214 protein-coding genes, 1 pseudogene and 2 riboswitches (2 of these 217 only partly in view) are annotated in these 230,686 nt (G+C 43.8%); of the genes and pseudogenes, 62 read left to right on the top strand and 153 right to left on the bottom strand.

Translation table 11 applies throughout. The annotated features are described in order from the left end of the window. From nuoL to ACGTN9_RS02550, 41 genes are all read right to left on the bottom strand, one after another. Positions 1 to 1,452, bottom strand: the 5' portion of a protein-coding gene (nuoL, locus tag ACGTN9_RS02750) for an NADH-quinone oxidoreductase subunit L (RefSeq protein WP_499590278.1). It extends 414 nt beyond the left edge of the window; 1,452 of the gene's 1,866 nt are visible here — the first part of the coding sequence; the start codon lies at positions 1,450 to 1,452; the stop codon falls past the left edge of the window. Positions 1,453 to 1,504: 52 nt separating this feature from the next. Continuing rightward, positions 1,505 to 1,819, bottom strand: a complete 315-nt coding sequence (gene nuoK / locus ACGTN9_RS02745; protein ID WP_062442396.1) for an NADH-quinone oxidoreductase subunit NuoK — start codon at positions 1,817 to 1,819, stop codon at positions 1,505 to 1,507. Further along, positions 1,816 to 2,331 carry an NADH-quinone oxidoreductase subunit J gene (locus ACGTN9_RS02740; protein WP_499590276.1) on the bottom strand — a complete coding sequence of 172 codons (516 nt, stop codon included), beginning with the start codon at positions 2,329 to 2,331 and terminating at the stop codon, positions 1,816 to 1,818. The genes nuoK and ACGTN9_RS02740 overlap by 4 nt, the downstream gene beginning before the upstream one ends. Further along, positions 2,328 to 2,747 carry an NADH-quinone oxidoreductase subunit NuoI gene (nuoI, locus tag ACGTN9_RS02735; RefSeq protein ID WP_028784093.1) on the bottom strand — a complete coding sequence of 140 codons (420 nt, stop codon included), beginning with the start codon at positions 2,745 to 2,747 and terminating at the stop codon, positions 2,328 to 2,330. The genes ACGTN9_RS02740 and nuoI overlap by 4 nt, the downstream gene beginning before the upstream one ends. Before the next feature lie 37 nt (positions 2,748 to 2,784). Continuing rightward, positions 2,785 to 3,804, bottom strand: a complete 1,020-nt coding sequence (gene nuoH, locus ACGTN9_RS02730) for an NADH-quinone oxidoreductase subunit NuoH (protein ID WP_499590274.1) — start codon at positions 3,802 to 3,804, stop codon at positions 2,785 to 2,787. Next, positions 3,804 to 4,904, bottom strand: a complete 1,101-nt coding sequence (locus tag ACGTN9_RS02725; RefSeq protein ID WP_499590272.1) for an NADH-quinone oxidoreductase subunit D — start codon at positions 4,902 to 4,904, stop codon at positions 3,804 to 3,806. The genes nuoH and ACGTN9_RS02725 overlap by 1 nt, the downstream gene beginning before the upstream one ends. Before the next feature lie 3 nt (positions 4,905 to 4,907). After that, positions 4,908 to 6,155, bottom strand: a complete 1,248-nt coding sequence (locus ACGTN9_RS02720) for an NADH-quinone oxidoreductase subunit C (RefSeq protein WP_499590270.1) — start codon at positions 6,153 to 6,155, stop codon at positions 4,908 to 4,910. Further along, complete coding sequence (locus ACGTN9_RS02715) at positions 6,152 to 6,670, bottom strand: NuoB/complex I 20 kDa subunit family protein (protein WP_499590268.1); 519 nt, start codon at positions 6,668 to 6,670, stop codon at positions 6,152 to 6,154. Before ACGTN9_RS02715 ends, ACGTN9_RS02720 begins: the two co-directional genes overlap by 4 nt. Next, positions 6,661 to 7,035 (bottom strand): NADH-quinone oxidoreductase subunit A, encoded by a 375-nt coding sequence (locus ACGTN9_RS02710; RefSeq protein ID WP_499590266.1) that lies wholly within the window; start codon positions 7,033 to 7,035, stop codon positions 6,661 to 6,663. The genes ACGTN9_RS02715 and ACGTN9_RS02710 overlap by 10 nt, the downstream gene beginning before the upstream one ends. A 1,215-nt stretch (positions 7,036 to 8,250) precedes the next feature. After that, the gene (locus tag ACGTN9_RS02705; protein WP_143030711.1) at positions 8,251 to 8,655 is read right to left on the bottom strand and encodes a F0F1 ATP synthase subunit epsilon; all 405 of its coding nucleotides are present in this window, start codon (positions 8,653 to 8,655) and stop codon (positions 8,251 to 8,253) included. Positions 8,656 to 8,751: 96 nt separating this feature from the next. Next, positions 8,752 to 10,164, bottom strand: coding sequence for a F0F1 ATP synthase subunit beta (gene atpD / locus ACGTN9_RS02700; RefSeq protein ID WP_499590264.1), 1,413 nt, complete (start codon positions 10,162 to 10,164; stop codon positions 8,752 to 8,754). Between the two features lie 38 nt (positions 10,165 to 10,202). Then, positions 10,203 to 11,066 carry a F0F1 ATP synthase subunit gamma gene (locus ACGTN9_RS02695; RefSeq protein WP_499590262.1) on the bottom strand — a complete coding sequence of 288 codons (864 nt, stop codon included), beginning with the start codon at positions 11,064 to 11,066 and terminating at the stop codon, positions 10,203 to 10,205. Positions 11,067 to 11,105: 39 nt separating this feature from the next. Further along, positions 11,106 to 12,614, bottom strand: a complete 1,509-nt coding sequence (atpA, locus tag ACGTN9_RS02690) for a F0F1 ATP synthase subunit alpha (RefSeq protein WP_499590261.1) — start codon at positions 12,612 to 12,614, stop codon at positions 11,106 to 11,108. A gap of 15 nt (positions 12,615 to 12,629) precedes the next feature. Then, positions 12,630 to 13,178, bottom strand: coding sequence for a F0F1 ATP synthase subunit delta (locus ACGTN9_RS02685; protein ID WP_499590259.1), 549 nt, complete (start codon positions 13,176 to 13,178; stop codon positions 12,630 to 12,632). Then, on the bottom strand, positions 13,175 to 13,699 hold the full coding sequence (atpF, locus tag ACGTN9_RS02680; RefSeq protein WP_499590257.1) for a F0F1 ATP synthase subunit B: 525 nt from the start codon (positions 13,697 to 13,699) through the stop codon (positions 13,175 to 13,177). The genes ACGTN9_RS02685 and atpF overlap by 4 nt, the downstream gene beginning before the upstream one ends. A 190-nt stretch (positions 13,700 to 13,889) precedes the next feature. Further along, positions 13,890 to 14,102, bottom strand: a complete 213-nt coding sequence (gene atpE / locus ACGTN9_RS02675; RefSeq protein WP_093044838.1) for a F0F1 ATP synthase subunit C — start codon at positions 14,100 to 14,102, stop codon at positions 13,890 to 13,892. Positions 14,103 to 14,156: 54 nt separating this feature from the next. Next, positions 14,157 to 14,879, bottom strand: coding sequence for a F0F1 ATP synthase subunit A (gene atpB / locus ACGTN9_RS02670; RefSeq protein WP_499590255.1), 723 nt, complete (start codon positions 14,877 to 14,879; stop codon positions 14,157 to 14,159). Positions 14,880 to 14,901: 22 nt separating this feature from the next. Next, on the bottom strand, positions 14,902 to 15,270 hold the full coding sequence (locus ACGTN9_RS02665; RefSeq protein ID WP_499590253.1) for an ATP synthase subunit I: 369 nt from the start codon (positions 15,268 to 15,270) through the stop codon (positions 14,902 to 14,904). Between the two features lies 1 nt (position 15,271). Beyond that, positions 15,272 to 15,508: an AtpZ/AtpI family protein gene (locus ACGTN9_RS02660; protein ID WP_499590251.1), complete on the bottom strand. Its 237-nt coding sequence runs from the start codon at positions 15,506 to 15,508 to the stop codon at positions 15,272 to 15,274. 235 nt (positions 15,509 to 15,743) lie between these two features. Next, complete coding sequence (locus ACGTN9_RS02655) at positions 15,744 to 17,924, bottom strand: S8 family serine peptidase (RefSeq protein ID WP_499590249.1); 2,181 nt, start codon at positions 17,922 to 17,924, stop codon at positions 15,744 to 15,746. 745 nt (positions 17,925 to 18,669) lie between these two features. Continuing rightward, positions 18,670 to 19,815 (bottom strand): non-hydrolyzing UDP-N-acetylglucosamine 2-epimerase, encoded by a 1,146-nt coding sequence (wecB, locus tag ACGTN9_RS02650; protein WP_499590524.1) that lies wholly within the window; start codon positions 19,813 to 19,815, stop codon positions 18,670 to 18,672. A 25-nt stretch (positions 19,816 to 19,840) separates the two neighbouring features. Next, positions 19,841 to 20,473, bottom strand: coding sequence for a uracil phosphoribosyltransferase (upp, locus tag ACGTN9_RS02645; protein WP_028784111.1), 633 nt, complete (start codon positions 20,471 to 20,473; stop codon positions 19,841 to 19,843). A gap of 172 nt (positions 20,474 to 20,645) precedes the next feature. Then, the gene (gene glyA, locus ACGTN9_RS02640) at positions 20,646 to 21,881 is read right to left on the bottom strand and encodes a serine hydroxymethyltransferase (protein WP_499590247.1); all 1,236 of its coding nucleotides are present in this window, start codon (positions 21,879 to 21,881) and stop codon (positions 20,646 to 20,648) included. A gap of 35 nt (positions 21,882 to 21,916) precedes the next feature. After that, a complete protein-coding gene (locus ACGTN9_RS02635; RefSeq protein ID WP_499590245.1) occupies positions 21,917 to 22,486 on the bottom strand; it encodes a TIGR01440 family protein in 570 nt (189 codons plus the stop codon). Positions 22,487 to 22,575: 89 nt separating this feature from the next. Beyond that, the gene (gene rpiB, locus ACGTN9_RS02630; RefSeq protein WP_499590243.1) at positions 22,576 to 23,016 is read right to left on the bottom strand and encodes a ribose 5-phosphate isomerase B; all 441 of its coding nucleotides are present in this window, start codon (positions 23,014 to 23,016) and stop codon (positions 22,576 to 22,578) included. A 76-nt stretch (positions 23,017 to 23,092) separates the two neighbouring features. Continuing rightward, positions 23,093 to 23,719, bottom strand: a complete 627-nt coding sequence (locus tag ACGTN9_RS02625; protein ID WP_499590241.1) for a low molecular weight protein arginine phosphatase — start codon at positions 23,717 to 23,719, stop codon at positions 23,093 to 23,095. A gap of 66 nt (positions 23,720 to 23,785) precedes the next feature. Beyond that, complete coding sequence (locus ACGTN9_RS02620; protein ID WP_499590239.1) at positions 23,786 to 24,334, bottom strand: manganese efflux pump MntP; 549 nt, start codon at positions 24,332 to 24,334, stop codon at positions 23,786 to 23,788. 62 nt (positions 24,335 to 24,396) lie between these two features. Next, positions 24,397 to 25,434 (bottom strand): L-threonylcarbamoyladenylate synthase, encoded by a 1,038-nt coding sequence (locus ACGTN9_RS02615; RefSeq protein ID WP_499590522.1) that lies wholly within the window; start codon positions 25,432 to 25,434, stop codon positions 24,397 to 24,399. Positions 25,435 to 25,647: 213 nt separating this feature from the next. Further along, positions 25,648 to 26,058: a hypothetical protein gene (locus tag ACGTN9_RS02610; RefSeq protein ID WP_499590237.1), complete on the bottom strand. Its 411-nt coding sequence runs from the start codon at positions 26,056 to 26,058 to the stop codon at positions 25,648 to 25,650. A 57-nt stretch (positions 26,059 to 26,115) separates the two neighbouring features. Then, a complete protein-coding gene (gene spoIIR, locus ACGTN9_RS02605; protein ID WP_499590235.1) occupies positions 26,116 to 26,733 on the bottom strand; it encodes a stage II sporulation protein R in 618 nt (205 codons plus the stop codon). Positions 26,734 to 27,324: 591 nt separating this feature from the next. Beyond that, complete coding sequence (gene prmC, locus ACGTN9_RS02600) at positions 27,325 to 28,212, bottom strand: peptide chain release factor N(5)-glutamine methyltransferase (RefSeq protein WP_499590520.1); 888 nt, start codon at positions 28,210 to 28,212, stop codon at positions 27,325 to 27,327. 1 nt (position 28,213) lies between these two features. Continuing rightward, positions 28,214 to 29,284, bottom strand: a complete 1,071-nt coding sequence (prfA, locus tag ACGTN9_RS02595) for a peptide chain release factor 1 (RefSeq protein ID WP_499590233.1) — start codon at positions 29,282 to 29,284, stop codon at positions 28,214 to 28,216. 125 nt (positions 29,285 to 29,409) lie between these two features. After that, positions 29,410 to 29,802: a hypothetical protein gene (locus ACGTN9_RS02590; protein ID WP_499590231.1), complete on the bottom strand. Its 393-nt coding sequence runs from the start codon at positions 29,800 to 29,802 to the stop codon at positions 29,410 to 29,412. Between the two features lie 215 nt (positions 29,803 to 30,017). Then, complete coding sequence (locus ACGTN9_RS02585) at positions 30,018 to 30,632, bottom strand: thymidine kinase (protein ID WP_499590229.1); 615 nt, start codon at positions 30,630 to 30,632, stop codon at positions 30,018 to 30,020. 274 nt (positions 30,633 to 30,906) lie between these two features. Continuing rightward, positions 30,907 to 31,152: a type B 50S ribosomal protein L31 gene (locus ACGTN9_RS02580; protein ID WP_028784124.1), complete on the bottom strand. Its 246-nt coding sequence runs from the start codon at positions 31,150 to 31,152 to the stop codon at positions 30,907 to 30,909. Positions 31,153 to 31,289: 137 nt separating this feature from the next. Then, entirely contained in the window at positions 31,290 to 32,591 is a 1,302-nt protein-coding gene (rho, locus tag ACGTN9_RS02575; protein WP_499590226.1) for a transcription termination factor Rho, read from the bottom strand. A 365-nt stretch (positions 32,592 to 32,956) separates the two neighbouring features. After that, positions 32,957 to 33,925, bottom strand: coding sequence for a class II fructose-bisphosphatase (gene glpX / locus ACGTN9_RS02570; protein ID WP_499590224.1), 969 nt, complete (start codon positions 33,923 to 33,925; stop codon positions 32,957 to 32,959). A 57-nt stretch (positions 33,926 to 33,982) separates the two neighbouring features. After that, positions 33,983 to 35,269 carry a UDP-N-acetylglucosamine 1-carboxyvinyltransferase gene (murA, locus tag ACGTN9_RS02565; protein ID WP_499590222.1) on the bottom strand — a complete coding sequence of 429 codons (1,287 nt, stop codon included), beginning with the start codon at positions 35,267 to 35,269 and terminating at the stop codon, positions 33,983 to 33,985. Positions 35,270 to 35,443: 174 nt separating this feature from the next. Then, positions 35,444 to 36,085, bottom strand: a complete 642-nt coding sequence (gene fsa, locus ACGTN9_RS02560; protein WP_499590220.1) for a fructose-6-phosphate aldolase — start codon at positions 36,083 to 36,085, stop codon at positions 35,444 to 35,446. 91 nt (positions 36,086 to 36,176) lie between these two features. After that, on the bottom strand, positions 36,177 to 37,040 hold the full coding sequence (gene fba / locus ACGTN9_RS02555) for a class II fructose-1,6-bisphosphate aldolase (RefSeq protein ID WP_499590218.1): 864 nt from the start codon (positions 37,038 to 37,040) through the stop codon (positions 36,177 to 36,179). Between the two features lie 181 nt (positions 37,041 to 37,221). Continuing rightward, complete coding sequence (locus tag ACGTN9_RS02550) at positions 37,222 to 37,581, bottom strand: response regulator (RefSeq protein ID WP_499590216.1); 360 nt, start codon at positions 37,579 to 37,581, stop codon at positions 37,222 to 37,224. Between the two features lie 171 nt (positions 37,582 to 37,752). Here ACGTN9_RS02550 and ACGTN9_RS02545 point away from each other — a divergent pair, with 171 nt between their 5' ends. Beyond that, the gene (locus tag ACGTN9_RS02545; RefSeq protein WP_499590214.1) at positions 37,753 to 38,268 is read left to right on the top strand and encodes a DUF2529 family protein; all 516 of its coding nucleotides are present in this window, start codon (positions 37,753 to 37,755) and stop codon (positions 38,266 to 38,268) included. A gap of 77 nt (positions 38,269 to 38,345) precedes the next feature. On the opposite strand, the gene pyrG is transcribed toward ACGTN9_RS02545, so the two are convergent. Both pyrG and rpoE read right to left on the bottom strand, forming a co-directional pair. After that, positions 38,346 to 39,947, bottom strand: a complete 1,602-nt coding sequence (gene pyrG, locus ACGTN9_RS02540; protein ID WP_499590212.1) for a CTP synthase — start codon at positions 39,945 to 39,947, stop codon at positions 38,346 to 38,348. Positions 39,948 to 40,196: 249 nt separating this feature from the next. Further along, positions 40,197 to 40,724 carry a DNA-directed RNA polymerase subunit delta gene (rpoE, locus tag ACGTN9_RS02535; RefSeq protein ID WP_499590210.1) on the bottom strand — a complete coding sequence of 176 codons (528 nt, stop codon included), beginning with the start codon at positions 40,722 to 40,724 and terminating at the stop codon, positions 40,197 to 40,199. 237 nt (positions 40,725 to 40,961) lie between these two features. On the opposite strand from rpoE, the gene ACGTN9_RS02530 reads away from it, so the two are divergent. After that, positions 40,962 to 41,273 (top strand): hypothetical protein, encoded by a 312-nt coding sequence (locus ACGTN9_RS02530; protein WP_499590208.1) that lies wholly within the window; start codon positions 40,962 to 40,964, stop codon positions 41,271 to 41,273. 152 nt (positions 41,274 to 41,425) lie between these two features. Here the strand turns inward: ACGTN9_RS02530 and icmF are convergent, their stop codons facing one another. The 8 genes from icmF to ACGTN9_RS02490 form a co-directional block, all read right to left on the bottom strand. Further along, a complete protein-coding gene (gene icmF / locus ACGTN9_RS02525; protein WP_499590206.1) occupies positions 41,426 to 44,671 on the bottom strand; it encodes a fused isobutyryl-CoA mutase/GTPase IcmF in 3,246 nt (1,081 codons plus the stop codon). A 19-nt stretch (positions 44,672 to 44,690) separates the two neighbouring features. Further along, positions 44,691 to 45,329 (bottom strand): TetR/AcrR family transcriptional regulator, encoded by a 639-nt coding sequence (locus tag ACGTN9_RS02520; protein ID WP_499590204.1) that lies wholly within the window; start codon positions 45,327 to 45,329, stop codon positions 44,691 to 44,693. Continuing rightward, a complete protein-coding gene (meaB, locus tag ACGTN9_RS02515; RefSeq protein WP_499590203.1) occupies positions 45,322 to 46,272 on the bottom strand; it encodes a methylmalonyl Co-A mutase-associated GTPase MeaB in 951 nt (316 codons plus the stop codon). Before meaB ends, ACGTN9_RS02520 begins: the two co-directional genes overlap by 8 nt. Positions 46,273 to 46,288: 16 nt before the next feature. Then, positions 46,289 to 47,431 (bottom strand): acyl-CoA dehydrogenase, encoded by a 1,143-nt coding sequence (locus tag ACGTN9_RS02510; RefSeq protein ID WP_499590201.1) that lies wholly within the window; start codon positions 47,429 to 47,431, stop codon positions 46,289 to 46,291. 21 nt (positions 47,432 to 47,452) lie between these two features. Continuing rightward, the gene (locus ACGTN9_RS02505) at positions 47,453 to 48,598 is read right to left on the bottom strand and encodes an acyl-CoA dehydrogenase (RefSeq protein ID WP_499590199.1); all 1,146 of its coding nucleotides are present in this window, start codon (positions 48,596 to 48,598) and stop codon (positions 47,453 to 47,455) included. Between the two features lie 21 nt (positions 48,599 to 48,619). Further along, on the bottom strand, positions 48,620 to 49,474 hold the full coding sequence (locus ACGTN9_RS02500; RefSeq protein WP_499590197.1) for a 3-hydroxybutyryl-CoA dehydrogenase: 855 nt from the start codon (positions 49,472 to 49,474) through the stop codon (positions 48,620 to 48,622). A gap of 49 nt (positions 49,475 to 49,523) precedes the next feature. Continuing rightward, positions 49,524 to 50,714 carry an acetyl-CoA C-acetyltransferase gene (locus ACGTN9_RS02495; protein WP_499590195.1) on the bottom strand — a complete coding sequence of 397 codons (1,191 nt, stop codon included), beginning with the start codon at positions 50,712 to 50,714 and terminating at the stop codon, positions 49,524 to 49,526. A gap of 193 nt (positions 50,715 to 50,907) precedes the next feature. Then, entirely contained in the window at positions 50,908 to 53,040 is a 2,133-nt protein-coding gene (locus ACGTN9_RS02490; protein WP_499590193.1) for a heterodisulfide reductase-related iron-sulfur binding cluster, read from the bottom strand. A gap of 204 nt (positions 53,041 to 53,244) precedes the next feature. Here ACGTN9_RS02490 and cls (ACGTN9_RS02485) point away from each other — a divergent pair, with 204 nt between their 5' ends. Beyond that, positions 53,245 to 54,435: a cardiolipin synthase gene (cls, locus tag ACGTN9_RS02485; protein ID WP_499590191.1), complete on the top strand. Its 1,191-nt coding sequence runs from the start codon at positions 53,245 to 53,247 to the stop codon at positions 54,433 to 54,435. A gap of 2 nt (positions 54,436 to 54,437) precedes the next feature. On the opposite strand, the gene ACGTN9_RS02480 is transcribed toward cls (ACGTN9_RS02485), so the two are convergent. From ACGTN9_RS02480 to speE, 5 genes are all read right to left on the bottom strand, one after another. After that, the gene (locus tag ACGTN9_RS02480) at positions 54,438 to 54,617 is read right to left on the bottom strand and encodes a XapX domain-containing protein (protein WP_499590189.1); all 180 of its coding nucleotides are present in this window, start codon (positions 54,615 to 54,617) and stop codon (positions 54,438 to 54,440) included. Positions 54,618 to 54,839: 222 nt separating this feature from the next. After that, positions 54,840 to 56,510 carry an arginine--tRNA ligase gene (gene argS, locus ACGTN9_RS02475; protein ID WP_499590187.1) on the bottom strand — a complete coding sequence of 557 codons (1,671 nt, stop codon included), beginning with the start codon at positions 56,508 to 56,510 and terminating at the stop codon, positions 54,840 to 54,842. Then, positions 56,507 to 56,950 (bottom strand): YwiB family protein, encoded by a 444-nt coding sequence (locus tag ACGTN9_RS02470; RefSeq protein WP_499590185.1) that lies wholly within the window; start codon positions 56,948 to 56,950, stop codon positions 56,507 to 56,509. The genes argS and ACGTN9_RS02470 overlap by 4 nt, the downstream gene beginning before the upstream one ends. 700 nt (positions 56,951 to 57,650) lie before the next feature. Continuing rightward, a complete protein-coding gene (gene speB / locus ACGTN9_RS02465) occupies positions 57,651 to 58,523 on the bottom strand; it encodes an agmatinase (protein WP_499590183.1) in 873 nt (290 codons plus the stop codon). Positions 58,524 to 58,534: 11 nt separating this feature from the next. Continuing rightward, positions 58,535 to 59,362 carry a polyamine aminopropyltransferase gene (speE, locus tag ACGTN9_RS02460; RefSeq protein ID WP_499590181.1) on the bottom strand — a complete coding sequence of 276 codons (828 nt, stop codon included), beginning with the start codon at positions 59,360 to 59,362 and terminating at the stop codon, positions 58,535 to 58,537. Between the two features lie 198 nt (positions 59,363 to 59,560). Between speE and ACGTN9_RS02455 the strand changes: the two genes are divergently transcribed. Then, a complete protein-coding gene (locus ACGTN9_RS02455) occupies positions 59,561 to 61,609 on the top strand; it encodes a transglycosylase domain-containing protein (protein WP_499590179.1) in 2,049 nt (682 codons plus the stop codon). A gap of 154 nt (positions 61,610 to 61,763) precedes the next feature. Here ACGTN9_RS02455 and ACGTN9_RS02450 read toward each other — a convergent pair whose 3' ends face one another. Next, positions 61,764 to 62,300 carry a YwhD family protein gene (locus tag ACGTN9_RS02450; RefSeq protein ID WP_499590177.1) on the bottom strand — a complete coding sequence of 179 codons (537 nt, stop codon included), beginning with the start codon at positions 62,298 to 62,300 and terminating at the stop codon, positions 61,764 to 61,766. Positions 62,301 to 63,099: 799 nt separating this feature from the next. Between ACGTN9_RS02450 and thmT the strand changes: the two genes are divergently transcribed. Continuing rightward, the gene (gene thmT / locus ACGTN9_RS02445) at positions 63,100 to 63,282 is read left to right on the top strand and encodes a 2-hydroxymuconate tautomerase (RefSeq protein WP_093044880.1); all 183 of its coding nucleotides are present in this window, start codon (positions 63,100 to 63,102) and stop codon (positions 63,280 to 63,282) included. 42 nt (positions 63,283 to 63,324) lie between these two features. On the opposite strand, the gene ACGTN9_RS02440 is transcribed toward thmT, so the two are convergent. Beyond that, a complete protein-coding gene (locus ACGTN9_RS02440) occupies positions 63,325 to 64,194 on the bottom strand; it encodes a dimethylarginine dimethylaminohydrolase family protein (protein WP_499590518.1) in 870 nt (289 codons plus the stop codon). Between the two features lie 204 nt (positions 64,195 to 64,398). On the opposite strand from ACGTN9_RS02440, the gene ACGTN9_RS02435 reads away from it, so the two are divergent. Together ACGTN9_RS02435 and ACGTN9_RS02430 are read left to right on the top strand one after the other, a co-directional pair. Further along, positions 64,399 to 64,599, top strand: a complete 201-nt coding sequence (locus ACGTN9_RS02435) for a hypothetical protein (protein WP_499590175.1) — start codon at positions 64,399 to 64,401, stop codon at positions 64,597 to 64,599. Between the two features lie 101 nt (positions 64,600 to 64,700). Then, the gene (locus ACGTN9_RS02430; RefSeq protein WP_499590173.1) at positions 64,701 to 65,030 is read left to right on the top strand and encodes a KGG domain-containing protein; all 330 of its coding nucleotides are present in this window, start codon (positions 64,701 to 64,703) and stop codon (positions 65,028 to 65,030) included. Positions 65,031 to 65,163: 133 nt separating this feature from the next. Here the strand turns inward: ACGTN9_RS02430 and ACGTN9_RS02425 are convergent, their stop codons facing one another. The 3 genes from ACGTN9_RS02425 to ACGTN9_RS02415 form a co-directional block, all read right to left on the bottom strand. Then, positions 65,164 to 65,667 carry a YwgA family protein gene (locus tag ACGTN9_RS02425; protein ID WP_499590171.1) on the bottom strand — a complete coding sequence of 168 codons (504 nt, stop codon included), beginning with the start codon at positions 65,665 to 65,667 and terminating at the stop codon, positions 65,164 to 65,166. A gap of 12 nt (positions 65,668 to 65,679) precedes the next feature. Then, positions 65,680 to 66,975 (bottom strand): HD domain-containing protein, encoded by a 1,296-nt coding sequence (locus ACGTN9_RS02420; protein WP_499590169.1) that lies wholly within the window; start codon positions 66,973 to 66,975, stop codon positions 65,680 to 65,682. Between the two features lie 123 nt (positions 66,976 to 67,098). Then, the gene (locus ACGTN9_RS02415) at positions 67,099 to 67,332 is read right to left on the bottom strand and encodes a YuzB family protein (RefSeq protein ID WP_499590167.1); all 234 of its coding nucleotides are present in this window, start codon (positions 67,330 to 67,332) and stop codon (positions 67,099 to 67,101) included. A gap of 120 nt (positions 67,333 to 67,452) precedes the next feature. On the opposite strand from ACGTN9_RS02415, the gene ACGTN9_RS02410 reads away from it, so the two are divergent. Both ACGTN9_RS02410 and ACGTN9_RS02405 read left to right on the top strand, forming a co-directional pair. Further along, positions 67,453 to 68,292 carry a lipoate--protein ligase family protein gene (locus ACGTN9_RS02410; RefSeq protein WP_499590165.1) on the top strand — a complete coding sequence of 280 codons (840 nt, stop codon included), beginning with the start codon at positions 67,453 to 67,455 and terminating at the stop codon, positions 68,290 to 68,292. 130 nt (positions 68,293 to 68,422) lie between these two features. Continuing rightward, the gene (locus ACGTN9_RS02405; RefSeq protein ID WP_499590163.1) at positions 68,423 to 68,659 is read left to right on the top strand and encodes a hypothetical protein; all 237 of its coding nucleotides are present in this window, start codon (positions 68,423 to 68,425) and stop codon (positions 68,657 to 68,659) included. A 42-nt stretch (positions 68,660 to 68,701) separates the two neighbouring features. Here the strand turns inward: ACGTN9_RS02405 and pta are convergent, their stop codons facing one another. Beyond that, the gene (gene pta / locus ACGTN9_RS02400) at positions 68,702 to 69,673 is read right to left on the bottom strand and encodes a phosphate acetyltransferase (RefSeq protein ID WP_499590161.1); all 972 of its coding nucleotides are present in this window, start codon (positions 69,671 to 69,673) and stop codon (positions 68,702 to 68,704) included. A 220-nt stretch (positions 69,674 to 69,893) separates the two neighbouring features. Here pta and hemQ point away from each other — a divergent pair, with 220 nt between their 5' ends. From hemQ to ACGTN9_RS02380, 4 genes are all read left to right on the top strand, one after another. Next, positions 69,894 to 70,637, top strand: coding sequence for a hydrogen peroxide-dependent heme synthase (gene hemQ, locus ACGTN9_RS02395; protein ID WP_499590159.1), 744 nt, complete (start codon positions 69,894 to 69,896; stop codon positions 70,635 to 70,637). A gap of 127 nt (positions 70,638 to 70,764) precedes the next feature. Further along, positions 70,765 to 71,187 (top strand): cell wall hydrolase, encoded by a 423-nt coding sequence (locus ACGTN9_RS02390; RefSeq protein ID WP_499590516.1) that lies wholly within the window; start codon positions 70,765 to 70,767, stop codon positions 71,185 to 71,187. A gap of 21 nt (positions 71,188 to 71,208) precedes the next feature. Next, positions 71,209 to 71,760 (top strand): spore coat protein GerQ, encoded by a 552-nt coding sequence (gene gerQ / locus ACGTN9_RS02385; protein WP_499590157.1) that lies wholly within the window; start codon positions 71,209 to 71,211, stop codon positions 71,758 to 71,760. A gap of 98 nt (positions 71,761 to 71,858) precedes the next feature. Then, on the top strand, positions 71,859 to 72,113 hold the full coding sequence (locus ACGTN9_RS02380) for a hypothetical protein (RefSeq protein ID WP_499590155.1): 255 nt from the start codon (positions 71,859 to 71,861) through the stop codon (positions 72,111 to 72,113). On the opposite strand, the gene ACGTN9_RS02375 is transcribed toward ACGTN9_RS02380, so the two are convergent. The 4 genes from ACGTN9_RS02375 to ACGTN9_RS02360 all read right to left on the bottom strand — a co-directional run bounded on the left by ACGTN9_RS02375 (position 72,114) and on the right by ACGTN9_RS02360 (position 74,858). After that, positions 72,114 to 72,482, bottom strand: a complete 369-nt coding sequence (locus tag ACGTN9_RS02375) for a DUF423 domain-containing protein (RefSeq protein ID WP_499590153.1) — start codon at positions 72,480 to 72,482, stop codon at positions 72,114 to 72,116. It lies immediately after the preceding gene. Positions 72,483 to 72,494: 12 nt separating this feature from the next. Beyond that, the gene (locus ACGTN9_RS02370; protein WP_499590151.1) at positions 72,495 to 72,815 is read right to left on the bottom strand and encodes a YwdI family protein; all 321 of its coding nucleotides are present in this window, start codon (positions 72,813 to 72,815) and stop codon (positions 72,495 to 72,497) included. A 230-nt stretch (positions 72,816 to 73,045) separates the two neighbouring features. Next, positions 73,046 to 73,465, bottom strand: coding sequence for a GNAT family N-acetyltransferase (locus ACGTN9_RS02365; RefSeq protein ID WP_499590149.1), 420 nt, complete (start codon positions 73,463 to 73,465; stop codon positions 73,046 to 73,048). A gap of 49 nt (positions 73,466 to 73,514) precedes the next feature. Beyond that, on the bottom strand, positions 73,515 to 74,858 hold the full coding sequence (locus ACGTN9_RS02360) for a sodium-dependent transporter (protein WP_499590147.1): 1,344 nt from the start codon (positions 74,856 to 74,858) through the stop codon (positions 73,515 to 73,517). A 395-nt stretch (positions 74,859 to 75,253) separates the two neighbouring features. Here ACGTN9_RS02360 and ACGTN9_RS02355 point away from each other — a divergent pair, with 395 nt between their 5' ends. Further along, positions 75,254 to 75,985, top strand: a complete 732-nt coding sequence (locus ACGTN9_RS02355) for a YwaF family protein (protein ID WP_499590145.1) — start codon at positions 75,254 to 75,256, stop codon at positions 75,983 to 75,985. Positions 75,986 to 76,720: 735 nt separating this feature from the next. Here the strand turns inward: ACGTN9_RS02355 and ACGTN9_RS02350 are convergent. The 3 genes from ACGTN9_RS02350 to coxB are packed head-to-tail and all read right to left on the bottom strand — an operon-like array spanning position 76,721 to position 79,920. Continuing rightward, positions 76,721 to 77,296 (bottom strand): cytochrome c oxidase subunit 3, encoded by a 576-nt coding sequence (locus ACGTN9_RS02350; protein ID WP_499590143.1) that lies wholly within the window; start codon positions 77,294 to 77,296, stop codon positions 76,721 to 76,723. Further along, positions 77,286 to 79,214: a cytochrome c oxidase subunit I gene (locus tag ACGTN9_RS02345; protein ID WP_499590141.1), complete on the bottom strand. Its 1,929-nt coding sequence runs from the start codon at positions 79,212 to 79,214 to the stop codon at positions 77,286 to 77,288. Before ACGTN9_RS02345 ends, ACGTN9_RS02350 begins: the two co-directional genes overlap by 11 nt. Before the next feature lie 22 nt (positions 79,215 to 79,236). Beyond that, complete coding sequence (coxB, locus tag ACGTN9_RS02340) at positions 79,237 to 79,920, bottom strand: cytochrome c oxidase subunit II (RefSeq protein WP_499590139.1); 684 nt, start codon at positions 79,918 to 79,920, stop codon at positions 79,237 to 79,239. Positions 79,921 to 80,805: 885 nt separating this feature from the next. Here coxB and ACGTN9_RS02335 point away from each other — a divergent pair. Further along, a complete protein-coding gene (locus ACGTN9_RS02335) occupies positions 80,806 to 81,657 on the top strand; it encodes an STAS domain-containing protein (RefSeq protein ID WP_499590137.1) in 852 nt (283 codons plus the stop codon). A 43-nt stretch (positions 81,658 to 81,700) separates the two neighbouring features. Here ACGTN9_RS02335 and ACGTN9_RS02330 read toward each other — a convergent pair whose 3' ends face one another. Continuing rightward, positions 81,701 to 82,006, bottom strand: coding sequence for a phasin family protein (locus ACGTN9_RS02330; protein WP_499590135.1), 306 nt, complete (start codon positions 82,004 to 82,006; stop codon positions 81,701 to 81,703). Then, positions 82,003 to 83,667, bottom strand: coding sequence for an ABC1 kinase family protein (locus ACGTN9_RS02325; RefSeq protein ID WP_499590133.1), 1,665 nt, complete (start codon positions 83,665 to 83,667; stop codon positions 82,003 to 82,005). Before ACGTN9_RS02325 ends, ACGTN9_RS02330 begins: the two co-directional genes overlap by 4 nt. 461 nt (positions 83,668 to 84,128) lie before the next feature. Here ACGTN9_RS02325 and ACGTN9_RS02320 point away from each other — a divergent pair, with 461 nt between their 5' ends. Then, a complete protein-coding gene (locus ACGTN9_RS02320; protein WP_499590131.1) occupies positions 84,129 to 86,234 on the top strand; it encodes a peptidase M6 in 2,106 nt (701 codons plus the stop codon). Between the two features lie 57 nt (positions 86,235 to 86,291). Next, positions 86,292 to 87,218 carry a GNAT family N-acetyltransferase gene (locus tag ACGTN9_RS02315; protein WP_499590129.1) on the top strand — a complete coding sequence of 309 codons (927 nt, stop codon included), beginning with the start codon at positions 86,292 to 86,294 and terminating at the stop codon, positions 87,216 to 87,218. A gap of 158 nt (positions 87,219 to 87,376) precedes the next feature. On the opposite strand, the gene ACGTN9_RS02310 is transcribed toward ACGTN9_RS02315, so the two are convergent. Then, complete coding sequence (locus tag ACGTN9_RS02310) at positions 87,377 to 89,671, bottom strand: glycoside hydrolase family 65 protein (protein ID WP_499590127.1); 2,295 nt, start codon at positions 89,669 to 89,671, stop codon at positions 87,377 to 87,379. Between the two features lie 204 nt (positions 89,672 to 89,875). On the opposite strand from ACGTN9_RS02310, the gene ACGTN9_RS02305 reads away from it, so the two are divergent. Further along, positions 89,876 to 90,628, top strand: coding sequence for an AraC family transcriptional regulator (locus tag ACGTN9_RS02305; RefSeq protein ID WP_499590125.1), 753 nt, complete (start codon positions 89,876 to 89,878; stop codon positions 90,626 to 90,628). 38 nt (positions 90,629 to 90,666) lie between these two features. After that, complete coding sequence (locus tag ACGTN9_RS02300) at positions 90,667 to 91,536, top strand: fructosamine kinase family protein (protein WP_499590123.1); 870 nt, start codon at positions 90,667 to 90,669, stop codon at positions 91,534 to 91,536. A gap of 6 nt (positions 91,537 to 91,542) precedes the next feature. Here the strand turns inward: ACGTN9_RS02300 and ACGTN9_RS02295 are convergent, their stop codons facing one another. Further along, complete coding sequence (locus ACGTN9_RS02295) at positions 91,543 to 92,514, bottom strand: YbgA family protein (protein ID WP_499590514.1); 972 nt, start codon at positions 92,512 to 92,514, stop codon at positions 91,543 to 91,545. 140 nt (positions 92,515 to 92,654) lie between these two features. Here ACGTN9_RS02295 and ACGTN9_RS02290 point away from each other — a divergent pair, with 140 nt between their 5' ends. Then, complete coding sequence (locus ACGTN9_RS02290) at positions 92,655 to 94,013, top strand: YjiH family protein (RefSeq protein WP_499590121.1); 1,359 nt, start codon at positions 92,655 to 92,657, stop codon at positions 94,011 to 94,013. A 63-nt stretch (positions 94,014 to 94,076) separates the two neighbouring features. Here the strand turns inward: ACGTN9_RS02290 and ACGTN9_RS02285 are convergent, their stop codons facing one another. From ACGTN9_RS02285 to ribD, 8 genes are all read right to left on the bottom strand, one after another. Further along, complete coding sequence (locus ACGTN9_RS02285; protein WP_499590119.1) at positions 94,077 to 94,742, bottom strand: type 1 glutamine amidotransferase domain-containing protein; 666 nt, start codon at positions 94,740 to 94,742, stop codon at positions 94,077 to 94,079. 163 nt (positions 94,743 to 94,905) lie between these two features. After that, on the bottom strand, positions 94,906 to 95,895 hold the full coding sequence (locus tag ACGTN9_RS02280) for an acyltransferase family protein (RefSeq protein WP_499590117.1): 990 nt from the start codon (positions 95,893 to 95,895) through the stop codon (positions 94,906 to 94,908). Positions 95,896 to 96,123: 228 nt separating this feature from the next. Next, the gene (locus ACGTN9_RS02275) at positions 96,124 to 97,365 is read right to left on the bottom strand and encodes an aminopeptidase (RefSeq protein ID WP_499590115.1); all 1,242 of its coding nucleotides are present in this window, start codon (positions 97,363 to 97,365) and stop codon (positions 96,124 to 96,126) included. A 215-nt stretch (positions 97,366 to 97,580) separates the two neighbouring features. Continuing rightward, on the bottom strand, positions 97,581 to 98,975 hold the full coding sequence (locus ACGTN9_RS02270; protein WP_499590113.1) for an L-cystine transporter: 1,395 nt from the start codon (positions 98,973 to 98,975) through the stop codon (positions 97,581 to 97,583). A gap of 195 nt (positions 98,976 to 99,170) precedes the next feature. Next, a complete protein-coding gene (gene ribH / locus ACGTN9_RS02265) occupies positions 99,171 to 99,638 on the bottom strand; it encodes a 6,7-dimethyl-8-ribityllumazine synthase (RefSeq protein ID WP_499590111.1) in 468 nt (155 codons plus the stop codon). Between the two features lie 21 nt (positions 99,639 to 99,659). After that, the gene (locus ACGTN9_RS02260) at positions 99,660 to 100,853 is read right to left on the bottom strand and encodes a bifunctional 3,4-dihydroxy-2-butanone-4-phosphate synthase/GTP cyclohydrolase II (protein WP_499590109.1); all 1,194 of its coding nucleotides are present in this window, start codon (positions 100,851 to 100,853) and stop codon (positions 99,660 to 99,662) included. Between the two features lie 14 nt (positions 100,854 to 100,867). Further along, positions 100,868 to 101,527: a riboflavin synthase gene (gene ribE, locus ACGTN9_RS02255; protein ID WP_499590107.1), complete on the bottom strand. Its 660-nt coding sequence runs from the start codon at positions 101,525 to 101,527 to the stop codon at positions 100,868 to 100,870. A gap of 1 nt (position 101,528) precedes the next feature. Next, positions 101,529 to 102,626 (bottom strand): bifunctional diaminohydroxyphosphoribosylaminopyrimidine deaminase/5-amino-6-(5-phosphoribosylamino)uracil reductase RibD, encoded by a 1,098-nt coding sequence (ribD, locus tag ACGTN9_RS02250; RefSeq protein ID WP_499590105.1) that lies wholly within the window; start codon positions 102,624 to 102,626, stop codon positions 101,529 to 101,531. Between the two features lie 254 nt (positions 102,627 to 102,880). After that, a riboswitch (FMN riboswitch) is annotated at positions 102,881 to 103,059 on the bottom strand. Positions 103,060 to 103,222: 163 nt separating this feature from the next. Here ribD and ACGTN9_RS02245 point away from each other — a divergent pair. After that, positions 103,223 to 103,534 carry a hypothetical protein gene (locus ACGTN9_RS02245; protein ID WP_499590103.1) on the top strand — a complete coding sequence of 104 codons (312 nt, stop codon included), beginning with the start codon at positions 103,223 to 103,225 and terminating at the stop codon, positions 103,532 to 103,534. A 76-nt stretch (positions 103,535 to 103,610) separates the two neighbouring features. On the opposite strand, the gene ACGTN9_RS02240 is transcribed toward ACGTN9_RS02245, so the two are convergent. From ACGTN9_RS02240 to ACGTN9_RS02220, 5 genes are all read right to left on the bottom strand, one after another. Further along, positions 103,611 to 104,015 carry a VOC family protein gene (locus tag ACGTN9_RS02240; protein WP_499590101.1) on the bottom strand — a complete coding sequence of 135 codons (405 nt, stop codon included), beginning with the start codon at positions 104,013 to 104,015 and terminating at the stop codon, positions 103,611 to 103,613. Positions 104,016 to 104,127: 112 nt separating this feature from the next. Then, complete coding sequence (locus ACGTN9_RS02235; protein WP_499590100.1) at positions 104,128 to 104,577, bottom strand: OsmC family protein; 450 nt, start codon at positions 104,575 to 104,577, stop codon at positions 104,128 to 104,130. 93 nt (positions 104,578 to 104,670) lie between these two features. After that, positions 104,671 to 105,030, bottom strand: a complete 360-nt coding sequence (locus tag ACGTN9_RS02230; RefSeq protein ID WP_499590098.1) for a DUF488 domain-containing protein — start codon at positions 105,028 to 105,030, stop codon at positions 104,671 to 104,673. Between the two features lie 131 nt (positions 105,031 to 105,161). Then, complete coding sequence (locus ACGTN9_RS02225) at positions 105,162 to 105,350, bottom strand: SE1561 family protein (RefSeq protein ID WP_499590096.1); 189 nt, start codon at positions 105,348 to 105,350, stop codon at positions 105,162 to 105,164. 151 nt (positions 105,351 to 105,501) lie between these two features. Further along, on the bottom strand, positions 105,502 to 106,272 hold the full coding sequence (locus tag ACGTN9_RS02220; protein WP_499590094.1) for a TerC family protein: 771 nt from the start codon (positions 106,270 to 106,272) through the stop codon (positions 105,502 to 105,504). Between the two features lie 408 nt (positions 106,273 to 106,680). On the opposite strand from ACGTN9_RS02220, the gene ACGTN9_RS02215 reads away from it, so the two are divergent. Continuing rightward, on the top strand, positions 106,681 to 107,778 hold the full coding sequence (locus ACGTN9_RS02215; protein ID WP_499590092.1) for an AI-2E family transporter: 1,098 nt from the start codon (positions 106,681 to 106,683) through the stop codon (positions 107,776 to 107,778). A gap of 92 nt (positions 107,779 to 107,870) precedes the next feature. Further along, positions 107,871 to 109,058: an MFS transporter gene (locus tag ACGTN9_RS02210; RefSeq protein WP_499590090.1), complete on the top strand. Its 1,188-nt coding sequence runs from the start codon at positions 107,871 to 107,873 to the stop codon at positions 109,056 to 109,058. A 438-nt stretch (positions 109,059 to 109,496) separates the two neighbouring features. On the opposite strand, the gene ACGTN9_RS02205 is transcribed toward ACGTN9_RS02210, so the two are convergent. From ACGTN9_RS02205 to ACGTN9_RS02185, 5 genes and pseudogenes are all read right to left on the bottom strand, one after another. Then, entirely contained in the window at positions 109,497 to 110,513 is a 1,017-nt protein-coding gene (locus ACGTN9_RS02205) for a DctP family TRAP transporter solute-binding subunit (RefSeq protein WP_499590512.1), read from the bottom strand. Positions 110,514 to 110,606: 93 nt separating this feature from the next. Next, a complete protein-coding gene (locus ACGTN9_RS02200) occupies positions 110,607 to 111,872 on the bottom strand; it encodes a TRAP transporter large permease (protein WP_499590088.1) in 1,266 nt (421 codons plus the stop codon). Between the two features lie 49 nt (positions 111,873 to 111,921). Then, positions 111,922 to 112,485 (bottom strand): TRAP transporter small permease, encoded by a 564-nt coding sequence (locus tag ACGTN9_RS02195; RefSeq protein WP_499590086.1) that lies wholly within the window; start codon positions 112,483 to 112,485, stop codon positions 111,922 to 111,924. A gap of 276 nt (positions 112,486 to 112,761) precedes the next feature. After that, positions 112,762 to 112,926 (bottom strand): annotated as a pseudogene (locus ACGTN9_RS02190) (GNAT family N-acetyltransferase); the annotation flags it as partial. Positions 112,927 to 112,941: 15 nt separating this feature from the next. Next, on the bottom strand, positions 112,942 to 113,604 hold the full coding sequence (locus ACGTN9_RS02185) for a GNAT family N-acetyltransferase (protein WP_499590084.1): 663 nt from the start codon (positions 113,602 to 113,604) through the stop codon (positions 112,942 to 112,944). Between the two features lie 652 nt (positions 113,605 to 114,256). Between ACGTN9_RS02185 and ACGTN9_RS02180 the strand changes: the two genes are divergently transcribed. Next, on the top strand, positions 114,257 to 114,436 hold the full coding sequence (locus ACGTN9_RS02180; RefSeq protein WP_499590082.1) for an SE1832 family protein: 180 nt from the start codon (positions 114,257 to 114,259) through the stop codon (positions 114,434 to 114,436). A 44-nt stretch (positions 114,437 to 114,480) separates the two neighbouring features. Here the strand turns inward: ACGTN9_RS02180 and ACGTN9_RS02175 are convergent, their stop codons facing one another. After that, the gene (locus ACGTN9_RS02175; RefSeq protein WP_499590080.1) at positions 114,481 to 116,334 is read right to left on the bottom strand and encodes a cation:proton antiporter; all 1,854 of its coding nucleotides are present in this window, start codon (positions 116,332 to 116,334) and stop codon (positions 114,481 to 114,483) included. A 404-nt stretch (positions 116,335 to 116,738) separates the two neighbouring features. Between ACGTN9_RS02175 and brnQ the strand changes: the two genes are divergently transcribed. Next, positions 116,739 to 118,052: a branched-chain amino acid transport system II carrier protein gene (gene brnQ / locus ACGTN9_RS02170; RefSeq protein ID WP_499590078.1), complete on the top strand. Its 1,314-nt coding sequence runs from the start codon at positions 116,739 to 116,741 to the stop codon at positions 118,050 to 118,052. A 184-nt stretch (positions 118,053 to 118,236) separates the two neighbouring features. Here brnQ and ACGTN9_RS02165 read toward each other — a convergent pair whose 3' ends face one another. From ACGTN9_RS02165 to ACGTN9_RS02150, 4 genes are all read right to left on the bottom strand, one after another. Further along, entirely contained in the window at positions 118,237 to 119,088 is an 852-nt protein-coding gene (locus ACGTN9_RS02165; protein ID WP_499590076.1) for a transglutaminase family protein, read from the bottom strand. Between the two features lie 78 nt (positions 119,089 to 119,166). Then, entirely contained in the window at positions 119,167 to 120,129 is a 963-nt protein-coding gene (locus tag ACGTN9_RS02160) for an alpha-E domain-containing protein (protein WP_499590074.1), read from the bottom strand. After that, positions 120,122 to 121,582, bottom strand: a complete 1,461-nt coding sequence (locus tag ACGTN9_RS02155) for a circularly permuted type 2 ATP-grasp protein (RefSeq protein ID WP_499590072.1) — start codon at positions 121,580 to 121,582, stop codon at positions 120,122 to 120,124. Before ACGTN9_RS02155 ends, ACGTN9_RS02160 begins: the two co-directional genes overlap by 8 nt. Before the next feature lie 104 nt (positions 121,583 to 121,686). After that, positions 121,687 to 122,622: an NADP-dependent oxidoreductase gene (locus ACGTN9_RS02150; RefSeq protein ID WP_499590069.1), complete on the bottom strand. Its 936-nt coding sequence runs from the start codon at positions 122,620 to 122,622 to the stop codon at positions 121,687 to 121,689. A gap of 100 nt (positions 122,623 to 122,722) precedes the next feature. On the opposite strand from ACGTN9_RS02150, the gene recQ reads away from it, so the two are divergent. Continuing rightward, positions 122,723 to 124,864 (top strand): DNA helicase RecQ, encoded by a 2,142-nt coding sequence (gene recQ / locus ACGTN9_RS02145; RefSeq protein ID WP_499590067.1) that lies wholly within the window; start codon positions 122,723 to 122,725, stop codon positions 124,862 to 124,864. 173 nt (positions 124,865 to 125,037) lie between these two features. Here the strand turns inward: recQ and rbsB are convergent, their stop codons facing one another. The 9 genes from rbsB to ACGTN9_RS02100 all read right to left on the bottom strand — a co-directional run bounded on the left by rbsB (position 125,038) and on the right by ACGTN9_RS02100 (position 132,468). After that, a complete protein-coding gene (gene rbsB, locus ACGTN9_RS02140; protein WP_499590065.1) occupies positions 125,038 to 125,982 on the bottom strand; it encodes a ribose ABC transporter substrate-binding protein RbsB in 945 nt (314 codons plus the stop codon). Positions 125,983 to 126,006: 24 nt separating this feature from the next. Then, positions 126,007 to 126,948 (bottom strand): ribose ABC transporter permease, encoded by a 942-nt coding sequence (gene rbsC / locus ACGTN9_RS02135; protein ID WP_499590063.1) that lies wholly within the window; start codon positions 126,946 to 126,948, stop codon positions 126,007 to 126,009. A gap of 3 nt (positions 126,949 to 126,951) precedes the next feature. Beyond that, on the bottom strand, positions 126,952 to 128,448 hold the full coding sequence (locus tag ACGTN9_RS02130; RefSeq protein WP_499590510.1) for a sugar ABC transporter ATP-binding protein: 1,497 nt from the start codon (positions 128,446 to 128,448) through the stop codon (positions 126,952 to 126,954). A 16-nt stretch (positions 128,449 to 128,464) separates the two neighbouring features. After that, positions 128,465 to 128,860 (bottom strand): D-ribose pyranase, encoded by a 396-nt coding sequence (gene rbsD / locus ACGTN9_RS02125; RefSeq protein WP_499590061.1) that lies wholly within the window; start codon positions 128,858 to 128,860, stop codon positions 128,465 to 128,467. Further along, positions 128,857 to 129,756, bottom strand: a complete 900-nt coding sequence (gene rbsK, locus ACGTN9_RS02120; RefSeq protein WP_499590060.1) for a ribokinase — start codon at positions 129,754 to 129,756, stop codon at positions 128,857 to 128,859. The genes rbsD and rbsK overlap by 4 nt, the downstream gene beginning before the upstream one ends. A gap of 2 nt (positions 129,757 to 129,758) precedes the next feature. After that, on the bottom strand, positions 129,759 to 130,748 hold the full coding sequence (locus ACGTN9_RS02115) for a LacI family DNA-binding transcriptional regulator (protein WP_499590058.1): 990 nt from the start codon (positions 130,746 to 130,748) through the stop codon (positions 129,759 to 129,761). Positions 130,749 to 130,882: 134 nt separating this feature from the next. Continuing rightward, positions 130,883 to 131,380 (bottom strand): GNAT family N-acetyltransferase, encoded by a 498-nt coding sequence (locus ACGTN9_RS02110; protein ID WP_499590508.1) that lies wholly within the window; start codon positions 131,378 to 131,380, stop codon positions 130,883 to 130,885. 9 nt (positions 131,381 to 131,389) lie between these two features. Beyond that, positions 131,390 to 132,019 (bottom strand): fumarylacetoacetate hydrolase family protein, encoded by a 630-nt coding sequence (locus tag ACGTN9_RS02105; protein WP_499590056.1) that lies wholly within the window; start codon positions 132,017 to 132,019, stop codon positions 131,390 to 131,392. 11 nt (positions 132,020 to 132,030) lie between these two features. Further along, positions 132,031 to 132,468 carry a GNAT family N-acetyltransferase gene (locus tag ACGTN9_RS02100; protein ID WP_499590054.1) on the bottom strand — a complete coding sequence of 146 codons (438 nt, stop codon included), beginning with the start codon at positions 132,466 to 132,468 and terminating at the stop codon, positions 132,031 to 132,033. 291 nt (positions 132,469 to 132,759) lie between these two features. On the opposite strand from ACGTN9_RS02100, the gene ACGTN9_RS02095 reads away from it, so the two are divergent. The 3 genes from ACGTN9_RS02095 (at position 132,760) to kynB (ending at position 136,232) form a co-directional block, all read left to right on the top strand. After that, on the top strand, positions 132,760 to 134,208 hold the full coding sequence (locus ACGTN9_RS02095; protein WP_499590052.1) for an MDR family MFS transporter: 1,449 nt from the start codon (positions 132,760 to 132,762) through the stop codon (positions 134,206 to 134,208). A gap of 110 nt (positions 134,209 to 134,318) precedes the next feature. Next, on the top strand, positions 134,319 to 135,599 hold the full coding sequence (gene kynU / locus ACGTN9_RS02090; RefSeq protein ID WP_499590050.1) for a kynureninase: 1,281 nt from the start codon (positions 134,319 to 134,321) through the stop codon (positions 135,597 to 135,599). Between the two features lie 12 nt (positions 135,600 to 135,611). Beyond that, complete coding sequence (gene kynB / locus ACGTN9_RS02085; protein WP_499590048.1) at positions 135,612 to 136,232, top strand: arylformamidase; 621 nt, start codon at positions 135,612 to 135,614, stop codon at positions 136,230 to 136,232. A gap of 473 nt (positions 136,233 to 136,705) precedes the next feature. Here kynB and ACGTN9_RS02080 read toward each other — a convergent pair whose 3' ends face one another. Together ACGTN9_RS02080 and ACGTN9_RS02075 are read right to left on the bottom strand one after the other, a co-directional pair. Continuing rightward, positions 136,706 to 138,223: a BCCT family transporter gene (locus ACGTN9_RS02080; RefSeq protein WP_499590046.1), complete on the bottom strand. Its 1,518-nt coding sequence runs from the start codon at positions 138,221 to 138,223 to the stop codon at positions 136,706 to 136,708. Positions 138,224 to 138,345: 122 nt separating this feature from the next. Next, the gene (locus ACGTN9_RS02075) at positions 138,346 to 138,519 is read right to left on the bottom strand and encodes a hypothetical protein (protein ID WP_499590044.1); all 174 of its coding nucleotides are present in this window, start codon (positions 138,517 to 138,519) and stop codon (positions 138,346 to 138,348) included. A gap of 145 nt (positions 138,520 to 138,664) precedes the next feature. On the opposite strand from ACGTN9_RS02075, the gene ACGTN9_RS02070 reads away from it, so the two are divergent. Next, entirely contained in the window at positions 138,665 to 139,537 is an 873-nt protein-coding gene (locus ACGTN9_RS02070; protein WP_499590042.1) for an alpha/beta fold hydrolase, read from the top strand. A gap of 39 nt (positions 139,538 to 139,576) precedes the next feature. On the opposite strand, the gene ACGTN9_RS02065 is transcribed toward ACGTN9_RS02070, so the two are convergent. The 3 genes from ACGTN9_RS02065 to ACGTN9_RS02055 all read right to left on the bottom strand — a co-directional run bounded on the left by ACGTN9_RS02065 (position 139,577) and on the right by ACGTN9_RS02055 (position 143,436). Then, a complete protein-coding gene (locus ACGTN9_RS02065) occupies positions 139,577 to 140,035 on the bottom strand; it encodes a hypothetical protein (protein ID WP_499590040.1) in 459 nt (152 codons plus the stop codon). A gap of 157 nt (positions 140,036 to 140,192) precedes the next feature. Continuing rightward, a complete protein-coding gene (locus tag ACGTN9_RS02060) occupies positions 140,193 to 141,434 on the bottom strand; it encodes an aminopeptidase (protein ID WP_499590038.1) in 1,242 nt (413 codons plus the stop codon). Between the two features lie 106 nt (positions 141,435 to 141,540). Next, a complete protein-coding gene (locus ACGTN9_RS02055) occupies positions 141,541 to 143,436 on the bottom strand; it encodes an ABC transporter ATP-binding protein (protein WP_499590036.1) in 1,896 nt (631 codons plus the stop codon). A gap of 229 nt (positions 143,437 to 143,665) precedes the next feature. Here ACGTN9_RS02055 and ACGTN9_RS02050 point away from each other — a divergent pair, with 229 nt between their 5' ends. The 3 genes from ACGTN9_RS02050 (at position 143,666) to ACGTN9_RS02040 (ending at position 147,313) form a co-directional block, all read left to right on the top strand. Next, positions 143,666 to 144,757, top strand: a complete 1,092-nt coding sequence (locus ACGTN9_RS02050) for a Fe(3+) ABC transporter substrate-binding protein (RefSeq protein WP_499590034.1) — start codon at positions 143,666 to 143,668, stop codon at positions 144,755 to 144,757. Between the two features lie 224 nt (positions 144,758 to 144,981). After that, positions 144,982 to 146,592: an ABC transporter permease gene (locus tag ACGTN9_RS02045; protein ID WP_499590506.1), complete on the top strand. Its 1,611-nt coding sequence runs from the start codon at positions 144,982 to 144,984 to the stop codon at positions 146,590 to 146,592. Position 146,593: 1 nt separating this feature from the next. Next, a complete protein-coding gene (locus ACGTN9_RS02040) occupies positions 146,594 to 147,313 on the top strand; it encodes an ABC transporter ATP-binding protein (protein WP_499590032.1) in 720 nt (239 codons plus the stop codon). Positions 147,314 to 148,041: 728 nt separating this feature from the next. Here the strand turns inward: ACGTN9_RS02040 and ACGTN9_RS02035 are convergent. The 3 genes from ACGTN9_RS02035 to ACGTN9_RS02025 are packed head-to-tail and all read right to left on the bottom strand — an operon-like array spanning position 148,042 to position 150,615. Beyond that, positions 148,042 to 148,557 carry an acyl-CoA thioesterase gene (locus ACGTN9_RS02035; RefSeq protein WP_499590030.1) on the bottom strand — a complete coding sequence of 172 codons (516 nt, stop codon included), beginning with the start codon at positions 148,555 to 148,557 and terminating at the stop codon, positions 148,042 to 148,044. 13 nt (positions 148,558 to 148,570) lie between these two features. Continuing rightward, the gene (locus ACGTN9_RS02030; protein WP_499590028.1) at positions 148,571 to 149,923 is read right to left on the bottom strand and encodes a sensor histidine kinase; all 1,353 of its coding nucleotides are present in this window, start codon (positions 149,921 to 149,923) and stop codon (positions 148,571 to 148,573) included. Continuing rightward, positions 149,920 to 150,615, bottom strand: a complete 696-nt coding sequence (locus tag ACGTN9_RS02025; protein WP_499590026.1) for a response regulator transcription factor — start codon at positions 150,613 to 150,615, stop codon at positions 149,920 to 149,922. Before ACGTN9_RS02025 ends, ACGTN9_RS02030 begins: the two co-directional genes overlap by 4 nt. A gap of 181 nt (positions 150,616 to 150,796) precedes the next feature. On the opposite strand from ACGTN9_RS02025, the gene ACGTN9_RS02020 reads away from it, so the two are divergent. After that, entirely contained in the window at positions 150,797 to 151,942 is a 1,146-nt protein-coding gene (locus ACGTN9_RS02020; RefSeq protein WP_499590024.1) for a S1C family serine protease, read from the top strand. 672 nt (positions 151,943 to 152,614) lie between these two features. Here the strand turns inward: ACGTN9_RS02020 and cls (ACGTN9_RS02015) are convergent. From cls (ACGTN9_RS02015) to ACGTN9_RS02000, 4 genes are all read right to left on the bottom strand, one after another. Beyond that, positions 152,615 to 154,066 (bottom strand): cardiolipin synthase, encoded by a 1,452-nt coding sequence (cls, locus tag ACGTN9_RS02015; RefSeq protein WP_499590022.1) that lies wholly within the window; start codon positions 154,064 to 154,066, stop codon positions 152,615 to 152,617. A gap of 140 nt (positions 154,067 to 154,206) precedes the next feature. Then, entirely contained in the window at positions 154,207 to 154,749 is a 543-nt protein-coding gene (locus ACGTN9_RS02010; RefSeq protein WP_499590020.1) for a transcription repressor NadR, read from the bottom strand. 83 nt (positions 154,750 to 154,832) lie between these two features. Next, entirely contained in the window at positions 154,833 to 155,657 is an 825-nt protein-coding gene (locus ACGTN9_RS02005) for a PRD domain-containing protein (RefSeq protein WP_499590018.1), read from the bottom strand. A gap of 26 nt (positions 155,658 to 155,683) precedes the next feature. Further along, positions 155,684 to 156,178, bottom strand: a complete 495-nt coding sequence (locus ACGTN9_RS02000) for a PTS sugar transporter subunit IIA (protein ID WP_499590016.1) — start codon at positions 156,176 to 156,178, stop codon at positions 155,684 to 155,686. 272 nt (positions 156,179 to 156,450) lie between these two features. Here ACGTN9_RS02000 and ACGTN9_RS01995 point away from each other — a divergent pair, with 272 nt between their 5' ends. From ACGTN9_RS01995 to opp4C, 5 genes are read left to right on the top strand one after another with little or no spacing between them, the layout of a single operon-like run. Next, complete coding sequence (locus ACGTN9_RS01995; RefSeq protein WP_499590014.1) at positions 156,451 to 157,479, top strand: ABC transporter ATP-binding protein; 1,029 nt, start codon at positions 156,451 to 156,453, stop codon at positions 157,477 to 157,479. Beyond that, on the top strand, positions 157,476 to 158,501 hold the full coding sequence (locus tag ACGTN9_RS01990) for an ABC transporter ATP-binding protein (RefSeq protein ID WP_499590012.1): 1,026 nt from the start codon (positions 157,476 to 157,478) through the stop codon (positions 158,499 to 158,501). The genes ACGTN9_RS01995 and ACGTN9_RS01990 overlap by 4 nt, the downstream gene beginning before the upstream one ends. Positions 158,502 to 158,538: 37 nt before the next feature. Continuing rightward, positions 158,539 to 160,272, top strand: a complete 1,734-nt coding sequence (gene opp4A, locus ACGTN9_RS01985) for an oligopeptide ABC transporter substrate-binding protein (RefSeq protein WP_499590010.1) — start codon at positions 158,539 to 158,541, stop codon at positions 160,270 to 160,272. Positions 160,273 to 160,310: 38 nt separating this feature from the next. After that, positions 160,311 to 161,276, top strand: coding sequence for an oligopeptide ABC transporter permease (gene opp4B / locus ACGTN9_RS01980; RefSeq protein ID WP_499590008.1), 966 nt, complete (start codon positions 160,311 to 160,313; stop codon positions 161,274 to 161,276). Positions 161,277 to 161,287: 11 nt separating this feature from the next. Continuing rightward, positions 161,288 to 162,196 carry an oligopeptide ABC transporter permease gene (gene opp4C, locus ACGTN9_RS01975; RefSeq protein WP_499590006.1) on the top strand — a complete coding sequence of 303 codons (909 nt, stop codon included), beginning with the start codon at positions 161,288 to 161,290 and terminating at the stop codon, positions 162,194 to 162,196. 83 nt (positions 162,197 to 162,279) lie between these two features. Here the strand turns inward: opp4C and megL are convergent, their stop codons facing one another. Beyond that, positions 162,280 to 163,488 carry a methionine gamma-lyase gene (megL, locus tag ACGTN9_RS01970; RefSeq protein ID WP_499590004.1) on the bottom strand — a complete coding sequence of 403 codons (1,209 nt, stop codon included), beginning with the start codon at positions 163,486 to 163,488 and terminating at the stop codon, positions 162,280 to 162,282. Positions 163,489 to 163,659: 171 nt separating this feature from the next. Between megL and ACGTN9_RS01965 the strand changes: the two genes are divergently transcribed. The 3 genes from ACGTN9_RS01965 to ACGTN9_RS01955 all read left to right on the top strand — a co-directional run bounded on the left by ACGTN9_RS01965 (position 163,660) and on the right by ACGTN9_RS01955 (position 166,878). After that, positions 163,660 to 165,237, top strand: coding sequence for an FAD-dependent oxidoreductase (locus ACGTN9_RS01965; RefSeq protein WP_499590002.1), 1,578 nt, complete (start codon positions 163,660 to 163,662; stop codon positions 165,235 to 165,237). A 294-nt stretch (positions 165,238 to 165,531) separates the two neighbouring features. After that, positions 165,532 to 166,431, top strand: a complete 900-nt coding sequence (rarD, locus tag ACGTN9_RS01960; RefSeq protein WP_499590000.1) for an EamA family transporter RarD — start codon at positions 165,532 to 165,534, stop codon at positions 166,429 to 166,431. 69 nt (positions 166,432 to 166,500) lie between these two features. After that, positions 166,501 to 166,878, top strand: coding sequence for a PH domain-containing protein (locus tag ACGTN9_RS01955; RefSeq protein WP_499590504.1), 378 nt, complete (start codon positions 166,501 to 166,503; stop codon positions 166,876 to 166,878). Between the two features lie 32 nt (positions 166,879 to 166,910). On the opposite strand, the gene ACGTN9_RS01950 is transcribed toward ACGTN9_RS01955, so the two are convergent. The 4 genes from ACGTN9_RS01950 to ACGTN9_RS01935 all read right to left on the bottom strand — a co-directional run bounded on the left by ACGTN9_RS01950 (position 166,911) and on the right by ACGTN9_RS01935 (position 170,802). Next, positions 166,911 to 167,363 (bottom strand): hypothetical protein, encoded by a 453-nt coding sequence (locus ACGTN9_RS01950; RefSeq protein WP_499589998.1) that lies wholly within the window; start codon positions 167,361 to 167,363, stop codon positions 166,911 to 166,913. Positions 167,364 to 167,485: 122 nt separating this feature from the next. Continuing rightward, complete coding sequence (locus ACGTN9_RS01945) at positions 167,486 to 168,985, bottom strand: alkaline phosphatase (protein WP_499589996.1); 1,500 nt, start codon at positions 168,983 to 168,985, stop codon at positions 167,486 to 167,488. A 200-nt stretch (positions 168,986 to 169,185) separates the two neighbouring features. Then, positions 169,186 to 170,406, bottom strand: coding sequence for an NAD(P)/FAD-dependent oxidoreductase (locus ACGTN9_RS01940; RefSeq protein WP_499589994.1), 1,221 nt, complete (start codon positions 170,404 to 170,406; stop codon positions 169,186 to 169,188). Between the two features lie 198 nt (positions 170,407 to 170,604). Beyond that, the gene (locus ACGTN9_RS01935) at positions 170,605 to 170,802 is read right to left on the bottom strand and encodes a DUF2188 domain-containing protein (protein WP_028784235.1); all 198 of its coding nucleotides are present in this window, start codon (positions 170,800 to 170,802) and stop codon (positions 170,605 to 170,607) included. A gap of 788 nt (positions 170,803 to 171,590) precedes the next feature. Next, positions 171,591 to 171,699, top strand: a riboswitch (SAM riboswitch). A gap of 146 nt (positions 171,700 to 171,845) precedes the next feature. Here ACGTN9_RS01935 and ACGTN9_RS01930 point away from each other — a divergent pair. Both ACGTN9_RS01930 and ACGTN9_RS01925 read left to right on the top strand, forming a co-directional pair. Beyond that, on the top strand, positions 171,846 to 173,558 hold the full coding sequence (locus ACGTN9_RS01930) for an O-acetylhomoserine aminocarboxypropyltransferase/cysteine synthase family protein (RefSeq protein WP_499589991.1): 1,713 nt from the start codon (positions 171,846 to 171,848) through the stop codon (positions 173,556 to 173,558). 68 nt (positions 173,559 to 173,626) lie between these two features. Continuing rightward, on the top strand, positions 173,627 to 174,634 hold the full coding sequence (locus ACGTN9_RS01925) for a homoserine dehydrogenase (RefSeq protein ID WP_499589989.1): 1,008 nt from the start codon (positions 173,627 to 173,629) through the stop codon (positions 174,632 to 174,634). 46 nt (positions 174,635 to 174,680) lie between these two features. Here ACGTN9_RS01925 and ACGTN9_RS01920 read toward each other — a convergent pair whose 3' ends face one another. From ACGTN9_RS01920 to rpiA, 3 genes are all read right to left on the bottom strand, one after another. Continuing rightward, positions 174,681 to 176,111: a polysaccharide deacetylase family protein gene (locus ACGTN9_RS01920; protein WP_499589987.1), complete on the bottom strand. Its 1,431-nt coding sequence runs from the start codon at positions 176,109 to 176,111 to the stop codon at positions 174,681 to 174,683. Between the two features lie 113 nt (positions 176,112 to 176,224). After that, positions 176,225 to 177,061 carry a tryptophan 2,3-dioxygenase gene (gene kynA / locus ACGTN9_RS01915; RefSeq protein ID WP_499589985.1) on the bottom strand — a complete coding sequence of 279 codons (837 nt, stop codon included), beginning with the start codon at positions 177,059 to 177,061 and terminating at the stop codon, positions 176,225 to 176,227. Positions 177,062 to 177,235: 174 nt separating this feature from the next. Beyond that, entirely contained in the window at positions 177,236 to 177,937 is a 702-nt protein-coding gene (gene rpiA, locus ACGTN9_RS01910) for a ribose 5-phosphate isomerase A (RefSeq protein WP_499589983.1), read from the bottom strand. Positions 177,938 to 178,071: 134 nt separating this feature from the next. On the opposite strand from rpiA, the gene ACGTN9_RS01905 reads away from it, so the two are divergent. Next, positions 178,072 to 178,254 carry a hypothetical protein gene (locus tag ACGTN9_RS01905; protein ID WP_499589981.1) on the top strand — a complete coding sequence of 61 codons (183 nt, stop codon included), beginning with the start codon at positions 178,072 to 178,074 and terminating at the stop codon, positions 178,252 to 178,254. 52 nt (positions 178,255 to 178,306) lie between these two features. Here the strand turns inward: ACGTN9_RS01905 and ACGTN9_RS01900 are convergent, their stop codons facing one another. The 6 genes from ACGTN9_RS01900 to ACGTN9_RS01875 all read right to left on the bottom strand — a co-directional run bounded on the left by ACGTN9_RS01900 (position 178,307) and on the right by ACGTN9_RS01875 (position 183,152). After that, on the bottom strand, positions 178,307 to 179,278 hold the full coding sequence (locus ACGTN9_RS01900) for a ring-cleaving dioxygenase (protein WP_499589979.1): 972 nt from the start codon (positions 179,276 to 179,278) through the stop codon (positions 178,307 to 178,309). A gap of 385 nt (positions 179,279 to 179,663) precedes the next feature. Next, entirely contained in the window at positions 179,664 to 180,296 is a 633-nt protein-coding gene (locus ACGTN9_RS01895; RefSeq protein ID WP_499589977.1) for a response regulator transcription factor, read from the bottom strand. Then, entirely contained in the window at positions 180,289 to 181,332 is a 1,044-nt protein-coding gene (locus tag ACGTN9_RS01890) for a sensor histidine kinase (RefSeq protein ID WP_499589975.1), read from the bottom strand. The genes ACGTN9_RS01895 and ACGTN9_RS01890 overlap by 8 nt, the downstream gene beginning before the upstream one ends. Beyond that, positions 181,329 to 182,051: a cell wall-active antibiotics response protein LiaF gene (liaF, locus tag ACGTN9_RS01885; protein ID WP_499589973.1), complete on the bottom strand. Its 723-nt coding sequence runs from the start codon at positions 182,049 to 182,051 to the stop codon at positions 181,329 to 181,331. Before liaF ends, ACGTN9_RS01890 begins: the two co-directional genes overlap by 4 nt. A 72-nt stretch (positions 182,052 to 182,123) precedes the next feature. Next, positions 182,124 to 182,768, bottom strand: coding sequence for a PspA/IM30 family protein (locus ACGTN9_RS01880; protein ID WP_499589971.1), 645 nt, complete (start codon positions 182,766 to 182,768; stop codon positions 182,124 to 182,126). Between the two features lie 24 nt (positions 182,769 to 182,792). Continuing rightward, positions 182,793 to 183,152, bottom strand: a complete 360-nt coding sequence (locus ACGTN9_RS01875) for a lmo0954 family membrane protein (RefSeq protein ID WP_499589969.1) — start codon at positions 183,150 to 183,152, stop codon at positions 182,793 to 182,795. 285 nt (positions 183,153 to 183,437) lie between these two features. Here ACGTN9_RS01875 and argF point away from each other — a divergent pair, with 285 nt between their 5' ends. Continuing rightward, the gene (argF, locus tag ACGTN9_RS01870) at positions 183,438 to 184,463 is read left to right on the top strand and encodes an ornithine carbamoyltransferase (RefSeq protein WP_499589967.1); all 1,026 of its coding nucleotides are present in this window, start codon (positions 183,438 to 183,440) and stop codon (positions 184,461 to 184,463) included. Between the two features lie 105 nt (positions 184,464 to 184,568). Here the strand turns inward: argF and ACGTN9_RS01865 are convergent, their stop codons facing one another. From ACGTN9_RS01865 to ACGTN9_RS01855, 3 genes are all read right to left on the bottom strand, one after another. Beyond that, the gene (locus ACGTN9_RS01865; protein ID WP_499589965.1) at positions 184,569 to 185,669 is read right to left on the bottom strand and encodes a M24 family metallopeptidase; all 1,101 of its coding nucleotides are present in this window, start codon (positions 185,667 to 185,669) and stop codon (positions 184,569 to 184,571) included. A gap of 150 nt (positions 185,670 to 185,819) precedes the next feature. Beyond that, positions 185,820 to 186,248 (bottom strand): hypothetical protein, encoded by a 429-nt coding sequence (locus tag ACGTN9_RS01860; protein ID WP_499589963.1) that lies wholly within the window; start codon positions 186,246 to 186,248, stop codon positions 185,820 to 185,822. 23 nt (positions 186,249 to 186,271) lie between these two features. After that, positions 186,272 to 186,652 (bottom strand): VOC family protein, encoded by a 381-nt coding sequence (locus tag ACGTN9_RS01855; RefSeq protein ID WP_499589961.1) that lies wholly within the window; start codon positions 186,650 to 186,652, stop codon positions 186,272 to 186,274. Positions 186,653 to 186,817: 165 nt separating this feature from the next. On the opposite strand from ACGTN9_RS01855, the gene ACGTN9_RS01850 reads away from it, so the two are divergent. Together ACGTN9_RS01850 and ACGTN9_RS01845 are read left to right on the top strand one after the other, a co-directional pair. Beyond that, positions 186,818 to 187,219, top strand: coding sequence for a hypothetical protein (locus ACGTN9_RS01850; protein WP_499589959.1), 402 nt, complete (start codon positions 186,818 to 186,820; stop codon positions 187,217 to 187,219). Between the two features lie 23 nt (positions 187,220 to 187,242). Further along, on the top strand, positions 187,243 to 188,001 hold the full coding sequence (locus ACGTN9_RS01845) for an alpha/beta hydrolase (RefSeq protein ID WP_499590502.1): 759 nt from the start codon (positions 187,243 to 187,245) through the stop codon (positions 187,999 to 188,001). 23 nt (positions 188,002 to 188,024) lie between these two features. Here ACGTN9_RS01845 and ACGTN9_RS01840 read toward each other — a convergent pair whose 3' ends face one another. The 4 genes from ACGTN9_RS01840 to ACGTN9_RS01825 form a co-directional block, all read right to left on the bottom strand. Next, entirely contained in the window at positions 188,025 to 189,089 is a 1,065-nt protein-coding gene (locus ACGTN9_RS01840) for a PQQ-dependent sugar dehydrogenase (protein ID WP_499589957.1), read from the bottom strand. Between the two features lie 284 nt (positions 189,090 to 189,373). After that, positions 189,374 to 190,933 (bottom strand): hypothetical protein, encoded by a 1,560-nt coding sequence (locus tag ACGTN9_RS01835; protein WP_499589955.1) that lies wholly within the window; start codon positions 190,931 to 190,933, stop codon positions 189,374 to 189,376. Positions 190,934 to 191,021: 88 nt separating this feature from the next. Then, entirely contained in the window at positions 191,022 to 192,269 is a 1,248-nt protein-coding gene (locus ACGTN9_RS01830; protein ID WP_499589953.1) for an L-lactate MFS transporter, read from the bottom strand. A gap of 228 nt (positions 192,270 to 192,497) precedes the next feature. Beyond that, positions 192,498 to 194,786 carry an ATP-dependent DNA helicase gene (locus ACGTN9_RS01825; protein ID WP_499589951.1) on the bottom strand — a complete coding sequence of 763 codons (2,289 nt, stop codon included), beginning with the start codon at positions 194,784 to 194,786 and terminating at the stop codon, positions 192,498 to 192,500. Between the two features lie 185 nt (positions 194,787 to 194,971). On the opposite strand from ACGTN9_RS01825, the gene ACGTN9_RS01820 reads away from it, so the two are divergent. Together ACGTN9_RS01820 and ACGTN9_RS01815 are read left to right on the top strand one after the other, a co-directional pair. Beyond that, the gene (locus ACGTN9_RS01820) at positions 194,972 to 195,895 is read left to right on the top strand and encodes an SGNH/GDSL hydrolase family protein (RefSeq protein ID WP_499589949.1); all 924 of its coding nucleotides are present in this window, start codon (positions 194,972 to 194,974) and stop codon (positions 195,893 to 195,895) included. Between the two features lie 36 nt (positions 195,896 to 195,931). Continuing rightward, positions 195,932 to 196,564 carry a YpmS family protein gene (locus tag ACGTN9_RS01815; RefSeq protein ID WP_499589947.1) on the top strand — a complete coding sequence of 211 codons (633 nt, stop codon included), beginning with the start codon at positions 195,932 to 195,934 and terminating at the stop codon, positions 196,562 to 196,564. Between the two features lie 49 nt (positions 196,565 to 196,613). Here ACGTN9_RS01815 and helD read toward each other — a convergent pair whose 3' ends face one another. Continuing rightward, entirely contained in the window at positions 196,614 to 198,926 is a 2,313-nt protein-coding gene (gene helD / locus ACGTN9_RS01810; RefSeq protein ID WP_499589945.1) for an RNA polymerase recycling motor HelD, read from the bottom strand. 264 nt (positions 198,927 to 199,190) lie between these two features. Between helD and cysK the strand changes: the two genes are divergently transcribed. Beyond that, entirely contained in the window at positions 199,191 to 200,120 is a 930-nt protein-coding gene (gene cysK, locus ACGTN9_RS01805) for a cysteine synthase A (RefSeq protein WP_499589942.1), read from the top strand. A gap of 110 nt (positions 200,121 to 200,230) precedes the next feature. Here the strand turns inward: cysK and ACGTN9_RS01800 are convergent, their stop codons facing one another. After that, positions 200,231 to 200,842: a trimeric intracellular cation channel family protein gene (locus tag ACGTN9_RS01800; protein WP_499589941.1), complete on the bottom strand. Its 612-nt coding sequence runs from the start codon at positions 200,840 to 200,842 to the stop codon at positions 200,231 to 200,233. Positions 200,843 to 201,193: 351 nt separating this feature from the next. Here ACGTN9_RS01800 and ACGTN9_RS01795 point away from each other — a divergent pair, with 351 nt between their 5' ends. Next, entirely contained in the window at positions 201,194 to 201,718 is a 525-nt protein-coding gene (locus tag ACGTN9_RS01795; RefSeq protein WP_499589939.1) for a helix-turn-helix domain-containing protein, read from the top strand. A gap of 22 nt (positions 201,719 to 201,740) precedes the next feature. Continuing rightward, entirely contained in the window at positions 201,741 to 201,893 is a 153-nt protein-coding gene (locus ACGTN9_RS01790; protein WP_499589937.1) for a sporulation histidine kinase inhibitor Sda, read from the top strand. 86 nt (positions 201,894 to 201,979) lie between these two features. Here the strand turns inward: ACGTN9_RS01790 and ACGTN9_RS01785 are convergent, their stop codons facing one another. The 12 genes from ACGTN9_RS01785 to pxpB all read right to left on the bottom strand — a co-directional run bounded on the left by ACGTN9_RS01785 (position 201,980) and on the right by pxpB (position 216,865). Beyond that, positions 201,980 to 203,929 carry an aconitate hydratase gene (locus ACGTN9_RS01785; RefSeq protein WP_499589935.1) on the bottom strand — a complete coding sequence of 650 codons (1,950 nt, stop codon included), beginning with the start codon at positions 203,927 to 203,929 and terminating at the stop codon, positions 201,980 to 201,982. Between the two features lie 150 nt (positions 203,930 to 204,079). Further along, positions 204,080 to 205,492 (bottom strand): MBL fold metallo-hydrolase, encoded by a 1,413-nt coding sequence (locus tag ACGTN9_RS01780; protein ID WP_499589933.1) that lies wholly within the window; start codon positions 205,490 to 205,492, stop codon positions 204,080 to 204,082. A gap of 215 nt (positions 205,493 to 205,707) precedes the next feature. Next, positions 205,708 to 206,214: a DUF6933 domain-containing protein gene (locus ACGTN9_RS01775; RefSeq protein ID WP_499589931.1), complete on the bottom strand. Its 507-nt coding sequence runs from the start codon at positions 206,212 to 206,214 to the stop codon at positions 205,708 to 205,710. Positions 206,215 to 206,999: 785 nt separating this feature from the next. Continuing rightward, entirely contained in the window at positions 207,000 to 207,713 is a 714-nt protein-coding gene (gene treR / locus ACGTN9_RS01770) for a trehalose operon repressor (RefSeq protein WP_499589929.1), read from the bottom strand. A gap of 24 nt (positions 207,714 to 207,737) precedes the next feature. Then, a complete protein-coding gene (treC, locus tag ACGTN9_RS01765; RefSeq protein ID WP_499589927.1) occupies positions 207,738 to 209,420 on the bottom strand; it encodes an alpha,alpha-phosphotrehalase in 1,683 nt (560 codons plus the stop codon). 35 nt (positions 209,421 to 209,455) lie between these two features. After that, the gene (treP, locus tag ACGTN9_RS01760; RefSeq protein WP_499589925.1) at positions 209,456 to 210,865 is read right to left on the bottom strand and encodes a PTS system trehalose-specific EIIBC component; all 1,410 of its coding nucleotides are present in this window, start codon (positions 210,863 to 210,865) and stop codon (positions 209,456 to 209,458) included. 21 nt (positions 210,866 to 210,886) lie between these two features. Then, positions 210,887 to 211,381 carry a PTS sugar transporter subunit IIA gene (locus ACGTN9_RS01755; RefSeq protein ID WP_499589923.1) on the bottom strand — a complete coding sequence of 165 codons (495 nt, stop codon included), beginning with the start codon at positions 211,379 to 211,381 and terminating at the stop codon, positions 210,887 to 210,889. A 967-nt stretch (positions 211,382 to 212,348) separates the two neighbouring features. Then, positions 212,349 to 213,137, bottom strand: a complete 789-nt coding sequence (locus ACGTN9_RS01750) for a putative hydro-lyase (protein WP_499589921.1) — start codon at positions 213,135 to 213,137, stop codon at positions 212,349 to 212,351. Positions 213,138 to 213,156: 19 nt separating this feature from the next. Beyond that, positions 213,157 to 214,347 carry an NRAMP family divalent metal transporter gene (locus ACGTN9_RS01745; protein ID WP_499589919.1) on the bottom strand — a complete coding sequence of 397 codons (1,191 nt, stop codon included), beginning with the start codon at positions 214,345 to 214,347 and terminating at the stop codon, positions 213,157 to 213,159. An 18-nt stretch (positions 214,348 to 214,365) separates the two neighbouring features. Further along, positions 214,366 to 215,136 (bottom strand): LamB/YcsF family protein, encoded by a 771-nt coding sequence (locus ACGTN9_RS01740; protein WP_499589917.1) that lies wholly within the window; start codon positions 215,134 to 215,136, stop codon positions 214,366 to 214,368. An 11-nt stretch (positions 215,137 to 215,147) separates the two neighbouring features. Next, positions 215,148 to 216,149 carry a 5-oxoprolinase subunit C family protein gene (locus ACGTN9_RS01735; RefSeq protein ID WP_499589915.1) on the bottom strand — a complete coding sequence of 334 codons (1,002 nt, stop codon included), beginning with the start codon at positions 216,147 to 216,149 and terminating at the stop codon, positions 215,148 to 215,150. Continuing rightward, positions 216,146 to 216,865, bottom strand: coding sequence for a 5-oxoprolinase subunit PxpB (gene pxpB, locus ACGTN9_RS01730; RefSeq protein WP_499589913.1), 720 nt, complete (start codon positions 216,863 to 216,865; stop codon positions 216,146 to 216,148). The genes ACGTN9_RS01735 and pxpB overlap by 4 nt, the downstream gene beginning before the upstream one ends. A 304-nt stretch (positions 216,866 to 217,169) precedes the next feature. Here pxpB and ACGTN9_RS01725 point away from each other — a divergent pair, with 304 nt between their 5' ends. The 7 genes from ACGTN9_RS01725 to ACGTN9_RS01695 all read left to right on the top strand — a co-directional run bounded on the left by ACGTN9_RS01725 (position 217,170) and on the right by ACGTN9_RS01695 (position 226,834). Beyond that, on the top strand, positions 217,170 to 218,360 hold the full coding sequence (locus tag ACGTN9_RS01725) for an MFS transporter (RefSeq protein WP_499589911.1): 1,191 nt from the start codon (positions 217,170 to 217,172) through the stop codon (positions 218,358 to 218,360). A gap of 132 nt (positions 218,361 to 218,492) precedes the next feature. After that, a complete protein-coding gene (locus tag ACGTN9_RS01720) occupies positions 218,493 to 219,653 on the top strand; it encodes a CapA family protein (protein ID WP_499589909.1) in 1,161 nt (386 codons plus the stop codon). Positions 219,654 to 219,936: 283 nt separating this feature from the next. Beyond that, positions 219,937 to 223,617 carry a nitrate reductase subunit alpha gene (locus ACGTN9_RS01715; RefSeq protein WP_499589907.1) on the top strand — a complete coding sequence of 1,227 codons (3,681 nt, stop codon included), beginning with the start codon at positions 219,937 to 219,939 and terminating at the stop codon, positions 223,615 to 223,617. Then, positions 223,607 to 225,154, top strand: coding sequence for a nitrate reductase subunit beta (gene narH, locus ACGTN9_RS01710; RefSeq protein ID WP_085506415.1), 1,548 nt, complete (start codon positions 223,607 to 223,609; stop codon positions 225,152 to 225,154). The genes ACGTN9_RS01715 and narH overlap by 11 nt, the downstream gene beginning before the upstream one ends. Then, the gene (gene narJ / locus ACGTN9_RS01705; protein WP_499589905.1) at positions 225,141 to 225,677 is read left to right on the top strand and encodes a nitrate reductase molybdenum cofactor assembly chaperone; all 537 of its coding nucleotides are present in this window, start codon (positions 225,141 to 225,143) and stop codon (positions 225,675 to 225,677) included. The genes narH and narJ overlap by 14 nt, the downstream gene beginning before the upstream one ends. A gap of 15 nt (positions 225,678 to 225,692) precedes the next feature. Further along, complete coding sequence (gene narI, locus ACGTN9_RS01700; protein ID WP_499589903.1) at positions 225,693 to 226,403, top strand: respiratory nitrate reductase subunit gamma; 711 nt, start codon at positions 225,693 to 225,695, stop codon at positions 226,401 to 226,403. A gap of 14 nt (positions 226,404 to 226,417) precedes the next feature. After that, positions 226,418 to 226,834, top strand: a complete 417-nt coding sequence (locus ACGTN9_RS01695; RefSeq protein WP_499589901.1) for a hemerythrin domain-containing protein — start codon at positions 226,418 to 226,420, stop codon at positions 226,832 to 226,834. A 48-nt stretch (positions 226,835 to 226,882) separates the two neighbouring features. Here the strand turns inward: ACGTN9_RS01695 and ACGTN9_RS01690 are convergent, their stop codons facing one another. Continuing rightward, positions 226,883 to 228,379, bottom strand: coding sequence for a nitrate/nitrite transporter (locus tag ACGTN9_RS01690; RefSeq protein WP_499589899.1), 1,497 nt, complete (start codon positions 228,377 to 228,379; stop codon positions 226,883 to 226,885). Positions 228,380 to 228,686: 307 nt separating this feature from the next. Between ACGTN9_RS01690 and ACGTN9_RS01685 the strand changes: the two genes are divergently transcribed. Both ACGTN9_RS01685 and trhO read left to right on the top strand, forming a co-directional pair. Continuing rightward, positions 228,687 to 230,027, top strand: a complete 1,341-nt coding sequence (locus ACGTN9_RS01685) for an MFS transporter (protein ID WP_499589897.1) — start codon at positions 228,687 to 228,689, stop codon at positions 230,025 to 230,027. 121 nt (positions 230,028 to 230,148) lie between these two features. Beyond that, a protein-coding gene (trhO, locus tag ACGTN9_RS01680; RefSeq protein WP_499589895.1) for an oxygen-dependent tRNA uridine(34) hydroxylase TrhO crosses the window boundary here: on the top strand, positions 230,149 to 230,686 show its 5' portion. Its footprint extends 413 nt past the window's final position; only the first 538 of its 951 coding nucleotides appear in the window; its start codon is at positions 230,149 to 230,151; the stop codon falls past the right edge of the window.

The raw sequence follows: 230,686 nt of genomic DNA, 5'->3' as shown, positions 1-230,686 counted from the left end.
TTCGCTGCCCCCGACAAGCCAATCCCCTAAAAATGTTCCAAACCAAGGGGTGTTGATATAACCTGAGAAAATAGCTAAAATGGCCAGCGTAATCATCGGATAGGTCATGGATCGCGGTGATTCATGAACCTTCGTTCCTGTGGTTCGACTCTCGCCTGTAAATACCATGAAAAACAAACGGAACATGTAAAAAGCCGTAAAGAAAGCAGCAATCAAACCAAGGATAAATAACCCATATCGGCCGTCATACCAGGTTGCCAGTAATATTTCGTCTTTACTGAAGAACCCGGAGAACAATGGAACACCGCTGACAGCCAACGCCCCAATAAGAAACACCGGGCCTGTGATTCGCATCTTCTTCCAGAGCCCGCCCATTTTTTCGATATTTTGCGTATGGACGGCATGAATGACACTACCTGCCGCCAGGAAAAGCAAGGCTTTGAAAAAAGCGTGGGTCATCAAGTGGAAAACGCCCGCTACATACCCTGCGGCTCCAAGCGCCATCATCATATAGCCAAGCTGAGAAACCGTAGAATAAGCTAATACACGCTTGATATCCTTTTGCACCAGACCAATCGTAGCTGCAAAAATCGCAGTGAACCCGCCAGTTACAGCTACGACGGTCATTGCCGCAGGGCTGGCCTCAAACACTGGAAACAAGGTGGCGACTAAATATACACCTGCCGCTACCATCGTTGCCGCGTGTATCAAAGCAGAAACAGGTGTCGGACCTTCCATCGCATCCGGCAGCCATGTATGCAGCGGAAATTGCCCCGACTTCCCGACCGCCCCGATAAAGATAAGGATAGCAATCAGTGTTAGCAGACCTTCTGCTACGACTCCATCACTAACTGCTGTAAATATTTCATTGAATTCAAGACTGCCAACTTGCCAAAATAATAGAATCATACCGATCAGCAGGCCGATATCTCCGATTCTCGTCATAATAAAGGCTTTTTTAGCTGCGGCTTTTGCTTCTTCTTTATAAAAATAGAAGCCAATCAATAGAAATGAGCCGACCCCGACTAACTCCCAAAAGATGTACAGCTGCAGCAGATTCGGAGAAATTACCAGAGCCAGCATTGCAAAGGTGAATAACCCAAGGTAGCTATAAAAAGTCGTTATTCGAGCATCATCATGCATATAGCCTTTAGAATAAATATGTACTAGAAAACTGACCAGAGACACGATAACGAGCATCAATGCGTTCAACGGATTGACGATGACCCCAAAACGGAATTCAATCGAACCGATCGTCAACCAGGCAGCCTCCGCTCCACCGCTTCCATTTGCCATTTGTGTGAATAACACGATGACAGATAGTACGAATGAAATCCCTGTGAAACCTATGCCTACATAGCTGCTTTTTTCTCTCCATTGTTTTCCGAAGAAAATAAGAAGAATGAACGACAGCAATGGAAACAAAGGGATCAACCATGCATTTTCTAACATCCTGACCAAACTCCCTTCTGTTCCAGGTTTCCATTTGAACCGACACGGATAATCAGTGCTTCATTGTATTCATTTCATCGATTTGCACTGTAGAACGATTGCGGTACAGAGCGATAAGAATCGCAAGCCCTACTGCAGCTTCTGCAGCGGCCACCGTAATCGTGAACAAGGAAAAGATCTGGCCGGTGATTCCTGGATTGATTCCATATTTACTGAATGCAACCAAATTGATATTGACAGCGTTCAGCATCAGCTCAATCGAAATCAGCACAATAACCGTATTCTTTTTAGTCAAAGCACCGAATAAACCGATACAAAATAACACCAACGCTAAGAGAAGATAGGCATTGACGGGTATGGCACTCATTTTTGCTCCGCCTCCTCCTCGTCATCCCGTTTGGCCAGGATGATCGCGCCTACTAAAGCAACGAGCAGGACCACCGACATCAGTTCAAAAGGGATGACATATTTGCTGTACAGTTCCACACCAATCTGCTTCGTGTTTTCCACATGCAGACTGGTCGCCTGGTCACCAAATGACACTTGATTGATCGAAAAATACATCGTTAAGAAAAATAACGCTATCCCGGCTCCAACAACGATATTCCTCATCAGATTGCCTCGTGTCTTTTGTTCATCATTGTGCCGGGTGAGCATGATACCAAAAATCATAATGATCGTTACTGCACCTGAGTATATCAACACTTGCGCAATAGCCACGAATTCTGCAGATAACATCACATATAATCCTGCAATCGCCAGAAAGGTAAGCACAAGGGATAACAGCATATGAATGACTTTCGTCAAATTCAACATCAGGATACCGCCTAATATCGCGAGCAGTGCCAGCACTAGAAAGGCGAATAGTTCTCCACTCATGCTTTATTCTCCTCTCTGATATTCTGGTCATTTTCATCCAGCCACTCCAGATTCTTGAAAAGATCATCGCGGGAGTACTCTGCCAGCTCGAAATTGTTTGTCATGACGATAGCTTCGGTCGGACAAACCTCGGTACAGAGATCGCATAGAATGCAAATCTCAAAATTGATGTCATAGGTGTCAATGACTTTCCCTTTCTTATCAGGGTCCGGATGCTTTTTACCTGTCAACTGGATGCAATCTGTCGGACAAATGTTGGCGCATTGATTACACACAATACATTTTTCCGGGTAAAACTTTTGTATGCCGCGGAATCGATCCGGCATCGGAATCGGCTCCTCCGGATACTGGTAGGTCACTTTTTCCTTTGTCATATTCTTAAGGGTGTACTTCAGACCTTTCGCTAAACCGAGCATGTGTTCAGCCCCCTTTCAATTGATATGCCGTAACAATTTAGAAAAACAACTCTTTGATGACTGCCGTGACAAAAATATTCGCCAAAGCAATCGGAAGCAGCACCTTCCAGCCAAATTCCATCAACTGGTCTGCGCGAAGACGCGGAAAGGTCACCCGCAGCCACATGAAGAAGAAGACAACTACGATGAATTTCATCGTAAACCAAACGGCTCCAAGGCCAATGTCATTCAGCCCTATCCCTGGTATCGGTGCATTCCATCCTCCAAGGAATAAAACAGTAATCAACGCTGAAAGAGCAAAAAGGTATACATATTCCGCCAGCATGAAGAATGCGAAACGGAAACCTGAGTATTCAACATGGTAACCGGCTACCAGTTCCGACTCCGCTTCCGGAAGGTCGAATGGGGTCCGGTTCAGTTCAGCTGTCCCTGCAATCAAGAATATGACGAATGCGATAGGCTGCAGGAAAACGAACGCTATATTCTCTTGATAAAGGACGATATCATAAAGGTTAAGACTGCCTGTGAACAAGATGATCCCTACCACGGACATGACTAAAGGAATTTCATAAGAAATCATCTGAGCAGCAGCACGCATGCCTCCCATCAACGCGTATTTATTGTTGGAAGCCCAGCCTGCCGTTACGATACCGATCGTAGAAATACCAGAAATTGCAATATAATAGAGCAATCCGACACCAATATCTGAAAACTTGAAAGCCGGTGTAAATGGAATGACTGCCAGCACTAAAAAAGCAGGTGCATAAGCGATCATCGGCGCCAGCACGAATAACGGCTTATCAGCAAGTTTCGGCATCGTATCCTCTTTTAGCAGGAGCTTCAATACATCCGCCACACTCTGCAGCAACCCGAAGCGGCCCCCGACGCGGTTCGGTCCATGTCGAAGCTGCATGAACCCCATCACTTTCCGCTCTGCTAAAATCGCAAAGGTTACGAAGCCGAGCCCGATTCCCAGCATGGCAACGCCAAGCGAAAGGAAGATGGACATGTTTCCCCAGCCTGGCTGGGATTGCAGTACGGAATCAATCCAGCTCATCAGCCATCCACCTCCCCTAAGACAATATCTACCCCACCAAGTATCGTGATCAGGTTAGCCATATTCTCTCCCTCGAGAAGCTTTGGCAATATCTGCAGGTTATAAAAAGATGGACGCCGGAATTTCAAGCGATACGGTTCTTTTTTCCCTTCACTTGCAATATAACAGCCAATTTCTCCTCGGGGAGATTCGATTCTGACAAATGCTTCTCCTTTAGGAGCTTTAATGATCCGGGGCACCTTAGCCATAAACTGCCCATCATTAGGAATCTGCTCAACCGCCTGTTCGATAATTTTCAACGATTCTTCGATTTCACCCATCCGGCATTGATAGCGGGACCAGGCATCTCCTTCTTCTGCAGTGATGACATCGAAGTCGAACCGTTCATAAATAGAATACGGTTCATGCTTCCGCAGATCCCATTCAATCCCGGTACACCTGAGATTCGCACCACTTAAAGAATATTGCAGTGCTTCTTCTTTCGTATAACGGCCGACCCCTTTTACCCTGTTCAAGAATATTTCGTTGCCTGTGACGAGGTCATGGTACCCCTCCAGTTGCTCACGCATATAAGGGACAAAATCACGGACCTTGTCGATCCAACCGTCCGGGGCGTCCCATTTGACTCCTCCCACGCGCATATAATTGAATGTCAGCCTTCCTCCTGAAAGTTCATTCAAAAGATTGATGATGGCTTCCCGTTCGCGAAAGGCATAAAGGAAAGGGCTTACCGCCCCTATATCCAATAAATATGTACCAAACCAGACCAGGTGGCTGGCTACTCGGCCTAGTTCCATGGCCAATACCCGCAAATACTCTGCATGATCGGGAAGCTCCAGACCCATCATTGTTTCTACCGCGTGACATATAACATAATTGTTGGTCATCGCAGAAAGATAATCCATCCGGTCGGTGTACGGAATAATTTGTGTATATTGCAGGTCTTCCGCCAGCTTCTCTGTACCTCGGTGGAGATAACCGATAACCGGGGTCGCTTCTTTGATGGTTTCTCCGTCAACTTTGATTACCAGACGGAATACACCGTGCGTACTGGGATGTTGGGGACCGACATTAAGCATCATTTCTTCTGTTCTGATCATTGCCTACACCTCCACATCATGGGGCTCGTAATCTTTTCTCATCGGGTGACCTACCCAATCCTCCCCAAGCAGGATACGTTTCAAGTCAGGATGATTGAGAAACTTGATTCCAAATAAATCGTATGCCTCGCATTCCGGCCAGTTAGCACCTTTCCAAAGGCCAGCCACCGACTCGATTTCCGGGTGATCGCGATCGATTTTCACCTTGAGAGCCACGGATTGCTTATTCCGGAAAGAGAAAAGATGCACATAGACCTCCATATGTGTTTCAAAGTCTGTGCCATGCAATTCCGATAGATAATCAAACCCGAGCTGGTCATTGAATTTTAAAAACTGGGCTATTTTATAGTAAGTGTCCCTTTTTGCTACCAAGGTCGGTACGTGTTTGGAAAGCCGATTAATGTAGGTATCCTCAAAAACATCCTCACCAAGGTGCTCTTTGATTACTTTTACGTACTTATCCAGTACCGGTTGGTTATGGGAAGGCTCCTCTTCTTCCCTCGGTTCCTCTTTTTTCTTGCCGCCAGCTTTTTTCTTTGCCTTTGCTGCAGCGGCTGCTTTAGCCTTAGCTGCTGCAACGGCCTTCGCTTTTTCATCTTCGCCAGCTGTTTCTTCACCGGCGTCAGCTGATCCTTCGCGCATTTTCTTGGCTGCGGCGGCTGCTTTTGCTTTAGCAGCTGCAGCAGCCTTGGCTTTGGCTGCAGCTTTCGCTTTGTCATCATCAGCGCTATCATCAGCATCCGATTCTGCTTGCTTTCGTTTTTGTCTGGCAAGTGCAGCCGCTTTCGCTTTTGCTGCAGCCGCTGCTTTTTTCTTGGCTAATTCATCATCTTCAGAGGGTTGGTCTTCTGAATCCGATGCTTCCTCTTGCTTGCGCTTTTGTTTGGCTAGCGCTGCTGCTTTCGCCTTTGCTGCAGCAGCTGCTTTTTTCTTGGCTAATTCATCGTCTTCAGAGGATTGGTCTTCTGAATCTGATGCTTCCTCCTGCTTGCGCTTTTGTTTGGCCAGCGCTGCCGCTTTCGCTTTTGCTGCAGCCGCTGCTTTTTTCTTGGCAAGATCGGTATCTTCTTCAGAATCCTTCTTGCTTGTATCCGTTTGTGACACTTCCTTTTCTTCCTGGGACGCTTCTGCTTTATTATCTGAGGAAGCTTTGTCCTCTGCTTCCTTCTCTTTCTTCTTTCTAAGAGCTTCTGCCTTCGCTTTTGCCGCTGCGGCCGCTTTCTTTTTTTCTAAGTCTTTTTCATCGCTCATTTACTTGTCACCCGCTTTCCGGTCTTGGCTTCATAGCGGATTTTCTCTTGCAGTTTGTTGATTCCATAAATAAGCGCAGCTGGATTCGGAGGGCATCCCGGGATATAGACATCGACTGGGACGATTTGGTCGACTCCTTTCACAACTGCATAGGATTTGATGTATGGGCCTCCAGCTGTAGCGCAGGATCCCATGGCAATCACATATTTAGGTTCTGGCATTTGGTCATATAAGCGTCGTAATACCGGTGCCATTTTTTTGGTCACCGTTCCGGAAACGATCATGACATCCGAGTGACGGGGAGAGGTTCTGAAAAAAGAACCGAATCTGTCGAGATCGTAATGCGAGGATCCGACACCCATCATTTCAATCGCACAACAAGCGAGCCCAAAGGTCATCGGCCAGAGTGAGTTGCTTCTCGCCCAAGCCTTCACTTGTTCCAAAGTCGTCAAAAAGACATTGCGCTCCATTTCTGCTTTTTCTTGCGGGGAAACATTTTCTAAGTTTAAATCCATCGTAGCACCTTCTTTTTCCAAGCATAGATCAAACCGATCAAAAGCATGACGACAAATATAAGCATCTCAATCAACGCGAAAATACCAAGCTCTTCATAGGCGACTGCCCAGGGATACAAGAAAATGGTTTCCACATCGAAAATGACAAACATTAATGCGAAGATATAATAACGGGCATTGAACTGGACACGTGCATCCTGGAATGGATCGATCCCACTTTCATAAGTGGTACGTTTCTGTTCCGTAGGCTTATTAGGACGGAGCAGCCTTCCGAGCGATAATGCCACAATTGGCAGCAAGATGCCGAGTGCCAAAAAGATTACAACTACTAAATAACTGTTTTGATATGTAAATAAATCCGTCATTTCCCCTCCCCCTTCAAACGTACAAAATTTTGAAGATTAGCAATATTGTAATCGCTATCATTATAGCAAATCCTGTATATAGTGTCGATATGAGGCAGCAGATAATATCCAGTATTTACTATCTTTACGTATTTGTTTTCTTACCATCTATAATGTAAAACAAATACTGTCATCCTGCCATGACAAACGTGGTTGCCAGCAAATCCTTTTTACTTTATAATGTTTGTTTAAGTTTTATGAGTTGTCCTACGAAATCATGAATCAATCTTTTGTTATAAAACAAGCAAAGCGGGATTCTTCCTCTAAAAAATAAAAGGCTCTCCATCTGTATTTGATACAGATGGAGAGCCTGAACTTTTTTCTTCTTATCATTTATTAGTGAAAGTTGTCAGATTGTCACAAAAAAATACCGCAGTTGAAAAAGAAAATCTATTCACACCAAACACAACCATCAATTTTACTAAAATAAATGCTTTGTTAAAGCGTTGAATTTACAGATTAGCTCCCTTTACTTGAAGACTAAGTTTCAAGATAGTGGGGTTCGTTACCATGAGAGGAATGGGATGGTTCGTGAAACGACTCGCTTTCCAGCTTCATCGCCTAGACACTCGCGACATAAGCAGTCCATCAACGGGAAGAAAGAACACTTCCCTTTTGCTGTTCTGCTTATGCGTGTCGTGTCTCCCGAGGCGATTACGCATTCTTTTCTTTCCTTCGGGGGACCTGGCAAGCTTCCTCGGGCTAAAGCCCTGCGGGATCTCGCCTAGCCCCTTCTCCCGCGGGAGTCTCGCCGTTTCCCTCCCCATCCAGCCAGTTTTGTACTAAACGGACCCTTCAAAAAGAGAGAGAATGTAGCTGAAACCTTCATGTTGACGCATTTATAAACGATATAAAGGCACCAAAGTCTTCTTTCTATTATCATGGTCGTTTTCATAAGTGTGATTTCGAGAAATTTCTATTATGGCAAGGGGCGTAGGGAAACGGTGAGACTCCTGTGGGATATGCGGGATCGCTGAGGCCCCGCAAGGCGAAGCCTGAGGAGACTCAGCACACGCCCACGGAAAGCGAATCGTTTCCCGGAGCCCCTAAACTCTAATAATTATTTCGAAATCGAGTCTTCCATAATTCGTCCCTATTGTTGAATAAGCCTATTATAAAAAATAAACAACAGAGTCAAAATAAAAAACTGCTTCCCTAAAGGAAAGCAGTCAACTATTAAAAGTTATTTTCAAATACATCTAAACGGTTGATAGCACGTCTTAGTGCCATTTCAGCCCGTTTGAAATCAACATCTTCCTGCTTCGTTTGCAGACGGCGTTCGGCACGCTCCTTCGCCTTGCGGGCACGCTCCACATCAATCTCAGAAGGTTTTTCTGCTGATTGCGCCAGAATCGTCACTTTTTCAGGACGAACCTCTAAAAAGCCACCGTTGACAGCGATACGCTCGGAGCTTCCTTCTTTTTTCAGACGGACAGCACTGATCGTCAAAGGAGCGACCATCGGGATATGACCTGGAAGCACCCCAAGTTCACCACTTTCCGCCTTACAGCTCACCATTTCAAATGCATCTTCCAAAACCGGGCCATCAGGAGTGACAACACTCACCGTTAGTGTCTTCATGATTACCCCTCCTTGGGCTGGACTCACCATAAATGGATAGGCAGGCTAAAGGTACAATCCCTGTCGCCCGCCATTCTCTATCAGGTAAGAAAATTCTTATTGCATCTGTTTCGCTTTTTCAACGACATCTTCGATACGTCCGACCAGGCGGAAAGCATCCTCTGGAAGGTCATCGTACTTGCCATCCAGGATTTCTCTGAATCCTTTGACCGTCTCCTGAACAGGTACATAAGAACCTTTTTGGCCAGTAAACTGTTCGGCAACGTGGAAGTTCTGGGATAAGAAGAACTGGATACGACGAGCACGGCCAACGACCTGCTTGTCTTCATCAGATAGTTCATCCATACCAAGAATAGCGATAATATCCTGAAGTTCTTTATAACGCTGTAGTGTACGCTGCACTTCACGAGCCACGTCATAGTGTTCCTGCCCAACAATTTCAGGGTCAAGGGCACGGGAAGTGGACGCTAGTGGATCCACCGCTGGGTAGATACCCTGCTCGGAAAGCTTACGTTCCAGGTTAGTAGTTGCATCCAAGTGGGCGAATGTTGTCGCTGGCGCCGGGTCTGTATAGTCATCGGCAGGGACGTAGATCGCCTGAATGGATGTTACGGAACCTTTATCTGTAGATGTGATACGCTCTTGCAACTGACCCATTTCCGTTGCCAGTGTCGGCTGGTAACCAACAGCAGATGGCATACGGCCAAGTAGGGCAGATACTTCCAGACCACCCTGAGTGAAACGGAAAATGTTATCGATGAAGAACAATACGTCCTGTCCTTGTTCATCACGGAAATATTCGGCCATTGTAAGACCTGTCAATGCAACACGCATACGTGCTCCAGGCGGTTCGTTCATCTGACCGAATACCATAGCGGTACGGGAAATAACTCCGGAGTCCTTCATTTCGAAGTACAAGTCATTCCCTTCACGGGTACGCTCACCAACACCGGCGAATACGGAAATACCACCGTGTTCCTGGGCGATGTTGTTGATCAATTCCTGGATTAGTACCGTTTTACCAACACCGGCACCACCAAACAACCCGATCTTACCACCTTTAACATAAGGTGCTAGCAAGTCGACGACTTTAATTCCTGTTTCAAGAATTTCTGTTTCTGTAGCCAGGTTTTCAAATTTCGGAGCCTGGCGGTGAATCGGATCACGGCGTACGTCAGCCGCTAATGGTTCATCAAGATCGATGTTATCTCCTAGTACGTTGAAGACACGGCCAAGTGTCACTTCACCGACTGGTACAGAAATCGGTCCGCCTTTATCATTTACTTCCATACCACGCTGGACACCCTCTGTTGATGCCATGGCAACGGTACGGACTGCGTTGTCCCCCAGGTGAAGGGCAACTTCTAATGTAAGGTCGACGTTTACTTCATTTTCGTTTTGCGCGGGTGAATACACGTGCAAAGCGTTATTTATTTCAGGGAGTTGTCCGTCTTCGAAAGAAACATCGACAACCGGTCCCATGACTTGCATTACGCGTCCTTTACTCATCGATTTCCCTCCTAACTATTCGAGTCCAGGAAAGCCTGCTATTCAAGAGCAGCTGCTCCACCGACAATTTCGGTGATTTCCTGGGTGATGGCTGCTTGACGGGCCCGGTTGTATTTGAGTGAAAGATCACCAATAAGATCATCAGCGTTATCTGTAGCACTCTTCATAGCTGTCATACGGGCAGCATGTTCACTTGCTTTACCGTCGAGCAAGGCACCATAAATCAAACTTTCAGCATATTGAGGCAGCAATGTCTCCAGAATTACTTCCTGGTCCGGCTCGTATTCATAGGAGCTCGTCGTCGCTTTTACCCCTTCGTTCAAATCAGTCAGCGGCAGCAATTTCTTCTCCGTCACTTCTTGAGAAATTGCACTGACGTAATGGTTGTAATAAAGATAAAGCTCATCGATCACTTCATCAGTAAACAGTTGGACAGTTTCTGCTGCGATATCTTTGATATCTGCAAAATCCGGCTGGTCAGCAATCGCTACAATTTCTTTATCGACCGGCATATTCCGTTTCCGGAAAAAGTCACGGCCGATTTTACCGACAGTGATTACAGTATACTCATCTGCGGAATTGTGGCGCTTTTGTATTGTCTGATATACGTTACGGAGAATACTGCTGTTGTAAGCACCGGCCAGACCTCTGTCGGAAGTGATTACAAGATATCCAGTTCGTTTGACTTCCCGTGACTTAAGCATCGGATGATCAGCGTCACCGCCACCTGTAGCGATACTTGCCACGACTTCCTGGATTTTCTCACTATATGGTACGAACGCTCTGGCATTTTCTTCTGCACGATTCAATTTCGCTGCAGATACCATTTCCATCGCCTTCGTAATTTGTTTCGTCTTTTTCGTGGAATCTATCCGGCCTTTAATATCTCTAAGGGATGCCACGCTACTTCACCACCCTTTCTAACAAAGGTTGCGTTCCAATCATTCAGAAACGACGAACGTCTTCTTGAACGCTTCGACCGCTTCTTTCATATCTTCTGCTTCTGCAAGCTTACCGGTTTCACGGATCTGCTTAAGAAGTTCTTTGCGGTTGTTACCCATCCAGTTATGGAACTCTTCCTCAAAACGTGTCACATCTTCAACAGGAATATCATCTAAGTATCCCTTGGTCAAAGCGAAGATGATCATGACCTGTTTCTCAACCGCAAGCGGTTTATGAAGCCCCTGCTTCAGTACTTCAACTGTACGGGCACCACGATTCAGTTTAGCCTGGGTAGCTTTATCCAGGTCAGAACCGAACTGGGCGAATGCTTCCAATTCACGATAAGATGCCAGGTCCAAACGTAGTGTACCTGCAACTTTTTTCATCGCTTTGATTTGGGCAGAACCACCGACACGTGATACGGATAGACCCGCGTTGATCGCTGGGCGCACACCTGAGAAGAACAAATCAGACTGTAAGAAAATCTGTCCATCTGTGATGGAGATTACGTTTGTCGGGATATATGCAGAGATGTCACCTGCTTGTGTTTCTACGAACGGAAGGGCTGTCAATGAGCCTCCGCCTTTTGCATCACTGAGCTTCGCTGCACGTTCGAGCAGGCGAGAGTGAAGGTAGAAGACGTCCCCCGGGAATGCTTCACGGCCTGGCGGGCGGCGTAGCAATAGGGAAAGTTCACGGTAAGCAGCAGCCTGTTTAGACAGGTCATCATAAACAACCAATACATGCTTGCCGTTATGCATGAATTCTTCACCCATAGATACCCCGGCATAAGGCGCCAAGTATAGAAGTGGTGCCGGCTGGGATGCACTTGCGGTTACGACGATTGTATAATCCAATGCGCCATGACGGCGTAGCGTTTCAACTGTTCCACGGACTGTGGATTCTTTTTGACCAATAGCTACATAGATACAAATCATATCCTGATCAGCCTGGTTCAAAATCGTATCGATTGCTACAGTCGTTTTACCAGTCTGACGGTCACCGATGATCAATTCACGCTGTCCACGTCCAATTGGTACTAGTGCGTCGATTGCTTTGATACCAGTTTGAAGTGGTTCGTCAACGGATTTACGATCCATGACCCCTGGTGCAGGTGATTCGATCGGGCGTGTTTTAGAAGTCTCAATCGGACCCATGCCATCAACTGGCTGGCCGAGTGGATTCACAACACGACCTAATAATTCTTCTCCTACAGGCACTTGCATAATGCGGCCTGTACGACGGACTTCATCGCCCTCTTTAATATCAGTGAATGGCCCCAAAATGACAAGACCGACGTTGTTTTCTTCCAGGTTCTGGGCAAGACCCATAACACCGTTAGAGAACTCAACTAGTTCACCGGACATGACGTTATCAAGTCCGTGAGCACGTGCAATACCATCACCGACCTCGATGACCGTACCTACATCGTTGACTTCAATATCAGATTCATAACTTTCAATTTGCTGCTTAATCAGTGAACTGATTTCTTCAGCTTTGATGCTCATGCCATTTCACCCCTATCATCTATTGTTTCCAGATACCAATTTCCGTTCGATGCGCTCAAGTTTCCCACTGATAGAACCATCATAGATACGGTTTCCTATACGGATTTTAATACCGCCGAGGATAGCACGATCGATGATGTTCGTTATTTTCAGGGTATTCTTTCCAATCTTTCTGGCAAAAACCTGTGAAATCTGGAGCTTTTCATCTTCGGACAATTCTCGTACAGAATATACTTTCGCTTCTGCTATTCCTTTCGCATCATTCACCTTTTCGATAAAATGATCAATCATAAAGGGGATAATATCTTCACGATGTCGATCTAAAAGCAGCATCAACGTGTTGAGGACTGTAGAGGAATAACCTGCAAAGCCAGTCGCGATGATTTGCTTTTTCTTATCGAGTGACACGCGTGGATGCTTAAGAAAAGTCATCATTTCTTTATTCGTAGCCCAAACTTCGCGGATAGCACGAAGTTCTCCTTCTATCTGATCAAGCTGGTTCTTTTCTTTACCGAGTTGAAAAAGAGCATTGGCATAGCGTCTTGATACCACTGATTCACTCATCGCTCTTCTCCTACTTCTTTAATGTAGTCATTGATCAATTGCTGCTGGTCCTGCTCGGACAATTCCTTCTCGATCACCTTGCTGGCAACCAGTACTGACAAGGAAGCAACTTGGTCTTTCAAGGCCTGGACCGCTTTTTCTTTTTCCTGCTCGATTTCCTGGCGAGCAGCAAGCTTCATGCGCTCTGCCTCTTCACGTGCCGATTCCATAATCGCACGTTCTTGCTGTCCTGCTGTTTTCTTCGCGTCTTCAATAATTGCTTGTGCTTCTTGTCTTGTCTTTTTCAACTCTTCGGAAGCTTCACGCTGCATACGCGCTGCTTCTTCACGACTTTTTTCAGCTGTATCTATTTCATTGGCAATATGTTCTTCACGTTCTTTCATGATGTTCATGAGCGGTCCCCATGCGAATTTCGCGAGGAGTGCTAAAAGAACAAGGAAGAAGAACAATTGAGCCAACATATCTCCTATCATGAGGCCGCCTTCAGCGCCGACCATCAACCAACCAGTATATGCTTGCACAGTGTCCACTCCTTTCCACAACGTTACCGTAATAGGCTCTACATGAGAAAAAATCGGCTTCGGCAAACTGCCGTCAGTCGAATTTTCTTATTTTGAACATGTACAAATTCGTTTATCAACTATGTTACAAGGTACAAAGCAATGGCGAAGACCTGCTTAGATGCCCTTCGCCATCACTGAAACTACTATATTAACCACCCATTACGATAAATGCGATAACAACAGCGATGATTGGAATCGCCTCAACCAACGCTACCCCGATGAACATTGTAGTTTGAAGTGCACCGCGCAATTCTGGCTGACGTGCAATTCCTTCTACTGTACGACTTACGATCAAACCGTTACCAATACCAGCACCAAGTGCCGCCAAACCTACTGCGATTGCAGCTGCTAAAAGACCCATAATGAAAATCCTCCTCTTATTTGTAAAAAAAATTATTTTTTTTTGAAACTTATATTAATGGTCCGTGCTAACCTTGTGAGATAGATAGACCATTGTCAACATGGTGAAAATAAATGCCTGGATGAAACCGATGAATGTACTGAACCCTTGCCATGCAAGCATAGGGATGGCCGCTCCGAAGAATCCTCCGAAGCCGGAAGCTGCAGTTGCAGCTAACATCGTCAACAGTACCTCACCTGCAAAAATGTTTCCGTATAGTCGCAAACCGAGAGTCAACGTGTTGGCAAACTCTTCAATAATCTTAAATGGAAGTAAAAATGGCAATGGACGGACGAATTGCTTTCCGTATTCTTTCACCCCATTAAGTTTAATCCCATAATAGTGGCTCAATACGACGACCATCGTCGCAAGCGTCAATGTGATGCCGGCATCTGATGTCGGTGACTTCCACCATAAATCATGTCCGACGACTACCATCAATATGACCCCGAGCATGTTCGCTACAAATATGTAGGTGAAAAGCGTCAGTCCAAGCGGTAAAAACCGTTTCCCGGTACGCCAATCCATGTTCGAGCCAATAATACCTTTGACAAAATCAATCAACCACTCAATGAAATTCTGATAACCCGTAGGTTTCCGCTGCATGTTGCGTGTTGCTGCTAAACCGATGATGAAAACGATCAGCGATGCAATAAACATCATCAACACGTTGGATAAGTTAAAATCCAACCACGAAATCCCAAAAGCATCATTCCAAATCGGTGCTCCGTGATCCAACCTGTTCACCTCTCTTCTAATGCTAGTCTCTGGTTCTGAAAAATAAAAATTCTATCATAATGACAATATAGGCTGTCATTAAACCCAATACAACTGCGATCAAATGGAAATATTCTTCAAACTGAAGGGCGATCAACACAGCTAGTCCCCCAGCCATCAATCGCGAAAAAGTGCCAATACCTTTCACTGATTTCTGCCGGGCGGTAGCTTCACCGAACTTGTCCACTTTCCGCTGCATTAACCAGAGATTGTAAAAACTGAGTGAACTTCCAAGAAGAAGTCCGAGGAATATACTGGCATACGGGGTCAATCCCCATCCCAGTACAAATAAAGCCAGAAGATAGAACATCCATTTCCGTTGACGGGTGATCATTTGCTGATAAGCTTCCATGCTATTCGTCTCCCGTATATTCTCGTACTAAATGAATCGTTCCGTATGTACCTGCTCCTACTCCCAAAAATATACCTATGATCAAGAAGAGTGGCTGCACAGCAAACTGTTCATCGAGCCACTTGCCAAGAAAAGCCCCTGCAAGTGGTCCTCCTGCCAGCTGTGAAACGATAGCACTCGTCAGCGCCATTGCTCGAAATGGATTTTTCGGTACTTTCAAACCCAACGCTCCCATCATATTTCCGGGATGGAAAAACACTGTAGAACAAGGTTATGAAAACCTTATCATTCCACACTAAGTAAGCATACAATAGGGGTATTTGGTTGTCAATGAGTTTGTGAGCAAAAATACATAAGAATTGACAATTTTCTACAGGTTTTACCTGCCTCTAAAATACCCTCCTAACATTATATAAGATTTTTCAATTTTGAAAAGAGACACCATAAAAAAAAGAGCTTGTAAAGCCCCTTTTTTATGGAAATTCCTTTATATCAATTGGTACGCCATAACTATAATGTCTGCTCTCATTCTGAATGGTAATGACTGCAATATAACGCCCGTTCTCGCCAAGATCTCTTCTTGTCAACTCTCCTTCCACTACCCCTTTCTGCTGATTGGTAAGTTCAAACAGCTTTCTTTCATAGACCAGTGTGTCAGGATTATATAGGTCTACCTTTACCTTCTCTGCGTCTTCAGGCAGATAGAATTGGTATTCATAAGTCGTGGAATCAAAAGTAGAAGTTGCAATTTCAAAGCCCATCGCACGGGGATAATCGCTTGTTTCCATCATGAATAGATAAGGCAGATCAAACGTTTGATCAGGCGTTCCCATGCGGATCCAGCCTTGATGCAGCCCTTTTTCCAAAAAGGCAGGCGTCACATGGAGCCCGATTTCGACCCGTTTCGATTGATTCGGTGCCAACGTAAACGCTTTTGGAAGTTCCCATCTTAAACCTTGTTTTTTCTTCGGAAGCGAAAAATGAACTTTTTGTGAACTTTCTTCGTTGTTCGTAATTTTTACCATAATTTTCTTTTTTGGAAAGCTATTATTGAATCTGCCAAAATTCAACTGAGAAGGATTAAACTGGAGTGCCGGCTGGACTGCTGCCTCGACATTCACTTTCCCCATTCCCTGCTCGGTCGGTGCATAGAGAAGTCCTTCTTTGTCTTTCAATGGGATTGCCGTCGAAAGCATCGCTGTTTTAATATCCTGCGGTGTCCAGTCGGGGTGCGCTTCCTTAATCAGGGCTGCTACTCCTGCAATATGCGGAGAAGCCATACTGGTCCCTTGAAGTTCCTGGTAGCCGCCAGGCACCGTACTGTTGATGGCCACTCCGGGGGCGAGTATGTCCGGCTTGATTGTCCAATTGGCAGTTACCGGTCCCCGGGCACTAAAGGGAGCCAACGAATCGACGATATCAATATATTCCGTTTCCAGCCACTCCGAGTTACCTGCTTTGCTCTTTTGCTTCAACCATTCGCCATCTTTTTTAGAAACCGCTACTACCGGAATATCGATAGAACCATCATCGATCGTTCCTTGAAACTCTCCCGCTTCATTATTATAAACAATCAGGGCGATGGCGCCGCTCTTTTCGGCTAATTCAGCTTTTTCCGTAAACGGAATCTTCCCCCGCTTCATAATGACGATTTTCCCTCTTGCGTTTTTTAAAGGCTTGTCCCCCACTCCCCCATACATGAGCTGATATCGTTTTTCCAGTTTCCACTCATTCGAACCCATCATCGGGATAAGCGGAATTGCTTTTCCAGCAAAGCTATCGGTCAATACTGGTATTTTGACAGGCGGTGTAGAAGCTCCGACAGTAATAGCCTTCTCGGCGGTAGCCGGCGAACCCACAGTCCAGTCATCCGGCCCCGTATTGCCTGCCGCTACCACCACAACCGTCCCAAGAGCTGCCGCTTTATCTACCGCAACACTTGTCGGCCAATCCGGTCCATTGACATCGTTTCCCAGCGAAAGATTAATGATGTCCATATTATCTTTTACTGCTTCTTCAATGGCCGCTATGACATGTACGGATGTTCCGAATCCACCTGGTCCAAGCGCCCGGTACCCGTAAAGCTCAGCATCTGGAGCAATTCCTTTCATTTTTCCATTAGCGGCAATGACACCGGCGACATGCGTGCCATGTATGGTCGGGTTTTCTTCTATTGTTTCCATCGGATCGTCATCAAAATCAAAAACATCAAAGCCGCCCTTATAATTACCGGAGAGATCTGGATGAGTATAATCGATCCCTGTATCGATGACGCCTACTTTCACCCCTTTTCCGGTAAAAGGAATATTTCGTTGTTCGTGTTTACCCTGAAGGAGAAAAGGGACAGATTGATTCATGTTATCATTTGCGGTTGTCCGGTAAGTTTGCACCGGGTGTTGATTGACTATCGCTTCGATTTTGCTTAGTTTCGTAAGGTGTTCCGGCTTCCCTTTTATGGCTATGCCGTTAAAAACCGTGTCATAGACAGTCATTACTTCCAGGCGAGGAAGGTCACGCTCGATTTCCCTTTTGATAAGATGAGGATCGCCGTCCACTTCAATGATTCGGGTGACTTCTTCTTTATCTTTTTGATCGAATGCAGCCAGCATGGTTAGAGAAAAGCAAAGCAGTATTAATAGGAAGAAATGTCGCAAATTAGTCGCTCTCCTTTCGTTGCTTCTATTATTTGAAGAAACGAGAGAGCTATACCGGCGAGATTTTATTAGTGAAGGTTAGCGCTTGCGGACGGCTTCGGCAAATCTCATTACTGATATTACAACTAATGCTCCCTTTACTTGAAGACTCAGTTTCGAGATAAACTGTTTCCTTTACGTTGAGAATCTCTGGAGGTCCGGGAAATCACTCGCTTTCCATGGGCGTACGGTGAGCTTCCTCGGGCTAAAGCCCTGCGGGATCTCACCATGTACTATTTTCCCATAGGAGTCTCGCAATTTCCCGGACCTCCGTGCATTAATGAGAGTAACGGAAATATCATTATTTAGCCCATCTTCCTATAACAAAAGCTGATTAAAAAGGGCTTTTAGTGGACCATGAAGAAACCTTCATCTTTATGTAGCGGTCCGTTTATCTAAAATAGGATAGGGTGGCGGGGAAACGGTGAGACTCCCGTGGGAGAAGGGGGTAGGCGAGACCCCACAGGTCGTGAAACGACCGAGGAGGCTTGCCAGCTCCCCCACAGGAAAGCGAATCGTTTCCCAGCCGCCCCTTACTCCTGACTCGGCAACGGACCCGAAGTATCTCGAAATCAAGTCTTCGACTTTACGGTCCTATTGTTGAATAAAGCTCTTGGGAAAATCAGCAACAACGTTTAACAGAACCTTTCCACAAAAAGAGCCCTGCTCTCCTCATAAATGAGGCCAGCAGGGCTCTAACTGTATATTATAATGTAAATGGATCCGGTTTATCTTCACGTTGCTTGAAGAAATAGCGAATCGCTTCGGCAATACGGCTGGAAGCCTGTCCATCTCCATATGGATTCGAAGCTTTAGCCATCGCTTCATGTGCCTGATTATCAGACAACAATTCATTGGCAAGCTCAAAGATATGTTCTTCTTCGGTCCCTGCCAATTTCAGCGTCCCGGCTTCAATTCCTTCCGGCCGTTCTGTTGTATCGCGAAGTACTAATACCGGCACACCAAGGGAAGGTGCTTCTTCCTGGACACCGCCAGAATCCGTCAAGATCAAGTGGGCACGTGAGGCGAAATTATGAAAATCAATCACACCAAGTGGGTTGATCAATTGAATCCGGTCATCATTACCTAAGATACGTTCAGCGGTTTCTTGTACTACTGGGTTCAAATGAACAGGATAGACCACCTGGACATCGTCATGGGTTTCGACTAATCGCTTGATAGCCCGGAACATCTGCTCCATGTTATTGCCAAGGTTCTCACGACGGTGAGCTGTCATCAGGACAAGACGACGATCGCCAAGATTGTCAATCACATCATTTGAGTAATTATCATCAACGGTAGTTTTCAATGCATCAATTGCCGTATTTCCTGTTACAAAAATTTGCTCTGCCGGCTTATTTTCAGCCAACAGGTTGTCCCGTGATTTATTGGTGGGTGCAAAATGAAGATCAGCCATGACACCAGTCAGCTGACGGTTCATTTCTTCCGGGAATGGCGAGTACTTATTCCACGTCCTTAGCCCCGCTTCGACGTGACCGACAGGAATCTGGTTATAATAAGCCGCCAATGAAGCAGCAAATGTCGTGGTGGTATCCCCATGAACCAATACCATGTCAGGCTTGGTCTCTTTCATCACTTCGTCCAGACCTTCCATAGCCCGCGATGTAATTTGTGTTAATGTCTGGCGTTGCTTCATGATATCCAGATCATAATCTGGTGTGATATCAAAAATATCCAGCACCTGGTCAAGCATTTCCCGATGCTGTGCCGTAACCGTCACAATCGGATCAAATTGGTCTGTGCGTTTTTTTAATTCCAGAACCAACGGAGCCATCTTGATTGCTTCCGGCCGGGTTCCGAAAATCGTCATTACTTTAATCGGATTGGTCATAGCTGACACCTCTGTTTCTTCATGGTTATTTCGTTCCAAACAAGCGGTCGCCTGCATCTCCAAGACCAGGAACGATATAGCCTTTCTCGTTCAACTTTTCATCTAATGCCGCTAAGTAAATATCAACATCAGGATGTGCTTCCTGCACGGCTTCCACACCTTCTGGCGCTGCCACGATACACATCAGGCGGATTTGGCGGGCCCCACGTTTCTTTAAGGAATCGATGGCCGCATTCGCTGATCCCCCGGTCGCAAGCATCGGATCAAGTACGATCAATTCACGTTCTTCAATATCGCTAGGGAGCTTCACATAGTATTCAACAGGCTTTAATGTTTCTGGGTCACGGTATAAACCAACATGTCCTACCTTGGCAGCGGGGATCAATTGCAGCATCCCATCTACCATTCCAAGCCCTGCACGCAGGATAGGAACAAGACCGATTTTCTTACCACTCAACGCTTTTGCTTTCGCACCAGAAATAACTGGTGTATCTATTTCCACTTCTTCGAGCGGGAGGTCACGCGTAATTTCAAAGGCCATCAAAGCAGCTACTTCATCTACAAGCTCACGGAAATCCTTGGTACCTGTGCTTTCTTTCCGTATGTATGTCAACTTATGCTGGATTAACGGGTGATCCAATACGTACACTTTTCCCATTGCCGATCCACTCCTTTTAAAATTTTAATTGACAAATGTCATGAATTTTAAATTTTGCATCCTTCAAATTGTACATAATTATAGCTGTAACTGCAAGGCAAATCCGAATGTCGTGCTCCCCTTCTTGGACACACAAAAGTCCCGCTGCCATAAATGGAGCGGGACTTCTTTATTATTGATAAAGTGGGAATTGGCTGGTCAAACGAAGTACACGGTCAGCCGCTTCCTTCATTTTTGCTTCATCCTCATGATTCTTAAGCGTGAAAGCAATGATTTCAGCAATTTCATCCATTTCTTTTTCACCGAAGCCACGGGAAGTGACAGCCGCTGTACCGATTCGGATACCGCTGGTTACAAATGGGCTTTCAGGGTCAAATGGAATAGTATTCTTATTGGTAGTTACCCCAATATCATCCAGTGCTTTTTCAGCTACTTTTCCTGTCAGATTAAGCGGGCGGACATCCATGAGCAGTAAGTGGTTGTCCGTACCACCGGAAACGATGCGGACGCCGTGCTTCTGAAGGGATTCGGCGAGACGCTTGGCATTCTTGACGACTTGCTCGGAATAAGCCTTGAAATCTTCCTGCAATATTTCATAGAAGGAAACAGCTTTGGCAGCAATCACATGCATCAACGGACCGCCCTGCATGCCAGGGAATACGGTTTTATCGATCTTCTTCGCGAATTCCTCCTTGCAAAGAATCATGCCGCCACGCGGACCGCGCAGTGTTTTATGCGTCGTTGTGGTAACAAAATGGGCATGAGGTACAGGATTTGGATGATGACCTGTCGCAACCAGTCCGGCAATGTGCGCCATATCCACAAGCAAATAGGCATCTACTTCATCCGCAATTGCACGGAATTTAGCGAAATCAATCTTACGGGAATAAGCGCTGGCACCAGCTACTATCAATTTCGGTTTCAATTCTTTGGCACGTTCCAGTACAGCATCATAATCGATTTGTTCTGTTTCTTTATCCACACCATAATCTTCAAAATTGTAGAGTTTACCGCTGAAATTGACACCACTTCCATGAGTCAGGTGTCCACCGTGGTTCAAGTTCATACCAAGCACAGTGTCGCCAGGTTCAAGAACGGTAAAATAAACAGCCATATTTGCCTGAGCACCGGAGTGTGGCTGTACGTTGGCATGTTCCGCACCGAAGATTTTCTTCGCGCGGTCACGGGCCAGGTTCTCAACAACATCGACGTGTTCACAGCCGCCATAATAACGGCGTCCAGGGTAGCCTTCCGCATATTTATTCGTCAGCACAGAGCCCATCGCTTCCATGACTGCTTCAGAAACGAAGTTCTCTGATGCGATCAGTTCAATTTTTTCCTGCTGTCGCTTTCTTTCCGCTTCCATTGCCTCGAATACTTCCAGATCCCTTTGTTTGACTTGTTGCATGTTCAGTTCCCCTCTCTATTTCCATCAAAATTGATTTAATCACAATCTGCTTCCACTTGAGGTTTCTTATAAACCGCCCGTTCGCCGCCAATCAGACGCGGTCTGGTGCGCGCGGCTGTCAGGTGGGCTTCTCCGATTGATTTTTGACTGAACCGGAGCGGCACTGCCACCCGTTTTAAATGCATGCCGATCATCGTATCACCGATATCGATACCTGATTCGGCTTTGATTTCTTCCACTACGACTGGATCCTCCATATGGTTGAAGGCATAAGCAGCCATCGATCCTCCAGCCTTAGGCACTGGAATAGCCGATACTTGCTCATAGCCGCGTTTTTCCATGGTCTTCCGTTCCATTACAAGCGCACGATTCAAATGTTCACAACATTGAAAAACAAGTTCTACCCCTTCATTCTCCTTCAAATCCTGCAATTCTTCAAACAACACAGCAGCAATTTCTTCACTTCCGGAAGTGCCGATCCGCTCGCCAGCAATTTCACTGGTAGAGCATCCGATAACAAATTGTTCACCAGCCTTCAAATGACCGCTTGCAGACAATTCACTCACCAGATTCTGGACATCTTTCCGGATAGATTCCTTACTCATGATGCCTGGACACCTCCATTGAGGATTTTACTTGTAAAAAAGGAGAAGCGTATCCATAAGGCTTCTCCAACACTCTATTTTCTATTCTATTATTTATTTTCGTATTCGGCAATCTTTCCTACACGGTTGGCATGACGACCGCCTTCATAATCCGTAGATACCCAGGTACGGACGATTTCCGCTGCAAGCCCAGGACCAATGACACGCTCTCCCATGCATAGTACATTAGAATCGTTATGTTCTCGGGTCGCTTTTGCACTGAACAAATCATGGACAAGCGCCGCACGTACTGCTTTTACTTTGTTTGCGGAAATGGACATACCAATGCCTGTACCACAAATAAGGATGCCTTTATCGAACTCTCCACTTGCGACACGTTCAGCCGCTGGTAAAGCGTAATCGGGATAATCTACCGAACCCTCGCAGTCGCAGCCGATATCTTCATAAGGAATTTCCAGTTCATCTAATACCGCTGCTGCTTCTTTACGTAAGTTTGTTCCTCCATGGTCGGAGGCAAGGATAATTTTCATGCTGACACCACTCCTTCTTCTACTAACATGATTGTAACGTGTCAGCCACTTAAATGGAAGCAGTGAAATTTTACCTTCATTTGCCGTCCCGGTTCTCAGCATCTATCTTTTTTAATAGAAACGTAATGTGTTTATCTATTTCTTTCATCGTCTCCCTGTAAATAGTCACATCCCCGCCAAAAGGATCACTGATATCAAAGCTTGGCAGTTCATTTTCCAGCTTATGGATTTCTTCTAAATCCTCTTTCAATGCTTCATACAATTTTTGCTGCATCGTATCATCATCGTACTTTTTGCGATTGTCATTGATGAACTGAATCCGTTTCTCTTCAATTTCCGTGTATGCTTGTTTCAGCTTTTCCCAATCGGCCTTAGCCTGGTCACCGGTTACATATTCTTTTAAGGTAAAATATTTATCCTGCCACTGATCATATTGCATGGCCAGTGATTGTTTATGCTGCTCACTCATTGTCAAAACAAGATCTGCCCAGTCCAGCAGTTCTGGCGTGACAGGCTGCGATTGATGATTGACTTCGATCCCTTCTTCTTCCAATACCTGTCGGGCACCACCTGAAATGGGAGCGCCTTTTCCCGCGAATACACCCGCTGATTTTACATTTACGCTGTTGTTGTTCTTTTTCAGCAACGCTTCCGCCATTGGACTTCTGCATGTGTTGCCGGTACAGACGAAAAGTATATTCATTCCGGAACTCCTCCTTACTACGCCGTTTCTATTTTCCCATTTTACCATAGGAGGAGGTGAGACACATCAGAACAGCATGTTGAGTCCGATAGCACACAGGATACTTCCGCCTAATAGTTCACTATACACCCCGAGCAGTCCTTTCGCTTTTCGGCCGAGCATAAAACCTGTCCACGTCAAAATCATGCTCATGATCCCGAAAAGCAAGACAGCCATCAGTACACCGACTCCTGACAATCCGAGGCTCAAACCAGCAGAAAAGCTGTCGATGCTGACGCTGAAGGCAAACAAAATCACACCGAGACCGATCGGAGACTGGGGCTTCTTATCATCCCTAAAGGAGGAAAAGAACATATGGGCACCGATTCCGATCAACAGCATCCCACCTATTAACATGGTCATATGATTCAACGGCGCAGATACTAACTGGCCGATTATTATTCCGATAAAAGGCATAATTACGTGAAAAATGCCTACCAATAGTCCTAAGAAAAAGATTCGTTTCAACCGCATCCGCTGCATCCCCATGCCTAATGATACCGAAAATGCATCTAAACCGAGCGCAAACGCGAGTATTGATAAGGAAACGACTTCCCCAAGCCAAACGGACTCCATAGAAAAACCTCCCCGGACATGCTATCTCACTATATGCGGGGAGGTGCATCAATATGATTCAATTAAAATTGATTGAGTTTCTTGACAGCGGCCTTCTGCAGGCGGTTCATGATAGCTTCTCCATACCCTTCTTCAGCAAAAGCTTCACCAAGGATGATGTCGACATCCGCTTTTTTAAATTCACGGAGCGCGCTATACAAATGGACAGCGACTTCTTTCAGGTTATTACGCGACCCGCAGGCAATTACACGTCTTTGTGGTAATTGTTCAGCAAGTTCATTGCTGGCGATGATTCCAATCCGCTTCCCATCCTGCTCTAGATCACGGAGTTGGTCGATAAAAAATTCATCACTTCCATCCACAAGCCATAAAGGTGCTTCCGGGGCATAATGGGTATATTTCATGCCTGGTGACTTCGGCTTCTCTTCCGTTGAAGCAAGCGCAGGGTCTACCATGACAGCTCCGATGGCATCCTCAATCTGCTGTCTTGTTATTCCGCCCGGACGTAAAATGACCGGCATGTCACTTGTACAATCCACCACCGTCGACTCCAAGCCCACGCCGGTGGGCCCGCCATCGATCAACCCCGAAATCCGGCCATTCAAATCCTGATAGACGTGGTCGGCTGTCGTCGGGCTCGGTCTACCGGAGCGATTGGCACTCGGAGCAGCAAGCGGGACCTCGCTCGCTTTCAATAACGCAAGCGCCACCGGATGGTCAGGAATTCGGACGGCCACTGTCGATAATCCAGCCGTTACATTTTCGGCACAGGTCCCGTTACTTTCCAGGACAATGGTCAACGGTCCAGGCATGAAGGCAGCCATCATTTTTTTCGCCGATTCCGGGATGTGGGTAACCAGTTTTTCCACCTGAGTAGAATCGGCTACGTGGACAATCAGCGGATTATCCGAAGGACGTCCTTTCGCTTCAAAAATACGATGGACTGCCTGCTCGCTTGTTGCGTCTGCCCCCAGCCCATATACCGTTTCTGTCGGAAACGCAACAACCTCCTGTTGATGCAGGAGGTATGCCGCTTGATTTATTTCATCTATATGCGTTTCTACACGCATCGGATTAATATTCCATACGTTCGTTTTCATAGACATAACTACTAATGCTCCTTCACATATCTTCTATTTTTATTATGCGACGAGAGCGTTGATGAAGCAAGTATCGGAGTTAAACACAAGTTATTAACAACTTACACACAAGTCTATTGTTACAAAATCCCGATATTTTACGTTTTACATTCACTTTTACACAATAAGTCATCGTTATCCACAGCACTTACCCACAGAAGTGAATAACTTTAGTTAATTTACTTGGTAAACCCAAACCTTTTCTGTGGATAACTGTTCGTTTGTGGGTAACTCCTGTGGTGCAGCGTTTTTAAAATCAAAATGCTGCAGTAATGTGTCCAACTGTTCGGAATGGCTAATGACTACCACCGAGGAAATATTAGATTGATGGATATCTTCTAAAATTGTTTGAAAAATAACTAATAGTAATTCCGGGGTAGCCTGGCTGAATAATGTCAGTTGTTTCAATTGCACCACACTTTTCTCTACAGGATGCAACAGGTAACTGCCCAGCAGCATTTGCCCTTCCTGGATTAAATAACCGTTTGTCAACATTTCCTCCTGATCCCAGGCGACATTCGCCGGATAGTTATACTTATTTTTTAATAGTTTCCAATGTTTTTCTTCTAATTTAATAATTTCCATAACAAAAACACACTCCTTTTCTATCACTAATCTATGAAAAGAAGTGTGCTTGATATGCTAAGAAAATAGATTTTTTATGGAATTCCAGATTTTCACCAGGAAAAAGTCTACTTCAACTTCCTGGGAAGCCGGTTGTGCAGTCGTATCCTGACCAGCTTCAGCAGCAGAGGCTGTGGTAGTACCATTAGCGAAGTCCAGGAAACATAATGGGGGGAACAAGACGCACCACCAGTTGTCGCCTTTTCCGGCACCAAGCGTAATCAAAATCGCTTCGTAGGTTCCTGCTGGATATATATAGTTCCCATATAACTTTGTAGGAAAATCCACCTGCTCGTCATACTTTACTTGATACGCTTGATTTACGTTTGCGTTTTCCAACGTTTCGGCGACGATTTTTTCTACCTCGCTAATTCTTCGTTCAATCAATTGACGCGCCGTCTCGATCGAGGTCAATTTTTCGACCCATGTTGTAATTTCGGCATTGACCTTGTCACGCACTTCCCGTTTCAACTCCTGATCGTCTTCCCCATTGCTGTTAGCAAGAATCCGTAATCGGATCGCTTCATCAGGAATGACTTGATAATCAGGTCCGGTGGTTGCTGCTCCTGTCGTCGTAATCGGTGAAGCTACTATAATAATAGAAATAATCAATAAGGTTATCAGTGCTTTTTTCATTGTCCTACCCCTTTTCTGTAAATCTTATGTTCTCAAGTATGGGCAGGACATTTTGATTTTAAACTCTTAATCTATTATTTTTCTGTTCAACAATAGGACCATAAAGTCGAAGACTTGATTTCGAGATGTTTATCTGATTAACGGTCCGGTGGGGAACGACTCCCTTTCCGCGGGCATGCGTTGAGCCTCCTCAGACTTCGTCTTCCGGGGTCTCACCTGTCATTTTCATCCCGCAGGAGTCTCGTCGTTCCCCACCGGACCTGGCTATAAAAGTTTCTTGAAATCTAGTTTTTTACGCCCACCATATACACGATGGTAAAAATAACGTACAAATAACCATGGTAGCGGATCTTTTCGGAATAGCTCCCATTATAATCAATAAGATGGTTTCGTTATTCCATACAAGGTAATGAGGTCTTGGAAATGGCGAGACTCCTGCGGGAAAGGATAGACTGGCAAGACCCCACAGAGCTTTAGCTCGAGGAGGCTTGCCGTCTTCCCCGCGGAAAGCGAGCTATTTTCAAGACCACATTTTCTCTAATTAAAAGTAACGAAACTAATGCTCAGCAAGTGGGTGCTTTGACTGGAAAATTAAGACTGAGATTTAACAGATGTTTCAGAATAGGCAAATACCATCCTTGGGTTGCCGTTGATATCCGAACGAACCTCCGCGTGATAGCCTGGGAGCTCTGTTTCAATGATCGCCTTGACTGCCTCCCCTTGTCGATGACCAATTTCAAAAGCTATCAGCATGGGGCGGAGATGATAACTTTTTATCTGGCGGACAATCGTATGGTACGCTGCCAGTCCTTCATCGCCAGCAAATAATGCCAGGTGCGGGTCAAACTGGACGACGGTATCGGAGAGTGTTTCCAGCTCGTCATTAGCTATATACGGCGGATTCGATACAACGATATCGATCGCTTCTCCCGCAACTGGAGCAAGAAAGTCTCCTTGATAAAACTTCACTTTGGCACCCAGTTGATGGGCGTTATGGGTTGCTGTTTCCAATGCTTGTGAGGAAATGTCCGTCGCATATACATCCAGGTTTTCCAATTCTAATGACAAAGTGCACGCAATTGCCCCACTTCCTGTACCGAGATCGACAACTTTCAGGTATTCAGAATTCAGTCCCTGCTTATCGATGAACCGTAAAACTCCTTCCACCAGTTCTTCTGTTTCTGGTCTTGGTACAAGGACATCAGCATTTACAGCGAACCGACGGCCATAAAATTCCGCTTCTCCAATCAAATGCTGCACAGGAACTCCTGTCTCCGTATGTTTATAAATATCCGCAACGAAGGCATCCTTTTTTTCATTGGGAAAAGAATCACGGCCATAAGCCATCAACTGTGTGTAGCTCATATCGAGATGGTGTTCAAGCAGCCAGTCGGCAACACCAGGTTCCCGCTGATGTTCTTTTAAAAAAAGAGAAGCCCACTGACGGGCTTCCTGAATAGTCGTAAATGATTGTTCCATGTTATTCACCAATCTGCTCCAATTTTTTCGTTTGCTCTTCAACGATCAATGCGTCAAGGATTTCTTCAAGCTTACCTTCTAAAATCTGATCGAGCTTCTGGATAGTCAAACCGATACGGTGATCGGTGACACGGCTTTGAGGGAAATTGTAGGTGCGGATCCGTTCAGAGCGGTCTCCGGAACCAACAGCGGACTTACGATTCTCATCATACTCCGCCTGCGCTTCCTGTTGGAATTTATCATAAATACGGGCACGAAGCACCTTCATCGCTTTTTCTTTGTTCTTGATCTGAGACTTTTCATCCTGACAAGAGACGACGACCCCTGTCGGCTCATGTGTAAGTCGAACAGCAGACATGGTCGTGTTAACGCTTTGCCCGCCAGGACCACTTGATGCGAATGTGTCGACACGAATGTCTTTATCATGGATGTCTACTTCTACTTCTTCCGCTTCCGGAAGTACTGCTACAGTTGCCGTGGAGGTATGGATCCGGCCGCCTGACTCCGTTTCCGGCACACGCTGGACACGGTGAGCGCCGTTTTCATACTTCAACTTTGAGAATGCTCCCTGGCCATTGACCATGAAGATGACCTCTTTATAGCCACCTACATCATTTTGATGGGATTCGATGACCTCTATTTTCCACCCTTGCGTTTCCGCATAGCGTGTATACATCCGGAACAAGTCACCCGCAAATAAAGCAGCTTCATCACCGCCGGCTGCACCACGGACTTCCATGATGACGTTTTTATCATCATTCGGATCCTTCGGCAGCATCAGGTATTTCAACCGTTCTTCCAGCTCTTCTTTCTGAGTGCTCAGTTCATCGATCTCTTCTTTAACCATGTCCTGCATCTCATCATCCAGGTTATCCTTCAGCATCACTTTAGCGTCGTTTAATTGGGTGCTGACATCTTTGTATTCCCGGTATGCCTGAACGGTTTCTTCGAGATCAGACTGCTCTTTCGAATATTCTCGTAATTTATTCGGATCACTGATGACCTCAGGATCACTGAGGAGTTCATTCAATTTTTCATATCGATCTTCAAGGGATTGCAAACGTTCTAACATGTAGATCCACCTCTTTCTCTATAACAGTCTAATTATATTATAGAGACTTGGGAGTTACAAGATGACGGGCAAAAGTAAAAAAAGAAAGGCAGCTGTGCTCCAGCCGCCCTGATAACCGAATCCCCTCATCGAACCCTTACTTTGATGTCATAGCGGGGAACCGCCCGGTAAATCGCCTGCTCAATCTGCTGTTCCCAGTCCTGTCTGTCTCCATCTGATAAACGGTCATTATCGACATTTGCCGTCACACGTACGAGCGGACCTTCCAGTATGATACGCTCGACTTCAACTCCCGGCACGCTCTCAGCAGCCGATTTGATTTTTTCGCGATCCTGCTTTAACCCCCAGCTGTCACCGACATTATTGATCATACGCGGATTATCGATCTGGCTGCCTTTTTCTTCAGGATTCTGGGTGTTCATCAAGCCTTCGCCTGCTTGATCCTGATCCCCTACACCACCGCATGCTGCGAGGAGAATCGCTGCAAATATCATTATCGCTGTCGCCTGGTATTTCATATTTTCCCACTCCTTGCGCTTTTTTCTTAGGATGTCCCTAACAGAGAAAAATATGAATCAGGCAGGGAGCGCTGGTTATTAGTTATTTTCTTAATTTTAAGCTATTTTGGCTAAATTTCTATTTTAAATTACCGAATATATGGCTGACAAAAATAATTCTAATCAAAAAGCACCAAAAACGGGTAGGTTTTTGATGCTTTAGTCAGCTTCATTATTCAATTGGATATCTTGGTTTTCAGCTGCGATTGCCTGGGCTTATTAGGCACGTCATGATGATGACGGCAACGCGGCTCGTAGGATTCTGAAGCTCCGACAAGAATGATCGGATCATCGTATGAGGCTGGTTTTCCGTCAATCAGACGCTGGGTACGACTCGCTGGTGAACCACAAACCGGACAGATAGCGTTCAATTTTGTCACCATTTCACTCAGTGCCATCAAGTCCGGCATACAGCCAAACGGCACGCCACGAAAGTCGGTATCCAGACCGGCAACAATGACGCGGATCCCTTTATCGGCAAGCTCCTCCACGACATCTACGACTTCCTCATCAAAAAACTGAACTTCATCTATTCCAACAATATCAATGGTATCATCGACGGCTGCTAAAATATCCTTCGAGTGCTCCACAGGACGGGCGAGCACGGAAGTTCCATTATGGGATACAATCGCATCCTCCGAATATCGATCATCGATAAGCGGTTTAAACACCCGGACGGACAAATTACCATATGTAGCACGACGGACACGACGTATCAATTCTTCGGACTTCCCACTGAACATACTCCCACAAATCACTTCTACCCAACCGCTTTGCTTCATCACATACACGTTGTTAGTCGCTCCCTTCCCGAATCTCCATCTATAACAGACATGGTAAAAAAACAGAAGAAGGGAACTGCCGGCAGGACAGCGACAGTCCCCTTTTCATCTCTTGTTCGTATTAGAAAAAATCCGGCCTACCTTTTGGCAAAAGCCTCTGCTTTTCTTATACTTTATTCCTTTAACACAGTTAATCTATCTTGAAGTGCAAAAAAACAGGCAAAGTTAGACGATTTGCCTGTTTTTCGCAGAAATTCGTATATCCAGTATGATATGACGAATATTACTTAATGTTGTATTTTTTCTTAAAGCGATCGACACGGCCGCCTTCTTTATCAGCTTTTTGCTTACCTGTGTAGAACGGGTGAGAAGCTGAGCTGATTTCTACGCGGATCAATGGGTATGTGTTGCCATCTTCCCATTCAATAGTTTCGTCAGATCCCTGTGTGGAACCACTTAGAAACTTGTAATCAGAACTTGTGTCTAGAAATACGACTTTGCGGTATTCTGGATGAATGCCGTTTTTCATGTTCTTCCACTCCTTTTTGCCCTGAATCCTTTGGAAACAGAGTTATTGTAAGAGCCGTATCAGGCAGAACCTGCCCTGTCTCGAAACTCACATAGAATGATTATAACAGGGGCATTTTTGCATTGCAAGAACTTGTTTTATTTTCCCTGGGGCTGAGCTCTTCTGCCGGTCGACTTGCCTTTCATTTCTTTATCCATGATATCGAAAAACTCTTCGTTATTTTTCGATGCTTTCAATCTGCGCATGAAACGCTCCGCGAAATCCGGGGTGTCAGATAATGCTTTGCGAATCGCCCACATTTTTTCCAAATGTGTTTTAGGAAGCAGCAGCTCTTCTTTCCGTGTGCCGGAACGAAGCACGTCGATAGCCGGGAAAATACGGCGCTGTGCCAGGCTGCGGTCCAGATGAAGCTCCATGTTACCTGTTCCTTTGAACTCTTCATAAATGACATCATCCATCCGTGAACCGGTATCGACAAGAGCGGTAGCCAAAATCGTAAAGCTTCCACCTTCTTCGATATTACGAGCGGCACCGAAGAATCGTTTCGGACGGTGGAATGCTGCCGGGTCGATTCCTCCGGACAGAGTACGTCCGCTAGGGGGAATGACCAGGTTGTAAGCACGGGCAAGCCTTGTGATACTGTCCATCAGTACAATAACATCACGCTTTTGCTCCACCAGGCGCATGGCACGTTCCAATACGAGCTCGGAAACTTTGATATGGTTTTCAGGTACTTCATCAAACGTCGAACTGACAACGTCTACATCTGGAGCAACCGATCGTTCGATATCCGTAACTTCTTCCGGTCGTTCATCAACAAGCAGGATGATCAATTTCGCCTCAGGATGGTTCAGAGAAACGCTGTGTGCAATCTCTTTAAGCAGCATCGTTTTCCCGGCCTTCGGCGGTGCTACAATCAAACCACGCTGTCCGAAGCCTACCGGCGCCATCAGATCCATCACCCTGGTGGAAATGTTTTTGCTTTTCGTTTCCAGCTTCATCATCCGGTCCGGATAGAGCGGAGTCAAGGCTGGGAAGTGAACACGCTCTTTCGCGGTTTCCGGGTCTTCCCCGTTGACCGCATCGACATGAAGCAGCCCGTAATAACGTTCGTTTTCCTTTGGAGGACGTACTTTCCCCGAGACCTTATCTCCATTCCTCAAGTCAAAACGACGGATTTGGGATGCAGAAATGTAGATATCTTCCGCGCTAGGGGAGTAATTGATCGGTCGTAAGAAACCGAATCCTTCAGATGGTATGATTTCCAGGATTCCATCCATGAATAAATATCCACCTTTTTCCGCCTGGGCTTTCAGAATGGCGAAAATCAGTTCCCGTTTTGTCAGTTTTGCATAATAAGATACTTTAAATTGCCGTGCTAATGCGTATAAATCTTTCAGGGTTAACGTTTCTAAATGAGATATTGTCAATTCAGCCACAAAATCACCACACTATTATATTTTTGTTACTTGGTTCCGTCTGCCGTCTTTAAGCCCTGTACCGCTATCTATCTGCTAAAGAGTAAATATATAAACAGGAGGGGACAGCAAGAAAATTGGCAAAGTATGCTATTCTTTTTCGAAAGAACATTTTTTGAAGTGATAGAAGAAATTCTCGAAGCTAATTTTGAGAAGCTTACAGAGGTTTTTCACTATTTAAGGGTTGTTTAAACTTTAACCATTTTAACTCTTTTCCATGAAACTATTCAATATAAAACTCAAAAAAAATCAGATCTATCTTTAAAATGCTTATTTTTCGGCTTAAATAAGGGAAAAGGAAGCCGTTATGACGGCTCCCTTGCCTATTAAGGTTTGATTACTAGATTCGGTTTCTTTTTCAAACTGTGATCCCCATCGATGAAACGGACAGTACCTGATTTTGCGCGCATGACGATCGTCTGTGTCGTTGCTTTCGTGCCTTTGAATTGTACACCTTGCAACAGTTCGCCGTCCGTTACGCCGGTGGCAGCAAAGATCGCGTCATCTCCGGAACAAAAATCGTCCATATAAAGAACTTTGTTGATGTCTTCGATTCCCATGCTTTTACAGCGTTCCAGCTCTTCATCATTGGCTGGAAGCAGCTTACCCTGGATTTCTCCACCAAGACATTTCAACGCCGCAGCAGCAAGTACCCCCTCCGGAGCACCGCCTGAACCAAACAGAATATCGACACCAGTATGATCGAACGCTGTATTGATGGCTGCAGCCACGTCTCCATCAGGAATCAGCTTAATCCTTGCGCCAGCGGCACGAATTTCTTCAATGATCCCTTCATGGCGCTTCCGGTTCAACACGATGGCTACCACATCTTCTACATCTTTGTTCTTCGCTTCCGCTACTGCCTTCAGGTTGTCGGCAATCGAGGCATTGATATCCACTTTGCCCACCGCTTCCGGTCCGACAGCGATTTTATCCATGTACATATCCGGTGCATGAAGCAGGGCACCATGATCAGCAATCGCAATGACAGCTAACGCATTCCATGTCCCCTGTGCCACAATGTTCGTCCCTTCTAACGGGTCGACCGCAACGTCGACACGAGGGCCGTAGCCATTGCCGAGCTTCTCTCCAATGTAAAGCATCGGCGCTTCATCCATTTCCCCTTCACCGATAACGACGGTACCTTTCATCGGGATGGTATCAAAGACATCGCGCATGGCAGATGTTGCTGCATCATCCGCTTCCTCTTTTTTCCCTCTTCCCATCCATCGTGCAGATTTAAGTGCCGCCGCTTCAGTGACACGTACCAATTCCATTGTCAAACTTCTTTCCATGGTATTTCCTCTCCATTCATATCTGAATTTTTCCCCATCTCCATGGAAACTAAGATCTTATGAATTTTGAAACTGCTCTACTTCTTCTTCGGTCATTTTTTCATGCCAGATAGTCGCCCCGAGATTTGTGAGCTTCTCTACGAGGTCCTCATATCCTCGTTCGATATGCTCAATTCCGGTGACTTCTGTAATCCCCTTTGCCATCAGACCAGCAATAACAAGTGCTGCTCCGGCACGGAGGTCGGTCGCTTTGACTTTCGCCCCTTGTAACGGAGATGGACCTGCCACAATCGCGGCTCCACCTTCCACCTTAATGTGGGCATTCATGCGTCGCAGTTCATCGATATGTTTGAAACGCGCCTGATAGATTGTATCAGTGACGACACCTGTCCCGTATGCTTTTGTCAAAAGCGACGTAAATGGCTGCTGTAAATCCGTTGGAAAACCTGGATGCACGAGTGTTTTGATATCGACGCTCTTCAGCTTTTCGCTCGTTTTGATGAACAATTGCTCATCGCTTTCTTCCACCGTGACTCCCATCTCACGCAATTTGGCAAGCAGGGATTCCAAGTGTTGAGGGATAACGTTATCAATCAGGATTCCGTCCCCAAGCGCTGCTGCCAGAATCGTATAGGTTCCTGCTTCGATACGATCCGGAATAATCGTATGGTTACAGCCGCTAAGCTGATCCACACCTTCAATCCGGATCACATCCGTGCCTGCACCTTTGATCTTCGCTCCCATACTGGTAAGCAGGGTAGCAACATCAATGATTTCAGGTTCCTTGGCAGCATTCTCAATAACCGTTTTTCCTTTAGCCCGAACTGCCGCCAGCATAATATTGATGGTCGCGCCGACACTGACCACATCCAGGTAGATGCGTGCACCGCGCAGCTCTTCCGCACGCAGGTAAATGGCTCCCTGTTCGTTTGTCACCTGGGCACCTAACGCTTCAAAACCTTTTATGTGCTGATCGATCGGACGCGGACCGAGGTGGCAGCCCCCCGGAAGTCCAATGACTGCTTTTTTAAAACGGCCGAGCATTGCACCCATGAAATAATAGGACGCTCGTAACTTCTTCACTTTACCATTTGGAAGAGGCATGGAAATCATTTCCGATGGATCGATTTCAATTGTCTGCCCCTCTTTCTTCACCGTGCCGCCAATCTCCTCCAGCAGGTCGCTTAGGATCTGCAAGTCAGAGATCTTTGGCAGACCTTCGATCGTGACTGGCGATTCAGCCAATATAGCTGCTGGAAGCAAGGCAACCGCACTGTTCTTTGCGCCACCGATCCGTACTGTACCCTCTAATCTTTTACCGCCTTCTACAAGTAATTTTTGCATGGCTAACTCCTCGCTTTTAATCCTGCAATCTACCCGCAAATGTCTGACTGAAGCAGAGATTTGCCAGTGATTGTCCGATTGATTGACATTCCCGGCAGTGTCTATTCCAAGAAATCCAGTTCTCAGTCAACCTGTTCCTGCGCTGTTAGTTTGTACAATTTTACCAATTTCATGCTATTTTTGTTGATTCCAATCAGCAAGAAATTTCTCGATACCCTGATCCGTCAACGGATGTTTCACCAATTGATTCAATACTTTAAAAGGAACCGTTGCGATGTGTGCCCCATTCATAGCAGCTTCTGTAACATGAACGGGATGACGGACGGATGCAGCGATGATTTCTGTTTCAATACCATGTCGGTCAAAAATCTCCGCAATCTGAGCGATTAATTCCAGACCGTTATGACCAATGTCATCCAGACGCCCTAAGAATGGAGATACATAAGCTGCTCCTGCTCTTGCTGCAAGCAAAGCCTGATTGGCAGAGAAAATCAGTGTCACATTGACTTTGATGTTAAGATCAGCCAATGCTTTGACCGCTTTCAGACCTTCCATCGTCATTGGTACCTTTACTGTAATATTCGGTGCAATCGCCGCAAGTTCCTTCCCTTCACGGATCATTCCTTCTGCATCCTCGGATACTACTTCTGCACTGACAGATCCGTCTACTTCTGCTGTGATCTCTTGCAAACGTTCATGAAACGAAACGCCTTCTTTAGCTACCAGGCTCGGGTTTGTCGTCACCCCGGCCAGTATACCTAAAGCATTTGCTTCCTTGATATCGTCAATATTTGCAGTATCAATAAAAAATTTCATGTAAATAATCCTCCCCATCGATGATTGCGTTTTCATAATATGTTGAAAAGGAAACCGTTCAAAAAACGGCTTCCTTTGTTCATCTGTTTATTTACGCTTTATTGGAAGAACCGAACTCACGCATTTTGCCAATGACTGTTTCTTTGATGGCGTCGCGTCCTGGTCCAAGATATTTACGTGGATCATAAAGGTCCGGCTTTTCCGCCAATACTTCACGGACTTTCTTGCCTTGAGCGATTTGATTTTCGGTATTTACATTGATTTTCGCTGTACCAAAAGAGATCGCCTTTTTAATGTCGTGTGTCGGAATGCCTGTACCACCGTGAAGGACAAGCGGTTTATCGACAAGACCCATAATTTCTTCCATGCGATCGAAACCAAGGTTCGGCTCCCCTTTATAAGGACCATGGACAGAACCTAATGCTGGCGCGAATACATCAACGTCAGTTTCGTCAACCAGCTGCTTACATTCAGATGGAATAGCATAAGCTGCTTCTGCGTCATCAACGATCAAGTCATCTTCCTGTCCACCGACACGGCCAAGTTCTGCTTCAACAGAAACGCCATGAAGATGCGCTAGTTCTACGACTTTTCTAGTCACTGCGATATTTTCTTCCAGTGGATCATGGGAAGCATCGATCATAACAGAAGTGAACCCTGCATGAATCGCTTTTGCACAGCTCTCAAAGCTGGATCCATGGTCAAGGTGAATAGCAACAGGAACCGTTGTTCCATAAGCATCCATCAATGCTTTTACCATGGAAACCACTACATTGAAACCACCCATATATCTAGCTGCACCTTCGGATACACCGAGGATGACTGGTGATTTTTCTTCTTCTGCTGCTTGAAGAATCGCTTGTGCGTATTCCAGGTTATTCAGGTTGAACTGCCCAACACCGTAGCGCTGTTCCTTAGCAGTTTCGAGCATTTCCTTCATTGATACTAAAGGCATGAAAGCTCCTCCTTCGAGTGGGTATATTATTTACTAGCACATTTGCAAATCGCACAGACATGCTATGTATGTGTAATCACAATTATAAGAATACCAATACCCAGACGAAGGTGCAACAACCCAAGAAGGATAGAGCGCTTACATCAAAAATTTTCTCAAATAGTCAATTTTTGTACACTTTTTATTGCATGATTTTGGAGATTAATTCCCGGATATCCATGATATTAAACGGTTTAGAAACCACTTTCTTCACAAAGTGGAAATCCTTTTCTGCACCGAGGCTTTCCACAGATAAACCCGTCATCAGAATGGCTGGTTTGTCGTATCCTGTCTCATTCAAATGGTGCAGCAATTCACCGCCATTCATGACCGGAAGATTATAGTCGATCACCAACAGGTTTGGGTCATTTGCTTCAATATAATCCAGTGCTTCACGCCCTGTCTCGGCACAAGCCACTGCATATCCTTCTCCTTTGACCACTTCTTCCAGTAATAGCCTGATACCTGGCTGGTCGTCTACAATCAACACTTCTTTGGCCATGATCGCTCGCCTACCTTTCTGCAGTTAAATTACGCTCATATAATACCTCCTTCTTTTTTCATTCGATATAAATTGACTTTTTTCCTGCTTATGGCAGCTTTAATTTATTCTCAACATCAGCCATTTGTGCTAAGCTATGAAAATTGAATGGTAAATAAAGGTGGGATTATCATGATGAAGATGCTGACTACCCAATTGACAGGTAAATTTCAGCAAATCGAGGAAAAAGAAACGCTCGCTATCGAAGAGGCAGCGAGAGCGCTGGCTCAAGCGATCGTAGGGGATGGAACCATTTATGTGAAAGGCTTTGAAGAAATGAAGGCTGTCGAAGCGGAAATGATAGCAGGAAAAGAAACATTACCAAAATGCCAGCGTTATCAATCCGATACCGAGCTGACTTCCATCGACCGGGTGATTCTCTCAGCAAGGTTCGCGGATCACGAGGAAGCTACAGCTATTATGCACAAAGCCCAGGCGGAGGGCTCACAGGTGATCAGTTTATCCTCCGTAAAAAACATGGAAGATCCCCTGTACAAACAGGCTGATTTTCCGGTAGATACGAAAGTGACCGACTCCCTGTTGCCCTTTGACATGGAACGAATCTGTTTTCCGAGTGCCATGACCGCACTTTACAGCTATTATGCGATCTACATTACCGTAAAAGAAATCCTATCCGAATACGAATGACTCCCGCTCCGCACCCCAGGGGTGTCCAGGAAATGGAAAAAGCGCGAAACCTTCGATGAGGCTTCGCGCTTTTTTTATTATTTTTTATAGGTAGCAGCCGCTCCAATGAATCCATAGAACAATTCCTGCGGACGAGTCGGACGGGACTTGAACTCTGGGTGGAACTGGCTTGCTATAAACCATGGATGATCTTCAACTTCGATAATTTCAATCAAGCGGCCATCAGGACTGGTGCCGCTGAAGGAGAAACCTTTTTCTTCCATTTCTTCACGGTAATGATTATTGAACTCAAACCGGTGACGGTGACGTTCGTAAATAACCTCATCTCCGTAAGCTTCTTTTGCTTTGGAACCTTCCTGCAGCTTACATGGATAGATACCAAGTCGTAACGTTCCACCAAGGTCAGAAACTTCTTTTTGTTCCGGAAGAAGGTCGATAATTGGATGAGGTGTTGCTGGATCGATTTCAGCGGAGTGTGCACCTTCTAAACCAAGCACGTTACGCGCAAACTCGACAGTAGCCAGCTGCATGCCCAGGCAGATCCCAAGGAACGGCACCTTATTTTCACGGGCAAAACGGATCGCCTCGATTTTACCTTCGATTCCTCGATCTCCAAAGCCACCTGGGACAAGAATACCATCAACTCCGGCAAGCTTATCTTCAACATTGGATGGATCTACTTCTTCAGAGTTGATCCATTGGATATCAACATCAGCATCATATGGATAGCCTGCATGTTTCAATGCTTCCACGACAGAAATATAGGCATCAGGCAATTCGACGTATTTTCCGACAAGGCCGATTGTGAGTTTATCAGATAAATGGGTGACTTTATCCACTAATTGATTCCACTCCGCCATATCGGCTGGCTTACAATCCAAGCCGAAATGATCACAAGTCAGTTGATCAAGCTTTTGCTCTTGCAGTATCAATGGAATTTTGTAAAGGGTATCCGCATCAGGACATTCAATTACCGCTTTTTTATTAATGTCCCCGAAAAGAGCGATCTTCTCTTTCATCTCTTCGGATATTTCCATTTCCGTACGCAGCACGATCACATCCGGCTGAATACCAAGTGAGCGTAGTTCTTTAACACTGTGCTGTGTCGGTTTTGTCTTCATTTCACCCGCTGCCTTGATATAAGGAACAAGCGTACAGTGAATGTACATGACGTGATCGCGTCCGATATCACTCTTGATTTGACGAATCGCTTCCAGGAATGGAAGGGATTCGATATCCCCTACGGTGCCGCCGATTTCAGTAATGACAACATCTGCGTTTGTTTCATGCCCGGCACGGAAAACACGATCTTTGATTTCGTTCGTAATATGTGGAATGACCTGGACGGTTCCACCCAGATAATCACCGCGACGTTCTTTCTTAATGACGTGGGAGTATACTTTCCCTGTCGTTACGTTGCTGAATTTATTCAGGTTGATATCGATGAAGCGCTCATAGTGGCCAAGGTCCAAGTCAGTCTCAGCACCGTCGTCTGTCACGAACACTTCTCCATGCTGATACGGACTCATCGTACCAGGGTCTACGTTCAAGTATGGATCGAATTTTTGGATAGTCACTTTCAACCCACGGTTTTTCAATAAACGGCCAAGTGAAGCGGCTGTGATTCCTTTACCTAAGGAAGACACTACCCCACCTGTTACAAAAATGTACTTTGTCACGGTCATCCCTCTTTCTTCTGTAATCTTTCTTATATCATGACCTACTGGCTGCTTCAGCAGTCATAAAAATTAACACGTAAATGTAGTGGAGCAAATAAGAAAAGCGCAAGCGCCCTGCAAGACACGACACGCATAAGCAAAAATAAAAAGCGCTCCCCGGTAATGGGGAGCGCCTTTAGGTTCGTTCAACGAAATTTTAAGAGCCCAAATAAGATTGTACTTATTTACGGTTTGAAAGTCAAGCGGCAATCAGAGGTCGTCATCTTCCTCGTCATCATCGCCAATGAAGCTAATGTCATCTTCAATTACCTCTTCCTCTTCTTCATCAAGGTCATCGTTGTCATAATCCCCTTCAAAACCATCATCGCTCTCATCAAGATCCAAGTCTTCATCATCCAAATCAAGGTCTTCCTCAAGATCTTCATCAAACAATGCTTCATCTGCAGTTTCTTTTTTCACTTTACGCTTCGGCTTTTTCTTTTTACGCTTCTTCGGCAGGTTGGAAATTTCTTCTTCCATCTGTTCTACCGGATACCAGCGTTTCAATCCCCATTTATTCGTGCCAATCGTCATGAATCCGCCGTCAATGTTCATATCCGTATAGAACTGGGCGATATAATTTTCCTTTTGTTTCTCCGTATAGCCCTTCATATCAGCAATCTCGTGGAACAAGTCATTGAAGTCGACTGCCTCTCTTTTTTCTTCCAGCATAACCGCCGCAAGATCAATCATGGACATTTCTTCAATTTGATCTTTACTATACTCTTTCAAGCTCAAGGTCCAGCACTCCTTTAATGATAATTAAGGTATATATGTCTACTTTTATCAAGTCATACGATTCTCATATTTAACCATACCTAATATTATATGGTTAGCCTATATAAAAATCAATGATTGGGAGATTTTCTATCCAAACAGGCTGTAATCCATGCCATTTGGTTTGGTCTTGCTGCATTTTTATCGTAAAATAAGTCTATCCGAAGTTCAGTTACATTAAACAAAGGAGAAAGATTCATGCGGATTGCAAAATGGCTCCTCATCATCTTTACCGTCTTCGTCGGCGGGTATTATTTATTCACGCATTACGGGATGATTCATTCAGAAGAATTGACAGGCGTACAAATTGAGAAGAAAGACCACAAGGGTGACGCTTACTATATTTATATCGACGGAGATAAATATAAAGTGAAAGATGAAAATATTTGGATGCTTTTAGACAAAGAAAAGAATTATGACCTTACTTATGAATGGTACGGACAGACTACTCCATCCATCAAGCAAATCAACCAAACCGGCGACCATGACACCGTCGGCGGCGGACACTAATTTACTGGTAAAACACTCTCATTTAGTATGAGGGTGTTTTTGTTTGGGAAATTTTGGCTTGTGGCCAATACCCATTGAAAGCCCTGGTGGTCAAATTTCTTAAAGTGGAAATAAAAGAACTCCCAGTCTGAACTGAGAGTCCTAGTATACTTTTACATATTCCGGCGATATTGTCCGCCTACTTCGTAGAGTGCGTTGGTAATTTGTCCGAGACTTGCTACCTTAACAGTTTCCATCAGTTCTGCAAAGATGTTGCCGTCACTTGCCGCTACCTGTTTTAAGCGTTGTAATGCTTCTTCTGTTTTATCTCCATTCGTTTTCTGGAATTCACGCAGTGTTTGAATTTGATGTTCTTTTTCTTCCTTCGTAGCGCGTGCAATTTCCATTGAATTGATCTCATCTTCTGAAGGCGGCGTCGGGTTCAAGTAGGTGTTGACGCCGACAATTGGAAGGTCGCCGCTATGCTTTTTGCTTTCATAATAAAGCGATTCTTCCTGGATCTTGCCACGCTGGTATTGACGTTCCATCGCGCCAAGTACACCGCCGCGGTCGTTAATACGCTCGAATTCCTGGAGGACTGCTTCTTCTACCATATCGGTCAACTGCTCGATGATATAGGCCCCCTGGAGGGAGTTTTCATTTTTCGTCAGACCGAACTCCTTACTGATGATCATCTGGATCGCCATCGCACGGCGTACAGATTCCTCCGTAGGCGTGGTGATCGCTTCATCATAAGAGTTGGTGTGGAGCGAGTTACAGTTATCCTGGATGGCAATCAACGCCTGCAACGTAGTACGGATATCGTTGAAGTTAATTTCCTGCGCATGCAAGGAACGTCCGGAAGTCTGAATATGATACTTCAGCTTCTGGCTCCGCTCATTCGCGCCGTACTTCTCTTTCATAATGATTGCCCAGATTCTTCGGGCAACGCGTCCCATCACCGTGTATTCGGGATCTAAACCATTCGAGAAGAAAAATGACAGGTTCGGTGCAAATTTATTGATATCCATGCCACGGCTCAAGTAATACTCGACATACGTAAATCCGTTCGCCAATGTGAATGCAAGCTGTGTAATCGGATTTGCTCCCGCTTCGGCAATATGATAGCCGGAAATCGAGACAGAATAGTAGTTGCGGACTTCATGATCAATGAAGTACTGCTGAATATCCCCCATCATACGCAAGGCGAATTCTGTTGAGAAAATACATGTGTTTTGGCCCTGGTCTTCTTTCAAAATGTCCGCCTGAACCGTTCCACGTACGACATGCAGCGTTTCTGCTTTGATTTGCTGGATTTCTTCGCTGTTCGGTTTACGTCCCTGTTCTTCCTCAAATTTCTCGAGCTGCTGATCGATCGCTGTGTTCATGAACATCGCCAAAATGATCGGCGCCGGTCCATTGATCGTCATGGAAACAGATGTCAGGGGATCTGTCAGGTCAAAGCCGTCATACAGCTTTTTCATATCCTCTAACGTACAAATGCTGACACCGCTTTCCCCGACTTTCCCGTAAATATCCGGGCGTTCATCCGGGTCTTCCCCATATAAAGTAACAGAGTCAAAAGCAGTGCTTAACCGCTTGGCATCATCGTCTTTCGACAGATAGTGAAAACGGCGGTTGGTCCTTTCTGGTGTACCTTCTCCGGCAAACTGGCGTTTCGGATCTTCCCCTTTACGCTTGAACGGGAATACACCTGCTGTAAATGGAAACGCACCTGGTACGTTTTCTTTCAGCAGCCAGACGAGACGGTCACCCCAGTCGTTATATGATGGCAAGGCTACTTTCGGTATTTTTAATCCGGCCAGACTTTCTGTCGTCAAATCCATGGTGATTTCTTTATCCCGTACCTTGAAAGTGTAGGTATCGCCGCTGTATCGTTCATGAAGCGCATCCCAATCATCCAGTTTTTCTTTCGCTTTCGGATCGATGTCCTGCTCATATTGGCTGATCAATGCTTCGATTTTTTCTTTAGCTTCTTCATCTTCCAATGCTTCTGCTGTCCCTTTCAATTGGTACAGTTTGCGGGCTTTTTCTGCCTGCTGTTCCGCATTGTCATGGTAGTTGCGCACCAGCATGGCGATGTCACGCAAGTATTGTTTCCGTTCGTTCGGAATAATGACATTCTGTTTTTCCACATTTGCTGTTCTTTCAAAAGAGGTTTCCTCTCCCCAGTCATAGCCTTCGTTCAACTTATCAATGATGGCTGCGAACAGGGTATTTGTTCCCGGGTCATTAAACTGGCTGGCGATGGTACCGAAAACCGGGAAAGTGCCCGGATCTTCATGAAACAGCATATGGCTGCGTTCATATTGCTTACGCACTTGCTGGTATGCATCTTCGGATCCTTTTTGTTCAAATTTATTGATAACAATAAAGTCAGCGAAATCAATCATGTCAATCTTTTCAAGCTGGGATGGTGCTCCAAATTCCGCGGTCATGACATACATGGATAAGTCGGAAACTTCTGTTACAGCCGCGTTGCCCTGGCCGATACCGCTTGTTTCCACAATGATAAAGTCCACTCCAGCTGCTTTAACGACCTGAATCGCTTCTTCAATCGCTTTCGACAATTCTGATTTGGAATCTCTTGTTGCCAGCGAACGCATATAAACACGCGGATTAAAAATCGCGTTCATACGTATCCTGTCTCCTAACAGTGCCCCTCCGGTCTTTTTCTTTGTCGGATCAATCGAAAGGATGGCCACTTTCTTGTCAGGAATTTCATTTAAAAAGCGTCGGATCAATTCATCGGTCAATGAACTTTTCCCTGCTCCTCCGGTACCTGTAATCCCCAATACCGGGATATTCTTCGTCTCACTTTGTTTTACAGCTGCTTCAAATTGAGCAGCAGCTTCACGATCCTCTTCCGGCGTGTTCTCTACGTAGGTGATGAAACGGGCGATCGCCTGATGATCTCCATTTTCCAGTTCCTTCATAGTTTCTTCCGGAACGAGCGGCGGCAAAAAGTCGCACTCTTCCATCATCTGGTTGATCATACCCTGGAGGCCATGCTCACGCCCATCCTCCGGGGAAAATACCCGTGCAACGCCATACTCATGGAGCTCTTTGATTTCACGCGGCAGGATGACGCCTCCGCCTCCTCCATACACACGGATATGGCCTGCGCCTTTTTCGTTCAACAAATCAATCATATATTTAAAATACTCGACGTGACCGCCCTGGTAAGAAGAAACCGCGATACCCTGGGCATCCTCCTGAATGGCCGCATTGACAACATCTTCAACAGATCGGTTGTGTCCAAGGTGAATGACCTCGGCACCGGTCGATTGTAAAATCCGGCGCATGATATTAATAGAAGCATCATGTCCATCGAATAAGCTCGAAGCTGTAACGAACCGGACCGGGTGCTTCGGCTGGTAAACCGTAGGTTGTTCCATCGTTCCCATCCTCCTTCAGTTATGAAGTTTGTTGATTCTGTATACTATTTGCATTGAGACCTTCTAATAAAAAGTGGACCTGCCGCTTTGTATAGCTTTCCAGTGTAAATTCTTTTTGCAGCATCCAGCGCCTGAACCCCCACATTTGTCCCTGAATGAATATATTATTGGCAATTAAAGAAACATCCTGTTCCGCCATTGGGGTGGAAATACTGTTCCGAATTACCTGGGTCAACATCTCCACCATATCTTTCTCTTTTTGCAAAACATATTCCTGAGAGTCACGAGGAAGGGACTTGACTTCCTGATACATGACTACTACTTCATCCTGCATATCATCCATCAGTTGAAAATAAGAAGTGACCGCATGAATCAAGCTATCGATCGTCTTCTTTTCTGTATCGATGACCTGCTCCATCCTGTCCTTCACCCGCTCATAAATGGAATCACAGACAAGGAACAGCACATCCTCCTTGGTACGGATATATTCATAGAGGGTGCCGATGCTGAAGCCCGAGGCCTTCGCGATTTCCCTGGTTGTCGTTTTATGGAACCCTTTTTCGATAAAAAGAGAAACGGCCCCCTTGATCATCTGGTTGCGTCTTTTCTCGACGAGACTCTGATCTTTGATCGATGAGGGTACCTGTTGATCAGCCATGGCTATTCCCTCCTTTCACTTTCCATTCCTGGAACCATTCCTTAGCCAATTGATAAGGGTCGGAACCAGTATCCTGGAAAGCCTGCTGTTTTTGATGGTCATTCTCTATCGTCTGCTCGACATCCCGCCAGATCTCTTCCCGGATCAAATCATAGACTTCCAGTTTCAGCTGTTGCTGTCGCTGCTCTTTCCCTTTTTCTGTTTCATATAAGTAGTCATGATGACGACTGATTTCCTGCCATAACTGGTCGATTCCTTCATTTTTGGTAGAAATCGTCTGGACAATCGGAGGTACCCAGCCTTTCGGGTTGGCGATCATCATATATTCTTCAAGCGTGGTTTTCAGGCGCTGCACACCTGGTAAATCCGCTTTATTGATAATGAAAAGATCCGCGATTTCCATGATCCCTGCTTTGAATATCTGGAGGACGTCCCCGCTGTTTGGAGTAAGCACTACCCCTGTCGTATCAGCAACTTTCATGATATCGAGTTCGGACTGTCCGACACCGACAGTTTCTACAAGAATCACGTCAAATCCGTAAGCGTCGCAAACCCGGATTGTATCCTTCGTCGCCCGTGCGAGCCCCCCTAGGCTTCCTCTTGTCGCCATGCTGCGGATAAAAATGCCAGGATCCGTAAAATGCTGGTTCATACGGACACGGTCCCCTAACAGGGCGCCACCGCTGAACGGACTGGTCGGGTCGACAGCAATGACGGCCACTGTCAGATCTTGTGCGCGCAGGTGAGTGAGCAGGCGATTGACGAGCGAGCTCTTGCCAGCCCCCGGCGCCCCGGTGATTCCGATATAATGGGCATTCTTTTTCAAAGAAAAAATATCACTCAGCATATCCAGTTTTTCTGGCGCGTCGTTTTCAACGAGTGTGATGGCCCTGGCCAACGCTCGCATATCCTGTTGTTCGATCCGTTCAGCTAATGGGTGCATAATAGCTTCCTTTCTACTATTCTTTTGTCAGCATACGTCCGATGACAAGACGCTGAATTTCATTGGTACCTTCATAGATTTGGGTGATTTTCGCATCACGCATATAACGTTCGACCGGATAGTCTTTTGTATATCCATATCCACCGTAAACCTGGACAGCCTCGACAGTGTGGCGCATCGCCGCATCACCGGCGTATAACTTCGCCATAGCAGACGCTTTAGCGTATGGCTTACCTTCTGACTCGAGGTAGGCCGCCTGGTAGGTCAATAGACGAGCCGCTTCTACATCAGTCGCCATGTCTGCAAGCTTGAAAGATACACCCTGATTCTGGGCAATCGGCTTGCCAAACTGTTCCCGTTCTTTCGCATAGGCTACGGAAGCATCAAGAGCTCCCTGGGCAATCCCGACTGCTTGCGCGGCAATTCCGTTACGACCGCCATCCAAGGTCATCATCGCAATCTTGAATCCTTTGCCCTCTTCTCCCAGCAGGTTTTCTTTTGGAACCTTGCAATCTTCGAAAATCAGTTCAGTAGTAGGAGACGAACGGATGCCTAATTTCTTTTCTTTTTTACCGAAAGAGAATCCTGGAGTTCCTTTTTCTACAATGAAAGCACTGATGCCACGGCTGCCTGCATCCGGATCAGTTTTGGCAAATACAATATAGATGTCAGCGACGCCACCGTTGGTGATCCAGACTTTGCTGCCATTCAGTACATAATGGTCTCCGTCAAGCTTCGCCTGGGTCCGCATGGAAGCTACGTCACTTCCGGCCCCTGGCTCGGACAAGGCGTATGCTCCAAGCTTTTCCCCAGAAGCAAGCTGAGCAAGAAAGGTCTTCTTCTGCTCTTCATTACCGAATTTATAAATTGGCCAGCTGGCAAGGGATATGTGCGCGGATAGCGTCACACCAGTGGAAGCGCAGACACGTGAAAGTTCTTCTACTGCAAGGACATAGCTGACAAAGTCTGATCCGATACCGTTGTACTCCTCCGGCCATGGGATACCGGTCAATCCGAGTTCCGCCATTTTATCAAAAATCTCCCGGTCAAAACGTTCCTCTTCATCCCGTTCGGCCGCCGTCGGCTCCACTTCATTCTTTGCAAAGTCACGCACCATTTTACGTAGCATTTCTTGTTCTTCGGTCAATTGAAAGTTCATGTCGGTATCCTCCCTGAAATATTAGTCCTTCAATAAATGTTTGCTGATTACGATATGCTGAATTTCATTCGTGCCTTCATAGATTTCACAAACCTTGGCATCACGGAAAAGTCGCTCAACTGGATAATCTTCCGTGTAGCCATAGCCACCGTACACCTGAACAGCTTCAATCGCGTTTTTCACCGCTGTTTTTGAAGCATACATTTTCGCCATTGAAACTTCTTTATTACAAGGAGCACCCGCTTCTTTCAAAGAAGCTGCATGATAGGTCAATAGTTTTGCCGCCTCTACTTCTGTTGCCATATCAGCAAGCTTAAAAGCAAGCCCCTGCTGCTGGGCAATCGGTTTGCCAAATTGCTCCCTTTCTTTCGCGTAAGCAACCGCATGCTCCATCGCCGCTTCGGCAATCCCTAACGACTGGGCTGCAATTCCGATTCTTCCGGAGTTGAGATTGGACATCGCAATCTTGAAACCTTCTCCTTCATTCCCGAGCATCTGCTCTACCGGAACTTCACAGTTGTCGAACGTCAATTGGACCGTGCTGGATCCATGAAGCCCCATTTTCTTTTCTTTCTTACCGATAATAAGGCCCGGCGTATCTTTTTCGATGATGAACGTGCTGACCCCCTGGTAGCCAGTTTCATCCATGTTGGTTCGGGCGAAAACGATATAGGTGTCCGCTTCTCCACCATTCGTAATGAACACCTTCGAACCATTCAGGATATAACTGTCTCCCTGTTTGACCGCCCTTGTTTTCAAACTTCCTGCATCCGACCCGGCACTTGGTTCTGTCAGGGCAAAGGCTCCGAGATACTCACCGGAGGCAAGTTTCGGAATATATTTCTGTTTCTGTTCCTCGGTTCCGAAATTCAAAATCGGCAGCGTGCCGACAGATGTGTGCACCGATAGGATAACACCTACTGTCGCACTTACTTTGGATAATTCGTGGATGGCAATGATATAGGAGGTATAATCCATCTCAGAACCGCCATATTTTTCAGGAATTGGAATCCCCATCAATCCCAATTCTCCCATTTTGGTGACGATTTCCCGTGGAAAACGGTCTTCTGTCTCCATTCTCTCTATCGCTGGAGCTACTTCTTTCTGAGCAAAATCGCGCACCATCTTTCGCATCATTTCCTGTTCATCTGTAAAATGAAGATTCATCGTTGTCCTCTCCCCTGACAATCAATTTTCATACGTATAGAAGCCGCGGCCTGATTTTTTACCAAGCCAGCCAGCTTTGACATACTTACGCAACAATGGACATGGACGATATTTACTGTCTCCGAAGCCATCGTACAGCACTTCCATGATATACAGGCATGTATCGAGTCCGATAAAGTCAGCCAATGTCAGTGGTCCCATCGGATGGTTCATGCCGAGCTTCATGACCGTATCGACATCTTCCGGCGTAGCAACTCCTTCATAGACCGTATAGATCGCTTCATTGATCATCGGCATCAGCACACGATTCGATACGAACCCTGGGAAGTCATTGACTTCGACTGGTGACTTACAAATTTTTTCGGTCATATCTTTGATAGACTGATAGGTTTCATCGCTCGTTTGCAAGCCGCGAATAATTTCTACCAGCTTCATCACTGGTACCGGGTTCATGAAATGCATACCGATTACCTGCGACGGACGGTTCGTGACCGCCGCAATTTCTGTGATTGGCAGGGAGGATGTATTGGATGCCAGAATCGCATGCTCTGGAGCAACTTCATCCAGTTTTTTGAACAACTTTGTTTTGACATCCATATTTTCAACGATCGCTTCGATTACAAGATCACAGTTTGACGCTTCCGTGACGTCTGTCGTAAAGGACAAGTTATCCAGCGTTTTTTGTTTTTCTTCTTCAGCAAGACGCCCCTTCTCCACCGCACGTGCCAGACGTTTCTCAATTCCTGCTTTACCTTTATCCAACGCTTCTTCAGCAATATCGTTCAACTTGACGGCAAAACCGTACTGAGCACATACTTGCGCGATTCCAGCACCCATCTGTCCGGCCCCGACCACCATGACTTGTTTAATTGACATAGATAAACCCCTTTCTTACTTTTACATCTATGGATCATTGTTTCCTGGATTATTTTTGTTTCGGTACTTCGATCAGGACGGCATCTCCCTGTCCGCCGCCACTGCAGATGGCCGCGATTCCTAAACCACCGCCACGGCGCTTCAATTCATAAGCAAGGGTAAGGATAATGCGTGCACCGCTTGCACCGATCGGATGGCCAAGAGCTACGGCACCGCCGTTAACGTTGACTTTTTCTTTGTCCAGACCGGCGATTTTACCGCTTGCCAATGATACAGCCGCAAATGCCTCGTTCACTTCGAACAGATCGATTTCATCCAATGATTTCCCTGCCTTTTTCAACAGTGAATTGATGACAATTCCCGGTGTTTTCGGAAAGTCTTTCGCTTCGACAGCGACTTCATCGTGTGCAAGAATGGTTGCCAGCGTCTCTGCTCCCATTTCTTTCGCTTTTTCGTCGGACATCAATAGCATTGCGCAGGCCCCATCATTTACTCCAGGTGCGTTTCCTGCTGTAATCGTTCCGTTTGAACCGAATACGGGACGCAGCTTGGCAAGTGATTCTTTCGAGGTATCTTTTCTTGGCGCTTCATCATTTTCAACGACGACTGGATCCCCTTTTCGTTGTGGTACATCAACAGGAATTATTTCTTCTGCCAGCTTGCCGTCTTCCATCGCTTTGATTGCCCGCTGGTGACTGCGATACGCCCAATCATCCTGCGCCTCACGGCTTAATTCATATTCTTCAGCGACGTTATTTCCATAGTTGCCCATGTGAACACCGTCAAATGAACAAGTAAGACCATCATGAACCATTAAATCCTTGACCGCGGCATCTCCCATCCGCAGCCCCCAGCGTGCTTTTGGCATGAAATATGGCGCATTACTCATGCTTTCCATACCACCTGCAACAACGACGTCCTCGTCTCCAAGGCGGATGAACTGGTCGGCCATCGTGACACTGCGCATACCGGATGCACATACTTTATTGATTGTCTCTGTTTTCACTTCCCATGGAATTCCAGCTTCACGAGCTGCCTGGCGGGATGGAATCTGCCCCTGTCCCCCTTGAAGTACAGTCCCCATAATCACTTCATTGACGTCCTCTGCCTTGTAATTGGCGCGTTCCAATGCAGCTTTGATCACTTTCCCGCCCAGCTGGGATGCAGTCAATGTACTAAGCGCCCCTCCGAATTTGGCAAATGGCGTTCTTGCTCCTGATACGATCACTGTTTTTCTCATATAAAAGCCCTCCCTTTTTTGATAACGCTTACAAAAAGTATGGAATAAAAAGAGAGTTGGACACCGGCTTTCATTACCGGTGCAGCCTCTCTTTGCAACAACTTGAATCGGCATGATTGAACGCTCGCTCAATTTACCCTCATAAGGAAAGTGTACAAAACTTTCTGTACACTTTCCACAAAAATTCAAAATATTATGCTGATTTTTCCTGTTTTTCTTCAAAAATCGATTTGGCCAGAATTTCTGCAATATCCATGGTTCCAACAGATTCCTCGACTTCTTTCGCCTTCGTACCGTCGGAAAGCATCGTCAGGCAGTATGGACAGCCACTGGAAATCATCGTAGGGCTTGTTTCCAATGCCTGCTCGGTCCGTGCAACGTTGACGCGGTTACCTGCTTTTTCTTCCATCCACATCATACCGCCACCCGCTCCACAGCACATGCCATTTTCACGGTTACGCTTCATTTCTACCAATTTCACGCCTGGAATCATTTCCAGCACTTCACGCGGCGGCTGGTATACTTCGTTGTAACGGCCAAGGTAACAGCTATCATGATAAGTGATTGTCTCATTAACCTCATTAACCGGGTTCAATCTGCCATCTTTCAGCCATTCAGCTAGCAGCTCGGTATGATGGTAGACCTCTGCTTCAAAACCGAAATCCGGGTATTCATTTTTGAACGTATTATAGGCATGAGGATCAATCGTGATAATCTTCTTGACATCATTCTTTTCGAATTCTTTGATGTTCTTCTCGACAAGCTCCTGGTATAAGAACTCATTTCCCATCCGGCGAGCCGTGTCCCCGGAGTTACGTTCTTTGTTACCCAGAGTAGCAAATTTAATGCCCGCTTCATTCATCAGTTTAGCAAAAGCAAGAGCGATCTTCTGGCTGCGGTTGTCATATGCCCCCATGGAGCTGACCCAGAATAGATATTCAAACTCTTCGCCTTCTTTTTTCAATTCTTTCACAGTCGGAATGCGGACATCCGGCTCCTGATCGCGCCAGTCTTCCCGCTCTTTCTTCGATAAGCCCCATGGATTACCCTGACGTTCGATGTTTGTCATCGCACGCTGTGCATCCGGGTCCATTTTCCCTTCGGTCAACACAAGGTAACGACGAAGGTCGATGATTTTATCAACGTGTTCATTCATAACCGGGCACTGGTCTTCACAGTTACGACAAGTCGTACAGGCCCATAGCTCTTCTTCTGTGATGACATCACCGATCAGATTATGATTCTGCGCCGCTTCCACAGAAGCAGCTGCTTCGCCGCTGCCCTGCGCCTGTGCCATTTTAGCCAGCTGGTTCCCTTCGGTATTCGAGAACGCGTAAGCCGGCACCCATGGTGACTTACCGGTTACAGCAGCACCTTTCTCTGTCAATTGATCGCGCAGCTTGATGATCAGATCCATTGGTGACAGCATTTTACCTGTTCCTGTGGCCGGGCAGACATTCGTACAACGGCCACACTCGACACAGGCATAAAAGTCGATCATTTGCAGCTGGCTGAAGTCTTCAATTTTACCGACACCGAATGAAACGTCCTCTTCAGCAGTCTCATCATCGACGTCAAAGTCGATTTTAGAGAGCTTCCCAGGTGCGGAACGGCGGGTCAGGAATACATTGACCGGAGCCGCCAGCAAATGGGCGTGCTTGGACTGCGGTACATAGACAAGGAAGCTTAACAGTACTAACAGATGAATCCACCACATGACGAAAAACACAGAAGCGGCAGCGGTTGGGCTCATCCATCCGAAAGCGCTTGCAATCAATGTCGCAACAGGTTCTGTCCAGGCACCTTCATGACCGTGCCAGATCAAGCCCATTCCATTACCAATCAATACGCTTAGCATTAATGCTCCGATAAATAACAGTACAAGCCCTGCTTTAAAGCCACGCTTCAAGCGGACAAGTTTTTCAACGTAACGTCGATGGAAGGCCCAAACGACAGCGACCAGAATCATTAAAGTGACCAGTTCCTGGAAGAACGTGAATCCTGGATAAAAAGGTCCAAGAGGCAGATGACTATCTGGCGCCAGCCCCTTCCAAATAAAATCGATGGCTCCAAATTGTACCAGGATGAAACCATAGAACATCATCACATGAATGATGCCTGATTTTTTATCCTTTAATAATTTCTTTTGTCCAAAAACATAAATCCAGATATTCTTCAATCTTTCTTTGACCGCTCCATCGAACTCGAATTTTTTCCCGAGCTTGATATAAGCGATTCTCGTCATGACAACGCGCACGAATAAATAAAAACCGTAAATAGTAACGCCTAAAAATAAAAGCCAATTCAATAATAACAGCGTGCTCATCCGTCTACCCCCTTGTTAGTATGAATCTCTCTCACTTTGCTGTCTCTCGATTTTTGGAAACGAGCCGTGAAAATTCAGAATCTTATAGCTTAACTATAAAATATGAATGAGCATTCAGTCAACATATTTTATTTGCTTTTATGTACAAATTTTGGATGCTTTAGGGGAAGATAAAGGTGTCGGTGCCTATAGAGGAGGAAAAAAATGACTATTTTACTATGGATCATAGCCGTCCTTATTATCGTTGTTTTGTTAGTTTTACTAGACTTTGTATCGGGCAGACAGCACCATAAAAAGAATCTGAGAAAGTTGACTTTCACAGAAACTTCAGGAAATTACCGCTTGTTCCAAAGCGGGAATCGCCTTTTTGAGGCTTTGTTCACCGATATTAAAAATGCAGAAACGCATATTGATACACTATTTTTCATTGTTAAGCAAGATGAAACGAGTCAGCGTTTTTATAAGCTGCTGCAGCAAAAGGCCCAGGAAGGTGTGGTTGTACGCTTGATGGTCGATCGTCTCGGAGGGTTCCGGATCAACAAATCACTGAGACAGCAATTAGAAAATTCAGGTATACAATTTCAATTCGCCGCAAAACCCCAATTTCCTTTTTTTATTTATAAATTGAACCGTCGAAATCACAGGAAGATTGTCGTAATTGATGGAAAAATCGGATATGTCGGAGGTTATAACGTTGCGGATGAATATGTAGGGAAAGATACTGAAATGGGAGATTGGCGCGATTATCACCTGCGAATGACGGGTCAAGTCGTGTCACAGCTGCATGCAGTCTTTTTAGATGATTGGTTTTTGAATACGGAGGAGAAACTCTTTCCTGCCAAGAACCACGAACGAGGGGAACATGTGCTGAAGGTTCTGCCAACCGAATACGGAGAACTGGAGGAAGTGTTAGTAAAAAAATTTTCAGCGGCGAAACAGGAAATTCTGCTTGGAAGCCCTTATTTCATTCCCTCAAGAAGCATGATGGACGCCTTGAAGCAGGCAATTCAGAGAGGCGTCACTGTCAAACTGCTCTGCCCACTGAAGTCGGACCACCCGTTTGTAAAAGAAGGAGGCATCCCTTTTTACGAGGAATTGTACCGCGCCGGTGGAGAAGTCCGCTTCTACGATGCTGGTTTCTATCATGCTAAAGTTTTTATCATCGACACGGAATTCTGCGATCTCGGTACCTCCAATCTTGATTTAAGAAGCCTTTTCCTTAATAAGGAAATCAATATTTTCTTTTACGACAGGGAATTCATCCATGATATGAGGAAGCGTTTTTTACTGGATTTCGCAGAAGGTATCCCCTTCGATGACAATTGGCTTGCCTCACGTTCCATAGGTACAAAAATCAATATAAAAATCGCGCGGCTGATCCGCCCGATTTTATAATATCATCTGAGGAAGCTGGAAAGTACCGGCCCGATCCATGCAAACACTTTGAATCCCAGATAGATGCCAATAATCCCAGCCACCCCGGCAAATGCTGGTGGTGCAGGGATAGGAAGCTTGAACCAGGCAAATAGAAAGCCAACAATAAATCCGGTCAATAACGCTAAAATGACTTCTTTCATAATAAATCTCCTTTCGTCCAGACAATCATGTTTAGTATAACGCCTACGATAAAAATTAAAAAAAGATTTTCTCTCGCTCTGAGAGAAAATCTTTTTTACGTGTTTCATTTTTATTTTTTTGAGAAAGGGTCTGGGAAAGACTCGCTTTCTTTCCCCCTATTTGTAATAACATTCGACTGAATATCTGCCAACACTTATTACAGACAGTAATCTATCACAAACCTACATTCGCTCTGGCGCAGATACTCCGATAAGACCTAATGCATTGACAAGTGTGGTGCGGACGGCTTTCATCAAACCGACACGTGCTTTTGTACGTTCCGGTTGTTCCTGGTCCAACACTTTTTCAGCATTATAGAAACTGTGAAGGTTGGATGCCAGGTCAAACGCATATTGTGTCACACGGTGAGGTGTACGTTTATCTGCTGCATCAGCAACGATTTGCGGGAATTCTCCCAGACGTTTAAGCAGGTCTTCTTCTTTTTCCGAATCAAGCAGGGACGCATCAAAATTCATATCGAACTCGACTCCCTTTTCTTCTGCCTGGCGAAGCATCGAACAGATCCTCGCATGCGCATATTGCACATAATAGACCGGGTTTTCATTAGACTCAGAACGAGCAAGGTCCATATCAAAGTCCAGGTGTGAATCGGCAGAACGCATTGAGAAGAAATACCGCATTGCGTCGATGCCTACTTCCTCCATCAATTCGCGCAGTGTAACTGCTTTCCCTGTCCGCTTGCTCATTTTCACTTTCTCGCCATCCTGGAATAAGTTAACCATCTGAATGATTTCCACTTCCAACGTATCTTTTTCATAGCCAAGCGCCTGGATAGCTGCTTGCATACGCGGGATATATCCATGATGATCAGCACCCCAGATGTTGATCAACGTGTTGAAGCCACGATCCATTTTGTTTTTGTGATAAGCGATATCCGGCGTCAGGTAGGTATAGCTTCCATCCTGTTTAATTAAGACACGATCTTTATCATCACCGAATTCGGTCGTCTTGAACCAGGTCGCACCATCCTTCTCATAGGTGAACCCTTTGTCTTCAAGTACTTTCAGCGCATTATCGATTTTCCCATCCTGATACAGGGATGTTTCTGAGAACCACTCATCGAACGGTACGCGGAAATCTTCCAAATCGACTTTGATTTTATCGAGTTCGAATTTCAATCCATACTCACGGAAATAAGCGAGACGCTCCTGCGCCGGTTTATCCGCCCACTCGGAACCATGTTCTTCCGCTAACTTTTTCCCCAGTTCGATGATGTCTTTGCCGTGATATCCATCTTCCGGCATCTCCCAATCTTTCCCGAGCGCTTGCATGTAGCGGGCTTCCACAGAATTTGCCAGGTTGTTGATCTGATTTCCGGCATCATTGATATAATACTCACGGGAAACTTCATACCCTGCTTTGGCAAGAATGTTGGAAAGGGAATCTCCGACCGCAGCGCCGCGGGCATGACCAAGGTGAAGGGTGCCTGTCGGGTTCGCTGAAACGAACTCTACCTGGATTTTTTCACCCTTTCCCGTGTCGCTTTCGCCATACGTTTCCCCTGCTTTAAGAATCGTAGCAACCAGATCCGTCAAATACTGGTTGTCCATATAAAAATTGATGAATCCTGGTCCGGCAATCTCAATTTTATCAATGGATGCTTTCGTATTATCAAAATTAGCCACGATATCCTCGGCAATAATACGTGGGGCTTTTTTAGCAATCCTCGCCAATTGCATCGCCATGTTTGTGGCATAATCTCCGTGCGCTTTATCCTTCGGTTGTTCCAGTACGACTTCCGGCATTTCTTCCTCGGTGGCCAGTTCCGCTTTTAACACAGCCTGCTGGATTTCCTGTTTCAGTTTCGCTTCCGTTTGCTCCACAATGTTCATTGCGCTGTTTCCTCCTTACGATAAGTCAAGGTTAATCGATGACGCTGGGTTATTTCCTGATTCAAGGTCAGCTGGTAGCTGATGAACAACCGTCCTTTATTTCCTTGAGATAAGGATTGGTGTTCAATCTGATCCGTAAACGTGTTCATATGAAAAACACCATACGTATGATGGTAATTGTTTTCTGTCGCTTGCTTTTTGCGGAATATCTGGTGCATCTTGACGGCACCAGAGCGTTTGATGCTCACTTTCCCTGGCTGGATGGTAATCATCGTATTGATTGGATCGCCTTCATCGGGGTGCTCGGTGAACTTGAGGACTTGGGTATCTCCCCGTTCGAAAAATCCTCCCTGTTCTTCCATGACAACTTCTTCTTTCCGACCGCTGTCCCTGATTTCCGTCACGAGGCGAATCGATACCGGTGTCTGTGCAGCACTCATACTATCTCTCCTTACGTTCCTCTTAACCTATCCATTATAAAAACTAAGCAAGAAAAGCGCAAGCCATCGAGAAATAACATTGAATTATAAGGCCGAAAAATCGAAGACTTGATTTCGAGATGTTTATCTGAATAACGGTCCGGTGGGGAACGACTCCCTTTCCGCGGGCATGCGCTGAGCCTCCTCAGACTTCGTCTTCCGGGGTCTCACCTGTCATTTTCATCCCGCAGGAGTCTCGCCGTTCCCCACCGAACCTTGCCATATAAAATTCTCTAAACCACACTTGTGGACCGCCCCATCGTGATTTAAAGAAGACGTTGTCCCCTTTATATATGAGTTAAAATAAAGGTTTAAGTTATACACTTTTTGAAAGGTTCATTTATTACAAAATTGGCTGGATGGGCAGGGAAACGGCGCCCGAGGAAGCTTGCCAGGTCCCCCACAGGAAAGAAATGAATGCGTAATCGTCTTGGGAGACATGACACGCATAAGCAGAACAGCAAAAGGGAAGGGCTCTTTCTTCCCGTTGATGGACTGCTTAAGTCGCGAGTGTCTAGGCGATGAAGCTGGAAAGCGAGTTGTTTCCCAGCCCATCCTTTCATGGTAATGGACCCAATTGTCTCGAAACAAAGTAATACTGGGATGTAATGGAGCTAAGTAAAAAAACTGCCGCACGTGGGGGTGCGGCAGTTTCCTATGATTATTTCACCCAGCCTAGCAACATTTCACGGATAAACTTGCTGGCTGCGATGGCAGTTTGTTCGGTTGGATCATAAGCGGGTGCTACTTCTACAAGGTCACCGCCGACCACCTGAATATCAGCATCTGCAATCATATGAATCGCTGCTAATAATTCTTTTGACGAAATACCGCCCGCTTCTGCGGTTCCGGTACCTGGGGCAAATGCAGGATCCAGAACATCAATGTCGATGGTGACATAGACTGGCCGGCCCTTCAAACGTGGCAGCATTTCCTTCAACGGTTCAGCCACATCATACTTCGCCATATACATTCCACTTTCTCTGGCATACTGGAATTCTTCACGCATCCCGGAGCGGATACCAAAAGAATATACGTTTTCCGGTCCGATCAGCTCACACGTTTTTCTGATAGGTGTGGAATGGGATAAGGGCTCCCCTTCATATTCTTCCCGTAAATCAGCATGGGCATCAATATGGATGACTGCAAGATCCGGATACTTTCGGTACATCGCCTTCAGTACAGGCCAGGTGACGAGGTGTTCACCACCCAGTCCTAAAGGAAACTTCCCTTTTTCTAATAGCGTCCCAATATATTCCTCAATCATATCGATGCTCCGCTGCGGGTTTCCGAACGGCAATGGGATGTCTCCTGCGTCGAAGAAATTGACTTCTTCCAGATGTTTATCCAGATACGGGCTATATTCCTCCAGACCGATCGATGCTTCCCGAATCCGGTTCGGACCGAAACGCGAACCAGGGCGGAAGCTGACGGTCCAATCCATCGGCATTCCGTAAATGACTGCATCAGCAGCGTCCCCGTCTTCCCTGCTCATAATAAAAACTTTTCCAGAATAAGCTTCGTCAAAGCGCATGTTATCCCTCCTTACTCTGTCAAATCTTTTACGAATTTTGGCAATGCGAATGCTGCTTTATGCAACTCTTTTGTATAATATTTCGTTTCCATGTCATGGAACCGCTCTTCCGGCACTTCCAGCGGGTCATACTGCTTGCTTCCGATAGTGAATGTCCAAAGGCCGCTTGGGTAAGTAGGAATATTAGCAGTATAGACACGGGTAATCGAAAAGGTTTCTTTTACATCACTGTATACCTGGCGAATTAAATCCGCTTTAAACCAAGGGTTGTCCGTCTGGGCAACAAAAATCCCATCGTTTTTCAACGCCTTCGCTATCCCTTCATAAAAACCTTTACTGAACAAATTAACCGCTGGGCCTACGGGTTCTGTGGAATCCACCATGATGACATCATAGTCATCTTCACTCTCGGCAATATGCATAAATCCGTCCGCTACTTTCACTTCAACGCGAGGGTCTTCCAGCTTGCCGGCGATTTCAGGTAAATACTGTTTCGAATACTCGATTACTTTACCATCGATTTCAACCAGGGTCGCTTTTTCTACTTCAGGGTGTTTCAATACTTCACGAATGACACCGCCGTCCCCTCCGCCGACTACCAGCACATTTTTCGGATTAGGATGTGTAAACAACGGCACGTGCGCTACCATTTCGTGGTAGACGAATTCATCTTTTTGGGTCGTCATCACCATATCATCCAGAACGAGCATATTCCCCCACTCTTCTGTTTCCAGCATATCCAGCTGTTGAAAATCTGTTTTCTCTGTATGAAGCGAACGTTTAACCTTCGCTGTTATACCGAAATTCTCGGTCTGCTTTTCTGTAAACCATGTACTCATCTATCATAACTCCCTTCGTTTATAAAACAGGTATCCTTCTATTTATTCCTGTAAACAATCAAATTATAGAGAATTCCAGAAAAAAAGCAATACTTTTTCATCCCAGGGACCTAAATCGTCCCCATGTTTAATTTTCACCCCATTATCCCATAATGTTAAAAAACATTCGAAAAAGTCGGATAACGGGGAGCGCTTAACATGAAAAAATGGTTCCAGCACCGTAACAAATGGATACGTTCACTTCTTTTGCTCGGTACAGGCACAATCGCTGTCGGGTTGGCAGCCATGATTGTGGTGCTTCTCTATGCGCTGATTAGCGGCCCACCGTCTTTGACTACAGAGCAAAACACAATCTACTACAGCCAGGATGGTAAAGTAATTGAAGAAGATTTCGGTACCAAACGGCGGTATTGGGTCGACCTGGAAAACATATCCCCTTATGTCGTTCAGGCAACGCTTACCTCCGAGGATCGTCATTTTTATGACCATTCCGGATTTGATATCAAGCGAATCGGGGCAGCTGTCTTGAAAAATATCCGCAACCTTTCCAAAGTGGAAGGCGCAAGCACGATTACCCAACAGTATGCCCGCAACCTTTACTTATCCCATGAAAAAACGTGGATCCGTAAAGCGAAAGAAGCAGTCTATGCACTCAGGCTCGAAATGTTTTATGAGAAAGATGAAATTTTGGCCGGGTATTTGAACACCATTTATTATGGCCATGGTGCTTATGGCATTGAAGCGGCCAGCCGCTACTTTTTTGATAAACATGCGGATGAATTGACGCTTGCTGAAGCTGCGATGCTTGCAGGCGTCCCGAAAGGACCAAGCTATTATTCTCCTTATAATAATGAAGAGAACGCCAATAATCGCCAGGCACGCATTTTGGCCAGCATGGAAGCAGCCGGTCATATTGATGCTGATGAAAGTGAGCTCGCATCCCGCGAAGTGCTGGATTATCAGGAACCATCAGAAGTTGAGGCACCAGATATCGCTCCTTATTTCCAGGATGTTGTTGCGATAGAAGCAATGAACCGGCTTGATATCGACCGGGAACAGCTTACTGTAGGAGGCTATCATATCTATACGACGCTTGATATTCCTACCCAGGAAATATTAGAAAAATCGATGGCACGCCATATCGATGAAAATTCAAAAATTCAAGCAGCGGGCATTGTATTGGAACCTAAATCCGGAGCAATCAAAGGGCTGGCAGGCGGCCGTGATTATGAAGCAAGTCCATTCAATCGGGTGACCCAGGCAAAACGGATGGTCGGCTCCACAATCAAACCGTTCTTATATTATGAAGCGCTTGCCAGCGGCTTTACACCGACGACACAATTGGTAAGTAAACCGACTAAATTTGAACTTGGAGATGGGGAAACCTACGCCCCAAGTAATTTCGATGGCTATTATGCCAACGAGCCGATTACAATGGCACAGGCCCTGGCGCTGTCCGATAATATTTATGCGGTGAAAACGAATGTCTACCTGGGACCGGAACGTTTGAAGAATACCTTGAAACAATTCGGAATTTCAGGAGATATTCCCGCTGTACCTTCCTTAGCTTTAGGCACAGCCTCCCTTTCGTTATACGATATGACTAAAGCTTACAGTAAACTTGCACGTCCGGAAGAGGACAACACTCCTCATGCCATCACTAAAATCACAGACAGTCACGGGAATATTCTTTATGAATACGAGCCGCCAGAAGTAAAAAAAGCTATAGATCCAGTACGGGCATTCATCACCGCTCATATGATGACAGGTATGTTCGATTCATCACTCAACGGATATATGCGTGTAACAGGTTCGAGCATTGCCGATCAACTCAGTCGTCCTTACGCAGGAAAGTCAGGAACAACCAATACTGACAGCTGGATGGTGGGATTCAGTCCTGAGCTTGTAGCGGGGGTTTGGACTGGCTACGACCAACAAAAACAAATCACGAGAATGAGCGAATTTCAATACTCCAAAAAAATATGGGCTGATGTAATGGAAAAAGCTCATGAAGATAAGAATTTTACCACCATGAAGGCACCGGAGGGTGTAATAGGCGTTTATGTCGACCCCGCAACAGGCCTGCGGGCAACTCCCTATTGTGATGCACAAAGGCTGATGTATTTTGAACAAGGAAAAGAACCAGAAGGTTTTTGTAATGAACATACGTATGAACAGGACCAGTACCATTTAGAAGAAGAGAAAAATAAAGGCGGGTGGAAGGAACTGCTGGACTGGCTATTTTAAAATCCCATAAGAAAAAGGTCGAGGAATATCCCCGACCTTCTTCTTTGTCCTAGTAAAACATGTATAACCCATGTGATAAACATTTTACAAATTTAACAAAAAAACCTCAAGATATTCACACATCATTCACAATTTCGACACATTTGTCAGCTGATTAAACTTTCAATGCTTGCTTTAATTCATCAGAGGAATTTTCCCACATTTCCTCACTATGCTCACGCAAGAATTTAGCAAGAACCGCTTTTGATTTGTCGTCCATATGCTCGACGACAAATTTTCCTTTCAATGATTTGTCCATGTGGTTGACGTGTTCAGGGAGCAGTTTATATCCCCGGCGGATTTCACGGTCAACGCGGATTTCGCTGCTGGCTACACCATAATATAGAGGACCTTTCTCTGTACGTTCAATGGTTACCCAAGTGATCCAATACAACAAACCATTTGGTACCTCTGACTTGTCGGTAAGAAACTTGATCCGCTTTTCGACAGCACTGCGGGCATGCATGGCACCCATATCGACATAAGCCTCTTCTTCGTTAGGGTCGACGATAACCGGAGACATATTTTCTAAGGTGATCGCGCCGACACCATAACCGCCGTGTCCATCGGTAGAGTCATCTTTTAATATTGTAAATTGATTTTTCTTTTTGTCTTGATCATTGTTTTTCTTGAACTGGTCAAATTCTTTCATGGTAAGGAGCCTCCTCTTTCCGATCATTTATTTTTTCATTTTAACATACTGCTTCATTCTGTTCAGTTTGTAAAACTTGCAGAAAAAGCAGGAATTTCGACAAATTATAAAGAAATAGTTTTGCAGTCTGTCGATTGGGACTTTCTCAAACCCGTACAGTAAAGTCGAAGACTTTATTTCGAGATATTATTGAAGTATAGGGGCTCCGGGAAACGATTCGGTTTTCCGTGGGCGTGTGCTGAGTCTCCTCAGGCTACGCCTTGCGGGGCCTCACCTATCACTCATCTCCCACAGGAGTCTCACCGTTTCCCTACGCCCTTTTCCATAAGAAGTTCTCGAAATCTCATTTCTTGAAAAAACGTCCATGATTACAGAAAGGAGGTCTTGGCACCTTTTTATCCTTTTTAAATGCGTCCAGCTGAAGGTTTCAACTAAACACATGAAGGGTCCGTTTATTACTAAACTGGCTGGATGGGCAGGGAAATGACGAGACTCCCGCGGGAGGAGGGTCTAGGCGAGATCCCACAGGGCGCAGCCCGAGGAAGCTTGCCAGGTCCCCCGCAGGAAAGAAATGAATGCGTAATCGCCTTGGGAGACACGACACGCATAAGCAGAACAGCAAAAGGGAAGGGCTCTTTCTTCCCGTTGATGGACTGCTTATGTCGCGAGTGTCTAGGCGATGAAGCTGGAAAGCGAGTTGTTTCCCGAACCATCCCATTCCTCTCATGGTAATGGACCCCGCTATCTCGAAACTGAGTATTTTTTTAAAAATAATGCTTATTATAAAGGAGGTTGGATGATGCCTATCGTAACTGTACAAATGCTTGAAGGTCGTACGGATGAACAGAAGAAAGCATTAGTCGAAGAAGTGACAGATGCAGTCACTAGAACTACCGGTGCCAGGAAAGAAGCAGTAACTATCGTTATCGAAGAAATGGCCAAATCCCATTACGCTGTCGGCGGTAAACGAATTAGTGATTAAAACAAAGATAAGCCCGGGCGAATGACGCCCGGGCTTTTATTGTTATTGTGAAGTGGATCGCTGCAATGGCATCGTACAGCAGCGGAATGATCCGCCAGACTTGATAATTTCTGAGAAATCAACTTCTATGACTTCGAATCCTTTCTCCCGCATCTTCTCATTCACTTTTTTATTGTGAGGCAGGCTGATGACCTTGCCTGGAGCAATGGATAGAACATTGACTCCCATGGTGAACTGTTCATGCTCGTCTACCTCAATCAGTGTGTAATGTCTGCTCAACATATCATATTCTTCTCTTCTAAGCGCGTCTGGGAATACCAAAGCGTACTCTGGGGAGAGAATATTGAATACACAATCAAGGTGCAAATACTCTTCTTTGATTGGCACCGCAGTCACATGATGACCAGGAAGCAAAGTCTGAAGATTTTCAACTCCATGGTGATTCGTACGGTCACTCATACCAACCCAGACTTTATCTCCATCTACGATGATATCTCCGCCTTCAATCGTGCCATTGGAGATCTTTTCCCAGCTGGCATTTTCCTGCTGCAATATAGCTTGCAACAATTTTTCTTCTCCTTCACGCACTTCATTACCCATATTGGAAACAATCACTTTTTCCCCGATACAGACTCCAATATCCCTGGTAAACACTTGTTCATTAAAAGACTCTTCGGGTTCCAATTCAATAACTTCTATATTATGATTTCGCATTAACTTTACAAAATCATGATGTTGCTTACATGCCTGATTGATATCTATATTTTCATCGAGGTATTTCTTTTGTGTTTCATTGATGGCTTCCTCAATCCGCATATAAGCAGGCGAGCATACAACCACCTTTTTTAACGTATCAAATTCCGATTCACACCCGATACCTTCATTCATTTTTTCCTCTTCTTTCAATACCACGGACAAAGCTACCACCTCTGTATGATTTATTCATTACTAATAATTCCCTTTATGATGAGAAGCAAACCTGTTCAGTATCCATTACTATTTATATTGTCCTATACCGTCCGAACCATTATTCCAATCAACAGTTTAAAATTGTGAAAGGTTGGCAATTGCATTTGTGTAACCAAAATAACACTCCACTGAAAGGAGGTTTAGTAATTGGCTAAGGATAATCAGGACAATAAAAAGATGGGTTATGATGAAGCAGGTCCGAGGAAAGACCGAAAGACTGAAAAACAATATGATCCGCACAGACTTTCGAATATAGCGGATGAAAATGAAGATGATCCGGTCATTCATAAATATAAACAAGACAACTATAAAGACGTAAGAAGAAACGATGATCCATCCGACACTTAATTACATTCAAATTACAAAATTGGAAAATTAAAGTAAATGAGTTTTAGACAATTGATATCGTGGTAACTAAAACAACAACTACTCAAAAGGAGGTTTCAACAATGGCTAACAACAATAAGAACAACAATCGTAAGATGAGTTATGAACAAGCTGGGCAAAAAGGCGGAGAAAAGACTAGTAATAAGTATAACCAGGAGCACTTTGAGGAAATCGGCCAAAAAGGCGGCGAGAAGACAAGCAAACAGTACAACCAGGAACATTTTGAGGAAATCGGTAAAAAAGGCGGAGAAACCACCAGCCAGAATAAAGATAAAGACTTTTATCAGGAAATCGGCAAAAAAGGTGGCGAAAAAACAAGTGAGAAGCATGGAGAGGAATTCTACGAAGACATCGGTAAAAAAGGCGGTAGAAATTCCAGCTCCAATCGGTAAATAACTTCTCACCTGATCATACAAGAGGGCTGTCCTGTAGCGAGGGCAGTCCTCTTTTGCATAGGAAGAATCCTATGTTTGTCCATTATAACAAACGTTATCTTTATTTCAAACCAAAAACCGTACCCCCTACCTAGTGGAGGGTACGGCGCATTTCTTCGATAAAGCCCCAGGCTTCGTTTATCTCATCCATCGAATAATTCTGTTTACTTTTTACTGTCCGTACTTTCTCTTCTACTTCTTCGCGACGTAAATGCTCAAAGTACAAGATGGTTGAAACGAGTTCCAGAAAACGGGAGCTTTTTTCTTTCATTTTTGTAATCCGCTCCCCCATTGCCGGCAACTCTACCTGGTAATGCTTCAGAAATTCATTTCCAGCATCTGTAAGTTGGTAGCGGTACTGGTAATAGTTCTTTTTTTCTTCTTTTGTTTCATTAATAAACCCGAGGTTGCACAGTTCCTCGATTCTTAGCGTCAGTTCCTCCGAATACGGCCCGTAAAAATGAAACTGGTAGCGTTCTTCAAAAGGAACCTCGCATTTTTTTAAGATATAAATAATTTTCTGCAGCTTCTTTCTCCCTACGATTTCATCTGAGCTGGCAAAAAAATGCATAAGCTTTGCATGATTTTCTAACATACGGCTCATCCCCTATCCGTACAAAATTTCTAGGATCCGCTTCTTAGTCTTACTCCGGTTGGACATTTCTTCGAGACGGTCAAGCGGAAAATATAGTTTATGATCGGTCCTCTTTTTCCCTGAAATCGATTCAACAATATCAGATTGACGTGAGAGTTCTTTCAATTCCTGATTCGGCATCAATAAATGGATCGGGAGACGCTCCTCTTCCTCTCCAGGCCGGTAAAAGTCATACGGCAAGTCAGAACTGGAGTCGACAACAAGGTAATAATCCGGGTTCAATCCAGCTTTATTGAATAAACGATATAATTCCATCCACTCATTCATCTGCAGATTCGGGTTAAATTCAATGTATTTGAACAGACGACGATTAACGAATCGTTCGCAAAGATCACTTAAAATCGGGTCTTCTTCATTCATCCATATTTGGAAGTAATACATGGCTACTGCTTCATCCAGCGCTAAGTATTCTTCCAAGGTAGGTTTTTCTTTGAAAAATGATAAAAAGTGTGTCGGCTTCAATGCGAACTCATAACCAGTTTCATGGAGTTCCTTGGCACGGTGGAGAATCTTAGAAAGAATCACCTCCGCACTCCGGGTGACCGGGTGAAAATAAACCTGCCAGTACATCTGATAGCGGCTCATGATATAATCCTCGACAGCATGCATCCCGCTTTCCTTAATGACGACCTGATCTTCCATCGGACGCATAACACGCAAAATACGTTCCATATCAAAATGACCATAGCTTACTCCTGTAAAGTAAGCATCCCGTTGCAAATAATCCATTCGGTCGGCATCAATCTGACTGGAAATCAAGCTGACAACTAATTTATTATGGTAGGTTTTATTGATGACATCAGCGACTTTTTCAGGGAAGCCATTTTCCACTTTAGAAAGAATTGTATTGATCGTAGTATCCCCTAATAAAATTTCCTGGGTGAAATCTTCATGATCGAGCTTGAAGACTTTTTCGAAGGAATGGGAAAACGGGCCATGGCCAAGGTCGTGCAATAAAGCGGCACATAAACATAGCAATCGTTCATTTGAATCCCAATTCGGCCGGTCTTCGAAATTATGAAGGATACGGCGGACGATTTCATAAACACCAAGCGAATGGTTGAACCGGCTGTGTTCCGCCCCATGGAAGGTCAAATAAGAAGTGCCCAGTTGTTTAACCCTGCGCAGACGTTGGAATTCCGGTGCTCCGACTAAATCCCATATCACTCGATCCCTAATATGTACATACCTGTGTACAGGGTCTTTAAAAACCTTTTCTTCATTTAATTTTTCATCTTTATAAGCCATCGGTTAATCCTTCCAATCGGCATTTTTTTCTATTATAGCTGTTTATCTTATTTAAAAAAACACCTTGACAAGCAAGGTGTCCATTACATTCTTTAAAATATATCGACCGGGCTACTCCTGGACTCACTTTCGCCCTTTGCTTAATTTTTTTTCGATTTTTTCGATCAGTTCATCTTCTTTCGGTGCAGAGATAGGACGATTGTTCACGAATGCGAATGACTTCTTCCTGCCGGGACCGCAATAGGACTGGCATCCAATTTCCACTTTAGCCTCTGCATCTAATTTTTCTAATCGTGGGAGCAGCGTCTTTAAGTTGACTGCCTGGCAATCATCACAGACGCGGAATTCATTAGCCATCGCTCATCCTCCTTCACATCGAACCAATACAATATTTTACCTAGTTTTATGGATACATGCAAGCGGCTTGTTCTGTTATACTATGGGAGGTTAAATGTGAACGGAAGGAGTATTTTCGCTATGTCTGACCTACATCCCTTGCTGAAAACAGCACAATATCGGTTCATCGATCAAAGCACGCTGGGACCGGAGTTCTCAGCACTTCAGTCTTTCGCGATGGATGATGCTCTGTCAATGTCTGTCGGCCAAGGTTCTTCTCCCACTACTGCACGGTTATGGGTCCATCATAATACCGTTGTACTCGGTATCCCTGATGCAAGACTCCCCTATATCACAGAAGGTGTCGAATACTTGAAATCACAGGGTTACCAGGTGATTGTAAGAAATTCCGGGGGACTCGGTGTCGTTCTTGATGATGGGGTGTTGAATGTATCATTGATTTTCCCTGATTCAAAAACAGTCAATATCCATGAAGGATATGATGCTATGGTGCAATTTGTACGCTACCTGTTCAGAGATTATACGGACCGGATCGAGGCTTATGAAATTACCCAGTCTTATTGCCCGGGCACCTATGATTTAAGTATCGGTGGCAAAAAGTTTGCCGGGATTTCCCAACGCAGGGTGAAAAACGGTTCCGCTGTCCAGGTCTATTTAGATATTACAGGGAGCGGTGCAGAACGAGGACGTATCATGCGCGAATTTTATAAAATCGGAAAACGAGAAGAAGCTACCCGATTCGACTACCCGGAAATCGATCCTAATGTCATGGCATCTTTGAATGAATTGCTGGATGCAGAATTCTCAGTTCCTCAGGTACGCGATATGATTTTGACGACTTTGCATGAATGGACCGGCAACATATCTATGCAACAGCTGGACGGCCAGGAAATCGAATGGTTTCATAAACGCTTCGAGCAGATGATCGACAGGAATAAAAAAGCGCTGGAATCCTTATAAAAACGGAGGCCAGTGCTTTTTTTAACGAAATAACCTTCTATGGCACGAACACTTATTTTCCAGATGTATACGGCCTGTTTCTCAGGTTCATGTTAAAATAGAAGTAATCATACAGGAGGTGTGTGGCGATATGTTCACTATTTTTATCGTAATTGCTATTTTTTTAAGTATCATCGCCTTGATTGCCACGATTTATGTAGGAAAAGATATCAATAAAACTATTTCGGAAAGAGAAAATGACACACCTGAAGATGAGCTTGCCAGGTCACAGGAATATGAAAAGGCCCCTAACCTTCGGGCTCTATCTATCATCTATATTATAACTTTTGTTATTACTATTGTTTTAGTTGCAATTTTCATCTTATAACAAATCCGGGCTCCCCTGATAAAGGGGCCCGGATTTTCTTCCTTATAGGGATTGAGCCGCTGTTATCAGGGCTAATTTATAAACGTCATCTGCATTACAGCCGCGGGATAGATCGTTCACCGGCTGGTTCAGACCTTGGAGTACAGGCCCAACAGCATCAAAGCCACCGAGGCGCTGTGCGATTTTATAACCGATGTTCCCAGCTTCAAGACTTGGGAAAATGAAGGTGTTAGCTTCCCCTTTCAATGGGGATTCGGGTGCTTTTTTCTCTGCCACAGACGGCACGAAAGCTGCATCGAATTGGAATTCCCCGTCGATCAGCAGCTCAGGGTTCTTCTCTTTAGCGATTTTAACTGCTTCAGAGACTTTTTCTGTTTCTGGAGATTTCGCGGAACCTTTGGTAGAAAAACTCAACATCGCAACTTTAGGCTCAACATCGAATAGCTGGGCGGTTTCCGAGCTTGCCAAAGCGATTTCTGCTAAGTCTTCACTGTCTGGCGACATGTTAATAGCACAATCCGCAAACACATACTTCTCTTCCTCGCGAACCATGATGAATACTCCAGAGGTCTTCTTAATACCCGGCTTCGTTTTGATAATTTGCAGAGCTGGCCGCACAGTATCTGCTGTGGAGTGTACAGCACCGCTGACAAGACCATCCGCTTTACCCATATACACGAGCATTGTTCCAAAATAGTTGCCATCTTTCAATATTTCTTTGGCATCCGCTTCTGTCGCTTTTCCTTTTCGGCGTTCTACAAAGCTTTGCACCATCTCTTCCATTCCTTCATAGTTTTCTGGATCGAGAATTTCTGCCGAAGAAATATCAAGCCCGAATTCGCCCGCTTTCTGTTTCACTTCATTTTCATTTCCAACTAGTACAGGAATGACTAAACCTTTCGTTGCCAAACGACTGGCAGCTGTCAGTATTCTTTCATCTGACGCTTCAGGTAATACGACTCGCTTACCTTTTCCATGAACTTTATCTGTTAATGTCTCAAAAAGATCACTCATATTTTTCCCTCCAATATCTTGTCCTGTTATATATGATAAGACAATTTGTGTATGAATGAAAGTAATATGTAAGAGAAAACAGTTCCCCTTATAAAATGTGTCAATATAGTGAATTCATACCCCTTATTTACTTCCGACATGAAGCCCTGTTTTGATTATGTTATATTAAGGAAGGAGCAGGATACTTACTATAAGTTTTTGATAAAGGAGCGTATGATCTATGCCAGAACCAGCGATAACCTTAGATGGATGGTATTGTCTACATGATTTCCGGTCCATGGACTGGACCGCCTGGAAGATGATATCAAGTGATGAACGTGAAAGTGCCATCCACGAGTTCCATCAATTGATCAATAAGTGGGAAAAGACAGAAAGTAATAAAACAGGCAGTCATGCTGTCTATTCCATTGTCGGCCAAAAAGCGGATTTCATGATGATGATTCTACGTCCGACCATGGAAGAACTGAATGAAATTGAAAATGAATTCAACAAAACTAAATTGGCTGAGTTCACCATCCCGACTTACTCTTATGTTTCTGTAGTAGAACTCTCCAATTATATGGCTCAAGGTAAAGACCCGGAAACGGATCCTGAAATCCAGGCACGTTTAAAGCCTATCTTGCCTAAATGGAAATATGCTTGCTTCTACCCAATGGACAAGCGTCGTCAGGGGAATGACAACTGGTATATGCTCGAAAAAGAAGATCGAGGTAAAATGATGTATTCCCACGGCATGATCGGACGTAAATATGCTGGAAAAGTACGCCAGATCATTACGGGATCCGTAGGCTTTGATGACTGGGAATGGGGAGTCACTTTATTCGCCCATGATGTCCTGCAGTTCAAAAAGTTAGTGTATGAAATGCGTTTTGATGAAGTAAGCGCCCGCTTTGGCGAATTCGGCTCATTCTATGTCGGGCACTTGCTCGAAAAAGAGTCACTTCCTAAATTCCTATCCATCTAAATAAACTATACCTGAACAGCGCTGCCACCCATACAGGGGCAGCGCTTTTTATTTTTCATAATGTGGGACCCCGTACATATACATTTACAGAGAAGCTCATCTTGTGGAATTGAAGCGGGGTGAAAAGATGGCGGTAATCCCTTCCACAGAAAAAGGTGTGAAGTTATTAGCACGACTGATGCGCGCTGAAGCAGAAGGTGACGGACAATTGGGAATGCTGATGGTAGGGAATACAGGAGTGAACCGTGTACGTGGTAATTGCATAGATTTCAAAGCAATCAATTCAATTGAAGACATGGTTTTTCAGAGTCCCGGGGGATTCGAAGCTACGCAAAAAGGCTACTTCTACCAGCGTGCCCGAGATAAAGACATTCGTCTGGCCAGAAGGACGATTAAAGGAGAACGGTTTCATCCAGCAACCAATTCCCTCTGGTTCTTCATGCCTGAAGGAAGCTGTCCTGCCCAATGGTTTGGTCAATGGAATTCAGGACGGTTCAAATCGCACTGCTTCTATTCTCCATTACAAAGCGAGTGCCCACGAGTTTATTAACGCAAAAAAGGAGTGAGTGTATTGTCACAAAACAATAAGGAAAACCAAGGTTCCACCCAGCCTAAGCAGAACCAGCCATATTATCCAGCCAACCCCTATCAATATTATTATCCTGCTTATGCAGCACAGGCTCCATCAGGGTATTATCCATCCGCCCGGCAAACTGCCCCGCCTCAGGGGATGGGAATGATGGGGACCTATCAGCAATCGATGGGAATGCCTGGAATGATGCAAGGGGGAATGCCAGGAGGCACCCAAGGAGGTACCCAGGGACAGGGAGGCATGCTCCCGGTGGAAGAATCATACATTGAGAATATTTTGCGTTTGAATCGAGGAAAAGAAGCCACCGTTTATATGACTTTTGAAAACAACGAAAACTGGAATGCAAAGATTTTCAAAGGGATTATCGAAGCAGCAGGCAGAGACCACATTATTTTAAGTGATCCTCAATCAGGAAAACGGTACTTATTATTAATGATTTATCTTGATTACATTACATTTGATGAAGAAATCGAATACAGCTATCCCTTCGACAACACAGGAGGCCAATTAGCGAACTACACGCCAAGGTAACGTTTTGTCATTATCGTCTTGTTATTAACCAATTCTTAAGCAGAGAAAAAGCCACGCCGCTTATTTGCGCGTGGCTTTACTTTATCCAAGGTGGTGACATGCCAGTGAAACACCCATATGAAAAACTGCAGCGCCTTCAAGTGTTGAGCATGATTCTGGCACTTGTTCTTGCTATTGTCGCACTCGCACAGCAAGCTTTCTCCTGGACGGTATTAGTCATGTTTTATTTGCTAGCTTTGAGCTTCATGTTCGAAGGGATGGTAGAACTGCAAAAACGGAATACTTTCCATTTCATTTCCCAGGTCCTCCGCGCCCTATTGATAGCCGTTTTCTCTACTTTCCTTTTTTTTTAATCAGATGATTTTTGTTACCGCTATCCCTAACAGTATCCAGCCGATCAAAAACGTCAGCCCGCCGAACGGAGTAATCATAGCCAATGCTTTGATTCCGGACGGGGCATAGATATACAAGCTGCCGGAAAATAGCAGGATTCCGATAAAAAACATCCATCCTGCCCCTGTTAATAGACTTGATTGAGCTTTCATCAGCAATAATCCGACAGCAAGCAAAGCACCGGTATGGAACATTTGATAAGTCACTGCTTTTTCCCATGTTTTCAATGCTTTTTCCGAAATTCGGCCTTCAAGTCCATGGGCACCGAAAGCCCCAAGTGCTACTGCAATAAAACCGTTGATGACAGCCAATAATAAAAATAATTTCATATTTCTCTCTCCTTAAAAATCAAATATAGAATCACCATTTGCTTCTTCATGGTCGATTGTCTGCTTTTTCTGTTGGTCTGTCTGCTGCCTGGAGGACGGAAGATCTCCCATCATTTTTCTGATTTCTGCAGTTGTCGGTTCATCTACCTCGGCAGGATCGGGATAAGCAGAACTGCCAGTTGACTGCTCTGGACGCTCATCTAACATCAAGTCACATAAAAGACGAATGGCCCGAACATGCTCACGAACCGAAGAGGTCTCACTATTTTTTTGCATCGCTTCTTGTATTTCATTCATCATCTTCTTCAGGACTGCTTGATTTGAAATCGCCATTATTATGACTCCTTTTTGGTTATGAAAATATCACACTATGTAGTTTAACACGTCCATACAATCCTAGACTAGAAAAAGAAAACAAGACCGCTCCCTATTAAGAACGGTCTTGTTTATGATGATACAGGGAAATCAGAGCTGGCTTGCCGGGTTCCTTTGAGACATGGAACATAAGTTAACGCCTCTTCACAAGCGTACTGCCACCACTCTCCTTCTCTTTATTGAAAACATCAATGCTCAGAGCTTTCATAATAAAGAAGAGCCAGCCTGATTCCTTCTTCTGTCACCAGCTCCTGCTGCTGTTTGAAACCATACTTCTGATAAAATCGCATCGCCGGTTCATTTTTTGCTCCAGTCGTCACATAGCATCGGCTGGTCGGGTTCAAAAACAGCACTCTATCCAGAAGCTCCTTGCCAAAGCCCTGGCGCATCCACCTTGGATGTACGGCCATACGGGTGATCCAGAAATCACCTGCTTCGAGTTGATAGGCGACCAGCGCGACTAGCCTTCTTTCTTTATATATACCCAAAAATGTCTCGTCAGCCCTACGGATATCCTGATACGTTTCCGTCAACGGCGGTAGCTTGCGGCTATGCACGTACCTCGCTTCTTGATGATAGGAAAGCTGTTGCAATGCTTCGATTTCCATTGCAACATCCTCCCTTTTGTGTGCTAACTCAAAAATGATAGACATAAAATTACATTCCCAGAATTCCCACGGCGTTTAAGAAAATCAAGATGATCAATACCGGGGCGATATACTTGATAATGCCGTACCAGACGTTACCGATCGGATTACCGGTCAAATCCGTAGCGTCCAATGCAGTGGATTTCTTAAAATACCATCCGACAAACAACGCCATGGTCAGACCTCCGAGTGGAAGCAGAATATTGGAGGCGATAAAATCCATCGACCCTTGGATATTTCTGTCCCCGATTGGCGTGAAGCCGGACCATATACCGAAGCCTAAGGATACGATCAACCCAAGTACGAACATGATAGCTCCCGTCAGGATACTTGCCATTTTCCGACTCCAATGGAAAACCCTCATAAAGTAAGCAACCGGCACTTCCAAAATAGATACAGACGAAGATAAAGACGCCAGTGTCAATGCAAAAAAGAAAACGAGACCGACAATCCCGCCAACTGGCATCTGCTCAAATATCCCAGGCAACGTGATGAACACCAACGGCGGACCGGAGCCAGGACTGATACCGAAAGCGAAAGCCGCCGGAAAAATCACAATACCGGAAATGATCGCAAAAAAGGTGTCCATCAAACCGATACCAAGCGTAGCACTCGGCAGCTTGTTCTCCTTCGACAAGTAGCTTCCATACGTAAGCATGGCACCCATTCCCAGACTTAAGGAAAAGAATGCCTGCCCCATGGCAGCTAAATATACCGATGGGTTACTCAACGCTGACCAATCCGGTTGGAAAAGAAATTTCAGCCCTTCCATCGCTCCATCAAGTGAGACACTGTATATTGCCAATCCAATCAAAATGATAGCCAGTGTAGGCATGAAAATTTTATTGGCCGCTTCGATTCCTTTTTTAACACCGATATAAACGATGGAAATCGTCAGTATCATGAAAAGAGCATGCCAGAAAAGAGGCTGCCAGGCATGAGCTGTGAAGCCGCCAAACGCTGCTTCATAACCGCCTTCAGGTGCCGCAAAGAAATCACCGGTAATATATTTCCATAAATAATACATCGACCATCCAGCTACAACGCTGTAAAAGCTTAAAATTAAAAATGATGCCAATACCCCGAAGAAACCGGAAAGGAACCATGGAGTACCAGGAGACAATTTCGCAAATGAACCAATGACATCGCTTTGCGCTTTCCTTCCGATACTTACTTCGGTTAATAACAGTGGAACCCCAATTACGAGGACGAAAAATAAATACAATATCAAAAAGGCGCCCCCGCCACTTTCGCCTGCAACATAAGAAAAACGCCAAATGTTACCGAGGCCAACAGCAGACCCCATCGCAGCCAGCATAAAGCCGAGCTTGGAGGCCCATTTCTCCCTAGCCAATAATCTTCAACTCCCTCACTCTATTGTTTGTAAATATGCCATAGCATATCATATATTCATAGATACGACGACCTATATTCTGAAATTTCATTTTATTTACAGTATGATATTCATGCTTTAGCGCTAAACCCTTTGCTCTGATTCCCGTACTTAGAAGCAGGAGCTTTGGGCTTGTATTGTAAACATTCCGTTCCTGTCGTTTTTTTCACCAGTATGGATGGCATTTCTCTTGTTTTGAATCCATAGGCCCGACATCCTCTTGGAAACTGAGGATTCCAGGTTGTGAAGAAGTACTCACACCGGAAACAATTGATTTTCCTCATCATATCTCCCTCCGATATAGCTATGATAGAATAATAGCACAGAATAAATAAAGGAAAATAGGATGATGGTGTATGAAACAATGGTTCGGTAGTGGTATCGACCAACCTTTCGACATGTTCGGCGGCAGCCATATCATCATGCTGATCATCTATTTGACAGGTCTGGCATTGATACTTGTTGGAAATAAAAAGCTTCAAAAAGATCAGACTGGCTATCAATTGTTACGCTGGTTTCTATTCGGTCTCCTGATTATTTCCGAGGTCTCTTACCAGACCTGGGCCATAGTTAACGGCGTGTGGAGCAGCAAAGATTATCTACCGTTACATCTGTGCGGCATTGCATCCATAATTGCTGCAGCTGCCATTTGGAAACAGAATCATACGTTGATAAAAATCACTTATTTCATTGCCGTCATCCCTGCCCTGATGGCTTTAGTGACGCCAGACCTCCCTCATGACTACCAGCACTACCGTTACTGGAAATTCTTCCTCCATCATATGGCGATCTCCTGGTCTGGGGTGCTACTGGCACTGGTACACCCAGTGACCATCACCTGGAAAACTACCATGAAAGCCTACGGGTTCCTGGTGTTTTATGCCATCCTGATGGGCTTCGTCAATCAAGCTATTGGATCTAATTATTTATATTTATCCAGGACGCCAGGAAAGGGAACACCGCTTGATTTATTAGGCGATGGTTTCTGGTATTACATCAACCTCGGCCTTATCACTCTTGCTTCCTTCTGGCTGCTTTATTTTATCTATCAACTTTTCACCAGACAAAGACCCCCGTCCTCTCAATAACGATGCGCGGGAATATTAATTCAGAAGGTTCTGTTAAACGCTTTTGTTAGTTTTCCATAAGAGGCTTCTTCAACAATAAGGCCGTAAAGTCGAAGACTTGATTTCGAGATATTGTTGGAGTTTAGGGGCTCCGGGAAACGGTTCGCTTTCCGTGGGCGTGTGCTGAGTCTCCTCAGGCTTCGCCTTGCGGGGCCTCACCTATCACTCAGCTCCCACAGGACTTTGAATTTTCATCCTGACTTAACCCACGCACGAAGGAAATGCGTAGCATTTTCGAGGAGTCTCACCGTTTCCCTACGCCCCTAGCTATGGGAAGTTCTCGAAATCACCCCTACGAAAACCGCCCTATGATTGAAGACTTTGGTGCCTTTACATTCTTGGTAAAAACCTAAGGATGAAGGTCTCAGCTACATTCTTCTCTTTTTGGAGGGTCCGTTTATTACAATACTGGCTGGATGGGAAGGGAAACGGCGAGACTCCCGCGGGAGAAGGGGCTAGGCGAGACCCCGCAGGGCTTTTAGCCCGAGGAAGCTTGCCAGGTCCCCCGCAGGAAAGCGAGTTGTTTCCCGGACCATCCCATTACTCTAATGGTAACGGACCCCACTATCTCGAAACTGAGTCTTCAGCAATTGGGAGCTTTAACTGTAAAATCAACAATGAGATTTAACAGAGCTATTCAGAAAAAGCGAGACCTGAAAAGCCCGAAGCTCTAATGCGGCTTCGGGCTTATTGCTGTCAGAACAAGTAAGGAGCGTATACGATAATCAGAATCAGCACCCAAATAATATCAACAAAGTGCCAGTAATAGTTGAATATCCTGTGTTTTTCCTCAAACAAGGTATACGGAAGCAGTTTCCGTTGAATCAATAGGACAATCATCCAGCCCAAACCAAATAATACGTGGGAAGCGTGAAGACCGACCAGGACAAAATAGGAAGATAGAAAGTTGTTGGTAGCCACGGTATGCCCCTCTGAAACGAATTTATAAAATTCATGAGTTTCAAAGTACATAAATATGGCCCCAAAAGTAAAGGTGATCAATAACCCAGTCATAATCAATTTGGCATTACGTCTTTCCAATCCCTTCTCGGCAATCATTAATGTTCCGCTGCTGGAAAGAAGAAAGATCGAAGACAAGACAACTGTTTTCATTTCGAATAGTTCGCTTGGGTGGGGCCCCTGTTCTGCAGGAGTATAAATGATATAGGTAGCAAATAAAGTTGCGAACATGACCGCTTCGACAAATAAGTAGATGAAAAAGCCCATCCGCTTATCGCCAAACAAATCCCTGGACATTGTTTTACTGCTCATTGTCCTGCTCCTCCTTCCTGTATACAGCTGTCCGCTCATCGTTGAATGCCCGCAACACGAAGAAACCTAACGACGCAGCTCCTCCTATAATCTGCATCCAGAGCCACCCGTATATGAAACCAAAGCTCATGATGGTCAGGGCGGCTGATAGAACAAGCGGCTGTACGGTACGGACGGAAACCGGTGATGCACGGTGATGTTCCGCCACCGGAAGGGGCTTACCCTCCTGCTTTGCCCACCATAAGGCATCACGTCGATCAATAATCGGCATTTTTTCAAAGGGATGCTCAGGCACCGGAGATGGAACGTACCATTCCAATGTTCTTCCATCCCACGGGTCTGCACCGACATTTTCCTTTTTCGGACGATGGGTCTTATATACATTCCAAATGACAAACAACATACTGGCCCCCATCATGAAGGCACCAATGGTACTGATGAAGTTATAAACAAATACTCCATCTTCCCAGGTGTAGTCATAGACCCGACGCGGCATTCCATTCAAACCAGCCAGATGCTGCGGGAAAAAGGTAAGGTGGAAACCGATCAGGAAAAGCCAAAAATGCCATTTCCCCAACTTTTCATCCAGCATTTTTCCTGTCATTTTCGGATACCAGTAATACAGTCCTGCAAACGCCCCTAAAACAGTGGAACCTATAATGACGTAGTGAAAGTGGGCAACAACGAAATAAGTATCATGATACTGCATATCTGCAGCCGCTGAGGCAAGCATCACACCCGTTACCCCGCCCATCACGAAGGTCGGAATGAATCCAAGCGCGAATAACATCGGCGTCTTGATGCGAATGACCCCTCTCCTCATGGTAAAAAGCCAATTGAACACTTTTATCCCTGTCGGTACGGCGATCATCATCGTGGTAATGGCAAAGAACGTGTTAGCAAATGGTCCTAATCCGACAGTAAACATATGATGGGCCCATACCATGAATCCCAGCATACCTATCAAAGCTAATGCGATGACCATCGAGGTGTATCCGAAGACATTTTTCCTGGAAAAAGCAGATATAATATCAGAAAAAATACCAAAAGCCGGAAGCGCGAGAATATAAACCTCAGGATGACCGAAAATCCAAAATAAATGCTGCCAGTATACAGGATGCCCAAGCTCGCCAACAAAGAAGGTCGCTCCATAGAGTCGATCGAATTGCAACAGCAACAAAGCAATTGCCAATACCGGAAACGCAACAAGAATAAGAAATGACGTAATCAGACTTGCCCACGGAAATAGCGGCATCCGTGTCAACTTCAGACCTGGAGCCCTCAGGCGTAAAATCGTGACAATCATATTGATGGCAGCGAAAATTGTACCAAGACCAGAGATCTGAAGACCGAAGATATAATAATTATTATTCGGCCCACCTGTGAATTCAAAAGTAGATAAAGGGGCATAGGCTGTCCACCCTGCATTTGGAGCAGCATTGAAGAAGAACGCCGCGAAAAATATCATTCCTCCGGTCAAGAATAAGTAAAAACCAATGGCATTTAAAAATGGAAATGCCAGATCATTGGCGCCGATTTGCAATGGGACCGCCACATTCATCAAACCAATCAACAATGGCATAGCGACAAAGAAAATCATCATCGTACCATGAGTCGTAAATATTTCATTATATTTATCCCCTTGGAAGACCCAGAACTGGTTCTCAGGTGTAACCAGCTGCAGTCTTATGAATAACGCATCTATTCCTGCACGAAAAAAGAATAGAATGGCAAATACAATGTATAATGTCCCGATCTTGCGATGATTGGTACTTGTAGCGTAATCCCATATCACCGGCCAATGCCGTTTCTTCGTTAGCCAATATAATATGACCGGGGCTCCTAAAATCACTGAAACCCATGCGGCTACGACATCCGTCGGTAATACGATCAATTCTCCAAATAAGTAAAATTCCATGCTTTCACCCCTTTCTCCACGGTTATTCTTTATTTAGCCACGCTTGAAAATCTTCTTGTTCTATTACTTCCGTTTCGAACCTCATATCAGCATGTAGCGTCCCACAGTATTCCGCACATTTCCCCTGATAGGTGCCCGTTTCCTCAGGAGTAACCTTAAGTCTCGTTTCTTCTCCGGGCAAGACATCAATTTTCCCAGCGAGTTTTGGCACCCAAAATGAGTGAATCACATCTTTGGAGGTTAAATGGAAAATAACTTCTCGATCTTCCGGCAAAACTAATGTATCATGCGTTTCTTTCCCGTTTTCATACTCGAAGGTCCATCTGAATTGTTCTCCGGTGACATTGACATGGACGGCATTATCATCTGAACTGGCACCAATATAGGAGACATCATACGTGATCATCACTGTCGGAACTGCCAGTCCAATCAGCAAAATGATCGGCAGTACGGTCCAGATGATTTCCAGTGTCCTGTTCCCTTCCTCATGCTTTGGAACATCATGACGATTTTTTTCTGTTTCCCTGTATTTCCCAGTAAAAGCAATAAACAGAAGTGCTACCACTAATACGACGAACATCATAATGCCAAAACTTAAGTAAATTAAAAATGCCTGATCAGAAGCTGTCTGGCTTTTCGGATCAAGCACACGCAGATTGCATCCTGAAAGGATAAGCAGAATTGCCATCATTGCAAGTTTTTTCATAGCTCCACGCAACCTTTGCCGATAAATTTTTAAAAAACGTTATTACCCCTTTAACCTATCCATAAATTTATTAAACCTTTGGTTTCGTTAAACATTATTGGTGATTTTTATAAAAAGCTTATTCAATAAAATGGCCGAAAAGTCGAAGACTTGATTTCGAGATATTGTTGGAGTTTAGGGGCTCCGGGAAACGGTTCGCTTTCCGTGGGCGTGTGCTGAGTCTCCTCAGGCTTCGCCTTGCAGGGCCTCACCTATCACTCAGCTCCCACAGGACTTTGAATTTTCATCCTGACTTAACCCACGCACGAAGGAAATGCGTAGCATTTTCGAGGAGTCTCACCGTTTCCCTACGCCCCTAGCCATGGGAAGTTCTCGAAATCACCCCTACGAAAACCGCCCTATGATTGAAGACTTTGGTGCCTTTACATTCTTGGTAAAAGCCTAAGGATGAAGGTCTCAGCTACATTCTTCTCTTTTTGGAAGGGGCCGTTTATTACTAATCTGGATGGATGGGAAGGGAAACGGGGAGACTCCCGCGGGAGAAGGGGCTAGGCGAGATCCCACAGGGCTTTAGCCCGAGGAAGCTTGCCAGATCCCCCGCAGGAAAGCGAGTCGTTTCCAAGACCATCCCCTTACACACATGGTAACGGACCCAACTATCTCGAAACTGAGTCTTCAGCAAAAGGGAGCTTATCTGTAAATTAAGTTTGGAAGTTTAGAAGAGTCTAACCTTTTATCTTATCTCGATATATGGGGAATTACGGATAAAATTCCAACAACATATTCACTAAAGATACCTTGTTATGATTATTTAAATTTACTTACTTACAAGGACAATATATAATGATAGTAATTTATTGTTAAAAGGGACTGAATTGTTTTATGGTGCAAAAAGAACACGTGGTATTCTTCCAAAAGAAAATATCCGAAAACCTCGAAGAATTAACAGAAAGAATATTCACTTTGTCTGAACATAGGCACCCGGAAGAACTGGAAAAGTTAACCGAAGAAGACTTAAAAGATAATAAAAGAATCGTCTATGAACTATTCGAAACAATCGCTAAAACAATGCTTTACGTAGAAAAATCCAATGAAATAGCGGCTCAATGGGGAGAGGAAATTGGAAAAACAAGTGTCCGTCAAGGCGGTTCGCTAAGTGAAGCATTGGAAAGAATCGGAGTTTACAAAGAAGTGCTTTGGACATTTATCGAAGAAACAGCACGTGACACAGATTATAATTTCAGTCATATCATCGAAGTGGTGACACGTACGGATGATATCTTTAACCATATCGTCCATGGATTCAGTCTCAGTTTCGCACGGGAAGAAGAGCGGATCCTGAAAGATTATGAAGAAAAATATTTGAAGCTTTCAACCCCAATCGTCCCTATCAAAGATTCAGTCGCCATCCTGCCGATCATTGGAGAGATTGACCAGAAACGGGCAGATGTACTGATGGATGAGACATTGAAGGAAGTGAGCAACTGGAATATCGACTGGTTGATCATCGATTTATCCGGTGTGTATGATGTGAACAATTCATTCATGAGCCACTTGCACCGTCTGCTTGATTCGCTGACTCTATTGGGAATCACACCACTCCTCACCGGTATGAGACCAGATCTCAGTATGCAGGCGACCAAACTCGGATTATTTCAAACGAGCAAAAACCGCATTACGACATGCTCTTCTTTAAAGCAAGCTATCGAGCTGTTAGACAAGAAAAATATTTCATAATACAAAAGCCAGCTTCCCATTCAGGAGAGGCTGGCTTTTTACATTATTCACTTTTGTCCTGATGGAATTTTTCTAAACGTTGTACCCTTGCTTCTAATATTTCATATTCGTCTTTCGTTACAAAGCCCATTTCTTTAGCACGCTGCTGCATTTTCGCTTTGCCCTGCTCACTCCATTCAGCATCTTTCTGCATCCCTTTTGCCATAAATTCATCAAACATTTCCCGTGCCTGTGAAGGACTGACGTCTCCCCGCTGGACTAATTCATCCAAAAGCTTTTCCGCTTTTTCTTTCCCGCTCAGAGCAGCTCCAAGCCCTAGATAAAATCCTTTTTTCAACAGTTCACTCATGATTGGCCCCTCCTATTTAAATTGATAGCATGCATCATTTTAACGTGCTTCCTTCCGAAAACTAATAACCCTATAACACCTAGTATCGCCACCACAAAACCGGTCCACATAAGAATAACTTCAGCTGATCGATACCAGAAAATGCCGAGCCCGCCTCCAGCAACAGCAGTCAAGAAGGACAAAGCAGTATAAAATAGATAAAACTGGTGGAACATTTGATTTTGTTGTTTTTCAGCAGCCCACTCCCGATCTCGATCGCCACTTTCCAAATAGCTGACTAATGCTCTCGGCAGCGACAATAGCGGCCGGGCTGTTTCAGCAGCGATATCTTTATAAAAACCATACTTGGAATCATCACCACTCATCCATTCCCGAATCACCGGTTTTCCCCAGGCCATCAAGTCGATTTGAGGATAGACAGCTGTCAGCACCCCAATGATGATGGATGTAGCTCTTCCTAAAAATGCATAATCGGCAGGCAGCTGGATCGGCTGGTTTTTAACGAATCGCTGGATATCCTCCATGATATCGTTCATAATCGTCGCATCCAGTTTTGTGAAGTCCCCGTCCAAATACATATCAACGGTTTCCCTCAACAATTTTTTAACGCGTTCTGTATCAGCGTTTTCAAGCAGAAAGTTCATTTTAAATAAGGCATCGATTACCTGGTCGTAATCATCTAAAATGAATCCCTGGATCATCATCCGGATGTAACTGGCATCCTGCTTTTTAATTTCCCCAACCATTCCAAAATCAATCACCACGACTGTACCGTCCGCTTTCAGCATCAGATTTCCTGAATGTGGATCGGAATGGAACATGCCGGTATATAAAAATTGCTCGACACATAAATCGAACAGAATTCTTGCAATTTGTTCGCGGCTGATGCCATTCTTTTTGATGAAGGATAAATCAGTGACTCTCGCGCCTTCAATCCACTCCATTACCAGTACACGCTGCGTGGAATAATCATTAAAATATTCCGGGATATAAACATTCTCCATATCTTTGAACCGCTTTTTGAAATGATTTCCGTTCTGCAGTTCTTTTTTAAAGTCCAGTTCATTACTCATAACCGTTACAATTTCTTTGTAAAGTGCCTGTAAATCCGCTTTCTTTCCATATTCCGTAAAACGGCGCAACATCCAGAAGACGATGCGGAGAGCCTTGAAGTCCATATGAAAAATGTCTTTGACACGATAACGCTGCACCTTAATAGCGACAGGAGTGCCATCATTCAGCTTCGCTTTGTAGACTTCACCGATGGAAGCTGATGCCACCGCTTCTTCATCAATATCCTGCAGGAATTCATCCAGATCTCCATTCCATTCCTCCTCCATAATCTTTTTAGAATACGAAAAAGGAACCGGCTCTACCCTGTCGACCAAACCCTCCAGTTCCCTAATGAAGGTATCAGGGAGCAAATCAGCCCGCGAACTTAAAAATTGGCCGAATTTGATCAAAAGTCCTCCTAAACGGATTGATTTGACGCGATACTCACGCGCTTGCTTTGTCATCAAATCGTCCCATTTACGTTTCGTCTCTTCATCCCAGATCCTATGGGTCTTCTGGAACCATAATAACTGCAACATGAATTTGGCAGACATCCATACGATGACAGTTATCCGGTATAACCCTATGTATTTCATTCGATCCCGCACGCCAGCTCACCCCCTTGCTTTGTTTCTCTATTTATTAGTACCCTATTTTTTCTCTCTCAATCTTAGAATTAAGCAAGTGAATCTAGTGTTAAAATCATAATGGCTACACCGCCTTACCCAGACTCTAAATCAGAGTTATCTAATGCTTGTCATCGTTTTCCGGCCAAAAATTACCGGATTCGACAATTATTTCAACATCCCCCCTAATATATTACATACATTTTCCATATATCGACTACCAGTCTTTACTAATCGAAAAGCTTATGACAAAAATCATCATTACCTTCCATTATTTTTCTCAAAACAAAGCATTTTTAGGCCATACGTCTCACTGAAACATGACTTAAGTAGCATTAATGGGATAAATTCCCTCCTTTTTTACCATTCACAATTTTCCGAATTTTGGCGATAATTATAACCATATGGAAAATATTCCATGAATTTTAGGGGGAGGAATCACAATGAATAAGAAATTCACAGCGTTGCTATCTGCCAGCGCGTTGACGTTGTCCCTGTTTGCACCAGCTGCAGGCGCAGGAAACGTCAATGCTGAAAGCAAGTACAGCAACTTCAACACGGAGCGTTACACAGACCGCATCGACATCGACGGATTGTTGGAAAAGCAGTCTCAGGATGAAGACTTCCAGAAGGAAGCGAAGCAGAAGATTAAGGAAGCGGCTGAAAACACTGATTTCATTCAAGACTCAACTACTTCTTCTGAAGGTGAAGCAGCTGGTCAGTCTTATGCGGTTGGCGAAACTAAACAGTTTTTGGACCGCAACCTTGGATTCAAAGAATTCACACTTCGCAGCGAAGGCGAGCATGTCGAAATTTGGGTAGCTAACGACCTTAGTTTCCCTGAGGGAGACCCACGTGAACCACATGTAGTGACTCAAGAGCAAGTGGACAAGCTCACTGCTGAATTCGATAACAACATCTACCCTACAGACACTGAATTTTTTGGTACTCCTGACAGCCATGACGGGACAGATGCAGTTTTAGAAGATTTGGGTATCGTTCCTGAAGGTTACTACCAAGGAGAAGGCGACAAAATCGTTATGCTTGTCGATAACATCCAGGATGATAACTACGAAGATCCAACTTATCCATTCTTTGTTGCTGGTTTCTACTGGAGCACTTTAGAAATGTATGTAGATCGTAATATTATTACTATTGATACAAATAACTGGGAAGAACGCTTGGAAAGTACATTCTATGGAACGACTATCCATGAATTACAGCACTTGATTCATGACGATAATGACTCGGACGAAACTTCCTGGTTGAACGAAGGAATGTCTACGTTCTCTGAATTCCTGGGCGGCTATGGTATTGATGAAGGATCCATCAACTTCCTGTTGGACCATCCAGAAAACTCCTTGACGAACTGGGATGAGCACGTACGAGCAGAAACAGGTCCAGAGACTATCGCAGACTATGGTCTGGTGCAATTGTTTACGCTATATAACTATGAACAGTTCGGTCAAGAATTTATCCGCTCAGTAGCTACTAGTGAACTCAATAGCATTGAAAGCTATGAGAAAGCTTTAAAGGACTTCGGAATCAACAAAACATTCAATGAAGTATATCGCGACTTTACTACAGCACTAACAATTGATGACGATAAGTTCAAGGGCGGTATCTATGGTTTCCAAAACGCTGACCTGCGGGACCTGGAAGTGGAAGATGGCAAAAAGCGTGGTAAGACTGTAAACTTTGAAAAAGCTAAGACTTATGAAAAAGAAGGCGTCCCTGCATGGGGTACGGATTACAAAGTATTTGATTTTGAAAAAAATGCAAAAATTGAAGACTTCAATTTCAATGGAGTAGACTTTACACCAACGAAGTGGGAAACTGTAGTCGATCCACTAGGTTCTGATAACCAGGTTTATTGGGGTGGCAATGGTGATGAGTTAGACAATAACATTATCTTTGAAGCCGACTTGACTAATGCAAATGAAGCAACACTTCAATTCGATAACTTTATCGATATCGAAGAACAATGGGACTTCGGTATGGTACAAGTATCAACGGATAACGGCCAAACTTGGACTTCCCTAGCAAACGAAAATACCCGTTCTGACGTAGTTGAGCAAGGTTATCCTAAAATCAAAGACAACCTTCCTGGCTTTACCGGTCATTATGAAGACTGGCAAAAAGAAACGTTTGACCTATCTGACTATGCCGGTGAGAAAGTACACATTTCTTTTCGCTATTTAACTGACTGGGGATCTAACGGAGATGGTTGGTTTGTCGATAACATTGAAGTTCCTGAAATTGGACTTAGCTATGATGGTACAAGCATGGAAAGCTTCAAGTCCATGGATGAACTGTTAGAAAACTATGTTAACTATGGGGTAAGCTTTATCAACGAAAAGAAAAATGGCAAACATCGCGTCCTTCATGTTGATCCGTTTAATGTTACTGAAGAAGAAGCTCTACAATTGAAACAATTGTTCAAAAGTGGAAAGACATACATGACCACCTACTATGCTGCTCCACAAGACAACTTGAATCCTGTTCCATTTAGTTACAGTGTAGACTATAAAGAAAAAGGTAAAAAATGATAATAAACAAAACCAGCCGGAGACACTCTCCGGTTGGTTTTTTCTTTATTCTATGGCATGCTAAAAGAAAAAGGCAGGCGAATACCTTTGCATATAAAAGAGTTAGAAGTAAAAGATTTACAGAAAGTTTCGGAATGGCTCTATCATATGAACGAGCAGGACAAGCATTTCGTCGCATGGCTTGCTTCCGACCGAAACGAAATCTATGAACAAATTTGGACATTGACGCAATTCACTGATCCCCTGGCGTATGTAGCCTGGGAGAATAATAAGATTATAGGATTCCTGGGCATCCTGCCATTTTTCGAGCAAAAACTGTGCCGTCTGCTCGGTCCGTTCGCTCTTGAACAGGAAACAGAAGTGATGGAAGGTTTATGGAATAAAGCAGCCTTTACGATGGAGCAGCATTTTAATGCTGTAAAGGTAGCCAGTTTTAAAGCCAATAGTCATTTGATAGACTTTTGTGAACGACATCGTTTCCACCTATATAATATTGAAAAGACGATGGCTATCCACCGCTATGACTACCAATCCGGCCAGCATGATGCTCGCAATGTTGTAGAAATCATGGATGATGACGAAACAGAGATCAATCGCCTTCACCCAAAAGGGGCTTATTACACCACCCAGGAAATGTTGACACTATCCCGCAAGGAAGCTAATAAGCTATGGGGCTATCAAACGGAAGGCCAGCTCAAAGGTTATCTATACTTTGAAACGATCATACCGAATGAAGAAGGGGAAATCTGCTTCGTCAACGTCGATCAGGACGAGCGCAGTCAGGGAATCGGCACGGTACTGATTGACCATGCTCTACAATACGCATTTCTCGTGCTGGGCTTGGAGGAAGTAACCATCTCGGTACGCACGAATAATGAAGGGGCAGAAAGTCTGTATCGTGAATTTGGTTTTAAAGAAGCGCAAACTATCTACGCGTATGAAAAGCTGTTCCAGGAGCCTGTACTGAAAAACCCTTTCCATTAAATACGAAAACGCAAGCAAAAAGTGCCGTGCCAAAGCCTCAGCTCAGGTTTTGGCACGGCTTTATTTATATTCTAGTAAACGTACGACCTCTTTTAATAAGCGTGACCGTTTCCTGAACTATGTAAAAAAGCAAGCTCCATCAAGAAGCTTGCTTTTTCTTAAAAGGATAATCTTATTGTTTCATCCGGTAATACTTCCACTTCTTCTCCATCTACAAACAGCTTCACACTATCTCCTTCCACTAAATCGAGCGCGATTTCATCGCGGGAGACTTTCACTTTGATCGGCCGGCCGTGGTAATGAATATGGAAGCCATAACTGTTCCATTGCTCAGGGAGCTTCGGTGTTAAATGCAGCCCATCCGGTTTAATGCGGAGGCCGGCAAACCCGAATACGATCGCCATCCAGGTTCCTCCCATGTTAGCCATGTGTAGCCCGTCTTTGGTGTTCCCGTGAGTGTTATCCAAATCCAGCCGGGCGGTTTCTTCAAAATAATGATAGGCTTTATCCATATTTCCAAGCTTGGACGCCATCATACTGAATACACAGGAAGACAGTGAAGAGTCGTGCGTGGTAATTCGCTCATAGTAATCATAGGAATGTTGGATCGTCTCCTCATCGCTATAGTCTTCCAGCAGAAAATGCGCAAGCACCGTGTCTGCCTGTTTACACACTTGATAACGGTACAAAGTCAAAGGGTGGTAATGCAATAATAAAGGGTAGTGTTCCTTCGGTGTGTTTTCAAAATCCCAAACCGCTTTATTTAGAAAGCTGTCATCCTGCTCATTAATTTGCAGACTTTCATCATACGGCAGGTACATAGCCTCGGCAGCTCGCTTAAAGCTTTCCACTTCTTTTTCTGTAAGGCCCAGCCGCTCACATAGCGTTTCAAAATCCTTACTCTGCCAATTATTCATTTTTTCATAGACACGATAAGCCCATTCCAGATTATGCTTAGCCATAGCATTTGTATAGTAATTATTGTTAACTATACAGGTATACTCATCCGGTCCGGTGACGTTGTCGATTGCAAAGGTGCCATCCCTACGGAAATGACCCATATCGATCCAAAGTCGGGCAGTTTCCATCAGTACCTCCGCCCCGTAGTCCACCAGGAAGTCCTCATCTCCGGTTGCATGATAATACTGAATATAGCTGTAGGCAATGTCTGCACTAATATGATATTGAGCAGTTCCAGCAGGAAAATAGGAGGAGCATTCTTCCCCGTTTATGGTTCTCCATGGGAAAAGGGCTCCCTGGTTGTGTCCCATTTCTAACGCTCGTTTACGAGCGTTGTCTAAAATCGAATGGCGGTAGACCAGCAGTTGCTTGGCCAGCTCAGGTGCTGTCATCAAAAATACAGGAATCATATAAATTTCTGTATCCCAGAAATAATGCCCTTCATAGCCTTCCCCACTTAAACCTTTAGCCGTGATATTGCTGAATTTATCTCTTCCAGCAGATTGCAGCAAATGATAAAGGTTGAAACGGATTCCTTCCTGCAAGGCCTCATCTCCGTCTACTTCTACATCGCTCCGCTCCCAATATTGTTTGAGGTATTTTTCTTGTGCCTCCAACAGCTGGTCTTCCTGGATGCTGTCTAACTGCCCTTTAATCCGAACAGCCTTCTGACGTAAATCCCCATTATGGCGTAGATCATCGACATAAATGTTCCACTTACTGAATACAACAGGCTTACCCTGATCGGCTTGAAATTCATACGTGAAAACAATCCGCTGCTCATCTGCTTCCTTACATACATCCACCAGCTTATCATCAAGTCCTTTATGATAACTCAGGCAGGCCATTTCCAGTTCTGATCTCTCTGCCTTACTTTTAATAAAAGCATTTTCTTCAAAAATTTCCGATTCGTTCACATGCAATAGTTTGGCATGTCCCGCTCCGACTCTTGGGTCTCCTGGGTCTACGAAGTTTTCAACTTCTCCATCCAGAGTGGATACAATCGTGATGGTATCATTGAAATTGATAGGAATTACCGAAACTTTAATAAAGAACAACTCGCGGTGTACAAATGAGACCACGCGCTCAAAATAAATTTCGACTTCTTTACCCAACGGAGACCTCCACTTGATCGACCTCACCGTTTTCCCTTTGTCCAGATGAAGGCTTCTTCCGTATTCGAGAACCTCTCCTTCCTGAATAGAAAAATGCTCTTTTTCTTTTCCTAAATAAATATGGATGGTCTGTCCATCAATGACATTCAACATTTTCTGTTGCGTATCAGGAAACGCGAACAATTTCTCCCCATAGGGGATATCAATCACGTCGTGAAAAGCATTCAAATAGGTGCCACGTACAGTTGGCACTGCCCTTCCATATGATTCTTCAAAGTTTCCTCGAACTCCAATATAGCCATTGCCGAGAAAAAATAAGCTTTCTTCATTATTCAAATCCAATTCTTTGATAGAATGCCGTTCAATTTTCCAACTCATCCCCATTACTCCTCCCTGCTTAAATTATGTCCGTTTAACGAGTCCGCACAATCTTGTACCAACTTTAATTTTTCCCTTAAAGCTGTACTCGCAAACACCCTCCCTCTTAAAAAATAGAACATCTTTAATTTTTAATTGAAATCGCTTACAATAGTGGTTAAACCGTTCATTTTACATATTTTTAAATGCTTAGGGGGCATCATGATGTTGACAATCAAGCAAACGATGATAGACCAGTTTATGAGCATGCGAATCCATAATAAAAAAATCCCTCACGCAAACCCATCTTATCTGATGGAACAACAATTGTTAGAAGCCATTTCCAATAAAGATATGGATCGGGCAGTATTATTACTTGAAAATATCAACCAGACTAACCGTCTTTCCTGCGCCAAATCTAAACTCCGGACACTTAAAAATTCAGTGATCAGCTCATGTACCTTGTTCACCCGTGCAGCTATCAAAGGCGGAGTAGACCCGGAAACGGCCTTCAAGCTAAATAATGCATACATAGAAAAGATAGAACACCTCACATCCACTCAAGCGATTTATCAGCTTGAACATTCGATGTTGAAGGAGTTTATTCAAACCGTAGAAAAAGCAGAGAAACTCCCTTATAGCCCGGTCATCAATAAAGCGATTACTTACCTTCATGAACATATACTATCTGACTTGACACTAGAAGAAATTGCACAGGCATGTTACGTCAGCCCCAGCTACTTGTCCCACCTGTTTAAAAAAGAGGTGGGGATATCCGTTGTCCAGTTCATCAATGAAAAAAGAATAGAGGAGTCGAAATATTTTCTGCTGCACACGTCCACTTCGATTGCTGATATAGCTCGGTTATTTCAGTTTTGCAACCAAAGTTACTATACCTCTGTGTTTAAAAAATATGTCCATCAAACGCCTAAACAATACCGTGAGGCAATGGCCACTCCCACGTTGAAGGAATGTTAGCATGAAATACGGGGTATACGTGTGTTGGAGGGATTTAGATGAATAAAACGGTTCAAAACGCCTTACACAACCTTGGAGACCACTCTGCTATTGGGGCGATAGATCAGGTGGCAGGTGGAGATATCAATGAAGCTTTTCACGTCACTACCAGAGAGAATAGCTATTTTATCAAAATAAATAAAGATATTCCTGCAAACTTTTTCGAGGTGGAAGCCAAGGGTTTAGAACTAATTCGAAAAACCAATACGATACGCGTCCCGTATGTCTACTATTTTGACCTACCGGAAAATGGAGCGGCCGGGGCAATGGTGATGGAGTGGATCAGCGGCTCGCCTAAAAGCGATACGGCTGAATGGTTGGGACGTAAGCTGGCCAAAATGCATCAGGTTGAAAATGAGCGCTACGGTTTTGAAGGTGACACGTTTATCGGCACACTTGCACAGCCTAATGGATTATTCGAAGACTGGTTAAGTTATTATCAGAAACAAAGACTTCTTCCCCAGTTTGAATTAGCAGCCAGACAGGGTTTAATGAACCATCAGCGCAGAAAAAAATTGGAGCAATTAATCACCCAACTGGAAAAATGGATCCCCAAACGTCCAGGAGCCTCTCTGCTCCACGGTGATCTTTGGGGAGGGAATTGGATGGCAGGCCCGGACGGAGAACCTTGTTTGATCGACCCGTCCGTCGTTTATGGAGATCGTTCATTTGAGCTAGCCTTCACGGAACTGTTCGGGGGATTTCCAAAACAATTTTATGGAGCCTATAACGAAATGCACCCACTGCCTCTCTATTATCATGATACAAAAGAAATCTATCAGTTATTTTACCTGTTAGTCCACTTGAACCTGTTCGGGGAAAGCTACGGCGGGTCTGTTGATCGTATTCTCGCTGCCTATATAGGCTGATGCTTGTTACGAATAGGCCCTCCCCTTGCCTGAATCGGATATTTCCACCAGTTCCATCGGGTAGGGTTCAAAATATGTCTGCCTTTTTAAGTATTTCTTATCGAAACGGATCGTCCACGCTTTCAAAATTGCCAACACCGTACTAAGTGGAACCTTTTCTTCGTGATACTGCCGTAGTTCATCAAGGAAATATCTTTTTTCATCGCCAGTAATATCGTGTTTAAAATAGCCGAAAATATGCTCGCACACATTGATGTGTGACGGACGGGAAGCTGGATTTCCCAATAGTTCTTTTAATTTTTCCTCATAGCGGGCGTAAACGGTGTCGCCAGGCAAGGAATCATGATTAGCTGTCAACCGCCCCATTTCTTTCACTAATTGAGGGTGGTATGCCATAAATAAATATTTGTTTTTTGAATGGAAATCAATGAGCCCTTTTACTTTCTCTGTTCTTTTTTGTTCTCGAAAAGCCGCCAGGGTAAACAGCTTTGTCAGAAAGTGCTCACGCAATGTGAAGTTTTTCAAACGGCCTTCTTCCTCAATTGCCAACCCGGGAAAGCTTTTCAACACTTCCTGGGCGAAAATGCCGTCGGTTTTCCGAACGACTTGAGGATTCTTACCTTGACTATATACTTTAACATCGGAAATTCCACATGTTGGAGACCTGCCTTTTAATAGAAAACCATCGATATCTGATAACTTGTTCAGATATTCTGCAGCAAAACTCATCATGGTTGTCGTCAAGTTTTTATCGGTCTTCGGCTGGATAAGCTGACAGCCTTCATCCGCTTCTACCAGCCGGATGACATCCCGGGGGATCCCGAGTCCGATTTCCACTTCCGGACATACAGGCAGGAACTCCACGAAGTCATCGAGGCGCTGTACTACTTTATCGGGAATAGCTTCTCCATTGTAACGGACAGGGCCGAATTCCAGGCACTTGCTTACCACTACTCTAGGAGTCGAAAAGTTACGCATCATCATATTTCCTCCTAAATACGTTTCGGTTTCTGATCGCTTCAAAAAATTTCTATTGGCAATTTACCCTTTTTGTATTAAAATTAATTTTGCTGTATTTTTATGAATATCCTTTATATCACATTATAGGAGTGTACCCCATGAAAAATTATCGTATAGCCGATCATTTGAAATTTATTATTCCATCCTTAATCGGTATCATCCTGTTTATGGTACCTTTTGCCGATACCACCGAAGATGGTCAGGAAATCATCACTATTCCGATTGCTATTTTATCGGGATGGGTAGAGACAGCACTTGCTGATCAGTTATCGTTTATCATGATGATCATCATTTCCATTACGGCCCTTGGATCTATTGTCATCCGATTGACGGGACCTGCCTTACTCGACCAATTCCCGTTTTTCCAATCTTTATTCTATGTATCGCCGGTATGGCTTATTACGCGAATCCTGGGAATGATTTTCGCAATCATGGTCTATTATCAAATCGGACCTGAAGCAATCATTTCCGAGAACACCGGTGGGCTGCTGCTGGATTCATTACTACATGTTTTGTTTGCAGTCTTCTTATTCGCCGGTTTATTTTTACCGTTATTACTTAACTATGGACTGTTAGAACTGGTAGGTGTGTTATTGACGAAAGTTATGCGTCCACTCTTCACGCTGCCGGGGCGTTCTTCCATCGATTCTATCGCCTCCTGGCTGGGAGACGGAACCATCGGTGTTTTATTGACAAGTAAACAGTATGAAGAGGGATACTATTCCAAGCGGGAGGCTGCTGTTATTGGTACTACCTTCTCTGTGGTATCTATCACCTTCAGTCTGGTAGTTATCAGTGAAGTCGGCCTGGCGCATATGTTCGTACCGTTTTACTTGACCGTAGGGTTTTCCGGTTTTGTTGCGGCACTTATTATGCCAAGGATTCCGCCTCTTTCACATAAAGCACGCACGTATGTAACCGAAGAAGCGGAAGACGTCGAAGAAAAAATTCCAGAAGAACATAATGTGTTCAGTTACGCATATCAGCAGGCTGTTGAACGCGGCAGCAAAGAAACTAGTGTGAAAAAGTTCTTTAAACAAGGTGCACAGAACATCCTGGATATGTGGATGGGTGTAGCACCAATCGTCATGGCGCTAGGTACGATCGCCCTTGTGATCGCTGAATTCACACCATTTTTCACCTGGCTGGGTTATCCGTTCATCCCACTATTGGAATTGATGCAGGTACCATATGCGGCAGAAGCGTCAGAAACTATTCTTGTTGGATTTGCAGATATGTTCTTACCTGCCATCATTGGTGCATCTATTGAAAGTGAAATGACCCGATTCATTATCGCTACGCTGTCGGTTACTCAGTTGATCTATATGTCTGAGGTCGGTGGATTGTTGCTCGGTTCTAAAATTCCCGTCAACATGAAGGATCTATTCATCATCTTCCTCCTTCGTACCCTGATCACATTGCCGATCATCGTCCTTGTAGCTCATTTTATATTTTAATAAAAAAATATACCCCGGAGCCTCCAGATATTGGAGGGCTCCGGGGTATTGTTATTTTACAGACTACTTGTTCATTTCATCGACAAAGGCCCGACCAGCGCTTAGGCTGGATTGCGGATTTTGTCCCGTGATGAAGTTTCCATCTATTTGTATATGGTCTTCCCAGTTATCTTTCGTAATGAATTTTGCACCTTCTTCGCGGAGCTTGCTTTCCAACATAAATGGCATTAACCCATCAAGTCCTGTATCGCGTTCTTCCGCATCAGTAAAACCTGTGATTTTCTTTCCTTTTACAATAGAATCTCCATTGCTGCCTTTGACACCGGCAAACCCGGCTGGTCCATGACATACCGCACCGATCAGCTTATCGTTATCGGCAAAGTGCTGCAGCACGTTTTGCAAGGTTTCATTATCAGGGAAATCGAACATGGTCCCATGTCCACCAGGCAGGAATACTCCATCATAGTTCTCAGGTGTGATGTCATCCAATTTCACTGTACTGTTCAAGGGATCCATGACACTATCATCCCACTCATCCGGAAGCTCGTTGGAATAGCTGTTCGGATCAATATGAATCTTTCCTCCTTTAGGGCTTGCAGTTGTCACATCATACCCGGCTTGTGTAAATTCCATGTAAGGCTCAACAAACTCAGAAAGCCAAAGTCCTGTTTCATGTTCTTCATCAATTTTTTGAGTGCTCGTTACGATCATTAATACTTTCTTAGCCATGGCGTCGCCATCTCCTCCTTTAATGTTGAAACTCTCTCTACTTACTATTTCACATTTCCTGTTATTTCAAACAAAGTAACCACAGCTGTTCCAACGCAGATAGAAAATAAGAAAGCCGTATCTATCCAGGAAAGCCTGGAAGATACGGCTTTGTGTTAGCTATTTAGGAGGTTTGCTGCCTTTTTCTTAACAAAGGAAGCTTTCCTTCAATGAAGGGTTTTGCCACTGTCAATGCAGGTTTGCTTGATAGCAATAGTACGATCAGCATCGATAATACAGCTAAACCTACGACGTCCATGATATTATCCACCTTGAACGCATCGATTTGCCTGAAGAATTGGATGAAGAAACCATGGAGTAAATACACATACAACGTCCTCTGTCCCAAGTTGGTAATTCTCATCTCTCTTCGGGGCATCCAGGCCATGACACTGACAATCATTAGACCCGCAAGGATATAAATACTCAAGCGTATTAATCCACCCGCATCTGCAAGCTCCAACACTTCGTATGACTTGGACCCTAACAACCAGCCTGAGTTTATTTCAGGCAGGAAGAATAGCAGCCCGGCGACTATACCCATCACAGCTAATGAAGCAATCCTTACTGGCATGGTACGCCATTTTGCGATGTTTTCTTTCGTCAGCCAGTAGCCTGCCAGGAAGAATGGGAAAAACACAAACGTCCTCGATAGACTATAGGCATGACCAATTGTATCAAAGTAGCCAACCAGAATTCCTATCGCAATTGTAATTGCCATCCCGGTAATGGGCGGAATTCTGCTGAACAATTGCAGCAGCAGATGCCAGCAGAACATACTGACTAAGAACCATAATGACCAATGTGGGTAGAACAGTCCGCTCGCCCAGCCTTCTTTTCCGATAAAAAAGAAATATCCTGTATAAATCGTTTGGAACATCAAATAAGGAAAAAGTAATTTTTTAGCTAATTTAGCAATATACCCCTTGTTCCCTGCACCTTTCGCAAAAAATCCAGCCAATAATATAAAAGCTGGCATATGGAATGTATAAATCCACATATACATCGTGTACATTGGCTTCGATCCATCTGTGAACGGTTGAATCATATGGCCGAACACTACAAGGAATATCAAGATTACTTTCGCATTATCAAACAATGCATCGCGCTTCATATGCCTCAGTCCTTTTTTATTTTAAAATCATCCTTCACTCTATTCACCTTTTTTGTGGTTTTTAAACAGGTGATCATTTTTCATTTTATACGCAAATGGCGTATTATAGGGTATTTTCAAATAGATGTTATGTAATTTTAAGTGGGTTGATAAACTCCGTAACCAGTCTGTAACAGACCATAAAAAAAGCAGCTGACCGAATCAGCTGCTTGAGATACCTTCGTTCTATTATTTAAAATCGATCGCCCAGGAACCGTCAATGAAGACTGGTTCGGTAGTGCCATCATCTAACTCACCTTGAATTTGTAAATCTTCCGATCCCATCATGAAGTCGACGTGGACCAGGCTGTCATTAACTCCATTTTGATCCATCTCTTCTTTATTCATATCCGATCCACCTTCAATGTTCGTCGGATAGGCTTTGCCCAAAGCTAAATGGCAGGAAGCATTTTCGTCATATAAGGTATTGAAGAAAACATGGCCAGATTGCGAAATTGGTGACTCATGGGGTACAAGGGCGACCTCACCCAACCGTTTAGCTCCTTCATCCGTCTCAAGCAGATGTTTCAAGGTGTCCTCCCCTGCTTCTGCTTTATAATCCACTACTTTTCCATCTTCAAATACAAGTGTGAAATTCTCTACTAAGCTGCCACCATGATTCAATGGTTTAGTGCTCGTCACCTTCCCGTTGACTCCATATTTATGCGGCATCGTGAACACTTCTTCCGTAGGAATATTCGGGTTGAATTCGATGCCGTCATTTGTTTTGGTAGAACCGCCATGCCAGATGTGTCCCTCTGGAAGTTCAACCGTCAAATCCGTACCAGGTGCTTTATAGTGAAGCTTGCGATATTGCTTTTCATTTAGAAATTCTCGTGCCTGACGTAATGTTTCATTATGCTCGTTCCAGGCTTCTACCGGATCATTCTGGTCGACACGGGTAATCTTGAAAATCTGATCCCATAATTTATCAATCGCCATTTTTTCCGTGCGATTCGGGAATACTTTCTTCGCCCATGCCACCTGAGGGAAGGCAATGATGTTCCAGGATACTTTATCATTCATGACATAGTCGCGGTAGGTGGTCAGTGCCTGAGCGCTTGCTTTATTAGTAGCAGCGATTCGTTCGGAATCCACATCACTCATCAAATCAGGATCAGGACCGTAAATGGTCAATAAAGAATATCCATCTTTGACCATTTCCTCTAATCCTTCCGCTTTCCACTTTGGAAAGTTGGTCAGTACATCCATTGGAGCGTTTTTCAATTTCATGTACGAAAGCATTTCGTCATTCCATTCTACATGGACGTTTTTCGCACCTTTACCATAAGCTTTCGCAGCGATAATCCGTACTAGCTCGGAAGCTTCCAATGGTGCATTTAAAATCAAGCCTTGTCCCTTTTGTAAGTTGACTCCCTTTGTAAGGGCTAAATCTGCATATTTTTCCATGTTCTTTTGGTTGTTTTTCATACTGTCTACCTCCATCTATTGCCGATTTTTTTGCTATTCTCAATTATTTCATAATTTCGGCATCTTTCCCAGCGAGATCATTCGAAATTAACGTCGGGTGACATTAACAATCAGCAACCGACAATCTATCCTTTATATTTCTCCATTTTAAAACATACAAACCCCCATTGATCAATCATTTGACCAACAGGGGTTTTACCTGTACCTATATAGATCTAGACGGCAATATCTTTTTCAATAGCATCTCTATCATTGAATTTAATCACATCAAGTTTTCCTAAAATACGTGATGTTAAAGTTCCCGAGGTCATGGCACCGTTGACGTTCAAGGCTGTTCTTCCCATATCGATCAGTGGTTCCACGGATATGAGTAATCCTGCTAAATAAACGGGCAAATTCATGGAAGACAGCACAATCAAAGCTGCGAAAGTAGCCCCTCCCCCAACTCCGGCTACACCAAAGGAGCTGATCCCGATTATCAAAATCAGTTGGACCAGAAAACCGGGGCTGAGTGGATCGATTCCCACGGTAGGTGCGATCATAACAGCAAGCATTGCGGGATAGATACCGGCACAACCATTCTGACCGATAGTAGCTCCGAATGAAGCGGACATGTTCGCAGTCCCTTCATCTACCCCAAGACTATTTTTTTGAGCAGAAATATTTAACGGAATTGTCCCTGCACTGGAGCGGGAAGTAAAGGCGAATCCTAATACCGGTAATACTTTTTTCACATAAGTGAATGGGTTCAGACCTCCAAACGCTAGCAATACCAGATGAAGCACGAACATCACCAATAGGGCTACATAGGAGGCGAGCACAAATTTCCCCAGTTCCAATATTCCAGCCACATTCGTCTGGGCAACTGTACTTGCCATCAGACCCATAATGCCGTATGGGGTCAAACGAAGCACCAGGGTAACAATTCGCATAACAACTGCATAAACGGCATGAACCCCTTTAATAAAGACCGCCGCTTGCTCTGGATTCTTCCTTCTTACCCCAAGAACCGCAATCCCGACAATCGCTGAAAAAATAACAACAGCTATAGTAGAAGTTGCTCTGTCACCGGTCATATCCTGGAACGGATTGGAAGGAATGAATTGTAGAATCTTCTGAGGAGTAGTCATCCCTTCTACTTCACCTAACCGTTCTTCCATAAAGCTTCCTCGTTCTTGTTCCGCTTGCCCCGCTTCAATCTGTTCCGCATTCAAATCAAAGGCAAGAGAACTGCCAACCCCTACGACTGCCGCTACCATGGCGGTAGCTACCAGAATACCTATGATCCACCCTGACATCTTCCCTAATTCGGATGTTTTTTCTAAATTGATGATCGACTGGATAATCGATACCATGACGAGCGGGATGACAATCATCATTAACAATCGAACATAACCACGGCCTACAATACTGTACCAATCTGTCGTTTGAGCTACAATGCCTGATTCTGCTCCGTATGCAATTTGTAAAAATACTCCTAACAGAATCCCAAACCCTAACCCTGCGAATACACGCTTGCTGAATGAAAAATGTTTTTGCTGCAACTTAACCAACGCTCCGATAAGTACAAGTAAGATAGCAATATTCAAACCAACCAACACATGAATCAACACCTTTCTCCATCTAAGAAATGGTAAAGCTCCTCTTAAACTAATAATACTTATCAGTTTAATTGGTTTTAAATAAGATACCGCTATTTTATGCAGCTATCAATGGTTTGTTGCTTATTTTTAATTATATGAAAATTTAATCTTGTCCTAGTCAAAAAAAAAACTCACGCACCATTGGCGTGAGCTTTTCTATTATTATCCGAGCATTTTATTCAAGTTAGCCATTTCAATAGCTGCCGATGCTGCTTCCCAACCTTTGTTGCCAGCTTTCGTGCCAGCCCGCTCAATTGCCTGTTCAATCGTATCCGTAGTGATGACACCGAAAATCACAGGGATGCCACTTTTGCTTGAAGCCTGAGATACTCCTTTAGCGGCTTCACTGCATACATAATCAAAATGAGGGGTGGAACCTCTGATGACAGCTCCAAGGGTAATGACCGCATCATATTTACCGGATTCAGCCATTTTGGAAGCGATCATCGGGATTTCAAACGCCCCCGGAACCCAGGCTGCTTCCACCTGGTCTAAATCTATTCCATGACGCTTCAACCCGTCGAGCGCGCCTTCGTATAGCTTGCTGGTAATGAAATCATTAAATCGTCCAACAACGATTCCAATTTTTAAGTCCGATCCGACCAGATTTCCTTCGTAGTGTTTAACCATGTACTTTTCCTCCTTCAATTCCTAAAAATGAAATAAATGACCAAGCTTTGACTTTTTCGTTTGCAGATATTTCTCATTTTCAACTCGACTAGGCATTTGAATCGGCAATCGTTCTACGACTTCTAATCCATGCCCGCCCAAGCCGGAAATTTTTCTCGGATTATTTGTCAATAAGCGCAGTTTGGTGATGCCCAGGTCCTTCAAAATCTGGGCTCCAATGCCATAATCCCTTAAATCAGGGGCAAAGCCCAGCTTTTGGTTAGCTTCTACGGTGTCCAGCCCCTGCTCCTGCAGCTTGTAAGCGTGCATTTTGTTCAACAAGCCGATACCGCGTCCTTCCTGGCGCATATACAATAGAACTCCACTGCCATTCTCTTCGATTTGACGGAGGGCAGCCTCAAGCTGTGGCCCACAGTCACAACGGTAAGAACCGAATACATCACCAGTCAGGCATTCGGAGTGGACCCGTACCAATGTAGGTTCATCCGACTTGATTTCCCCCTTAACTAAAGCGACATGTTCTCGGAAATCAACATCATTGGTATAGCCATAAGCCTTGAAATCACCATATTCTGTTGGAAGGTTGATTTCCACTTCCCGTTTGACATGATTCTCATAACGGTTACGGTATTTGATCAAATCTTCGATTGTGATCATCGTCAGGTCGAATTCATCCGCCATTTTTCGCAAATCAGGCACTCTTGCCATCGTTCCATCTTCTTTGATGATTTCACATATAACCCCAGCAGGATCTGAGCCAGACAGCTTAGCTAAATCTACTGCAGCCTCTGTATGACCAGCACGGCGCATGACTCCTCCTTCTTTCGCCAATAAAGGGAAAATATGGCCAGGTTTATTAAAATCCTCTGGTTTCGATTCAGGGTTAAGCAGTTGTTTGATGGTATCTGCCCGCTCTGCAGCTGATATTCCTGTTGTTGTATTTTTATGATCTATACTGACAGTGAAAGCCGTTGCCAGCGAATCCGTGTTTTTTTCTACCATTGGGAATAAATCCAGTTTTTCAGCAATCGGCTGGCTGACTGGAGCACAGACTAATCCTTTTCCATAAGTAATCATAAAGTTGATCATTTCTGGTGTCGCATATTCCGCCAGTCCAATCAGGTCCCCTTCATTTTCCCTGTCTTCATCATCACAGACAATAACGACCTTTCCTTGCTTCAAATCTTCTAGCGCTTGCTCAATAGAGTCAAACATTTCGGTCACCTCTCTCAATTTCCTCCAAACCCGTGTTCATCCAGGAAGGCTTTCGTCAAGTTTGAAGATTGGCTCTTTTGGCTATGTTGACCAGATAGAAAATGGGCAACATATTTACTGATCATGTCACATTCAATATTTACGTTATCCCCGACACCTTTCGCACCTAGGACTGTATGTTCCATCGTGTGTGGAATCAACGATATCGTGATAGTATCTTCACTGACTCCAAAAACGGTCAAACTCGTTCCATCGACAGCGACCGATCCTTTATAAACAAAATACCCCAGTAAATCATTGGATAAAGATATCTCATAATAAACCGCATTCGCTCGGCTATTTTTGCTGACAATCGTTCCTTTTCCATCGATATGCCCGGAAACAAGGTGACCTCCGAATCTGCCATCTGCTGCCATCGCTCGCTCCAGGTTCACTTTGCTGCCTTTTTTCAACTCATTTAAATTCGTAGCATGATAGGTCTCTGGCATGACATCGAAAGAAATAGACTTATTTTTAATTTCAGTAACCGTTAAGCATACACCGTTAATGGAAATACTGTCCCCAAGCTTTGCATCCTCAAGAATAGTATTAGCTGTAATGGTTATTTCCATCGCTTCTGTTTTAGATGTGATGGATTGGATTTCTCCAATTTCCTCTACAATACCTGTAAACATGTTAAGTTCTCCCCTTTGGAATGGCGGTCACTTTTATATCTTCACCAACCATTTCCGTTGAATAAATACGTAAATGGAGCGCTTGCTTCAACTGCTCGAATCCTTTTCCTTCTACAGGGGTAAGAGCATCTTTACCGCCCAACAGCTTTGGAGCGATATAAGCGACCAGTTCACTGACTTTTCCAGCGCGTACAAAAGCGTCGGCGATCGTTCCTCCACCTTCTACAAGTAAAGAAGTAATATCCTTCTCACCCAAATAGCGCAGCACTTCCGGGATCTTGATTGCGGGAGATTTCAATGAGATGACCTCGACATGGTCTTTGGACCGGTATGCTTTCAATTGATGTGGGGAGACCCTGCTGCTCGTTATAATCCAGGTAGGAGCCTCATCATTTTGAATCAGTTGAGAAGAAAGTGGTGTCCTAAGATGATTGTCGAGTATGATGCGTACCGGGTTTTTGCCATTACCTTCAATGCGGGTAGTCAATTTCGGATCATCATTGATTACGGTCTGTACGCCAACTAATATCGCATCACAACGACGACGATAATGGTGACCATCGTTTCGGGCAGCGTCGCCTGTAATCCATTGACTTTCCCCAGTTGAAGTAGCAATTTTCCCATCCAGAGTCATTGCGGTTTTCAAATAAACGTAAGGTTCACCAGTTTCAATGAAGTGGAAAAAATTAGTATTAAAGCTGTCAGCTTGCTCTTTCAATACACCAGTTGTCACTTCAATTCCGGCATTTTCCAGCATTTTGATGCCTCTTCCGGCTACCTTCGGATTTGGGTCATCGGAAGCGATCACCACTCGTTTTATTCCGGCATCAATAATTGCCTGTGCGCACGGTGGTGTTTTTCCATAATGACTGCAAGGTTCCAGGGTGACATAAATCGTTGCATTTTTTGCCCTATCACCCGCCATCTTCAAGGCGTTTATTTCCGCGTGGGCTTCACCTGCTTTCACATGGACCCCAAGTCCGACCACTTCATTATCCTTCATAATCACCGCTCCTACAGATGGGTTCGGCGAGGTCTGGCCTACTGTCTGTTTTGCCATATCAATAGCCAACTTGATATATTGTTCATCTCGATCCATATGTTCCTCACCTCCATCATTCCTGTAGGAAATTAATACATTATCGTTATCATTAGAAAAAGTTTGCTTATCACCAAGTCCTTATGGCGAAAGCATGGGAGTTTCTTATACTTTAATCCTTTAATAAAGTTAAACTTCTTAAAGTACAACAAAAAGACCCTGAAGAAGGCATACTTCTCCAGGGTCACTGTAAATGTCTTTTATTTTTAAGTACGCTTAAGAAGCCATACTTCCAGAATTTATGACCATTTACCTCTTTCCTTCTCCCATCCAGACTGTTACTGTCGGCTTTGGATTTTCACCAAATCAGGGGAAATACCAGATGCCATGCACCCTTTCTCAAAGTTGCCTTAGAAAGTATTTCCCGTCGCGGGCTGAGAGCTTGATGCTCATTACCGCCGGTTGAGAATTTCACTCGACCCCGAAGGAATTTACGTATTCGATTTACATCCACTTACCTTTAAATATAAAGGAAATAACGTAATTTAGCAATTCATCTGAATTTTTATCTGTAAAGAGGTACTCTTACAGTTATTCCCACCATATTTCTCCTCTCTCAGGTTACACTATAAAAAAGAGAGATAGGAGTGAAAATCATGAAACGTAAAGAACAAAAAGATAAAGGTTATTCAGATTTTGCTAATGTTGAGACGCAACGCAATTTTTTGACTCATGAAGACTTTACTGAAGGACCATACGGTTCACCAATTAAAAAATATGATCTTGCCGAAAATAAAAGCACCCCGTGGAAAAAAGGACAGCAGCCATATAGTGCTTTCACATACGAAAACCGCAATCTTCATGAGGATTTACCACGTCAATATCCACAGGCTCACCCGACTCACGATGATAAAGAAATTGATACGGAAGCGCCTTATGATAATGCTCCAAATAAAGGGGATAGTTAAACCTGCCTGGTATAAAAACGGGGGATTGTCCCAGTAAGACAGTTCCCCCATTTCAAGTTGCCCATTATTAAAAACTTCATATACCCTCAGTGTTCATCAAGACAACCCGCCATCCATCAGGATCTGCTATGGTTGTGCCTTTTTCTTTCCAATATCCGTTTTCAGGTTCAACCTTATCGTAGCCTAATTTCTTCAACCTCACCACTACGTTATCTAGTTGATTTTTATCAGGTATGTAAAAAACTAATAAATTGTCTTTAGTAGGGGCTGGGCATGGACTTCCTTCATCATGACTAGTAAACTCAAGATGATATTGAGAATTGGGCATCCCGAAAATCACACCCTTGTACCCTCTATGACCAGAAAATTCTGTGAGCCTTTTCAAGCCGATTCCTTCTTCATAAAATTCAATAACTTCAGCTAGTTTATCCGTAGGCCTTGCGATCCTTACTTGCACTGCAGAAAAGTCGTTGAACTCCACTCCCAACACCTCTTCCTTATTTCATCACTTTATCTCAGAATAACATAAAAAAGCAGTTCAAACTGAAGTATAATACACTTCATCTTTGAACTACTCCCTCTAAAACTTTGCGTTATTCGGAAATGGAAGTATCTGCTTCTAAAGCCAGCTCTACATTTCCTTGAATCGCTTTGGATATCATACAACTTGTTTCAGCTTTTTTAACCAGCTTATCGAGTCGCACTAAGTCATCTTTTGACGCGTCTTTTTCCAAAACAACCTTAGGACGGTGAATGATCTTTTGATAAGTGAAAACACCGTCGGTGACATCCACAATTCCTTCCGATGTTAATCCCATCTCTTTCAATGGAAGGCCGGCACGTTCAATCATAGCTGCCAGGGTAATTATATAACAGGTGGACGCTGCCCCAAGCAGCATCTCATCAGGATTTGTACCGATATCGGGGCCATCCATCTCTTTGGGGATAGATATCTCTGTTTTCAACTTTCCGGCGTCAATGTAGCCGACGGTATTCCTTCCGCCAGGCCAATCCGCTTTTAAATGGAAATGATGTTCTGCCATCTTCATTCACCTCGCTCCAATTTATATCTATTGTATAGAGGAACATGCAAAAATTCCAAAAAAACAACCATGCCTTGTGGTGGCATGATTGTATTAGTGATCTTGCTCAAGCAATTCTTTTAAAACGACAGCGTGATTATGCTCCTCATTCTTTGCACCATACAACAAAACCAGACGTTCATTTTCTGCCATCTTTTTCAGTTGTTGCAATTGTTGTTTACGTTCTTTACTGTTATCAATTTGTTCTTTGTAATATTCCTTGAACTCTTCATACTTCTCGGGATCATGATCGAACCATTGTCTGAGTTCTTTACTCGGTGAAATTTCTTTCATCCATTCATCTACATGCGCTTGTTCTTTCGAAATACCCCGGGGCCATACTCCATCAACTAGAACTCGGTTGCCTCCTAAAGGATTCGATTCATCATAAATCCTTTGTAAAACGATAGACATATTTCTTACCCCTTTCTCATCCTTACCTTTTCTTATTACCTGATTTGCAAAAGAATAAACCTCTCTTTCGCAATTTTATCAAAGCCATTACAGGACACTGGTAATTCAAATGTAAGGAGCAGGGAGAAAACTCAATCCCGCCAGTCCTTACGAAAGCGTTCAATTTTCATTTCCAAATCCTTGATCATGCCTGCCAGATGGTCAAGTTCAGCAGCTCCGGCAACTTCCTCATCCATAGATGAAGCTACTTCATGAAGCATTTTAATCCGGTTCTTTAGATATCTGAATTGTTCGTTTGACTTTTCTGTCGCTTTACCCAAAACCGCCATCTCCTTTTAAAATAAAAGTTGTTAAACCATAGATATAATATTTATAAAAACAAATTCCCCTGACCCTCGATAGAAACAGCAGCAATCAGCTTTAAATAATAATATGTAAAACAGCCGCACCTTCCAGGCACGGCTGTTTGTCTTATTCTTCCGGAAGTTCTTTTTTACTGGATAAGAACCAGCCAGCAGCTGCAATCAATACGAGCACGCTGTAGAAAATAACTTTCCACAAAGTCGAGTGCGCAAAGTGTTCATCCAACACCTGGATATTCGGGTGGGCAAGCACAGATACAACCAGCTTGACACCGACCCAGCCGACAATTACAAAAGCTGCAATTTCTAACCCTGGACGTGTCTGCAGCAGTTTTACAAAGACATTGGCAGCAAACCGCATGATGATAATCCCTATCATACCACCAGTCAGCACTACGGCAAACTGAGCACCGTCTAAGCTCCCCACATCAGGTAAAGCTGTACCTGGAAGTGAAACAGCCAATGCTACTGCCGCCAGAATCGAGTCGACTGCGAATGCTAAGTCAGCAATTTCGACCTTAAGCACAGTTGCCCAAAAACCTTTTCCACGTTCTGGTCCTGCATCTTTATCTGCTTCTTTTTCATCATCTTTACCTTTCCATTTATCATATAAATGCTTGATGGAAATGAAAAGTAAGTACGCAGCACCAAGAGCCTGGACCTGCCAGACGTCTACCAGGAAAGAAATGATGAACAACGAACCAAACCGTAATACAAATGCTCCGGCCAGCCCATAGAATAATGCTTTTTTCCGTTTTTCTTCCGGCAGGTGCTTAACCATAATGGCGAGTACCAGAGCGTTATCCGCTGCCAGTATCCCTTCAAGGCCGATGAGTACAATCAGTACCCAACCATATTCAATCAATAATTGCGTTTCCATACTAATTCCAGCCCCTCCAAATAAAAAATGATCTCCACCTCATGGCAAAGATCATAAAAACAGACCTTTACCAAGAGTGGTAAAGGTCTCGCTAACAACGAATGTTGTCAATAAAGCCGGGGATGACTCCCGAAATGACGACTTTATTGTTTAAAGCTACTCCCCTTTAAGGAAATACTAATGTACTGAATATCATACCACGAAGCGTTAGAAAGTCAATTGCTTTATCTAACGTTCATGGATTATCTATCTTTTTGTCATAGCTGCTATATTCATCCTATACCCACATTCAGCTAATATAACACTATTTATTAAATTTTTTTAACTGACCTGCCACTATCTTTATTGTTTACATGAAGGATATAATGGATACATAATGATAGTTATTATTTTACATAAAAAAGGTGTGTGTGTAGTTTGTTGGATAAAACCTGGTTCAGAGTATTAGTCGCTGCTATCCTCGTTTCCCTGCTGATTTTCTTATTAGCTAAAATCGACTTCATCTTCGACCCATTATGGTCTACCATTGGTGCAGTCGCGGTGCCTTTCATTGGTGCCGGGATTCTTTATTATGTGACGCGACCGCTCATGTACTTTTTAGAAAAATATAAAGTGCCACGGCTGCTTGCTATATTGGCTGTTTACCTGGTTTTGATACTGACCGGATATATCATCACCCAATTCATAGCACCAATCGCCCAGCAGCAGTTTTCCCGTCTGATTGACAATCTCCCTAAGATGATGGACAGTGTACAACAGTTCATCGTCTACTGGCAAAACAACCAATCGCTGCTTCCAGCGCAAATTTCAGAAGCGATCAAACCGGAAAATATCATGAACAATGTAGAGAAATATTCCGAGAGTGTGACTACCGCGCTAATCAATTTTCTCTCTTATTTAGTCAGTTTCGTATTTGCTTTAGTACTGGTTCCTTTTTTCCTGTTTTTCTTGTTGAAAGACGGAGAAAAACTCGTACCATTCATCCGTCAATATTTAAATAAGCGTGTCGGCGACAGTTTTGCGCGGTTGGCACAATCCGTTGACCACACCCTGCAGGCGTTCATCCAGGGACAGCTGCTCGTAAGTTTTTTTGTCGGCGTATTGCTTTTGATCGGTTATCTGATCATACGCCTTGATTATGCTTTGACACTCGCTTTATTTGCCATGTTGACCAACGTCATTCCATTCATTGGTCCTTTCCTGGCTGTTATCCCCGCGATGCTTGTCGCTCTTTTTCAGGACCCGATCATGGCAGTATGGGTAGCAGTAATCATGTTGATCGCCCAGCAAATTGAGGGTAATTTAATTTCTCCGAATGTGATGGGCAAAGCATTAAGCATCCACCCGCTCACCATCATCACATTGATACTCGCAGCCGGAAGCATTGCCGGGTTCCTTGGTATCCTGTTCGCAATCCCGGTTTATTCCGTCGTCAAAACGATCATCCATCACCTATATCAGGAATGGATGGAAAGCCGCGAAAAGAAGATCACAGACATCGATTGATGAAGACGAACCCTCCTATCCTGCGATAGGAGGTTGAATTTTTTTGTGATTGCTTTACGATACAATCAATACGTAAAAAGGAGAACACCTTCATGCAAGAAACACCTAAACTTTGGACAAGGCCATTCATTTTTCTATTACTAGGGAACTTATTCACCTTCATGAGCTTCCAAATGCTCCTGCCTAACCTCCCTCCTTATATTGAGTCTATTGGCGGAAGCAAAATGGAAATTGGTCTCGTTACCACCATGTTTTCTATAGCAGCAATATTGATCCGGCCCTTCATTGGCCATATCTTGATGACCAAAGAAAGAAAACTGCTCGTATTAGCAGGTTCCGTTTCTCTACTGGCCATGACCCTGCTTTATCCGATTACGCAAATTGTCATCATTCTTCTGATACTGCGGTTTGCCCATGGACTTGCCTGGGGCTGGTCGACGACTACGAATGGAACTGCAGCGGTAGATATCGTACCAAGGAAGCGTGTCGGGGAAGGAATGGGTTACTTCGGACTTTCCATCACAATCGGGATGATCATAGCCCCGAGTCTTGGAATATTCCTTTATCAGCATTACACATTCAACCTTTTGATTTGGATTTCAGCAGCACTAGGCATTGTCGCCATCCTATTATTTTCTTTTACCAGTTTCCACACGCCGGACAATGTCAAGGAGAATCAGGAAGCACCTCCTAAATTTTCATTCGCAGGTTCCTTGATTGAAAAAAGGAGCTGGTACCCGGCATTAGTTACTTTTTTCACGACCTTCGGTTATGGTTCAATCGTTACCTATATCGTTATTTTTGGCACTGAACGCGGGTTGAGCGGGACTTATCTGTTTTACTTATTCAATGCATTGTTCGCAACTATTTCAAGGCCGGTCACCGGGCGTTATTTTGACAAGAAAGGTCCATGGAATCTGATTATGGTATGTACATTGATCGCTTTTATCGCAATGTGGGTGCTTGCAATCGCGGAAACAAATATGCACCTGATCATATCAGGCGCCTTATTCGGTCTCGGCTACGGTTCGATGATGCCTGCATTCCAGGCATGGGTTATTTCAAAAACGACAACGGCCAGAAGCGGTATTGCCAATGGAATGTTCTATTCTTCGATTGATCTCGGTATAGGATTAAGTGCTGTTGTATTAGGTGTGATCTATCAATTTGTTGAAACGGCATCATTATTTAAGATATCCAGTTTCCTCTTCCTTCTTGTCTTTATCTTGACGTGGCTGGATGCAAGGAAACAGACAGAACCCTGGGAGCCTGTCAGCTGAGAACAAAAGCGCAAGCGCCTTGCTAGTAAGGACGTTCGACTAAAAACGGCACGTCCTCAAAAAAGACTTTGTCTTTTTCTGCGAAGTACATTCTAAGAAGTAGTTCTAGTGTGCCAACGTCGATCTGACCTGCATCCTCGAAAAAGGAAACCACTTTTTCTTCGTGCGATGTCGTTCTAAGAAGCGTTCCTTGTCCTGCAGGCCCCCGACAAGCTTAAGCCAAGCCTCGCCGTGACGTTCCTTGTCACAGAGAGGATCGACTTAAGACCTCGAGGGGGTAGGCGCTGGAGCTGGATGCAACCCACTGCAGGAAAGCACCCACGACCATAAAATTTAATAAATTCAAAGACAACAAAGAAAAAACCACGAAGAAAATGAATTCTTCGTGGTTTTTTCATTTTAAAGAGGCTTATGGGATAGCCCCTTGTACATCTAAAATTACTCAGCACCTGCTTCTTCGATTTCTTTTTGAAGCTTGTCTAAAATTTGGCCATCCACAGTAGAAACTTCATTACGATAGAAGTCACGGACAGGCTTTGCTTTTTCTTTGAATGCTTGGCGCTGTTCTTCAGACAACTCTACAATTTCAGTTGGGTTTTCCTCATCATTTTTGATGACTTCCAGGTATTCTTCGTTTTGTTTCTTTTGCTCTTCAAAAACCCACTCTTGCATTTCTTCCGTAGTTTCTGTAACCATCTTCTGCATGTCTTCAGACAACCCATCGAACCAATCTGTGTTGACAGTAGTCATCGCTACATAGTTGTTGTGGTTAGAGATTGTCATATAATCCTGGACTTCATGGAAAGAAGCATCTCCGATGAAGAAAATCGGGTTTTCTTGTCCTTCCACTGTACCACGGTCAAGAGCTGTATATAATTCAGACCAGGACATTGGTGTTGGTTGCGCACCATACGCCTTGTAGGATTCTAGAATCAAAGGAGATGTCTGGGTACGCATTTTGAAGTTTTGGAAATCCTCTGGTGTTTCAATTTTCTTACTGGAAGTCCACTGCATAGCACCTTCAGTCCAGAAAGATAATGGAGTGATGGAATGTTCTTTATACTTATCAACTAAATCCGTGTTCAACGCTTCACTCGTATTCAAAATTTCCTGTGTTTTTTCAACACTGTCCGGGAATAAGAAATGAAGGGCGAAGATTTGTCCTTCTTTTACCATGTTACCTGTAAAGCCAGGAGACATGACTGCCATCTGTACAGCACCACTTTGCAGCTGTTCTACCTGGTCACTTTCTGTACCTAGTCCGCCGTACTCATAAACTTCGATATTGACTTGACCGTCGGACTTTTCTTTCATGCGCTTGGCAAATTCTTCAGCGTACTCATATTGTACTTGTCCTTTTACTTCTTCCGTGACAAATTTCCAATTTTGTGTTTCACCGCCGGAGCCTGAATCGCCGCCATCTCCGCCGTTACCGCCACAAGCAGCTAAAACCATACCAATGGACAACACTAGTATGAAACTAAATAAACCCTTTTTGTTAAAAATGGTAATTACCCCCTACAATTTTTTTATATTATCCCCCACTTTTTACAATAAAATAAGTGAGAGCTCCTCAAAGAAAATCAACAAGAACGAAACAAATACCAACATGATAATATATGGCGGGGTTCCTTTGATAACTTCCAGATACGGTTTATTGAATACCGCACTGGCAGTAAATATGTCGACACCGAATGGTGGTGTTGCAGACCCCAATGCTGCCTGGAATGTAATTACTACACCTAAATGAACAGGATCTACACCTGCACTCATCGCAGCTGGATAGAAAATCGGCGTCAAAACTAAGATGACAACGATTGGGTCGACAAACATACATCCGATGAAGAAGAATAATGTAACCATAAGTAAAACGAATATCGCACTTGGCTCAGGTCCAAGCACCGCCTCTGTGATCATCTGAGGTATTCTTGCAAACGAGATGACCCAGGTGAATGCTTGTCCACCAGCTACCAATACGAATACCGCAGAAGTTACCAGCCCGGTAGAACGTGCGATTTTAGGTAATTCTTTAATATGAATAGAACGATAAATCAATACTTCAAGAATGAAAGCGTAAAGAACAGAAACACCAGCTGCTTCCGTAGGACTAAAGATACCTGCATAGATCCCACCGATAATGATGATCGGGAACCCTAACGGGAGCAATGCTCTTCGTAAAGTCCTGAATCTTTCTGCCCAGCTTGATTTTGCTGTCAAGGGAATGTCGGCGACTTTAGCATAAATGATACTATAAATTGCAAATAAAAGGAAAACGATAACACCTGGCACGATACCGGCAATAAACAAATCTCCGACAGATGTCCCGGAAACAAGACCATACATGATCATTCCGATACTTGGTGGAACGAGCAATGCAATATCACTGGAGTTGATGATCAAGGCAATCGCTGTAGGGTCTTTATAGCCGACCTTCAATAGCCGTTCTCGCATTGGTGTACCGATTGCTACGACCGTCGCCTGGGTTGACCCGGAAATGGCTCCGAATAAAGTACAGGCGGCTGCTGTGGTAATCGCATAACCACCACGCAGATGACCGATGAAAGAACTGATGAAATCGAGCAATCTATTCGATGTTTTACCAGTGGTCATAATATCTGCAGCAAAGATAAACAACGGAACAGCCAGCAGTACATAAGGCTCGATCCCCGTAGCAAACTGCTTCATTAAAATCATTACGTCTAAATTCGGAAAATATAAGAAAAGTACAACCAGTGGTGCCGCCATAAGCGGGATCATCATTGGGAAATTCAATAACAATAGTACAACCATGATTGTTAATAAAGTAGCTACCATATTGTTTTCCTTTCTTGATCAAATTTGTGTGCTCTAATATTAGTGTAAATTATAGGTGGAGTTCCTCTTCTACATCCCGTTCATTCAGTTCTTTGTCATTGTAATCTTTCGCGTCTGTTCCTAAGTACACTTCATCCCGGTTTGTAATATTGATAAGCATATTTCGTAAAAATTGAATGCCCCCCAGCGTAAACCCGACAGGAAGCGCAATATACATATAGTAAGATGGAACCTGCATAGCTGAAGTCACTCGTCCTGAATCCTTTAAATCAATAACATATAAGTATGAATAATAAGCAAGTACAAACAAGAAAAATGCTGTTACCGCGGGGATGAGAATCATAAGTATCTTACGTACTTTGAATGGTGCAAGATCATAAAACGCTGACATACTGATATGTCTGCCTTTTCTGGCAGCGTAGCTGATCCCCATAAAGGTTGCGATAATGACGGAAAACTGACTTACTTCGTCAGCAAAAGGCGGGGAGTAAGTGAATAGTGCTCTTAGAAGAGCCTTACCAACGACCATTACTGCAATAACAATTACAGCATAGCTTAAAATGAATTCTTCTAATTTTAATATGAAATTGTCTAGCATCCTAAGTAGTTTCAATGTAAGTATTCCTCCTAAAATAGTGCAGGAATTATCAGAAAAAAGCTCATGTACTCTCTATCATACCTAATAGATTTCGCTTACTCAAACTTTCCTATTCTTTATAATACGCTTTCAAAGCACAAAATAAAGGATATAGGTTATATAGTAAGCACATAGTTATATATTGTCTGAAATACTGGGTAATCATCCTTATTTCAATATATTATCAGAAAATTCACTAATTTTCTACCTTAAAAAGTAATTCATTTCTATCTTTTGGTAATTAATTGGGTGTTATGATTCGGTATTAAATCGATATACCACGGATTCTCCTATAGGAAAATAGCCTATCTTTTTATAAATGGAATTAGAAGCCGGGTTATCAGCATCCGTATAAAGACTGCAAAATTGATAGCCCTGACCTAATAATTTTTTAGTAAGTGACCAGACAGCACTGGTGGCATATCCCTTTTCTTAATGTCTGTCAGGTGTGTAAACAGCGTTGACAGTCGCTCCGTTTCTGGTATTTCTGGATTGATTCACCATCGAAACCGGCTCTTTATCGACTACCCATAAGTGCATGGTACCTGCAGTTACCATACGATCCGCCAACTCCTCTGCATCATCTTTAATAGACCGTTCCCCGGTTTCAACTCCAAAATTGTACAGCCAGTTGGTAATCAAACTTTTGTCTGCTATGCCTGCCACTTTCAATTCCCCCTTCCCTAAAGTGAAAGGCTGTAATGCATCCAGACGATATACATATTGGTTCATATGTACCCGGGATTTCCCTTTGCTTATTTTTGTATAAGCATGGATGAATTTTGTTGCTCCTTCCTTTTCACCAACCACTCCACCGACAGGGTAATTGTTATGGTAAAGAAACTCAGCGGCTTTTTGAAAAACGGAATCATCCGCAGCGCAAGCTGGCAGCACCCATTGATTCCTCATTGTATGTATAAGGGTGTAAACGGCCTCCTCGCCGGTCTCCACTGTTATTAAATCTGCTTCTGCTGGTTGTCTTCTCAACCGATCCGCGATTCCTAAAGGCAAGTTATTTAACGCTTCTTCTTTCATTAACAAAGGTTCGACCTTTTCGTAATATACCTGTGGATCTTGATATGTCTTTACCTCCATCGTCTCTCCCCCCTTTTGACTCTGTTAAATCTCAGTATCTATTTTACAGTTAAAGCTCCCTTTACTTGAAGACTCAGTTTCGAGACTTTAGATTGCAATTATGGTGGCTGGGAAAACGGATCGCTTTCCGTGGGCATGTAGTGAGCTTCCTCAGGCTTCGCCTTGCGGGATCTCACCGATCATGTTCATCCCACAGGAGTCTCACCGTTTTCACAGCCACCATACAAGGGTTAGAATCTCGAAAACGCCTATCAAGAATAGTGTGCTTTGGAACAGAAAGCACATTCAAATTAGCATTGTAATAGGATTTTCTTCACAAAAGGGATGGACTTCCCAAGCACGATTTCGAGTATCTTGTATGGCAAAGGGCGTGGGGGAAGGGTGAGACTCCCGCGGGAGAAGGATCTAGGCGAGATCCCACAGGGCGATAGCCCGAGGAAGCTCGCCAGGTCCCCCGCAGGAAAGCGAATCCTTCCCCAACGACCTAAACTCCCTCAAATATTTCGAAATCAAGGCTTCGACTTTACGGTCTTATTGTTGAATAAGGCTTTTTGTAAAAATAATAACGACGTTTAACAGATACGTCGTATAAAATTTCAATAACTATACCATACTTGACAATCCCTCTACAATAGAATTAGAGGTGATATCAGTGACAAATAAAGAAATCCAGGATCAAATTGCTGAATTAAAATCTGACTATGTCCGTATTCAGGGAGATTTAGATAAGATTGAAGCTACTGGTGGAAATGTTTCTAATGCAGAAAAGCAGTTGCAGCAAATCGAAAATCAGTTGAAAGAACTGAATACACAGCTGGCAGAAAATAAATGACAAAAGTGCCGGCCGCCAAAGAAGTATGGCGGCCGGCACTTTGTTTATGCCCGCTCGTTTTCATTCCGCTGTTCTTCCAGTCGTGTTTGTATTTTGTCTCGTTCTTTATCCGGCGGCATGAGACTGACGACGACGTCACCCTGTTCTGCCTTTGTATCAAAATCTTCTGTAAAGAAATCAACCTTTCCGGATGGCTTTTTAATCAATAACAAAATGGCTCCTTCATTTTTATTGTTCATATAATCCTTAAAGGTGTACTTAGAGGTGATATTCGTCTTCCTGAATTTATAACCTTCTCCGGCTAACTGATTCAATTTCTCCCAGGAAGCTCCTTCTTCGAACAAGATACGTCCGCCAATTGAATGGACCAGTCCTTCCAAATTATCTCCACTCTGGTTACGCAGACTCAATTGATATAAATTATTCCTTCCGAAAGTCGGCACAAACGTCGTGCAAATGAGGGCATTATACGAATCCAATTCAGATGCAGCAATCAAATACTCGAATGGTGTCATATCCATTGTGTATTCCGTCTGTTCCGAAAGTATCTCTCCATGGTAGATCGGGACACCGGCACGCCTTGCCGTCATCAGCCGCTCCCAGGATGAGTCGATGATCATCACCGGAACTTTCAATTCTTCCAATGTTTTTGCGAGCGTGACTGTAAACGTACTGCTGCCATTTATCAATACTCCAGGTGGACCTTCCATTGATAAATTCAATTTTTTAGCCAGCCATTGTATAGAAAAGCCGTGGGCGACGACCGTAGAAAAGACCAACGCGAACGTAATAGAAATAAGCAGATTGGCATCTTCATATCCTTCATCCAACAGCACACTTGCAAAGTAACTGGAGACAGTCAAAGCGACAATCCCACGGGGGGCAATCCACCCGACGAGCAGTTTTTCTGATTTTGTAAGATCTGTTCCAATCGTTGAAACCCAAATCGACAGTGGTCTGACGACAAAAAGCATCAGTAATACAAACCCGATGATCTGGATATTTAATATTTGAAACAACGTCTCAGGAGTCAATGAAGCTGTCAGCATAATAAAGATCGTTGAAATCAATAGCAACGATATGTTTTCTTTGAAATGCCTCATATCAGAAATAGATGGGATGTGCAGGTTTGCAAGCGTCATCCCCATTGCCGTTACAGCCAGCAAGCCAGTTTCATGGGTGATTTCATCTGCAATCGTGAAACAAGCAATGACTACAGTGAAAACAACAGGGGATTTCAAATATTCCGGCACATACCCCGTTTCAAACATCCACCCGACACCTCTCCCGCATGCCCAGCCTAGTAATATAGCAAACAAGGAGGCAAGGAAAAAGGAGAGCAGACCGATTATGCCGATCTCATCACTAAGAATGAATCGGATGAACTCAAACGCAAAAACAGCCAGCAAAGCACCGATCGGATCAACGATAATACCTTCCCATTTCAAAATCTTAGCAGGACGCGCTTTTAATTTAGCCTGCCTTAATAAAGGAAGGATGACGGTCGGACCTGTCACGATGAACAACCCTGCAATGACAAAAGCCACTGCCCAGGATAGTCCAGCCACATAATGGGCGGCAAACGCACCAAGAATCCAGCTGATAAAAGCTCCTAACGTCACAATCCGAACGACCGGACGACCAAGGCCCTTTACTTCTTTAAAGTCCAGATTCAGACTTCCTTCAAAAAGAATGATGGCTACAGCCATCGCAATGATTGGACGATAGACTGCACCGAAATCCTGTTCTGGATTAATCAAACCGAAAATAGGTCCTGCTAACAAACCCGCAATCGACATCAGTACGATTGCAGGAAGCCGAAAACGCCAGGCAGCCCACTGGGAACCGATACCTAAAAGTCCGATAAGCATAAATTGCAATAAAATAGAATCAATCATGACATATCCCCTTCGCCATCCTGTTTGGACGGCATCCTTCTTGATGACTCCTAATATATAAACTTAGCAACATTCTATAGCTCTGGATTTTTCATGTAAACTATTACGTTTAAGATTCTTACCTTTACCCAAATGACAGGAACGTTAATCCTAAGGTTAAAATTGACAATGACCGCCGTTAAAAAATATATTGACATCGATTAACCCGCTTGATAATATTAGCTCGTCTTGTAAATATTCTAAAAAATCAGAGATGCTCCAACCATTTGAAAATAGCATCATCTGCCTTTCTATGACATACATGAAAATAAACGACAAGGGTTACATTACGTATAGAGTCGTCCCTCGCTCAGGGACGGTTTTTTTACGCCTTCGATCCCTGAGTGCAGAAGGAGGAAGTTTAAATGAAATCAAAAGATACTCTCTTTATAGGGTTTATGTTATTTGCATTATTTTTCGGGGCTGGGAACCTTATTTACCCGCCTACTTTAGGGATAGAATCGGGCACATCTTATTGGCCCGCTATCTTCGGTTTTGTATTGACAGGCGTCGGTATCCCCGTGCTTACGGTTACCGCAATTTCGCTGGTTAAAAATGGAACGATTGAATTAGGCAGCAGAGTCCATCCAGCATTCGGACTTGTTTTCACCTCAGTAGTCTATCTGGCCATCGGTCCTTTTTTCGGTATTCCAAGAGCAGCCAATGTTGCTTACGAAATGGGAGTGCAGCCGCTAGTTCCTGGAGGAAACACGGGAGTATTATTAATCTTTACGCTCTTCTTTTTCGCCCTTGTATTCCTGGTGAGTCTGAACCCTTCTAAATTAGTGAATCGTGTCGGTCAATGGCTCACACCGTTATTATTGGCTGCCATTGTAGCATTAGTGGTCGGCAGCTTCTTTTTATTGGATGGAACTGTCCAACAACCTGCAGAAAAATATCAGACGTCTCCGTTTTTCACAGGTTTTTTGGAAGGGTATTTGACGATGGACGCCATTGCCGCATTAGCATTCGGCATCCTTGTGATTACCGCCCTTAAAGATCGTGGTGTAACAGATCGCAGACAATTGACGGCTTTCACCCTTAAAGTAGGGGCCGTGACAGCTATCGGGCTTACTACTGTTTATGCATCGATTGGATGGATCGGAACAAAGATGGCGACAGCAGGCAATTATACAAATGGTGGAGAAATCCTGTCTGGTGCCGCACAATTAATGTACGGTCAGACCGGAACGCTCCTGCTTGGTATAATTGTTGCCCTTGCCTGTTTCACTACGTCTGTAGGATTGACGGTAGCCTGTGGCCAATTCTTTAGCAAAACATTCCCGAAGCTTTCATACAATGCTGTCATCACGCTGGTGACTATCGGAAGCTTTGCTGTAGCTAATCTAGGGCTGAACCAAATCATCGCCTATTCTGTCCCGGTTCTTGTCTTTATTTATCCGATTGCCATCGTATTAATTGCCTTAGCATTTGCTAACCAGTTATTCAATGGCTCACCATTCGTTTATCGTGGTGCTATTTTACTGACTGCTGTCACTAGTTTATATGACGGACTCGCAGCATTTGGAATGGACTTATCCAATGTGGAACCATTGATGCAGCAACTACCATTCTTCTCTCAGGGTCTGGGCTGGGTCGTACCAGCTTTGGTTGGAGCATTGGCAGGCGGACTGCTGCAACTGCTTGTAACGCCTAACGATAGAAAAGTGACAAATTAACTATAGTAACAGTCCACACAAAAGGCAGGTCAGTTTAGCTGACCTGCCTTTTGGTTGTAGAGCAGTCCTTTACAAGTTTTTTGGCGGGCAGAAAGGACTCTTCTTCCTTGAACTCAATCTGGAGCAGGCAGCTATAACACTAGCTCCTTCACCTTTTCCTTTCCGCGTAAGTGAGTGTCTTTCATTATTGTTCTAGTAATGTGACACTTACTTTAACATCAAGTGTCTGTTGACCTCCACGGTAAACACCTTGCAGCGGACTGACATCAGCATAGTCCCTTCCGGTTCCAACACGGATATGCTGTTCCAACGCTTCTACGTTGTTCGTCGGATCGAGTCCTACCCAGCCGATGCCAGGCACCATGACCTCTACCCAGGCGTGGGTGGCAGCATCGCCGACGAGTGCTGAATTCTCCCCTACATACAAGTAGCCGCTGACATAACGGGCAGGTATCCCCTTAGATCGGAGAACCGCCAGCATGATATGCGCATAGTCCTGGCATACGCCTTTTTTATTAGGCCAGCTTTCATATGCTTTTGTATTCACATGGGTCGCTGTACCATCATACACGATCGATTGGTGAAGATAGGCCATCAAATCCAATGAGAACTTTACCGGATCCGTCGGGTCGCCGACAGCCGCCGTAATTTCTTCAATTTGCTCCTTATATAAAAAGGTGTAAGGTGTTTCATTCAAATAAGCTAAATAATGTTTATGAAAAAGTTGAGAATGGAAAATCTGACGCATTTCGTCCGTGAAATGTATCATCCGCAGAAACGGACTTTTTTGAATGCTCACCACAGAGTTTGTTACTACCTTCAAATGCTCATGCTTTTCAGGGATATAAAAAGTCTCGACATGATTGCCCCATAAATCGATGTGCTCCTTCGTCATAGAAGAAGGTGTAATTTCTGTGCGGTAGGATAATAACCGCTGGCATTCATCAGTCCTCGGCTTCAAGCGGATATGGTTCATGCTTTGATCGACAAAGTTTTCGTAGTAAAAAATATTCGTATGTTCAATTTCATATTTCATGATGACAGTCCCCCAGGCACGGAAAAATTCGTTTCGTACTAACGTATGATGGAGCTATCCTTATAGTACCCGCCTTCCTCATTTTATTTCGACAGGTTCAATCAAGTAGTAGGTTTCAGAGAAAACCTGGCTGACTTGAATGCAACGGTTTTGGAAATGATCCAGGAATCCCATCAGTTCCTCCATCGACATCCCTTCTAAGTCGAAGGAAGTCACTTCCTGTTGAATCGTTTCTAACAGTTGAAACAACCGCTCTGAGTAATGATGAACCTCTCCTTTTTCAAGTTTATGAATAGTTTCCATCACATGATCGACACAATACCGGATGGAACGTGGGAACCTTTCTTCTTCAATGATGAAATGCAGTACATGCATGGCATTCATTTTAGGTGGATATTCTTTAATATAGGCATCATAACCATTCACCAGCCTTAAAGCCGCCAGCCAGTAATAATGATGGTTGATCGATCCTTGCTTTTCCTTTCTTGCTTTCTCACAAATGACATTTAAAATTCTTGCTGTCTTCTCGGCTCTTTCCAGCCACTTGCCTATTTTAATGAATGAATAGGAAACACCACGTGTCATCGTTGATTCTATCACTCCCTGGGAGGTCATCGATGCCATGGTGATCGTATGGAGGAAATTTTGGATTTCATGGATGGTGAATTCATTGCGGCGAACTGCTGGCAGGTCCAGATAAAAACGATTCAGTCCTTCCCAGACCCCTTCCGGAATGATATCTCTGGTTGCGCGAGCATTCTCCCTCGCATACGTCATACAATTGACCAGAGAATTGAGATTACCAGCATCGAATGCCACGTATTGGATGATTTCTTCAGATTTCAATTCCGTATATTGAGATTGGTAGTCTGCTAAAGACGCAGTGATTTCCAACACTTCTTCCCAATCACGATCAAGTACCTCTGCATCATTCGCCTCCAGCATATTGATCAGCTGTACATGCAGTGCCCGGGCATTGTTTTCCGCTCGTTCAAGGTTTCGTGCCATCCAATATAAAGAATCAGCCACTCGACTAAGCATGGCCATCCCCCCTCTCCTGCAGCACCCACGTGTCTTTTCCTCCGCCACCTTGCGAGGAATTGACAACCAGCGATCCCTCTTTCAGAGCCACCCGCGATAACCCGCCAGGAAGTACGTGACTATCTGCTCCGCTCATCACAAACACCCTGAGATCGACATGGCATGGATAAAAACGGCCAGCCTGGAAAGCAGGTGCACGCGATAATTTGATTGTAGGCTGGGCAATATATTGACCTGGTTTCTCTAAAATCTTTTCCCGGAACACGGCAATTTCTTCTTCCTCTGCATGAGGTCCAATCAACATATCGTAGCCCCCGGAGGCACCGACATTTTTCACTACTAATTCATTCAGATGATCAAGGACATAAGCCCGCTGTTCATCATCTCTTAAAAAATATGTCTCTACGTTCGGTATGATCGGTTCTTCATCTAAGTAATAGCGAATCATGTCAGGAACATAAGCATACATTGCTTTATCATCCGCCACACCATTTCCGATGCCATTCACAATCGCGACATTTCCTTTTTGATAAGCACGGAGTAGTCCACGTACGCCTAAAACTGATTTCGGATCAAAGGCATCCGGGTCTAAAAAATCATCATCGATCCGCCGGTAAATGATATCAACCCGCTTCAATCCACGAATCGTTTTCATATAAACGATATCATTCCGAACCAGCAAATCACGACCTTCGACCAGTTCAATCCCCATTTGTTGCGCAAGGAACACATGATCATAGTAAGCAGAGTTGTAGCTGCCCGGTGTTAAGAGTACTGCACATGGCTGTTTGGGTGATAATGAATTGACAGGTACATGAGTAACAAGTGCTTGATGAAGTTCAGACAACTGGTGCTCGAGGGTTTCAATCGCATGCTCAAAAAATAATTCAGGGTAGACCTGCCGCATGACATATCTATTCTGGAAGACGTACGACATACCTGAAGGATTTCGCAAATTATCTTCCAGCACCCGGTATTCACCGTGTTCATCACGGATTAAATCGATTCCTGCTAAAAAAATATGATTTTGATAAGGGATGTTCAACCCTGAGGCTTGTTCATGATAGTAATATGGGTTTTGCTCCACCAGTTCGCGGGGAATGATGCCATCATTGATGATTTCCTGGTCATGATAAATATCTTCAAGAAAAAGGTTGAGAGCTTTGACGCGTTGTTTCATTCCTCTTTCGATGCGCTGCCAATTTTGTGAAGGAATGATGATCGGCACAAAGTCAAACGGCATTGTCCGTTCGGTCCCTACCGAATCACTATAAACAGTAAAGGTGATACCTTTTCTTAAAAAGCTGAGTTGAGCAGTTTCGTTTTTTTCATGGAGGACTTCAACAGAAAAACGGTGGAGCATTTGAAAGAAGTGTTCGTAATGAGGCTTAGGCTGGTCTCTTTCAATCATCATTTCATCAAAAAAACTGTCAATTTCGTATTCAGTCAGCATATAACATTCTCCCCCCTATTTTAAGTTGTATAGGTTCTTATACCCTAAAAAAGCACCAAGTAGTCAGAAAATTGCCCAAACTACCTGGTGCTTCTGTTATACTATTATTTGATAGAAATAGCAATCTTTCCTTGAGCATGGTGAGATTCACTCAGCTCATGAGCCTCTTTCAATCCTTCTTCGGTAAAATCGAAATGATGTCCGACCACTGCTCTTACCTTGCCTGTTTTGATCAATTCAGCAATTTTGGTTAGCTGTGCACCATCTGGCTCCAGCCAGTGGAATCCTGCTTTGATGCCTCGTTCTTTCGCTTTTTCTTCCTCAGGCGGCTGCACGATGGATACAAGCTTTCCGCCCTCTTTCAGAATATCATAGCTTTTCTCCTGCGCATCGCCGCCGATGGTATCTACAACAATATCAAAGTCCTCCAGTACTTCACTGAAATCCTCTTCCTGATAATTGATGAACCGGTCGACTCCAAGCTCGGTCACCCAGTCCTCGTTTTTACCGCTTGCAGTGGTAGCGACATAGGCACCGAATTGCTTTGCTAATTGAATCGCGTAGCTTCCGACACCACCGGAACCGGCATGAATCAATACTTTGTCCCCATCTTTGATATCCGAAAAGTCTACGAGACATTGCCAGGCTGTAAGACCAGCCAATGGCACAGAGGCCGCTTCGTCATAGGTGATATTTTCTGGCATAGGAGCAAGCAGCCGTTCATCGACAGCAGCATATTCGGCATATGTTCCAAGACGAGTCAAGTCTGGACGCGCGAATACATTGTCACCTTTATTGAATTTCGTAACATTCTTACCTGTTTCTGTTACGATACCAGCTAAATCCCAGCCTAGAACGATTGGAAAATCAAAATCGAGCATCTCTTTTAAATAACCCTCTCTAAGTTTCCAATCGATCGGGTTGATTGAAGTTGCATGAAGTTCGACCAGCACTTGATCGTCCGTAATTTCAGGTTTATCTATCTCTCTCATTTTCAGTTGTTCTTTATCTCCATAATTGTCAATTACAATTGCTTTCATAAATGATACCTCCAATCTTTTGATTCTTGAGTAATTTTCCCCTGTCAGATTGTATTAAACATGGTACCATTAATAAAGGATTTACAAAGGATGATAGATGATGCTAGAACAAGCAAGAGAAAAATTACAAGAATACTTCGGCTACCCTTCCTTCCGGCCTGGCCAGGAAGATGCGATTTCTCAAATACTTCAAGGTAACAATACGTTAGCTGTGATGCCGACAGGCGGTGGGAAATCCGTTTGTTATCAAATACCCGGGCTTGTCCAACCGGGCACAGCCATTATCATTTCACCACTGATATCTTTGATGAAAGACCAGGTGGATGCCCTTACCTCCATGGGAGTGGCAGCCACTTATATTAATAGTTCTCTAAGTATAGAAGAACAGCAGGAACGCGTGCGTGATATGAAACGTGGCCGCTATCAATTCGTGTATGTTGCACCGGAGAGGTTCGACTCCTCGAATTTCTTTTATGCGATCCAATCGATTCCATTAGCTCTGATTGCTTTCGATGAAGCACATTGTATTTCGCAATGGGGACACGATTTCCGACCAAGCTACCGCTCCATCGTTCCGTTATTGAAAAAGCTTAACAACCTTCCGACAATGATGGCATTGACAGCCACAGCGACCAAGGAAGTCATTCACGATATCCAGGAGTTGCTCCTTATACCGGAAACGTTTGTCATTAACACAGGATTTGCCCGAGATAATCTCTCATTCCGACTGATCAAAGGTCAGGATAAACGCGACTTTCTACTAAACTATGTAACCGAACGGAAAACCGAGTCCGGGATCATCTATGCAGCAACCCGAAAAGATGTCGATTTCATTCATCAATTTTTACTAAAGAAAGGATTCCAGGCAGGCAAATATCACGCCGGGCTTACGGAAGACGATCGAAAAGCAGCACAGAACAGCTTCATTCAGGATGAAACGCTGATTATGGTTGCAACCAATGCATTCGGCATGGGGATTGACAAATCGAACGTCCGCTACGTCATCCATTATTCGATGCCGATGAATATCGAATCCTATTACCAGGAAGCAGGTCGTGCAGGACGGGATGGTGAACCAAGTGAATGTATCCTGTTATTTTCCGGACAGGATGTCAATCTCCAGAAATACATGATCGACCAATCCGCCTTGCCCGATGAAAAAAAAGCGAAGGAATACGAAAAGCTGCAATCCATGGTCAATTACTGCCACACCCACCATTGCCTGCAGCAATATATCCTCGATTACTTCCATGACCCGACAGGAAGTGAACCGTGCGGACGCTGCTCCAACTGCTTGTATGATGGAGAACGGGAGGATATGACGAAGGAAACCCAGATGGTTTTATCCTGTGTCAAACGTATGGGTGAACGCTTCGGAGCTGGCCTGACTGCCAAAGTACTGCGCGGGTCCTCTGATCAGAAAGTGAAAGAATTCGGCTTCAACCGTCTGAGCACCTATGGTTTGATGTCTCAATATAAGGAAAAAGAACTGACCAGCTTCATTCATTTTTTGACAGCAGAAGAGCTGTTGAATCCCGGACAGGGGAAATTCCCGACTTTGCAGCTGACACCGAAAGCGGTCGATGTATTAAAGGGTGAAAAACAGGTTTGGATGAAAATTGAAAAAACAGCGCAACATACCGCCGTGGACTACCATCAGGAGTTGTTTGATTCCTTGCGTAATTTGCGTAAAGAAATTGCTGACGAACATGACCTTCCGCCATACGTCATCTTTTCCGACGCTACGCTCAAGGATTTTGCGCGTTACTTCCCGGCCTCCAAGTCAGACATGCTGGCGATCAAAGGTGTCGGGGAACGGAAGTACGAACAATACGGAGAAACCTTCCTGGCTGCCATCGAACCCTGGAAAGAAAAAATCCCTGCCAGTAAAGCAGTCAAAGGGCCGACTCCAATTTTCCAAAAGAAATCCGAGCAGGATAAAGAACCAAGTCACATGATTTCTTATCGATTGTGGAAAGAAGACGGCAAAGACTTGTCAGCAATTGCCCGTGACCGTGGTATGAGCGAAATCACAATTGAAAACCACCTGTTTAAAGCAGCTGGAGAAGGCCATGATTTCGATTGGGAGCAATGGTTTGATGAAGCAACTGAAGCAGAGGTACTCCGCGCCCGCGAAAGTTTGGAGGAGGAGGAAGGCTTGAAGGCGTTAAGAGAAGCACTGGATAACGCTTATACTTACACCACCATTAAAGGTGTGCTTGTGAAAAACGGACTGATGTAAATGAGCCCCGGTTGTTACTGGGGCTTGTTTTTTTGTTGTGGATACCTATTATCTCCTAACAGGCTGGGCATTTTCGTCAACTGTTAAGTTTCTTCATTCTTAGTAAAAAAATAACTGCCAGGAACCCTGGTTATCGGGTTCTTGGCAGTCTAAAGTTCATTTGGAAAGGTTCTTTATTCCCCTGTAACCAGTTGCAGTTCAACAGGAATAAACTCTTCTACGTCTTCCCCATTCAACACGCTAAGGGCAGTTTCAATTCCTTTTTCACCAATTTTATCTGGCTGTTGTGCCACAGTCGCTCCCATCCGGCCTTCTTCAATTGCTGCCTTAGCATCATCAATTGCATCGAAGCCTACGACAACCACATCTTCATTCATACCAGCAGCTTCTAATGCTTCAATCGCGCCTAATGCCATCTGATCATTATGGGCGAAAACAGCATCAATTTTAGGATTCCCCTGAATGATATTCTCCATAACCGTCAACCCTTTAGAGCGGTCAAAGTCAGCCGGTTGAGAAGCCACTACTTCTATTCCACTTTCTTCATCTACAATGTTATGGAAACCTTCTCCACGTTCGCGAGCAGCAGACGAACCAGGAATACCCTGCAGTTCTACTACTTTTCCTTCACTTTCAATTTTCTCTAAAATGTGATTGGCGGCCATTTCTCCACCTTTAACGTTATCAGAAGCAATATGCGCGGCAATATCTCCTCCGTCTGCCTGGCGGTCAACCGTGATGACAGGGATGCCAGCATCATTAGCCGACTCTATCGCACTCACAATAGCAGCAGAGTCAGTCGGATTGACCAATAGCACATCTACTTTTTGCTGGATCATATCTTCAATATCACTGACCTGTTTGGAAGGATCGTCCTGTGCATCTTTTGTCTGTACTTTCACACCTTCAGACTCAGCTGCTTTTTCCATCCCTTCATTTAAGGTGACGAAAAACGGGTTATTTAATGTGGAAACGGAGAAGCCAATAGTCTTTTCTCCTTCACCGGAAGAGCCCCCGCTTTCTTCACTGCTATCAGACCCAGGTGGCTCTGTAGAACAACCCACCAGCAACATTAAAGCTAGTACACCAAGAGCTACGTGTTTTACCCAATTTCTCATTTCTAAATTCCTCCTTTAAAAATATTAAGCTGATTTTTTACGGTCGAGTAATACTGCAAGCAAGATTACTCCACCCTTAACCACTTGTTGATAGAAAGAAGATACATTAAGTAAATTCAAACCATTGTTTAACACACCAATAATTAAAGCACCAACCAATGTTCCAACCAGCCAGCCTCGTCCTCCTGAAAGGCTGGTTCCGCCTAATACTACGGCCGCGATAGCATCAAGTTCATAAGTGAAACCGGCATTAGGCTGGGCAGAATTTAAACGGCTGGTCAGAATAATTCCTGCCAATGCTGATAACATTCCTGTTAGAGAATAAACCCAGATCTTAACACGATCCGATTTGATCCCCGAAAGAATAGAAGCGCTTTCATTGCCGCCAATGGCATATACTTTTCGTCCAAAAGTCGTTTTTCGTAGAATAAAGACCAATATAATGAAAGCTGCTCCCATCAAGATAACCGGAAAAGGAATACCGAATAAATAACCCTTTCCTATCATTTCAAAGAAAAAACTGTCGGAAAGACCAGTTACCGGACGGCCATCCGTATAGACTAACGTCAGCCCGCGAAAAATTGTCATCGTAGCCAATGTAGCGATAAACGGGGCTACTTTACCCTTTGTGATGATCAACCCATTAAATGCTCCCATCAATGCACCAGCAATCAGACCAATCAATACAGCCATTACTGGATCCATACCGCTGGCAAGCATTCCTGCTGTCAGTGCCCCGGCTAACGCCAATACGGATCCGACAGATAAATCAATCCCACCTGTCAATATTACAAAAGTCATTCCAAATGCAATCAATGCATTGATAGAAACTTGCCGTAGTACGTTCAAAATATTTCCCAGGCTCAAGAAATTGTCACTCATCACACTTAAAATGATGATGATCAATAACAAACCGATCATGGATCCTAAGGTTTGCATCCATTCGCCCAATGATTTATGTTTCATTGTTCATTCCCCCCCTGTTGCTGCGTACATGATTTTTTCTTGGTCCGCTTCATCACGGTTAAGAATTGCTCCTACTTTCCCTTCATGGATGACCATGATCCGATCACTCATCCCAAGGACCTCAGGGAGTTCAGAGGAAATCATGATGATAGCAACTCCAAAGCTCGTAAGCTCGTTCATAATATGATAGATTTCTTTTTTCGCTCCGATATCCACGCCTCTCGTAGGTTCATCCAAAATCAATAATTTTGGTTGTATTCCCAACCATTTGCCAATTACCACTTTTTGCTGATTCCCGCCACTTAATGAGCCAACTGTCTGTTCAGGTCCGGTAGCTTTGACATTGAGGCGTTTCATCAATCGATCTACCAATTCTTGTTCTCTCTTTTTTTGGATGATTTTATTTTGTGAGACATGGGGCAAATTGGTCAACGCCATGTTTTCCCTGATCGTCTGGTTTAGAACAAGACCTTTTCCTTTACGATCTTCTGTAATCAAGCCGATACCTTTGTTGATTGCATCCGCAGGGTGTTTGATTTTAATAGGTTTTCCATCCAATCGGACTTCTCCACCTTTAAACTTCCGTGCTCCAAAAAGGCTTTCCATGATTTCTGTACGACCCGCACCCATCAGCCCAGCTACGCCAAGAATTTCACCACGGGCAACATCGAAACTTATATTCTCAAAATATCCAGGGGCAGATATATCTTTCACCTGTAAAAGTACTTCTCCTTCACTTCTTTCACGATGCGGAAACTGTTCCCCAAGATCACGACCTACCATCATTTTGACGATTTCATTTAAATCTGTAGTAGAAGCATCCCTCGTCCCTACATATTCTCCATCACGCAAAACGGTAATGCGGTCGCATATTTTGAAGATCTCTTCCATTCGATGAGAAATATATACGATACCTACTCCCTGCTCCTTCAGACTATCAATCACCTTAAATAAAGCTTCGATTTCTTTGTCTGTCAAAGCTGCTGTAGGCTCGTCCATGATCAACACCTCTGCATCGGTGGCAATCGCCCTTGCAATTTCAATCATTTGCTGCTTTCCGACAGACAACTCTCCTGCTTCCTGATCAGGGTCAATATAAACACCCAGCTTATCCAGATACTCAATCGTCTTTTGCTTCATTTCTTTTGAGCGTAAAATACCCGTACGACCATACTTCAGTTCTTTTCCCAGAAACATATTCTGAGCAACTGTCAATGTCGGGATAATATTAAGTTCCTGGTGAATGACCGCTATCCCGTCTTTTTCTGCCTGTTTGGGGTTAGTATAAGTCTTTCTCTCTCCACGAATATAGATCTCTCCATTATTCCTGGGATGAATCCCTGTTAAAACTTTGATCATAGTCGATTTCCCTGCACCATTCTCACCCATCAGTGCATGAACTTCTCCAGTTCGAAGTTCGAAATCCACTCCTTTCAACACTTCCACAGGTCCAAAAGATTTTTTGATACCCTCAAGTTTAATGATGGATTGTTCCAAAATTCCTCCCCCCTTTTTCTTAGAAAATCACTCCAGCATGCAGGATGACATTGGCATAAGGTGTGTTCTCCCCTGTCCTGATTACAGCTCTTACATGACTGGTTTCCTGTTTCAACTGTTCGTGGGATATGTATCCCTTTTCAATCGAACTATATTGCTCTTCTATATATTTGTTGAGTTGAGGGTTATATTCTTTGATTTCAGAAGCGAGTGTCATTTTTTCCACTTCCATATCTTCTAAAACGGTGTCCAGCACTTCCTGAAAAGAAGGATGGCCCAAGGTCAATGCTACATCTATCTTTTTTACATGAGATGGAATCGGCAGTCCGCAATCAGCAATTACTACTTGATCTGTATGACCCAGGTTCGCTAGAACTTGAGCAATTTCACTATTCAATACACCATGCTTTTTCATGTTCCACTTCCCCCTCCTCTATCCCTCAAAAATTGAGTCACTTCACTATCGGCAGGCATACCTCCTTGGGCTCCTGGCTTCATGACCGATAATGCTGCGCCAGCATTAGCATAGTTACAAGCATCTCTTAAGGAGTCCCCTTGAGCCAGGCGGGTACTCAACAATCCGCAAAAGGTATCCCCAGCTCCAGTTGTATCTACAGCTTCGACCGGGTAGGCTGGAATATTTACGGTATGGCCGTCCTGGTAGAAAACGACGCCCAGTTCCCCTTTAGTAATGATCAACTTATCCTGCAGCCGATGTATATTTTCATCACTGACAATCTCTGAGATTTCTGTTTCATTAGGTGTCAGGTAAGTTATCTTTTCTAATAATTGATTACTTAATGGTTGTGCCGGAGCCGGGTTAAGGATAATTGGCACCCCAGCTTCATAAGCTATCTCCGCAGCTCTCTCAACTGCTTCCATAGGAATCTCCAATTGTAAAAGCACCATATCGCTTTCTGCTATGGTTTCTTTCTGTTCTTCTACCTGTTCAGCTGTTACCTTTCCATTTGCACCTGGCACAACGATAATCCGATTATCACCTTCAGTCAGTAAAATGGTGGCTGTTCCAGTAGCTAGGCCTTTTATGGAACGTACACCCACAGTGTTAATTTGTTCCTCCATCAGCATATGTGACAGTTCTTGTCCAAAGCTGTCATCACCAATTGCCCCTACCATAGATACGTCTGCACCACTACGAGCAGCTGCTACTGCTTGATTGAATCCTTTCCCTCCCGGATAGGTAGCAAAAGACAGCCCATGCAACGTTTCTCCCTGAGCAGGTATCCGATCGGTGGTAGTCGTCAAATCCATATTGATGCTCCCAATCACAGTGATTTTTGGCTTCTTCATCATCATCCCTCTTTTCTTCTGGTGGATTCACGCTCCATAAAGGTAACGTCATATTCTACATTTTCCTGTTCCGTTGTCGGGTCATTTATTTTATCTATCAACATTCGGGCTGCCCGTTCACCAATTTTATAGATTGGCTGTTTAACGGTAGTAATCGATGGGGTAGTCAATTCTCCAAGAGAGATACCATCAAACCCCACAACAGAAATATCATCGGGTACTTTTTTCCCTGATTTTTTCAGAGCCTTCAATGCACCAACCGCCATCAAGTCATTTCCGGCAAAAACTCCATCAATATCAGGATAAGCTTTTAATAGTTTTGTCATCGCTTGTTCGGATTGCTTCATATGATAACCCCCGTTTTGAACCAATCCCGGTTCAAACCACTTACGATGGGATACTACATCTAAATAAGCTTGCTTTCTTTGCATAGCATTATCTACATTATCCGGTCCTGAGATGTGAGCGATTCTTTCACAGCCAATGTCTATGAGATGCTGGACGGCTTTTTTGGCTCCATCCTTATTATTTACAGTAACTGCAGGTACTTTCCGATCAATGATACGGTCAAGTGCAACTACCGGGACATTCAAATCTTTTATATGTTCATAAGCTAGTGTGCTGGTGACGACAATAAAGCCATCTACCTGCTTTTGCCGTAATACCTGCATATATTGTCGTTCTTTTTGCTCACTGTCATCGGAATTGCATAACACAAATGTGTAATCCAATTGGTTGGCGACATCTTCTACAGCACGTGCCAACTCCGGGAAATAAGGGTTAGTGATGTCAGGTACAATTAAAGCAATCATTTTCGACTTTCTCTGATATAAGCTTCTAGCAACGTCATTCGGTTTATAGTTAAGTTTTTCAATTGCATCAAGCACCTTTTGTTTCGTATCGGGATTGACACGCTCCTGTTTGTTGATGACCCTTGAAACAGTAGCTACCGATACTCCTGCTTGTTTTGCCACATCTCTAATAGTTGCCATTTCTGCACCTCTCAAAATCATGTAACCGGTTACATGATATAGCTAAAATTAAACCGACTGTTATATGTAACCGGTTACATATAACATAAAATAAAACAGCTCTCCTGTCAAGCATAGAAGGACTGCTTATATTCTTACAATAACTTCGCCATATAATACTCATTCACATACTTTCCATCAATCAATAAGGAGTCCCGTTTGGTGCCTTCCACTTCAAATCCAGCTTTTTTATATAATCCAAGACCCGCTGCATTACCAGTCACTACGGTCAGCTCCAGGCGGTGGATGCCTTTTTCTTGTGCCCATGCTTCCAACGCTTGTAAAAGTTTTGTACCGATCTTCTTGCCACGGAAATCAGCAAGGATACCAATCACTAAATAGACAGAATGCTTTATTCGTTTAGCTTTCCCGCCCACAGCGATCAAGTATCCTGCGAGATCCCCGTCCAAGTCCGCCAGAAAGATAGCTGCATTCTCCTGATCCTGGATACTTTCAATCATCGTTTTTTGGCGTTCAATACTTATATCTCTTTCACCGGATTCATAAAGCATAAAATTCGACTCGGCTTCCACTTGCTGGATCAGCGCACGGAATTTCTCAGTATCAGCTATATCAATATGTCTTATATTCATGATTGTCATTCACTCACCTTGTCTAAATTTACATTCACCAAGGGTTTCTCCATCCCACACCAATTCCATGTGATCGCCATCGACAATTGGGCCTACTCCTTCAGGTGTACCAGTGAAAATAATATCCCCTTCACCTGTGCCTAAATGTGTACCACAGTAATCAATCAGTGTTTGCAGGTCAAAAATCATTTGCTTAATGTTTCCCAGCTGCACTTGTTCTCCGTTTTTCATGAGAGCAAAGTCTTTTTCTTTACACTTCTCTTCTCCCGGAAAAGTAATGAAGTCACTGATGACTGCTGCGTTTGGAAAGCCTTTTGCCATCAGCCATGGATGCCCTTTTTTCTTCAGTTCACTCTGGACATCACGCAAGGTAAGATCAAGTCCAAGCGCCATACTTTCAACAATTTCGTTTACCTTTATACCTTTTTCATAAGGCCTGCCCAGACGCACTACCAACTCTGCCTCATAATGAACCTCCCCCTTACCTCCCGGAAGCATGATTTCTTCTCCATCAGCTTTTACCAGTGACCGGTTCGGTTTAGAGAATAAAAGTGGTTTCGTCGGCACATCATTATTCAACTCTTTAGCATGGTTCACATAATTACGCCCTACACAATAAATGTTCTTTATTTCGTTCATTGGTATCATCCTTACTTCATTCTTTTTTTAAAAACATAGCTTACTTTGTCATAGTCCACTTTTTCTTCGTAGAAACGATGGGCGTCTGTACGCTGCAATCCAGAAGACAATGCCACACTTTCGTAGCCCTTCTGTTTTGCCCAGTCATGAACAAACTCTAACAACACTTTCCCATAGCCATTGGAACGGCTATTTTCATCTGTCACTAAATCACATACCCAAATAAACCTTCCATAATAAAGCGTGGTCATCGGTTCGAAACCTACTACTGCTACAATCTTTTCTCCATCATATAAAGCAAACATACGGTAACCGTCTGTTTCTTTGGCTTCCGCTACTAATTGATAATAGGTAGAGGCATCAAGGTGAGTTCTTAGCTGCTTTATTACTGGGTAAGCTTCTAAGATATCTTCTTTCGATTGAAGCTCTTTGAGTGATGGTACCTCCATGGCAAAGCTCCTTTATCAGAATATTTTCAATATCACTAGATTAACATATCTCACCCCCACCAGGGGTAAAAAAGAATGGGCGACCTTTTGAAAACATGGTGCTATAAACAGTTAGTTATTGGTGAGTTAGCGCAAAGATAGTTCCGGCCCGTTGAAATCGTACAACTATCACTTATTGGACTCCCACTGACCTAGCGCGTTTCATTTGTCACCTACTGTCAAAATCAGTATAATTTTATAATTGGTCTATGAAACTATGTTATTGAGATAGATAGAAAAGGAGGAGAACTCATGCCGGATCAGAATTACAATAAAGTTTTAATGGCTGGATTATTGCTTGCAGGTTCGTTCATTACTATTCTTAACCAAACACTTATGATTACGGCTATTCCTCCGATTATGCATGAAATGAACGTATCAGCCAACTCAGCACAGTGGCTCACTACAGTCTTTATGCTTGTCAATGGAATCATGATTCCTATCAGCGCCTTTTTGATAGAGAGATTTACCACAAGACAACTGTTCATTACTGCCATGAGCGTTTTTACTTTTGGAACGATAGTCGGAGGGCTTGCGCCTAATTTTCAGCTGTTATTGGCGGGGAGGGTCATCCAGTCGGCTGGGGCTGGTGTAATGCTGCCCTTGATGCAAACGGTGTTTTTATTGATCTTTCCTGTTAACCGCCGTGGTGCGGCGATGGGGTATATTGGACTGGTCATATCCTTTGCACCAGCAATCGGGCCAGCGTTATCAGGCTGGATTACCGAACATTATACCTGGCGCGCTTTATTTCTAATAACCTTGCCGCTTGCAGTTATCATCATTGCGGTCGCCTATTTCATTCTAAAAAATGTTACCGAGCTGAAAAACCCGAAGGTCGATATCCCTTCCATCATTATGTCTTCCATCGGTTTTGGAAGTCTGCTTTATGGGTTTACCAGTGCCGGGAATAACGGCTGGGACAGCTTGATTACCATATCAGCGCTAGGAATTGGCTTACTGACGCTTATATTGTTCATTACCAGGCAATTACGAATGCACCACCCAATGCTCGAATTCCGCGTATTCAAATTACGGACGTTTACCATTACAACTATCATTGCCATGATCACTTTCATGGGGCTTATCGGTTCGGAAACTCTGATCCCGTTGTATATGCAGAATATGCGCGATTTCACTGCTTTTGAATCAGGTCTTGTACTTTTGCCCGGTGCCCTGATTTCGGGATTCATGTCCCCCATCACTGGCCGGATCTTCGATAGGATAGGAGCACGATTACTGGGAATTGTCGGCCTGACACTGATTACTGGGGCCTCTCTGGCACTTTCTTTCCTGGATCCTGCGACAACTATCGTTTACTTGACCGTTATGTATGCGATTCGGATGTTCGGTCTATCCATGGTGATGATGCCTATTACAACTGCAGGATTGAATGAACTGCCAAACAAATTGATTCCGCACGGTGCTGCAATGAGCAACACGATGCGTCAAATTGCAGCATCGATTGGTACAGCCATTCTTGTTACAGTAATGACATCCACTGCCCAAAGTGCAGCCCAGCAGCCTGATGTAGCTAATCCGGATATTCACGGGGTCAATGTGGCATTCCTGGTGATTACCGTATTGTCTTTCATTGGTATACTATTATCGATTTTCGTTAAAAAGACAGCTCCACCAACGGATGAAGAACTAGAGACGACAGAACAAGATCAAAGAAAACAAGAAAAACCAGATGCCTGATCAAGATCAAGGGGGATACATGATGTATCTCCCTTTTTATTTTGGTTGAAATAGACGATCGATTGGATCGTTTCCAAATAAAAGCTATAATAAATACAGGAGGCGATTTGATGGACAATTCAAACATAACTCGTAAAGATGCGATCGAACTGGACAACCAAGACAAGCTTGCGCACTTTAAAAAGGAATTTTACATAAAAGAAGAAACTTTATATATGGATGGAAACTCGCTGGGACTGTTATCAAAGCGTGCAGAAGAAACGCTCCTCACCTCTCTGGAGGACTGGAAGCAGCATGCGATCGAAGGCTGGACAGAAGGGGAACAGCCATGGTATTACATGTCCGAAAAACTCGGTGAAATGACAGCACCTCTGATCGGGGCAAAGAAAGAAGAAGTAATCAACACCGGATCCATCACCACCAACCTGCATCAACTGCTGGCCACCTTTTTCAAACCAGAAGGGAAAAAGACGAAGATTTTGGCTGATGCTCTGAACTTTCCTTCCGATATCTATGCTTTAAAAAGCCAGCTCCGTCTACACGGGTTGGATCCTGAACAACACCTGATCCAAGTGCCAAGCGATGATGGCCGGACGCTTGACGAGGATACAATCATCGAGCTGATGAATAACGATGTAGCTCTGCTGCTGCTCCCTTCTGTTCTATACCGCAGCGGCCAGCTCCTTGATATAAAGAAACTGACGAAAGCCGCTCATGAAAAAGGGATCATCGTCGGATTTGATTTAGCTCACTCCATTGGCGCCCTTCCCCATGAACTTCATGAGTGGGAAGTGGATTTCGCTGTATGGTGTACGTATAAATATTTGAACAGTGGCCCAGGTGGTGTCGGCGGACTTTTTGTTCACGAAAAACATTTGGGACAAGCACCCGGACTTGCAGGCTGGTTCAGTTCCCGAAAGGATAAACAATTCGATATGGATCACACCCTGATACCGGCAGAAACAGCAGGTGCCTTCCAAATCGGTACACCGCACATATTAAGCTCCGCGCCTTTAATCGGTTCCCTGGAAATATTTACAGAAGCAGGAATCGAAAATATTCGCAAAAAATCACTGAACCAGACCGAGTTCATGATGAAGTTGATCGAACAAGAACTGGATGGCTTCGGGTTTACGATTGCGAACCCTCGTGAAAACGAACGACGCGGCGGCCATGTCAGCCTTGAACATGACGAAGCTGCAAGGGTCTGCAAAGCTTTAAAAGAAGAACATATCATTCCTGATTTCCGCTCACCGAATGTTATACGGCTTGCTCCAATCGCCCTGTATGTATCTTATGAAGATATATTTGAGATGGTCATGCGCTTAAAGGAAATCATGGAGAAGCAATCCTACAAGAAGTTTGAAAACGAACGAGGTATTATTGCATAAGGAGGTTAGATTATGAAAATCATTGATATTTCCATGTTGCTGGATCAGCAAACTCCCCCATGGCCGGGAGATGAGCAATACGCTTACCATTTAACGTGGTCTATGGAAGAAACAGGCTCGGTCAATGTCGGCAGCATCAAAATGAGCAACCACACGGGCACTCATGTCGATGCCCCTTTTCATTATGATAATAAAGGGTTGAAAATAGCCGAACTACCGCTGGAAAGATTTCATGGTCAAACCATAGTGGTCAATATCGAAGGAAAATCAAAGGTAGGGGTGAAGGATTTAAAAGGTATTGATTTTTCCGGAGTATCTAAACTGTTACTCAAATCTAACAGTTGGAAGGACCGAACTGCCTTCCCTGAAGACTACACCGTCCTCGGTGATGATCTCGGTCCGTTTTTACACGCCAATGGCATCGACCTGGTCGGGGTCGACACTCCCTCCGTCGATCCAGAAACAAGTAAAGAATTGAAAGCCCACCACAGCTTATATGAAAATGATGTGCTGATTCTGGAAGGATTAGTGCTTGATCACGTAGTTCCCGGACAATATGAACTCAGTGCCTTTCCGCTAAAAATGGCAGAAGCTGATGGCAGCCCTGTCCGTGCGGTATTGAAACAGAAATAATATTAGAAAAACTCGGCTTATCGCCAAGTCCTTATGGCGAAAGCCTTAGTTTTTCTTATACTTTAATCCTTTAACAAGGTTAAACTTTCTTAAAGTATAAAACAAGGGGCTGTCCCAAAGCCTCTTTAAAATGAAAAAGAGGCCGGGACAAAAGAATATAATTTAAATAAATCCCGAACAAATTCCATTGAATTGTTCGGGATTTATTTATTCAACAATATATGAAGTACCGCTTCGTCAAAATACTTCGCTTTCCGCGGGCACGGCCTCAGCCTCCTCAGAAAGCACAGACCGCTTTCTTCCGGGGTCTTTGGACTCGTGCTGTTCCCGCAGGGCGAAGCCCGAGGAGACTTGTCGTCTTCCCCGCGGAAAGGGAATCGTTTCCCAGCCCTACTGTTACGGTATCAACAATAACGAAAAGGGGCTGCCCCAATTAGTCTATTACAGACTTATGGGATAGCCCCTTTTCTAAATTATAGTTTTTGATCGCGAGCCATTTCCTTAGCTACCTTTGGTGCTAACCAGACGACTGGTAGTAATAATAGGGAAACGGGTACAGCGGTTACGACAATGAAAGATTGTAATGCACCGACTCCACCTTCTCCAATGAATAATAAGATAGCTGCTAATGTTCCCATGACTACAGACCAGAAAATCCGAAGCCACTTTTGCGGATTCCCTTCTCCTGTAACTGCCATAGCAATCGTATAGGACATCGAATCATTGGTGGTAACTACAAATAAAATAGTCAGCAACAGGAAAAGCGGAGAAATAATTTCGCTTAACGGGAACTGCTCCGTAATTGCGAACATGGCAGCCCGTTTCCCTGCTTCATTCAATGCTTCCGATACAGAACCTGCTGTTTCTAATTCAAAGAAAATCCCTGACCCGCCAAGCACTGTGAACCAAAAGGCCGAAATCACCGGCGCCATAATAGAAATAGCCAGGATAATCTCTCTGATTGTTCTGCCTCGGGAAATCCGGCTTACTAAAATAGCCATCATTGGCCCATAACCGATGAACCATCCCCAAAAGAACACGGTCCATAAAAATAACCATTCTTCATCAGCCCGGAAGGTACTCATCGGAATGAATTCTTGTACGTAAAAACCAAAAGAAGAAATAAAGTAATCAATGATAAAGCCACCAGGGCCAAACAAAAGTACAAATAACATCAATACAACCGCCATACGGACATTAAAACTGCTCAACCATTGAATCCCGCGGTATAAACCAGTAACCGCTGAAATAGTAGAGATGATTACCACGGCAATAATAATCGATAGCTGGGTCCCGAAAGTATCCGGAATACCGAATATCGTGTTTAAACCATAACTAGCCTGCGCTCCAAGAAAGCCGATTGGGCCAATTGTACCTGCTGCAACCGCAATGACCGAAAAGGCATCAATAATCTTACCGAACCAACTATCCCTGAGCTTTTCCCCGAAAATAGGATAGAGAAGCGTCCGGGGCTTCAGCGGCATCCCTTTATAATAATGCCCATACATCATTACAACGGCACTAATCGTACCTAAAATCGCCCAGGCAAGAAAGCCCCAGTGCATAAAGCTTTGTGCCAATGCAGCATTAATGGCTTCTGTCGTGCCCGCTTCGATTCCACTGTGAACCGGTGGTACTGTCAAAAAGTGATACATTGGCTCCGCAGCTGCCCAAAATACACCGCCACCAGCAAGTAGAGTTGCCATAATAATAGACAGCCACTTCCACAAACCGATTTCAGGTTTATCCAATCCACCCATTTTGATTTTTCCTTTTTTGGAAAAAGCAAGCCAGAGACCGACAAAGAAGGTCGCAAGCATCAACAGCTGCCAAAAGGCTCCGAAATAGTTAGAGGAAAGGACAAGACCTTGGCTTACCAGTTCAGAGACCATTGTTAAATCTATAAAAGCTAATAAAATAAAAATAAGTAGCGCTCCACCACTTATAATTAAAACAGGCCAGTCAATATGCCCATAATTTTTTTTATTCATAGTTAACTCCTTTATTATACGAATTAAAAACACAATATCGAACTATACCAGTTATCTGATCCTGTTGCAAACCAAAAAAACCTCATCCGTAATAGGGTGAGGTTTCTGTCAGGATATTATTCTTATTCACCATCCGTATCCCGGTCTTCACCAGGAGCCAGTCGTTTTTGACACTCTTTACAAAGCTTCACCTTTTCCTCTTGTTTGCTTGCCAGTAACTTACCACAATTGCTGCATTTTCCAAATTCGTTGGGGTTGGCTTGAAAGCCTGTCAAATGAGATTCTGGGCCAGTCATAAAACACAACTCCTTGTCATTCGATATATTTTTGCTTTACCCGAATCAAGGAAATCAAAACCCAGTGTTCCATTGGACGCCATACATTTGAAAGAACAGCAAATTATATTAAAATAGAATCAGTTTCACAGCAGGAGGAACTTCTATGTGGAGAGATTATTCAAAACAAAATAAGCTGATGCTGATTTTGGCAGCTGCTCTCATCATCGGGGCTGTCATATTTTTTATAAATTCAACACCTACCAGCTCTCAGGACAATGCAAACATCACCCCTACTTTATTTGTGCACGGGTTTAAAGGAGGTCCAGGATCCTTTAACACCATGCTCGACCGGTTCGAGGAAAAACGATTGGGGCAGAAAGAAATGGTCATTCGCGTATCTACTGAGGGTAAGCTTTCCATCCGCGGGGACTTTTCCGGGAGCAAACACCCTTTCATCCAGGTGATTTTCGAAAAAAACCGCGCATCTCTCCATCAGCAGACATTCTGGCTGCAAGAGATAATGGGAAAACTACAAACTGATTTTGGAATTCAGCAAATGAACATGGTCGGCCATTCGATGGGAGGTTTAGCCTCTGCTAATTTTTTAGTCCAGAGCGATGGCACGTATCCGAATGTCGAAAAGCTGGTGGTCATGGGGAGCCCTTTCCTGGGAATCGAAAAAGAAGAATATTTTGCGATGAATACCGGTGAGGCATTGATCGATTTACGCGAAGATGCGAAGGCACTGACGGCGTTGATAGGAAGTAAAAATAGCTTTCCTGACGATATTGAAGTCCTTGCCATCGCTGGAATGATCGATGGAAAATATACAACAGAAAATGCTGACAAGGTAGTGAAACAAAAAAGCTATGACGGAGGAGACGGACTAGTAAGCGTATCCAGCGCGCTTGGCATTAAGCAGGTGGTGTCAAAAAGCAATTACCACCAGGAAGTGATTCATGATGCTTCAGCCACGCACTCCGGGCTGCATGAACATTCAGATGTTGACCAATCTATAGCAGAATTTCTTTGGTGATACTCCGATTCTGCAATCCCCCGTTCAAGCGGGGGATTTTCATTCTGCTTCAATAATGAAGCTCGCAAAATCTTCGCCTTCCACTAATACTTCCATTAACCACAGGCCTGGCTTATCTAAACCAAACTTCGCCCCACTCGCTGCATCTGCAGAAATATCTTCAAAAGAGTTACCACTGATAGCCTTTTTATAAAGTTCGATCGATTCATCCGCTTCTTCATGGGTAGCGATCAAGGTATATTCTTTTCCAATAAGCTCTTCAGGGTCACCCCAGAAAAAAACACTGTACAACCTTCCTTGAGGGCCAGCAGGGAAAGCAGCCTCATCACTTTCACCATTCTCTTTTACAATAGCAAATTTACCTTCTTTTCCATAGTAAGTCCGGTCTTCAACTTCGAACGTTTCGTCCTTGCTCCATACTTCTTTCTGCTCCGCTTCACTCGAGCAGGCAATTAACAATAAAAGTATTATTATTACACTGACGGAAGCCTTCTTCATAGCACCTTCCACCCTTCCGTTCATAATCCATTAATAAGACTATTCGTCATTTTCTTTAAATAACCTCCTATTTTCTAAGCGATAATCAACGATGCCTTTACTAAAAGCCTGCTCAAAAAGAAAATGCCGGATGCTGTATCCGGCATTTGTCTATTACCTAATCAAATTTAATGGCCCAGCTGCCTTTACGCATGACCGCTTCTGTCGTCCCATCTTCCAATACGCCATCAATATCCAATTCTCCAGATCCCATCATGAAATCCACATGGGACAAACTGTCATTTACCCCGTGCTTATCAAGCTCTTCTTCATTCATATCCGATCCACCTTCTAAGCTGTTTGGATATGCTTTACCTAACGCTAAATGACAGGAAGCATTTTCATCATAGAGGGTATTGTAGAAAATCAAACCTGATTGGGAAATTGGCGATTCGTTCGGTACGAGTGCCATTTCCCCAAGACGGGTGGAACCCTCATCTGTGTCCAATAAATGCTTCAAAGTAGCTTCTCCTTGTTCCGCTTTATAATCAACAACTTTTCCTTCTTTGAAAGTTAATGTAAAGTCATCAATCAGGTTTCCGCCATAATTCAACGGCTTCGTGCTTGACACCTGGCCGTTTACGCCGTATTTATGAGGAACTGTGAACACCTCTTCGGTCGGCATATTGGCATTGAAAGGTATCCCCTCTTTTTCCGTCTTGGATGCTCCTCCCTTCCAAATATGCCCTTCCGGAAGTTCGACTTCCAAGTCGGTTCCAGGTGCTTTATAAATGAGTTTTTTATATTTTTTTCGATTCAGGAAATCCCTGGCTTGGGCAAGAATATTGTTATGCTCTTCCCAGGCAACAACTGGATTTTCCTTGTCGACTCGGACAATTTTAAAAATCTGTTCCCATAATTTAGTGACTGCTTCCTCTTCACCAGCTTCAGGAAATATCTTTTGTGCCCAAGTAGTGATCGGAATAGAAACAATGGACCACTGGATACGGTCATTCATTGTAAAGCTGCGGAAGTTTTTCATGGCCTGGGCTCCCGCCTTATTAGCTGCAGCTATTTTTTCCCCATCTATTCCTTTTAATAGATCCGGATCAGTTGAACGGATGGATAAAATAGCAGCTCCACCTTCCGCAAAGTAATCATACATATCGACTTTCCATTGGGGGACCTCAGCAAGTGTTTCTTTTGATTCATACTCGTACTTTGTACGGGTAATAGCATCATCACTCCAGTTGATATGTACCGTTTTGGCCCCCATTTCGTAAGCTTTTTTAACTACCATTCGTGTGAAATCTGCCCCTTCAATGGTCGAGTTGACCATCAACATTTGATCCTTTTGCAAGTTGACGCCTGTTTTCAACGCCAACTCGGCATACTTTTCTAACATTTGCTGTTCTGGCATCTTTAACTCCCTCTCTCTAATAATTTATATCTCGTATCTATTATTCCATATATTGTCTGAACAAACAAAAAAATCCGCAGTCTGTTGCCGCGGAAATTTTTGACAATTATTTATTTTCTAATTCTTCCACTAGTAAAGATAATTCTTCCCAGCGCTCCATTGCCTGCTCCAGCTCATCCTCCAAAATTTCCTGCTCTTTATATAAGTCCTGGACTTTACCGAGATCACTTCCTGCTTCTGCAACAGAAGTTTGTACATTTTCTATTTTTTCCTCAAGATCGGCTATTTTATCTTCAATGCCTTCCCATTCTTTTTGTTCATGATAAGAAAGCTTCCGCTTCCGTCGTACCGGTTTTTCCGCAGCCTTTTCCTGCTGCTTCTTTTCGGCAGCTTGAAGACGTTCTGTTTGTTTCTTCTCATCCATATATTCACTATAATTGCCGTGGAACTTTCTGATTCTTCCTTTACCTTCGAAGGCGATCAAACGATCGGCTACTCTGTCGAGGAAATACCGATCGTGGGAAACCGCGATGACTGCACCTGGGAAATGATCGAGATATTCTTCCAGGATACTCAGTGTTTTCGTATCCAAATCATTGGTTGGTTCATCTAAAAATAGAACATTAGGTTCCTGCATGAGCACACGCAACAAATAAAGACGACGACGTTCTCCACCTGAGAGTTTCCTGATGTAGGTCCATTGCTGAGATCTCGGGAACAAAAATCGTTCCAGCATTTGTTCAGCTGTGATCTCCTTGCCATCAGCAGTAGTGATCACCTCGGCCACTTGTTTGATGTATTCGACCACCTTCAAACTGTCATCAATTTCTTGATGATCCTGTGTATAGTAGCCGATTTTCACTGTCTCTCCGATATCAATGGTACCTTTATCAGGTTCGATACGCTGTGCCATGATATTCAATAGTGTAGTCTTACCACTTCCATTAGGACCGATGATACCCAAGCGTTCTTCAGGCACAATTAAGTAACTGAAATCATCAATCAGCGTTTCTCCCGCAATCCTTTTTGTGATAGCTTCGAGTTCAATCACTTTTTTGCCTAACCGATTCGCTCCAATAGCAATATCCATATTCTGTTCCGCACGGGGACCAGATTGATTTCGTAATGACTCTACTCTCTGCTTGCGAGCCTTCTGCTTAGTCGTCCGCGCTTTTGCACCACGTCTTAACCATGCCAATTCACGCCGGAGCGTGTTCTGCCTTTTTTCCTCTGAAACTCGTTCCTGCTCGTCCCTTTCAGCCTTTTTTTCCAAGTAAGTTTCATAGTTTCCTTCGTATATATAAAGGCTGCCCCGATCAAGTTCATAGATCAAATTGGTTACTCTGTTCAAAAAGTAACGATCGTGGGTGACGACAATCAAAGCACCTCGGTACTGGGAAAGGAATTCCTCCAGCCACTCAATGGTTTCGTTATCCAGATGGTTGGTAGGTTCGTCCAAAATCAACAAGTCTGCGGGTTGAATAAGTGCCCGGGCAATGGCGACTCGTTTTTTCTGGCCACCTGACAACTCCCCTGCTTTTTTATCAAAGGTTTCAATCCCCAGTTTAGTTAGAATCGTTTTAGCTGCCGTATTTGCTTCCCAGGCATCGTTTTCATCCATTTGCTGCTGGTTCATTAGCAGCCGTTCTTGAAAGCTTGTATTTTCCGGTTCGTTTTCCAGTAATTGCAAGGATTGTTCATAGTCCCGCATCGTTTTCATAATCTCAGAATCGCCATAATATATCTGTTCCAATACAGTCAATGCTGGATCAAGTTCTGGTTCCTGATGCAGATATTCGATTCGAAAATCCTTCGCATGCTTCATCTCCCCGGACTCCTTTGAATCCAGGCCAGCGAGCACCTTCAGCAAAGTCGACTTACCTGTTCCATTGACTCCGATCAAACCAATTCGCTGCTGCTGGTCTATCGTAAACGATATATTTTCAAACAGGGTCTTCTCCCCATATGTTTTCTTCAAATTTTCCACTTGCAAAAGACTCATATCTATCACCCTTATTATTAAGCTTGCTCTATTATAACATTGAAGTCTGAAGTTTCTTACCAAGAAAGAATAAAGCCCTGGTAATAAGGCCAGTGCAGGACAAGTGTGACAAAATTGAAAAAGATTATCAATTAGGCTTGACTTGAGAATCATTTTCAGTACAATTATATATGACATTGAAAATCATTATCATTTAAATGGTTAAAATTACATAGGAAGGTGGAGGAACATGAAGAAGAACAAATTATTCGCATTAAGTTTTGTATTTATCTTTGCAATTTTTGCCCTTGCAGCTTGTGGGGGATCTGAAGAGGACACAAGTGAATCGTCCGGAAATGAAGACAAGGCATCTGAAAATAAAGAGGCAAGCGGTGAGGTAAACCTATACACAGGACGCCATTATGAAACTGATCAGGAATTATACGATAAGTTTACAGAAGAAACAGGGATCAAAGTCAATGTTATTGAGGGTAAAGATGATGAGTTGATCGCACGCTTAGAACGTGAAGGAAAAGCATCTGAAGCAGATTTATTTATTACAGCTGATGCAGGTCGCCTGCATCGTGCAAAAAGTAAAGACCTTCTGCAAGAGGTAGAAAGCGATACACTTAATAAGAACATCCCAGAAAAATTCCGTGACGAAGAGAACCAATGGTTCGGCTTGACCAAACGTGCCCGTATCATTGCTTATAACAAAGAAACTGTTAACCCGGAAGAAATCAAAACCTATGGGGACCTTACAAAAGACGAGTGGAACGGCAAAGTTCTGATTCGTTCTTCCGACAACATCTATAATCAATCCCTTGTTGCATCCATGATAGCTACAGAAGGTGAAGAAGCAGCCAAGGAATGGTCTCAAGGCATTGTCGATAATATGGCTCGTGACCCTAAAGGCGGCGACCGCGACCAGGCGAAAGCAATTGCTGCTGGTGAAGGCGATGTCGCTGTCATGAACACCTATTACCTTGGTAAAATGTTGAATTCCGAAGATGAAGAAGAAGTAAAAGTTGCTGAAGGATTAGGTGTCATTTTCCCTAATCAGGATACTACCGGCACCCACGTCAACATCAGTGGTATCGGAATGACTTCAAGCAGCAAAAACAAGGAAAATGCAGTGAAGTTGATGGAGTTCCTTTCTCAAGAAAAAGCTCAGAAAGATTTTGCGGAAGCAAACTATGAATATCCGGTCAATCCTGAGGTCGAAGCAGCAGAAGTTCTTCAGTCCTGGGGCGAGTTCAAAGAGCAGGATATCAACCTGACAAAACTGGGTGAAAATAACGCAAAAGCAATCAAGATTATGAATGAAGTCGGTTGGAAGTAATTATGAAAGTTTCATGACATAAGTGCCGTACCTTTCTGGGGTACGGCCTTATGTATATGTACATTTCCATTGAGAACTGTTATCATTAATAGTGACCTTACTTCATAAATCAGTAAGTATAAACATTTATATTTATTGATTTATGAAGTAAACCCTATACGTCGTATGTCGCCGCCTAAAAGGAAGTGTCCGATTTGAAGTTTTATCGAAAGCTCCCAGGTTATATGAATATATGGACCGTATTGAGTATGATCATCGTCCTTCTCATTCTGCTGCCTAATTTGACGATACTGATCAACTTTTTCACCCAAACTACCGAGAACTGGGAGCATATCAAAGAATATATTTTACCTTTACTTTTGAAAAACACTTCTATCATTATAGTGTTTACAGGCATTCTGACTATCCTGATTGGCACAAGTCTGGCATGGCTGGTATCCGCTTACGATTTTCCCTGGAAGGGATTTTTCAAATGGGGACTGATTCTGCCATTGGCGATCCCTCCCTATATAGCAGCTTATACGTATAATGGAATGTTAAATTACACAGGGACGATCCAGACGATTCTTCGAAATGAATATGACATAAGGGTAAATCAACAGTATTTTGACATTATGAATCTACCTGGTTCCATTTTTATTTTTACTTTATTTTTATTTCCCTATGTATATACGATTACCCGGGCATTTCTCGCCAATCAATCTTCATCCTTGATAGAAAATGCACGATTACTTGGCAGAAATGCATTTGAGATATTCTTCCGGGTAGTCCTCCCTATTTCACGGGGTGCTATCATCGGCGGAGTGAGTCTAGTATTACTGGAAGTTCTGAACGATTATGGCGTGGTCAAATATTTCGGGGTACCTACTTTCAGTACCGCCATCTTCCAAACGTGGTTCAGTATGGGAGATTTGAATGCGGCTATCAAACTATCAGCCACACTTATGTTCATCGTGTTTGCTATATTAATCATTGAAAAGGTATTAAGGGGCCGTAAGAAATACAGTTATACCACAGCCAAAGTCAAACCGCTGACACCGATTAAATTGACCGGCTGGAAGGGTTGGACCGTTTTCGGCTATAGCTTACTCATATTCAGCCTCGGGTTTTTGATTCCTTTCCTCCAGCTTCTGGATTGGATGTTCCTGACGTTTGAAAAAATCGCAAGTCCTGTCTTTATCAACTTGATAACCAATTCCTTGCTGGTAGCATTTATCGGCTCATTTATGATCGTTACATTTGCAGTTATCATCGCTAACTTCACCAGGATGCACAAAAGCTGGCTTTCTAAATCAGCATCCCGGATCACAATATTGGGATACTCGATACCAGGAGCTGTCATAGCAGTTGGAATCAGTGCTGTGTTCATTGATATTGATAACCTGTTATTCACTTTTTATGAATCTGTCGGTATGGAAGCAACCTTATTTTTAAGTACCAGCTTGTTCATGTTAATATCTGCCTATGTCATCCGATTTTTGGCAGTCGGTTATAATTCGATCGAATCAGGTTTTGATAAAATAGGAAACAAGTTCACAGAAGCTTCCCGGATGCTCGGGATGGGAATGACTAAAACATTCTTCAAAGTTGACCTCCGATTGATCAAAGGGGCAATCTTCAGCGGGTTTATCCTGGCATTTATTGATATTTTAAAAGAATTACCGCTCACCTTGATTTTAAGACCATTCAATTTTGATACATTATCGACGAAGGCATTCCAATACGCCAGTGATGAACAAATTCATGAGGCATCATTGGCATCGCTTATCATCATTGTTATCAGCGGGATTGCGATTTACATTTTCCATCAAGTTATAGAAAAGGAGCCGAATTGATATGTATATCCAAATTAAAGACCTATGTTTCTCTTATACGAACAAAGGTGATAAAACCATTGATAACTTTTGTCTTGACATTGAACAAGGAGAAATCATCTCAATCCTTGGCGAAAGCGGCAGTGGTAAAAGTACCGTACTCCGTCTGCTAAGCGGCTTAGAAACACCAACGAACGGAACAATTAAAATTGGTGGAAAAGTAGTCACAGATGATCGCACCTTCATCTTGCCAGAGAAACGGGGAATCGGCATGGTATTCCAGGATTATGCTCTTTTCCCTCATATGACAGTGGCAGAAAATATCCAGTTTGGTCTTAAAGGGTTTACCCGTAGTGAGAAGAAACAACGTGTGGATGAAGTGCTTGAACTTGTTAACATGGAAAAATTCAAGAAACGTTATCCCCATGAATTGAGTGGAGGGCAGCAGCAGCGGATTGCTCTGGCAAGAGCACTTGCTCCAAAACCATCTCTATTATTATTAGATGAGCCGTTCAGTAATTTGGATGCCGACCTGCAGATCAAAATCAGGGAAGAATTGAAACAAATCATTAAAAAAACAGGGATTACTTCCATTTTTGTCACCCATGACCGGGAGGACTCCCGTGCCATTGCCGACCGTATTATCACAATGCGTGACGGAGCCGCTCATGACTGGGAATCTCTTTGTACTGTAAGAAATAACACGAATACCTATGACTATGAGATGGAAATCATGTCGTAAAAATGATAAAAACCAGATGCGTTGCTGTCGCATCTGGTTTTCTTTCTTTTTGTCTCTGTTAAACGCTCCTGTAGATTTTCATAATAGGTTTATTCAACTATTGGGCCGTATTATGGAAGACTCAGTTTCAAGGTTCTTTACCATAAAACCGTTAGGGGTGGCTTGGAAACTACTCGCTTTCCTGCGGGGGATCTGGCGAGCTTCCTCGGGCTATCGCCCTGTGGGATCTCGCCTAACTCCTTCTCCTGCGGGAGTCTCGCAGTTTCCCAACCAACCCATCCGAAGGATGAGAGAAACGAACCCCTGCCATAAATGAAGATGTCTTCCATAAGCCATATAAACCTATGATGCATGTTATAAGCACATTTTCATGAGTAGCTCTCCCTATGCTTGAAGGAAGGCATACCGAAGTTTCCGTTTTGCTCACTTAACGCAAGGAGGTCCGGGAAATTGCGAGACTCCTCGAAAATGCTACGCATTTCCTTCGTGCGGTGTTTATTCAAGAAGCTCATTCAAAGTCCTATGGGAGTAAAGTAGATGGTGAGATCCCGGAAGGCGAAGCCTGAGGAAGCTCACCGTACGCCCATGGAAAGCGAGTGATTTCCCGGACCTCCAGAGGCTTTCAACTTTAACGGAAACAGTTTCTCTCGAAACTGAGTCTTCAAGTAAAGGGAGCTTTAACTGTAAAGTCAACACTGTGAGTTATCGCATCCTTTAATAAAGGAATTTTATTCTTTCCATGGGAAGGCTGTGCCAAATTTATTGGCTAGTTCTTTAGATTCTTTGCTTCGTTTCTTTCTTTGAGCATGACGATCAGGTGCACCTTCGTGCAACCATTTTTCTTCATCTGATTCCGGGCGTACAGGAGGAACCGGTGTAGGCCGGTTATTTTCATCAACGGCTACCATCGAGACAAAGGCAGTGGTGCAAACTTTCCGTTCACCACTCAATAAATTTTCAGTTATTGCCTTTACGAATACTTCCATCGATGTATTATGGGTCCATGTCACATAGCTGACGAGACAGATGGTGTCCCCTTCAAAGACGGGTTCCAAAAAGTCAACAGAGTCAATGGAGGCTGTCACCACTGGCTTTCGGCAATGACGCGTTGCGGATATTGCTGCCACATCATCGATGTAAGCCATTAATTTTCCTCCAAATAATGTCCCGTGGCTATTCGTATCCGGAGGAAGGACGTGTGAGTTCTTTACTGTCAATGAATCAATACATGCTTTCGTTTCCATTACAATCTCTCCTTTAGTGGTCATGTGGTATTGTCGGCTTTGGAAGAAGAATTTTAAAGGTTGCCCCTTTGGCATCCTCATTATTTTGAGCGATGACCTTTCCTCCACTACGTTCAATGATCGCTCTTGAGATAGCTAACCCAAGCCCAGTTTCTCCTTCCTTTCCTTTGATAAAACGTTCAAATAATTGAGGGAGAATTTCTTCAGAAATACCGTTGCCATCGTCCTTGATTGCAATCATGATATAATCTGTCGTTTGCCTGGTATTTATTCGCACATGCGATTCAGCATGACGAATACCATTTGCAATTATATTCACCAGGGCTTGCATTACTTTTTCTGGATCTACATATAGGTTGTACGATACTGTCTGTTCATAATCAAGCTCTATTCCCTTTTCTCTCGCGAGCGGGTACAGCCCTTCTTTGGCTTGTTCAATCAATTCATCAATATCAATATTTTCCGGGTGATAGACATTTTCATCACTATCCAGTTTAGCCAATAAAATCATTTCGTTAACAATTTTCTTCAATCTTTCCGTTTCCTTGATCATGACAGACAATCCTTTATCTGCCGCCTCCCCTTCGAACACTCCATCACGGATTCCTTCAGCATAACCCTGAATCGACATCAACGGTGTTTTCAATTCATGGGAAGCGTTTTGGAAAAACTGTTTCTGGGTGCGGATGTAATTCTCTAACTCAGCAGCCATGGTTCGGACACTATGTTCGACCTCTTCTATTTCTCCACTCGCTTTCACCGGTTTTAGTTCCTGGAATTTACGGTGCTCAATCTTCTTAAGTTCTGTTTTCAACCGGATTAACGGTGTCACTAGTCTGCGGTTCATAAAATGACTGATGGCAACCGCCAGCAGCAAGCCAATGAACAATACGAAGATCATACGCCACGCAAACATCGTTTGGACAGCCTGTAAGTCTCTCAACGGCGTAGCTAATACTAAGATGACACCGTCTGCCTGAGGGGTAAAGGCGATATCGTAGACGACAAAGTCTTGTCCCTGGCTTTCCCAGAGATCTTCCTCATGCAAAGTCTCGTCATATTGACTTGCCCAGGCAGCAGCAGTTTCTGGTGGTAAAGTAGAAAACAGGATCTCCCGCTTGCTACGGTCGAACATCAATACACGGAATTCACTATCCCTTAAAAGCTGGGATAATTGATTCACTTTTAGAGGGCTATCCTCTTCGTTCAGTAACTCTATCAACAATTCCCCTCTACCTTCCAGCTGCCGCTTTTCATCTTCAATCAGCATATTAAGAATCAGGGAATAAAGGATAAAAGCAGTAATCGACATGACTATGATAATTAATGTTGTGAAGGCAACATTCAGTTGATGGAGCAGCTTCATGACTCCGCGCCATCTTCTCTAAGCCGGTATCCATATCCCCAGACCGTTTCTAAAGGAATGTTAACCAGCTTTTTTCTTAAACGTTTTACAAGATCATCTACAGCACGGTCACTGCCGAAATAATCTTCACCCCAGATTTGTATCAATAATTCCTCTCGAGAAAAAGCACGATTGGGATTTTGGGCAAGCAACTTCAGCATATCGAACTCTTTAGCGGTAACTTCCACCTCTTCCCCACTCCAAAAAGCCCGACGTTCATCCATGTAAAGGGTCAAGCCTTCCACTTGAAGGGTTTCCTTATCAGATGGAAAAGCGGCTTTATTCATCGCTTCCCAACGGGTCAGCTGCCGTTTTACTCTGGCTACCAATTCCCGTGGGCTGAAGGGCTTGGTCAAATAATCGTCTCCTCCGAGTTCCAGCCCTAATATCCGGTCGATCTCCTCATCTTTAGCAGAAATAATGATGATGGGGACTTGTGAGCTTTGCCGCACCTGTTTACAAAATTCATACCCATCCATCCCTGGCAGCATGATATCGAGTACCCATAGATCAGGTGGAGCCTGTTGGAATAATTCCCAGGCTGCTTCTGCAGATTCCATCTCGTTCACATGGTAGCCATCTTTCTCCAAATAAGCTTTGACGATATCACGGATATTCGGGTCATCTTCAACAATTCCAATTGTTTGTTTCATGTTAAAGCCTCCTTCCCAACCTGTCTGCTTCTATTTTTACCCTAATTGATTGGGTGTAGTTCCTCTTCTTTCTCATTTTACACATTTATTCCACATTTTCTCCAATCTCGTGCCAAACCTGAAACGTAAACTAAGAATTGTCCAGGTTAGGAAATATCATTTTAAAAGGGGACCTGTTTATATGACTACAGAGCAACAACCGCAAAAGCGCACAAAAAAACGCGCTTATTTTGCTTATGGAGTTTTCGGAGCAATAGCAGCTATTTTTCTCGTTACAACTATCTTTCAATGGAAAGGCATTTCCGTTAACATCAATACAGAAAATCCGACAGCCCAAGCCAATGAGTTGAATATCGGGAAAGAAAAAGAACCCGTCACCCAGGCTATTGAAAAAGCCGGCGGAGCTGTTGTCGGAATCTCTAATATAAAACAAAGCAGTCCAATGTCACAAAAATCCGGTACAGGTTCAGGGGTCATCTATAAAAAAGAAGATGGTAAAGCCTATATCGTCACCAATCATCACGTAGTTGAGGGTGCGAGTCAACTGGAAGTGATTTTGAATGACGGTACAAAAATTGAAGCAGAACTTGAAGGAAGCGACCCATTGACTGACCTTGCCGTTTTAAAAATAGATGATCAACACGTCAAGCAGGTTGCCGAATTAGGTAAGGCCGAAGACGTAGAGGTAGGGCAAACAGCCATCGCCATCGGCAACCCGCTTGGTATGGAATTCGCCGGGTCAGCCACGAAGGGTATCATCAGTGGATTGAACCGTAACATTCCGGTCGATATCAACAAAGACGGCCAACAAGACTGGCAGACAGAAGTTATTCAGACAGATGCTGCCATCAACCCTGGTAATAGCGGTGGCGCACTCATTAATCTTCAAGGCGAGGTAATCGGGATCAACACGATGAAAATCGCCAAAAATGAAGTAGAGGGATTAGGCTTTTCCATTCCTATGGATGTGGCGAAGCCGGTCATTGAGGATTTGGAGACCAACGGTGAAGTGAAACGTCCTTATATGGGAGTTTCCTTACAGGATGTGCGGCAAATACCTGCTAATATCCTCACCGACCAATTGAATCTCCCTCCAGACGTTCAGCATGGTGTCATTGTCGGTGGTGTCAAGACCGGGTCACCTGCAGCAAAAGCCGGACTTGAACAGAACGACATCATCACGGAAATCGAGGGAAATAAAATTGAATCCCTGGTAGACTTGCGTAAATATCTTTATAAAGAAGCTGAAAAAGGCCAGGAAGTAGAATTGACAGTCTACCGGAATGGTGAACAAATTAAAACCAATTTAGAATTGTCAGCTCAGTAACACAGTGTGAAACAACCTCCCCCCCTAAATATATAAAAAAGCCTGCACCTTGATTGCCAGAAAGGTGCAGGCTTTTTTAATGGTATGAAACATGTATTCCGGTACATTCAACATTTTTTCTAATGCAAAATCTTCTATTATAGGGCCGAAAAGTCGAAGACTTGATTTCGAGATATTGTAAGAGGGGAAGGAGCGTAGGGGAACGAGTCGCTTTCCACGGGAGTTCGCTGAGCCTCCTCGAGCTGACGCTCTGTGGGGTCTCACCTGGAACTCTTTTCCCGTAGGAGTCTCCCCGTTCCCCTAAGCCCCTTGCCACAAAAGATTATCGAAATTGCCCATGAATGTCCTTATCTATTTTTTTGAGTGTAATCCTATCACAATCACCTATTGATCGTACTTTCTGGTTCAAAAAGCACACTATTCTTGATAGGCGTTTCGAGAATCTCACAATCATATGGTGGCAGGGAAAACGGTGAGACTCCTCGAAAATGCTACGCATTTTACTTCGTGCGGTGTTTATTCAGGAAGCTTATTCAAAGTCCTGTGGGATGAACATGGGCGGTGAGATCCCGCAAGGCGAAGCCTGAGGAAGCTCACCACATGCCCACGGAAAGCGATCCGTTTTCCCAGCCACCATAATTGCTACCTAAAGCCTCGAAACTGAGTCTTTAATTAAAGGATTGGTGATAACAATCTGGCGATGGATTCTTTGAAACGTATCCACTTCGATCGGTGTTTATAAAGTTGAACGGTCAACTGGGTAGAATCAGTGATATCATCCAGGAAACTATCCTCCAGCTCTTTTGCTAAATCCGGGTGGTACAGGAACGCGTTTACCTCGAAATTTAACCTGAAACTCCGCACATCAATGTTTGCAGTTCCGACAGATGCAATCTTTCCATCAACCACAATGGTTTTGGCATGTAAAAAGCCTTTCTGGTAAATATAAATCTTCGCCCCGGCCTCTAATAAATCTCCGACATTCGAATAGGTCGCCCAATATACAAAGGGATGATCAGGCATCCGTGGAATCATCACCCTGACATCCACACCAGACAGGGATGCTATTCGTACAGCATCTAAGAGACTGTCATCCGGAATAAAGTATGGTGTCTGGATATAAACGGAATCTTTTGCTGAGAGGATCATTTTAATATAGCCATGCTTTATTTGTTCCCATTCCGAATCCGGACCACTGGACACGATTTGCATAGCGACATCACCTTTAGGCTCAGCCTGGTAATACCGGTCTTCATAACTGATATCCTGCCTCGAAGCATGATTCCAATCAAGAATGAAACGGGTCTGCATGTTATGCACAGCGCCGCCTTCTACTCTCAAGTGTGTATCCCGCCAATAACCGAACCTCTTGTTGAAGCCTAGGTATTCGTCTCCGATATTAAATCCGCCGATATATCCGATTTTGCCATCAATAATTGCAAGTTTCCGGTGATTTCTGTAATTGATTTTCATATTCAACTTAGGTATCAAAGCAGGAAAGAAAGCCTCTACTTCAACGCCAGCCTTTTTAAGCCTTCTGACGAACTTTCTGCTTAATGTTCTTGAGCCCATGTCATCATATAACACACGCACTTTAACGCCTTGTTTGGCTTTTTTGATGAGAGCTTCTGATAATCGCTGCCCAAGCTGGTCATCCCGTATGATGTAATAAAGCAGGTGGATATGTTCCTTCGCATTTTCAATATCCTCAATCAAAGCATGAAATTTTTCTTGCCCGTCAGTAAATATTTCAATATGGTTATCTTTCGTTAATAGAGCGTCGTTATTTTTCAAGTGTAAGTAAAATAAGTCTTCAAAAGTTTCAAGTTCCGTATGATCCAATTTTAATGTATCTTGTTCAATCGAGCGAAGCTGATCCTGAACTGCCGCTAACAGCCCAAGCCTGTTCTTTTTATCCCAAGTGAATATCTCTTTTTTACTCAGCCTTCTTCCAAAAATTAAATAAAGTAAAAACCCACCGACAGGAATGAATAATAATACCATTAACCACGCCCAGGTAGCGCTCGCATCCCGTCGTTCTAAGAAGATGATGGCAAATGCCAGTAAAACGTTGATTACAATCGTAACACTGAATAAGTAAGGGGCCATTTCAAAGTCCAGCATCTACCTCACCCTTCCTTGACTAAAAAAATAGCACTGCCTAAAATATAGCATATTTATCTACATTCGAAAAAAATCGAAGGAAGAGACATGCCCTGTTTGCATACCTCTTCCTTATCCTATTCATTATGGCTGTATTTGCCTCAAGATTTTAATAAGATGCCTTCTTTTTTCAATGCTTCTACCGCTTCGTCCAACGCTTCTTCACTTTCTGCTGCTACCGTATGCATATGAATGCCATCAGTCAATTCTGACAGGAACGATGCTTTTGTTTCCCTGATATTATCTAAGAACTTCTGTACGTCCCTGCGATTCCAAACCAAAACGGAAGCGGTTAAGTCACCATAGACCGGGTGTTCCACCGTTACATCTTTAATGAATACCCCATGATCAACCAGGATAGTCAATTCTTTTTCCGTTTGCTCCGGCGTATGCTTTACAGCGATTGTGCGTTCAACCGGAGGTGCATCTATACTGTCCGTCATATAGATATATCCCTGACTTGTCGCTACAATCGGTTCATTCTTAGCTTTCAATAATGAAACATCTCCGACAATTACTTGTCGTGACACTTCCATCTCCGCAGCCAGTTCGCTTCCCGTAATCGGTTTTTCACTGTTTTTAAGCAGTAGCAGAATTTCCTCCCGCCGCTCGGAAGCTTTCGGTTTTTTTTGATCTTTGACCATACTCTCTCTTCCTTTCCTGTCCGGTTATCTTATACTTATTTTATCATAAACATTCACTGGGACAGGAATTGCAACAAGGAAGTCTAAGCTTTGGCTGCCCGGTGGATATGCAGGGTTAAATAACCGATTTCCGAGGAAGGGAAATGAATATCACATTTCTCTGACAGATACGTAGTCATATCTACGGCACACTGGTAAGCTTTTTGGTATTTTTCCTGGATCATGACTAACATGTTTTTGTCCACCATGTTAAATTCTGATTGTTCTCTCGTTCTTTGTATCGCACGGTTCAAATGGGTCACTAAATGCTGATAGGCAACATTATTTTTGGATAAAACTTTCTTATAATATTTCTCTATCTTCCAAACAAGGTCACGAATGATAGCCACTTGTTTTACGGATTCACCGGTGCCCTCATGCATCCATCTTCCACTATGAATGAAAATGGCGATATGCCCGGCCTCTTCTTCTGCCAATTCACGATCAAACCTCTCTTTAATCGTGCGTAATGCCCATAACCCAACTTGATATTCTTTTGCATACAATATACTTATCTCTTCTATCAAGCCATTTTGAATCGTTACATGCTTAGGTGGATCGTTTAATAGAAAAGATAGGTGATCTGCTAATTCTAAATGAACAGAATCACTCAACTTCGTCTGTAAATAATCTTCTGCATGCGTGATGATATCTTCTGTCAAGCGAATGATCTTTTGCGGTACCATACTAAGAAACTCCTCATACTGTCCCATATCTCCATTCATATCAATTACTTTGTCAATTTCATTATCATAGATCGGGTCTCCTTTTCTTTTATCTGCAGCAATTCCTTTTCCTATTACAAATTTTTTCTGGTCTTTAATCGAAGTAATGACGATATCCTCATTAAGCACTCGCTCTATCCTCAATCCGGTCATCTCCCTCTCACGATAGCCTACTTTGTTTGTATGGTCATAATTGGTGTTTCTCCACGAACAGCTTTCTCTATGGTGTGGTGATCCATCTTGTCAGCGACTTCATTGTAATTAGTAATGATTATTGGAGTTATCGTACTCTTTGCTCTTTCCTTCACAAGGTCCATGTCAAACGTGATCAACTTGTCCCCGGTTTTCACTTTATCTCCTGCCTTCACGTATCCTTCAAATCCTTCCCCTTCCATGCTGACGGTTTCCAAGCCAATATGAATCAGGACTTCGACCCCAGATTTCGTCTTTATTCCAACAGCATGATTGGTATGAAAAATTTGAACAATCTCGCCATCCACAGGACTTACTACTGTTCCATCGGTCGGCTCGATTGCCACTCCTTCGCCCATCATCCGTTCGGCAAAAACTGGATCAGGAACCTCACTAAGGTCGACTACTTTCCCTTCGACAGGGGCAATAACTTTCACTTCACCACTGTCTTTTTTAAATAGATTTTTAAACATCGGTTTCATCCTCTCTTAATTTCTAAAATGAAAATCAATAACAAAATCAAGGATCGAATATAAAATCCGCTCATGAACTTCTTAAATATATATCTTTTATTACCCGATAAAAGTAACAATCATTCCCCTCAATTAAAATCAAAATTTATTATTATAAATATTTTTCAATTTTTGTAAAGTAATTGTAAAAAAGGATTGACGTTCCAAATTTATTTGGATATGATGTTACACAAATAGTGATAATTTACTGAAAATTTAAACAGGGGTGTATTATGAATAACTTTACAGATTTTCAGTCCCAACCGCCTTTGCTGGAAGTAAACAACCTGGAGACCGCTTTTGAAATTGACGGAGAATGGCATAATGCCGTAGATAATGTCAGTTTCCAGGTGAAACCCAAACAGGTAATTGGCGTGGTAGGCGAGTCTGGCTGCGGAAAAAGCGTGATGTCTTTATCTATCATGAAGCTTTTGCCAAAAGGTATCGGAAAGATTCGCAACGGAGAAATAAAATTCAACGGTAAAAACATGGAAAATCTAAATGATAAAGAAATGAATAAAGTACGCGGTAAAGATATCGCAATGATCTTCCAGGAGCCAATGACTTCTCTGAACCCAGTGTTCACAATCGGTTTTCAGTTATCAGAAGCCTTACATAATCATTTTAATATTTCGAAACAGGATGCTCGTAAAAAGGTTATCCATCTACTTGATAAAGTTGGAATTTCCCGCCCTGAAAAGGTTGTAGATGAATACCCTCATCAACTATCCGGGGGGATGCGCCAGCGTGTCATGATCGCCATGGCAATTGCCTGTGAACCAAAATTGCTGATAGCCGACGAGCCTACCACTGCTTTGGATGTTACCGTCCAGGCTCAAATCCTCGAATTACTGCAGGAACTTCAAACAACAAATGACATGTCAATCATCTTAATCACACACGACCTCGGTGTCGTAGCCGAAAGCTGCCATGAAGTTATCGTAATGTATGCAGGTGAAGTAGTAGAGCAGACGGATGTGGTCACTTTATTTGAAAGCCCGAAGCATCCCTATACGCAACTTTTGATGCAATCTATTCCACGTATGGATCAGGAGGAAGAAGTTCTGGCTTCGATCGAAGGTATTGTCCCTTCCCTGAAAAATATGCCGAGACAGGGGTGCAAGTTCGTAGATCGTTGTCCAAAAGCGATGGATGAGTGTCGAAGCATCACCCCACAATTAAAAGAAAGCAGCCCCGGCCATGGCGTGAAGTGTCTCCTTTATGAGTCAAGCTGGGAGCAGGAAGGGATGAAAGCCAAATGAGTAACGTCGTAGATATTCAACATAAGGAACAGTCTCCTCCCCTCCCTTCCAACCATGAAACCTTATTAGAAGTAAAAGACTTAAAAACTTACTACCCAGTGAAAGGCGGCTTCTTCCGACGAACAGTCGGACATGTCAAAGCTGTTGATGGGGTTAGTTTCACATTAAAAAAAGGGGAAACGCTCGGGCTTGTGGGAGAGTCCGGCTGCGGTAAATCTACCGCTGGTCGTACCATTTTAAAGCTGTTGAAACCTACCGGGGGCAGTATTGTGTTTGATGGTGAAGATATTACGAAAATCCGAGGTGGCCGGCTAAGAGAACGCAGAAAAGATTTCCAGATGGTCTTCCAGGATCCCTATGCCTCTCTGAACCCAATGCAAATGGTCGGCGATATCGTATCAGAGCCAATCAAAAACTATTATCCCAGGAAAAAGGCGAAAGAAATCAAACAGGAAGTAATGGAATTACTGAACCGGGTCGGATTGCCTGAAGATGCTTACCATAAGTATGCGCATGAATTTTCGGGTGGTCAGCGTCAGCGGATCGGCATCGCCCGGGCACTTGCCCTCAAGCCGAAACTGATCATAGCGGACGAGCCAGTTTCCGCACTTGATGTATCCGTGCAATCCCAGGTGTTGAACTTGCTGAATGAACTTCAAGATGATTTCAACTTGACCTACCTCTTTATTGCCCATGACCTCAGTGTCGTCAAGCACATGAGTGACAAGATCGGCATCATGTACCTCGGTCATATCGTAGAAATCGCAGATAAGAAGTCTATTTATGAAGAACCGCTTCACCCATATACGCAAGCATTAATTTCTGCCGTTCCTGAACCAAATCCCAAAAAGAAAAAGGAACGAATCGTGCTCGAGGGAGACGTACCAAGTCCTGAAAATCCTCCATCTGGATGTCCTTTCCATACAAGGTGCCCGGTGGCTGTGGATAAATGTTCCACCATCAAACCAGAATTGAAGGAGGTGAAACCAGGACGCCAGGTCGCGTGCATTCTGGTTGATTGATCTGATTCATTCATTAACTATTACAGGGGGTAACCACATGCAAAAGAAGAAATCTTTTTATTGGCTGGCAGCTATGCTAATGATCATGTCTTTGTTTATGGCTGCTTGTAGCAATGGCGAGGATGAAGCTGGAGCAGCAGAAGATGACAAAAAAGAAACAGAAGGCAATGAAGGCGGCGAAGAAGCAGCTCAAGAAGGCGGAACGATCGTCTACGCTCTTGATGCAGCACCTGAAGGCCTGTTCCACTGGAACTGGTATGGCATCCAAACGGACGCGGAAGTTCTTGATTTATTTGATGACGGCTTGATTGAATATGATGAAGAATTAAAACCTGTTCCTAATATTGCAAGCTGGGAAACTGAAGATAATAAAGTCTTTACCTTCAAATTCCAAGAAGGTGTCAAGTGGCACAATGGTGATGAGCTGACTGTCCATGATTGGGTATTCTCTTTAGAAACTCTTGCTCATCCAGATTATGAAGGTCCTCGCTACACAAACGTCCAAACTGTTGAAGGTGCAGAAGCTTTCCGTAACGGAGAAGCGGATTCCATTTCTGGCCTTGAAGTAATCAATGACTATGAAATTAAAATCACTTTTGATAAAGCACGCGTCAACAACCTCTTGAACCTTTGGACTTATCCAATGAACCGTACAGCATTCGAAGGCATCGAAGTCGCTGATATGCAAGGATCTGATCCAGTACGCCGTACACCAATCGGTACTGGTCCGTTCAAAGTCAACAAAGTAGTATCTGGTGAATCTGTCGAGCTTGTAGCCAATGAAGACTACTGGCAAGGCAAGCCTAAGCTGGATAAAATCATCATTAAAGTAGTTGACAGTACAGCCGTTACAGGCGCTCTGCAAAACGGAGATATCGATGTCGTAAGTGTACATCCAACCATCGGTAAAGATGTGGAAGCGATGGAAAATGTTGATTTAGTAACCGCTCCTGGCCTTTCTTATTACTATGTCGGATTCAAGCTTGGTAAATTTGATAATGAAAAGAAAGAAGTCGTCGAGCAAAAAGAAAAGTATGCGGATAAAAAGCTTCGACAAGCAATGATGCATTCCATCAACCGTGAAGAATGGATTGAAGCTTTCTTCGGAGGGTATGGCGATGTTGTTAACCGCCCAGTACCTACCGCTCACTGGATTGCAGCTGACAACGATGATTTGAACACCTATCCGTATGACCCTGAAAAAGCAAAAGAAATCCTTGATGAAGCTGGCTATGTTGATACAAATGGTGATGGTTTCCGTGAAGATCCTAACGGGGATGAGTTTGTCGTCAACTTCTCTCACTATGCAACTGGAAACCCGACATTTGAATCCCGTGCCAAAGCCCTTACCCAATATTGGGAAGAGGTTGGCTTGAAATCAACACTTGAAATGATCGAAGTCAACCAGTATTACGACATGGTTGAAAAAGATAACGAAAATATGGAAGCCTTCTTTGGCGGTTGGGGCTATGGTGCCGATCCAGACCCATCCGGTCTATGGAAATCAGATCAGCTGTGGAACTACCCTCGCTGGGTAAATGAAGAAAGCGATCAGCTTTTGGAAGATGCGCTTGACGTGGAAGTCGTGGGAACAGACGAAGCAAAACGTAAAGAGCTTTACGTCAAATGGCAGCAAATCGTTAATGAGGAGCTTCCTATGCTATTCATTACCGAACTGCAGGAAATTTATGGTATGAACAAGCGCGTAGGCGGTTTGACGTTAGACGTCTCCGGTTTTAACAGTGCACACGAATGGTTTGTGACAGAATAAGCCACTGGCCAAACTGAAAAAAGATAAGGAGCATACTCATGTTAAAGTATACTTTACGTAGAATCTTAGGCATGATCCCGATGCTTCTCCTGATATCCATTGTAGTGTTTTCCCTGGCATTATCTATGCCAGGGGATCCCTTCGGTGGAGAAATTGATCCTAATAATACTGACCCTCAATATATTGAGGAAATGAGAGAAAAAGCAGGACTTAACGATCCGGTTCATGTACAGTATGGCAGATGGATTTCTAATTTTATGCAGGGAGACTTCGGTGAATCAACACGCTATAAAATGCCGGTTGCTGAACTTATCGGTGAACGTATGCCGAACACGCTTTTTCTAGGTATCACCTCACTAGTCATTACATATATTCTCGCATTCGTTATGGGCATGTACGCTGGCCGGAAGCCTTACACGACGGCTGATAATTTAATTGGCGGTGTCAATTACCTCGGCTTGGCCATCCCCTCTTACATTGCGGGTGTTTTTGCAATTTATTTCTTTTCCTTTAAATTGGGCTGGTTCCCTTTCAGTGGATCAGTCGATATAACGCTGCAGGATGGGTCGTTTGAATACTATCTAAGCAGGCTCCACCATGTATTTTTACCGGCAATTGTATTAGGTGCTCTTGGTACAGCCAGTTATACCCAGTTCTTACGAAATGACATCATTGAGAGCAGCCGGAAAGATTACGTCCGGACTGCCCGCGCCAAGGGTACTCCGGAAACTAAAATTTACAACAAACATATTCTCAGGAACTCGATAATTCCATTAATTACTTTCTTAGGTTTTGACATCGTCACTTTGATCAGTGGTGCAATCATTACAGAAGCGATATTCACCTACCCGGGTATCGGCCAGCTTTTTCTGGATTCTATCAACAACCGTGATTACCCTGTAATGATGACATTGACCATGATGTTCTCGTTCCTCGTTTTATTTGGGAACATGATCGCTGACCTGTTGTATGGAATTGTCGATCCAAGAATTCGTGTAGACTAGGAGGGCTGAACATGGCAGAAGTAATCAATGATACATCCCTTACTAAAATCAAGGCTCAAAAGTCAATGTCACCATGGGCAGTCGCAAGAAGAAAGTTTCTCCGAAACAAACTGGCTATGATAAGTCTATTCTTTTTGATGACCGTCTCTATCCTTTCTTTTCTGGCACCCTACATCACTACTGCCGATATCACAAGAGTAAACATCGGCTCCATGTCTTTGACACCATCGTCCGAGCATTGGTTCGGAACAGATAAAAGCGGCCGTGATGTATTCACCAGGCTGCTGTACGGCGGACGAGTATCTTTGCTTGTCGGTATCTCCTGTACCTTACTGATCATTACATTCGGAACTTTAATCGGTGCATTGGCAGGATTTTTTGGCGGCATTGTCGATTCCTTACTCATGCGTTTCACTGATTTCATTTTGAACTTTCCCTTGCTAGTATTCGTTATCGTCCTGAACGCTGTATTCTTCGGGAAGCTCGGTGGTGTTTCAGTGCTGATCGCAGTAATCAGTGTTCTCGGATGGGGCGGGGTCGCACGTCTTGTCCGAAGTAAAATACTGTCTGAGAAAGAGAATGAATATATTCTCGCAGCCATCTCGATCGGTTCCAGACCTGCTAAGGTAATCATGAAGCACCTGCTTCCAAACGTATTGTCTACCATCATTGTACAGGCAACACTTACCTTTGCAGCGATGATTGTGGTTGAATCCGGTTTGAGTTACCTTGGATTCGGCGTACCTGCAGAGACACCCAGCTGGGGCAATATGCTGTCTGCATCACGAGAACCTGATGTGCTGCAAAACATGCCATGGATTTGGATTCCTCCAGCCTTAACTTTGGTCATTACCATACTTTCCATTAACTTTATCGGAGAAGGTATCAAAGATGCCCTTAATCCAAAATCACTTCGTTAATATAAAAAAGCAGGAACCAAATCGGTTCCTGCTTTTTTTGAAGACAGATATCACCCGCTTTCTCAGGGACAAATGTTGTTTTTTTAATTATTAATTTTTTCTTTTACAGCTGGTAATTTACTTAATGCCTGCTCCAGGTCAGACCAAATGTCTTCCCATGCTTCCAATCCGACAGAAAGACGTATCATTTGATCAGTAATCCCCATTTTCATCCTTTCCCCTTCTGGCACAACCGCATGGGTCATTGTAGCCGGGTGCTGGATCAGACTCTCTGCGTCCCCAAGACTTACTGCAATCTGTATGAAAGATAACTGGTTCAGTAACTCTTGGGCATTCTCTTTACTTCCTTCGATTTCAAAAGAGATAAGCCCTCCTCCCTGCTTCATTTGCTTTTCCTTGATGGAATAGTCAGGATGGTTCGTATCACCTGGAAAGTAGACCCGTTTAATCCCAGGATGTTTCTCCATCTCTTTGAATATTCTTTCTGCATTAGAGGAATGGCGATCCATCCTCACTGGCAGCGTTTTCAATCCTCTAAGCAGTAGCCAGGCATCAAAAGGTGACATTACTCCACCGATATCCTTTTGAGTCGTCATCGCTACTTCACTTAAAAATTCCTTTTTTGCCACAACAAGGCCAGCGACGACATCGCCATGCCCACAGATATATTTAGTGGCACTATGAATCACGATATCGCAGCCAAGTTCTAGCGGTCGCTGTAAATACGGAGTGGAGAACGTATTATCTACGACAACTGGTATATTATATTCTTTTGCGATACGGGAAATCATCTCTAAATCCAATAAGCGCATCGTTGGATTGATCGGTGTTTCAATATAAATGCAGGCAGTGTTCGGTTGAATTCTACTTCGCACCTCATCTTCTGTCTCCATTAAACTGAAATCACTTGTGATATTATATTTCTCTTCCATCATACTCAATAATCCAAATGTACAACCGTATAACCCTTGTGAGCAGAGAATATGGTCTTCTGCTTTTGTCAATGCCACCAGCACAGCTGATACAGCGGCCATCCCTGACCCAAACGCAAGTCCCATTTCCCCGCCTTCCAGCTCAGCGATTTTTTCTTCGAGCGCACGGACAGTTGGATTACCTAAACGAGAATATATATAACCTTCTTCCTCCCCTGCAAACCTTCTCTCTCCTTGTTCCGCAGAATCAAAAGTGAAGGTAGATGTTTGGAAAATCGGCGTGGATAGACTTCCTAAGTGTTGTTTAGAATCGTACCCAGCATGGATGACTGATGTTTCAAATCGTTTGGACTTGTTCATTTATTTTTCTCCCCTTTTTGAAAAATCTCCCTCTTCTTTTATCATATGGCAAAAACGCTCTTATTGAAAGCGTTTACAATAAACTTATTTGATTTCTTTCCATCGCTTTTCACATGAAAAATAAACAGTTGGTAAACCTAACTAGAAATGAAATCAATAGGAGGATTTCTTATGAAAGAATCGAGAAAATGGGAACAACCTGAACCCTTATGGCGTGAAGATACGGAACTCAAGAAATTCGATTCCCTTGAAAAAGATGGCAGTGCTGAAGTTGTCATTGTGGGGGGCGGAATTACAGGTATTACTACAGCTTACCTGCTGGCCAAAGAAGGTCGTGATGTAGCTCTACTTGAGGGCAGTAAGTTATTGAATGGTACAACCGGACATACAACAGCCAAAATCACCGCCCAGCATGATTTGATTTATTATGAATTGATGCAGCACTTTGGTAAAGAGGGAGCCCTTGCCTATTACAAAGCTAATGATGAAGCGCTCCGTTTTATCCGGGGTACTGTAAAACAGAACCAAATAGACTGCAACCTGCAAACCGAAGATGCCTGTATCTACTCTACTACCGATAACTATACAAGAAAGCTGGACAAAGAGTATCAAGCCTATCAGGAATTAGGAATTCCTTGCGAGTATAAGAATGATATCCCTATCGACGTTGATGTGCAAAAAGCATTGTATATGAAGGACCAGTCTCATTTCCATCCACTGAAATATCTATCCTTTTTATTAGATGAATTTATTAAAAACGGTGGTAAAGTTTATGAAAATACGGTAGCGGTCGATGTGGAAAGGGATCCTGAGTTACGTGTGGTGACTAAAGAAGGCCACCGGGTTTCATGTGATCACATCGTTTCCTGCTCCCACTTCCCTTTTTATGATGGAACAGGATTCTATTTTGCCCGCATGCATGCTGAGCGATCTTATGTAGTAGCTATCCAGCCAGAGCAGGAGTATGCCGGGGGGATGTATTTGTCTGTCGACCAGCCTGTCCGCTCAGTCAGGAAAGCTTCTTACGAGGGGGAAGAAGTCTTACTGATCGGCGGTGAAAGCCACCGTACCGGTGAAGGTGTTGATACCGATTTCCATTACAGGGCGCTGGAAAAATTTGCCTCGGAGACATTCGGCATCAAAAAGAAGCTTTTCCAATGGTCCGCTCAGGATTTGTATACCCTGGATAAAGTACCATACATTGGACAAATAACGAAGAATAAGGACCATATTTATGTAGCGACCGGCTATAAAAAATGGGGAATGACCTCAGGCACAGCAGCGGCTTTACTATTACGGGACCAGATTACCGGTAAGAAAAACCCTTATAGTGAATTATTCCGCCCGTCCCGCTTCCAGGCAGACCCAAGCTTGAAGAAATTCATTACGAACAACCTTAATGTTGCCAGCCATCTTATGGAAGGAAAATCGGAAATGCTTGGCCACAGCCATGAAGCTCTTAAAAAAGGAGAAGGCGGTGTTATTCAATACAATGGCAAGCGTGCCGGGGCCTATAAAGATAAAGACGGGCAGGTATACCTTGTCGATACCACCTGTACGCACATGGGCTGTGAAGTCGAATGGAACAGCGGCGAACACAGCTGGGACTGTCCATGTCACGGCTCTCGCTTCTCCGTTGAAGGGGACGTCATGGAAGGTCCGGCTAAACAGCCATTGAAGCGCTTATCCATAGACGAGAATACCCAAGAAAACAATCAGCAGGAAAAAGATATGCCAGAGCCAGTGTAATGAAGCAGCCAGCCAGAATCCTTAAGATAAAACAGGATTCTGGCTATAGTTTTGTCGGTGTTTAGGTGACGAAACGTGCATAAGTAAGAAAATACCTGCCTTAAGGGAGATAGAATCAAAATATGAGTGACAATTTTGAGGGAAAAAGAGACACTTCAGAAATTTTATGAGAGTTTTTTCCAGTATATGAACATCCCCCTCCCCCGGTAATTCTCCTGCAAAAATTCCATTGCTTTATTACACTAAATTCCCTTATAGTGGAAAGATAATGAGTCGCTAAGGGGGTTGATGTAAATGGATGAAAATAAAATCGGTATTATCTATACAGGCGGAGCGTATGTATTATGGGGGTTCCTCCCTATCTACTGGAAGCTCGTACAGGAAGTCTCACCGCTTGCTATCCTCGGCCACCGGATCGTCTGGTCGTTTGTTTTCATGACAGGAGTAGTCCTTATTTTACGCAGATGGCCAGCTTTTAAAGCGGAGATACGGAGAACTTTAAAAAATAGAAAAAGTGCTCTCGGGATCACGTTCGCTTCGATCGCCATCAGCATCAATTGGCTGACATACATTTGGGCAGTCAACACAGACCACGTCGTAGAAGCCAGCCTGGGATATTACATCAATCCTTTAGTAAGTATTTTGCTTGGCATGATTTTTTTCAAGGAAACCTTCACTCGACCGCAATGGTTAGCGTTCATACTTGCTGTGGCGGGGGTTGGCTATATGACCATCAATTTCGGTTCTGTGCCATGGCTTGCGTTATTATTGGCGTTCAGCTTCGGGGTCTACGGTCTATTGAAAAAAACGGTCGATTTGAATGCCATGTTCGGCTTGACTATTGAAACATTGATTATGACTCCTGTCGCAGCTATCTACCTGGTTAGCCTGCCTCAGGGAAATTGGGGAGAAATCCAGTGGATATCGATGACGTCATTGTTACTATTCGGAGCAGGTGTCGCTACTGCCATCCCACTATTGCTTTTTGCCGGCGGAGCTAAACGGATTCCGCTTTCGATGGTCGGCTTCTTACAATATATAGCTCCTACGATCATGCTGCTTATCGGAGTATTTTTATATAATGAACCATTCACTAAAGTTCATATCGTTTCATTTTTATTAATATGGTCTGGACTCTTGATTTACACATATTCCAGGGTCAAGCGACTGCGTAAGTATGATCAGGCCGCTTAGCAATGCTCTCAGGTATTTGGTATGGTATGATGAAATAAAGAACTTCTATTAATGAAAGGGGCAATTAGTATGGGGCTGTTAGATGAACTAATGGGTAATGCTTCCGAAGTTGATATGAAGGACGTCGAAAAACAACTCGAGAAAGTAGTCACTGCTAATGAACGAATTGAGAAAGCATACAAAGTTTTAAGGGACATGATGATTTTCACGAATAAACGTATGATTTTAGTAGATAAGCAGGGAATGACAGGTAAAAAGATTGAATTCCATTCAATCCCCTATAAATCTATCACGCATTTCAGTGTAGAAACAGCCGGCACTTTCGACCTCGATGCCGAATTAAAGATTTGGATTTCAAGCACCTCGGAACCGATTGTAAAACAGTTCCGCAAAGATAAAAGCATTTATGATATCCAGCAGGCAATCGCAGAGTATGTAACCCAATAACGAAAGCACAGGAGTATATCCTGTGCTTTTTTTTATGTCTGCTCCACTTCTATAATTTCATCCAGTACCGGATAAGCCGCTTCTACTCCTTTTTCCGCCACCAGACAAGCAACCCCTAGTGGAGTCTCCCAAAAAGAATCAGGAATCTGCGGAGTTTTCAGGCCTGCCGGCTTGAATAATGCCCTGTATATTCTTTGCACATGCTGCTGGGTCAGCTGCCTGTCCTCCACCCGCTCTCCTCTTGCTATTAAAAATACATAGCGCATCGATTGGAAAAGGTTGTCACCAGGCATGAAGGTATATTCTTTGAATAACTTCAATTGTTTTACCACATCTTCTTTCAATCCATTCCTTGCCTGTAAATCGTCCAGATGGGCAAGCAGGTGGCTATAAACTTGCTGGAAAACCCTTCTTTTTTCTTCCTGCATGACTTTATCCGTATAAATTTCCTGCATTTTTTCATACGCTGAAGCTTTGGTCCACATATTCCGTCGACCTCCCTTTCCCTAATTTACAGCTCTTCTACCTTTATATTAACATTATTTTCCGACTAAAAAGAAGAATCACCCTGCTTGAATTCGGGTGATCCTTCTCCTATTTTCATAGATTATTCGTGTCCGTTCCCTTTTCCTTTTTCATGCCCTTTACCATTACTATTTTCGTGCCCTTTACCTGTTTCTTTCTCAGGCTTTACGGAATTGGCAATCAAATTGATAATCTCTGTATTGTCCATTACCCCTTCAAAGTCTTTACTTCCTGTACCCGCGGCAAATACCGGTACCATATTACCTGTATGGCCGCCTGTATCGCTTTCAGCCCGGATGTCGGTATCTACTGCACCGACTTTATAATGATCAGCAATCACGGAGCCTATTTCCCAACCCACACGGTAAGCTGCATAAACTTCCCCATCATTGTCTTTTACATTTGAAAGGAACTCATCAACTTCTTGATCTGTTAAGTCGATAGCAGCATGTTCGCTGAATACCTGTTTTACACTTTCAACTGTGAATGTCCCTGTCGCTTCATCTTTCTCGAGTTGCTGTGCCATATATTCCGGAGAAACTTCGATATTTTTCAATGACTCAATATCCATTGGTTCAGTCGCTGACATACCCATTGTCTCGTGGTCAGCCAAAACAACAACCAAGGTGTCCTCACGATCTTGTGACCACTTCACCACTTGTTCAACGGTACGATCGAATTCCATTGTCTCCTGCCATACCCCAGTTGCATCAGCAGCATGAGCAGCATGGTCAATACGGGCACCTTCCACCATCAGGAAAAAGCCGTCTTCATCCTGCGAAAGTACATCTAAAGCTTTGTTCGTCATGGCTTCTAAGGTTGGCTCCTCACTATTCAGCTCATCACGGTCAGTCTTATAACTCATGTAAGAGTCGTTGAACAAACCTAGTAATTTATCTGGTGTTCCTGATGCTTCAAGACTGCTTTCATCGGTGACATATTCATAACCTTTTGATTGGAAGTCATCGATCAGTCCGTTTCCTTCCTGGCGGTCAGCACTGAAGTAATTCTTACCGCCGCCCAGTAATACATCATACTCGTTTGCAAGCATTTGCCGAGCAATCTCCTCCTGGCCTGACCATCTGTCCGCAGCACTTCCCCCAAAAGCCGCTGGTGTAGCATCTGTTACTGTATTCGTTGAAATGAGGCCTACTTTTTTGCCGGCATCTTGATATAAATCTAATATACTATCAACTTCTTCTCCCGCAGCATCTACACCGATGCCCCCGTTATAAGTTTTACTTCCAGTAGCAATTGCTGTACCGGCTGCGGCCGAATCAGTAACAAAATTATCAGCCGAATATGTACGCAGCAAGCCTACATTTTCTAAAGATTCCATGTAAAGCTCTTCGTTTTTCCCACCTTCCAGCAATCTGGCAATCTCCATCTGCCCTACGCCCATGCCATCTCCAACCATGACAATGACATTCTTAGGAGAGTTCTTATTTACCTCTACTTGTTCTTTTTCCTCACTATCTGCTGTAATCGAAAAAGGAAGTGTGTCAGAAGCAAAACCGAAAGCGCTTCCAGAAACGATGATACCTGTTGTGATAATAGCTGATAATTTCTTCTTAATCGACATATTATTCCCTCCACTTGGATTTTTTGTAAAATTTTGAATGCAAATCCAGTGTAAATAATAGGTAATAGAATCGTCAACAACGGCCCCTTGAAATTGCAATATAACTCTGAAAACACTACCTATTTACTAGAAAGCCAGCTATTCCAATCTATGAAAAACATAAAAAAGTCCCTTCCACCGAAAGGGCCTTTTAGTATAAATTATTCATCAGTCATCATGCTTTCCGCTTCCTGCTTAATCGCTTGCCATAAAATCGGCGTATCTTTAGAGTGATGTTCCAGTAATTCAGGAAGATGCGGGGTGATTTTGTTCCAGACAATCGGGTTTGCAGCCATAGTATCCATAAAAGCTGTTTCCTTCGGTGACCAGGACCGGAGCGATTGTATGTAGTCCAGGGTCAATTCATAAGATGGCATCAACTGCTGATCCCGCTTTTTGTGGTACTCCTTCATCACTTCATCCCACTCAGCTCCGCCACTATATTGTTCAATAGCATCCGCTAACAAGAATGACTGCAGGAAGGCGTCGTTGATGCCCAGACCTGTGCTCGGATCCTTACTATGACCTGCATCTCCTATTAGTGCCCATCCCTTTCCGTAAGGCGTCCGGAAAAAGTTTTCGACCCCGGCACTTCCAGTTATGCGTCCCTGCAGTGCAGCTTGCTTCATTCTTTTATCCATTCGATAAAATTGCTTATAGTGATGTTCAAACATTTTCTGAGGCTGACTGGCAAACTCTTTGAATTCATCCGGGTGTATTTCCAAACCAAGACAATCTCTCCCATGCTCCATCGGAAACAAAAACCCGATTCTACCGTCCTGAAGAAAGATTTCTGTGGCGGGCTCCTCCAGCGGTTCTAACCCTTGATAATATCCGTAAAATACCGGTCTGAGGGCTGGAAGTTCGTTATACTTTTCAGCGCCTACCCATTCAGCTATTTTTGACCGCATCCCATCTGCCCCTACAACAATAGGGGCATGAATATTTTCTTTGCTCCCACTTTCATTGATAACTTCCACTCCAAAAACACGGTCTGAGTTCCAAATAAGCCCGGCAGCCCGAGTCTGTTCCCTCAACTCTACTGTCGAATTATCCAACGCATGTCTGGTCAGGATATAATCGAGAAAATCCCGTTTGGGAACCAGCGTATATGATGTCCGCGGTCCTTCAACCAAACTGTCCTTTATGTAGGTCCGCATCCTTGTTATTTTTCTCAGTCCACCCTTTTCCACGTCTTCCAATACACCTAATTGTCTTAAATAGTCAAGATGTGACAGGTGGTGAGTAGAAAGTGTATCGCTAGGGAATGATGCTTTATCGATCAATAACACCTTTTTTCCCTGTCTGCCTAATAATATCGCAAGGCTCGCTCCCGCTGCTCTTGCTCCTACAATGATGACATCATAGTCAGCTTCGTTCATCCTATCCCGCCTTTTCACCATTCATCTTATTTAAGGATAGGTGAATTTGAGGACTTTTGCCATTAGAAAAACTTGGCTTGTCGCCAGGTACTTATGTGGAAACCCTTAGTTTTTTCTTATACGTTAATTCCTTAATAAAGTTATACTTTCTTAAAGCACTAAAAACCCCCGCACATTTAAATGCGGGGGCTTGTCGTATTAATACGTTCTCTCTTCGATTACTTCCTTATTTTCATCCTGGATGGATAATTTACTTGGCTTATTTTCTTGTGCCATCTGTTCTGCTTTTTCAATGGCTACCGATTTTTCATCGTATAAATCTGTCGGAGCTGTATCCTCAATTTTTACAAACCAGCCTGTTACGTCTTTGTTAGGTTCTACACTATATTGTTTCATGTTATACACTCCTCTTCCTTCGTTCTTGCTACCTATGTTCCCATTTTGCTCTTCTATAAAACATCACCAGCTTTATCTGATAATATAGGCTCTTTAAACGTTGTGGTTGATTTTTAACAGTCTTAATTCAATTATACGGCCGAAAAGTCGAAGACTTGATTTCGAGATATTGTTTGAGAGAAAGGTGTGTGTGGGAACGACTCGCTTTCCACGGGAGTCCGTTGAGCCTCCTCGAGCTAACGCTCTGTGGGGTCTCACCTGGAACTCTTTTCCCGTAGGAGTCTCCCCGTTCCCCCACGCCCCTTGCCACATAAGATTATCGAAATCACCTTTGAATATCCTTACCTAATTTAAAGAAAAATTCCGTTACATTGCTGTATTGATCGTTCTTTCTGCACCAAAAGTACCTACTCTTGATAGTAGTTTCGAGATTCTTACAATCCTATGGTGTCTGGGAAAACGGTGAGACTCCTCGAAAATGCTACGCATTTCCTTCGTGCGGTGTTTTTTCAAGAAGCTTATTCAAAGTCTTATGGGATCAACATGATCGGTGAGATCCCGGAAGGCGAAGCCTGAGAAAGCTCACTACATGCCCATGTAAAGCGAGTGATTTCCCGGACCTCCAAACGATCACCACCATAACGGAAGCAGTTTCTCCGAAACTGAGTTTTCAACAAAAGAGAGTTTAACTAGAAAATTCACCACTGAGAATAAAAAAGTGTTTGACTTTAAAAAATTTATCATCTAGAATACGTAGCAAGCATAAATATTGGATTAAACAATCGAATCTCTTATCGAGAGCGGCGGAGGGACTAGGCCCGACGATGCCCGGCAACCATCAAGCATTGCTTGAAAAGGTGCTAATTCCTACAGATCTGTGGATCTGAAAGATAAGAGGAGGAAACGTACATACGCCCTCTTCTTAGGAAGAGGGCTTTTCTATTTCCCTCTACCTCCTTTCAACTCCTCCCACTTTTCTGAACGGAATGCTCTCTCTTTCGAAACGATTGCTTATTTCATAATCATTTGAAGGAGGAATTTTCATGAGTTTTTCATCCCATCACTACAATCCTGAGACCCTATTGCTGCACGGAGGACAGGAAGCTGATCCTTCCACTGGATCCCGTGCGGTGCCCATCTATCAAACTACTTCCTATGTTTTCCGTGATACGGAGCACGCCAAAAATTTGTTCGGCTTAGCAGAACCAGGGAATATTTACTCTCGAATCATGAATCCGACAGTTGATGCTTTCGAACAGCGGATCGCGTTGCTTGAGGATGGAGCAGCCGCTGTCGCCACCTCTTCCGGAATGGCTGCAATCACATTGGCGATTCTGAACATCGCTTCTGCAGGTGATGAAATCATCGCCTCCACTAATTTGTATGGCGGTACGTATAACCTATTCACCCATACACTGCCTCGTTATGGCATCACCGTCAATTTTGTAGACAGTACGGATCCAGAAAATTTCAGAGAAGCTATTACGCCTAACACAAAAGCGATTTTCTCTGAAATTATCGGTAACCCGAGCTTGAATGTATTGGACATTGAAGAAGTTGCCGATGTTGCTCATGAAAACGGCATCCCGCTTATCATTGATAACACCTTTGCCACCCCATATATTTGTAAACCATTGACCTGGGGAGCGGACATTGTCGTGCACTCAGCTACCAAATGGATCGGCGGTCATGGAACAACCATCGGTGGCGTAGTCGTCGATAGCGGACGATTCGATTGGACGAATGGCAAGTTTCCTGGATTCACAGAACCCGACGAGAGCTACAACGGGCTTCGCTATGCATACGATGTCGGTCCATTAGCATTCTCTATCAAGCTGCGTGTCCAACTGCTGCGCGATATTGGAGCCTGCCTCAGTCCGCAAAATGCTTTCCTATTGCTTCAAGGGCTGGAGACTCTGCACCTTCGTATCAAACAGCATACGGAAAACGCGCGAGAAGTCGCCCAACACTTAACCGAGCATGATGGAGTGGAATGGGTGAATTATCCTGGCCTTGAAAACCACCCTACCCATCATTTGGCGAAAAAATATTTACATCATGGAGCAGGGTCGATTGTCGTATTTGGAATCAAAGGCGGCAGAGAAGCTGGCCGTAAGATCATTGATAATATTAATCTATGGTCTCACGTAGCAAATGTCGGGGATGCTAAATCATTGATCATCCACCCCGCATCCACTACTCATCAACAGCTGAGCGCCGATGACTTGGAAAAGACAGGAGTTACAGAAGAATTGATCCGGCTTTCGATCGGACTGGAATCCACCGAGGACTTACTTGCTGAGCTGGACCAGGCAATTGCCATCGCTACAGGAGAAGAAAACCCGGCGGGGCCGGCCAAAGGAAAAGACACTGTTCAAACAGTACTTGGATCCTCTCTGGATCGTGAAAATGGCGACCTGAGACGTCGTGTCATCACTACGGCAGGAGAACTCTCTGACAGTGGCAAACAGGAAGTTAAAAAGCTGGAACGTTTAGGTTTTATCATCAAAGATATCTCTGAAAAAGATGAACTGCTAGATACCAAAGTCGATATCGTCTATAGCGAATCTGCAGTTGAAACCAATAACAATAAAAAAGAAATCACTAACCTCTCTCCAACTTTGGTCTGGGTGAAAGAGAATAAAGCTGTCACGTTTGATAAGGATCTTGAAACCGTAGCAGGAGATAACCTTTATGAACGCGCAGTTACTCTTCGACAAGCGACGGATCACTCGGATGCAGCGCTGACTTTATAAGAAACTGAGATATAGAAATAGTCTGTTGGTAGAATACCCGGCAGATGCAAGGGCGAAGGAGGATTACCATGACGAAAATAAAAGCCGCACTGCTTGGTTACGGTACGGTCGGGCAAGGAATTCACGAAGTTCTTCATGAACACCAGGAAAGGTTCCGGACCCTCCTGGGGAAGGAAGTAGAAATTGTTGCTATCCTTGTCCAGAATCCTTCTAAACACAGGGACCTTCCGGAAAATATAGTAGTGACTACAAACTTTGAAGAAATTATTACCCTTCCTGAACTGGATGTTGTATTTGAAGCGATTGTAGGTGAGGAACCGGCACTTTCCTACCTCACACACGCTTTGGATAAAGGTGTCCACGTCATCACAGCAAACAAAATGATGTTCGCCAAGCATGCGAAATTCCTGCTTGAAAAAGCTCGGGAAACCCATGCGAAAGTAGGTTTTGAAGCTACAACAGCTGGTGGAACTCCTGTAATTCGTACGATTGAGCAGCTATTGCAGGTCAACCGGGTAGAAAAAATTGAAGCGATCTTAAATGGTACCAGCAATTATATTTTGACAGCGATGAGCGAGCGTTCCATTGATTTCGAAACTGCCTTATCCGAAGCGAAAGAAAAAGGTTATGCAGAATCAGATCCTACGAATGACATCGATGGGACGGATGCATTCAACAAGCTGATGATTTTAAGCCAGCTGATATTCAATGACCAGCCGGATTGGAATAAGGTAGAAATAACAGGGATCCAGGACATTACTAGTACGGATATTCAGGATGCACAGGATAATAATGAGAAATATAAACACATTGCTGTCATATCTAAAGAAGGAGATCAACCAAAGGCTGAAGTTTCACCTTTACTGCTCTCCTCTTCCCATCCTCTCTATAACATTGACGGAGTGGATAACGCCATTGCTATTTCGAGTAATATAGTAGGTACCATCACCCTGATCGGACCAGGGGCAGGCAAATTACCAACAGCCAGTGCAATGGTTGAAGATTTAGTTGCCATATTCCAACACGAACCTGAGAATCATTCCATACACCAATACAAAAACCAGGCAGCAGTATAAAGAAAGCAGCAAGCTCCTCTAATCAGGAGCTTGCTGCTTTTCACCTCTATGGAAGCCATGCCAGCACAGGCACTGCACCGGCCATATCTGTTTGTTCCTCTTTCTTCAACTCGCTTACAGTTACAAACTGGTAACCTTCCTCATCCAACCTTCTGAGCAGAGGTTCGATCACTTTGTCTACATACGGTGATGCTTCCTGCAGTGATATGATTGCCCCATCTTCTGCTTTAGCCATCACTTCTTTAATAATGGATTGCGGCTCTGACAGACGCCAAGTTTCAATATTATGACTATTAATGATCGGCAGCCCGGCAACTTGTTGAACTTCTTTATTTACATGCCCATAAGGAGCTTTTACAATGCGAGGATGTTTTCCAGTCAATTCCTCCAGCTTAGCTGACGTACGATGTAATTGTTCTTCTATAGCAGACGGTTCAAGTCTGGTCAATTCACGGTGGTTCCAGGAGTGGTTCCCGATTTCATGTCCGGAAGCAGCGATTTGCTTCACCAGTTCTGGATAATAAGCCAGTCGGTTTCCGAGCACGAAAAAAGTCGCTTTTCCGCCATAAGTCTCTAATTCCTCCAGCACCTGTTTCGTTACTATCGGGTGCGGTCCGTCATCAAATGTCAAAGCAATTTGCTTATCTTTCTGTCTTTTCCTTAGCTGCTTTGTACTTCGCTTGGTATCCTTGAATGATGAGCTAAGGTTTTTAGAAAGGGGCTCCTGCTCCGGGTTATTGTGTTTCAAAGCCTGGGAATATCTTTCTTTCATAATGTCACTCAGTTGATATTGAGGCACTGTCACCTTCACAACCGGTGCTGTCTTTTTCTCATTGGACGGCTGGTAATAAAATGTCATGCCATCTTCGTTGAAAGAAAACTTTTGGAAGCTTTCTTCTTGAGGAAGGATAGAGCGTTTAACCCAATCTTCATCAAAACCGGACTCCAGACGCTCGTTGATAAGCAACTGGTTTATCACATATTCCGATAGCTTACCTAAATAATCGCTATCCTTTTTGAACAAGTGTGCCACTTTTAAACGCTTTCCTTTAGAGACATCAAAGTTAAGGACAGAATTACCAATTACAGGATGCTCCCCCCCGAAATCAACAACTTCTTTGAATTCAATACTGACAATTCCCCCGGAAGTATGAAGAAGCTCAAAGTCAATGTTAAACTCATGTGGCTCTTTGCTGTTCTCCTCCTGCTTCAATTGGTAGCTGTCTTGTTTGAACTTTGCTATATTTTTCTTCACATAATCCACTATTATCTGGTTCAGTTGATCATTGGAGGTCTGAGGATAGTGTACCGCTAACCGGTAATCTTCATATTCCTCGATGATAGACTCTATTTCAAAATTCAGTTGTGTTTCATTGTCACCCTTTGATTGCTCGCTTGCCTTTTTATCAGTACTTGCTGTTGTGAATGAACAAGCAGTTAATAGTATGAGCAACAGAATTGTTATTGATATTATCATTCGCATCATAGTTAGATTACCCTTCTATGGTTAAAGTGAGTAACCTTATTGTAACATGTTTGTAATATTAATCGACATTTTTTTTAGTTTATAGCGAAAAAATGCTATTTCTATCACAAATTCGTTCGAACGTCCCATAATTCTGGAAAAAAACGATGGTCGAGAACCTTTTTTAAATAACCGACACCGGAGGATCCGCCGGTTCCTGTTTTATGCCCAATGATTCGTTCAACTGTTTTCATATGACGGAAACGCCATTGCTGAAGCCAATCTTCGATATCGACCAGCTTTTCAGCAAGCTGATAGAGATCCCAATATTTTTCGACATTTTCATATACAGTCGTCCAGGCAGCTTCCACAGTAGAATCACCGTGATACGTTTCGGTGAAATCACGATTGACAAGGTCAGGGTTAATATCGAGTCCTGCCTTTGCAAGGGCTTCGATTGCAGCATCGTAAATGCTTGGCGATTCATAAGCATTTGTCAATTTAGCGTGAAGCTCTGGATTTTTCTCATAAATTTTCAAGACATGCGATGTCTTGTAACCAAGAGCGAATTCAATCATGCGGTATTGGTAGGATTGGAAACCGGAAGCCTGTCCCAGCTGATCACGGAACTGAATATATTCTGCTGGTGTCAGCGTTGATAAAACGTCCCAGGCATGGATTATTTGGGTTTGGATTTTAGAAACTCTGGCAAGCATTTTAAAAGCACCCTGTAAATCGCCCCCCCTGATTGCATCAATGGATGCGCGTAATTCATGCAAAATCAATTTCATCCAAAGTTCACTTACTTGATGGATAATGATAAACAGCATTTCATCATGATGGTCGGACAAACGATTTTGAGCGTTTAGAAGTTGATCAAGGTCAAGATACTCGCCATAGGTCATGCGTTCCCGGAAGTCAGTATGTACTTTTTCATTCGCTTTGGAATCTTCATACTTCAATACTTTCACACTCCTTTATCATTATTAGTTATAGTTTACCATGTTCTCCCTGTCTCTTTTAAAATTCCCCCTTAGAAAGACTTGGCATATCGCCAAGTCCTACGTTTTTCTTATCCTTTAACCCTTAAATTTTTTAAAGTAAAAAACCCACCAGCTTTCACTGATGGGGCCTGATTAATTAGATATAACTTCCACTGGATAATTGAAGAATATACCATTCTCTATTACCCCTGGGATTGCATTCAAGTCTTGTTCTGTCGTCAATCCGATATGGTTAAACCTTACCTCTAATATCAGATTACCGGCTTCCGTAATAACCGGACCATCTTTATGTTTGGCCATCCTAAGGCCAACTGCGGAAACATCCATTTCCTGCAGCCTCGTTTCAACAAGATGGATAGCGCGTGGATCAATTTCCACTGGCACAGGAAAATTATGACCCAGCCGGTTGACGAATTTGCTTTCATCTACCAGGATATACGTTTTTGGTGAGCTGGCCATCACCAGCTTTTCTGCAAACATTGCTCCTCCACGACCTTTGATAAGGTTGAATTCCGAATCGACTTCATCCGCGCCGTCGAAGCCCCAATCCGGCCTTGCTTGTGCTAAGGTGGTAGTCGAAATACCTGCTCGCGCACAGCTTAAAGCTACTTCAACTGAGGTGGGTATAGCAGTTACTGTCAGATTTTCTCTTTTCACTTTATTAGCTATTGCCTGAATAGCAAGAAAGGAGGTAGATCCTGAGCCGACTCCTATTACCTGCCCATCCTTTACATGTTCTGCCACTTGAATAGCCACTTGCTCCTTTTGCTCTCTGTTTGAAATATCACCCGTCCATTTCAAATTTCCTGCCAATTGATTGTTCCATTTCAACACAATCACCTCTTCCGTCTATATCTAGTTGTAGTATTCCCAATAATCAATTCTATAAAGCGCTTAATTGATGGCATTATGATTCCTGGTCACTTAAAATAGAGCAAGAAGCTAGCAACGGATAAGGGGGTAATTGTTTGGGAACTTATTTATTACGGGGCATCGGTCAAATGCTGCTGATCGTGTTTGGCGGAATATTTATATGGAATTTGATTCGGTACGGAAGTCTTTATTTTGTCGCATTAGGCATGGCAATTGCAGGATGGCTGCTCTATTTCTGGGGAAAGAAACGAGAAAATAAAAAAGAGGGAACTAGTTGACACTTAACTGTTCCCCCTTTTAATTTGTAAACACGATTAACAGGCTTTTTATTTACAATAGATCCAGCGGGCGAAGCTTGGCTTCGATTTCTTCACGCTCGTGCTCCAAAAATGGCGGCAGGGACAAGTTTTCGCCCAATGATTCAATAGGTTCATCCACATCGAAGCCAGGTGTGTCCGTAGATAGTTCGAACAAAATGCCGTTCGGTTCCCGGAAGTATAGCGCTTTGAAATAATGGCGGTCTACTTTTCCCGAATTGGGTACGCGGGCTTGCTTGATGCGCTCAGCCCAGGCATCATACTCTTTCTCATCCGGCACACGAAAGGCTACATGATGAACACCGCCCCTGCCAAGGCGTTCCTTTGGCAGGTCAGGATGTGTTTCAAGATGCACCTCAGCACCCGCTCCTCCCTTGCCGGTAGCATAGACCTCTATATCCGGAAGGTTTTTACTAATAAGGGATGGGTAAGAACCGACATTTGTAAAGCCCATTAAGCTGGTTAACACTTTTTCCGTCGGTTTCAAGTCAGCAACAGTCAATGTCACTGGCCCCAGCCCCACAATCCCATACTGCTTTGGAATCTCTTCTGTTTCCCACGGTTCACCAGGTTCTACCCCTGCTTCATCGTTATCTGCCACTAATATTAGTTTGGTACCTTCATTATCTTCAAAAGCAAGCGTTTTTCTCCCTGCACGCTGGATGATTTCGCCATGGGTGACACGCTTTTCCTCAAACCTTCGCTTCCAAAATCGTAATGCCTCCGTGTTGTTAACACGAAGTGAAGTCGCCGATATGCTCGACACACCTGGGTGAGTCCTGCCCAGCATCGGAATATCGAAAAAGGTCACCTCTGTACCCGGGTTTCCTTTCGCATCCCCATAGAATAGATGATACGAGGTTGTATCGTCCTGGTTGACAGATTTTTTAACCAGACGCATCCCCAGCACTTTTGTATAGAAACGGTAATTATCTTCAGCTTTTCCGGTCAAAATGGAAACATGATGCAGGCCTAATAATTCCATGTTAGTGCCTCCTGTTAATTATCTCGAATTTGAGATAATTTTATAGTAAAACTGAATGAAAGTCAACTAAGTAACCTGGAGGGTGCATAAAACCTTACATGGTAAGGTGGCTAATAACTATTACAAAAGCCAGGCCCCTTATTTTTACAAGTCCTGGCTTTCTTTATGCAGTCTTCCACAGCTAGTTATTTAATTGTTGAAGTCTATTTTTTAAATAATTGATACTAATCTCTAAGCTTTCAAAGGGTGTCAGGCGACTCTCATCCTGTTCTACGATCCACCATTGAACCCCCACTTCTTCACCCGCTTCCACTTTCCTGGCGCAAGGTATACATTTGCACAGCAACTGGTATATGTACCATCCCAATTCTCCCCTTCCTTCCAGTCATTGGACCAAATCGTGTTTGAAAGCATAAATGACTGCCTGTGTCCGATCATGCACTTCCAGTTTACCAAGAATATTACTGACATGAACTTTGACGGTTTTCAGTGCAATGTACAACTCATCTGCTATTTCCTGGTTGGTTTTCCCTTCTGCTATCTTCAACAGAATTTCCAATTCACGACCTGTCAACTGTTCATGCAAGGGCTCCTCCGGTTTCTTGCGCATGCGATTCATAATTTTCCCTGTAACTTCCGGTTCCAGGATCGACTGCCCCTCATAAGTGGCCCGAATAGCCGAAGCAATTTCGTTTGCTTTCGAGGTTTTCAACATATAACTAGTGGCACCGGCTTCAAGCGCAGGATAAACTTTTTCATCATCGATGAAGCTAGTGACAATGATTATTTTTGCTTCGGGCCAGGCATCAGTGATTTTTCTGGTCGCTTCAATTCCATCCATTTTTTTCATAACCAGATCCATCAGGATGATATCCGGCTTCATTTCTAAAGCTAATTTTACAGCTTCCCCTCCATCATCAGCTTCAGCCACCACCTCGATATCCGCCTGAGCGGAGAGATAGGCGGATACACCAATACGAACCATTTCATGATCGTCAGCAAATAGCACTTTAATCATTGCCCTCACCTTCCTTTACCGCAGGAACTTTTACTTCAAGCCGTGTCCCTTGCCCTACTATACTCACGACCTTTAATGTCCCACCTACTTCAAAGGCTCGTTCCTGCATGTTCTGAAGCCCATAGGAGCTTGTTTTCGTCTTTTCTACATTAAACCCGACTCCATCATCGATGACTCGCATGATAATTATTTCATCGCGCTCAATCAACATCACATGAAGACTATTTGCTTTTGCGTGCCTTAAAGTATTAGAGATCGATTCCTGTAAGATTCGAAACAGCTGGTCCTCTACGCCTTTATCAAGTTTGAGGTTTTCAATATTCCAATCAATCGTCATCGGAACCTTTTGTGTCAGTTCTGCAAGCAGTTCCTCTACACCTTCTCTGATCGATTTTCCCTTTAGAGCTACCGGGCGTAAATGAAGCAGCAGCGCCCGCATCTCCAACTGGGATTGATGGATCATTTTTTCCACCATAGCCAATTGTTTTTTTGTACCCGTATCATCCTGGTCTTCACCTTCATTGATTGCTGACATCATCATCGAAGCAGCGAATAACTGCTGACTGACAGAATCATGCAACTCCCTGGCCAGGCGGTTACGCTCCTGGATGACTACTTCCTGCAGGCTCTTCTCCCGTTCATTCGCTCTCTCCGTCGCCAAGCGCTGCGACAGTTCTACCTGTTTCTTCATTTTTTCTTCAAGCTCGGAGATATGTCGATGAATATCTATGATTTCCTGAACAGTCTCATTTTCCGGTTCGCTGCGTTTCTGCCCTTTGAGTAAATCGTTCAACTGCCGATCGATACTATAAAGCTTTCGTCGCCAGAACCAACCGTAGGATATACCGGTAATCAAACCAACACTTACAGGGAGGATGATGATCCACAGCAGATAGGGAAAATCAAACACTTCTACTTCCCATAAGTCTGTCCAATCGTGTAACGGAAAAGCAAGGAAAGTTGCACTTGCTATGATTACACCCGTAATTACGGCGAAGAGGATACCGGAGAATATTTGACGTATCACCATATTCATACCCGCTTCACCTCGATATCACCGGAAAGCACTGTCGTTATAATTTTCACTTGCGGCCGCTTTTCCCCATAACCTTCTGTTTGATAGGCAAGTTTCTGATTGATCAATTTCGTATGAGGGTTATCAAAAATAACCGCACGTCCGAATACTGCACTATGAGAGATGCTCACTTCGACTTCATAAGGAACATAAATTTCGATATTTCCAAACATGTGGCGAATCGAGATGACCGCTGTTTCATCAGGAAGCACCGTATTGCTGAGATCGATGATCCGATCGCCGAATCCCCCATGGATATTGATATCTTTCCATTGAAACGCTGTATCTGCTGTTTGCTGATTACCAAAAAATCGTTGCTGGAAAAGAGGTTCTATCTTAAACAGCTGTTCTGGAATATTCGGGGACCCTTCCGGCTTCACATAATCTGCTTCATTTTTAGAACGGGAATAATGAAACAAAAACAATATCAGTATAGCCACAATTAAAAAGCGGACCGCCATCATATTAAGAATAGTGAAAAACAGACTGACAGTTCCGACCCAAAACAGCACCTTAGCCCATAAATGAGAGTATTTCTTCCAGCCGACATACATCAAAAATCCAGAAAACACTACAGAAAAAATCAGGCCGCCATTGAAAAAAGCTACTTCCAGCACAAAAAGGAGGGCACCAATGATAATAATCCAGTTCCATGTGTCTGTATTCATCCATTTAAGCACAAGGCGCCTCCTCCTTTCTTTTTTATGTATAAAAAGACGCATAAAACTGCGCCTTTTTAGGATATCATGTTTTTAATGATTCGCTGTAGCCTTTTCTTGTTCCTGCATTTGCTTTTCCAGTTTAGCGATTTTACTGTCGAATGTATTGTGATAATAAGCACTGTTCACTTTATACTCCAGGTTATCGATATAATGCTCCATCTCCTGAAAGCGATTATAGGAATTTTCTGATGTGTGCTCGATTACGTGGTTCATTTTGTGATGAGCTCGTGCGACATTTTCCCGCCCCATCAATTCCATCCGCTTCAAATACATATCTTTCAATCGATGCTTCATATCCTCGTATTTACGCTCCAGCTCCTCCAGATGCTGAACTGCATCCTGGCGGGATACTTTCATACGTTCTGCCCGTTCGCTGTATTCCTCGTACTCTTTCATGGCGAATTCGTACATCGTCTCTTCCCCGGCACGCTTGGCAATCTCAGCTTGTTTTTGCCGCTTTTCAGCCATGTCTTGTGCTTTCATCTGTTCCCGGGCAAATTCTTCTTTTAATTTATGCTGTCGTTCCACCAATACTCTCACTTTTTCCGTTTCCTGTTCACTTTGACGCAAATATTGATTCAAAACAGCCATCGGATTCTTTTGTTCCTTCTTATCCAATATTTCATGGAAATCAGCAGTAATTGTATCTTTCATACGCGTGAATAAATTAGCCATTAAAAAACGCTCCTTTGTTTAGTGTTAGTAGTTTTTCATTTCCGACCATTGCTTTTCGAAATTCGTGAACGGATCCTCTTTTTTCGAGGGTACGATTATCTCGTCATCATGCTTTTCGTGCTGCCACTGCTTATAAATTACATACAAGACATATGCGGCACCAACACCTATAACCGCATAAATGTTAGCAAATGCAATGCTTAGGATAAGCAGGCCTGCTATGACCCATCCGATTTTACCTGCTGTAGAATCGCTCTTGATGAATTGCCTGAATACGATATACAACAGCCATACGCTTACCCCAAGCAAAACCATCGGTCCAAGATTAGCCAGTAATACAAACAGAGCGATCAGCCCCGCAATAAACAACATAAACTTTTTCATCATCCTGCCTCCTTTCTGTTATCTTGACTTCATCTTACCTTGTAAAACGATGGTTAATAATGAGCCTAAGCTATATTTCCATATAAGACCTCAGGCGTATTATTTTTTAGGTTTTTTTAAAATTGCACTGGTCATATAAAACAAAAATGTGTTAATATACATATTATCGTATATTTATTCTTTCGTTGGTTTCGATTTACCAATGATAAAATCTACTTTATTGTTCATACATCAGGAATAGCACTGCATAAATATAAGATTAAAGGAAGAGAGGAGAAATGGTTAATGATTCAGGAACAGACGGTTGCCAAACCGGCAAGTACACTGTTTGGTAAAAGCTTTTTGACACTAAAAGATTTCTCGGAGTCTGAAATACACCATCTGATTGATATGGCAGAAGATTTAAAAGCTAAAAAGAATGCCAGTATCCCTCATCGCTATCTAGATGGGCAAAATATCGCTATGTTATTCGAAAAACCTTCGACACGGACACGATGTGCTTTTACAGTCGCATGTAATGACCTGGGGGCCCGCGCAGAATACCTGGGGAAGAACGATATTCAGCTCGGGAAAAAGGAATCGGTTCGGGATACAGCCAAAATACTTGGTAGCATGTTTGATGGAATCGAATTTCGAGGGTTCAGCCACCAGACAGTCGAGGAATTGGCAGCCCATGCAGGGGTGCCCGTATGGAATGGTCTGACAGATCTCTATCACCCCACTCAGGTGCTTGCTGACTTTTTAACCATCAAAGAACAAGCTGGACGTTTGAAAGGGATCACGTTTGTTTATGTCGGTGATGGACGGAATAATGTGGCCAATAGCCTGTTGATCGGCGGTGCAAAAGTTGGGATGGACATACGGATTTGTTCCCCTGAAGCACTTTTCCCAGAAGAATCAATTGTCCAATATGCCAATCAGACAGCAAGCCAGACAGGTGGAAAAGTGACTGTCACGGCCAATATTGATGAAGCGGTGGCAGGAGCAGATGTTCTATATACCGATGTATGGGTATCCATGGGAGAAGAAGATCAATTCGAAGAACGGATCAAGCTGCTCCACCCTTACCAGGTCAATCAAACGATGGTTGAGAAAACGAATAACAAAGATGTCATCTTTCTCCACTGTCTGCCGGCTTTTCATGATATAGAAACAGAAGTGGGAAAAGAAATCTACGAAAAATTCGGGTTATCCGAAATGGAAGTAACAGATGAAGTTTTCCGCAGCAAGCATTCCTTCGTTTTCTCCCAGGCAGAAAATCGCCTGCATACGATTAAAGCACTGATAGCAGCAACCAACCAAAAAGCATAGTTTTATTTTGAGTGGCAGGGAGGGAGTTACTTAACGGGGCTTTCTTCTGACTTAACCCCTGCCCATATAAAAGCGGATTACCTCCCGTAAGGTAATCCGCTTTTCTTACTCTATGATCTGCAATTCTTTCGGAAACTTCGTTAGTGTCTCATAGCCATCCTTTGTAATCAATACATCATCTTCAATCCTGACCCCGCCAATTGCCGGATCATAGATGCCAGGCTCAATGGTGTACACCATTCCTTCTTTCAATTTTCCATCATTCATGTGGCTCATAGAAGGAAATTCATGCACATTGATACCCATACCATGACCGATGCGGTGCGGGAACTTGTCTCCATATCCTGCAGACTCGATAATATCCCGGGCAGTCTGATCCAGGTTGCCGATCCTCGACCCTGGCTTACTAATTTCCAAGGAAGCTTTCTGAGCTTTTAAAACCGTTTCATAAATCTCTTTTTGCTGATCGTTGGCAGACTGATAGACAAACGTACGTGTAATATCAGAAGTGTAGCCCTCAAGTACGACTCCTAAATCAAATAATACGAAATCGCCTTTTTGAAGCTTGCGGTCGCCAGGCGACCCATGGGGCTGCCCGGACTTTTCGCCGAATAATACCATAGTGGAAAACGACATTTCACGGACGCCTTTTTTCTTGAGCTCATATTCGATTTTCGCAAGCACTTCCATTTCCGTAATTCCTGCCTTCAGAGCTTCTACGCCTGCTTTGACGCCATAGTCGGCAAGTTCAGCGGCACGGCGAATAATCTCTATTTCGGAAGCATCTTTGATTACACGCATCTCATTCAATATACCGGAAACGTCAACGATCTCATGTTCCGGAAATAATTTTAATAACGATTCTGTTCTGCCATAGGATAGAACATCCTTTTCGATACCTAAAACGGATAGGCTGGTCATTCCTTTTTCATTTAATGAGTCCCCTAACATGGCCCAAGGATCTTCATGGTCAGCGTAGCCGATTACTTCATATTGCCAGCCAGATTCACGCAGCTGGCCGCTTTCCATTCCAGGAACAATGGCTACCGGTTCCGCTTCCGGAAAAACCATCAACCCTATCAGACGCTCATGAGGATCCGTATGAAAACCACTTAAGTAAAAGAAGTTCTCTTTCCCGTTAATAAAAGCACCATCTATGCCGGCTTCTTTCAAAAGCTGCCCCAAATTCTGCAAGCGTCGCTTCATTCTACCCACTCCTTATTATGTACATTCTTCCTCTATGATAGCGGAAAAGACTGCTTCTTAAAAATAATAAAAGCTGACCGAGGGGTGGTCAGCTTTAACAAGCTCTGTTAACTATCCAGTCATCAATAACATCTTTTAACAGTTTCGATATTACAATAGAGTTTTCATACTCTCGCCTATCTCTCTGAAATCATTCATCACCTTCATAAACGAAGAATCAGCAAATTCCTTCCTGTCAATCCCCTCTTCACTCCATTCCGTCATCCCCTGTTGGAACTCCTGCTTGAACTGTTCACCCATAGATAACAGCTTATCCTTCACCTCTTGAATATACGTAGGTATTTGAGTCTCTGTCACCTTTTGTTTAGTAGTATCATAAGCATTTTCTAAATAAGTCAGTATATTAGTTTCTTGTAAACTTTCTTTAGATTTTTCATAGGCTCCTATAAAAAATTGCTCCACTTCCTGGACAACCTTCTCCCCGTCTTCGCTGTAACTACTAGAAGCTTGGACGGTCCCTACTTGACTGTATGCGGTCAGAAGTGAAGCCGTGAAAAACAAGACAAACATTTTTTTCAAATTCATTCCTCCCAGATGTATTTCTATTGTTGAGGGACATGGAACTCAATGATATGGCCATCGGGATCACAGCAGAAAATTTGAGCAAAACCACTGGTACTATCGGGCTTCTCTTTTATTTCAATTTCACTGGCTTTCAAGTGTGCCGCTGTCTCCTGATAGCTGTCCACCCGGAATGCGACATGGTTCCCTCTTGTATCGATATGGCGACCAGGGTTGTAGATAAACCCGGGATCCTCGATTAAATGCAGCTGTTGATGTTCCCCTATCCGGTACCACGCGCCCGGAAATGAGAAATCGGGTCTGTCTTCTTCCACTAACCCTAGTACTTCTCCATAAAAACGCTTCGCTTTTTCCAAATCACTTGTCTTTAAACTGATATGATGAATCATTGCCAGTTTCATATATTTTCTCCTTTCTATGTTACATTACTGATAAATTTATTTAAAACAAACCGACTTTAATAAAATCGACATTCCCGTGAAACATGTTTTCATCGTGTCATGCTTCCGATATAATAAGGTGGTCACAGTATTAATGATAGTATTTATTTTAGTAGGAGGATTTTTATGGATCGTACGCGTTTTCTAGTTCGTGTTTCAGCAATATACGCTTTGATCGGTGCCTTTATCGGATCCCATATGGCAGGCGCAGGAGGATATGAATTCAGAGCAGTTCACGCCCACATCCTTGTTGTCGGGTGGTTATCGCTATTTGCTTTTGCCATCTATTATAAAGTTTTCCCCATCCCGAAAAAATCAGTGCTGGCAACTACTCAAGTTTGGACAGCTTTCATCGGGTCGATTGGACTGACAGCAGGAATGTGGCTCTATTACGTCAAACCTTTCGGGGGAATGGACACTTTCAATCTGATCTTTTTCATTGTGGGCGGATCGATTTTAATGCTTTCCTTCATTGTGTTCGCCATTATGACGTTTGTCCAGGGAAACTATATTTCAGAAGATAACTGATAGGGAGGGAGGCAGGCACATTGATGGAAAAAATTTCTTTTAAGAATTCCCGTCATTTGAATTTGATTGGGGAGTTGTATCCAGCTTCACAGGAGAGGATTGTCATCATGTGCCACGGCTTCACTTCTGATAAGTCTTTAAAAGGCAGATTCGACCGGTTCGCCAAAGCCTTCCACCGTCATGGATTCAGTGTATTGAAATTCGATTTCAGCGGCTGCGGGGAAAGTGATGACGACCGAATCACCCTGCAGAAAGAAATAGATGATTTACAGGCCGCCATATCTTATGTAAAAAACTTAGGTTTTACGCGAATTGGTCTCTATGGTCACAGTCTTGGCAGTAGAGTCTGTCTGGAAAGTTTCACCGAAGGTGTCGAGGTTATCATGCTAAGCGGGGCCCTTACGGGGCCAATCAAATATGAGTGGACCGAACATTTCACGGAAGAACAGCTGGACGATGTGACAGTCAAAGGGTTCCTTGTCGAAAAAACTCCAAGCCTTCACCGGGAGAATATCCAAATCGATCGTCAAATGCTAATGGATTTTGAAACGTGTAACCAACAAAAGCTCTTATCAAAAATCGACTGTCCCGTGTTGATTATCCATGGGGATGCCGACGAGGAAGAAGTAAAACTCTCCAACGTCTCCAGACTAGGGTTGAAATGGCTTCCTCGCTCGTCAAAAATTGAAGTCATCCATGGCGCTGATCATTCATTTTTCGGCTACCTGAATAAAGTAGAAAATTTGCTTATGGACTGGCTGGTAAAACACCTCGCACCATAAATAATACGGTACCCTCCAGCCAATCACTGATCAGTAACTTTAAAGAGGCGATCATCGTCTGCTGCAGGAGAGCCTCTTCCATCGGTATTATTATTGATAAAATAAATCTCCCCGTTTTTAATCGCGACATCGCGGATACGCCCGTATTCATCCGTCATTACCATGGGTTCCAATTCATTCAAGTCCATGGCACGGACAGCCTGCCCACGCAGACTGGCAATGTACAATCGATTACCTTCGATTGCCACTCCGGATGGAGCCCAGGTGTCGGTACCGGTATGGAAGATAGGCGTCACCATACCTTCTTGTTCTTCATCCCCTTTTATCACAGGCCAGCCATAATTACTCCCTGCTTCAATTTTGTTGATCTCATCATGAGCATTGGAACCATGCTCTGATGCATACATTTCTCCATTATCAGTCCATGCGATCCCTTGCGGATTACGATGTCCTAAAGTGTAGACGTAAGAGTTTTCAAAAGGGTTATCCTCTGGTATGCTGCCATCCAAATTCATCCTGAGAATCTTTCCTGCCAGACTTCCCACTTGCTGGGCTGCACGTTGGTCCGAAGCATCGCCAGTAGTAATATACAGCTTGTTATCAGGACCAATTTTTATACGGCCGCCATTATGAAAGCTGGAACCCGGTATACCCTCAATAATCACGTCTACCTCCCGCCATTGTCCATCTTCAAGACGAATGACAATCACCCGATTTTTCGTGGTACCATCCTGTCGATAAGTATGATAAACATAAGCTTCTTTCGTTTCTGCAAAATCAGGACGGAGCTGGAAGCCGAGCAATCCGCCTTCACCTTGCTGGTGAATAGACTTTTCGGTTATGACCTGCTGTCTTTCCTGATTTGTACCTTCTGCCCAGGAGATAATATTCCCCTCTCGTTCCGTGATAAAAAATGTATCCCCGGCGATTTCAATATCCCATGGAGAATTCAAGTTGGCGGTCAGCACTTCAATTGTAGATCTTTTACTGTTATTTTCGTCAGGTGTATTTGTCTCAGGATTCTCATTACTTGAAGAACATCCAGTAACTAAAATCAATGTTAAGAATAAGAGCAACAATTTGTACATGATCCTCCACCTTTCTTACTTCACTTAATTAAAAACCAATCGGCCAATGACTTAATATTTCTTGACCGACTGGTTTTTTAGTTGAAGACTCAGTTTCGAGAGAAACTGCTTCCGTTACATTTGTGAGTGTTTGGAGGTCCTGGAAATCACTCGCTTTCCCAGCCGCCCCCTACTCCTGACTCGGCAACGGACCCGAAGTATCTCGAAATCAAGTCTTCGACTTTTCGTCCCTATTATTGAATAAGTCTTTTATGAAAACTCAGTAACAACGTATAACCGAGCCTTTAGAGTAGATATGGGCCAATGAACACGGTCACCAATAAGAGATGAATACCTACAAAGTAAGTGAATTTCATCGGGATTCCCCAATCTTTCCACTTTCCTTCCTTCTCCATCAGTAGATAGGCTATCACCGCAAACACCGTCAATAGCAACCATGTACTGCCTTGGAAATTCAAGTATTCCGGCATCCTGGCCATCAGCTTTTCAGAAAATAACATGTCATTCCATATTAAGGTCGATAATAAATAAAGCCCTAACGCCGTGTACATAACCCATCTCTTTCCTTCTTCCACTGCTCCACCGAAAGCACCCATCATTAAGAAAATAAACAGAAACGGCCATAAATACCACATAAAAGTGATGAAAAAGGTGAATGGCGCGTACGAAAACATTCCTACCGTCTTTCCAAGAGCGCTGATAAAATCAGCCTGCTTGTACCCTTCTGCTTTTGTGAGCAACGCTTCCTGTCTGGAAGCGACATTAATTTTATTCGCTTCGCCCTTTGCATCAATCCACAGGACAGTATCTCCTCCTACCCTGCTTGGATTCAGAGAACGTTCCGGTGTATTACTCATCCTGGTCACTTTAGTTTGATTTTCAGTCATTTGCAACTCATAAATATTGAAGGCAGGCGTGTCTCTGTAGGTGGTCTTTGTCGCACCATGGGCAGCAAACAAAGCTTTAGCACCATCTTCGTCCAATGAAAGCTGCAAATCACTCCACTCTTTCAAGCTCCCATGACCAAAGGGGTCCTCGGCCTCTACAGTCTGTATAGATAGTTGGCTCCCCTTAAATTCCTCTGCTGTATAGTAATAATGATACTCCGGGGTGCCCGAAACACTTTGTTTTTGGAGCGTACCAATCATCATCCCAAGCTTCCCCTCCTGCACATCAAACGCTACTTCTCTCACAGTTTCGCCTGATTTTACAGGAAAAGTCTTGGCTGCCAATAACTCCATGTTGTGCTGCTCTCCCATTTGATAAACCTTTATACTGGAAGTGCTGTTTCCTGGAGTTACAGTAAGTATATGTAGACCAGCATCCGTTTCCTTAATAAAAATATCTTCTCGTGTGTTATCTAATTCTAAAATGTTCTCAGATTGCAATGTGTCTGGGTCAAGGTGAAGCAATTGATTTTCCTGCAAGTAAAATACATGGTTTTGTACGGGAAAAAAGCCATCAATTTTCGTCAGCTTCTCCCCCTCTTCCCCATGAAAAAGTGTTTGTGAATCAGTATAAATCAAGGTTTCTCCATTGTTATAAACCCGGGAAAACTTTTTATAACCGATGGCATATTGATTTTCGGATTGCATGTTCCACTTTTTGTCATATGTTCTTTCCGTCAATGACCCTTCATGGAAGTAACTGACTATGTAACTATCTTCGTTTTCATATATAAATGGGTCTGTTCTTAGAGGAGTTTCCCCAATTTCAAAACTTCTGCTTACCCCATCACCAGCCGGCTCCGTCACTTTTTGCAAATTTTCAAAAAATAACAAAGCTGCTCCTCCCATTAAAATAATTAGCGGAAAGATCCAATAGCTTTTGTTCTTATACCACATCCAACTCGCACCTCCTATTACTATATTACACGAATGGAGTGGTAAAAAGTTTCAAAAAATGTAAAAAAGAAGGGGATCCCCTTCTTTTTTACGCACTTGCCTTATTTTCTTTTCGTTTTTTTCTTATATCTATTTTTGTCAAAATAGATACGATTAAAGCTATGACGAAAAATCCAGCGAAGTAAAGCAAGCTGCTTTCATAACTTCCTGTCGTATCTTTCATCCATGCAGCAAAAACCGGTCCGACTAAGCCTGCTGCGGCCCATGCTGTCAGAAGGAATCCGTGGATTGCTCCCAATTCTTTTGTACCAAACAAGTCACCGATAAATGCAGGAAGTGTAGAAAATCCACCGCCATAACAAGTATAGATAACTGCAAGAAAAATAACGAACAATGCCGTTACAGTTGTCCATGGCAAGAGGATGAATAATGCTATTTGCAGGATGAAGAAAATCAAATACGTGTTCCCTCTTCCAATATAGTCAGAAAGACTTGCCCAACCAATTCTGCCTCCTCCATTGAAGATACCCATGACCCCCACAAGGGTAGCGGCAGCCGCTGTACTCATCCCGACACTTTCAACTGCTAAAGGCTTTGCTGCGGAAATAACCGCAATCCCACAGGTAACGTTTATGAACAACATAATCCATAAATAATAAAAACGCTTCGTTTTGATTGCTTCTTTCGCGCTTAGGTAAGCGAGGTCTTTTTTGTTATCTTCCCCTGTATCACCTTCAAATCCTTCCGGTTTCCAACCCTCAGGCGGACGCTCGATATACAAAGAAGATAAGATCATGATAATGAAGTAACTGACACCCAAAATATAAAAGGTCATCGCAATACCAACAGCGCTAATTAAAAAATCCATTACCGGGCTTGCTATAGCAGCAGCAAAACCGAAGCCCATGATTGCCATCCCGGTTGCCAAACCGCGTCGGTCCGGAAACCATTTAACTAAGGTCGATACCGGAGCGATATACCCGACACCAAGGCCGACTCCACCTAATACTCCATAGAAGATATACAGCAGCCATAGTGATCCCATCTGGACGGCAAAACCAGAACCAGCTACCCCAATCCCAAAAAAGATAGCAGCCGTAATTCCGGCGACCCGGGGACCATATTTTTCAACAAACCAACCCAAAAAAGCTGCAGATAAGCCTAAAAATAAAATCGCGAGACTAAATGTGAATTGTACTTGACTGGAAGACCAGCCAAACTTTTCCCCTAAAGGTGTAGTGAAGTTGCTCCATGCATAGACCGATCCGATTGAAATATGGATGCCAACCGCACACAAAGCAATTAACCAGCGGTTCTTTACTTTTTGATTCGACATAACAAACCCTCCGTCACAAATTCATAAATATGGATTAGACAACTAATATTGACATTTCCCTTATCCGCTTTCATAAAACTTAAAAATTCACAAAAAATTCATATTTAAACCTTAGGGTTATCCTTCCCTATATTTTTTTGGATATAAAAAAAAGACGCAATTGATGCGTCAATTTTTCAGGTGATTTTACAATGTGTATTATTTCCCCGGAAATAATGACGGCCTTCCTCATTTATTGACAACATAATGAGACCATTCCGGAGGGAAAAGACTTAAATATTTATTTGTCAGGAAACGATCATCTACTAACAAGATGCTGCCGTGGTCCTCTTCTGACCGAATCAACCTGCCTCCGGCTTGAAGCACTTTATTCATACCAGGATAAACATAAGCATACTCATAGCCGTTTTTACCTTTTTCATTGAAATAATCCTTAATTAAATCACGTTCCATACTTCTAGGGGCCAGACCTATCCCAACGATTGCAACTCCGTTCAAACGATCTCCTCGTAAATCCACCCCTTCGGAAAACACTCCGCCAAGCACAGCAAAACCGACAAGCTTTTGGTCTTCTTCTTGAAAGCTTCCTAAAAAGTCATCACGTTCTTGCTCCGTCATTCCTTGGCTTTGGATAATCGAACGGAATTTCCCTCCTTGCTTGTTCCGTTTTAACCATTCTGAATAAATAAGTTCCATATAATGATAAGAAGGAAAGAAAAATAAATGGTTTCCCTTCACCCTTTCTACCATTTCATATAAGCTATCTGCCAGCTTAACACTGGTTTTTTCCCGGTCTTTATACCTGGTCGACAACGGCTGGACAGTAATGTCTACCTGGTTATAGTCGTAAGGGGAGCCTAATTGTAAGATATAATCTTCTTTTTTCCCGCCCAGCATATCTTTGTAATATGGAAAAGGGGATAACGTAGCAGAAAAAAACACAGAAGCTCCATATTGTTTACTGACCTCGTTCAGTAAATAAGAGGGATCGACACAAAACAAATGCAGGTCTACATTGTTTTTTTCAATGCTGCCATAGATGACATAATGATCATCTACCAGCTGAAGAATTTTCAGGAAGTTTTGTGCTTCAAAATAGGTTTCCAGCAACAAATCGTTTTGTTCTCTCTCCGGTTCCTCCCTTAATTCTTGTTCCGCTTGTGCTACAAAATGATCGATCGCTTCTTCCATCATTCCCGGCACTTCTTCTAACAGAAAGTTCTGTTCTATTTTGTGATCGGCAAGCAAGGTATCAAAAGCTGCTTCGACATAACCAACCGCTTCTGACAGCTCTCCACCTGCATAAAGCTCCTTCAAATCATAAAATGCACCACTGGCCAGGTCAGAGGAAAACATACCCCGGGATCTTTCGACAAGATTATGAGCTTCATCCACAAGTAAGGCTGTTTGCTTCCTATCTTCGTTTACCATCCTTTTCAAGGAAACCCTCGGGTCGAAAATATAGTTGTAATCTCCAATAACTACATCGACGATATAAGCAAGATCGAGAGAAAATTCGAACGGACAAACCCGGTGTTTTCTTGCATATTCCTCGATCACCCCTCGAGTCATCTGTGTTTCATTCCTTAAAATATCAAGGATGGCTCCGTTTACTCTGTCATAATACCCATCTGCGAATTCACAGTATTCCGGTTGGCAGATCGTTTCTTCTTGAAAACATATTTTATCTTTGGCCGTCAGTGTAACCGACCTGAGGCGAAGCCCATTCTCCTCCATCAACGCTAGCGCTTCTTCGGCTGTCATTCTGGTTATTGTTTTCGCAGTAAGGTAAAAGAGACGTTCTGTGTCTGTATCTCCCATTACCTTTATGGCAGGAAAAAGGGTGGATATAGTTTTTCCAATGCCAGTTGGAGCCTGTCCGAATAAGTTCCGTTCTTCTTTGATTGTTTTGTATACCGCCCCCGCCAATTTTCGCTGACCAGGCCGATACGTGGAGAATGGAAATTTCAGGTCAGAGATACTTTGATGCTTCTCTTCCCTAATATGGGCAAGAATCCGGGCATAGGAAGTGTAGGAAGCTATGGTTTCATCCATAAAGGCTGATAGTTCTTCAAATGAGCAAGTTTGTATGAATCGCTTTTTTTCTTTAGTAGTTTTCTGAACATAAGTCAACTGAACTTTTATTTCGTCGAGTTGATGATCCAGCGCATAGATATACGCATACCCCTTAGCCTGGGCCCAATATACCGGAAAGCTGTCTCTCGTCAATTCTTCAAGTGGCATGGATGTCGACTTAATTTCATCGATTATCACACTTGTTTCAGTTTTCAACAGACCGTCACAACGGCCGTGTACAATGATTGTCATTCCCTCTTTTTTGAATTCTGTCTTTAAAAAGACCTCTTTTTCGTCTTGTTCCTTATACTCTCTCTGGATGTGCTGATGTATGAGCGTTCCTTCCATAAGTGAACTACTCGAACGAAAACGGTTATCGATATTGCCCCCACGATAGACATATTCGACTAAGGAACGGACAGATATTTTCATCTCTTTCATGATATTTTCCCCTTCAATCATCATTAAATCCATTGGCCACGGACAATTTGTCCTCATTAAAATCGAAACATGTATAATAAACGTTTGTCTATCAGAATATTACTGTAATAAGGAAACAAAATAATTTCCACAAACCAGTGGGAAAGCATATAATATAGTAAAACAGACGATACAGGTGTGATACTGTGAAAAACAAATCATTTTTACTTATAATCACGGCCATCATTCTAGTGACAGGCCTTTTTATTATAGCCATTTCACAAGAACAGCCTGCTACTAATAATGATACGGCTCATGAGAACCAAGAGCAAGCAGACGATACAACTGAACCCGAGAAGAAAGAAGATAGTCCTGAAAATGACGATGGTAACGAAAAAGAAGAAGACAAGACGCTTGGAGAAGATATAAAAGAGTCATTTACAGACGCGCTTGAAAATGCAGTAGGCTTGTTTCTTAAAAAGGATTTGAAAATAGTGGCAATTGGCGATTCCCTAACCCAAGGGGTCGGGGATGACACAGAGAAGGGTGGCTATGTCGGCATTCTTGAAGAAAATTTGCGGAATGAAGAGCTGAATCCTAACCTAAGGATCGAAAATTACGGTAAACGTGGAAATCGTACCGACCAGCTTATCAAACGTATGCAAACGGAAGAAATATCCACTTCTTTGGAAGATGCGGACATTGTTTTAATTACAATCGGTGCCAATGATGTCATGAAAGTCATTAAAGATAACTTTCAAAATTTGGATTATCAAGATTTTGTAGAAGTCCAAGATCAGTATAAACAAAATTTAGAGGAAATATTTCAAATGATACTAGAGAAAAACCCGGATGCAAGTATTTATCACTTAGGTCTTTTCAACCCGTTTGAAGGGTATTTCACTAACATTCCTGAAATGGGACAAATTATGAGCGATTGGAATCAAATCGGAATTGAAGTGTCGGAAGAATACGACGCGGTTACATTTATTCCTATTGAAGATCTCTTTATGAACCCGGAAGAAACGTTGTTGTGGGAAGATCATTTCCACCCGAATAAAAAAGGCTATAAACTTATTGCCGAGCGCGTGTTAGAATATATAAGACCGGATATTGAGCAAAATCAATAACCCGATTGAAATTCATAATTTATCAGGTGGAATGATATGAAATTTATAGACTTTAAAAATAAATGGAAAGTATTATTCTTGGCACTCGCAGCTCTGAACATTGGTATTATTATTTGGATTTTAGCTTTAATTTTTTTACCTACTTCCTATACGATCGTCAATGTAGATGACCAAAAGAAAACGGAAGAAGCTGAATTCACGATTGTATCGACCAAAGAAAACCTTGAACAGCTCGTCAACGAGTTTTTAAGCCAGCTCCCCAGTGATGATGACTTGAACTACTCCGTGTCATTAGAGCGTAATGTAGAATTGAAAGGCAATATCAAAGCATTTGACCAAAAAATCCCATTAAAAATGAACTTTGAACCTATTGTTCAAGAAAACGGAGATGTCGTCCTCCAACAAGAGGGAATATCACTGGGAAAGCTGCCACTTCCTAATAAGAAAGTATTGGAGTATGTCAATAAGAGTTTTGATCTCCCTGAATGGGTGATGATAAACCCTAACGATGAAACTATCTATGTTGCAGTCACCGAGATGAAACCCGCCAGTAACTTCGACCTCCGTGTAGATCGTTTTAATCTGAAGACAAACCAGCTTGCATTTAAAATCAGAGTTCCGAACCATAGCTTCCGATTCGCACAGGAATTTGCAAAGGAAAACTTTTGAACGTAAATCACCCCCCTGCTTTCATGATAACAGGGGGGTGATTTCGTTCTTATTCATATAAATCTCTCGATACGTGTTTTAAAAAAGGACTCATTTCTCCTATATAACAAATATCCAACTCATGCATAGCCCTTGTGCATGCAGTATAAAACAGCTTCCGTTCACTTTCCTGGTAATAAGTGGAGACAGAGGCATCCGGGACAATAACAGAATCAAATTCAATCCCTTTAGCCAAATAGACAGGCAGAACCATTAAGCCTTTTTCAAAAGGCTGTGATTCTTTATAGATGAAACGAAGAGAGAATTCACCTTCTAAATTTGCTACAATATCCTGACATTCCTCTTTAGTCTTGCCGAGGATTGCTATGGTTTCCTGCCCTTCCTTCTGTCTTTCCTTGATAACCTTTTTCAATTGATCTACCTGCTCCGTTCGCTTATGCAGCCCATAAAGACGCGGAAGCCGTCCGTCTCGATTAAAAGCCTCGATTTCATGGCCACCAGGAATAAGTCTGCTCGTAAAGTGGACAATTGGCTTTGTGGAACGATAACTGCGCATCAGCTGTAAGCGCTCCACATTCTTATAACCACCTGCTGCCTCAAGAACGGTTGGAGCCTCTCCTACATTAGCCAATATTGCCTGGTTATAGTCCCCCAACAGTGTGAAGTGCGCATTTGGAAAGAGCTGCTGGATGAATTCAAATTGAAACGGGGAGTAATCCTGTGCTTCATCGATGAATACATATTGGATTATTGGATTAATTTTTCTTCCTTCTATTTGATCCTGCAAGTATAAATACGGCGTAATATCTTCTGCTGGAAGTGTTTTTGATTGAATTGCAGAAATCGTATCTTCCCCTATCTTTTTCCAATTATCTGGATAATCCACTGGTAAATCTTGTTCGAATAACCCTTGATATAACTTTTTCATGTGAATAAATTTCAAATTCTTGATTTTATTACGTAATGGCCGAAGACTTCGCTCCACAATCATTTTCGCCAACATTTGCTCTTCCCGCTGATAATCATCAAAAGTTTCTTCATTGAAACGTTGATTCTTTTGCAACTCTTTGAATGCGTCCAAATAATCTTTTTTATCCATAAAAGAAGCTTCTTCTACCGGCCAATCTTTCGTTAATTCTTCGTTAGCTAACTCGTCGATCTTGGCTAACAGCCAATCCATTACCAGCTCTATTTTATTTGGAATCGACATGTTTGCATTTAACTGATAAAAGTAATCGGAAATCTCTGTCCCACTGACTACCAGCTCACCTCGGAACTTGATATTGCGGAAACTCATGCCCTTTGTTGCGAGTTTAATGGCATATTGGTCTATCATCTGCTTGAATGCCAGGCCAGCCTTATAATGAATGCCATCAATCCTGGCATCATAGTTCTTTGCAGCTTGCGATGATAACAGATACTCCAACTGTTCGAATGGTGATTCCAGTGTATATTCATCATCCAGCCGTTGTGCAGCATATTCTTGAAATGTATTTTGCCGCATGTTTTCTTCTCCAAGCTCAGGCAATACAGAAGACACATAACTGATGAACATTTGGTTTGGCGAGAATAGCAAAACTTGATCAGCACGAATTGTCTTACGGTAGCGGTATAGTAAATAGGCAATGCGCTGCATGGCAGCAGAAGTTTTTCCGCTTCCGGCGACTCCCTGTACAACAAGCATGTTATTTTTCTCATAGCGAATGATTTGGTTTTGTTCTTTTTGAATTGTTGCCACGATGCTTTTCATTTGAGAGGTAGCATTTCCGCCAAGTACCTGCTGGAGAAGTTCATCACCTATCGTCAGACCTGTATCAAACATACCGGTGATTTTACCATTTCTAATTAAGAATTGGCGTTTGAGTTCCATCTCACCTTTCATCTTGCCTTCAGGAGTTTCGTATTGTGCGGGTCCAGGAGAGTAGTCATAATACATACTGGCAATTGGAGCGCGCCAATCGTAAATGAGGAAATCATCCTCCTCCTTATCCATAAGAGAGCCAATACCGATATACACCGTTTCTTTCTGACCACCTTGCTCGGTAAAATCAATCCGGCCAAAATATGGTGAGTCTTCCAGGCGGCTGTATAGTTTGATCGACTTATAGAATTGCCCATGGCTCCGCTCACGTTCGGATAAGAGCTCTGCTTGCTGTTTTATACTGGCATAAGTCTCAATCACTTCGTCCGGTTCATCAATATTGACGGTGACATCATCCCAGAAGTTTTTCCTTAAATCAATGATGTTTTCTTTGAGTTGCCCGGTATTTTCTTCAAGCGATTGTCTTTTTGCCCGAATAAGCTCGATAATTTCTTTAACACGCGCTTGTTCCTGTTTCCATATACGGGTGTTTTTCTCCAATGGCCACACTCCCCATCTTTTCTATCTATTCCTGTTGACAATGACTGATTGGTGTAGTAAAATTATAATTGGATAAATTTAAAATTTTACAAAACTTGAATAGACGTATCTTATTCTACTATACGTTGAAAGAAGAAACAATATGAAAAGGGCACTTTTGTGCCCTTTTTTATATGAGCATGTTAATCCCTATCACCTTAGTAGGTATTATAGCTTAAGATATGTTAAAATCTTTATATATACAGATGTAAAGGAAGTGACGGTATGAAAGTTGTAAATAATATGGCAGAATTGATCGGAGATACACCACTAGTCAAGCTGAATCGACTTTCTCCGGAAAATGGTGCAGATATATACTTGAAACTTGAAATGTTCAACCCTAGCGGAAGTGTTAAAGACCGTGCTGCTTATAATATGATTGTAGAAGCTGAAAAAGCAGGTCATTTGAAAGAAGGATCAGTAATCATTGAACCGACAAGCGGAAATACCGGGATAGGATTGGCTATGAGCGCTGCGGCAAGAGGCTATCGAGCAATCCTAGTCATGCCGGATACCATGACACAGGAACGAATCAATTTATTAAAAGCGTACGGTGCGGAAATCGTGCTGACGCCAGGAGCTGATAAAATGCCTGGCGCCATTGAAAAAGCAAAAGAATTAGTAGCTGAAACTCCGGGCGGGTTCATGCCGATGCAATTTGAAAATGAAGCCAACCCTGATGCCCATCGTCACACTACAGCTACAGAAATTATTAAAGCGATGGAAGAATTAGGCAAACCTTTATCTGCATTTGTATCCACAGCCGGTACAGGTGGAACGATTACAGGAACGGGAGAAGAACTAAAAAAACATTTTACCGATATGACCATCCATGTAGCAGAACCAGCAGGATCCCCTGTATTATCAGGCGGAAAGCCAGGCAAGCATAAACTCGTCGGCACTAGCCCTGGTTTCATCCCAAGCATTTTGAACCAGGGAGTCTATGATGAAATTTTCAAAATTGAAGATGACGATGCTTACGATATTACCCGTCGGTTAGCACGAGAAGAAGGAATTCTCGTTGGAACTTCCGCAGGTGCTGCCTGCTATGCGGCTATCCAGGTCGCAAAACGGAAGGATCCCGGTGAAGTGATCGTTGCCATCGCCCCAGATACAGGTGAACGTTACCTATCCGGTGACCTTTTCCGTATATGAAAACAAGCAGCCCGATTCATTAATGAATTCGGGCTGCTCTTTTCATATTTATGTTTCATCTTTTCCTATACAAATCAGCAACGTTTCAATTACTAGACACCAAGCCCCTTCTACATACGATACAAATCGCGAAAACGTAAATGCCATCCTAAGTGGTAGGACAGCACCCTTAACAGGATAATCGCAAAGAACAACAGGTACATTTCAAAAGTATCGTCGATATCCACCCAACCGAGACCAATCACTCCCCCGGCAAAAAGGGCCCATACAGCATAGATTTCCTGGTGCAGGACCATCGGTTTCCGTTGGGCTAGAACATCCCTCGTCATGCCCCCGCCAACTCCTGTCAATATAGCTGCAAAAATTATTCCGCCGAGCGGGAATCCCGCAGCAATCGCAAAGGCAGCTCCCTGGATTGCGAAAGCAGACAAACCAATAGCATCCAGATAGATGTTCCAGCGATCCCAAAACATCACCCAGTTTTTAGGGAAAAAGTAAACGATAGCTATCGTCGACACAGCTATATAAAATAGATACCCCTGCTCCCACACATGGACTACCGGTACGTCTAAGGCGATATTCCTGATGATTCCACCCGCGAAAGGCGTGGCGATCCCCAACATAAAAGTGCCAAATATATCGTATCGCTCGCTTAAAGCAACAATTGCTCCGCTAAAAGCAAAAGCAGCAACAGCAAAAATATTAAGTAATTCCCAAGCCATTATAAATTTCTCCTTGTAATCAACTATACTTTATATTATCAGGATTGACTGGGGACCACCAATGATTATTATATTTCTTCCCTTTACTCCGATGCACTCTTGTAATCGAGTCTTCCTATAAATCCTCCTCTGGGGTTCCAGAAAAAACTTCCATACCATCACTAGAAATATTAAAACTATCGGTTAATAGAATTTATATAGAATTATCCTGACCCCCTGAGACGTTAAAAGTACCTTATACCTATCTTTTTCCCTACTTTTCTATTAGTGTTGCAATTTGCCACAAGGAAATCTGATAATTATGCAGAATTACTATCTATAGAAGTATGGCTACAGTGAGGAAGCGGTTAAATGAGAACATGGCTGATCAAGCTCAGAAAAGATAAAATGTACACCCAGCAGGAAGTAGCATCAAAGGTTCATATCGACCGGGCTTACTACGCTCAAATCGAAAATGGCACACGTAATCCAAGTATATTCGTCGCTAAACAAATTGCAGACTTCTTCCATATTCATCCGTCTGTTTTTTTCACAGAACATATCAGTGATCCTTTTCAAACCGCCTTGCTAAGCTCTCCGGTGGTATTGGCCCATTGCGGAACCGATTTACGTTATACCTGGGTTTTTAACGCCCCTTCTCATTACAGTGAAAATTCCCTGTTGGGAAAACGGGATGATGAACTGGATTCCAGTGAGGGAACACTCTCCCTAATGGAAATGAAACACTCTGTAATCAAGGAAGGAAATCCTCTTCGACGTACCATACGTTTTCCATTACCGGAAGGAACTATCATCTACGATATTTTCGCCCAGCCTATATATGATGAAGAAGGTAATATTACCGGCGCTGCAACCTGTGCCACAAAGCTTTCCTGACTTTTGAAAGGAGTACCTATGCATGGAAAACCTATCCTATGAAATGTTAATTCAAGCTTATCGCGCTGCACTTAAGCTGAATGTGGATGATGAGTTTATAGAGCTCTTGCAACAAGAAATGAGGCGCCGGGAAAGGAAACAGGATAATACTCCAGGTTTCCGTACTACACGATGATCCATAGCCCAGCATGTACTTCTTCTGCATCACAAAAAAAAGGACGCAGATCGTCTACGCCCCTCTTATAGGTTTCCCAAAATTGTTCACCGATTCAATCGTTCCTTCACCCAGTTGATCAAACCACCCATCAGAATGAACTCCAACTGGCGAGGTGAAAGTGCATGCTCCACTTTTATTGATTTATCTTTCCCTTTCACTTTTACTTCAAATCGATTGCTTTCTTCAAGCTTCTCCCTTAACCCCTCAAATTGAAGGACATCTCCTTGTTCTAATTCGCCCCAATCTGACTCATCGACAAATGTAACAGGCAAAATCCCGAAGTTGGCAAGATTCTGCCAGTGGATTCTGGCAAAGTCCTTAACAAGCGCGACCCTTAGGCCAAGATACCGGGGAGCTAACGCGGCGTGTTCACGACTGGACCCTTGCCCATAGTTTTGCCCGCCGACGATAGCGTGGCCACCATGATCACGTATTTTCATTGCCCGATCATAATAGGTTTCATCGACAATTTCAAAACAAAACTTACTGATTTCAGGAAGATTGCTTCGGTATGGAAGCACCCTTGCTCCTCCAGCCAGGATTTCATCTGTAGATATGTCATCACCCATTTTCAGCAATACAGGAAGTTCTAAATGTTCGGGGAGTCCTTCCATCTTTGGAATGGTAGCTATATTCGGCCCTTTCACCAACTCTACCTGCTTCGCTTCTTCTTCCGGTAAAGGCTCTTGTAATAAATCGACGTCTACCGTTGGATTTTCCGGTTCGTGCACCTCCGGATAATCGATATCAAGTGTACGCGGATCTGTGATTACTCCTGTAAGCGCAGATGCAGCAGCCGTCTCCGGGCTGACAAGAAATACACGATCCTCTTTGGTACCGGACCTGCCAGGGAAGTTACGCGGTGTAGTCCGTAGACTGTTCCTGCCGGTCGCCGGGGCCTGTCCCATCCCGATACAGCCATTACAGCCTGCTTGATGTAATCGTCCTCCAGCTTGGATAAAGTTAGCGATATGACCCTCTTTTGAGAGGTCGAGCAGCATTTGTCTGGAGGTGGGATTCAAATCAAATGATACATTTTCTGCTACTTTACGACCTTCTACCATTTTGGATGCAATAGCAAAATCACGGTAACCAGGGTTGGCGGATGATCCGATATAAGACTGATAAATCGGTTCACCGGCTACGTCACGCACAGGAACAACATTTCCCGGACTTGTCGGCTTCGCAATCATTGGTTCCAGTTCAGAAAGGTTGATTTCTTCTTCCAAATCATAGGTAGCATCTTCATCCGCTTTCAGCTCTATCCATTCATCTTCTCTATGTTCCTGCTTCATAAACCGCTTCGTTTCTTCATCCGATGGGAAAATGGTTCCTGTTGCCCCAAGTTCTGCCCCCATATTTGCAATAACATGGCGGTCCATAGCAGAAAGGTTCTTGACCCCTGGACCATAATATTCAAAGACATGATTGGCTGCCGCTTTCACCCCATGTCTTCGAAGCATTTCCAGAATGACATCCTTGGCGCTAACCCAATCCGGCAATTCTCCGGTCACTTTTACGCCCCATACTTTGGGCATTTTCACATAAAAAGGTTCTCCTGCAATCGCCATTGCTACATCAATTCCACCGGCGCCTATCGCCAGCATACCCATACAGCCATTGGCACATGTGTGGCTGTCGGAGCCTAACAGCGTCTTGCCGGGTTTTGCCAGACGCTGCATGTGGACAGGGTGGCTGACACCATTTCCTGGTTTACTGTAATAGAGTCCGAACCGCTTAGCAGCACTTTGCAAAAATAAGTGGTCATCAGGATTCTTGCTGTCTTCCTGAATCAAGTTATGATCCACATACTGAGCAGAAGCTTCTGTCTTGGCCCGGTCGACCCCCATCGCTTCCAATTCCAGCATTACCATTGTTCCGGTAGCATCCTGGGTGAGGGTCTGGTCGATTTTTAAACCGATTTCTTCACCTGGAGTCATTTCGCCTTCTACGATATGATCTTTAATCAGCTTTTGAGCTACATTTAAGCCCATTTTATTCCTCCTTTATCAGACGCTTGTAAGTAATCTTATTCGATGCAAATTTAGCCTATATATCCCATTACCCGAGAGAGAAGATTAGTATGCACTATATTAAAAAAATACACCCGCATTTAGCTGCGGGTGTATTATGGTTCGTTCCATTTATTTTTCTCGTACTACTGGTAAATCTTCTTTAGTCCAAGCGGCATATCCGCCTTCAAGGTTCTTCACATCTTTAAATCCATGCTTTTGCAATACACTGGTTGCTATTGCAGAACGCGCCCCAGATAAGCAATGAACTACCGGTGTTTTGCCTTCTGGAATTTTGTCCAGGTTATCCGGAAGAGTGCCAACAAAGATATGCTCAGCATCTTCTAAGTGACCTTCATTCCACTCTGACTCTTCACGAACGTCGATGGTGACATAGTCTTCATCTTTCTGGTATTTGTCACGCAGCTCTTTTGGCGAAATGTTTTCATAAGTTTCCAGGTTAGACTGTTTAGAAACTTCATCTGCTTTCACATACGCTACCGCACGATCAAGACCGATTGATTGCAGGGTTAGGTTGATATCATAAGTGTCTTCTTGATCAGCAATCAATACGATATCTTTATCATAATCCATCATCCATCCTGCCCAATTGGCAAATGACTTATTGAACGGGATATTGATGGTTCCCTCGATGTGACCTTTAGCGAATTCCTGTTTAGGACGGGTGTCCAGGATAATCGTATCGTCATTTTTATAACTATCCAATCTATCGACAGAAATTTGCTCTAAGTCTTTATCTTCAAGGAAATCCGGACCTTCTTTATTGATTTTCTTCATCATAGCGAAATATTTCGGCGGTTCTGGCTGACCGCTTAGAAGGTTTTTCACAAACTCATCTTCATTATCCTGTTTGACAGCCCAGTTATTGATTTTTTCATAACCTACGGTTGAAGTTGGTACAGCACCCAGCGACTTACCGCAGGCACTTCCTGCTCCGTGGCCTGGCCAAAGCTGGACATAATCAGGCAAGTCCTTGAATTTTTTCAAGGATTCAAACATTTGGTGGGCACCTTTTTCAGATGTACCCTCTTCTCCTGCTGCTTTTTCAAGCAAGTCAGGACGGCCGACATCTCCGACAAATACGAAGTCTCCTGTGAAAACACCCATTGGCACTTCAGATCCGCCACCTTCGTCTGTCAATACGAAAGAGAGACTTTCTGGGGTATGACCTGGAGTGTGCATAACATCAAAACGAACCTTACCAATATAGAATTTATCCCCATCGTTAAGCAGCTCATGATCGACATCATCCAGATACTGATACTTCCAGTCTCCACCGCCTTCGTTAGATAAATAAAGTTTTGCGTTTGTACGCTTGGATAACTCGCGCGCACCAGAAACGAAGTCAGCGTGGATGTGTGTTTCTGTTGTTGCTGTAATATTGAATCCTTCTGCTTCGGCAGTTTCCAGATACGGTGTAATATCACGAGCCGGATCGACGACTAGAGCTTCGCCCGTGGCCTGACACCCGACTAAATAGGACATTTGTGCAAGATTTTCATCGAAAAAATATTTGAAATACATGAAATACCTCCGTTTTTCATTTTTTCATTGTATATACATTATATACCCTGGAAGGTATATCAGTAAACCCTTAGGCTTATTCAAGATGTCTTCTAATATACCCATATCCGTTTATGTTTTATTTAAACATCATGGTTCTCAGAATAAAAAAACCGCCATATGAACTCACCCCACTTGTACGTGGTAACGACAAAGGTGCAGTTCATAGGCGGCTGTCATTCACTTTCATTATAGTAGGCAACTAAGGTATCCAAGGGCTTTAATTCTTTCAATGGTGATAAAATAATCCGGTTATTTTCTTCATTTACTTTGATAGCATCAATCTCATCGTAAGATAACCCTTGCAGGTCATGTTCCATACCAAGCTTTATTTCATTCATCATGCCGAGAACACTGCGGTCATGTGTTTTGGTATAAACAATTTCCTGCCCGGCATCCAGGAAATCATCGATGATAGCTTGATCGACCTTAAGTAATCTTAGCAGCTCTCTTAACGAGCCCATAATGACTTGATCCATATTTTTGAATTGTTCCTGTTTTAAGCCGAATAACGTCAGGTTCAACCCCGTCTCATCATTCATTAATAAGATACATTTTCTCCGCTGCATAGTAAAAAAGTTCATATGCCATTGATAAATTCTTGGGCCTTCCACAGCATCCGCAGGCTGGACTTCTTTCTTCAATTCTTTGGCCATTTTAGCTGTAACTCCTATTTGCATCATCGCTGCACTCACCTACTTCTGTAATATCGGTCTAACATCTATTTTTCATCTTAATGTATAAATCCATTCAATCCAAGTAAATCGCTGGCGTACTAATGATTCTTTCACAAATGGTTCTGTTAAACGTTGTTTATTTTTCATAAGAGCCTTATTCAATTATTGGGCCGAATTATGGAAGACTCGATTTCGAGATGTTTATCTGAATAAAGGTCCTCTGGGGAACGACTCCCTTTCCGCGGGCATGCGCTGAGCCTCCTCAGACTTCGTCTTCCGGGGTCTCACCTGTCATTTTCATCCCGCAGGAGTCTCGCCGTTCCCCTCCGGACCTTAACGTAGAAAGTTCTCGAAATCACACTTATGGCATAACATCTTTGAAGAAGACTTCTGCCTCTTTATATCCTTTATAAATGCTTTTAGGATCAAATTTTTAGTTGTACATTCTTTCTCTTTTTGAAGGGTCCGTTTAATACAAAACTGGCTGGATGGGAAGGGAAACGGCGAGACTCCCGCGGGAGAAGGGGCTAGGCGAGATCCCACAGGGCGCAGCCCGAGGAAGCTTGCCAGATCCCCCGCAGGAAAGCGAGTCGTTTCCAAGACCATCCCCTTACATACATGGTAACGGACCCTTAGGGAGCTTATCTTTAAAATCAACACGGAGATTTAACGAAGTCTCTAATAAATAAACACTTCCAAAAGAAGCTGCTTCATTCGCTCCTTATGGAAGTGTTTTACAAAGTGGTTTCTCGTAGCGGAAAAGAGATTCTATTTTATCTGAAAGTTGAGGGTTATTTACTACGCCTGGCAAAATCCACAAACCTGAATTTATCAGGACGGTGCCTGGATTCGGTAAATTGAAAGAGTGTCGTATCTTCCAAATAGACAAAACTGCGGATGACGACCATTTGATCGTGATTCTCTACATCCAGCAATTCCTTATCTTCTACCGAAACCGGCTCTATGACGATTTCTTTTCTGGCATAGCTAATGGCAAGTCCCAACTTTTTTTCGATATATTCATACAGCGAATCTTCACAAATGGTTTTGGTCAATCCTGGGACTATATCTTGTCGGATGTAGTCTTTGTCCAGGATTACCTTTTCACCATCAATTTCTCTTGATCGTACGACACGCCAGATCGGGACTCTTTCAGGATTATCTAAAAGTTCGGCTAACTCCGTGTCAGGTTCCAACAAATACAGCTCGTGCACCTTTGTCCGGATTTGCTGGCCGGATTGATGCGTCAATTCCTTGAAGCTTGTCAGCCCGGAAACAGGAAACTCGTATTTATCACTGTCCAAAACGATCGATCCTTTCCCTCTCACCTTTTGGATATAGCCGTTTTGCGCTAACAAATGAAGGGCTTTACGGATCGTTTCTCTTGAGGTGTCATAACGCTCGCAAAGCTCATGCTCGGAAGGCAGCCGTTCTCCAGCCCGGAAGCTGCCGTCCCGAATGGACATTACAAGCTCATTGTAGATATCTAAATATTTCTTTTTCATAATATCACCATTACCATTTTAACATTAGTGGATGTGATAAACGACGGACTCATATGGCCGCAGTCCTAAACCATCGTAGATATCCTTGCCCGAATCGGGATAATTGCTGATCAGGATATCCACTTGCTTTCCTTTGAGGTCGAACTTATCAGGCATTTTTAACCGTGTCGCCAATCCGTAGAAATTATTGACGACGAGAAGGGTTTCATCCTTCCACTTGCGTACGTAAGCAAAAACTTGTTCATCATCCTGCACAATCCATTCGAAATCACCATGGGTGATGATATCAAAATCTTTTCGAAGCTGGATCAACTGCTGGTAGTGATAGAACAAGGAGTCTTTCTGTTCCATCGCTTTTTCAGCATTGACCTCTTTATAATTGCTCGCCACTTCAATCCATGGCGACTGATCAGAAAAGCCGGCATTTTCACTTGTATTCCATTGAACTGGAGTACGTGAGTTATCACGGGATTTCTGCTTCAAAATCTCAATGATCTCGTCTTCCGGCACCCCTTCTTCTTTCAGGATGTTATACATATTGAGGGATTCAACATCACGATACTGATTAATAGATTCGAAGTAGGGGTTCGTCATTCCAAACTCTTCCCCTTGATAGACGTAAGGCGTACCTTGCATCATGTGGATCGTCGTCGCCAGCATTTTTCCCGATTCTACTGGATAATTGACATCATCGCCAAATCGGGACAGTACGCGGGGCTGGTCATGGTTGCACCAGAACAAAGCGTTCCATCCTTTGCCGGCGTTCATTTCTTTTTGCCAGGTAGAAAGGATTTTCTTCAATTCATAAAAATCGAAATCTGCCACTGTCCACTTTTCGCCATTCGGGTAATCCACTTTTAAATGATGGAAATTAAACGTCATGCTAAGCTCTTTCCGCTCGGGGCGTGTATAAAGGATGCAATGGTCGATGGTCGTGGAAGACATTTCACCGACAGTAAGCAGATCGTACTTGCCAAATACTTCCCGATTCATCTCCTGCATGTACTCATGAACACGCGGGCCATCGGTATAATATTTGCGGCCATCCCCAGGAGCGACACTACCATCATCATCCGGAAAAGCCTGGTTTTTGGAGATAAGATTAATGACATCCAAACGGAAGCCATCGACGCCTTTCTCTGCCCAGAAACTCATCATTTCGTAGATGCTCTTACGCACTTGTTCATTTTCCCAGTTCAAATCGGCCTGGGTTACATCGAATAGATGCAGGTAGTATTGATCAGTCGTTTCGTGATACTGCCAGGCAGAGCCGCCGAATTTGGATTTCCAATTGTTCGGTGGACCGCCGTCTTTGCCATCTTTCCAAATGTAATAATCGCGATAAGGATTATCCTTCGATTGCTTCGCCTGCTGGAACCATTCATGATCGGTTGACGTATGGTTCACAACAATATCCATTATCAGCTTCATCCCGCGTTCATGGACACCGGCAATCAGTTCGTCGAAGTCTTCCATCGTCCCGTATTCCGGGTGAATATCGTAATAGTCACTGATATCATAACCGTTATCCCGCTGCGGGGATTTATAAGGAGGGGTCAGCCACAGGACATCGACCCCCAGGTTTTTCAAGTAATCCAATTTTTCAATGATGCCTTGCAAATCACCCACACCATTGCCTGTCGTATCATTAAAACTTTTCGGGTAGATTTGGTAAACTACTGCTTTTTTCCACCACGCTTGGTTCATTTAAAAACACCACCAACTTAAATTTTACTCAATCATTAACAGTCGCCTCTACGTTTCGCCCAAAGGTAAGTGATCACTGCAGGCAGGATGATAACGATTGCCATACCGATGAAGAATGGCATCCATTTTCCGGCACTGATTGACAAGAATCCAGGGATCCCGCCAACACCAATGGAAGTAGCTGTTACACCGGCTACCGTTATATACATACCCGCGATACCAGAAGAGATCAGGGCAGCGACAAACGGATATTTGAAACGGAGGTTGACCCCGAACAATGCCGGCTCGGTGATACCGAGATAGGCAGAAATACCGGATGTGGAAGCCAGGCCTTTCAGCTTTTCATCTTTTGTTGCAAGCATCATGGCAAATGCTGCCGAACCTTGAGCAATATTCGACAAAGCAAGCATCGGCCACAAGAAAGTTGTTCCTGTACTTCCGACAAGCTGGATATCTACTGCCAGGAATGTATGGTGCATACCTGTTACGACTAACAGACCATACAAACCACCGTAAATCAAACCACCTAATGCAGCGAATTGATCAAAAATCGATACTAATCCGTCAGTAAGCAGATTACCGACAAAGAACATAGCAGGTCCGATGAATAGGAAAGTTAAAAATCCAGTTATCAACAATGTTGTAGGAGCTACCAGCAACAATTGCAGAGAATCCGGTACACGTTTACGTAGCCAAACTTCTGATTTGGCTAACACCCAGGATGCTAATAATACCGGCAGTACTTGACCTTGATAACCGATTTTTTCAATCTCCAGGCCGAATAAATTCCATGTCGGTATATTGCCTTCTTTTAAAGCATTACCATAATCCCAAGCGTTCATCAGGTCAGGATGGACTAAAATAAGACCGAGGACAATACCGAATAATGGACTGCCTCCAAACTTTTTCACTGCCGACCAGCCGATCAGACCTGGCAGGAATACAAATGCCGTATTGGCAATCAGATTGATCATTTCAGCTATGCCGGACCACTGAGGATAGACATCGATCAATGATTTACCTTTATAAAAAATGTCCGGACCGGCAAGAATATTGTTCAGACCCATCAACAGACCAGCTGTAACGATCGCTGGCAGAATCGGGATGAATATATCTGCAAGTACCTTAATGGCTTTTTGAAGCGGATTCATTTTTTCCGAAGACGCTGCCTTGACATCTTCTTTCGTCTGTTCACCGATTCCTGTGATAGAAATCAATTCCTGGTAAACTTTATCGACAGTACCCTGTCCAATTACAATTTGAAATTGCCCATTTGTTGAAAAAGAACCTTTAACTGCCTCGATGTTGTTCAGTTTCTCTTGGTCGACTTTGCTCTCATCATTTAAGGCTAAACGCAAGCGTGTGACACAATGGGTAGCGGCATTGATGTTTTCTTCTCCGCCAATGGCTTCTAAAATCTGTTTTGCCTGATTATTCAAATCCATGATGGTTTCCTCCCGTATAGGTTAGTTGGCCTTTGGCTTGATCTGCATGATTTCAGTAGAACCAGCTTCCACATCACCCTGATTATAGAAATCCAGGGAATACTCATCACTGTTTGTGATAATCACCGGGGTAACTGTGCTTGATGCTTTTTCCTCTATCTTTGCAAGATCAAAAGTCACCAGGGTCTGTCCTGTCTTCACTTTATCCCCTTGCTTTACAGAAGCTTCGAACCCTTCCCCGTTCATGCCAACTGTTTCCAGACCGATATGAACCAACACTTCGACACCGGCTTTGTTCTTTAACCCAACTGCATGTTTCGTCGGGAATAATTGGACGATTTCTCCATCAAATGGTGCTACCGCTTTTCCTTCGGATGGTTGGATAGCAAGACCTTCTCCCATCATTTTTTGTGAAAAAGTTGGGTCCGGCACCTCAGTCAGGTCAACCACTTTCCCCGTGACAGGAGCTGTCAGAATTGTCTCTTTATTGTCTTTGCCAAAAAGTTTTTTAAACATAGTAAGTTTCCCTCCTAATCAGTTTTTCCCAATCGCCATGACATGTATATACAAGTTATGAATCAATTATAATTTGTATATACATGTTTTGCAAGCGTTAACAATAATTTTTTATTGGCTGTTTTAAATCTTAATGTTACTTACAGTTAAGCTCCCTTTAATTGAAGACTCAGTTTCGAGGTAGTAGGGTCCGTTACCATAAGAGAAATGGGATGGTTCGTGAAACGACTCGCTTTCCAGCTTCATCGCCTAGACACTCGCGACATAAGCAGTCCATCAACGGGAAGAAAGAACCCTTCCCTTTTGCTGTTCTGCTTATGCGTGTCGTGTCTCCCAAGGCGATTACGCATTCATTTCTTTCCTGCGGGGGACCTGGCAAGCTTCCTCGGGCTAAAGCCCTGCGGGATCTTGCCTAGCCCCTTCTCCCGCGGGAGTCTCGACGTTTCCCTGCCCATCCAGCCAGTGTTGTACTAAACGGACCCTTCAAAAAGAGAGAGAATGTAGCTGAAACCTTCATGTTGACGCATTTAAAAAGGATGTAAGGGCGCCAAAGTCTTCTTTCTATCATGGTCGATTTCTCCATAAGTATGATTTCTAGAATTTCCTATTATGGCAAGGGGCGTAGGGAAACGGTGAGACTCCTCGAAAATGCTACGCATTTCCTTCGTGCGTGGGTTAAGTCAAGGTGAAAATTCAAAGTCCTGTGGGAGTTGAGTGATAGATGAGGCCCCGCAAGGCGAAGCTTGAGGAGACTCAGCACACGCCCACGGAAAGCGAATCGTTTCCCGGAGTCCCTAATTCCAACAATATCTCGAAATCAAGTCTTCGACTTTTCGGTCCTATTGTTGAATAAGTCTCTTAAGAAAAATCGACGTTTTACTGAGCCTTTTGTTAAAATAACGCAAACAAAAAACTGCTCTTGAGAAGTGGAGTATCCACCAATCAAGAACAGCTTTCATTTTGCTTGTTATATACTATAATCTTCATTTTTCTTATCGGTAATAAACATATGTCCCGGGGCATGGGTGAGCATCAATTCCGGCTTCATGTGCATGGCGACTGCCTGAGGAGTAACACCGCAGGCCCAGAAAACCGGAATTTCTCCATCCTCGACCGTTACAGGATCACCAAAATCCGGACAGGATAGATCAGATATCCCAATTGCTTCCGGGTTCCCTACATGAACTGGGGCTCCATGTACGGAAGGAAAACGGCTCGTGACCTGGACAGCTTTAGGTATGTCGGCTGCTTTCACTGGACGCATACTTACAACCATAGGACCTGAAAACCGACCTGCAGGCACACACTGGATATTGGTCTTGTACATGGAAACGTTCTTTTTTTCTTCCATATGCCGGAGCGGAATACCATGCTCTATCAATGCTTGTTCAAAGGTAAAGCTGCACCCGAGTAGAAATCCAACCATTTTTTCATCCCATTGTTCTGTTATATCTCCCAGCTCCTCAGTCAGCTGGCCATTACGGTACACCCGGTAACCAGGTAGATCGATCCGCAGATCTGAATCTGGTGCAACCAAACGCGGCACAGGCGAACCAGGCTCTGTTACATCTAAAACGGGACAGGGCTTCGGATTGCGTTGACAAAATAATAAAAACTCGAACGCCATTGCTTCAGGCAGCACAACCAGATTTCCTTGAATATATCCGGGAGCCAGACCGGAAGTCGGCCCGGTCCAGTATTGCGTGCGGATTTTTCCACGTGCTTCCTCTGGACTCCATTTTTCCGGTCTTTCCATTTGCGACTCCTCCTCTATTTTATTCAAATAATTGCGGAATACCTTCAATTAGCGTGATGAAGCCCATATAGGACATGACAATGACGATCAAGGCCCCAAATATAGTCATCCAAACCGGGTGCTTATAATCGCCGACGATACTCTTTTTATGGGCAGCTATAATCATGACCCCCAACGCAAGCGGCAAAATTAATCCATTCAGGGAACCAACTAAAATTAGAATGCTGACCGGACGCCCAACAGAAACAAATACCAAGGTTGAAATAGCTATGAATCCGACAATATACCATTTATGGTGCTTCTCAATTGATTTACTGAATGATCGAATGAAGGACACTGACGTATAAGCTGCACCTACAACAGACGTAACAGCTGCCGCCCAGATGACCACACCGAATATTTTATATCCTATTGTACCCGCTGCCGACTGAAATACAGTGGCGGCTGGATTCCCTGGATCTAATTGTATGCCCTGGGCAACCACTCCAAGCGCTGCTAAAAACAGAAAGACACGCATGATGGAAGCAAAGCCGATCGCTGAGACTGCACTGCGGTTGACATATCCCAACGACTCCTTTCCCTTCACTCCTGCTTCCAATAACCGATGGCCGCCGGCAAAGGTGATATAGCCACCGACAGTCCCGCCGACCAATGTCACAATTGCAAGAAAGTCTATCGTATCAGGGGCAAACGTCTTTACAGCCGCTTCTCCTAGCGGAGGAGTCGCAGTGAACATGACATAGACCGTCAACCCGATCATAAGAAACCCCAGCATTTGGGCGAAGCGGTCCATCACCTTACCAGCTTCTCGTACGAGGAATACGCCGATAGCAACAAGGCCGCTGAAGAATGCCCCCATTTCTGGTGAAATTCCGAACAGTACGTTGGTACCTAATCCTGCACCAGCAATATTACCAATATTGAAGGCGAGACCGCCTGCCACAATCAGGGCAGACAAAACAAAACCAAGTCCCGGGAGCAGCTTATTCGCTATGTCCTGGGCAGGTTTTTCTGAGATAGCGATGATCCTCCAAATGTTCAACTGGGCTCCGATATCAATGATAATCGAGACCAGGATAACAAAGCCAAAGCTAGCTGCTAATTGCTCTGTAAAATGTGTCGTTTGCGTCAGAAATCCAGGCCCAATGGCAGAAGTCGCCATCAAAAAAGCTGCCCCCAACAGCAGTCGCCTTCTTGATCTTTTGTCCATATGCTCCACTCCTTGCTGTTATTTCAGTACATCTTTGATTTTAGTAGTTTCAATACCAGATTCTTTCAATGCTTGATTGATATATTTGGCAAAATCCAAAGCGTTTTCTCCGTCACCGTGGATGCAAATGGTATCTGCCTGGACCTCAATATCTTTTCCCTGGACGGTATGGACCTTCTTTTCCTTTACCATCCGAATCACCTGGTTGACTGCTTTCTCATAGTCAGTTAGTAAGGCATTTTTTTCTTTCCTCGATGTCAAAGAACCATCTTCCTGGTAGGTCCGATCGGAAAAGACTTCACTTGCGGTACGAAGACCTGCTTTCTTACCCGCCTTCACCAACTCACTGCCTGCTAACCCAAATAAAACGAGTTCTGAATCTACTTTAAAAACGGCTTCAGCAATCGCTTCCGATAAGTCCTGACGCTTGGCTGCCATATTATATAATGCCCCATGTGGTTTGACATGCTGCATCTTTCCACCTTCAGATTGAACAAATCCGTTCAATGCTCCGATTTGATAGATGACAAGTTCATATGCTTCCTCTGGAGAGATGTCGATGTTCCGCCTGCCAAACCCCATCAGGTCAGGTAAACCGGGGTGCGCTCCGATACCTACCCCTTTTTCCAGGGCCATCGCTACTGTCTTTCTCATTGTTGTGAAATCACCCGCATGGAACCCGCATGCCACGTTAGCTGAAGTGATATAGTCAAGAATCTCTTCATCACGCCCTTTTTGATAGGTTCCAAAGCTCTCTCCCATATCACAATTTAAATCTACAATCGACATGTCATACCCTCCTAATTGAATTTCAGACGTATTCCTTGAGCAAGCTGCTGGATACTACGCTCTCTTTCTAAATAAAGTTGTTGTGCTTCATCATGGGATACTTCCTGAAAACGTACTTTCTCTCCAGGTTTCATTTGCGCCATTAACGGTATATCGACCGAGGCGATTTGTCCGATTTTCGGATAGCCCCCCGTTGTCTGCCTGTCAGCAAGCAGAACGATTGGCTGTCCATTCGAAGGTACTTGGATCGTACCTAAAGCTACCGCTTCTGAAATCATGTCCTCCTCTTTTTCTACATATAATCCCGGACCTTCCAGGCGATAGCCCATCCGGTCAGACTTACTGCCGACTTTAAACACCTCGTGAAAGAAGGCTTCCCTGCTTTCCCTTTTAAATGAATGGTATTGTCTTCCCTTCATGACTCGTACCGGTTGCTCTTCCTGAAAGGACGGGATAAATTCAGAAGCTACATACCAATCCATACTGATGAAATTTCGATCTTCGGATTCCTTTCTTAATGAAGCCAATATCTTCTTAGCCACACCGGAAGCTTCCTCTACTCGTAGTTCATCATTATCCTGCAAAGCCCTTCCATGAAAACCGCCCAGACCGGCGCGGAGATATGTCGACTTGCTTCCCATGACTTCCGGAACATCAAAGCCGCCTGCGACAGCTAAGTAAACCCTGGCCCCTTCTTTCGCTTGTCCAAACCGGAGTTTACTGCCTTTTTTCACAAAGACAGGACGCCACAGCTTGACCGGCTCATCATCAATCGTTGCCGAAAGATCCCCGCCGCAAAGCGAGATCAACGTATCATTTTCAAATCTTAAAACGGGACCTGCCAATGTCACTTCCATGGTAGGTACGTCCTCCTGGTTTCCTACAAGCAAATTAGCAATCCGGTGAGCTACAGGATCCATCACACCGCTGGCAATGACCCCTTGCTTTTGAAAACCGGTCCTGCCAAGATCCTGGAGGCTGGTCAGAAGCCCTGGCTTTAAAACCTTTATCATGCTTCACCCTCCTTGTAAGCGTCATATTCCTGTCGGGTAATCGCCTTAAAAACGACTTTATCTCCGGCTTGTAATAAAGAGGGGTTCGCTTGTTCCGGCTGAAACAGAGGTAATGGGGTCTGCCCGATTAACTGCCAGCCGCCAGGAGTCTCAATTGGATAGACACCTGTCTGACTGCCTGCGATACCGACAGAACCTGTTGGAATCTGAAGTCTTGGTTCTTTTTTCCTTGGGGTCGCGATCTTTTCTGTCATGCCTCCGATATAAGGAAAGCCTGGGGCAAAGCCGATCATATAGACAAGATAATCTCCCTGCGTGTGATAATCGATGACCTGCTTTTCTGTCAGACCATTATGCTCAGCGACGAAGGAGAGGTCTGGACCTAAGTCTTCCCCGTAACAGACAGGGATTTCCACGACTCGTGCTTGTGCAGACTCACCTTCTTTCAGCGTGGCAAGGTTTCTATCAAGCTCTTCGGCGACCAGCTCATATGGCAGCCGGAATTCTGTTTTTCCCAAGTAATCCAGTACTTTCACAGGGTCATAGAATACAGCTACTGTTGTAAAAGCAGGAATATATTCAGTCATCCATTCCAATGGTTTATTTTCAAAATAATTGGTTGCACTTTTAACTCGCTTATGTGCATCTTCATCTATCGTTTTTCCAAACTCAATAATGACCGCCTGATCACCCAGCGGGGTTATTTTATAATCCAAACCATGGCCTCCTTTGCAGCCCGGACTTTTCCGATTTGTATATTTTCATAAAATTCTATATTCATAAATGGTAAACGAACTAGAATGGCAATTCAATCTTAATTTTCTGACATTTGTTATTGGATATATTCCCCATTCCCAATTACAAATAACGATGATAGAGCATTTTTCTTTCAAGGTGTCCAGGAGTATGATATACATTTAGGATGACGACATAATATTTAGGGTATCGAAATAATTGATTTGAAAGAAGTGATTCATTATCGTTGACCAAGAAAAACTGGCACAACGAAATCTGTTCATCATGTGGTTTGCCAACTTCTTCATTGCAGGAAGCATAACCATGGTTTTGCCCTTTTTATCTTTATATATAGATAGCTTCGGAAACTTCTCTGAAGCATATGTACAGCAATGGTCCGGGTGGGTGTTTGGTGTCACCTTTGTGACCGCTTTTTTGTTCGCGCCTATCTGGGGACGAGTCGGGGACAAGTATGGCAGGAAGAAAATTTTAATCATTTCCGCCTTTGGGCTCGGACTCTCTGTCTTCTCGATGGGACTGGCTGACTCAGTCTGGCAGCTGTTTTTCCTCCGGTTATTCATGGGGGTTTTCACTGGATTCATCCCAATGTCTCAAGCGTTAATCGCAACGCAGACACCGAAAAACATTGCGGGTAAGGTGCTTGGAACCCTGCAGACCGGGAGTATCACGGGAAGTTTGATGGGCCCGATGCTAGGGGGATTATTAGCTGATTCTTTCGGTTATTCTGCCACTTTCCAGGGAACTTCGATCACTGTCTTCCTATCAGGATTGATTGTCATCTTTGGAATCAAAGAAGTGAAAATGGAAGATGAAAATAGTGACAATAAAACCAGTTATTCCAGCAGGGAAGTCATCCGCCATATTGTCAGGCATCCCGTACTGGTAATGGTCATGCTGGTATCCTTGTTCGTGCAAATTGCCCATTTCAGCATCCAGCCTATTTTGTCCTTATATGTTGCTGAATTGCATGGTACGGCCAATCTTGCTTTCTTTTCAGGAATCGCGTTCTCTGCAGCAGGGTTAGGTAATTTGTTGATGGCCAGGCGCTGGGGCCGCATTGCTGACCGGGTCGGTTATATCAAAATTCTCGTATTCCTTTTATTCATGGCAGGAATCGTTTATTTACCAGGAGCGTTCGTTACGAGTATATGGCAGTTAGTCATTATCCGTTTCCTGCTGGGGGCTTCAATCGGAGGAATTATTCCAGTACGCTCTGCCTACATCCGCCAGGAAGCTCCGCTCGCTATGCAAGGAGAAGTACTCGGCTATAATACCAGTATTCGTTTCTTAGGAAATATGATTGGTCCAGCACTCGGAGGAATGCTTTCCGGATATTTCGGTTTTTCATCTGTATTTTTTGTTACCAGTACATTACTGGTAGCCTCTGGTATTGCTATGTACATGACTATGCAGCGAAACCAGAATGCCGCTAAACACCATGCGCATTCCGTCTGAATATGTAAAAGCCTCCCGTTTTTTCACGAAAAAGAATGGGAGGCTTATTTTTATTTTCATGAAAACGGTTTATAATATAGGAAAAAGGTCTTCCAAATCCTTTCTATTTTCCTATTTAAAGGGGCGCTTCTTATGAAAAGAATTTTCTTTCTCCTCATACTATTTCTCATTACAGCTGCCTGCAGCCAACCGGAGCGTACTATTTTATCTGTCAAAGACCTTGCCTTAAAGAATTCTGACGTCCAGGCAAAACAAGACTTCCCTTCCAACCCCAAAATAACCCTCTCCGCTATCGGTGATATTCTGATCCATACTCCCGTTTATCGCGATGCACAATCTGCCGGTGGCTATAATTTTACCCCCATGTTCAAGGATGTTGCACCCTACCTGACAAACACCACGTTATCCATTGCTAATCAGGAAACGATGATAGGCGGAACCGACTTCGGCCTGTCGGGATATCCAGCATTCAACAGTCCCAAGGAAGTCGGGGATGCATTAAAGGCGAATGGCATCGACATTGTTTCCATTGCTAATAACCACACGCTCGACCGCGGAGAAAAAGCGATAAAACAGGCTGTCTCTCATTGGAATGCTATCGATATGGCCTATACGGGAGCCTTCAAAAGTCAAGCAGACCAAAACGACCTGCGTGTAATACCAACTTCAGAAGGAATCGATGTCGCATTTTTAAGCTATACGTATGGCACGAACGGAATACCGGTACCTAAAAATAAAGATTATCTTGTCAATTTGATTGATAAACAAACCATCAAGTCAGAAGTTAAGCAGGCAAATCAAGCGGCGGATGCCGTTGTTGTCAGTATGCACTTCGGCGATGAGTATCAACGTATGCCTAATAATTATCAAAAAGAATTAGCACAAATGATCTCAGATGCCGGTGCCCATGTCATTCTCGGTCATCACCCCCACGTCCTTCAGCCAATCGAAATGCTTGATGGAAAGAACGGAAATGAAACACTTGTCATTTACTCATTAGGAAATTTCCTTTCTGCTCAGGAAGAAACCTACAGGCGGATCGGAGGCATCCTGCAAGTAGAGATTGAAAAAGACAGGCAAGATGGATCGATCTATGTAAATCAACCTGCGTTCATACCAACTATCGTTGACTATACCCCATTTGCCAATCACCACGCAGGAACAGACTTTAAGATAGTGCCGATGCATACCTCTATTCAGGAAGAAGTAATCCCTGAGCAAAAAAAGGTATACGAGGATATTAAAAATCACATGTCCCAGTGGCTTCCTGAATTACGTTTTCCTTCTTCATAAAAATATGATTTTTCTCACACAATCAACAACCGAGCTGTATCAAGCTCGGCTTTTTTTGCACTTTAAGAAAGTTTAACTTTGTTAAAGGATTAAAGTATAAGAAAATACTAAGGCTTTCGCCATAAGTACTTGGCGACAAGCTAAGTTTTTCTAATCGATTTATTGAAGATGTGTTTAAAATTACCTTAATATTGTGAAAATAATATTGGAATCTGTTACCATAAACTTAATATCGATATTCTTCATGCATGTTTTACCCTAAAAAATGTAAGGAGATGTGAAAATGCCTAGAAAAACTCCACCATTTTTACAGAAACTAAAGTACTTAGGTAAAACACAGCCAGAGACAGAACACAGTGAAATGTCCCCGAAGTCGCGGAGCAATACGGAAAATTACTACCGCAGCCGCTGGCAGCATGATAAAGTTGTCCGCTCGACGCATGGAGTCAACTGCACCGGCTCATGTAGCTGGAAGATCCACGTCAAAGATGGGATCATCACCTGGGAAACCCAGCAGACAGACTACCCTACCACCGGCCCGGATATGCCGGAATACGAGCCACGCGGATGTCCGCGAGGTGCCAGCTTCTCCTGGTATACATATAGCCCCCACCGGGTGCGCTATCCTTATATCCGTAGTAAACTATTAGAGATTTGGCGAAATGCCGTAAAAAAAACAGATGACCCTGTAAAAGCATGGGCATCTATTGTTGAAAACCCTGAATTATCCACGCAGTATAAACAGGCACGCGGAAAAGGAGGGTTCGTCCGTGCAGAATGGGATGAAGTAGAGACGCTGATTTCCGCTCAGCTCATCCATACCATAAAACAGTACGGACCGGATCGGATATTTGGATTCTCCCCTATTCCTGCCATGTCGATGGTCAGTTATGCAGGCGGAGGCCGATTCCTCAACCTGATCGGCGGCGTCCTGTTAAGTTTCTATGACTGGTACGCCGATTTGCCGCCCGCTTCTCCACAAATATGGGGCGAACAGACCGATGTCCCGGAAAGTGCCGACTGGTACAACTCCAGTTATTTACTTGTTTGGGGCTCTAACCTTCCACAGACCCGCACCCCTGACTCCCACTTCATGGTGGAAGCCCGCTATAAAGGTACAAAAGTTGTCGCCGTCAGTCCGGATTACGCTGAATTCGTCAAATTCGCCGACGATTGGCTTCCGGTACAAGCCGGGATGGACAGTGCACTAGCGATGGCCATGACCCATGTGATCCTCCAGGAATTTTACATCGATAGACACGTTCCTTATTTTGATTTTTATGCAAAGACCTACACAGACCTTCCTTACTTAATCACATTGAAAAATACCAAGCACGGCTTAAAAGCGGACCGCTTCCTGCGTGCAAGCGACCTTTCCCTCACCACAGAAAAAGCAGAATGGAAAACAGTAGTCTATGACGAAGAGACCAAAGATTTTGCCATACCAAATGGTTCGATTGGACACCGCTGGGATGGTGAAAAGAATTGGAACCTGCTGAAGGCAGATAAAGTGAATAATGTCGATACGCTATCCCCTGCCCTATCCTTACAGGGACACGAAAGTAAAATCGACCAGGTATGTGTCGCAACGTTCGAGCAGGATGATAACCGCGTCTTCAAAGCTGACATACCAATTAAAGAAATCGAGACCACAGACGGTCCGGTTTATGTAACGACCGTATTCGACTTGATGTGCGCCCAGACAGGGGTGAATAGAAGTCTGAAGAAAGAAAATCCCGCCAATTATGACGAAGACCGTCCATATACCCCGAAATGGCAGGAAAAGTATACAGGTGTCAGCGCCAAACTTGTCGCACAGATTGCAAGAGAATTTGCCCAAAATGCCATCGACAGTAAAGGACGCTCGATGATCATCATGGGATCAGGGATCAACCACTGGTACCATTCTGATACGATTTACCGGGCGGTACTTAACCTTGTTTTGTTGACCGGCTCCCAGGGGGTCAATGGAGGCGGCTGGGCGCATTATGTCGGCCAGGAGAAAGTGCGCCCACTCGAAGGATGGCAGACGGTTGCGATGGCCCGGGACTGGGGCGGACCGCCAAGGCTGCAGAATGGCACCTCTTTTTTTTATTTCGCTACCGAACAGTGGAAATATGACGAACAGAAAACACGCGATTTGGCTTCCCCATTGATTGAACAGCCAAAATATCAGAATTTAGCAGATTATAACGTGTTGGCGGCACGGCTCGGTTGGCTGCCGTCTTACCCACAGTTCAATAAAAATGCTATCGGAATGTATGATGAAGCAAAATCACCAGAAGCCAATACCGAGCATTTAGTGGATGCTGTGTCCAATAAGGAGATGAATTTTTCCATCGAATCTCCGAATGATCCGGTCAATTTTCCAAAATCCATGTTTGTCTGGCGCGCGAATTTGATCGGCAGTTCCGCCAAGGGCCATGAATATTTCCTTAAACATCTGCTGGGTACGCACGGTCATAACCTTAGTGAAGAAACCGAAGACCTGGAGGCAAAGGAATTGAACCTGGAGATTCCATCAGCGACTGGCAAGCTTGATTTACTCGTCAACCTGGATTTCCGGATGTCAGGTACCGGACTGTACTCCGACATCGTCCTTCCGGCGGCCACCTGGTATGAGAAGCATGATTTAAGCTCAACGGATATGCACCCGTTCGTCCATCCATTCAACCCGGCCATCACCCCTCCGTGGGAGAGCCGGTCGGACTGGGATATTTTCAAAAAACTTGCCAAGCGATTTTCTAACCTGGCTGCACAGCATTTACCGGAAAAGGTATATGATACGGTCGCTACCCCGCTGTTGCATGATTCTACCGATGAAATTGCCCAGACATTCGGGCATGTACCTGATTGGAAGGCAGAAGACAGTAAACCGGTCCCTGGGGTAAACTTCCCCAAAATCCAGGTGGTTGAAAGGGAGTATTCTAAAGTCTATGACAAGTTCATTTCCCTTGGTCCGAAAATCAAACATTCTATTGGAGCCAAAGGAATGGCCTGGGATGCAAAGGAAGAGTATGCCAAACTGTTCGATATGCTTGGCCCATCGAAAAAATCGGCTTTCTATAAAGACTGTCCAAGCTTATATAACGATATTGATGTTGCCGAAACGATATTGACGTTATCCAGTACAACCAACGGTTCCCTTGCAATGAAAGCCTGGAAGACACTCGAGGATAAAACAGGACAGGAATTAAGGCACCTTGCAGAAGAGCGCGCGGAGGAACATATCTCTTTCGCTGAAATTACTGCCCAGCCGCAAAAGGTCATCTCTTCGCCTGTCTATAGCGGCACCGAGACAGGCGGACGACGCTATTCTCCGTTTACCACGAACGTTGAACGGATGATACCTTGGCGGACACTGACCGGAAGGCAGCACTTTTATTTAGATCATGAAACGATGCTTGAATTCGGAGAAGAACTTCCGACCTTCAAGCCGCCATTGAAAAAGGCATCGTTTTATTCAACGGACAACAAGCCAGCCGAAGGGCAAAAAGAGATTACATTAAGATACCTGACCCCACACTTCAAATGGTCGTATCACAGCACGTATGGTGATACGCTACCGATGCTGACTTTGTTCCGGGGCGGCCCGCACGTCTGGCTGAACAACCTGGACGCTGATGAAGCAGGTATCAAGGATAATGACTGGCTCGAGATGTACAACCGGAATGGTGTCGTCGTAGCCAGGGCTGTCACGAGCCACCGGCTGCCGAGAGGCGTCGTGTTCATGTATCACGTACAGGACCGTCTGATTAATGTACCTGGTTCCAAAATTACCAAAGATCGTGGAGGTACCTTCAATAGCCCAACAAGAATCCACATCAAGCCGACGCAGATGATCGGCGGATATGCCCAATTGAGTTATGGTTTCAACTACTATGGTCCAACCGGCAACCAACGGGATGAACAAGTACAAATCCGTAGAATGGACCGAAGCGAGGTGGATTGGCTTGAAGATTAAAGCACAATTTGGAATGGTCATGAATTTAGACAAGTGTATTGGCTGCCACACCTGCAGTGTCACCTGTAACAATACATGGACAAACAGACCAGGCGCTGAATATATGTGGTGGAACAACGTCGAAACGAAACCCGGGATCGGTTATCCGAAGGAATGGGAGAATCAAGAGAAGAACAAAGGCGGATGGGAAATGCGAAACGGAAAGCTTTCCCTGAAAGCCGGCGGGAAAGCGAACAAGCTTTTGAACCTTTTCTATAATCCTGACATGCTTGACCTTGATGAATATTACGAACCATGGACATATGAATATGAGCACCTCGTCCATAGCCCGGAGAAAAATCATCAGCCGGTCGCAAGACCGAAGTCACAGCTGACCGGTGAATATATGGACATCCTTTGGGGACCGAACTGGGAGGATGACCTGGCAGGGGTCCATGAAACGGGTAAGCGCGACCCGAACATGCAAGGCGTTGATGAGAAAGTGAAATTTGAATTCGAGCAGGCATTCATGATGTATCTCCCGCGAATTTGCGAACACTGCGTCAACCCATCCTGTGTCTCTTCCTGTCCATCAGGTGCCATGTATAAACGGGAAGAAGACGGTATTGTCCTTGTCGATCAGGATGCATGCCGGAGCTGGCGTTTCTGTATGTCCGGGTGCCCGTACAAAAAGGTCTATTTCAACTGGCAGACCAACAAAGCGGAAAAGTGTACGTTCTGTTTTCCGAAAATCGAAAACGGCGACCCGACCATCTGCTCGGAAACGTGTGTCGGCAGAATCCGTTATATCGGTATCGTCCTTTATGATGCGGATCGTGTCAAAGAAGCGGCTTCGGTTCCGAATGATCAGGATCTTTACGAAGCACAGCTCGATTTGATTCTCGATCCGAATGATCCGGAAGTAATTGCCCAGGCGAAAAAAGACGGCATTCCAGAGGACTGGATTGAAGCAGCCCAGGAATCCCCTGTTTATAAACTGGCCTGCGAGCAAAAAATCGCTCTTCCACTCCACCCGGAATACCGTACACTGCCAATGGTCTGGTATATTCCACCGTTGAGTCCGATCGTCGATGCTTTCAATGGTCATTTCAATGATCTTGATCCATCTGTCGTTTTTCCGGCAATTGATCAATTCCGGATACCAATCGAATATTTAGCCAACCTGATGACGGCAGGCGATACCGAATTAGTTGCGTCCGTGCTTAAAAAACTGGTTGCCATGCGGACGTACATGCGGAGTGTCGACCTTGGCAAAGAGCCTGATACCACGCTTATTGATGAAGTCGGCGTCTCGGAACAAATGGCGCGGGATATGTATGAACTATCAGCAATTGCTAAATATGGCGACCGCTATGTCATCCCGAAAGCCCACCGTGAGCAGGCTGAAGACATGTTTGCCCATCAGGGCAGCGCAGGCTTTGATTTTATGGATGGATGCGAATCCTGTGCGATGAATGGTGAATGGAAAGATCCTTATGAGTATAGTGAATCCTATTGGAGTGATGTTACAGGGGGTGCCAAAGATGGAAGACAGTAGAAATATATTGAAACTCTGCTCTCTGTTCCTCCGCTACCCGGAAGAAGAGTGGTTTCAGCAGGAGGACGTCAAACTATTTATTGAAGGTTTATCCGAGGATTCCCAAAGAAAAAATCTTTTACGCTTCTGGGAGTATGTCGAGGCTGCACCGTGGCTTGATTTTAGCCAGAATTATGTGAAGCAGTTCGACTTCAGCAAGGATTGTTCCTTATATCTGACTTATGGTGTTTTTGGTGATAAACGGGAACGAGGCCTGGGATTCGTCAAACTGAAGCTGGAATTCGCCAAAGCAGGCTACTTCATCAAAGATGATGAACTACCCGACTACTTTCCGTTGATCCTTGAATTCCTGGCGGAAGCCGAAGAAAGTTTTATCCAAAAGCTTTACTATATTCATAAAAAAGCGATCGATCAGCTTTATGAACAATTGCGTGAGCAACGGTCTCCGTATGCGTTTGTCGTAGCAGCCGCTTTGGAAACGTTGGATTCCATCGTCGCCCGTCGCGAAGCCAAAACGGTATGAAGGGATTGATTCGAGTTGACGCCAATCGATTTTTTACTTTGGGTAGCGTACCCATACATTACATTAACTATTTTTGTCGTTGGTCATATTTACCGGTACAACCATGACCAGTTCGGATGGTCCGCTCAATCCAGCCAGTTTTTAAAGACCGATCCCCTATTGAAATGGGGAAGCATTCTATTCCATTACGGAGTGATCTTAGTATTTTTCGGCCATGTGGGCGGGATACTCGTACCCCAATCATTTTACCCGCTGATTGGAGTAACAGAAGAGATGTATCACTTCGGCGCCGTCTGGTTTGGTGGTGCAGCAGGGGCAGCCATGGTCATTGGCGGTGCCCTGCTCACTGCCCGCAGACTCCGCAATAAACGCATCAGCACTACTGGGTCACGTAAAGACCTATGGGTGCTTCTGCTTATCGGTATCGTCACAGTAGTCGGTTTTACCAATACGGCCTGGTATACGGCTACAGGAGGAGAGTTCGACTACCGGGATACAATCGGTCCATGGTTCCGGGGAATTTTAACGTTCAGGCCGATGCCTGAAATGCTGGCTACTGCCCCGTGGGGCTTCCAGGCTCATGTATTTGCTGCCTTCACCTTGTTTGCCGTATGGCCGTTTACACGACTCGTCCATGTATGGAGCCTGCCATTGGAATATATCAAACGAAGATATATCATTTACCGGCGTGCCAATCCCAAGCAAACGAACAAGAAAGCACAATAGAAAGGAAGATGAGGATGTCAGGACCTGCACTTCGTCAGCTTGACGCCCACCGCTCGATCCATGAAGCGGCTTATGGGCAAGTGAAGGATATGACAGAGGTATTAAAACGTCTGTATCGCGAAGAGCGCCTAGAAGAAGCGAAACAGGCGGAAGCGATTTTGATTGAACATTGGCGTGACCATATTATCTCCCACGCGACATCGGAAGAGGAAGGTCTATACAAAGATATCAGGCAGGCTTATCCGGAGATGGCTGATACAATCAAGCAGCTGACCAGGGATCATGATTTATTAAGAAAAATACTCGCCCGTATCGAGGAAAGTTTATCGGAGGATGAGCAGTCTGAAGATCGCCTTATGATGTACGACACCCTGCTTGTAGTTAATTGGCACCACAGCCGCGATGAAGAACATTATTTGCTTGATCTATAAAACTAACGGGATGCCCCATGGGGGGGCATCCCGTTAGTTGATTCTACGTTATTTTTCGGGTGTGATTTCCGAAAACATTGCGACATAGCCGGTTACAGGTTCGTTTTTATTACGGATAGGACTTATCGTCAGCCATTCTAAAAACAGCTCTCCGTTTTTTCGTTTGTTCCATATCTCCCCTTTCCAATAGCCTTCTTGCTCAACCTTCTGCCACATATCACGGTAAAAATCTTCTCCATGCTTCCCTGATTTGAGGATTTTCGGTGTGTTACCGATTGCCTGGTTTTCTTCAAACCCGGTAGTTTCCGTAAACGCCGGATTTACGTACTGGATGACCCCGTCCTGATCTGTAATCATGATTCCCTCTACCGTATTTTTCATAGCTGCATGACTCATCTGCAATTTGTCGGTAAAATACATCCAGATGACGATGATCAGGCTTGCAAGAGCGAATTGGGATAAAGCCATGAAGCCAATCGCATAATGTCCGGTCAAACCATATACCGTACTCAGGACGAGTGGCGGAAAGAAGCCGCCAAGACCGCCGATAGCAGATACGACTCCATTGACAACCCCAGCCTGTTTGGAGAAATAAAATGGAACCAATTTGAACACAAGACCGTTTCCGATTCCAGCGCAAGCCGCTACACTTAAGACACCGACTGTGTAAAGCTCGATTGTCGGGGAAAAAGAAAGCACCACGCCAGCCAGTGTCAACCCTGCAAATACCACCATCAATAAGATGAATGAGTTGAATTTATCACCAAGCCATCCCCCTACCGGCCTTAAAAAGGTCGCCAAAGCGATGAAACCTGCTGTCCTGAGGCCGGCATCTCCGCTGGTCAGTCCAAAGTTTGAAACTAAAAAGTTCGGAAGGTAGATGGTAAAAGCTACAAAAGATCCGAAGGTTATAAAATAAAATAAGCTCAGAAACCACATCTTTTCATTATCAATCACAGACTTGATTTGAGGCACAATCGGTGCTTGAACTTTTTTCTCATGACGATCGCCCATCAGGAAATTCACTATAATGAATAATAACAACAAGCCTAAGTATAGACGAATAGTACTTTGCCAGCCGATTTGTGCTGCCAGAAAAGGTGCAGCAAATGAGGTGGCTGCCGTCCCGACATTCCCTACTGCATAGACACCATTCACAAAGCCATGGCGCTTTTTATCATAATATTTCGGGAGCGAAGTAACACCAATGGAAAATATCGCTCCTCCTAACCCCAACAGTAAACCGCCGAGGACTAGATCAATGAAAGAATCTGCGATGCTTAAATAAAAAACAGGAAACAGCAGAATAACGAAGCTGATTGTGAATAGCAGCCTTGCCCCGAATTTATTCGCCCAATAGCCTAAAGGAATACGAAGCAATGAACCCAGAATGACCGGAATGGCCGTGGCTAATGCTACTTGATTGGCATTTAAATCGATGTCTTCCTTGATAAAGGGCATTAAGGAAGATATAATCACCCAAACCATAAACCCTGCAAATAAACTGAGTGTCTGTAATCCTAGCTGAAATCCTGGTTTTTTCATTCACACACCCTCTTCAACAGAATATTTTTCTTCTACGTGCATTATAACAAAGCATTCCCTCTCGATTCCATTTTTGACAAAAAATTCAGTTTTTTGTATGTTCTCTTCTAGTTTAGATTGGTATTGTGGACTGCTTGCTATACTCAAAACTTCCAGTATCAGGTTCTTGTAATGCATATAGCGAATGGCTCCTATTTGGGTAGTTCTTTCTCCGCCCTATCCCCCCTGGTATGAACGTATGTTTCGCATCCTTAAACGATCTCCTATACACTTATGTAGAAAAAGTGCGGCTAAAGGAGGTCTATAAATGGACAAAGAACAATCAAACAGATCTGCCAACTTTAATACTATCCTTATATTAAGTGCCGCTGTATGGCTTGTTGTAATGAACACAACGATGTTTAATATCGCATTACCTACTATATTAGAAGATTTTACTTTAGCACCTTCTGAGGGAGCATGGATTGTCTCTGGATATTCAATCGTATTAGCTATTTTCACGATTACTTATACCCGTCTCTCGGATTACCTGCCGCTTCGAATGCTCTTGATTATTGGTATGATCATATTTGGAAGTTCATCATTGCTGGGTTTTTTTGCAGATAGTTTTACTTGGCTGTTAATCGCCAGGTTATGTCAGGCATCTGGTGCTGCAGCCATTCCTGGGCTGTCCTTTGTATTTGCCAGCCGTTACATCCCTGTATCTTACAGAGGAAGAGCCATGGCAATTATCGCTTCAGCTTCTGCTTTAGGATTTGGACTAGGACCTGTAGCAGGTGGAATTATCACGGAGTTCCTGAGCTGGAATTACCTATTTATCATTACTTTATTTGTTGTGGCTGTCATCCCGATTTTAAAAAAGAAAATGCCTGAGGAAACCGTAGAAAAGGGAGCTTTCGACATTTTAGGAGGATTACTGACTGGTGGGACAATTACCTCCTTTCTGCTTTTTATTACGACCTATCACTGGTACTACCCGGCTATTGGCCTGTTACTGGCAGTCTTATTATGGATGCGGATTACAAGAGCGCCACTACCGTTCATCCAACCCGAACTGCTTCAAAATAAACATTATCGTCGTCTTTTATATATAACTTATATCGGCTTTGCTACTAACTTTGCTATTTTATTTTTGATGCCGCTGATGCTCCAGCAAATCTATAACCTGGGGCCATTATTAATCGGTATGGTAATTTTTCCTGGGGCAATACTCTCTGCAGGCGCTGCTATCACCGTAGGAAAGTTGATAGACAAGTTCGGAAATATCATCGTGCTTGTCAGTGCTCAAGGATTATTACTTTTATCCAGTGTGATTTTATACTTTTTATTTGCTGTCAACTTCTACATGATTATGTTTGCCTACCTGTTTACCAGTTTTGGCTTTTCCAGCTTATCTTCCAGTTCTACTAATGAAGTATCACGGATATTGCCGGATGAACAAATTGGTGCAGGGATTGGCCTGAAGCAGCTTACCCACTTTATCGGAAGTGCTTCAGGAGCAGTGCTGGCAGGAATTTTATTGGAAGTTACACAAGCCACCGGGGCTGCTTCTTTCCATCTTCCACTTCTGGTTCTGATTATTGGGATGAGTTATTCCTACGCAATCGTCTACGTTTATATCAAGAAGAAACCAAAAGAAAGACCATAACTTCCAAATAAAGGGTCTATTGAAAGCCATCTCTTGTTGAAATTTTTTCAAAAAGTCGATATGATATAGTGTGGCAAAAAAATGTTATCACACTTGCAATGTGAAACAGGAGGAATAAGAAATGAGCAATAAAGACTACCGTGTGTTGTTATATTATAAATATGTCGATTTACCAGAATATGAGGAGTATGCGGCAGAACACTTGGCATACTGCAAAGAATTAGGTCTGAAAGGACGAATCATCGTTGCCCCTGAAGGGATTAACGGAACCGTATCCGGAACAGTTGAACAGACCGAGGAATATATGAAGCATATGCATGCAGATGAACGATTCAAAGAAATGGTTTTTAAAATAGATGAAGTAGAAGGTCATACCTTCAAAAAAATGCACGTACGTGCGAAATCAGAAGTCGTCAATTGGAGCATCGAAAACGATGACATCGATCCGAAGACATTCACCGGCAAGCGCTTGAAGCCTAAAGAATTTTATGAATTGCTCCAGGATGAAGATACAATTGTGATTGATGGTCGTAATGAATATGAATATCGTATCGGTCATTTCCGCAATGCCATTCAGCCAGAGGTCGAGACTTCCCGCGAGTTTCCAGAGTGGATTGCCGAAAATGCCGATCAATGGAAAGATAAAAAAGTACTCACCT

Source organism: Halobacillus sp. B23F22_5, assembly GCF_043497085.1.
Classification (GTDB): domain Bacteria; phylum Bacillota; class Bacilli; order Bacillales; family Halobacillaceae; genus Thalassobacillus.
Note: the sequence above shows the minus strand (reverse complement) of the source record. Positions and strands in the feature narration are given on the sequence as shown.

What these genes read in the sequence shown, in the direction of transcription:
- ACGTN9_RS02320 (WP_499590131.1), top strand. Translation starts at nt 84,129, where the DNA reads ATGAATAAGAAATTCACAGCGTTGCTATCTGCCAGCGCGTTGACGTTG.
- ACGTN9_RS02210 (WP_499590090.1), top strand. Translation starts at nt 107,871, where the DNA reads ATGCAAGAAACACCTAAACTTTGGACAAGGCCATTCATTTTTCTATTA.
- ACGTN9_RS02635 (WP_499590245.1), bottom strand. Translation starts at nt 22,486, where the DNA reads ATGAGTAAGGAATCTATCCGGAAAGATGTCCAGAATCTGGTGAGTGAA.
- ACGTN9_RS02175 (WP_499590080.1), bottom strand. Translation starts at nt 116,334, where the DNA reads ATGATTGATTCTATTTTATTGCAATTTATGCTTATCGGACTTTTAGGT.
- ACGTN9_RS02055 (WP_499590036.1), bottom strand. Translation starts at nt 143,436, where the DNA reads ATGAGTCTTTTGCAAGTGGAAAATTTGAAGAAAACATATGGGGAGAAG.
- rarD (WP_499590000.1), top strand. Translation starts at nt 165,532, where the DNA reads ATGGATGAAAATAAAATCGGTATTATCTATACAGGCGGAGCGTATGTA.
- ACGTN9_RS02480 (WP_499590189.1), bottom strand. Translation starts at nt 54,617, where the DNA reads ATGAAAGAAGTCATTTTAGCGTTATTGACCGGATTTATTGTTGGCTTT.
- ACGTN9_RS02185 (WP_499590084.1), bottom strand. Translation starts at nt 113,604, where the DNA reads ATGGAGGTAAAGACATATCAAGATCCACAGGTATATTACGAAAAGGTC.
- thmT (WP_093044880.1), top strand. Translation starts at nt 63,100, where the DNA reads ATGCCTATCGTAACTGTACAAATGCTTGAAGGTCGTACGGATGAACAG.
- treP (WP_499589925.1), bottom strand. Translation starts at nt 210,865, where the DNA reads ATGGATTTGAATAATCAGGCAAAACAGATTTTAGAAGCCATTGGCGGA.
- brnQ (WP_499590078.1), top strand. Translation starts at nt 116,739, where the DNA reads ATGAAATCAAAAGATACTCTCTTTATAGGGTTTATGTTATTTGCATTA.
- ACGTN9_RS02590 (WP_499590231.1), bottom strand. Translation starts at nt 29,802, where the DNA reads ATGAAATACCAGGCGACAGCGATAATGATATTTGCAGCGATTCTCCTC.
- ribH (WP_499590111.1), bottom strand. Translation starts at nt 99,638, where the DNA reads ATGGTTAAACACTACGAAGGAAATCTGGTCGGATCGGACTTAAAAATT.
- ACGTN9_RS02075 (WP_499590044.1), bottom strand. Translation starts at nt 138,519, where the DNA reads ATGACTGGCCCAGAATCTCATTTGACAGGCTTTCAAGCCAACCCCAAC.
- ACGTN9_RS02200 (WP_499590088.1), bottom strand. Translation starts at nt 111,872, where the DNA reads ATGGTAGCTACTTTATTAACAATCATGGTTGTACTATTGTTATTGAAT.
- ACGTN9_RS02620 (WP_499590239.1), bottom strand. Translation starts at nt 24,334, where the DNA reads ATGGAGTCCGTTTGGCTTGGGGAAGTCGTTTCCTTATCAATACTCGCG.
- ACGTN9_RS02380 (WP_499590155.1), top strand. Translation starts at nt 71,859, where the DNA reads ATGCCAGTGAAACACCCATATGAAAAACTGCAGCGCCTTCAAGTGTTG.
- ACGTN9_RS02025 (WP_499590026.1), bottom strand. Translation starts at nt 150,615, where the DNA reads ATGAAACAAACAATTGGAATTGTTGAAGATGACCCGAATATCCGTGAT.
- ACGTN9_RS02080 (WP_499590046.1), bottom strand. Translation starts at nt 138,223, where the DNA reads ATGAATAAAAAAAATTATGGGCATATTGACTGGCCTGTTTTAATTATA.
- ACGTN9_RS01835 (WP_499589955.1), bottom strand. Translation starts at nt 190,933, where the DNA reads ATGTGGTATAAGAACAAAAGCTATTGGATCTTTCCGCTAATTATTTTA.
- ACGTN9_RS01855 (WP_499589961.1), bottom strand. Translation starts at nt 186,652, where the DNA reads ATGAAACTGGCAATGATTCATCATATCAGTTTAAAGACAAGTGATTTG.
- ACGTN9_RS02245 (WP_499590103.1), top strand. Translation starts at nt 103,223, where the DNA reads ATGAAACGTAAAGAACAAAAAGATAAAGGTTATTCAGATTTTGCTAAT.
- ACGTN9_RS02065 (WP_499590040.1), bottom strand. Translation starts at nt 140,035, where the DNA reads ATGAAGAAGGCTTCCGTCAGTGTAATAATAATACTTTTATTGTTAATT.
- ACGTN9_RS01865 (WP_499589965.1), bottom strand. Translation starts at nt 185,669, where the DNA reads ATGAAGCGACGCTTGCAGAATTTGGGGCAGCTTTTGAAAGAAGCCGGC.
- ACGTN9_RS02665 (WP_499590253.1), bottom strand. Translation starts at nt 15,270, where the DNA reads ATGGAAGCTTATCAGCAAATGATCACCCGTCAACGGAAATGGATGTTC.
- pta (WP_499590161.1), bottom strand. Translation starts at nt 69,673, where the DNA reads ATGAGTGATCTTTTTGAGACATTAACAGATAAAGTTCATGGAAAAGGT.
- ACGTN9_RS02040 (WP_499590032.1), top strand. Translation starts at nt 146,594, where the DNA reads ATGTATATCCAAATTAAAGACCTATGTTTCTCTTATACGAACAAAGGT.
- prmC (WP_499590520.1), bottom strand. Translation starts at nt 28,212, where the DNA reads ATGGAACAATCATTTACGACTATTCAGGAAGCCCGTCAGTGGGCTTCT.
- ACGTN9_RS02725 (WP_499590272.1), bottom strand. Translation starts at nt 4,904, where the DNA reads ATGATCAGAACAGAAGAAATGATGCTTAATGTCGGTCCCCAACATCCC.
- ACGTN9_RS02205 (WP_499590512.1), bottom strand. Translation starts at nt 110,513, where the DNA reads ATGGTTTTAGCTGCTTGTGGCGGTAACGGCGGAGATGGCGGCGATTCA.
- ACGTN9_RS01900 (WP_499589979.1), bottom strand. Translation starts at nt 179,278, where the DNA reads ATGGAATTATTAGGCCTGCATCATGTTTCCATTTTGACCGGAAAAGCT.
- ACGTN9_RS01790 (WP_499589937.1), top strand. Translation starts at nt 201,741, where the DNA reads ATGGAAAACCTATCCTATGAAATGTTAATTCAAGCTTATCGCGCTGCA.
- opp4C (WP_499590006.1), top strand. Translation starts at nt 161,288, where the DNA reads ATGGCAGAAGTAATCAATGATACATCCCTTACTAAAATCAAGGCTCAA.
- atpD (WP_499590264.1), bottom strand. Translation starts at nt 10,164, where the DNA reads ATGAGTAAAGGACGCGTAATGCAAGTCATGGGACCGGTTGTCGATGTT.
- ACGTN9_RS02060 (WP_499590038.1), bottom strand. Translation starts at nt 141,434, where the DNA reads ATGCCAGAACAGCAAATGTTAGAAAAGTATGCCGAGTTGGCGTTGAAA.
- argS (WP_499590187.1), bottom strand. Translation starts at nt 56,510, where the DNA reads ATGAACATTGTGGAGCAAACGGAAGCGAAACTGAAACAGGAAATCCAG.
- ACGTN9_RS01775 (WP_499589931.1), bottom strand. Translation starts at nt 206,214, where the DNA reads ATGATGCAAATAGGAGTTACAGCTAAAATGGCCAAAGAATTGAAGAAA.
- ACGTN9_RS02345 (WP_499590141.1), bottom strand. Translation starts at nt 79,214, where the DNA reads ATGGAATTTTACTTATTTGGAGAATTGATCGTATTACCGACGGATGTC.
- ACGTN9_RS02390 (WP_499590516.1), top strand. Translation starts at nt 70,765, where the DNA reads ATGGCGGTAATCCCTTCCACAGAAAAAGGTGTGAAGTTATTAGCACGA.
- ACGTN9_RS01685 (WP_499589897.1), top strand. Translation starts at nt 228,687, where the DNA reads ATGGACAAAGAACAATCAAACAGATCTGCCAACTTTAATACTATCCTT.
- ACGTN9_RS02010 (WP_499590020.1), bottom strand. Translation starts at nt 154,749, where the DNA reads ATGGTCAAAGATCAAAAAAAACCGAAAGCTTCCGAGCGGCGGGAGGAA.
- ACGTN9_RS01695 (WP_499589901.1), top strand. Translation starts at nt 226,418, where the DNA reads ATGTCAGGACCTGCACTTCGTCAGCTTGACGCCCACCGCTCGATCCAT.
- ACGTN9_RS02490 (WP_499590193.1), bottom strand. Translation starts at nt 53,040, where the DNA reads ATGAGCACGCTGTTATTATTGAATTGGCTTTTATTTTTAGGCGTTACT.
- treR (WP_499589929.1), bottom strand. Translation starts at nt 207,713, where the DNA reads ATGAAAAAGAAATATTTAGATATCTACAATGAGCTTGTAATGTCCATT.
- ACGTN9_RS02155 (WP_499590072.1), bottom strand. Translation starts at nt 121,582, where the DNA reads ATGCTGACTGAATACGAAATTGACAGTTTTTTTGATGAAATGATGATT.
- ACGTN9_RS01895 (WP_499589977.1), bottom strand. Translation starts at nt 180,296, where the DNA reads ATGATTAAAGTGCTATTTGCTGACGATCATGAAATGGTTCGTATTGGT.
- cls (WP_499590191.1), top strand. Translation starts at nt 53,245, where the DNA reads ATGACTATTTTACTATGGATCATAGCCGTCCTTATTATCGTTGTTTTG.
- ACGTN9_RS02625 (WP_499590241.1), bottom strand. Translation starts at nt 23,719, where the DNA reads ATGAATATACTTTTCGTCTGTACCGGCAACACATGCAGAAGTCCAATG.
- atpE (WP_093044838.1), bottom strand. Translation starts at nt 14,102, where the DNA reads ATGGGTCTTTTAGCAGCTGCAATCGCAGTAGGTTTGGCGGCACTTGGT.
- nuoH (WP_499590274.1), bottom strand. Translation starts at nt 3,804, where the DNA reads ATGAGCTGGATTGATTCCGTACTGCAATCCCAGCCAGGCTGGGGAAAC.
- ACGTN9_RS02405 (WP_499590163.1), top strand. Translation starts at nt 68,423, where the DNA reads ATGTTCACTATTTTTATCGTAATTGCTATTTTTTTAAGTATCATCGCC.
- coxB (WP_499590139.1), bottom strand. Translation starts at nt 79,920, where the DNA reads ATGAAAAAACTTGCAATGATGGCAATTCTGCTTATCCTTTCAGGATGC.
- ACGTN9_RS02030 (WP_499590028.1), bottom strand. Translation starts at nt 149,923, where the DNA reads ATGAAGCTGCTCCATCAACTGAATGTTGCCTTCACAACATTAATTATC.
- ACGTN9_RS02705 (WP_143030711.1), bottom strand. Translation starts at nt 8,655, where the DNA reads ATGAAGACACTAACGGTGAGTGTTGTCACTCCTGATGGCCCGGTTTTG.
- ACGTN9_RS02165 (WP_499590076.1), bottom strand. Translation starts at nt 119,088, where the DNA reads ATGAAATATGAAATTGAACATACGAATATTTTTTACTACGAAAACTTT.
- ACGTN9_RS01965 (WP_499590002.1), top strand. Translation starts at nt 163,660, where the DNA reads ATGAAAGAATCGAGAAAATGGGAACAACCTGAACCCTTATGGCGTGAA.
- ACGTN9_RS02550 (WP_499590216.1), bottom strand. Translation starts at nt 37,581, where the DNA reads ATGGCCAAAGAAGTGTTGATTGTAGACGACCAGCCAGGTATCAGGCTA.
- ACGTN9_RS02285 (WP_499590119.1), bottom strand. Translation starts at nt 94,742, where the DNA reads ATGGCTAAGAAAGTATTAATGATCGTAACGAGCACTCAAAAAATTGAT.
- ACGTN9_RS02310 (WP_499590127.1), bottom strand. Translation starts at nt 89,671, where the DNA reads ATGAGTTGGAAAATTGAACGGCATTCTATCAAAGAATTGGATTTGAAT.
- ACGTN9_RS02105 (WP_499590056.1), bottom strand. Translation starts at nt 132,019, where the DNA reads ATGAACGAAATAAAGAACATTTATTGTGTAGGGCGTAATTATGTGAAC.
- ACGTN9_RS02115 (WP_499590058.1), bottom strand. Translation starts at nt 130,748, where the DNA reads ATGGCAACTATTAGAGATGTGGCAAAACAAGCAGGAGTATCGGTAGCT.
- ACGTN9_RS02710 (WP_499590266.1), bottom strand. Translation starts at nt 7,035, where the DNA reads ATGACGGATTTATTTACATATCAAAACAGTTATTTAGTAGTTGTAATC.
- nuoI (WP_028784093.1), bottom strand. Translation starts at nt 2,747, where the DNA reads ATGCTCGGTTTAGCGAAAGGTCTGAAGTACACCCTTAAGAATATGACA.
- spoIIR (WP_499590235.1), bottom strand. Translation starts at nt 26,733, where the DNA reads ATGAAAAAAGCACTGATAACCTTATTGATTATTTCTATTATTATAGTA.
- meaB (WP_499590203.1), bottom strand. Translation starts at nt 46,272, where the DNA reads ATGCACCCATTAGCTGAACGGATCGAACAACAGGATATGCGAGCGTTG.
- rbsC (WP_499590063.1), bottom strand. Translation starts at nt 126,948, where the DNA reads ATGAAACATAAATCATTGGGCGAATGGATGCAAACCTTAGGATCCATG.
- glyA (WP_499590247.1), bottom strand. Translation starts at nt 21,881, where the DNA reads ATGCAACAAGTCAAACAAAGGGATCTGGAAGTATTCGAGGCAATGGAA.
- ACGTN9_RS02220 (WP_499590094.1), bottom strand. Translation starts at nt 106,272, where the DNA reads ATGGAAACGCAATTATTGATTGAATATGGTTGGGTACTGATTGTACTC.
- ACGTN9_RS01800 (WP_499589941.1), bottom strand. Translation starts at nt 200,842, where the DNA reads ATGGCTTGGGAATTACTTAATATTTTTGCTGTTGCTGCTTTTGCTTTT.
- ACGTN9_RS01830 (WP_499589953.1), bottom strand. Translation starts at nt 192,269, where the DNA reads ATGTCGAATCAAAAAGTAAAGAACCGCTGGTTAATTGCTTTGTGTGCG.
- prfA (WP_499590233.1), bottom strand. Translation starts at nt 29,284, where the DNA reads ATGTTAGAACGTTTGCAATCCCTTGAAGATCGATATGAAAAATTGAAT.
- ACGTN9_RS01715 (WP_499589907.1), top strand. Translation starts at nt 219,937, where the DNA reads ATGCCTAGAAAAACTCCACCATTTTTACAGAAACTAAAGTACTTAGGT.
- kynB (WP_499590048.1), top strand. Translation starts at nt 135,612, where the DNA reads ATGAAAATCATTGATATTTCCATGTTGCTGGATCAGCAAACTCCCCCA.
- ACGTN9_RS01945 (WP_499589996.1), bottom strand. Translation starts at nt 168,985, where the DNA reads ATGTCGATTAAGAAGAAATTATCAGCTATTATCACAACAGGTATCATC.
- nuoK (WP_062442396.1), bottom strand. Translation starts at nt 1,819, where the DNA reads ATGAGTGCCATACCCGTCAATGCCTATCTTCTCTTAGCGTTGGTGTTA.
- speE (WP_499590181.1), bottom strand. Translation starts at nt 59,362, where the DNA reads ATGAGTACATGGTTTACAGAAAAGCAGACCGAGAATTTCGGTATAACA.
- ACGTN9_RS02235 (WP_499590100.1), bottom strand. Translation starts at nt 104,577, where the DNA reads ATGGCAGAACATCATTTCCATTTAAAAGCGGATTGGCCTGGCGGAAGG.
- opp4B (WP_499590008.1), top strand. Translation starts at nt 160,311, where the DNA reads ATGTTAAAGTATACTTTACGTAGAATCTTAGGCATGATCCCGATGCTT.
- ACGTN9_RS01920 (WP_499589987.1), bottom strand. Translation starts at nt 176,111, where the DNA reads ATGATAATATCAATAACAATTCTGTTGCTCATACTATTAACTGCTTGT.
- ACGTN9_RS01850 (WP_499589959.1), top strand. Translation starts at nt 186,818, where the DNA reads ATGGATCGTACGCGTTTTCTAGTTCGTGTTTCAGCAATATACGCTTTG.
- ACGTN9_RS02580 (WP_028784124.1), bottom strand. Translation starts at nt 31,152, where the DNA reads ATGAAAAACGGCATTCATCCAGAATACCGCAAAGTCGTATTTCTAGAC.
- ACGTN9_RS02315 (WP_499590129.1), top strand. Translation starts at nt 86,292, where the DNA reads ATGCTAAAAGAAAAAGGCAGGCGAATACCTTTGCATATAAAAGAGTTA.
- ACGTN9_RS02260 (WP_499590109.1), bottom strand. Translation starts at nt 100,853, where the DNA reads ATGTTTGACTCTATTGAGCAAGCGCTAGAAGATTTGAAGCAAGGAAAG.
- ACGTN9_RS02070 (WP_499590042.1), top strand. Translation starts at nt 138,665, where the DNA reads ATGTGGAGAGATTATTCAAAACAAAATAAGCTGATGCTGATTTTGGCA.
- ACGTN9_RS01825 (WP_499589951.1), bottom strand. Translation starts at nt 194,786, where the DNA reads ATGAAAGAGATGAAAATATCTGTCCGTTCCTTAGTCGAATATGTCTAT.
- opp4A (WP_499590010.1), top strand. Translation starts at nt 158,539, where the DNA reads ATGCAAAAGAAGAAATCTTTTTATTGGCTGGCAGCTATGCTAATGATC.
- ACGTN9_RS02720 (WP_499590270.1), bottom strand. Translation starts at nt 6,155, where the DNA reads ATGAGCGATGAAAAAGACTTAGAAAAAAAGAAAGCGGCCGCAGCGGCA.
- icmF (WP_499590206.1), bottom strand. Translation starts at nt 44,671, where the DNA reads ATGGAACAACCTACGGTTTACCAGCCGAAGCACCCGGTCCGGTTCGTT.
- ACGTN9_RS01935 (WP_028784235.1), bottom strand. Translation starts at nt 170,802, where the DNA reads ATGAAACAATATAGTGTAGAACCTAACAAAGACGTAACAGGCTGGTTT.
- ACGTN9_RS01720 (WP_499589909.1), top strand. Translation starts at nt 218,493, where the DNA reads ATGAAAAGAATTTTCTTTCTCCTCATACTATTTCTCATTACAGCTGCC.
- ACGTN9_RS02615 (WP_499590522.1), bottom strand. Translation starts at nt 25,434, where the DNA reads ATGAAAACGAACGTATGGAATATTAATCCGATGCGTGTAGAAACGCAT.
- ACGTN9_RS01745 (WP_499589919.1), bottom strand. Translation starts at nt 214,347, where the DNA reads ATGGACAAAAGATCAAGAAGGCGACTGCTGTTGGGGGCAGCTTTTTTG.
- ACGTN9_RS02685 (WP_499590259.1), bottom strand. Translation starts at nt 13,178, where the DNA reads ATGAGTGAATCAGTGGTATCAAGACGCTATGCCAATGCTCTTTTTCAA.
- ACGTN9_RS01890 (WP_499589975.1), bottom strand. Translation starts at nt 181,332, where the DNA reads ATGAATATGGTGATACGTCAAATATTCTCCGGTATCCTCTTCGCCGTA.
- ribE (WP_499590107.1), bottom strand. Translation starts at nt 101,527, where the DNA reads ATGTTTACAGGTATTGTAGAGGAAATTGGAGAAATCCAATCCATCACA.
- hemQ (WP_499590159.1), top strand. Translation starts at nt 69,894, where the DNA reads ATGCCAGAACCAGCGATAACCTTAGATGGATGGTATTGTCTACATGAT.
- ACGTN9_RS02275 (WP_499590115.1), bottom strand. Translation starts at nt 97,365, where the DNA reads ATGAAAAACAACCAAAAGAACATGGAAAAATATGCAGATTTAGCCCTT.
- ACGTN9_RS01875 (WP_499589969.1), bottom strand. Translation starts at nt 183,152, where the DNA reads ATGAAAAAGTTTATGTTGTTTATTGCGGGGCTGATCGCTCTGTTTGTA.
- ACGTN9_RS02300 (WP_499590123.1), top strand. Translation starts at nt 90,667, where the DNA reads ATGAATAAAACGGTTCAAAACGCCTTACACAACCTTGGAGACCACTCT.
- ACGTN9_RS01940 (WP_499589994.1), bottom strand. Translation starts at nt 170,406, where the DNA reads ATGAACGAAGCTGACTATGATGTCATCATTGTAGGAGCAAGAGCAGCG.
- ACGTN9_RS01950 (WP_499589998.1), bottom strand. Translation starts at nt 167,363, where the DNA reads ATGTGGACCAAAGCTTCAGCGTATGAAAAAATGCAGGAAATTTATACG.
- ACGTN9_RS01955 (WP_499590504.1), top strand. Translation starts at nt 166,501, where the DNA reads ATGGGGCTGTTAGATGAACTAATGGGTAATGCTTCCGAAGTTGATATG.
- ACGTN9_RS02410 (WP_499590165.1), top strand. Translation starts at nt 67,453, where the DNA reads ATGTCTGACCTACATCCCTTGCTGAAAACAGCACAATATCGGTTCATC.
- ACGTN9_RS02520 (WP_499590204.1), bottom strand. Translation starts at nt 45,329, where the DNA reads ATGGCTGATCAACAGGTACCCTCATCGATCAAAGATCAGAGTCTCGTC.
- ACGTN9_RS02370 (WP_499590151.1), bottom strand. Translation starts at nt 72,815, where the DNA reads ATGGCGATTTCAAATCAAGCAGTCCTGAAGAAGATGATGAATGAAATA.
- ACGTN9_RS02430 (WP_499590173.1), top strand. Translation starts at nt 64,701, where the DNA reads ATGGCTAACAACAATAAGAACAACAATCGTAAGATGAGTTATGAACAA.
- ACGTN9_RS02610 (WP_499590237.1), bottom strand. Translation starts at nt 26,058, where the DNA reads ATGGAAATTATTAAATTAGAAGAAAAACATTGGAAACTATTAAAAAAT.
- ACGTN9_RS02330 (WP_499590135.1), bottom strand. Translation starts at nt 82,006, where the DNA reads ATGAGTGAACTGTTGAAAAAAGGATTTTATCTAGGGCTTGGAGCTGCT.
- ACGTN9_RS02470 (WP_499590185.1), bottom strand. Translation starts at nt 56,950, where the DNA reads ATGAGTGCTGCACAGACACCGGTATCGATTCGCCTCGTGACGGAAATC.
- ACGTN9_RS02290 (WP_499590121.1), top strand. Translation starts at nt 92,655, where the DNA reads ATGAAAAATTATCGTATAGCCGATCATTTGAAATTTATTATTCCATCC.
- ACGTN9_RS02230 (WP_499590098.1), bottom strand. Translation starts at nt 105,030, where the DNA reads ATGTCTATCGTTTTACAAAGGATTTATGATGAATCGAATCCTTTAGGA.
- ACGTN9_RS02510 (WP_499590201.1), bottom strand. Translation starts at nt 47,431, where the DNA reads ATGAACTTTCAATTGACCGAAGAACAAGAAATGCTACGTAAAATGGTG.
- cysK (WP_499589942.1), top strand. Translation starts at nt 199,191, where the DNA reads ATGAAAGTTGTAAATAATATGGCAGAATTGATCGGAGATACACCACTA.
- murA (WP_499590222.1), bottom strand. Translation starts at nt 35,269, where the DNA reads ATGCAAAAATTACTTGTAGAAGGCGGTAAAAGATTAGAGGGTACAGTA.
- rbsK (WP_499590060.1), bottom strand. Translation starts at nt 129,756, where the DNA reads ATGAAGAAGCCAAAAATCACTGTGATTGGGAGCATCAATATGGATTTG.
- treC (WP_499589927.1), bottom strand. Translation starts at nt 209,420, where the DNA reads ATGAACCAAGCGTGGTGGAAAAAAGCAGTAGTTTACCAAATCTACCCG.
- ACGTN9_RS01755 (WP_499589923.1), bottom strand. Translation starts at nt 211,381, where the DNA reads ATGTTTAAAAAACTTTTTGGCAAAGACAATAAAGAGACAATTCTGACA.
- fsa (WP_499590220.1), bottom strand. Translation starts at nt 36,085, where the DNA reads ATGAAATTTTTTATTGATACTGCAAATATTGACGATATCAAGGAAGCA.
- ACGTN9_RS02305 (WP_499590125.1), top strand. Translation starts at nt 89,876, where the DNA reads ATGTTGACAATCAAGCAAACGATGATAGACCAGTTTATGAGCATGCGA.
- ACGTN9_RS02095 (WP_499590052.1), top strand. Translation starts at nt 132,760, where the DNA reads ATGCCGGATCAGAATTACAATAAAGTTTTAATGGCTGGATTATTGCTT.
- ACGTN9_RS02150 (WP_499590069.1), bottom strand. Translation starts at nt 122,622, where the DNA reads ATGAAAGCAATTGTAATTGACAATTATGGAGATAAAGAACAACTGAAA.
- ACGTN9_RS02280 (WP_499590117.1), bottom strand. Translation starts at nt 95,895, where the DNA reads ATGAAGCGCGATGCATTGTTTGATAATGCGAAAGTAATCTTGATATTC.
- recQ (WP_499590067.1), top strand. Translation starts at nt 122,723, where the DNA reads ATGCTAGAACAAGCAAGAGAAAAATTACAAGAATACTTCGGCTACCCT.
- ACGTN9_RS02715 (WP_499590268.1), bottom strand. Translation starts at nt 6,670, where the DNA reads ATGGATTTAAACTTAGAAAATGTTTCCCCGCAAGAAAAAGCAGAAATG.
- cls (WP_499590022.1), bottom strand. Translation starts at nt 154,066, where the DNA reads ATGCTGGACTTTGAAATGGCCCCTTACTTATTCAGTGTTACGATTGTA.
- ACGTN9_RS02365 (WP_499590149.1), bottom strand. Translation starts at nt 73,465, where the DNA reads ATGGAAATCGAAGCATTGCAACAGCTTTCCTATCATCAAGAAGCGAGG.
- ACGTN9_RS01725 (WP_499589911.1), top strand. Translation starts at nt 217,170, where the DNA reads ATGTGGTTTGCCAACTTCTTCATTGCAGGAAGCATAACCATGGTTTTG.
- ACGTN9_RS02495 (WP_499590195.1), bottom strand. Translation starts at nt 50,714, where the DNA reads ATGAGAAAAACAGTGATCGTATCAGGAGCAAGAACGCCATTTGCCAAA.
- ACGTN9_RS01750 (WP_499589921.1), bottom strand. Translation starts at nt 213,137, where the DNA reads ATGGAAAGACCGGAAAAATGGAGTCCAGAGGAAGCACGTGGAAAAATC.
- ACGTN9_RS02100 (WP_499590054.1), bottom strand. Translation starts at nt 132,468, where the DNA reads ATGGAGGTACCATCACTCAAAGAGCTTCAATCGAAAGAAGATATCTTA.
- ACGTN9_RS02450 (WP_499590177.1), bottom strand. Translation starts at nt 62,300, where the DNA reads ATGAAAGAATTTGACCAGTTCAAGAAAAACAATGATCAAGACAAAAAG.
- ACGTN9_RS02545 (WP_499590214.1), top strand. Translation starts at nt 37,753, where the DNA reads ATGATGAAGATGCTGACTACCCAATTGACAGGTAAATTTCAGCAAATC.
- glpX (WP_499590224.1), bottom strand. Translation starts at nt 33,925, where the DNA reads ATGGAAAGAAGTTTGACAATGGAATTGGTACGTGTCACTGAAGCGGCG.
- ACGTN9_RS01930 (WP_499589991.1), top strand. Translation starts at nt 171,846, where the DNA reads ATGAGTTTTTCATCCCATCACTACAATCCTGAGACCCTATTGCTGCAC.
- ACGTN9_RS02420 (WP_499590169.1), bottom strand. Translation starts at nt 66,975, where the DNA reads ATGGCTTATAAAGATGAAAAATTAAATGAAGAAAAGGTTTTTAAAGAC.
- ACGTN9_RS01690 (WP_499589899.1), bottom strand. Translation starts at nt 228,379, where the DNA reads ATGAAAAAACCAGGATTTCAGCTAGGATTACAGACACTCAGTTTATTT.
- ACGTN9_RS02505 (WP_499590199.1), bottom strand. Translation starts at nt 48,598, where the DNA reads ATGAATCTTCATTTTACAGATGAACAGGAAATGATGCGAAAGATGGTG.
- rbsD (WP_499590061.1), bottom strand. Translation starts at nt 128,860, where the DNA reads ATGAAAAAGCATGGTGTATTGAATAGTGAAATTGCTCAAGTTCTAGCG.
- ACGTN9_RS02530 (WP_499590208.1), top strand. Translation starts at nt 40,962, where the DNA reads ATGCGGATTGCAAAATGGCTCCTCATCATCTTTACCGTCTTCGTCGGC.
- ACGTN9_RS02425 (WP_499590171.1), bottom strand. Translation starts at nt 65,667, where the DNA reads ATGTTAGAAAATCATGCAAAGCTTATGCATTTTTTTGCCAGCTCAGAT.
- ACGTN9_RS02350 (WP_499590143.1), bottom strand. Translation starts at nt 77,296, where the DNA reads ATGAGCAGTAAAACAATGTCCAGGGATTTGTTTGGCGATAAGCGGATG.
- upp (WP_028784111.1), bottom strand. Translation starts at nt 20,473, where the DNA reads ATGGGAAAAGTGTACGTATTGGATCACCCGTTAATCCAGCATAAGTTG.
- ACGTN9_RS01990 (WP_499590012.1), top strand. Translation starts at nt 157,476, where the DNA reads ATGAGTAACGTCGTAGATATTCAACATAAGGAACAGTCTCCTCCCCTC.
- narJ (WP_499589905.1), top strand. Translation starts at nt 225,141, where the DNA reads ATGGAAGACAGTAGAAATATATTGAAACTCTGCTCTCTGTTCCTCCGC.
- ACGTN9_RS01840 (WP_499589957.1), bottom strand. Translation starts at nt 189,089, where the DNA reads ATGTACAAATTGTTGCTCTTATTCTTAACATTGATTTTAGTTACTGGA.
- wecB (WP_499590524.1), bottom strand. Translation starts at nt 19,815, where the DNA reads ATGACCAATCCGATTAAAGTAATGACGATTTTCGGAACCCGGCCGGAA.
- ACGTN9_RS02375 (WP_499590153.1), bottom strand. Translation starts at nt 72,482, where the DNA reads ATGAAATTATTTTTATTATTGGCTGTCATCAACGGTTTTATTGCAGTA.
- ACGTN9_RS02000 (WP_499590016.1), bottom strand. Translation starts at nt 156,178, where the DNA reads ATGTTTAAAAATCTATTTAAAAAAGACAGTGGTGAAGTGAAAGTTATT.
- ACGTN9_RS01735 (WP_499589915.1), bottom strand. Translation starts at nt 216,149, where the DNA reads ATGATAAAGGTTTTAAAGCCAGGGCTTCTGACCAGCCTCCAGGATCTT.
- ACGTN9_RS01785 (WP_499589935.1), bottom strand. Translation starts at nt 203,929, where the DNA reads ATGGGCTTAAATGTAGCTCAAAAGCTGATTAAAGATCATATCGTAGAA.
- ACGTN9_RS02740 (WP_499590276.1), bottom strand. Translation starts at nt 2,331, where the DNA reads ATGAGTGGAGAACTATTCGCCTTTCTAGTGCTGGCACTGCTCGCGATA.
- ACGTN9_RS01925 (WP_499589989.1), top strand. Translation starts at nt 173,627, where the DNA reads ATGACGAAAATAAAAGCCGCACTGCTTGGTTACGGTACGGTCGGGCAA.
- atpA (WP_499590261.1), bottom strand. Translation starts at nt 12,614, where the DNA reads ATGAGCATCAAAGCTGAAGAAATCAGTTCACTGATTAAGCAGCAAATT.
- ACGTN9_RS02050 (WP_499590034.1), top strand. Translation starts at nt 143,666, where the DNA reads ATGAAGAAGAACAAATTATTCGCATTAAGTTTTGTATTTATCTTTGCA.
- ACGTN9_RS02455 (WP_499590179.1), top strand. Translation starts at nt 59,561, where the DNA reads ATGAAAAAATGGTTCCAGCACCGTAACAAATGGATACGTTCACTTCTT.
- ACGTN9_RS01880 (WP_499589971.1), bottom strand. Translation starts at nt 182,768, where the DNA reads ATGGCTAATTTATTCACGCGTATGAAAGATACAATTACTGCTGATTTC.
- ACGTN9_RS01740 (WP_499589917.1), bottom strand. Translation starts at nt 215,136, where the DNA reads ATGTCGATTGTAGATTTAAATTGTGATATGGGAGAGAGCTTTGGAACC.
- ACGTN9_RS02295 (WP_499590514.1), bottom strand. Translation starts at nt 92,514, where the DNA reads ATGCGTAACTTTTCGACTCCTAGAGTAGTGGTAAGCAAGTGCCTGGAA.
- ACGTN9_RS02660 (WP_499590251.1), bottom strand. Translation starts at nt 15,508, where the DNA reads ATGATGGGAGCGTTGGGTTTGAAAGTACCGAAAAATCCATTTCGAGCA.
- rpiB (WP_499590243.1), bottom strand. Translation starts at nt 23,016, where the DNA reads ATGAAAATTATCCTTGCCTCCGACCATGGAGGAACAAACTTACGTAAA.
- speB (WP_499590183.1), bottom strand. Translation starts at nt 58,523, where the DNA reads ATGCGCTTTGACGAAGCTTATTCTGGAAAAGTTTTTATTATGAGCAGG.
- ACGTN9_RS01780 (WP_499589933.1), bottom strand. Translation starts at nt 205,492, where the DNA reads ATGTATTTCAAATATTTTTTCGATGAAAATCTTGCACAAATGTCCTAT.
- ACGTN9_RS02020 (WP_499590024.1), top strand. Translation starts at nt 150,797, where the DNA reads ATGACTACAGAGCAACAACCGCAAAAGCGCACAAAAAAACGCGCTTAT.
- argF (WP_499589967.1), top strand. Translation starts at nt 183,438, where the DNA reads ATGATTCAGGAACAGACGGTTGCCAAACCGGCAAGTACACTGTTTGGT.
- ACGTN9_RS01815 (WP_499589947.1), top strand. Translation starts at nt 195,932, where the DNA reads ATGAAATTTATAGACTTTAAAAATAAATGGAAAGTATTATTCTTGGCA.
- megL (WP_499590004.1), bottom strand. Translation starts at nt 163,488, where the DNA reads ATGAACAAGTCCAAACGATTTGAAACATCAGTCATCCATGCTGGGTAC.
- ribD (WP_499590105.1), bottom strand. Translation starts at nt 102,626, where the DNA reads ATGGATCGAGATGAACAATATATCAAGTTGGCTATTGATATGGCAAAA.
- ACGTN9_RS02415 (WP_499590167.1), bottom strand. Translation starts at nt 67,332, where the DNA reads ATGGCTAATGAATTCCGCGTCTGTGATGATTGCCAGGCAGTCAACTTA.
- ACGTN9_RS02500 (WP_499590197.1), bottom strand. Translation starts at nt 49,474, where the DNA reads ATGTCAATTAAACAAGTCATGGTGGTCGGGGCCGGACAGATGGGTGCT.
- ACGTN9_RS02045 (WP_499590506.1), top strand. Translation starts at nt 144,982, where the DNA reads ATGAATATATGGACCGTATTGAGTATGATCATCGTCCTTCTCATTCTG.
- ACGTN9_RS02035 (WP_499590030.1), bottom strand. Translation starts at nt 148,557, where the DNA reads ATGGAAACGAAAGCATGTATTGATTCATTGACAGTAAAGAACTCACAC.
- rbsB (WP_499590065.1), bottom strand. Translation starts at nt 125,982, where the DNA reads ATGAGAAATTGGGTAAAACACGTAGCTCTTGGTGTACTAGCTTTAATG.
- ACGTN9_RS02355 (WP_499590145.1), top strand. Translation starts at nt 75,254, where the DNA reads ATGAAACAATGGTTCGGTAGTGGTATCGACCAACCTTTCGACATGTTC.
- fba (WP_499590218.1), bottom strand. Translation starts at nt 37,040, where the DNA reads ATGCCTTTAGTATCAATGAAGGAAATGCTCGAAACTGCTAAGGAACAG.
- ACGTN9_RS01845 (WP_499590502.1), top strand. Translation starts at nt 187,243, where the DNA reads ATGGAAAAAATTTCTTTTAAGAATTCCCGTCATTTGAATTTGATTGGG.
- kynU (WP_499590050.1), top strand. Translation starts at nt 134,319, where the DNA reads ATGGACAATTCAAACATAACTCGTAAAGATGCGATCGAACTGGACAAC.
- ACGTN9_RS01995 (WP_499590014.1), top strand. Translation starts at nt 156,451, where the DNA reads ATGAATAACTTTACAGATTTTCAGTCCCAACCGCCTTTGCTGGAAGTA.
- ACGTN9_RS02160 (WP_499590074.1), bottom strand. Translation starts at nt 120,129, where the DNA reads ATGCTTAGTCGAGTGGCTGATTCTTTATATTGGATGGCACGAAACCTT.
- ACGTN9_RS01795 (WP_499589939.1), top strand. Translation starts at nt 201,194, where the DNA reads ATGAGAACATGGCTGATCAAGCTCAGAAAAGATAAAATGTACACCCAG.
- ACGTN9_RS02110 (WP_499590508.1), bottom strand. Translation starts at nt 131,380, where the DNA reads ATGAATATAAGACATATTGATATAGCTGATACTGAGAAATTCCGTGCG.